The following is a 230686-nucleotide window of genomic DNA, read 5'->3' as shown; positions in this document are numbered from 1 at the left end:
TTCTTCTGGAACAGCATCTTCAGAGCATTCTCATTGGCCATTGCTCCGCTGGTGGAAAGAAAGCAATGATCCAGATTGGCTCCCGTTTTTGTTGCCAGTGCCAGTAAATCTTTGCAGAGATGATAAGAATCAAGATTCTGTTGCAGATTTCCCTGCATCACCGTGTCGGAGAGAGCCGCCTCGACCAGAGATTCAATCAGCTCTTCGTGACTATGCCCGCAGATGTGGACACCGATACCGCTGATCATGTCGTACTTGATGCTCCCATCCGCCAATTCGACCAGAGCTCCATTTCCAATTCCACTTCCCAGATAAGGGTAATAAAGCCCTCCACCTCGCAGATCGCCCATCTCAGAAAGCAGTTTTTCATACGGTTCTGAAAGTTCAGGTTTAGGCGAACGGATATCTGTGATGCGACCTTTGAACTCACTAATCGTTTCGCGAATCAAACGTTGGGCCTCAACGATTCGAGGATCGTTGCATAGCTGGCTGAGCCCAACTTCCGGGAGATTCGGGGTGGATGTGTTCATAGCGGTCTTTCGAGGTCTTAACATTGATCGAATTGGTGTTCGCGTTCTGCCTCTTCGCGAACAGTTTTTTCCGAGTGAAACGAGCTTCAGATGGGCAGACGGGGAGAGCAAGCTGCTCAAATTCAGGGGGGCCAGAGCTGCCGAACTCAGCTCAGGTAGTTGGCCAGGGAATCTCATTCATCGCCCATCCGAGTAAGAGCTCGGCAGTCAATGTTGCTCGTTCGGAGAGGCTCTCTATGATCATAAATTCATCGTGACTATGGATTTCCCCTCCTCGAACTCCAAGTGTGTCTACATTGGGTAGCCCCCATCGCTGTAAACGGTTTCCGTCGCAGACACCACCTGTGGGCCGCAGGTTCATGTTGAGTCCTAATTCAGTTCCAGTTTCAACCACTTGTTGCAAAAGAGTTTTCGTCAAGCCTTCGACCTGCTTCGGAGGAGCTGTAAATTCGCCAAACCGTTCGGACTCAACACCTGTAGCGGAAGAGACCGCTGTCAAGATTCCATCTAAGGTCTGGAGAATTGTCGCTTCCTGATCCTGGTCTGAATATCGAACATTGACACCAACGACGCCAATGTCCGGGACCATATTCAGGGGGCCTCCGCCATCGATTCTTGCGACATTGAACGTGGTGCCGGGCCAGCGTTCGTTCAGGGAGTGAATTTGAACTGCGATACTGGCTGCAGCGGCGATGGCGTTTCGTCCTGCTTCAAAATGTCTCCCTGCATGAGCAGATTTTCCTCGGCAGACGATCTCGAAATTCGCAGAGCCTTTACGTTGTGATACGAGTGAGCCATCCGGGAGTGATGGTTCAAACAAAAGTCCCACGTGGTTGCGGGATGCCGCTGCCTGGAGCAATGAAGCAGACCCGGGAGAGCCAATCTCCTCGTCAGGGTTCAGTAGAACTTCCCAGCCGAAATCATTTTGAAACTCTTCTGGGAGAAACCGTTCCAATGCTTCGAGAGCAACCAGCAGAATCGCGATGCCCCCTTTGGCGTCTGCGACTCCCGGTCCGCATAACCGATTCGAATCGTGTTTAACTGCTTGGAAAGCTGAATCTACCGAGTAAACCGTATCTGTATGAATAGCAAGTAAGACTCGCTTCGTTGCATCAGGCCGACAACGGACTGAGAGAGCCGGTCCCAGCTCGATAGCCTGCAACGCTCCTCGATCATTGACTTGTTGAATATTCGGGAGGTCAAGAATTTGGGGGACGGCGTCAAACTTCGAAAACTCGGGAAGCAAGACGTTGACCATCGATTCAACACCGGCCCGGTGGTATGTCCCCGAATTGATTGAGGCCCACTTCTCGACCAGAGAAGTCATTCGGTCTTGTTGTGAGTTGACCCAGTTTCGGTGTTCTGTCTTAGTATACTCAGGTACCGTGTTCATTGACTCCACCATGTTGACCTCTCTGCCCGCAAACTGAATTGTACACATGCGAGGCAATTCGGAAAGCATTTCAATTCACTGGATTGATTGCGAATTGAAAAGACTGGCTCCCGGGCTGGGAGGCGGATCATGCTCCATGAGTTGTTGGTCCGAAATTCCGCTGTGCCAGGACCGTCCCTCAATATCACTGGGATTTCGCCTTTGGAAATGCTTCAGAGCGTAAAAATTGCCGAGTTGAGCGGCAGATTTTGCTTCGGGGAGGACGATTCTCTGTTGCTCCAGTCGGAAGGAGAGAATTTCTACTGCGTTGATTTGCGACCGTCGATAATCTTTTCAGGCTGACAGGATGTCATTCGGAGAGGGTTTATGGAGCGGGCAATCACATCTTACATTTACTGGACCGCCTGCTGCGTGCTCCTGTTGAGTTCAACTGGATGTCGACTTCCGAAGTTATTTCTCACTCCACCTGACAATGTCCTTGTCTACGACACGTTGTATGAGCAGGAACTGGTCGGGCAGACAGAGCCAGACCCCGAAAGTCTCGAATACGACTTCAAATGGCGCTACCGGGATTCACTTGCAGAACCTGTCACCGTTGAAGACTACTCTGAAGGGCAATTTTCAAAGTGGCGTGTACTGTTCGCCACTAATCGAAATCCGCAACCAAGCGACGGGGTGCGAAATGTCAGTTACGAGAATGACTATTCAGAAAACTTAAGATACGGTCGCTGCTCCGTCACGCTCACGGAACCGACCGAAGAAGAACTTGAAGCAGCTCGACCGGATGGCTTCCTGGGGAAACTTGTTGGAGCATTACCTCAGCCTTGGCAGCGTGAGGTGATTTTTGATGAAGCGAAATACACAAGCGTCGAAAACGTGACGCCACTTCCTGATCGTGACTTTTATTCGCAGTTAAACGCGAACATTGAAGCATCGCGTCAGAAAGATGTTCTGGTCTTTGTTCATGGCTTTAATGTCGATTTTGAATCGTCAGTCAGTCGGCTTGCACAAATCGCCCGAGACATGCCGTTCAATGGGGCCATCATTTCCTACAGTTGGCCTTCGCAAGGTGGTGTCGATAACTATCAGCGCGATGGTGAAGTGGTCGATGATTCCATTGAACCGTTTATGCAATTTCTGGATGACCTTAAAGCGAACGTTCCCGCGGGCTCGAAAGTGAATCTCGTTGTTCACAGCATGGGGAACCGACTCGTGATGCGTAGTCTCTCTCGATTAAATCCAATTTCGGGAGAGCCTGAGATACGGTTTGAAAACATTGTCCTATGTGCCCCCGATGTCGGCGTCGACGAGTTCAAACGATTAGGGGATGATGTCATCGAACAGGCGAATCGAACAACGCTTTATCGTTGTCTGAATGATTCCGCATTGATTGCCTCTTCATATAAGAATGGTGAAGAGCGAGCAGGTGCATCTCGCGCTCCTGTGATTATGGAGGGGCTTGATACTGTCGAATGTGCAGTCATCGACACCAGTATTCTTGGGCACTCCTACTATGGCAGTAATCCACATATGCTGCGGGATCTTTTTTGTGTCGTGAAAGAGGGCAAAGGGGCAAGCGAACGTCCATGGATGAAGAAGCAGAAAATTCCCTGGCAAGGACATTACTGGATCATCTCTGATTGGCCGGTGCAACTCCAATGGGCCTGGCACTTCGACCAGAACAAAACTGGCATCTTGCAAGCAGGCTTTGAAGACTCAGGAAAGCAAACAAGCCAGGGGCGGCCTGCGGTTGATTTGATTCCCAATGGGAGGCGAGCGACTCCTTGATCGCCTCTACATCAGCACAGTTTGGCGGGCTACTGTTCCTGCGGCGAGATCATCGAAGGCTGCGTTGATGTCGCTTAGTTTTAGAGTCGAAGATTGCAGCAGGTCGACTGGTAGGAGTCCAGCTTCATACATATCGATAAAGCGAGGGATGTCACGACGAGGGACGGACGATCCCATATACGATCCCAGAATCGTACGTTCTTCAGCGACGAGGCTCACAGCTGGAATTGAGAGCATCTTACTGGGGTGTGGAAGCCCCATGCAGACCGTCTTACCGCCACGCGCTGTTGCGGCGTAGGCCTGGGCGAGGACAACTTCGCTGCCGACTGCTTCGAAGGTGACCGAAGCACCCCCTCCGGTGATGTTTTTCACAGCTTCAACGGCATCATGATCGCTGGCATTGACGGCGTGAGTCGCTCCCGCTTTTTTTGCGAGAGCAAGTTTTGCATCGAGCAGATCGACCGCGACAATTGGGAATGCTCCTGACGCTCTGGCACCCATAATGCTGCTTAATCCGACTCCGCCCATGCCAAAGACTGCAACTGATTGACCAGCTTGAATCTTTGCCGTGTTGACCACTGCACCGACACCGGTCATCACGGCGCAGCCAAATAGAGCCGCCTTATCGAGCGGGAGCGATTTGGAGATTTTGACAAGAGACTCCTCGGCTGCCACGGTATATTGAGAGAATGCTGAGACGCCCAGATGGTGGTGCAGTTCTTGCCCGTTGCTTCGACTGAAGTGTCGTTTCCCACTCAAAAGTGAACCCTCCGTGTTCGCCACGGCTCCACGTTCGCACAAAGCAGCACGACCAGATTGGCAGCAAGTGCAGCGACCGCAAACTGGAACATACGAAAAAACGACATGGTCATCCGGTTGAAAATCCCGAACTCCGGGCCCAACTTCTCTTACAATTCCGGCCGCTTCGTGCCCGAGAACCATCGGCATGACCCGCGGCCTCGAACCATTGATCACAGAGAGATCTGAGTGGCAAAGACCGGCAGCGACAATCTCGACTAACACTTCGCATTCGTCAGGTGGCGTCAGTTCCAAATCTTCCAACTGAAGCGGTTTCGATTTTGCATAGGGAGCAGGTCGGCCCATTTCTTCCAAAACTACAGCGACTGTTTTCATCGTCTACGTTCCTTTGCACAACTCAATCTTTGAGTCGAATTCATTTCAGAGTCTCGGTGAGGCTGCTATTGAGACTTGCTTGTTGCAGTGTTTGTTGCAGTGCTTGGTTCACTCGACAGCAGTTTGAATAAGGGTACTTGTTCAGGCAAAATCGAAATCCGCATGGACAGTCTCTGTTTCTGTTCGAGGCACGAAAATGATCGAATTTTTTTCTAATGCTTTATTCATTTCCTAACATCTCCAGCTCATTTCTGACCCGAGTCAGTACCCGAAAACGTGCTTGTCGTACCGCGACAGCAGTCATTTCAAGATCGTCAGCGACGTCGACAGCACTGCGACCATCTACAACAGTACTCCAAAACGCCTGCCAGGTGTGAGGTCGAAAGTCACCTTTAACCATGTCAAGAATACGGAAAAGTAAGCGTGATTGTTCTTTCGAACTTTCAGTCACTTCGGCAGGTGGAGCTTGTGGAAACTGGTCGACAAACTGTGCGGTGTCGCCACCTTTTCCGACCATGCGTTTTCGGTACTGATCAATTTGACGCCGACGTGTGAGGACCCATAGCCAACCTCGAAAACTCTCTTCCGGTTTCTCTCGCTTAAAATTCTCGATCCCGTTCAAGACTGAGATCATCACTTCCTGGACCGTATCTCGGGCATCAGCCGGTTGAAATCCCGCTTGTCGACACCACTGATAGACCAGAGGTCCATAAATTCGCACCATTCGTTCCCAGGCATGAGGGGCGTTTGCACGAATCCCATTCAGTAGCGACGTCGAAATCGAGTCGGGATCGACATGCACACTCTCTGAATCCATAGGGGGCCTTATCTTCGGTTTCGCTTCCTGGGCAACTCAATAATTCTACAACATTTGTGGAAGTGCTGTACTTGCTCTGCTACGTGGAATTTAGCGTTTTTTCTGAGAACCGTATTTTTTACAGTCACCGAAGGCAAGAAATTACTCTCGAATCCAGAGGATTTCTTAGTGATCTCACTGCGGAAAACGCCCTGTTGAATTGCTTGAAATCAACAGATTTCTCCGAATCGAAGATTTTCGCGTAACGCCCTTGCGATGTATTATTAGAGCGGGTTTGTGACTGATGTGGCATATTCACTCAATGTCTTCCTCGCCTGATGTCTTCAACACATTTTTCCTTATGACCTCACATGATTTGTCAAAGAGGAGACTCAGAAAGAACGAGGCATTTTGGCGAAACTGAACTTGCTCGGACAGAACTTGAACGAGTCGTCAGCGTCTCTGACTCTGACAAAGAATTGACAAAGAAATCACATCGATTTCAGGAAGACTGTGAGGTGTTTCCAATGACAGGCATGACTCAGAATTGTCCAAATCAAGAGGGTTGGAAATTGTTTCTTCAGGCGGAGGACAATAAGTCGAGTCCTGAGATGACAAGGCATTTAGAAAATTGCCCGGTCTGCCAGCAGGTCGTGCTGGGCTTAGAGGAAGAACTCGGGCCGTTGCAATCTTTGTTGCGACATGGAGTTCGTCAGGAAGATTTCGCGTCAGAGCAAGAATGCCAAGAAGCTGCTCAGAATTTAATAAAAAAAACAGAGCATAAGTTGTGACAGCGTAAAGCATGAATGTGCGAACGTCTGTTAGAATTAAACTGGAAGAGTTCACATTCAATCGATGGAATTGCGTCATCTTGATGATTCGTTGCTCATGGCACCGAAAAAAAAGAGATGTGATTCTGTCATTGAAAAAGATAGCAGGCCAAAGCTATGGGAAAACGTAAAGGTCGAAGAAAGAAGAGCAAGCAGCAGAAGAAGTCTTCATCAGCCGGGATGAGTATTGGTCTCATCGCTGGCGGACTTTTCGCAGCCGTGTTCGTGATTGGAATTGGGATTTTTGTCTGGCAGAGCAACCCTTCTGGCAGCAAGGATGATCTTCCTGTACGAAAAATATCACGCGAGCAAATCAAATTTACGTCAGACTCTGACCTCGGGCAATCTCGTACAACTGCTGAATGGTTGGCATTGCTCAAAGAGATGCGGACAACTGAAAATATGATGCGAGCTACTTTTCTGAAAGCTCGTATGCCAAACCCAGAAGCGTTTCTTGGTGCCGATCCCGCAGCTGTGCCAGACGTTTACGAAGCTCTCAAAGATCCTCGTTTAGAAAAGTACGGACAGGCGATCATCGCGAAGTTCGGTCAATCAGCCGAACCTCCCTATTTTCAAGATGTGATCGATGGGCTTAATAGCGATCATCCACAAGTCCGCCGTGCAGCGGTCCAGCTTCTGGCTCATGTGAAACCAGAGGGACCAGACACTGCTCAACAAGTTGGAAAATACTTGAACGACGAGGACCCTGAAGTCGTAAAATCGGCGACGATTGCTATGGGGGCAATGGGTGAACCGGGATTTGAACTACTCTTTACACAACTCAAAGGGAATCAATCTCCTTCACCTCAGCTACTCCAGGCAATGGCCTTGTTTGGAGAATCGGCAGCTCCAGCTGTTCCAGATCTTGCAAAGCTGCTTACTGTTGAGTCGACTCAACAGCGATTACTGGTTTTGATCGCATTGGAAAAAATTGGAAGCAGTTCAAAGATCGCACTCCCAGAACTCATCGAAGTTTGGTCGACCGAGTCGCATGAAAAGTGGAGTGAACAGGTCACTGCTGTCATGAACAGAATTGGCAAACCTGCAACGACCGCAATGTTGGAGAAATTCACACAGGTTCCCGCAGAAGCTCAGATCATCGCCACGCAACATTTCATCGACCAGAAAGTCCATGAAGCCATCCCCGTTCTGATTCAGAGCTTAGAAACTCCAAAATCCGCAGAGTCTCGACAGGTGGCACTTGACGCTTTGAGCGGGATGCTACCTGAAAGCTCTCCCACGGATGAGCAACTGGCGGCTCTCTTTGAATATGGTGACACCGGCTTAAGAGTGTGGACTCTCGAAGAAATCGCAGCCAGCAAAGAACGGTGTGTTAAGTACAAATCATTATTAACTCAGGTTCGTTCGCAATTGGAAACGTCGCTGGCGAACCCGCGTGTTGAGAAGTCGAAGGATGAATACGAAGCCGGGACTCGGTTGGTAAAGCGTATTGATCAAGTCGTCGAGAGCCTGTGAGGAGCGGTTGCATGTTGTGTAGAAAAAATAAACGGAGTCTCATGCTGATTCTGATTGTTGCTCTCGGACAAGGCTGTGGGAATTCACAACCGGCCGACTCCGGGAAGCCTGTGGAGAATGAGGCCGGTACAGCACTTCAAGCAGGTGAGAATCCTCAAACTGAAGGAAGCAAAAACTCACCGGCGGAACAAGTAGCCCCCAAAACTCAATCTGAGCCTGCAGGCTCAAGTTTTGATCAGACAATCGAATTCGTGAGAAATTTTAATGAAGAGATGACCGTTGATCAAAATCTTCAGCTCGACACCAAAGTACTCATCGCACTGGTCGATCCGGAGAAGGAAGGTGTTCCTGATGCGATCCGACAATCTGCTGACGAGAAGATGCAACACAACGCAATTATGATTCTCAATAAGAAGGGGCAGGCAGATTTAGCGCTCCCGGAATTGATCACCGCTGCGACGTATTCCAGGGATAGTCGAGTTTGTGAAGCTCTCGACGAAACATTGCGACAGCTTCAGCCAGTAAAAATTGTTCAGCCTGTCGTCGAACAGTTGAGTGCGGAATGGGACCATCTGTTGCGGAAAACGCCTCGGGATATTCTCCGTGCCATTGTGATGGATTTGGGACATCACGACTTGAACTACTTACTCAAAGTCATCAACCGCGAGACTGATGCCATCCCTGAAGTTCGCGACTTCGTCACTCTTGCAGCTGCTGGTGCAGGCCCCAAAGCAAAAGTTGTTGTTCCAGAACTCATCGAACTGCTCACACCGCAGCGATTCAACTTTGCGGCATCACCGTTGCTCGTTCCGGAAGCCCTCGTGAAGATCGGAGCGGATGACCCACAAACCGTGGCTGCACTGACCAAAATTATTTCTGAATCAGAAGACAAAAAATTGCAGAAGGCTGCGTTCGATGCACTTAAGAAACTCAATCCAGAAGCAGCTGTCAATTCCGGTTTCCTGGACGAAAAGCAATAAGGGAGAATGCCTGTGACAAAGCCAGCCGTGCTGAATCCTGAAGATCTGCCCGAGGAATTCGGACGTTATAAGATTTCTAAACGTCTCGGAAAAGGGGGAATGGGGGCCGTCTACCGCGCCTGGGATCCAGCTCTGGAGCGTGAAGTGGCATTGAAGGTTCCATTCCTTAAACAAAACGACTCCACATTCATTGCCCGTTTTCAGCGTGAGGCGAGATCGGCAGCAGCGGTACAGCATTCCGGAATTTGTGCCATCTATGATGTGGGTGAGTTCGGCGGCGTCCCCTTCTTCACAATGCAATTTGTGCAGGGGGAATCACTCGCAGATTTATTGGAGCGTGGCGAGCCGCTCGTCCCGGAAATGGTCGTCAAAATCTGCTACGAACTGGCCAGCGCTGTGCAGTCAGCACATGAACAGGGAGTCATGCACCGTGACCTCAAGCCCAGCAACGTCATGCTCGACCTGGCAGGTAACCCGCGCATTCTTGATTTTGGACTTTCGCGACGAATGGACTCTGATGAGAATTTGACAGCAACAGGTCAACTCATGGGGACGCCCGCCTACATGTCTCCGGAGCAGGCAAAAGGATCGCATGCCGAGATTGGGCCGCAGACAGATATCTTCAGTCTTGGCGTCATTTTCTACGAGATGCTCACTGGAAAACGACCATTCGAGGGGGACAGTCTTCCAGCCTTGCTTCTGAGTATCATCGCGACAAACCCGACGCCGCCCTCTGAGTTACGGCCTGGTCTCGATAAAAAACTGGACGCGATTTGCTTGAAGGCCCTCGCCAAGAAAACCAAAAAACGTTACGCCACTGCTGGAGCAATGGCGACTGACTTGGCTGCCGTTCAAGCTGACCAGTCCCTGCCCTCTTTTAAGTTCAGTTCCAGACAATCCAAAATGATGGGAATCGCAGGTGGGAGCCTGGCACTGGTTCTGCTCTTGATGGCATTCTTTTTCAACGGGAATCGTGCGCAAGACGATACCGTCGTTCAGAATAGCACTGCAAATGCCAGCGAGAAAAAGCCAGTAGCGAAAAATGAACCTCGACTGCCGGAGAGTAACCTTGCCATCAATCAGGGAGGGAGTTCCAACGTCGACACCATGGACGCCAGTCCCGCAACCAGCAGCAAAGCTGACTCGGTCTCGGGGGAGAAGAAAACATCGCTCCCTGCTCGCACGGATGATGGCCTCGCTGACGCTGCCATCGCGGTGCTCACGAAGTACTGCTACGACTGCCACGGACTCGATTTCGCTGTTCCGGGATTAGATGTCAAGGATCGACGTGCTTTGATTGCACAAGCAGATGAAGATTCCGAACCGTATATTCGTGTCGGTGATCCAGAACACTCGTTGCTGTGGGAGCGGGTTGGTCTGAACGAAGACATGCCACCTTCTGATTCTCCGCAACCGACTCCTCAAGAACGCCAATTGATCGCAAAATGGATTACACAGGGAGCCCCATTCCCTGCTCTCCAAAACCGACCTCACATCACTCAAAATGAGGCTCTCGAATCAATCAAAGCGTATCTGCTTCAACAGCCCAGCGTTGATCGTCGATACCAACGCTTTTTCACCCTTCTGAATCTGCACAACTCCTCAGACATGGACTCTGAGGGGCTCGATCGAAGCCGAGCTGCGCTTTCCAAAGTGATCAACAGTCTAAGTTGGAATAAGGAAATTGTAATCCCGCACATCGTCGACGAGGCAGGGGCGGTCATGGCGATTGACATCAGGGATGTCGGTTGGACACTCGATCAATGGGAAGAGATTCTCAAATACTACCCGTATGGAATCCGTCCAGCGACCGATGATCCCTCTTCAGCAAATGCTCACCAAATCGCGGAAGAATCCGGAACACAAATCTCAACAGTCCGGCTCGACTGGTTCATCGTGACGGCCTCGCAGCCTCCACTTTATGAGCACATCCTCGGCCTGCCGCATGACGTCGCTGAGCTGGAACAAAAACTGAACGTCAATGTGATTGAAGATTTTCTGAATGGCCGCATTAAACGTGCAGCGTTTCTGACAAGTGGAGTCTCGGACCAGAACCGTCTTGTCGACCGTCATGATGCTCTTTATGGAGCGTATTGGAAAAGCTACGACTTTGTTCGAAACGATGAAACCGGCGAATTAATGCGTTTTCCCCTGGGGCCTCAATTTCATGGAAATCCCTATGAGAAGCATGCCTTTGAACAGGATGGAGGGGAGATGATTTTCAATTTGCCGAATGGTCTTCAAGCCTATCTACTGACCGATGCGAAAGGTCGACAAATTCCCGAAGGACCAATTCAGGTTGTCAGCGATCCGGCAAAGTCATCCGGTTCCAATGTTGTCGTTAATGGTATTTCCTGCATGTTTTGTCATCGGGAAGGCATGATTGATTTTGAAGATCAGATTCGCACAGGGACCGCGCTCAAGGGAGAGGCACTCGAAAAGACGAAGCAGTTGTTCGTTCCCAAAGACGAAATGCAAAAGGCTCTGGACAATGACCGAGAACGGTTCATGACTGCACTGCACCAAGCAGTCTTGCCCTTGTTGAAAAAGTCGCCTGAAGATTCCTGGCCGGAACTCGTGAACTTTGTGACCCGACGCTACCTGCGCGATCTCACCTTGGAAGATCTCGCCATTGAACTCGGTTACGCGAATGTTGCAGAATTCGAAAATGTGATTCGACCTCGTATGCAATTCGATGCCGACCTCGAGAGATTGGGAGTGAAGCCGGTCCTCAACGGAGGACGCATTCCCCGCAGTATCTGGTCAGAAATCAATATTCCGACACGGTTTCAAGAAATGTCGCGCCAACTCAGAGGCTCGGTTCCTCTGACTGTCTTTTGAGAATCACCATGAAAAAAATCAGACACCCACTGACCTTAAAAAGTCTGTTCGGATTCTGCCTCGTCGCGGTCTTCTTGACAGCGTTCCAGTCAAATGCGAACGCAAACGAAGCTCTCCGTCCTGCCATCTCCGACTTGAGCAAGAAAGTCGCCAAGCTTTTGAAGGGGCGCGGTGAAGAGCAAATTGCGATCGGGGCGTTTACCGGTCCTTCCTTTGCCGTTGCAAGTAGTGGACCGGGGATCAGTCGCATGCTGGCTGACGAACTCAAGCAGCATGGCGTTGATGTGAACCGCAAAGCCAAACTGGAAATCAAAGGGGACTATCGAAGCATCACCGAACGTTCCACCGGATTGTTGGAACTTCGTATTAAATCTCAAATTCTGGACCGTTTTGGAGAGACCCTCCTCGAACTGAACTCCCGCATTGAAGACCCCAATGTCCTCGCCCAGGTCTTGGGGTTGAACAAACCCGATCTCGGACAAGGAGTCAGCCATGCCAAAGCCAGCCAGACGATACACGCGATTATCGAAGATCCGAAAGTGGATGTTCATGGGAGCGTGATCAAGACGGTCTCGTCAAGCCCCTACGCAATGGAAATTCTCACGAAGCAACCGAGTGGAGAGTTTCGTCCTCAAGGCATTTCCATTTCAGACAGTCTGCCTTTTGTTGACATCAAACGTGGCGAAGTCTTCGCGGTTCGGTTGATCAATAACTCGAATCATGACGCGGCTGTTGAACTCACGTTAGATGGGCTCAGTGCTTTTGCTTTTACAAATGGCCCTAAATACAGGCACTTCATCGTAAGGAAGAACGCTTCATTGATCGTCAAAGGCTGGCACCGCACCAACAACACCTCTGATGAATTTCTCATCACAAGATATGCTGAGAGCGCCGCCGCTGAGCAGCTGGTCAGTCCTGATTTGATCGGCACAATCACTGCCGCATTCTCCGCAGCGTGGGATTCCAAGGGAGACCCACCAGCAGACGAACGGTCAAAATTCCGCAGCGCCTTCGACGACGCTGTAGGTCGGGGAAAGAAAGTTGCAACGCCCTTCCGTGAGGTCAATCTGACTCTCGGCAGAACTCGAGACATCATCAGCGTACGTTACAAAAAGCCGTAAACCGCTGAATTGAAAAGAACACCCTGTCTTGGTTGAAGGAACTGTCATGAAAATTGAATTCCAATGTGACAATTGCGGTCGGCAATACCGTGTCACGGAAAACATGAATGGCAAACGCATTCGCTGTAAAGAATGCAAGCACTCAATCCTGGTCGGGAAAGAGACTTCCTCTGAAGGAAAACAGGAGCAGGAAGGGTCACGCGGGAGTCTGCTTTTTCGTTTTCTGGTTGTCGTTTGCGTGTTGATGTTTGTCGGTGTCGCCTACACGATCTGGCACCTTGAGTCGGGAAAACAGAAACTGGCGGAAGCTGAGCAACAACAAGACGAGACAGATCAGACTTCCCAAAACTCTGATGACCGCGTCGCTGCAACAGGTGAATCGACTGAGACTCAGGATTCTATTGTTGGTTCGAACACAGCCCAGCCTGTCATCGAAACCGCTGACTCGACTCCTGAACCAGAGTATCAGAGCCTTGAAGATGTCAACCTCGTGAATCCGGTCCCGGTCGATTGGCAGGAGATCCTCGCAGCCGTGAACGCTCCGGACTTCGATCGCTTTGGCAAACAGCTTGCCACGACTGAAGCTGTCGTTGAAGTCACTTGCCCCCCCGATACGACGATTCAAATTGGTTCGCTGGTGACTCACGATTCAGCTTCAATGACGATTCCGAATCTCTCCCCTCAATCGATCTACAAGCGAACGATTAAGGTGAAATTTGCTGATGGATCAACCGCGACGCGCGATGTGTATGTGCAAGCTGGCTGTGTGACTCGATTGTCCGTCTCGCCTCCAGACTCTCAGAGACCGCAGTCAATCGCTGCAGCCAGAAAGCACTCCTCCAAGATCGAGCACGTGGAATACTCCAGCGACGGGACAGCCCTGCTGACAAAAAGTCGCCAGGAAGTCATCCTCTGGGATGTAGCCAGTGGTCACCAGGTGTGGACCTATATTCCGCCCGAGGACTCACATGCGTCATTCCAAATTGCCACTTTCACAGCGGATGGAGAGAGCGTTGTCACCAAGGAAGAGCGATATCTTGGTCCCCTTCCGCCTGACCAACAACCTCAAAAATCTCGTGGCCGGGGCCCTGCCCCAATTGGGCGTCAGCTTGTTCACCGATTAACACGTTGGTCCCTTGAAACAGGGGAGGCACTGGAGAGTAAAGAGATTTCAGGATTGTCCGAGCGAAAAGTGCAAATCAAAAATGAGTTGGCATTAATGAAACAAATGGCCAACATGTTGCGTGGCAAGCAATCGTCAAATAGTTTTCCGGTGAATGAGTCACTACGGATCGCTGGAGGGAAGCTGTTTGGCTGGCATCCGAGAGATGGAGCGGGTGATTCCTATTCTCTCATTGACCTGGGAACAGGTGAGGCAGCGGTCGATGTTCCGATCACGCGAGAGATGAAAACGCATCGATGGGGGCCGTGGTTCTTAAGTTCACAGGCAGACAAACTCTTACTGGGGCTCGACTATCAAGGGCGCGATGAGGAATGCATGCTCTTTGTATTGAACGGCGAAACAGAGCCTCAAAACATTTCAAAAGATCGTGACGACTTCACAGCAGCCCTTTTTGCTCCTGATGGATCCTGGTTAGTCATGACCGAGGAAGACGCGACGAGAATTATTGATGCCACGACATATGAGCAAAAGCATCTTTTGTTAGGGGATTATTCAATCCAACACTTAACCGGTTCTCCAGTCGCAATGGCAGTCAGTGGAGATTCACAGTATTTAGCAGCTTCCGTGAAATGGAACACGTATCGATCAAGTGTGAGCACTGACAAGCACACTGCAATTTTTATCTGGGCTCCCAAAGAGGGGAAACTTGTCCGACGGATCGACTTGCCCGGTGAAACATCTCTGCTGACGTTTTCCCCCGATAATTCTCAGCTCTGTGCAGTGACCGGTGAGAAGATCATTCTGGTTCCATTGGAGTCAGCTGGCGATCGAATCAACGCAATAGTGCTTGAAGAAGAACTTCTTCCGGAATCCCAAGTGATTTTTGACAGCGACGATAAGGGCTATCAAGTTCTCGGTGCTCTGGCTGACTCAGATCATCCAGATTTGTGCGAAGGGATCACAGTTCAAGGTGCCAAGGGAGAGCGAGGAGATCGCTATGATCCGATTTTCCATCGCCTCGTGAAAGCAGAGGCGGAAGCGGAAAAACAAGAAGGAGAAGTGACCTCAATCTCCGCCAGTCCGGACGGAAAATGGATTGTCACCGGCTTGTCACAAAATAGTCATTACAGTTCTGGCGGACAGCCCTTGGCTGTTGTTTACGATCGAAAAACTCTACGAAAACATCGACAACTCAAAGCTGGAATTGGCGCGAATCAAAGGTTTACAAAAACGAGATTTACCAACTCTGGATTGCTGATGACAGCGACGACGACCGATGAGCAGCTTCACTTCAGTGTCTGGGACCCTGGCACAGGGAAGCAACTCCGAAAGTCTGTTTGTGTCCTGAAAGGTTTTTGGATTGGTAAGACTACGATCTCGCCGGACGGTCGTTTCGTTGCAGCATCCTGTGGCCCGGAGGCTGTTCTCTGGGATGCCAGTTCCGGTCAGGAACTCGCTCGTTTTCCAGCCGCGATGAAAAAAGATCCATCCATTCTACATGTCGCGTTTAGTAAAGACGGGGAGAAGATTCTTGTAGGAGAAGCAAATATCATTCGCTTTTGGGATACGAATACGCGTAATGATGCTCCCTCGATCTTATACACCCATCCTTTAAGTCAAAAGTCAATCGATATCGATCCCGCAGGCAATCGCCTCGCTGCGACGTTTGCCGATCCTCTAGATCGAAAGACCAAGTCGATTGTTTGGGATTTGAATCGTGGTGTTCCAATTTATCAAGCGAATGCCCCTCAGCACGACAGTCTGTATCTAAGTCCGGATGGAACTAGAATGCTGCTCTCGTCAGGACATCTCGTGAACATCAACGCCTCGACTGTGGTCGCGGCACATCAAGGCATTTCCTCATATTGGCATCAAAACATCTCCCCCTTCTCCCCGTCCGGGATGCAGATTGTCTGCTCAACGGCCAACAATAGCGGCTATACGCCAGCCAAAGAGAGGGCTGCGATTGACGCTTGGACTGGGGAATACCAAAGCGGATGGTGGTTCGATCATCTCGGAGAAATCAGCAACAAGAACCGATTCAGTCATTGTCACGCATTACTGGCAAACCGAATGGCAATTTCAATGAATGGCGATTCGATCACGGTCGTCGACACAGAAACTCAGCAACTCGTCCGCTCCATTTCAGCACAAGATGCAGCCGACGAAGGTGTCGGTGGATTTGTTGGAATGGCTCTTTCTCCCGATGGAAAATTTTTGGCAGCCGGGTGTAGCAGCACGGTTCTCCTTTACGATCTTTCGACGGGCGAACGTATTCCGCTGGAGCATAAAAAAAGTCGGAAGAATGATCGCACGCGAACCGATATGCGTGACGCATTTTTACGCAGAGTTGACCTTTTGCAGTTTAGTAGTGATGGCAGCAAGCTACTGGCTCGATCGATGTCGCATCCGAACGACACCCCTCGACCGCACGGAGCTGTAATTTGGGATCTTGAAACCAAAGAGCAGCTTTTCCGAATCATCGAAGGGCGTGAACGTAGTCAGTTCGTCCGAGGCGGATTTAGCCAAGATGGAAACAAGGTTCTTCTCGCTGCCCCCGAGGATGCCGATTTCACCGCAGGAGTTTGGGATCTCAACGGCAAAGAATTGCTGATGAAAGTTCCTGACACCGCAACACGTGTCTGCATGAATTCGCAAGGGACGAAACTGATTTGCGGGCAAGCTGATGGCAGTGTCAAAATCTATGACATTCTTTCAGGTGAAGAATTGATTCGACTCTTTGTGTTTGAAGATGGCTGGGTTGCAGTCACTCCGCAAGGGTATTTTGATGGCTCACCAGCTGGTCGAGAGCAGGTCTATTTTCAGCTTGAAGGCTCGGTGACCGCGCTGCCGCTGGAGCGCTTCTTCTCCAAATTTTATTACCCCGGATTGTTAGGAGCTGTCTGGAATGGCGAACGGCCAATCTCGGATGGAATTGCACCCAAAACAAAGGCCCCGCAAATTCAAATTCTGGCCAGCAATTCACAAGATGATCCAGCCAATGCCACCGTTGATATTGCTGTCACCGATCTCGGTGGAGGCGTTTCGATGCCGTGGATTACTCAAAACGGAGTCAGAATCAGCGATGGTAAAAAGATCTCTGGTGATGAGAAGTTAGAAGTCTGGCGATTTACTGCCTCTTTGGTTCCAGGGAGGAACATGATCGAAGCACATTGCACATCTGCGAACGGATTGATTGTCAGTGAACCAGCTAAAACATCACTGGACTTTCAGGGGCGAGTTGGAAAGCCCGATCTCTATGTGGTCAGTATTGGGGTCAATAAATACCGCGATGATTCGGGCGTTTCACCACTCGATTTCTGTGTCTCCGATGCCAAAGCGATCAGTGAGCTCTTTCAAACCCGGACAGCTGGGATTTATGAGAAAATTCATGTCACCGAGCTACTTGATGAAGAAGCAACTCGAGCGAACATCCTCAATGCTTTGGGGCAACTATCTGTTCGCTGTCGTCCGCAAGATACGCTGGTCGTTTACGTCGCCTCGCATGGCCTTACTGTCGGTCAGCGTTTTTTCATTTTGCCTCAAGAGTTCCGGTTGCCAGCGAGCGAGCCCACTCCAGAATCAACGACCTCCAATGAAACGACAGCTGTCGCTTTGCGAGGAACGACTGAGCGACAACGTACAGACATGGTCCGTCAGCAAGGTTTGGCTGTTGACCAGATTACTGATCAGTTAGCACAAATTCCGACTCTCAGGCGGGTGCTGATTTTTGATACCTGTCAGTCTGGAGGAGCGACGCAATTGATCGGTCAACAGCGGAATCCTTTTGGTTTCCGCGGTGCAGTCGAACGGTCCGGGCAAGGTGTCTTTGTGATTGCAGCGACATCCGCAGATGAACTCGCAGCTGAGTCGAAAGAGCTTGGACACAGCCTGTTGACGTACGCATTACTCGAATCTGTGGGAGCTACGGACTCACAAGGTCAGCGTAAAGCAACGGGGCAACCATTAAATGTCGATTCCTGGTTTAAATCAGCAGCAAAAAGAGTTCCCGGGTTGTACGAAAAATACATTGGGCGACCTCAACAAATTGAAATATCCGGTAGTGCAATTGGATTTCCAATTCTTATGAATTGAGCGGGAAGGTACGATTATGGAACGTGTCTATAAAGGCGTTTGTCCCCAATGCGGGCGAAAATACAGCAGGACCACGAAACCGAAATCCGCAATTTTTGCATGCAAAAAATGTGGGCACGATGTGCAAGTCAAAGTCGAGAAAGCATCTCGAACTCCCGGTTCATCCAGCGAGCACAAAAAGCGTAAAGAGAAAGCAAAACCGAAAGAACTCTCGAGCAGCGAAAAGTGGGCACAGGAGCAAGCGGCGGCTCGCGCGTTGATGCTCAAGGTGGCTTCTGGCATCCTTGTCGTTTGCCTGATGATTGTCGCTGGAGTCGTGGTTTCACTCAAAAGGTCGGCCGCAGAGGCGAAACGTCAGGAGACTATTGCGAATCTTGCCAAAGGGACCGGAGACGGGTCCACTCCGATCCCTCTATTGCTCGAGACGATTGAAAACGAATCGCAAGAAGCAAAGCGTGGTGCAGTTGCTTCATTCGAAAAAATGGGAGCCAGTGCCTCGGAAGCGGTTCCGCAACTTGTCAAACTACTCGATCATGATTCCGAATCTGTGAAGGTCTACACGCTCCGCGCTTTAGCTGGAATCGGAGAGTCTGCGAAATCAGCAGTCAAACCGGTTGAAAAAACTTTGCTTGATTCGAAGTCTACGAAAGTTAAAGCTGCCGCGATCGGTGCTCTGCGAATGTGGCAAACTCCCGAAGAAATCGTCCCATTGCTGGTTCCGCTAGTTGGTTCATCAGACCGCTCACTTCAGGAGGAAGCGGTCGCCGGCTTGGCCGGAGCAGGTCCTGAGGCGAAAGCGGCTGTTCCTGAACTCCTCGTCCTGATTCGGCAAGGCGGTGAAAAACTTGCGAAAAATTCTGCACGTGCAGTCGGAAGTATCGATCCTGAGAACCCTGATGTTTTCCGGGCTTTAGAGCTGACACTTAAAAACTCTTCCAAGTCCTGGGAGATCCGCCGGGGCGCCGCTGAGGGCTTAGGATACTGTGGAGAAAAAGCGATTCCTCTTCTTAAGGAGAGTATCGAATCGCCTTCTCTCATCTCGGCGAGTTCTCATGCACTCGCTCAAACTGGTGACCCCGCCGCAATCCCGATACTCGTGCGGACGCTCAATCGGCTGGATGAAATTGAAGTTCAGGAACGAAGAGGAATTAGTGTTCCGAGGAACTATGTCGTTACCAAATCGACATCGAATGCTTTGGGAGAAGTCTTGTCGGAACGAAAATATCGGGTCGGAAGCTATGAGGCTCAACAACGGGCAATTTCAAAAGGGATTGATGGAGCACGAGGTGAGCGCGACAAGCGTGAACATGCGATTCGCCAGGCGCTTGCAAAACTCGGAGTCATCGGTGATGACGGCGTGAAGGCGGCAATGGAGAAGGTCGACCGCGAAGTCCTCGGCTGGGATCCTGAATTGTGGTCCCAGAGCAAGGAGTTAATTGTTCCCGAAGAGCAACGCCTGTCACACTTATGCTGGAGCCCGAACGGTAAGCTGTTGATGGGAGTCAAGGGAGAGCGGTTTATCGGCGGGGATGCCAATCGTCTGTTTCTGTGGGACATCGACAACTCGAAGTTGAAATATGATTTCAGCGTGCAAACGCCGGATGAGGAACTCGAAACCTTCGCATTCAGCAGCGACAGTCAGCTTCTTGCTGCTGGCGGACGGGGAAAGAAAATTTATGTCTGGTCGTTAGAAGACGGGAAACTGCTTCACGAACTGGTCATTGGGAGCCGAAGAGGAATTTTTGGCAGCATCTCAGCACTGAAGTTTCTAGATGCCAAAACACTCGGTTCGATTTCGAGTGACGCAAACTTTCGGAAATGGAATCTGGAAGATGGGAAGCTGATCTCGACTGAAGATTATTCTGGAGGCCGAACTTATGCTCAGTTCAGCGAAGACGGAAAAGTGCTCGCCTTAGCCGGAACGACCGGAAGCGGGAATGTGACCAAAGGTGGTCGTGTCACAGATTTCGCGACGGGAAAGGTTCTCTACAATTATACGGGGCGCCCCAAAGCGATGAGCCATAACGGGATGTGGTTGGCGGAAACTTCTTCATATTCCACGGATCGAGGAGCCATTGAAATCCACTCTGTTCAGGCAAGGAAAGAAGTCACGGCAGTCAAAGTGCCTCGCGACAGTCGTACTCACGACCTCGACATGCCGACAGCGATCGCCTTCAACCCGGAAGGGACGATCATGGTCAACGGTGGGATTCGAGGGACAGTCCGATTCTGGCAATCTGAAGAAGGCCGGGAACTGATGGTGCGTAAACTCCACGCGAGACCTGTCACCGCGATTGCATTCAGCTACGACGGTTCACATCTTGCCAGTACCAGTCTTGATTCAAAAATACAAATTCTCAGCCAGGAAAAGCAGGTCGCTTCGGAATGACGAAACCCGCTCTTCACGGGTAGCCATGCATTCAAGATGCCATACCATGCCAGGGTGAGTCCTGTCAGTACGAGTCTTGACGCTCTGCGAATTGATTCTCATCAAATTTCACAAAACGGATTGAAGTGGGATATTCCCAGTACTCTCCGTTGGCCGCTTTGATGGCTCCGACGATGGGGAATACGTGGACAAGAATGACATAAATGATCAGGAACGGAATCCCAATTATGAACAGGGACAAGACTCCTGTCACAACGAGTGCAAGGAACGATGTCAGCAACCAGTTCAAAATTGCAGCGCCATGGCGATCGGCCTGAGCGTTTTGGTCTTTGCTCATCAACCACATGACTATCGGAGCAATGAATCCGATCCCCACGACCCCATACAAAAGCTGGGACAAGTGCATCAGCATGCACCATGTATTCGGTTTCATTCCGAAAATATCTTCAGGGTTGAGCGAAACCGCTTGCTGGCTGCCAGACTGGATCACACGGGCTTTCGCCTCTTGGAATTCCGCTTCTGAAAGCGTTCCCTGATTTCGTAGTCGTTCAAGTCTTTCGATTTCGTCGCTGATACTCATCTGTCACCTCGTGTGGCATGATCCGAATTGAATGCGCAATGACTCACTCATTGATTCGCAGACAAAATCGAAATCTTAGAGACATTCGAGAAAAAACTTTCATGAGATGTTATGGGCTCGTTGAAATCTCCTGCAGCACCTCTCGGGCAGCTTTCAAAGTCTGTTCAAGATCCGCGTCGGTATGCTCGACTCCGACGAAATTGGCTTCGAACTGGCTGCACGGGAGATAAACACCTCGGTCTAGCATGCCATGGAAATACTTCGAGAATTTTTCGGTGTCGTTTTTCGCAGAGACCGCGAAGCTTGTGACAGGTTCTGGGTTAAAAAAGAAAGTGAACATGCTCCCGACCTGCGCGACGCTGTGCGGAATTCCCAGACTCGTTGCAATCTCATCCAGTCCTGAGACCAGCTTTGTTGTTTTTTCTTCCAGATGCGGATAAGGATTTGATTCTTTCAGCGTCCGCAAAGTTGCAATCCCCGAAGCCATTGCGAGAGGATTTCCTGAGAGCGTCCCGGCCTGATAGACAGGTCCAACTGGTGAGACCGAATTCATGATCTCTCTCTTCCCGCCGTAAGCACCCACCGGAAGTCCTCCGCCGACAATTTTCCCGAGAGTCGTCAGATCTGGAGTGATCCCGAAACGTTCCTGTGCTCCCCCGAAGGCGACTCGAAAGCCTGTCATCACTTCGTCAAAAATCAACACCGATCCATGTTGTGTGCACAGGGAGCGTAGCGCTTCCAGGAATTCAGTGGTGGGGGCAACGACTCCCATATTACCGACGACAGGTTCGAGAATGACACACGCAATTTTCTCGCCAGCTTCGTTGAATAGTTCGGTCAAGCTCTCGACGTCGTTGTACTCCAAAACATGTGTGTCACGAGTACACCCTTCAGGAATCCCCGGGCTTGATGGTGTTCCGAGTGTGAGCGCCCCGCTGCCAGCCTGTACGAGGAGGCTGTCAACATGACCGTGGTAGCATCCGGCGAACTTGACGACACCATCGCGACCGGTGTATCCGCGTGCCAGCCGAATGGCGCTCATGGTCGCTTCTGTTCCTGAGTTGACCATGCGAACTTTTTCGATGGACGGGACAGCATCAACGATCAGTTCTGCAAGTTCAGACTCTCGAACCGTGGGGGCTCCGAAACTTGTTCCCGATGGAAGTGCTGCTGCGAGCGCATCGACGATCGCAGGGTGATTGTGGCCAAGGATATGTGGTCCCCACGATCCGACATAATCGATGTAGCGATTTCCATCGATATCGAAAAGGCACTGCTTTTCGCCCCGATCAATGAAGACGGGAGTCCCTCCGACACCGCCAAATGCTCGGGCAGGACTATTCACTCCTCCTGGAATGACTTGTTGAGCTCGTTGGAATTCGGTTTCGCTGTTCTGTCGATTCGCCATCTGACCAGTTATCGCTTTCTAGAGCAGTTTGGAAAAAGTGTTCACGTTCCGTCTCGTGGAAATGAACGATTCAACATATGAAAAGTTCACTTCACGGACGCAAGAAGTATGAAAGTGTTCTTATGACATTGATCGTAGTGGAAAATTTTCGCGATCGAAGAGATTCGCTGACTGGCATGCTAATCGATTCGCCTCTTGACTGAAATCGAGGGAAGGGAGATCTCCGAACTGACCGTATTTCATCACATCTTAAGGCTGAAGCATTTCACACTGAGAAGAATTTTCATTGTAAGGACTTCAGGGAATCTTCCGGCTGTATGAGCGTTGATCGTCATGATCGGAATATCCTGCAAAGCACGCTTGATGGTTTTCTTCCTACAATCCTCTCGACATTCAGAATCTGATCAGTGGATTCTGGTGATTGATGTTTCGTAGACTATTAGACGAAACAGAAGATGTGAGTTAAGTCGAACGGATAGACAGGCGTATGCTCTTGTTGTTAGGAAGTGCGCCTGTGGATTGCTGTCCTTGCAAATTTGTTGTCTACACAGATTTATTGCGTACACTTTATTGCCTACACAGACTGTTGCATTGCAACGGGAGACGATGAGAATGAAACGTTCCATATTGACCATGGGAATTCTGGCCCTCACACTCTTGGGGTCTGTCGCGGAATCGCACGCTCAGGGCTTGATCTGGTCGCTCCCGGAAGATGGAACTCTGGTTCGCTACAAAGGTGTTTACAAACAACTTGTTCGTCGGCCTGATACAACCGAAGGCGATTTGACTCTGACGTGGGATCGAATTTTAGAAATCCGCTCTGTCGGAAAAGAAGAAGCTGAATATGCTGGACAAACGGTGCCATGCCGTTGGATCGAAATTAAAGTCGAAACGGGCAAGTCTCCCGAAGGTGTCCTCGATGCCGGTCCGGGTGGAATCCGGATGTATAAATTGCTGGTTCCGGAATCTGAAGTCAGAGGAACGATTCAAGAACCTGTTCAAGCGGGACGTTCGGTCTTTGCTTCACATATCGCCATTGTTCGTGGATATCGCAAAATTGGGGATGAGCCAACGAAGGAACTGGAGGCGAACCTCTTTCAGCTGTACCCCATTATTTCATTACTGCGGCACTACACGACACCGCAGGAAGGAGAAAAAGGTCAAACTTCAGTTCTGGCGGGTGACTTTGCCACCACAACTTACACTGGGACATTCGCCATGGAAACAAATGTGTATCGCTCGACCAGCACCGGTGAATTTGCTCGCTCAGCTGAGATGCCCTTTGGAGTCGTCTCCTGGACAGCAAAAACAGTCACAGAGGAAAAAGGTTCGACCGATCCTCGGACAGCATTCACCGAAACGTCTGTGATCGAAGAAACGATGCAAGCGATCGCCATCGAGCAAAACGCTGAGTCTGAGTTCCTTGTGAACTGATCGAGTGAAATCCGAATTGGAAAAATGAAAATGTCCAACGTGCATTTCCGTGGAGACGCGTCGTTCGCAGAAGAGATTCTCCACTGAGTCGATTCGGCACGGAGAGATTGAGAAAGCGATCAGGCTAGACAGTCATTCTTATATCTCTCTCTGATGACATAAAAATAAAAGCGGCGGTTCGAACGAATTCGAACCGCCGCTTTTTTACGCAAACCCTTCGCGAGTTTAAGGCAGTCAGGAACTGCTGCGAGAAGGACGACGACCAGGCTGTGCAAGCACACACCTATAAACGATCGAGGCCCACGCTATGGGTTGATCCTCTGGCCAAACGTGTGCGAAGGGTTTGTTTCAAGTTGTCTGTTCCGCAATCGAAACTTGTTCGCTTGCAGGTGGGGCACAATCGCGGTTTCCTGCGATTGTGTCAAGCGGCATCTGCGAGTTTTTGCATCAGCTTTTTTCAAACCGGCAACAATTTGACAACTTTAATTTTCCTGGAATTTTTCAGCATAAATTCGACGTGTACAGAAAGACGCCACAAGGTTCACATCGAATCCACTCAGTGTTATGCTAAAATCTCATTCCTTCCTAATCCTCCTGCCGGTGTTTCCTTCCTATGAATCGTCTCAGTTTCATAGCCCTCGGGTTCTGCGTCATCACTTCCTCTGCGAATAGCGCAGAAGTCGATTACATCCGTGACATCAAACCACTGCTGGCTGAAAAATGTATCAGCTGTCACGGACCCATTAAGCAAGAAGCAGACCTGCGACTCGATGCAGCCAAGTTCTTCACCGGCGATGAGAACCAGGAAAATGTTGCCATCAAAGGTCACCAGGAAAATGTTGCCATCAAAGGTCACCCGGAAAAGAGTCTGATCATACAGCGGATCAGTACGAAATCTGCTGATGAGAGAATGCCACCGGAAGGTGAAGGAGAACCTCTCACGGCAGCACAGGTAAAACTCTTGAGCGACTGGATCACGCAAGGGATGCCCGCCCCCGCTGATGAAGAAGTTTTAGAAACGCCCGAAGATCACTGGGCGTATCAGAAAATCACTCGTCCCGATATCCCTGAATCAAGTGGATCAAACTCGCGGAACCCAATCGATCTCTTTCTTCGTCATCAACAACAGCAATTTGGTTTAGAACCACTTCGTCGCGCTCCTCAGGGGACGCTTCTGCGACGTGTCTCGTTAGACGTGACTGGGCTCCCACCGACACCAGAGCAGTTGGAGCAATTTCAATCTGATTCTTCACAGGCTGCTTACGAGTCGATCGTCGATCAACTGCTCGCGAGTCCTCGATACGGTGAACGTTGGGGACGGCACTGGATGGATGTCTGGAGATACAGCGACTGGAGCGGTTACAAAAACGCACTCCGTGGCAGTCAGCGACATATCTGGCATTGGCGAGACTGGATCATCGAGTCTCTAAACGATGATAAAAGCTACGACCAGATGGTTGTTGAGATGCTGGCAGGAGATGAAATCGCTCCGCTGAATCAGGATGTGTTGCGGGCAACCGGATTCCTTGCACGTAACTACCACAACAGTAATCGAAATATCTGGCTGGACGCGACTGTCGAGCATACAGCCAAAGCGTTTCTTGGGATGACAATCAATTGTGCTCGCTGCCATGATCACAAGTTCGATCCAATTGGCCAGCAGGAGTACTACACATTCCGTGCGATTTTCGAGCCGTACAACGTCCGCACAGACCAACTACCTGGCACGACAAATATCATGGAAGATGGGATCGCGCGTGTGTTTGATAAAGACCTCGCTGCGAAAACGTATTTATATCGGCAAGGGAATGAAAAGCTTCCAGATGAAGAGAACCCACTCGATCCTGATGTCGCTGAAATCCTCGGCGTCCCATACGAAGTTCAGCCTGTTGATCTTCCCATCGAAAGTTACTTCCCGGCACTCGGCCAACGGGTCCGTCAAGAATCGATCGAGAGAGCAGAGAAAGCTGAGGCAGCAGCACGAACGGCACTTGCGAAGTTTCAACCTGATATTACTTTGACATCCGCTGATTCAAAAGTAGCACCGTCAACACCACCAGCACCGTCACTTCCCCAACATCTTGAAACTTCGCATCAGCTGGCGATTCTGAAGCACGCATCGGCACTGGCATCTTTAAATTCACTGATTGCACGCTACACCGCCGATTCTGCCAAGCATCAGGGCGAACCGAAAGTGAGTCCGAAACAGGTCGAACAGCTCTCGAAATTGGCTGCGAACGCAGAACGGAAAGCTCATTCTCTGAACGCAGCACTCTCTGTCTTGCAGAAGTGGCAGGCAGCTCAGAAAGCCAGAGAGTCTCAGGAAAAGGATGCAGCCAAGAAGAAAGCTGCCATCGCCAAGGCGGATAAAGCACTTCTCGACGCTCGAGTCGATGCGGAGAAGAAACGTCTCGAACTTGCTAAGACAGACGCAAAGTACACAGCAGTCGGACCAGTCTATCCGAAGCAAAGTACCGGTCGGCGACTGGCACTGGCTCAATGGATCGTTCACCCAGAAAATCCACTCACAGCTCGCGTTGCCGTTAACCATATCTGGCTTCGCCACTTCGGGACGCCACTTGTTGACAACGTTTTTGATTTCGGAATGCGATCTCCGAAACCGACTCATGCTGAACTGCTTGACTGGCTCGCCAGCGAACTCGTCGAAAGTGGTTGGAGCATGAAACACATTCACCGTTTAATTCTCACTTCGGACACATACCAGCAGGCCTCCAGCGATCAATCTGAACTCCTTGTCAAGAATCAGACGATTGATAAAGACAACAAATACTACTGGCGTGCCAATGTGAAACGACTGGAGTCTGAAATTGTCCGAGACAGTGTCTTGAGTGTCGCTGACCAACTCGATCTGTCGATGAGCGGTCCGGATATCGATTTTGCAAAGGGGGAAGATGTTCCTCGCCGCAGCTTGTATTTCCGTCATGCGTACGAGAAACAAATGCTGATGATGACTATCTTCGACGCAGCCAATCCCACTGACTGCTACCGTCGATCCCCCAGTATCATTCCTCAGCAGGCTCTCGCCCTGGCCAATAGTCGACTCACTTTCGAAGCGAGTCGGAAGCTCGCAGCTGATTTAAATCAAGCTGGCTCAAGCCCATCAGAATTCATCCGAAACAGTTTCCTCAAAATCCTCTCCAGAGAACCAACTGAACTTGAAGCAACAACTTGCGAACAGTTCTTGACTTCGCAATCCACCCTCTTGGAAAACAAAGAATCGTTGACCACTGTTTCTGCAAATACGAAGGCAAAACTCGACGCTGCAGACTCCCCTGCTCTTCGCGCCCGCGAGAATTTGATTCACGTGTTGTTAAATCACAACGATTTCATCTCTGTGCGATAAGATCACTTGGGAATCGGGATGATCGATGAGAATGACCGCATCGTTCTCCATGAATGTTGCGAGCGGGGCGGACTTAAGAGAGAGTCCTATTTCTTCCGGTTCTGAAAAGACCGATCAGCATGAATTCATGTCCACCAAATTATCAATGCTCTCATTCAATCTCGAGAGACGACTCAGGAATCAGGCTCAATGTTTGCAGAGATCATCGCGATTGGTACCGAGTTAACGTCAGGGGCGAAACTCGACACCAACAGCCAATGGCTAAGTTTGCAACTCGCTGAGCTCGGCATCCCGGTTCTGTTTCACACGACGGTCGCTGATGATCTGCAGGCAAACATTGATGCACTGAAAATCGCCGCCGAGCGAGTCGACTTCATTTTCGTGACGGGCGGACTTGGACCGACGCTGGATGATTTAACACGTCACGCTGTTGCGGGTTTGCTAAATGTTGATCTCGTCGAAGATGCTGCTTCAATGGAACATCTGGAAGGATTTTTTGTTTCACGCGGTCGAGAAATGCCAGAGAGGAATCGTATTCAGGCAATGTTCCCAGCTGGTTCAACTCCGCTTGTGAATCCAGTTGGGACCGCTCCAGGGATCTGGGCGGAATGCCCCAGACAAGGAGCAAAGCCGTGCATGGTCGCTGCCATGCCGGGAGTTCCGTCTGAGATGCATAAAATGTTTCAGGAGCAGGTTAAACCCCGGCTCCCCGGTGGGGATGTTCTGATTCGTCGTGCCCGCATTAATTGCTTCGGCATTGGGGAGTCCGCAACTGAGGAAATTCTCGGCGATCTAACAGCGCGCGGAAATGATCCCGAAGTCGGTATTACTGCACATGAAGCGACCATTACTTTACGCATCAATGCACAGGGCAGTAACGAAGCAGAGTGCCTGGCAAAAATCGAGGGAGCGAGAAAGATCATTCGAGCCAAGCTCAGCGAATTTGTTTTCGGAGAAGAAGACGAGGAGTTGGAAGACGTCATTATTAGAGACCTCGTCAAACAGGGCAAAACATTCGCCACCGTGGAGCACGCGACGGCCGGGCTGCTGGCTCAGTGGATTGCTCATGTCCCGGATGCGACTGATTGCTATCGTGGCGGAAATGTCTCTGTCTCCTCTTTTGGAAGTTCAGAAATTTCACTCAAGGCCCAAGCGGAAGACTTCAGGAAAGCTGTCGATGCCGATTACGTGATTGCAATCGGTGGAGAAGCGGTCCGAACAAATGAATCGGGGCGACTCATCTCGGAAATCCCGGTCGTGCTTATCGGCGATGACGTCCGTCTCCAGGAGCTTCTCACTTGGACAGGGAACCCGGCCATCACAAAAAGTCGAACTGCAAAATGTGCACTGAATTTGCTGCGTCAGGAATTGATGAAGAAATGAGAGCCAGATTAATGCAGTGAAGAGCATCTCCGCAACGGGGCGGCGATCACTCTGGATGCCGCAGCTTCACCCATTTGTTCATGTCCATCATCGAAGCCCAGTCGGGTTCGTTGGCAACACCAAACCCGGAGCATTGCAGGCTGGCACAATTGACTTGGCCGTTTTGGATATTGAGGAAACCTTCTCCCTCTTTTCCCACATAGAGATCGGGATGGCTTGCTATAGCATTCGCCCGGTCTTTCTCAGAGAGCATGGAGAGTCCAAAGTTGTAGTGGTGACCGTTTCTTTCGCAGTGTTCGATCCCCAATATCCCCAGTGTCGTGAAGTCCTGTTGAAGTGGGACAACGGGAAGGTTTTGCAGGTCTTCGGCACTAAGGAATGTTGAACGGCCCGTCTCTGCTCGCTTCATCATGAGTGCGTAATTTGCCAGCGATTTAAAAACACCTTTGCAGTTCTTATGCGATGTTCCGTCGTAGCCGATGTCGAGGGCCCGGCGGTAGGAATCGGTCGTGCCGTCCGATTCATCAATTAATAACGACTTCAGCTCCGCCAGTCGCGTGATAGATTTTTTCGTGGTGGGATCAAGAGTCAGTTGCCGTCGGAGCGGTTGTTCGATGTACGCAACATGCTGGAACATTCCCGTCAGTTCACGATCAAATCGAACGAGGAATTTTTCGAACGTTTTCAAATCGTCAAATGCCTCGTTGGCATCCAGTGTGATCACCGGTGCCTGAGCGGAAACGATGACATCCCAAATTGCGGAGAGTCGTTGCAAGTCTTGGTCAGGATTCCCCGACACTTTGATTTTGAAATAGCGAATACGATCTTCGCGGACATACTCCTCAAGTGTTTCTGGGAGCCCATCATTCGCACGGTTTGCAGCGTTCAGATCAGCCTCAGTAAGCGGATCTGAAGAGCCAATCGTGTGACGAATCCAAAATTGCGACAGTGGACGCTGCGGAAGTGATTGCTCGAATGGAAAGCCTTTGAGTTCCGGATGGATCGACGCGGCCTCAAAACCGACTTGTCCGGTCTTGACCATCTCGAAAATCGGCTTCTCATGAGCCCGGCAAAACGCATCCAGAACAGCTCGCTCAAACTGAGCAGATGCATAGGATGATGTTAAATCTTCCTGCTGCATCTGCCTCCCTCGCTGCATGATTTGTGGATGTGCTTTTTCCCAGAATTCGAACGGCGTTTCGAACTCCCCGACTGAAAGTGCGATCTCTTTGGCATCGTTAAGAAGTTGAACAAGTTCTCTCCGTTTCAAGTCGAGAGATCGTCCGGGACGTTTATCGAGCCAGCGAACTGAAAGCCGATCACCGGCGCAGCCAAAAGTTTCGTTACCATCAGAATCTTGAAGCACAAGCCGAATGTGTCCCAACGGATTGAGGAGCCCTTGCTGCGATTTATTTTCTTGTTTTTGCTTTCCGAGAGAAAACAGCATTCGTCCCGGTTTCGTTTCACGAACGTAAAGTTCGATTTTTTTTATTGAGTATGACATTGAGTGACTTTGATGTGAGGTGAAGGTTTGGGGAAGGGGTGTTAAAGTGTACGGAAATTCTGACAGCTAGACCAATTTCGGGACTGAAAATGTTGCGTTTCTATCTCATTCGCTTTTTTCTGCAACCACTGTCTCTCCTGACATTCTGCGGAGTCGTTTTGTCGACGAGTTTACATGCCCGGGATGACGGTGCCGACACGAATGGTCCGTCGCTGTTTTCGACGATCCCGGTTGTCTCTCCCAATCCGCAATGGAGAGCACCACTCGTGGCCTATGTTGACGTGACCGCAACAAAGCCCGTCATCGGTTCATTGGAAATTACCGACGGAAAGAGTTCGTGGACGATTGAAGGACCGAAAAAGTCGACTCGTCAATTGCGTCTTATTGCACATAGTCTCCGGCCGGATCGCAAGCACGAAATTAAAGTCCGCTTGACCGACCCGGTGTCAGGACATTTCGAGATCAGCAAACCGCTCAGCTATCAGACAATTCCGCTTCCCCGCAATTTTCCACCGATCAAAATTACACATGTCCAGCCAGAGAAAGTCGAACCGGGTGTCTTATTGTTTCCGATCAACTTGTGGAGAGACGATACGAGTGTGATGGACTATGGTTATTTGATCGCGTTGAACCAGCAGGGAGAAATCGTCTGGTTCATGAGAACCGGACATCGGACGGCGGATGTTCGTTTGCTGAAGAACGGCAACATTTTGTTTCAGCATGGCAATTACCGATATGCGTTTGAAATCGATTTGGTGGGCAATCTTGTTCGCCAATGGCACGCAGCCAGGTTGACTGATGCTCCGAATCCGAAGTCGATCCCGGTGGATGTTGACACCATGCACCATGAAATTGCGCAGCATCCAAATGGGAACCTGTTCACTCTCTCGACAGACCTCGTCAAGTTCGACAAGTTCCCCACCAGTGTGACGGACCCCGAAGCAGAATGGAAACCTGCACATGTTGTTTGCGATCAGCTGATTGAATTTGTTCCGTCAACAGGTGAAGTTGTAAGACGTGTTGAGCTGAAGGATTACCTGGATCAAACACGCTTCAGTTTTTTATCTCGCGGTTCGTTCTGGAAACCGAAATACAATCACCTGATCGACGACTATAGCCGAGACTGGTGCCACGCCAACGGGTTGCTTCTCATTCCAGAAGAGGATGCCGCCATTATTTCTTTCCGACATCTGGATTGCCTTATGAAGTTTGATCTCAAACGCGAGGAGATTATCTGGATTCTGGGAACCCCTGACGGTTGGGGGGAGGAGTGGCAGAAGTACCTTCTGAAACCGGTCGGCGACAATTTCGCGTGGCCGTACCATCAACATGGTCCTCAGCTGACACCGGACGGCAATATCCGGTTATATGATAATGGAAACTACCGCACGCGCCCGTTCAACACACCGCTCAAAGGAAGTGAAAATCATAGCCGCGTCGTGGAATTCAAGGTTGATGAAAAAGCAAAGACAGTCCAGCAACTCTGGGAGTACGACGGCTCGCCTGATGAGATGTTCTTCTGTCCCTTCTACTGTGAAGCGGACTTGATGCCGCAGACCGGAAACTATCTCATTACCGATGGTGGACACGTCGAGTTCGATGATGGTACTCCCTACAACGAAGTCCCCGGAAAACATCAGTGGGCCAGGATTTTCGAAATCACTGGCGACAAAGATCATGAAAAAGTTTTCGAGATGAAATGCGAAAGCCCGCTGACAAGCCCTTTCGGCTGGTCCATCTACCGCAGCATGAAATTGAAATCGCTCTCAGACATCAATGTTGAGGAGCAGATGATCCGCAAGCAACAGCCATGAACGACCTCTTCGCAACGGTAGATCAGTTAGTTCTACACGTGTGCCCGTGTAGAACGCGTTTCACCTGTAAGCTCGATCGTGATGTTTGTATTCATCGAAGCGACGTTTATTCCTTCGTTGATGGCTCACTCTCTTTGGGCTTTGCTCGACTGTTTTGAATCGCGTCGATCAACGACTTCGTGACATCTGAAGCTTCCTTCGGTCCGGCGTCGATAAACAGATGGCCGTCTTCATGTTTCAGTAAATAGACTTCCTTCCGATTACGTACAATTTTCTCGATCTCTTCAGACAAATGTTTTGTTTCGACATCGCTGGAGACTGAGACAGTGTCGTTCCGCTCCCCACGTGAAACCGAAATCTGATCGGCAGTCGGAAGTTTGAGGACAGCCTCGATAGCCTCGACTGACTTTTCGATCAAGGTTGCGTTGCTGACGGTGTAAGAATCTTTTCCCCGCATGATTTTCGCTCGCTGATCAGGGGGCGATTTCACCTCAATCGGTGGGTTAGTAAAAGGAGATGATGGAATAGAGCTAGGTGGGACAGAAGTTTCTTCCGGCTGTATTGGAGTGGCCGGGATCGTGCTCTTTGGCGTTTCATGCGGGCTGAATGTTTTTTTCAAACCCTTTGGATTCTTGATTGCCACAAACAAATCGCCAGGAAGGATCTTTTCGTTCTCTTCTTCTTTGATGATGACACCACTCAACACTTCGTCGTCCTGCCTGTGGATTTTCGCGGAGCCAACTGGTCGTAATGTGAACCATTTTCGTTTTGATGGTTGTAAACGAAAAATGAAAACTGAACTCTTTTGGTAGTCCGGCTCAGTAAATGGTGTCTCCTGCTTTTGATTCTTCATGGGCTTGAGGGCAATAGCATTTGTTATTTGCGGAATGGTCGCACGTTGTTGTGGTTGAAGCGAAGCAGAAACGCTTCCAATGACATACGTCTCTTCGTCTTCCAGATCATAATTACCGCCCACCTTGGTGAACGCCTCCTTGATTTTTGGCAGCAATTCCTCGATTGAATACCGCGTTGCATCAGGAGCCGCTTCCGAAACTGGGAGTGCACGACCTTCATTTGATGACTGACTTGCGAAAGAGTCTGTGATGGGAGCGAATGGGTCTGCGTCAGGTGCGATTACTGGCTTTACGGTCGAGCCATTCTTCAGAGCGAGTTGAAGACGCTTTACATCGTGCTCAGCTTGAATCGCTTTTGACTTTGCTTCTGTCAGCTGTTGGAGAGAGGCGACACCGTTTGAGTATTGCTCCTGAATTCTTACAAGATCTTCTTTTGCCAGCTTGTCAATCTGCTCCGCAAGTTCGAGATCGAGTCGAAGCATCTCATGTGATTTTGGGATTTCGAAGGATGATTTCGCTTGGTCAGGTGTTTGGTCGATGATTCCACGTTGAAGTGCGAGTTCTGCCCGCTTGTGTGCAATCGCAGCCTCGTTGACAGCCAACTCTTTATTTCTCAGTTCCTGAGATGACGCGAGATTTCGTTCAACTGCATTTTTCACCTCCTCCAATGCTCGCTGTGCAGCTTCTAACTTTTGCTTGGCAGCCAAGACTTCAAGATTAAGGATCTCTTGCTCCAAGCGTCTGGTTTCTGGAAGCGTGTTTGAGGCGGTGAAAGGATCGTAAAATGGAATTAGATCGGATGGGATTTTCGGAGGTTGCGGCTTCACCGGTTGAAGCAACACGGTTCCGAACGCGTGCACGATTGGTGGTAGCTTGGTCGGCAGACCATCTTTCATTTCGAAAAAACGGCGAATCTGCTCTTCGTCGGTCTCTTTCGGAATTCGGCGAACTGTTCCATCGATGAAGCCGGCATGGAAACCGGTCTCTTCATAGAGCGGAAGTTTGGGAAGTGGCTGGTCGGGGTCGTATTGTAAGTCTTCCGGCTTGGTCCAGGGAATTTTGAGATCGAGTTCAACCAGTGCAATGGTGTTCGCTGTGCCGTCATGGACGTCGGAGTATTTCGACCCCGCCGGGTTGCCGAAAAGTGTCGAGTATTCTGGCTCCCCGACCTGTCTTTTCGATTCAGAGACAACTGCATAGAAAGCCGAATTTTGCGAGTCGCTCGGATCGAGTGCCGAGCGGTAAACGTCCGGCATTTTCGCCAGCAATTTCTTGTTCTGTTCACTGTCCCAAGGTTCGTCAAATCGATACTGGCGATAAAGTTCGTGCTCACCCAGCCAAGGCAACAATTCGACCCTCCAACTAAATTTGGGAAACGGTTTTATTTTTCCCGGGCCATCGAAACTGACTTGATTAACCACGTTTTTTGAAGCTGGCGGAAAGTGCCCGTTCGCTGCGTGGTAGTTCAGCAATGCCTGATTCAGTTTGGTCAGATTGTGCACCGATTGCTGGCGAGGCGTGACGACGAATTCTCCGTTGTTGGAATTTAGTAGTACTTTGATTGCACGAGCAGCATCGGTCTCGGTTGGTGCATCAGGCGGCAGCCTTTTTCCAGTTGGTTCAGTTTCAGGTTGCTGTTGTGGTTGCATCGGCGGTACTGGAGTTGCCTCGACAAGACTTGGCTTTCGCGTTTTGAGTTCCTCCAATCGCCGCTGCACGAGTTCTGCTCGCCGATCTTCTCGACGTTCCAGTTTTGCCTCAATGGCAGCGAGACGGCGTTTCAGGTCGATCACCTGATTCTTGAGAAGTTGTTGCTCTGCCTCCCAGAGTTCTTCGCTGAGTTGTTCAAGTTCGCCAGCAAGCCGTTCTGATTCGGGCGCCGTCTCTGCGGCTTGAGATTGTGCGAAGTAGTCAGCTTGAGCATCGTGAACTTGTGCAACTAGACTTTGGTAGAGATCTTCTGGATGGTTCACTAGGACTGGCTGGCGAATTCCAAGCTCCAGCGCCTCTACGAAATCGCCATCGTTTCCAGGTTCTGATTTTTGTGGCTTGAGATGTTTTTGCTTCTCCATCACGACCAGCAGTTCTCCGATCCTCCGTTTGCAACGATGGACAGCAGATGCTCTCCCACGCATGGAATACAAGTCGTTGAAGATCGGCTCTTTGGACAACTCGCAGTCCTGAAGGTATCCGTGGAATTCTGCGGATTTGAGCTTCGAGTTGCGAAAATTCATCGGCAAGCGGATGTACAACTGAACGTCAGAGTGCGTTTTAATATCATCTTGGATTGCATCCACAAGTTCCTGAAGCTCTTTGTCGAAATCTTCTTCGACTACGATATCAGCATTGAAGACAACGCCGCGGACAGTCGTCTGAACGTCGAGTTCGTCCTGCACTTCAGGAAAGTTCTCGTAGATTGCATTTGCGAGGGGGCCGACAACATTCTTCGGGACAGCGATGAGTCGATAAGAGGTCGCTGCAGACGAGTCAGAACCTTGCTGATCATCCCACATAAACGCGGGGAACGTCTTTGAAGTTTCTGAGTAATTGATCCGGTTCGTCACCACGGGAAACGGAGGCGGATCGTCATTGGTCACTTTCTTTGCAGTGACAGGAGACGGTGCAGGCTCAACCTTTTCTGCTGGCTCAGACAGGGCTGACTGTTTGAGAAGTGTGACAAAGATCGTTGCCACCAGGCAGATCACAGTGACCAAATGGAAATTGACATTCAAGGTTGATTTAAAAATCATTTAGTTTGTCCTTAATTCAGATTCGAATGTCGGATTGACTTGGGGAGGATCAAGGAGTTGCAAGTTCGATTCCATGAGTTTGAGATCATCTTGCAGCGACTGAACATCGTCGAAGAGATTTTCGAGTTCACTGATTTCTTGATCGGTGAGCGGAGCTTGAACTGCGATTTCAGTTGGCTCAGCTGCTATGGCAGGGAACCTGTTGCCGGTTTCTGTGGATTCTTTGGGTGGGGCGAGAGGTTCATTCTTTGACGTCACTGAAGGGGCGACTGTCTCTGTTTGGGAATGGTGTGCAGTGATTTCGTTCGGTTCGTGATTGAACCACAGGCTGGCGACGACAACACAAATCATGATGCCGGTCGCCACTGAAGAAATCACCCATTTCGGCAAGTGTCGTTTGTTCCACGCGTTCAACTCCGCTGGCAACGGTTGCAGGTCTGGTTGTTGCAGGTGTGCCAGGCATTGTTCGAGCAGATTGGCCGCTTCTTCGGCTGAGTTAATTCGATCGTCTGGATTTTTACTTTGCAGCGAAGCAATGAATGTCCCCATCCAGTTTGGGATCTCTGGATTAATTTCGCGTATTGGACGAGGATGCGTGTCAGTGATTTTTCTGAGGATGCCGTAGCTGGTTTCTGCTCGAAAGGGTGGTCGTCCGGTGCAAAGTGTGTAGAGCACACTCCCTAAACTGAACAGGTCACTTCGCTGATCGAGGCGTTCACCGCGAGCCTGTTCAGGTGACATGTATTGAGGAGTCCCGGCGAGGACACCCGACTTGGTCATACTCGCATCATCGGCGGCGCGGGCCAGACCGAAGTCGGTGAGAATGATGCGGTCAACATCTTTCTCAAGCAGAATGTTCGCAGGTTTGACATCTCGATGAACAAGTCCTTGAGCATGCGCGGCTGCCAAGCCTCGGCAGACTTGAAGTCCGATGCGAACCACTGCAGAGACCGGCAACGCTCCGTCACGGTCAGACCGTTTTTGCAGCGATTCACCACCAATATACGGCATCACCAGAAACGGAAGTCCGTTCGCCTGAGAGACCCGGTGAATGGAAACAACGTTGGGATGCACGACCGAAGCAGCCGACTGTCCTTCTCGCGAGAAACGATTTCGAGCGGCTCCGGACGTTGCAAGATGGGGGGCCAAAACCTTGATGGCAACAAACCTGTTCAGAGCCGATTCAAATCCTTTCAGCACAACTCCCATACCGCCACAGCCGATGACTCCGACGATTTCATATCCACCAAAGCGACCGATCATCTCCGGGTAGTCAGTCGGCAGAAGTTGGTCCAGCACCCCGGTAATTGATCCGCGAGGGATGGCTCCGTCGTCGGTCTCAATTGCATCTCCATCCAGTGTTTTCTGTAGCTCCAGATCGATCTCGTCTGCGACGAGGAAGTCTGAGGCGTCTTGCCACCAGCCTGGATCAGCGGCGTTTTGTTCAAGTTTTTTGCGACAAGACTCACAGCGATCAAGGTGTGAGTTAAATTGCTGTTCCTCATCGGGGAGCAGCACCTGCTTCAAAAACAGGTTCAGCATTTCGGGATTACAAGAAGTTCGAATCTCCGGCATTATTCGTCCTCCTTTGTGAGTTGCGTCACGACTTCTCTCAAGCGTGACATGATTCGACTGCGAGCCGCATAAAGGGCTCCGATAGAGATTCCCAGAGATTCAGAAACCGTTTTCGACTGTTGGTTTTCGACCGTTGTCAGCCAGAACGCACGCCAGCTTGTTTCGGTGAATTCATTTTGCACGATACTCGCGGCGTGCCGAAAGGTCGCCCGGCGATACTCTTTTTCGAGCAACTCGTCGAGCGGTTGGCTCTCGGGAATTTCGTTGACGCGGAATTGGCTGGTTGAGGTTCCTCCCGTAGCCGCATCGGGGCGTTTTCGACTGAGTGCGTTGATCACTTCGTTACGGGTGACGAGAAGAATCCAGGCGCGAAACGAGCCTTGTTTGCCGACTTCGTCCCACTCACTGACTTTGTGAGCCGTCTTCTGGAAGACTCTCTGTGAAAGGTCTTCCGCATCGGCAGGTTGTAGTCCGCGTCGGCGGGCAAATCGATACACCGCAGGTCGGTAGATCGATTCAAACTCAGCCCAGGCACCGTGGTCACGTGGATCGCGAACACGAATGAGTAAGCTGCGACGAGTTGTGGGAAGTTCCGTCACAGTCGCCGCTTTTTTACCAGGGTCCACTCGATGTGCAGGCAATTTCGAAACCTTTCGATTCCTGCGCCGTCCGGGGTAGTGTCTACCTCGTCAGTATCCACCACATAGAACGCCAAGTCCATCTCGGCGTTATCTTCTCACAGTAAGAGCACACATCAGCGTCGAGAATTTGACACGAAAATTCTGAATTTGCAAAAAAAATGCCACGCATTTTTGTAAGTGCGTGGCGAATCGAACTTGTCATTCGAGTCTGTTTTTCGAAAACAGATTGGTTGAGCGACCTTGTGGAATTGACCAATTTAGAACCAGTCCGAAAACCTCTGGAATAGATGCTTTCCTCAACGTTTGAGAGAGCAATTTCAATTTTCAGGATTAGTTCTAAGTCGGCCGCCCCCCTACTCTTCGTCAGCGCTCTTCGGTGCGAATCCTCGACGCATGGTGTTCTCGGTGATATTGACAGGGAGCATAAATTGCTGCAAGTAATCCGGACCGCCCGCTTTCGAGCCGATCCCGGACATTCGGAATCCGCCGAATGGATGACGCTGGACAATCGCTCCTGTGATCTCACGATTGAGGTACAAGTTCCCGACGAGGAATTCTTCACGAGCACGTTTTAAGTTCTTCGGGCTGCGAGAATAGACTCCTCCGGTGAGAGCGTAGGCGGTGTTATTGGCGAGCTTGAGTGCATGGTCCATGTCGCGTGCTTTCATCACGGAAAGGACTGGTCCGAAAATCTCAGCTTGCGCCAAGCGGGAATCTTCTTCAAGAATGTTGAAGATCTGAGGCCCAATGTAGTAGCCGTCATTGCGGTCAGAAAGGTCGATCGAGACGATTGTCTCACACTCTTCGGCTCCGAGCTCAATATAATCATTGATGCGGTCGTATGCTTCTTGATCAATGACCGGGCCGAAATCGATACCGGGATCATCCGCTGGCCCGATCACCAGACTTTCGACCGCATTGACGAGTCGCTCAGTGAATTGATCAAAGATTGATTTCAACACAATGACGCGGGAGCAGGCAGAGCATTTTTGCCCCGCATAGCCAAACGCGGAATTGATGACCCCCTGAACGGCGTCATCCAGATCGGCATCGTCATCGACAATGATTGCGTTTTTGCCTCCCATTTCGGCAATGACTTTTTTGACGTTGAGTTGCGCCGGAACTGTATCCGCTGCGAGTTTGTTGATCGCAAGTCCAACCTCTTGTGAACCTGTAAAGACAACGAGGTCAACGTCTGGGCTGCCAACAAGGACCGGCCCCAGTTCTTCTCCATTCCCAGGAAGAAAGTTGAGAACTCCAGTCGGCAATCCGGAATCGCGAGCGATTTCCATCAGCTTGGCTGCAACAATAGAGGACTGTTCTGCAGGTTTCATGACCACGGTATTCCCCGTCACCAAGGCTGCGACAGTCATTCCGGTCAGAATTGCGAGGGGGAAATTCCAGGGAGCGATCACCACGGCAACGCCTCGTGATCGGTAGAAGAGACGGTTCTCTTCGCCCGGGTAATCACAGGCTAGCTCGGAGACAAGGTCTCGCATCGCCAGAGAGTAGTATCGGCAGAAGTCGATCGCCTCGGAGACTTCAGCATCTGCCTCCTTCCAGGACTTACCACTTTCGTGAATGATCCAGGCTGCAAGTTCGAAACGTCGTGTCTGCATTCCCGAGGCAATCAACTCGAGATATTCCGCTCGATGGTCTGCAGGAATTTTTTGCCATTGAGGCCACGCACGACGAGCAGTTTCAATTGCCTGTTCCGCCTGATCATGGTTCGCGGAGGCGACGGTTCCCAGAACAGTTTCTTTTGACGATGGAGAACGGGAAATAATGTGCGCGCGGCTATCCTGAGCCTTACCGTCGATGTTCAACGGATAGTCGGCACCGAACAGAGCCTCAACATCCTTGAGGGCCTGCTTCATATCCTCGCGGTTCTCCGCGCGGCTGAAGTCGGTATTCGGTTCGTTTTCAAATCGTTGAACATGAAACAGGTTCGGACGATCTTCCGTTGACATTCCATTCTCCGTCAAAACTGCCCGTCATCATCAGGGCAGAAAGTTCTCGCAGGCACTCAATACTCAGCAACGTAGACACTACGATTGTGTGCGGACTGCCGACACAATCGTTCAAAGTATTACGTGTGAAGCTAAAAAGTCGTAAGTTGTGCAGGATGTTGAGGTTTGAGTATTCCGTCAAGGACACTTGGCAGGGTGATTGAAAAGTTCCGCGACTTTAAGGGAAAAACGGCTTTCTGAACCATCGGGCCTTTGTGAATCCTTGGGAAGACCAGAGCCGCCACGCTACACTAAGAGGGTTCTTCTTCCGGAACCATCTTATCAATGAAATCAATATCGACCAATCTGTGCTCTTGTGGATTCGTCATCGAAAGGCCAGCAACATGTTCGACCTCCCTGCCATACAGCAAGCGTTACAGCAATTCGGTCTCGATGGCTGGTTGCTTTATGACTTCCGTGGAAGCAATCAGTTGGCGCGGCGAATCATGCAGCTTACCGATGATTCCATGGGGTCGCGAAGATGTGCCTACGGAATCCCAGCTAAGGGAACGCCGGTTCGAATTGTTCATCGCATCGAAGATTCAGCGTTGGACCACCTTCCGGGAGAAAAGCAGATCTATTTGCGTTGGCAGGAGTTTGAGGGAGCTCTGGAAAGCTTTCTGAATGGGAAAGATCGCGTGGCGATGGAGTACTCGGAGAAAAACGGGAACCCTTATATTTCTCGAGTCGATGGGGGAACAATTGAGTTAGTTCGATCCTTCGGAGCTGAAGTTGTCTCGTCCGGTGATTTGATTCAACTTTTCGAAGCTGTCTGGAGCGACGAGCAGTGGAAGATGCATCAGGAAGCATCTGTTCTAACGAACGCTGCGTTTGATCTTTCCTGGAGACTGATTGCTGACTCTGTGAGAAACGGCGACGGTGTCGAAGAGAAAGCTGTCTGCGATGCAATCATGGACCATTTTCACAGCAACGGGATGACAACTTATCATCCCCCGATCGTCGCTCGCGGGCCGCATAGTGGATTGCCGCATTACGAAACCGGAACGGGTCAGGACACATTAATTCGTAAACATGATTTCGTGCTGATCGATCTCTGGGCAAAAATGGATCGACCAAACAGCGTGTATAGCGATCTCACGCGGACTGGATTTGTCGGAGAAGATGTCCCTCAGAAATATACAGCGATCTTTGAGATTGTCGCTGCGGCTCGGGATGCCGGGATTGAAAAAGTGAAAACTGCGATGGCAGCTGAGGAACCGCTTCCGGGGGGGGATGTCGATGATGCTGTTCGGAACGTGATCGAAAATGCGGGTTATGGAGAGTTCTTCGGACACCGAACCGGCCACAGTATCGGTCAGGAAGTCCATGGGAACGGAGCCCATCTCGACAATCTGGAAACCCGTGAAGATCGGCAGATTCTTCCGCAGACATGTTTCTCGATCGAACCGGGGATCTATCTTGAAGAGTTTGGGATCCGCAGCGAAGTCGACGTTTTCGTAGACGCACAGCGACAGGTTCACGTCACCGGAGGACTCATTCAACAGGAGGTGATTCCGATTCTCAAAGAGTATTAAAACTGATCCGGAAATCTGAATTTGCTCTCTTTAACACTGAGAAAAGTGACCATTCCACAAGTTTTCGGACTGGCTCTAGTAAAATGCTGTTCGCCACGAGGCAGAACTTCGCGACCAATGTTGGATTTTCTCCAGTCGACCGGGCAGCCGGACAATTCAACTCTCCGGCATATAAGTGGCGTTATATTTTACCTGTTTTACCTGAGCCGGAATCCTTCCAAAACGGTACACCTGCATAAACAGAACATCCGATAGGATAGTCAGCAGCGCCCTTTTGACAGGACGAGTTCAATGGGGGGTTGATGTGTGAAAACGGCGAATTCGTTTTCGGTTTAAGCGGAGGTCGCGTGAGTTGCTCTCACCAGCGATCATGGAATTCCAGGATGGAACTAGATCGATGCTTTTTCGAACAATACACCTGCTCCCAGTTCTGTTGTTGACGACACCTGTTTTACTAGCACCTGCGGTGTCGTTGGCTCAGGTGGTTCCAGGGACAGGAACCCTCATCAATACTGATGATTTTGAGAAAGACGATTTTGATTTCGAATTGAACTGGCCCAAAAGTAGCCGCGAAGAAGACAAAAACGTTCGGTATCCTCTAGGGAAATCATCGAACGGAATGTGGTTCGAAAGTCCTAAACGGGGCATGCCAGATGTGCTCAAGCGGGTGGAAACACCAGCTGGCGGGATCGAAGGAAGTGTCGGAGCACTCTATATGCGTTCGCGAGACACTGGGATTCCCGGTCGTCCCGGTTTCAAACAGGCTCAGGACGATTTAATCATGTCCGCAAAGCCAATGACGCTCGGGTACTATCCTAACTACACTGTTCGCGTCTTCCTGCCCGATTGGGATCAATGGGAACAACGTCGTGGGGTCTCGTTTGGAATCCGTGCAGGAATGCAGGGACCGCAGGAAAAAGAAGTTGAAGGGGGCTTTGGTCGACGTCTGTTTCGCCGAATGAGTCGGACCGAAACAACCATCGAGCCCTACTATCCAGGATTCTTCATTCACTTTACGCCTAAAGATGATCCAACAAATAAGACTGGCGAAGCCTACGCGAACATTTTGATCCGTGCGAATCATTTGGGGCACGAAGTCCCAGGACCCGTGATCAAGCAACCGGGGTGGTGGACGTTCGGAATGAGTGTCACCCCAGATGGTCGTTGTCACTACTACGCCAGCCCAGGTGTCGACGATCTCACCTCAAAAGACCATATCACGACGCAGTTTCCATATCAGATTCAGGGAACACACTTCAACACAATCTTCTTTAACGTCTGCTCAGCTGACGATGGGAAGTCATGGTCAACACCATGGATTATCGACGATCCGAAAGTCTTCTACGGTTCCGGAAGCCAGACGCAGCAAGCACGTCGTTCCGGCACAACGATTCGATAAACAATCAGGTGAAGCAACAACAAGACCACGCCGCGAATACTCAATTCGCTGCGTGGTTTTTGTATTTATCGGGCAGAATTGATTTGAGGACGGCGCCGGTTTGTGTTCACGTTTTGTCTGAGTCGCTGAACCTGTCGCCATCTTTGTGTTGGTAAATTTGATTGCTCAAGCATTCATTTTTGATACAAACTGCGGATAGAGACTTCGCTGCCTGTTCGATAGGATGCAGGTCGACGCTGTTTCTTGGAAGCATCACTCCGTCTCTCAACCCGACTCACGCTTTGGATCATCATGAGTTCTTCAGAAGTATATCGCGAACATGGAATTATGTTTACGTACCCCACTGGATGGAGCCTGGAAGAGGCTGTCAATGATGGGGATGACTTGACGATCTCACTGACGGATGGAATTGCATTTTGGACGCTGACTCTCATGTGGGAGCGTCCTCCGATTGAACGAGTCCTTGCTGAAGCCAAAACAGCTTTTGACGAAGAGTATGACGAACTCGACGCACTTCCGGTGCAGGAGAAAATTTCACTCCGCGACTCCTCCGGGTACGACATCAGCTTTGTCTGTCTGGAGTTGATCAATCATGTTTACTTGAGGTGTTTTCGTACGGGGCGCTTTACTGCGTTTGTGATGTATCAGATGACCGACCACGAACAAAAGTACTACGAACCCCTCTTTAAAGAGATCACAGACAGCATCGATGCCGATCAAGATGGCGAAGTTTTCATCGGCTAGAACAGTTTGCCCGTCAAGAACGCATTTTTCTAGAACCAGTCCGAAAACCTCTGGAATCGTCGCTTTCCTCAACGTTTGAGAGAGCAATTTCAAGTTTCAGGACCAGCTCTAGTAAAAAAATGCTGTTCGCCACGAGGCAGAACCTGCAAGCCAATTCGAAAGATGCTCTAGCATTGCGTCCTGAAACGGTATAACGCCGTAATTTTCGGGTCTTGGTGAGCTTGTCCCGCGGAACTTCATGCTGTTTATTGTGCTGAACAGATTCTCGTTCCTGGACTCTCTTTTCTGCCTGTTTTCAAATGCTCGATTGAAGCAGAGGCAGCGTCTGTGCGAGTAGACCAGAGCGGTTATGCCCGTACAATATTGGCGAATGCAGTCACGACGTGACTCATGGGCCATTTCAGTATGGCTGAATCTTTATGGCTTACGGTGAGAACTGAAATCTGCGGAAATGTCGGGCAGGCTTCAGCGAAGGCGTTGTCATCCGATTGCTTCCTCTGATTTTCGCTGGAAATAAGTGGAGGTCCTGGAAAAAGCTGGCGTCTGCAGAGGAGGATTTCAACGTCTTTGCCAGAAATGTCGCTTGGGGGGAGCTTCTGCCAGAATGACAGAGCTTACGCGTGCAACCCCTTATCAACCGCCAAAACGTGTTGCTTCTCGAATTGGAGAAGTCCCTAAAGTGCATTATGTTAGCGGTTTACGCATCTTTTGAGATTGTGGCACGCCATTTGTATTAAGTTTCGTCAAGCATACCGGCGGTACGTGCAATCATGTCATTCGTGAGGCAAAAGCACCCCGCATCCATATTTAAACTGTGTAGGAGTGGTCATTCATGGCGAAGAAGGCCAAAGCGTCTGGCGGAACAAAAATTGTTCCTCTCGGAGATAAAGTCGTTCTTAAGCGGCAGGAAGCTGAAGACACCACAGCTGGTGGAATCGTTCTCCCGGATTCTGCCAGAGACAAACCACAACGTGGCGAAGTTGTCGCCGTTGGCGATGGGCACACCAAAGACGATGGCACGAAATTGCCATTGACTGTCAAAGAGGGTGATCGTGTGATCTTCAGTTCATACGCAGGCGATGAAATCAAAGTTGGCGATCAGGAGTATCTCCTGCTCCGCGAAGGTGACATCCTCGCAACGTATTAAGTCGCTCTCCGAAAACCTTTGTGATGAAGAATTTTCGGATCAGTGCTCAATCCCTCTGGCAAAGCCTGAACAATGATCTTCGTTGAATCGAATGAGAATGATGTCAGGAGCACGGCGAAGTTTGCCAGAGTATTGAAATCATTGAGAGTCGTGCCGCAGAAGAAAATTTACTCTCAGTGAGAAACGTTCAACCGTCAACGTAAAACAACCTTCGACGTTGCATTCGTCGAACTCCATACAACAACAATCAACTCAAAATATGAGGAGCCAAGACCATGGCTAAGATGATTGCCTTCGATCAGGAAGCTCAAGAAGCGATGCGACGCGGCGTGAGCAAACTCGCCAAAGCCGTTCGCGTCACACTCGGCCCAAAAGGCCGTAACGTTATTCTCGAGAAAAGCTTCGGTTCTCCAACCGTCACCAAGGACGGTGTGACCGTCGCCCGTGAAATTGAACTTCCCGATAAGTTCGAAGACATGGGAGCTCGCATGGTTCGCGAAGTTGCCAGCAAAACTTCCGACGTCGCTGGAGACGGAACGACAACTGCCACAATCATGGCAGAAGCGATCTACAACGAAGGTCTCAAAGCTGTCGTCGCTGGTGTCAGCCCGCTCGAAATGAAGCGAGGAATTGACAAGGCAGTCGAGCAGGTCACTGCGAAACTTCGCGAAATGGCCATTCCTTGCCGTGACAAAAAAGCGATTGCTCAAGTCGGAACTGTTGCCGCCAACGGCGACTCCACCATTGGCAAAATCCTGGCAGACGCCATGGAAGCTGTCGGTAAAGATGGTGTGATCACAGTTGAAGAAGGCAAATCCCTGACAACAGACTTCGAAGTCGTTGAAGGAATGCAGTTCGACCGTGGATATCTGTCACCTTACTTTGTGACCGATTCACAAACGATGGAATGTGTTCTCGAAGACGCTTACGTCCTCGTTCACGAAAAGAAAATCAGCAACATCAAAGACCTCGTTCCGATTCTGGAAAAGGTCGTCAACGCTGGCAAGCCACTGTTGATCATCGCTGAAGATCTTGAAGGGGAAGCACTTGCGACTCTCGTGATCAACAAGCTTCGCGGAACCTTCAAAATTGCTGCTGTCAAATCTCCTGGTTATGGTGATCGACGCAAAGCGATGATGCAGGATATCGCCATCATGTGTGGCGGACAGGCGATCTTCGAAGACCTTGGCATCAAGCTCGACAACCTGCAGTTGTCAGATCTCGGTCGCGTCAAGAAAGTTGTCATCGACAAAGAAAACACCACGCTCATTGAAGGGGCTGGAAAGACTGCCGACATCAAATCTCGTATCGATCAAATTCGTCACGAGCTTGAAGCATCAAGCAGCGACTACGATCGTGAAAAACTCGAAGAACGAATCGCGAAACTCTCTGGCGGTGTGGCTCAGGTCAACGTTGGAGCAGCAACCGAATCGGAAATGAAAGAGAAAAAAGCTCGTGTTGAAGATGCACTGCATGCAACCCGTGCTGCTGTGGAAGAAGGAATTCTTCCAGGTGGTGGAGTTGCGTTGTTGCGTGCTTCACTCAGCGTTGATCCTGGCAAACTGACCCACGACGAAGAAGTTGGTTACAACATCATTCGACGTGCTTGCCGTGCCCCACTGACACAGATTTCCAACAACGCCGGTCAAGACGGCAGTGTGATCTGTGAGAAAGTTTCCGGACAAAAAGGAAACGAAGGCTACAACGCAGCGACTGACGTCTACGAAGACCTTGTGAAAGCAGGCGTGATTGATCCTGTCAAAGTGACACGAACCGCACTGCAGAACTCTTCAAGTGTCGCCACCCTTCTGCTCACCAGCGATGCCCTCATCGCCGAGAAGCCAAAAGACGGCGACAAAGGCCGAAGCCACGACAGCGACCTTTACTAAGGTAAGGTCAACGTCTCCTGGCATCACCTGATTCAGGGTGATGGCTTCAAGACTACAAAGCCCTGAGTGTAAATTACGCTCAGGGCTTTTTTATTTGGCAGCGTATGGATTACGTGGTCAGCGATTCATCACGCCATCCACCACGCCAATCTATGATCGTTGATGACGATCATTTGGTTGAGATCGGGCTCTTTCTATGAACTCGCCAAAGCGAGAATTTTTAACGAAACGAGTCGCTGGATAGCTTCAAGGAAGGTTTCTCGTTCCTCTTTTGGTGTCTGTTTCAGCAGCGTCCGTAGTTTTTGTGGTCCCTGTTCGAGTTCTCGTATGATTTGCTCTGACTGCTTGTCGATGACGGCCGTTTGCACAGAGCCTGAAGCTGGGTAGAACAAGACGGTTGCCGGAATGGGGGACTCATCTTCGATGAAGGTGTGTGTGTCAAAAGTTGCCCAAACGTGAACCGGGTTCATGTGGACGAATTGCCCGAGATGCTGGGCTGACTGTTTATTGAACGGCTGACTGTTGGAAAGTATTTCTTCATACCGTAAGTGTGCGATGCGTTGCTTCAGCGCGACAAATTCGACGGCGTGTCGAGATTGCTGATTCACAATCATGTCTCGCTGCTGGTCTGTTAAATGGACTTCAGTCTCAATCCACTCCAGAAATCGCTCGCAATCCCGACTTGGTGTGTCCCGTCGATTGCGTTTCTCAACTCGTACGTACTTTTCGATCAGGTCGTCGAAACCACTCAATCCATCTGCCAGTAAGGCGCAGGCATTTTTCAATTCGTTGAGACGTTGTGATTTCATTGAGGGGCGAAGAGCTTCAGCGTTGGGAGCTTGAATCGACATGTTCGCACTTTCATGGGAATAAAGTTTGAGGGATGTGGTCATTAACTTTCGTGTTTGCTCTCTTCGAGAAGCGTGCTTTCATGTGATGAATCGCTCACTTCTACGAGGCTGAACACAAACATCTTTTCAAAGCTGGGCTGAGGCAAATTCATTTTTGTCGTCATGTCCTGTGGTGTCGCAGCAGAGGTCATTGCTAAGTAGGGAGTTCGCAAAGACTCTGTGCGACACCGTTTCAAATCATTCTTGATGATTGATTTGCTTCACTTGGTTTGCTTTGAACAGTCAAAAGAGTCCCCCGCTCCCCCCGAAGTCGAGGGACTCTTGCGTCATCATTTACAGCAAGTTGAAAATTCGACTTACCAAAATGACGTTGCTTCAAATCAAAGTGCCAGCCACTTCTCAGGAAAGTCCCTCTTGCACTTCAAAGGGCTGGCTATCGTGATCGCCGAGCATTACTGCTTGACGGGAAATCTCTGAGAGTCAATCAAATGCAGCCTTGGTGCCACGCTGATCCGAACTTGAGAGAATGTTCCTAACTCTTCAGGCTGCGTGAGTTACGGCAATGCAAACCAGCAGAATCCGTCAAGTCGCGTGACATCACTCTTCAGAATCGAGGAGTCACTTTGACGACAGGTCTTCTTGGGGGAGAATACAGTCGGAGATGTTGGCCCACCGAGATTCTTAGGCTGCTTCGCTTAAAACCCTGAACAAGTGGTTGAAATTGAGTCAGTCACACAACTTCAACGGGCTTGTTCGGGCTTGTTCGGGCTTGTTCGGGCTTTTGTGCGGAATTCTGCGGAGCATGGATGCGCTCCGAGAACATTCTGACTTATGGAGAGCCAAGGGATAGGATTATCGAATCAGGCTGTTGAGTTCCTGAAGGATTTCGTCTGTGACGGTAATCGTCCTTGCGTTTGCAGAAAAACCTCGTTGAGCAAGAATGAGCCGCGTGAACTCGACAGCGATATCGACGTTGGAGTTCTCGAGTTGTCCCGAAGCAATTCTTCCTCGCCCACCGGTTCCGGGTTGGCCTACGAAGGCTTCGCCGCTGGCGATGGAGTCGGAGAAGAAATTATTTCCTTGAGCAGACAGCCCATGAGGGTTTTTGAATGTTGCTAATGCCATTTGCGCCAGTGGAAACCTCAGACCATTGCTCCCGACACCTTCAATCAACCCGTTCCCTTCCACATTGATGTCGACAAGAGTTCCGGTTGAGAAGCCATCCTGCGTCGTCGCGACTGACGATTCTCCGGGGATGGATGTCAATCCGCTGAGTGTTCCGGTCTTCCCGAAGGTCATCTGTACTGCCTGAGGATCGGGTTGTCCGGTGAAATGGAAAACCAGTTGAGAATCGGGGCCGGTTACACCGGAGATCGAACCATCGGGAGCGAAGGTAATTCCTTCCACAGTCGCATCGATCAGCGAACCTTCCGCCGGATCGAGATCGGCTGTCATCGTCCAGGTGTTGTCAGTTTGTTTTTTGAATGCGAGACTCACCAGGTGACCGTCTCCACGTTCATCAAAGACTTCGATCGCTCCGCGAACGGTATCGCCGACAGAACCTTGCTGGCTAGTAAGCACTTGGACCGTCGAAAAGTCTAGCACACCTGTGTTGCCAGCATTCTCGGAGAGGTTCAAGCTGAGCATCGAAAGTCCCCCGTCGACCGCTGTGACCTCAAGCTTTCCACTTGCAGAAAGAGTCACGTCAGCACCAGCGAAAGCAGAGTCTAATGCAGTGACGAGCTGAGCGACGGTTGTGGTGGAGTCGACAGCAATTTGCGTGCTGATGCTGGAACCGTCCGCATCGGTCCCCTGAACATTGATGAAGTCGCCTGTTTGGAATGGAGTCGTCACACTGTCGAGATTGTTCAACAGTGTTCCCCCTGCCACCGGTGAACCTGAAGCTGTCATTGCAGTCGATTCGAGAATTTGGCGAACCGATCCATTCGCTGCAGCTGAGAGATTTCCGGAAACACTGGCGGTTTCTGTCGCACGTCCGGGGACGGTCGCCCCGAGAGGGATCTGAATGCTGTTGTTACCAGCTGTCTGGAATCCGGGAAGGACGGCACTTGTTTCACCGATATTCCCAAACCGCTGAATATGGAATCCAGTTGAGGAGTCGACCAGAAATCCATTGTTGTCGATGTTAAACACACCAGCACGAGTGTAAAGCGGACCCCGTCCCGAGTTCGCGACAAAGAAGCCTTCACCATCAATCGCGAAGTCGAATCGAGACGCCGTAGTTTCCAAAATCCCCTGCCCAAAATCGATCCCGACGGAAGCGAGCTTGCTTCCATTCCCAATTTGCGTTGCGTTTGAACCACTCACAGCACCGACCCCTCCTCCACCGCCAGCTTTCACGGTTTCGTAGAAGACATCCGAAAAATGAGCACGCCCCGTTTTGAATCCGACGGTATTCAGGTTCGCAAGATTGTTCCCGACGACTTCAATCATGTGTTGATGTGAGGCGAGTCCAGAGACGCCGGTGAGGAGTGAGTTTGCCATGGAAGAGATCCTTTTAAAATGTATTGCCAGGCACGCAGTTTGCGTCTCTGGCTTATGAAATTCGAACGCGTCGAAGATTGCTGTTGAAGCGTTGTTTAGAGCTGGTTCTGAAACTTGAAATTGCTCTCTCAAACGTTGAGGAAAGCGACGATTCCAGAGGTTTTCGGACTGGTTCTAGAGCAGTTTGCTCTACCGTGTGCCCGTGAAGAACGCATTTCTCTAGTAAAAATGCTGTTCGCCACGAGGCAGATCCTGCAAACCAATTCGAAAGATGCTCTAATCGCTGGCAATGACTGCATCCACAGCCGAAAGCGGAACCTGTTGGTCGTTGACGAGCAACATCATCTGACCATTTATGACACGAGTTTCCTGAACACGTCCCCGCGAAATTTCACCGGTCGTAGCATCCTGGAATTCGATACTGTGTCCAATTAATTCGGTTCCGCGGCTGAGAGTTTGCAGCTTCAGGAAGTCTTCAAACTGCAAGTTGAGATTCTCGACACCCTCGACCACAGAAAATTGTGCTAATTGCTCAATGAATTGCTGCTGCCCGACCGGTTCTAGCGGGTCCTGATACTGGAGTTGTGTAACCATCAGTTCGAGAAATTGTTGCTTGCCAAGTTCTGCATTGAAACCTGAAATCGCCATCGTTTCATCCTTGAAAGAGTCGTGAAGAATTACGCCATAAAGTCGTGTGGATTCGCAGACTGTGATTTTGTTTGCACAGACCACGAATCGGAGTTGCTTCCCGGACGACTAGATTGATTGCCCAGCCAGTTTGGGTTTGTCTCCCAGTCATAAAACTGATCGGATCGCTGAAACTCTGAGCGATCGCCAAGTTCCATGGAGAGTTCAGATTGCTCAGATAGCAGCGACTCGGAAAGATCTGTTTCGTGTTGCTCCAGGAGTTGCTGAGTCGTCGGATCGATTGCCACGATGCGCATCATGATCCCGCCTTCGGTTTTCTTCAGCCGCACGAGAACTTCCCCCAGTTCTGGAGGGTCGAGGCGGACGGAGAATGAAGAATCGATTTTGCTTTGAGCAGCAGAGAGCTGAGCCATCGTTTCCTCGACCACCTTTTGGATCACTTTGCCTGCGGCTGAAGTCGGATCAGTGGTCGAGCTGAAGCGGGTTTCTTCACCCCTCGCTAATGAGGTGCTTTCCATGAGCGACAAGTGCTGAGAGTCGCCCTGCTGTTCTGGGTTGGGGAGTTCAGACTTCGAACTCTGCTGCTGGTTCGTCGTGAGGTCGACTGGATTTTGTGAGTCAATGTTTGCTGAACTTGCTTTATGTATGTGTTCTCGCAAACCGGAAGATGACTTTGTTTTCGAGGCTGGTAGAGTGTCGTTAAATGCGACGTCGCCTTCAATTTCTTCAACAATGTACTGCGGCAACTGTTCAGTCTGGTTGGGAGCGAAGCCTTCATTCTTGCTTACTTCGACTGCGAGTGAGTTTTCACCCTGCGATGCATCTGTGACCAGCGGTTCATTCGCTAACAGAGGCGTTTTCGCAGAATGCTCTTTCGTTAACAGGGCAGAGATCGTCTCGATTTGACCTGTCGAGAGTTGGGACTGTTCGGCCGATTCAGGTGGGCTCTCTCCAATGCCTTGTGGCCTCAGCACCGTGGATTCAACAAGGAACAGTTGTGCGAAAATCTCTTCGAAATCCGAGGTCTCTTCGAATGGATTTACAGGCATTGAAGCAGTTGGTGCTGAGCTGATTTTCGTCGCTGCTCGAGCAGTCGGGGATGACGCAATCGTGGTCGATTGGGGTGAGATCAATGGCAGGGTCATTCGGAATCAATTCCAGAAAGAAGAACGGATCAGTCACGTCATCAGCTATCGCAGAATCCGTTCCACATCTGTTCTGCCCAGGCGTTAAGTTGCCCGGATCGGTGCGTTACTTGCTTGTGCAAAATGACTTAGGGCGATTGTGGTTTGGTTGGGTGCAGTCACTGGCCTCATCTTTATGGGAAGAATCTTCCGCTTGCGTCGGAAAGACCTTCTGGTTTTCCACTGACTTATTCGGAGGGCTATTCAACGACTTGACTAAGCCTTGCACTCTTCGTTGTTGAGCAAAACTCTTTGACGTGAGTGAAAGCACTTCACGCGACTCAATTCCAGTCCTGACGACAATACCGATTGGAATGATTGAACGCGTCGCTCCGATATTCAGGGCATGCTCCAGTTTCCTGAACATATCGAACGTGTTTCCGTCTTGGCAGAAGTGTCTGAGCTTAGGCACCGCGTGATCAGTCACAACATCGCGAATGTCAATACACCGGGATATCAGCGACTTGACGTCAGCTTTGATGAGCACCTTTTCAGAGCCAGGCGACAAGGGCAAGAGTCGGAGAAGGCGGGACCGTCGATTGTTCAGGAACCGGGGGAGATCACCAAGATGGATGGGAACAGCGTCGACATCGATACGGAGATCGGTCATCTCAATCAGAATTCGATGGTGTTTCAAATGTACTCGCAAATCCTTTCCACTCACTTGAACACAATGCGTCGAGCACTCGGGCAGTAGTCAACTGGCAAGTCAGGTTCTACGCCGACCAGTTGATGCCCGATTTGATGACTCTTAATGAAAACAGAACGCCAGGGAGGGCGAGCGATGAAAATTGGAAACGTCTTTGCGTCTGCGGATATCTCAGCGACTGGCCTCAAGGCAGAGCGAATGCGAATGGAGGTCGCCGCTGGGAACATCGCCAATGCCAACGCGACTCGCAGTCCGGACGGCGGTCCCTATCGGCGACAGCAGGTAGTCTTCGAAACGCAGATGCAAAGTGCGCTGGGCGGAATGGTTTCACAGGGGAGTCAAAGTCAACTAGGTGGTGTCGGTGTCGTTGGGATTGAGTCCGACCGTAGTCCGTTTCCCAAGGTCTACAATCCGGGGCATCCAGATGCAGACCCTGATGGATTCCTGCAGATGCCCAACGTCGCACTCCCGATGGAAATGGTCGATTTGATGACCGCCAGCCGTTCCTATGAAGCGAACCTTAAGTCGCTGGAAGTTTTCCGCAGGATGGCAGAACAAACCCTGGAACTGATGAGAGGATAGTAGACATGAGCTTTCAACCTTTGAACACAACATCGATGGTATCGGGTGGCCAAGATCTCAGGGCTTTGCAGTCATCAGGGTTCCGTCCACAAGTTGGCGAAGCGCGACAGGAATTGCCGTTTGCTTCGCTGGTTTCCGATTTGATCCATGAGGTCGAAGTTCAACAACAAGTTGTTGCTGGAGATGTCCAGAGGCTTGCGAATGGAGAGATTGACAACCTGCAGCAAGTCGCGACGAATGTCGCCAAGGCGGATTTATCATTCCGGTTCCTCATGGAAATTCGCGACCGGCTCATCACCAGTTATCAGGAAGTGATGCGGATGCAGGTTTGAAAATATTCTACCGAACACCTTTTCAGCTCCGTTTGATTATTACATCCAGTTGGCAATTGGTTCCACAGCCTGTTTCGTCAGTGATTCTTGTGAATCCTTCTCGATATGGAGTTTTTCGATTTAGCGTTCATGTTCTGCCCCGTGGTGAGCAGCAATTTTGATGATGAGACGCGTACTGCAAGGGGCGTGCTCGAGCTAGCTGCTGTAGAGCGGACAGGTCTCCGGCTCAATACTTCACTGAATACTGTCTAAGAAAGATTCATCATGAGCTTCCTATCGGAACTCGTTACGCAACTGAAATCAATTTGGGGACGTTGGTCACATGGACAGCGTGTCACCATTTTGGCAAGTGTCGCATTGTCGATTTTGAGTCTGGTCGGCGTCGGGTACTGGGCGATGACTCCACAATTTGTTGTCCTCGCTGATCGTTTATCCCCAACGCAAACTGCGGACTACGTCAGCGCATTGGAGTCTGCAGGGATTGCTTATCAGCTCAACTTCGCTGGCTCTTCGGTTTCGGTTCCGCAGTCTCAACATAGTCAGGCTCGACTGGAAGTACGCGACCTGATTGATGTCGAAGCAAAAAATGAAACTGACCTGTCTGGCAGTCTCTGGTCCGACCCCGCAATGAATCAAGTGAGATTACTCAGGCAACAGGAGGCGCGACTGGGGCGAACGATTCAGCAGATGAAACCGGTAAAGATGGCAACCGTTCATTTGACTCAAGGGACAACCTCACCTTTTGTGAGAGACCAAAGACCCTCGAAAGCGAGCGTCACGTTGGAACTCAAGTCGGGCGTCCCTTTTTCTGGGGGAGATACAGCGGCCATCGTCTCGCTCATCGCACACAGCGTCGAAGGACTGACGCAAGAGAATGTTACGATTCTCTCGACAGACGGACGTTTACTGTCATCAGCTGGTGGTGTAGATGGTGAAGTGAGTGGGCAGCTCGAATATCGCACGATGTTGGAATCGAATTTAGCTGCCAAAGCGGAGGCCCTGCTCATTCCACTTCTTGGGATTGGAAATGCAACTGTACGCGTGAGTGCAGAAATTGACTTCACCGAATCCGAGCGAACTCAAAAAACAATCGATCCCGACAGCAAAGCCAAAGTGCGTGAAGAAGTCCGGACGGAGACCTTTACCGGGAACGATCCGCTTCCACTTGGACCGCCGGGGACATCTTCAAATGTGACCGTTCCGACGAATGCATCAACTCGGCAGGGGCAGCGTGCGTCGGAAGATTTAATGACAGAGTACATCAATGGAGAGACCACCGATTTGATCCGAGAATTTCCCGGGAAAATTCAACGACTCACGATTGCAGCTGTCGTACAAATCCCGACGGACACTCTCGGAGAGACTGCGACCGCCAACGGTCCCGCGACTGTGAATCCAGGTGCATCTTCTCCAGCGAGTTCACAAGTCACCAAGGCCGAGATTGAATCAATCATCCGGAACGCCGTCGGCTACGACGAATTACGCGGAGATCAAATTGACGTTGTGGCAGCAAAGTTTGCTGCGGTCCCGATTCTGGAAACACCAACTGGTTTCTTTGGGGACATCACAACTTTTGTTCCGATCCTGAAAGCTGTTTCACTCGGCTTGGCTTCAGTAGTCGCTTTGCTCTTGGGGATGTTGATCCTCCGGCGGTTACAGCCTGTTGTCGTCGAGAAGCAGGCAGCAGATATTCTTTCACCTGAAATCGTCGACCGCTTGAACGATTTGTCGGAACGGATGAAAGAAAACCCCGATGTCGTGACGACCGTTCTGGCTTCCTGGCTGAACACGAATGAAAACCAAACTTACGAAAATCGAGTGAATGAGAAACGTCGAGCCGCCTGACTCGTTCTAGAGCAGTTTGCTCTACCGTGTGCCCGTGAAGAACGCATTTCTCTAATAAAAATGCTGTTCGCCACGAGGCAGATCCTGCAAACCAATTCGAAAGATGCTCTAGCAAGGAGTGAGAAATCAATTCAGAAACAGCAAGGTTGAGCAGGAAAGATAACTCCTTGTGAAACCCTGTGGAACGCGACGCGGTACCCGACGAGATCAACACAATTCACGCAAGTAAATCATTCTGTCATTCAGCATAAGAGACCATCATGCCAGCTGTTGCAGGAAACGAACGACGAGTTCTCACCCTTTTGCGTTTGTTAAACGACGACGCCCGAACCTCGGTGTTCGCATCATTGCCCGACGAAATCCGAACAGAACTACAAAACCGAATCCGTACTGAAGCGGGGCGTTTTCCATCTCAAAAACGGATTGAAGAACTGATTGATGAATTCCAACGGCTTTTTCGACTCGCTGAAAAAATCCGTGGCCCACAACTCAAAATGCATACCCCCGACGAAGAAGACTCCGAAGTGGAGGAAGAGATCTACTTGCTGTCAGGCAAGTCGAATCGAGATCTTGAAAAGATGAATCTGTTCCAACTGGCTGCGGTTCTTGATGAAGAGAGCCCTCGGACGGTTGCCCTCTTGTTGCAGAATTTGTCATCACCGCGAGTCGCAGATTTGTTGAAGCAGATTTCTCCGCAACAGCGCCAAGCGGTCGTTCTCGAATTGGCCCGCAATCCACAAGCTCCGGAAATCGTCTTTGAAAAGATCGCAGCAACAACGATCCAAAGAGCGACAAGTTATCCAAAACAGAAAAAAGAACTCGTCGATCCAATCCTCCGTATGGCAGATGTCTTTCGCGAAATTGACAAGAACGATCGACGAGAGTTGATCGATTCGCTTCGCGAACAGAACGAAGAAGTTGCGATGGAACTGCAGAAGGCGATGTACCGATTTGAAGACATAATCGATCTGCAAGATCGGCAAGTTCAAGAAGTTCTTGCCCAGATTGATTCGAACACCCTCCAGGAGGCTTTGTTCGAAGCTGACTCGGCACTCGTTGAAAAAATCATGAGTAACCTTTCAAGACGTGCGGCCAGTACGCTCCGGGAAGAACTCGCTTATCAACGTCCACTTTCACCAATGCAGCAGAAAGCAGCACGCGACAAGGTTGCACAGGCGATCGGTGCAGTTGATGAGGAATCGGCATGACTCAACCAAATCGGCATCAAGAACTGATTAGCTGGACTCAAAGCCCGACAGAAATTCGCATCAGGCAAGACGCCAGGAAGACTCTGCGTCGAGCTTCTGTCAAACCGTATGCTCCTGCCACTTCCGCAACTTCAGGAGTGGCTGTGAGAACTGAAATCGAAAGTCCTGTGAAGCCAACAGTGCTCCAGCAAGAGAAACGTGAGCAACAGGAATGGAAGCAGTGTCAGCAACTGTTGGAAGCGTTCGCGGAGCAAGTCCACACACATTCACAAACTCGTGAGCAAACACTTTCGGAGATGCAGCAAGTCGCCATCGAACTCGCTGTCGCGGCGGCATCGCATCTAGTGTTCGAGGCCATTGAGGCAAACCAGTTCGGAATTGAAGAACTGGTCCACTCTGCAGTCAAGCAATTCGAACAGAACGACCCAATCACAGTTCAGTTGAATCCCGCAGATTATGACTTGCTGATGTCTCGCATGAAAGATTTGGATATCGATCAACTCGCAACAAACATCACATTTCAGACCAACTCCTCATTCGAACGAGGAGCATGCGAAGTTCAGTCATTCGAAAAGCAGACTCTCAGGTCAAGCATCTCTCAGCAGTTGGCAAACATTCGAAAACACTGGTTGGAAGAACTCGATGACTCTCAGATTGAACGTCGAAAAACTGAAGATGCAGATGCAACGTTGCGACGTTTTCCAGACCGTCGGGAAACTGCATAGCGTGCGTGATCTCCTTACTGCCAATCTGACGATGGCGTTGGGGGAAATGTGCGAAATCGAAACTGGATTCGGGAAAAAGGTCAAGGCAGAAGTGATTGCAGCTTACGAAAAACAATCTCAGCTGATGACATTTCATCGTTCCCATGGGCTCGCCCCCGGGATGGATGTCGTGGCGCTCAATCGCGTTGTCCAGGTCCCCGTTGGGTTGAACCTGTTAGGGCGGGTTCTCAATGGATTGGGGGAACCAATCGATGGTCGAGAACCACTTCAAGCGTTCAAAAAAAGAATGACCGACTCTTCATCTCCACAGGCTCTTGATAGAAAACGGATCACACAGCCATTAGTGACTGGGCAACGAGTCATTGATGGATTGCTGACGATTGGGCGGGGTCAGAGAATGGGATTGTTCGCGGGGTCAGGCGTAGGGAAGAGTACCCTCTTGGGGGAAATCGCTAAATTTGCAGAAGCGGATGCGAATGTCGCAGATATGAATGTGATTGTGCTCGTTGGGGAACGTGGACGGGAAGTCCGTCCTTTTCTTGAAGATTGCCTCGGTCCAGAGGGATTGAAACGATCGGTCGTTGTCGTGGCGACTTCGGATGAAACGCCGCTGATGAAAATTCAGGCAGTTCGAACTGGACTCACTATTGCAGAAGAGTTTCGAGATCAGGGAGCCGATGTCTTGTTTTTTTTGGACAGCCTGACACGCTTCGCGACCGCTCAAAAAGAGATTGGGCTCGCACGCGGAGAAGCCCCCGGCCAACGCGGATATCCTAGTTCGGTCCTGTCGACACTTGCTACCACGCTCGAACGTTTAGGAAATAGTCAAACAGGTTCAATCACCGGGTTGATCACAGTGCTGGTTGATGGTGATGACCTTGATGAACCGATTGCAGATGCCGCACGTTCGATCCTCGATGGTCACCTTGTCCTGGATCGTCAGTTGGCACAAAAAGGACGCTTCCCCGCAGTCAATGTCCTTAAGAGTCTTAGCCGTCTCTTCCGCGAAGTCACTTCTCCACAACAACAAGTAGCAGCCGACGGCATTCGGGAATGTTTGGCGACATACGAAGAGGTAGCAGAACTGATTCAGGTCGGTCTGTATCAACCTGGCACATCGCCCGCTGTCGACAATGCCATTCACCGACTCCCAGCGATTCAAAAGTTTCTGCATCAACGGATCGGAGAAACCAGCCAGTTGAACCAAACGACTCACGACATGACTCACCTCTCAAACCTGACCAACGACACCGGATCAACAACGTTAAGTAGTGATGTGAATTAGAGCATCTTTCGAGCTGGTGTACAGATTCTGCCTCGTGGCGAGAAGCAATTTTATTGATGAAACGTGTTCTTCACGGGCACAAGGTAGAGCAAACTGCTCTAAAGGTGTAGCTGCATTCAAAAACGCCTGCAGCTCAAAGATTGCCTTTGTTGATGAATGGTTCAAAAAGATGAAATCCTCCACAGCAAATTATGAAAAGATTCTGAAGGTCATCTCGCATCGAGTCCAATCGCTTGCCATGAAAATTGTCGGGCTGGAAGCAAAAAAGAGTCAGTACCAATCGCAATCGTCGCAAATGGAAGCAGCGATTAAGAAAATTCAAATAGCTCTCTTGATTCCTAAGCAACAGGGAAGGCATCGCACAAGAGAAGCAAGCGGTTCCAGAATGCAAGCTGTTCATGTCGGTCGGAATGAATGTGGCCGACTGTCCGAGCAAATTCAGGGGATCAACCAAAAGCGAATGGAGATTGAACGCGAACTCGAAACGCTGAGGATTCAATACGAACAAGAGTATTCTCGTGAGCAAGCTTTGCGAAAACTCCTCGACCGTCGACGCAGCGAATCTCGACTGGAGCGAATGAAACGTGATCAACTTCAAATTGAAGAACATTCAGCCCAGAAATTGATTCATTCGACAGACGTCGAATTTTCCTGGCGAAAAACGAAAAGTGAATCTCACTCAAGTGGAGATTTACGAGCTCAATAAGACCGTTGAGTTTTTGATGAGCAATTTTCTAGATGTTTTTGGATTCGTACTCGAACGCTCATTCTCACCCTTGGAACGAAAGCACAATGCTGTGAAATCTGTTGTCATTCTCACTCTTGCGATTGCGGTCTTTACAGGCGGCGTATTCGGTTCACTGTGGTTGAAAACGAATTACCTGGCTAAGGCCGGTGACATAGAATCGGAGAGCTACCCCGGAAGTGGAGTAAACGGAACTCCAGTGACAGGAGGCTCTCCAGCGGGCGGTGTGTCTAACGACTCTTTAAAAGGGGACTTGTCAATTCGTCCACAAGAACTTTCTGTGGAAGAGATGGTTCGGTTGGGGATGGACCTGAAACGTCGTGAGAAACGACTTAAGGATGATGCTGAAAAGCTCCGGCAGCAAGAAATTCATCAACAAATTGCCTTAGCAGATATCCAGCAGGAACAAGGAATTATCGATTCACAACAAACGCAAGTGAAGAGTGAACTTGCTAAAGCAGAAATCTTGATCGACCGCTTAATGCAAGCAAGGCAAGCGGTCATTGATGAGCGAGCAGCAGCAGAGAAAAAACTCAAGAAGATCGAAGAAGTCCAAATCGAAGTCGATGAGCAGCATACGACAAATACGAAAAAGCTCGCCCAATGGATTCAAAGCATGGATGAAGTCAAGGCGGCAGAGGTGCTGAGAGAGATGGCTAACGATGGAAAGATGCCCATAGCTGTGGAGATTCTCTCTCATCTGGAAGAACGGGAAGCGGCAAAAATTTTATCGAGTCTTGATGATGCCAAGCTCGTGCAAGATTTAGTCAGCGAGTTTCGTAATTTGAAGTCACCCAAAGAATCAAAACGAGCAAGACGAACGCTGCGATAATTCAGCGAACTGATTCGTTCAATCCCCTGCCCTGAAACATGTACGAAGCTTTCAACAGACTCAACTGTATGAGTGAAGGAATGTCATGGTCTCTTCTGAAGTTGTTTTGATTGGTCGTGATCTGTTGCTGACAGCGTTGCTGCTGTCTCTTCCGGCAGTCGTGGTCAGTCTGCTGGTGGGGGGAGTCATTAGTGTGTTTCAGACTGTTACGAGTATTCAGGAACAGACCCTTACTTTTGCTCCGAGAATTGTTGCTGTCGCGTTGGTGCTCATGGGGACTCTTCCCTGGAGTTTGAAAGTTGCGATGGCATTCACGTCGCGAATGATGCTCCGCATGATCGAGGCCACGCAGTAGCTGAACTTTCACAACCATCGAAACGAAATTGTAAATGAGACTGCCTGGTGTCCGAACCGGTACGAGGAATGAGGTGACTGGATGATTGAACTTGTTCTTGAAGCGACATTCCTGTTGTTCGTACGCGTTTCTGCATTCGTCGCTTTTTTGCCTTTGTTTGGCGGAACCCGGGTTCCACGGACCGTCAAGGTTGGCCTGGCAGTGACCCTCACAACTGTGTGGATCTCCCAATTCGTTCCGGGAATGACCCTTGCGATGTCTCAGTATGGCGAGCGGTCGTGGTTACTTTTTGCCTGGATGATCGGACGTGAAGCAACACTTGGAGCCGCAATGGGTTGGCTGATGGGAATGGTGCTCATTCCAATTCGAATTTCTGGTGCTTTCATTGCTCAGGAAATGGGGCTGACGATTGCGACATTGACATCCGCGTCCGGGGACGGGAGTAGCAATGTCCTTTCGGAAATTCTTGATGCTCTGGCCGTTTTGATGTTCCTTTCATTTAATGGGCATCATCTGTTTTTTCGCAGTTTCGATGCCAGTTTTCGATTGTTTCCGGTCGGTCGTCAGTGGGCTTCCGGGAATGAAGAATGGGTCATGAGAACCATCGCGAACACGACTGGGGTCGGTGTGCATCTGGCAGCTCCCGTGGTCATGCTGATGTTCGGGACAACGGTCAGTTTGCTCTTTATTATGCGGCAAACACCGCAGTTCAACTTGTTTAATTTTGGGATGCCGGTGCGGCTGTTGGCTGGACTGCTTGCATTATTTCTTTTCATCCCGGACCTCATTCTGCGTATTCCTGTTCTCGTCGAACGTTGGCTGATGCACCTTTCCTGAATCCAGATGATGTTCTCTGAGCTCCACGATGTCTGAAACACAAGATCAAAACAAAACCGAAGAAGCGACCCCTCGCAAACGCGATCAGGCGCGTGAGGAAGGTCAGGTCGTCTTTAGCCCTGATCTTTCTGCTGGTGTAATGTTGTGTACTGTCAGCCTGTTTGTGTTTTTGTTTTGGGAAGCCGCTCTGGATCTATTTTCGTTCCCCTTGACCGAAGCCTTCAGTGGACTGCGGCTTCGCGAATGGGAGACTGTTGAAACAATACTTGCCGGGAAGTGGTTGCTCTCCCGAATCCTGATTTGCTCTGGAGTTGTGTTCACGTTGACAACCGGCACCGCACTGCTGGCGTCGCAACTCCAATCGGGGCCAACGATGACCTTCCAGCCTCTGCTTCCGAAGTGGGACAAAATTTCTCCAGCGTCTGGATGGAGCCGCTTACTGTCGCTGGACAGTCTGTTTCGCGGAGGGCTATCAATTTTGAAACTTCTGAGCTCGGTAGGAGTAAGTCTTCTGTTGTTTTCGATTGCGATTCATGAATTCCGGTCACAGACAGCAGGGCTGACTTCGTTGAGCAGCGAAACCGGTCTCGGTGTGATTAGTTCCGGCCCGGTCGGACCAGTTCTGGTTGAGCAAGTTCTGATGCACCGCCTCCTGCTTTCCCTGTCAGGGATCACACTTCTCTGGGGCATCGTCGATTTTGCAATTCGGCGGTTTCGTCATGAACAGAAATTGAAGATGTCCAAGCAGGAAGTCAAAGACGAGCAAAAAGAAGATCAGGTTGATCCTCAAATTCGAAACAAAATGAGACGTGCTCAGCAGGAAGCTGCCAAGCGTAGAACGTTGCAAGATGTTCCTCAGGCGACAATGGTCATTACCAACCCAACACATTACGCAGTCGCTTTGAAATACCAAACCGGAACGATGGGGGCCCCTGTCGTTGTCGCCAAAGGAACAGATGCCTTCGCAAGGCGGATTGCAGAGATCGCCAGAGAAAACGGCGTTCCCGTTTTCGAGCGAAAACCTCTCACGCGGGCATTGTTTGCACTGGCTGATGTCGGTGATGAAATTCCCTTGGAATACTACCGAGCCATTGCTGAGCTTCTGGCACACGTTTACCGCATTAAAGGGAAGATGAGTGCTGCATCGTAGAGCATCTTTCGAATTGGTGTTCGAGTTCGACAAGAGTTCGAGTTCGATATGGGCAACACGACCGAGCAATGTTGCTCAAAACATTGAAACAGAAATCATTCTAGATTGATAAAGGTGCGAAATGGATATCGCGACAATCATTGGCCTGCTGGCAGGCACAGCCCTGGTACTGGGGGCGATTCTACTGGGCGGTTCGATATTGCCGTTCATTAACATTCCGTCACTGATGATTACTGTCGGAGGATCTGCTTCAGCTTTATTGATCAACTTTTCCTTGGCGAGGGTCTTAAGTGTTCTCTCAGTTCTGAAGAATTGCTTCTTTGTCAAACTCCCGGATGCGAATGACGTCATCGAACAGTTCGCCGAGTATGCAAAGGTTGCCCGTCGAGACGGGTTGTTAGCGCTTGAGAAAAAACTGGATGAGATTGATGACAAGTTCATGAAGCGGGGGCTTGAGCTTGTGGTCGGTGGAAATTCACGTGAAGAACTCGCTTCGATGCTCGAGACAGAGATTGTCTATATCGAACATCGACACGAAAACGGAAAGAAAATTCTCGATTCGATGGCGGCGGCGGCTCCTGCTTTCGGGATGATCGGGACTCTCATCGGCCTTGTCCAGATGTTGAGAACGCTTGACGATCCCAGTCAAATCGGTGTTGGGATGGCGACCGCATTGTTGACAACACTCTACGGTGCGGTGATCGCAAATTTGTTTTGCATCCCGCTTGCAGGAAAACTCGAAATGCGGAGCCAGCAGGAGATCATGATACGGGAGCTGATGATGTCCGGACTGGGGTCGCTTGTCGATGGACACGCCCCACCGGTTGTAACTGAACGACTGTGTGCGTTTCTCTCGACTTCAAATCGACCCGAATCGTCAGTCCAGGCAGCCTGAGGTGCATGATGAGACGGTCTAAAAAAACAGGCACCAACAATAGTGAAATTCCACGTTGGTTCGTGACTTACAGCGACGTAATTACCCTGCTGATGACGTTTTTTATTTTGTTGCTCACCTTTTCGAGTAGCGAGCCCGAAGGATTCGAACTGATGCAGGAATCGCTGTTTGGATCGGGCGGTAGTGCCAGCAACGTCGGCGTGAAAGTCAAAGAGGCGGAGAAGGAAACTCTCGTTGTTCGTATTAAACCACCATCAAGCCGCATGACTTCGCGGGGGAGCGAAATCCCTCCGATGTACACTGATCCGGTCACCGAAGCGGCAACGAAAGGGTTATCTGCTTTAGAAGAGAACAATGACCTGGCAAACTTCGAACGGTTCTCGCTTGATGTGTCGATTCATCTCTTCACGACTTCGAAAGGGGAACCGACCGAAGTTGCTTTGCATCAACTCAGCCTCCTTGCGAACCAGATGAAGCGACTGCCACTCGAACTGACGATGAGTGTGGATTCCCCTGAATACCTGGGAAATGTTGCTCAACTTGCAGAGTTGCTGACCTCCCGATTTAAAGTCCCGCCAGGTCGGATCGGGATTGCGGTTGGAGATGCCCCCAAAGGGCTTCAACTGTCATTGCGGCTTGAGCAGTAAATTTGACAGAGAAAACTGACGCACTTCTTATCTCTTCAACCAGAACCGGAACGATGGCAATTCGTAAAAAGAAAGCGTCCTCTGGACCAAATAATTCATATATGATTTCGTTTGGCGATACGATGACGGCCTTGCTGGCGTTCTTCATTGTGTTGAATTCACTTGCCTCAGAACAGACGGGGGCCAACCTGTATTCAGGGACTGGGTCGTTTATTCAGGCAACCAATTCACTCGGGGTCCCCGGCATTTTTCCGTCCGGAAGAAGTCAACATTCAATTCAGCTGAATCATACCAGCCCGCACTACAGAGTTGCTGATGAAGCTGACGGCATCAAGACCGGGCATGGTCCGGATGAGGTCGCTGATCGACAGCATGTTCGTGATCGGGAACAGGACGACTTCGAACGAATGCTCAATGAACTTGAACGGCTGCATGCCGCGTCCACCTCTGAAGATGTGTCCGGGGAAGTCACGTTTGATCGTCACCAGCCCCTTCCAAAAGGATCACCACATCTTGACGAAGGACTCAAACAACTTCTCGTAGAACTTCGTCCTTTCCTGAGTCGATCAGGATCGGAAGCGGAAATTATCGTTTGGACACCGACTCCCTCTGTCTCTGCGTGGAAACGTTCGACTCAAATGGCTTCGGAAATTCAAACTCAGGCAGTTTCGTATTTACAGCTGAACAATCAAATGGCTTCGCGTCTGAAGAGTTCCAGTTGGCAGTGGAGTTCTCCCGACCTCGAACGCCCGGTACTCTCTGTCGTGATTCGGCGGACTGGAGACTCTCGATGAGTCACGACAGCAATCGAACCTCCATGATACGAGCATGAGGAAGTCCATTCGTTCCTGTCACTTCGATTCGTAACGAGTTCGTTTGGAATGTGGACTCGATTTGATGTTTACGCAGGCGTTGATAATTCCCCGTCACGAGAACTTCTGTCACCCATGCATCCTCTCTCTTCATTTTGATTTCGTAATCGCTGACGGTCTCCGGTTGAGGACGGCCCCAGATCATTTTCGAGGTATAACCATCGTGGTGACTGAGAGTGAGATGGCGATGGAGTCCTGTGTCGAAAACCAAGTGTACTTCGGTGATGCTCACTGGACGATCCCATTCGAACTGCAACCAGGCTGGAAAGCCCTGCTCTGGAACCGACATCCAGCGATGCGACCCTGCATTCGCTCTTGAGGGTGGAGCCCCGCTCGGCCCGTGGACTGAACGTGTTTGCCCGGAAATTACATTGATCGCCAGACCATCCTGCTGCTCACTCGACGCCGTAATTGTCGCGGATATTGCTAAGTCTTTGGGGACTCGATTCATCTGACCAATCAGAAAAGCATCGTCCTGATGCAAAGTCTGCTGAATGGTATGGATCGCGGTCTGATTCTGAGGAAGGACACTTGGGGAAAGATTTTGCTGTTGAGCATACGCGGCAGCGGTCCCTACTCCTTGACCAATTGCAGCACATGTTGCCATCACACGGGTTGAAGAAAAACCGACGTGAGTGGCTGAGATGTTTCTGCCAGCAAACATCAGGTTTTCTATCTTCTGAGCAATACAGCACTGTAATGGAATGTCATAAAGGTATGGGACTCGCGTTTGCGTGCAGGGAGCTTTCTCAGGAGCGTCGACACCTTCGGGGGGATGCAGGTCGAGCGACCAGCCACCATAGGCGATGGTATCCGCGAACTGACGCGAAGAAAGTATGTCGGACTGAGTGAGAAGATGCTGTCCGATGAAGCGTCGACTCTCTCGTTTTCCGGGAAGAAACCCGATCCAGTCCAAAGCCCAATTGGCAGCTTCGAACGGATCATCATTGGCTTCCGACTCCGGAGGAGCGTTCTTAACGTGATCCCAGATTCCAAGTGCAATGGCGAGCAGTTCATCGCGAATCGTTTCGTTGTCTTTGATCGTATCGAGCGTCCCGCCCCATTCTGCCCACCAGTATCCATACTCGTGTGTCGGCTCCTCCTCTCCCGGGACCGAGTACAGTCGTAATTTCAAATCTTGCTTTGAGAATTTCCTGGCCCACCTCGGCGCCAGATACGGCATCGGATTCGAATGTTTTCTGGCTTGTAAAAGGATTGTTGACCCCAGTCGCTGTGAATCTGCAACCTCGACGGCAAGTGATTCCGCATAGGCCTCGCGATCTTCCCGACCTTCCAGAAATGCCGCGCCCGCCTCAACGCCGAGTCGCCCGTCACCGGTGCAATCAATGAAGATATCAGCTGCAATCTGAAAACGGTCTTCGGTACTTTGTCGTTCCGCAATGGCGTGTCTGATTCGATTGCCTTCGACCTCGGCACCTGTCACTGTCGTGTTGAGCATCAGAGTCAGATTGGGCTCATTTCGACACAAGTCGTACAGAATCAAATCAAAGATGGCAGCCGACCGTTGCGGATTGCGAACGCAGTTTTCGAGTCGGATTTCTTCAATGATCCCCCCTTCGCGAGCCTCTGTTTCGAGTTCAGCTCCACGGTCAAAAGACCCCGTCCCATTGGCACCAACGATGTGCATACGAACTTCGCTGGAGGCATTTCCACCGAGAACGGATCTGTCCTGACAGAGAATCACTTTGGCTCCATTTCGAGCGGCAGCAAGGGCGCAGGGAACCCCGGCTGGACCTCCACCGGCGACAAGTATGTCGCAAGAAAGCGAATGATTTTGAAGCAACTGGCTGACTTTCTATTTATCGACTTTTCGTACTCAGTCAATATTGTCGCTAAAGAGCAGGCCCTTGACCAGACTCTGTTCAGAAAGAGCCCGGTATTGAATGTTGTGTGGGCTTTCAGAGGTCATTGACGCAACGCTTCGTGAGACAGATAGCTTTACGACACCGCAAAAAAATATGGGAGCGTGAAGCGGTTCCGGACCGACACTTATCGTTTGCTTCTCCGTCACTTGCCCTGAATCGCGACCTCGGTTGAATGCCTCATTCGAAAGCTTCATTTGCCAACCGCATCGGATAGGCTGCTCATTGGTTCGTTAAGCGATGAGTTCATCAATGACAGCCCCATGGTCGACAGCGGGGATCGGACGACCGGCGTGATTCAGGAAGTTCATACTTGGATCGACGCCGAGTTGTCGCAAGATAGTGTGGTGCAAATCACCAGGTCGGACAGGTCGTTCGGAAGGATGTTCGCCACGTTTGTTCGTCGCTCCAACAACGGTTCCACCCTTGAGTCCGCCCCCTGCCATCAGAACGGAAAGAGCATTTCCCCAGTGATCGCGTCCGGGTGTTCCTTTGCTCATTGGAGCCCCGCCGTTTCCTCCATTGTTCATTTTCGGGGTGCGACCAAATTCGCCGCACACAACGACCATCACTTTCTCATCCAGGCCACGTTCCTTGAGATCGTTCAGCAAACCGCTGACTGCCAGGTCCACTTTCGGAAGATAGGTTTCCATTCGAGCCTGATGATCCCAGTGAGAATCCCAGCCGCCAAAGTGGCAAGTCACAATCGTCGAGCCAGCCTCGACAAGGCGGCGAGCTAAGAGGACGCTTTGTCCCCAGCTGTTTCGGCCGTATCGCTCTCTGTTTTCAGGAGTCTCCTGCTGAATGTCGAACGCGTCGCGTGCCCGGGCTCCTGTGACGAGCTCGTACGCTTCCTGCTCGAATTGATCGGTCGTCTGCATCGCTTTCGATTTATCCATGAGACGTCGCACTTCATCGAAGTGGACCGTCAATGATCGCCTCTCGGTAAGACGATCCAGGTTGAGACCTTGAGCAAGATTCAAATTCTGAACTTTGAAGTTGTCGTTATTCGGATCGCCAACCGTTTCGAAGGGATTGTTTTCAACGCCTAAATAATGCCCTCCAAAATAACCGGGACGAATACCGATACTCATTGAGTATGGGACTCCCACGAATGCTGGCATCCCTGCAACACGTGGTCCGAGAACTTTCGTCGCGACCGCTCCAAAGAACGGATACTTCTGTGCTTTCATGGCCCCGTTTACACCGCCGCGTCCCGTCAACATCCAGTGACCCGCTGTGAAATGGTCTCCGGCATTGTGATGGACAGATCGAACAAGCGAATAGCGGTCCGCCAGTTTCGCTTGAAGTGGAAAGAGTTCTGTAATATCGATTCCCGGAACATTCGTCGGGATGTGATTCCAAATCCCGCGATACTCCGCCGGGGCGTCCGGTTTAGGGTCGTAGGTGTCCATGTGACTCGGCCCACCATCCAACCAGATGAGGATCAGAGAGGTCTCTGCCTGAGACGAACTCCCTGCCTGAGCTTTTGCTCGCAGAATGTCGCTCATCCCGAGCGAACCCATTCCTGCCATGCCGATCTGTAAAAACGATCGGCGCGAAGCCCCGTCGCAGTACCGTCCAGCTGAACCTAATGATAGTCGAAACATGCTCTTCTCGATTTAGGATGAGTGATCAGCGACAGTTTATGTGTCGGCAATGCTCGTCGTCAATATGAAGGCCTAAAGTGATGTCGAGTAGGTTTCGCTACTTCTACTGGAGTGCACTCCCTCAAAACCTAGAGCAGTCACTCAGATCAAAATTCTTGGGGCGAAACGAGAGCGCTGATTACTCGTCGGTTTGGTACGCAGCACACTCTTTGATTCTTCCATCGATCTCGTCAAGCAATTCTTGATAGCCATCTCCCCCTACCCCGCCGTACTTGGCCTGAAACTCCTGATCGGTCAAACCTTCGGGGAGATCTGCACCGACAGGAATGTAGTCGGCTTCCTGAAACCCAGAGTCGAGACGGTTTTGGAATTCGATTGCGTCCGTTTTGGAGCTTGTTGCTTGAAAAGCGAACATTGTCCCAGCTCTGTCGGCAAGAAGATCCCCAAACGAAAATCCACTCCCACCATTCGCGTCCAGTTCTTCCTTTAAGATGCCAATGTCCATACTGATTGAGGAGTTTGACAACACCTGTAAAGCGGCACTTACGGTAAAGTGTTGAGTCCAGTCCTGGCGATCCCGCAATGTGATTTTGCGAAATTTCTTCAGTTGCTCGTTTGAGATGACCGGGACACTTTCTCCCAGAAATAGCCGCAGTTTTCGATGGCCGAGCGCGTAACCTAATGCCAGAATCGCAGCGCGGTTCTCCTTGACCGGATCTTCGTTCGCCGATCTCTTCCTGGCTTCAGAAAATACTTCCTCGACACAATCACCAAAAGTGAGTTCGGGGCGATTCTCGGACAAGTGAATTAACTTGCTGACGTAGATCGTGATTGTCGGTTCGAGATCTTCGATCAGGCCAAACTCAAGCATTGCCTGACGCAGATTTTCACGATTGACATCTAACTGCGAGTAAGTCACCGTCGCGAGGCCATCGTCAATTTTGATTTTCTTGAGCGAATGCAAGAAGCGATCTGCAGTGGGGGAATTCCACTGATTATTAAAAAGAATTGGCCCACAGAATTTTAGGAAAACGGGGGGGATACTGAGGCTTCCGATCACAAACTTCCTCGGTCGATATCCGAGGACGCCTTGGTGAGTCGTCACTTCCCCTGCCGTTGTCAGGTTAAGGTGAGAAGAGATGAACTGGTTTTCCGGGAATTGCAACGAGACTTGTAGCTCCGGAAGATTTTTCTTGAGTGTCAATTTTTCTTGATGATCTCCGGGGAAAACCGAAAGTCCCCAGCTAAGAAGTTGATTCAACTCAGTTTCCGACAAGCTCAGTTTTCTGGTTTCTTCCGTTTGCAATTTTCGAGGATCGTGCTCCTTAAAGATTTTGACAAGATTTCGACGATCGTCACTCGCCACTTTCGTCTCTGCAATTTCTAGCGGTTTCCCGGAAAACGCAAGCTGAGCAATCATGTAAGTACCGCCGATGAAGACAATACCCATCAAGCATGTCTGGAACAGGAACCATCTTAGAAAGCTTCGCGACCGCATCCATGTTGTGCCGAGCCAACTCCCACTCAGGCTTGCAACGAGCAGTGCAAGAACAACCACGAAAGAAGGAATGACAATCGGCAGCCCATGCTTTCCAATTGTGAACAGAGTCGTCAAGCAAAAGGCGAACACGAAGGCTGTCATCCAGGGGATCAGAAAGCGAGACCTCGAGGTGACGAGAATGCTTGGTGAGAAAGCTGCCCCAATCAGAAACGAGAGAACTGTTAGAAAACAGAGTTCTAGCAGACTGTTCGTTGCCGAGAGCAAAATTGTCTGCAGCGGATCATTGGGAGCTTGATCGATCAGCGATGGGAGAATGCTCGCGGATTCCGCTGCGTTCCAATATGCCACACAGGCGAGCGCGACGACTTCGACGATCAAAAGAATGCGAACAAAACCACGCCAACGCAGGAAGCGGTCCTGTCTATGTTGGCTGCTCACCGGGTCTTCAACTTCCATGGTCGACATGTGCTGGTCTTTCACTGAAGTTTCGTCGGTCGTGAAAATGTGGGTTTCGACATTGATCGCATTCGTAAAAAATGAATCGAGAAAGAGATTTCAGTGTTACGAACAAAACGCCTTGAAGTTTTGTCCGAAGGGTGATCTTAACACTTTTCTGAAGCTTGAGTCAGTTACGGCCTTCACAGCGACCGGCATAAGAAGTTCTCGGTCGAGCTTTGCATGCCACTCATTGAGCATTCAGGCATGTTCGAAAGCGCAAAATCAAAACCAGTTCGAACTGCTGTCTCTGTTTGACGGACCATGCAGCCTGTCTCAGATCCGGACATTCGTTAAAGTTGGAGGCACCAATAAGCATCTGCTTGTTTGTGTGCCCTGCGAGCGGCAAAATTCGACGTGAAATCGTTAGCGATGCTGCAAAATCTGCTCCTCGGCAAAAGCGTTGATAAGAATTCGGCTCGGAAAGTTGACAGACCGAACTCCAGACGCAATCATGTGTCCCGCCTGAGGGAGCAAGTCACTTTTTTTCGACGTAACTCCTTCAGCAGAAGTCTCAACGGTCGGGTAGCTCAGTTGGTAGAGCACAGGATTGAAAATCCTGGTGTCGGCGGTTCAAACCCGCCCCCGACCACTTTTAAACTCCATGTCGCCAAGTTGGTGGGATGGAGTTTTTTGTTTCTTTCGATCTGCTTTGTGAGAATTTACAGCAAGAAACTCTCAGGCCAATTCTATGGCATTTGGAGGAGACCGCGTGCTCTCTCGTGAATTTGAGTGATACATCGCATGAAGTGCACTCTTCACAGATACCAGCAATGCGAAAGTGACCCAGCAAAGATCTGTTTTTAGAGCAGTTTGCTCTACCGTGTGCCCGTGAATAACGCATTTCTCTGGTAAAAATGCTGTTCGCCACGAGGCAGATCCTGCAAACCAATTCGAAAGATGCTCTAGAGCAGTTTGCTCTACCGTTTGCCCGTGAAGAACGCATTTCCCTGGTAAAAATGCTGTTCGCCACGAGGCAGAACCTGCAAACCAATTCGAAAGATGCTTTAGTGAGGCAGAAGGCTGAATCAATTGTTTCGAACAGCCTTCGTCTGAATCAGTCGGCCTTCACCGGGGAGACGAAGTCGTCTGGTTTAATCGCAAGAAGTGAGCATTGCAGGCCGTAAAGCAGGCGTTCGGCCGTATTTCCGATGAGGAATCCAGGTACCCCGCCTCGACCGATTGTACCCATAACCAGCAAATCAGCGTGATTCTCCACAACGACTTGTTCCACTACCGTATCTGCCGGCCCGCCTTGGACAATAATTTGAGTTCCTTGCTGAATGGTTCGATAGTCCGTCATTGAAAGCCGATCGAAGACCTCCCTTTCTGCATCTGTTTGGATTTTTAGCCGATATTTGTCGAGATCTTCTTGCGAGCATTCCGTTCGCATCATCGCCCCTTCAAGTGGGTAGCTCACTGCGCTAACAATCAAAAGCCGTGCATCAATGAACTGTGCAGTAGAGACGGCTGTGTGCAGGACTTTTTCACCAACTGGTGAAAGATCATCGGCAGCCACGATTGTGGTCGCTGATTCCGGATCAACATCAGGGCGCGTCACCCAAACGGGGCAAGGACACTTCCGCAACAACTTGACAGCTGTACTTCCATAGAGCATTCGTGTTGCTGCGGACTTTTCGCGAGTCCCGACGATAATCAGGTCGAAGTCTTCACGGATGACTTCTCGAGTGAGTTCATACCATCCCCGCCCATAGACAAATTTTGAGCTGACTTCGACGCCTGCACTGCGGCCTTTCTCAATGAAGGTCTCGATCTGCTCGGAAATGAGATGCTGGTATTCCGAGCCAGCTGATGACTCAAGTTCATTCTCTGATGACGGTGCCGGCCCTCGTAGAACGGACATCAGCGTAAGTTTCGCCCCAGTCTTTTCTGCGAGCCACAACGATTTCTCAATCGCCCGACGAGTCGGCAGTGGAAGCTCTCCAGTCGTGCGGTGAAAATCAACACCAACGAGTATGCGACTCAATGTTTGCATGGGATCTTCCTCAACAGTTCTGTCAATCAGAGAAACATCGCGAAATCATTTCGAAGCATCTCCAATGCTTCTTCCATCTGCGAAGATCACATTCACGGACACGATCAGCATTGAAAATACTTTAGAACTGATCCTGAGACCTGAATTTGCTCTCTTTAACACCGAGAAAAGTGACCATCCCACAAGTTTTCGGACTGGTTCCAGATCTGGTCTCAAAACCTGCTGTTCACTTCTCTGATACGGAGAAAGGTCGCAATGCCACAAGTCTTGAGACTGCTTCTAGTCCCGCAATCCGGATTCCCGCATTAGTTTATCAGTTGATTCGTAAGCTTCGCGAACCCATTCTTCGATTTTATCTGGCTCGGGTGAGTACTCCAGTTCAATCGAGACGGCCCCGTCAATTTTCAGGTTTTTAATTTCTTTCAGGTAAGGAAGAAAGTCAACGACTCCTTGTCCCGGTGGAAGGTCACCATGTTTTTTTCCGTCGCAATCAGAAATATGAACATGGTGTGTTTTCCCTTGGAGCTTGGAAATTTCATCCGCAGCGACGCCAGCCAGATGCAGGTGGGAAATATCAATATTTGCACCGACGACTTTATGGTTCACTTCATCAATGAACTCAACCATCTTGTCGATGCTGTTAAGCATCGAGAGCGGGAACGGCTCGAGTTCGAGGGCAATCTTCACGCCAAGGTCTTCAGCGTAGCTTGCCAGTTCCATGCAACTTTCGATACCCAGTTGCCATTGTTCCTCAGGAGGAATCACTTCCTGATTCCAGATGTACTCCCCGAGAACCAGAAGCAGATTGTCCGCCTCATATTCATACACGAGATCGAGAAAAGACTTGCAGCGATCGATATGAAATTGCTGGACGCTCGGGTTGAAGTCGATCAACCCCGCCGCCACGCAGCAAATCGAACGAATCGGCAGCTCAACGCGGTCGCATTCGTCTTTGATCAATCGCCGCTCTCGAACATCGATATCAAGCGGGTCGGTGAAGATATCAATCGAATCAAATCCGATTTCCTTAGTTTTTTGAATTCCCCAGGTCGTTTCACGACCAGCTTGTGCCCAGGCAGAGTTGATGAGTCCGAGTTGCATCGAAAATCACTTGTTTATTGAGATTGGAGCCGTCTCACCAGTGGAGTCCAGGCAGATTGATGACTAACATAACGCTTGACTCAGGGAAGTCGAACCCATTGAGCTTTCAATCTGTGAACAGATGAGGAGAAGCCCCGACGAGAAGCTCAGCGATCTCTCGCAGGAAAGTCTCTCTCACAGAGACAGAGAGTATTTTCTCTGAAATCTGAAATCATTGAAGAGTGCTCCCTCAGTGTTGAATTCTCATCCGCTGATCGCTAAACCCTCAATCAAGCTCGAAATTCAGACTGATTCTTCGTCGAGTCCGGCGAAATTCCAGAAATATCCCTTCTTTTACCTCAGGAGTCCTGACAGATGCCAGTCGCAACACCAAAACAGTACGCAGCGATGATCGATGCTGCTCAGCAAGGTGATTACGCCTACCCGGCAGTCAACATCACATCTTTGACAACAATCAATGCTGCGTTGAAGGGATTCGCTGATAAAGGGTCTGACGGAATTATCCAAATGTCGACCGGTGGCGGAAAATTCGCATCGGGGCTGAACGTTGGTGATGAAGTTCTCGGAAGTATCGTTCTCGCAGAAGCAGTCCATCGCCTCGCTGAACGCTACGACATCCTCGTCGGGATTCACACAGACCACTGTCCGCCAACCGCTGTGGACAGCTTTCTGAAGCCCTTGATTCAGGCAACTGCCGACCGTCGAGCCGCAGGACAGGGGAACTTGTTCCAGTCGCATATGTTGGACGCATCGAACCTGCCACTCGAAGAGAACATGGCTCTCTCGAAAGACCTGCTCAAATTGTGTGTTGAGAACGAAATCATTCTCGAAATCGAAGCAGGTATCGTCGGCGGTGAAGAAGATGGGGCAGCTGGAGCCGATATGGAAAATGTTCCAGACGACAAGCTCTACACCACTCCGGAAGACATGGTCGCTGTTCACGAAGCGCTCAGCGGTATTGGTCGTTTCCTCTTCGCAGCGACTTTCGGAAACGTTCATGGTCACTACAAGCCAGGATCTGTCACTTTGCGACCAGACATCCTGAAGAGCGGACAGGAAGCAGTGATTGCCAAATACGGCAAAGATGCTGAGTTCGATCTCGTCTTCCATGGCGGATCCGGAACTCCCCGTCACGAGTTGGAAGAAACGCTTGCTTACGGTGTTGTGAAAATGAACATCGACACCGACACTCAATATGCATTTACACGACCAGTTGTCGGGCATATGTTTGAGAATTACGCTGGCGTTCTGAAAATCGACGGCGAAGTTGGAAACAAAAAAGTTTACGATCCTCGTTCGTACTTGAAAAAAGCTGAACAGGGTGTTGCCGATCGACTGGGGCAAGCCTGTGATGATTTACACTCAACCGGAAAGTCGATTTTCGGAAAAGTTTAAGTTGAATTAATCTTCACCGTGTTCTGTGATCCGGTGTACGAAAGATGACAATCGCCCCTGTTTGCTTCTTGCATTCAGGGGCGATTTTTTTATGCCATGAGACTCGCACCTCTCGTTGAGGACTCTCTCGTTTTGCTGGACACTTGAAGTGTCTGCCTCGGCAAGTCACGATGTGAATGATGTGACCAAATCAGTCCTTCGGATTCATCGTTGCCAAATTCAAACGGAGTGTTCCATGTTTCGCCGCTCAATGCTCGTCTCGATCCTGTCGCTCGTTCTGCTGGGCGGCTGCGCGAGCAATTCACCGGAAACTGAATCGACGACCTCAACTGGCAAAGCCGAAAAAGGATCGCGTGGCACAATTGGGTTTTCCGCACTCGATTTAAAGAATCCGTTTTTCAAAATCATTGCCGATACATTAACTGAAGAAGCGGAAGCCGAAGGGTTTGAAGTGATCGTGACTGACGCCGAAAGTGACGTGAACAATCAGTCAAAACAGGTCGACAATTTTATAACCCAGGAAGTGACAGCAATCGTTTTGAATCCCGCCAATCGAGTATCAATCGGCACTGCCATCAAGCGAGCCAATGACGCAGGCATCCCGGTTTTTACCTGTGACTTACAATGTGCTGCTGAAGGGGCGAAAGTGACCGCTCACATTGGCACTGATAACTACTCAGGCGGTCGACTTGCTGGCAAAGCGATGATTGAGGCTCTCGGCGAAGCTGGGGGCAATGTTCTTGTGCTGCACTTTAAACAGGCGAATTCTTGTGTTGAGCGCGTGAAAGGATTTAACGACGAAATCAACGAGTACAACGCAAGTCGCGAGTCAGGGAAAATCAATGTTGTCTCAGAACTCGAAGGTGGCGCCACACAAGATGTCAGCTTCAAAGCGACTCAGGATGGGATACAGCAACACCCTAACCTGTCCGGAATCTTTGCAATCAATGATCCGTCAGCTCTGGGAGCTTACACCGCGCTGAGCCAGGCGAAGAAGACAGACCAGATCATCATCGTCGGGTTCGACGGACAGCTTGAAGGGAAGCAAGCGATTAAGGATGGAAAGATATACGCCGACCCGATTCAGTTCCCGAAGAAAATGGCGACCGGAACTGTTGCGAATATCGTGAACTATCTCGACGGCGAAGACTTCAAAGCGGTTGAACTCATTCCGACCGAACTCTACCGAAAAGCAGATGCGATGAAAGATCCTGAGCTGCAATAGTCGAGGCGTAATCGTACGACTCACACTTCGGGAATCGGTTCAATTCTTCGGAAGAGAACGTGGCGGAAACTTTGAGTTTATATAATCTCAAGTTGAGACCAGCAGACGAACCGTCACTCAGCAAAGCCATTCACGAAGAGCCTTCTTTTCATTGTACGACGAACGATAAAACAACCTGTTTATGACTGACGACAATTCTCAACATGATGCCGAGTTGCTGCAGATGCGGGGGATTTCGAAATCATTCAGCTCTGTGCAGGTTCTGAATAATGTCAGCCTGAGCCTGAAACGTGGAGAAGTTCTTGCACTTCTCGGAGAAAACGGGGCAGGCAAAAGCACGTTGATGAAAATCCTCTGCGGAATTCATTCTGCCTCGGATGGCGTTGTTCTTGTCGATGGTCACCCACTTCCTCCGGGCAATCCGCTTGCAGCACAACGTGCGGGTGTGAGTGTCATTCATCAGGAATTCAATCTCATTCCTGCCCTGTCAGTTCGTGAAAACCTTTTTCTGGGACAGGAAGCTTCCATCTGGAAACGGTTGCCTGTTCAACTTGAAAAAGATCGTGCAGCGAAAATCTTCAAGAAACTGAAAGTCGACATCGACGCTGAAGAACGTTGCGGCAACTTAACGGTCGCCGAACAACAACTTGTGGAAATCGCTAAAGCATTGCTGCTCGACTCTAAACTCATTGTGATGGATGAGCCAACCGCAGCGTTGTCACCACAAGAAGTTGACGGTCTCTTTGAGGTGATTCGAGAACTGAAATCACAAGGGATTTCGATCATCTACATCAGCCATCGTCTGAGTGAAATTTTTGCAGTTTGCGATCGGGTAACCGTGCTTCGGGACGGGAGTCACGTTGGCACACAGAAGACGCCTGAGCTGACGAGGGATCGCCTCATCGAAATGATGGTCGGTCGAACTCTGGAGCAAGAGTTCCCGATGCGCGAGGCGGAGATAGGGGAGGAACGGCTACAGGCCCATGGGCTGGCAAGAGGGAGCAAGGTGAAGAATGTTTCTCTTTCAGTTAAACGTGGAGAGATTGTCGCGCTGACCGGTCTGATCGGGGCCGGTCGGACAGAGGTTGCACGGCTGCTCTTCGGCGCGGACAAAAAGGAATCGGGGACAATAACTCTCGATGGTCAGCCGGTGAGAATAAACAATCCCCGACAGGCAATCGCTGCCGGGGTTTGTCTGCTGACTGAAGATCGTAAGGCGCAAGGCCTGATCGTGAACCAGTCTGTTCTGCACAATTTCGGACTTCCCAACCTTCGCAAGTTTTCAGGTTTCACCGGAATTGATCAGAAAGCTGAACAAAACGCATTTGAGTCGTATCAATCACTTCTGCAAATCAAGCTCTCAAACATCAATCAACCGGCGCGAACTCTGTCGGGGGGAAATCAGCAGAAGGTTGTCCTGGCAAAATGGCTTGAGCGAAATGCGGATATCATCATCTTTGACGAACCGACACGCGGGATTGATGTCGGTGCGAAATTTGAAATTTATCAACTAATGAATCAACTCGCTGTCGTGGGAAAAGCGATTCTGATGATCACGAGCGAACTTCCCGAAGCGTTAGGCATGGCAGACCGGGTTCTGGTAATGCATGAAGGAAAATTGACCGGCGAAATCAACGATGTCGGCGCCGCGACTCAGGAACAAATCATGGATCTCGCGGTTCAGTAACTGATTGCGGCAAGATGCAACGGAATCGGAAAAATAATGATCAAACGGCTCCTCCATTCAGACTTTGTGGCTCACTATGGCTCAGTGTTTGTCCTGCTACTTCTGTGCGGCTACTACAGTTACGCCACGTATTCTGAACAGCATCCCATCTCGCAGGCTGCCGGTACGGAACTTGGAAAACGAATAGCAAACGAGGTCGGCGATGGAGGAGTTCTGATCGTCATCCGAGAGACCGCTGGCGATCAGGAATTCGCGACTGCAATCGAGAAAGAACTGAAGCGACTTGGCGTGACTGTTCTAGGAATCATTTCGGGGACACCGGCCGACCTGCGACAGCGAATTGAGCAACTCGGCGTCGAGAACAAGCAGCTGGATGTGATCGCAACGCACCAGCCGGGAACAGCTTTCGGGCCACTTCGGGAAGGCACGCTCAGCAAGCTCAAGAACCAATATCCATCGTTGTCATCGGCTCAAGTGATCATTCCTGAAAGTTATTATTGGCCGACATTTCTGGCCCGAGAAAATATCATCAACGTCATCAATCAGAATGCAGATGTTGCAATCATTGCGATTGGTATGACGATGGTCATCATTACTGCCGGGATCGACCTGTCTGTCGGCAGTCTGCTCGCGATCGCTGCTGTGATTACTGCAATTTCGCTAGAGTCGTTTGGTGGAGCAAACGCATCGGTAGCGGTCATGATTGCCTGCGGACTGCTTGGAGTTTTTTCATGTGCGGTGTGTGGACTCTTCAACGGTGTCATGGTGACCTGGTTTCGCGTGCCTGCGTTTATTGTCACGCTGGCAACCTTGATGATCGCCCGTGGTCTCGCATTGATTCTCGCTGTCCGATACCAGTCCAGCTTGACTGGAGGCCGTACCGAAGGAACTCCGGAAGCGATTAAGATTCAAGCTGAAGCATTTTCCTGGCTGGGGAATGGTGAACTCTTTGGAATACCCAACCCGATCTTGCTGATGCTGGCGCTTTACTTCGTCGCCCATTACGTGATGAGTCAAACAGCCTTCGGTCGATACGTTTATGCGGTAGGCGGGAATCCAGAAGCGGCAAGGCTCTCAGGGGTCCCAGTGATGGGAGTCTTGATCGCGGTGTATATTGTCTGTGCGACAATGGCAGGCATCGGTGGTGTTGTTGATGCGTCCCGGTTTGAAGGCGGGCGTCCAAATGCGGGGGACCTCTATGAACTGCAAGTCATCGCTGCCGTAGTCGTTGGAGGAACCAGCCTCGCCGGTGGAGAAGGAAAAATCTTCGGGACCTTGATCGGCGCAATGATTATCGCGGTCATTCAAAACGGCCTCAATATGGCCGGAGTAAAGAGCTATGAACAGAAAGTCGTCTTCGGTGGGCTGATCCTGGCTGCTGTCATTCTCGATCAACTTAAGAAACGTCGGTGATGTAGGAGAGATGCGGAAGTTGCTGCGCTCTGGGCGAAAAGTTTGGAATGAACCGACAGAGCGATCTACTCAAAATTCGCACTCAAATGAGATTCACATTGAACTCTTTGTCCGGTTACTTAATACTAACGAACATTGATGCGACAGATTGCGTCGGGCTTTCGTTTGAGAGTCTGTTTCTCGAATACGGATCGCTTCTTCATCGTTCACGAGTTCAGCTACGATTGATGGCGAATGACAACTCATCGTAAAAGTGTGAGCACAACTTCTCCCGACAACCTGTCGCGGCGAAGGATGCTCGGCGCCTCGGCGGGGGCGGCGGGGCTTTCGCTGTCCTCTTTTCTGGCTGCCAAAGCGTCAGCCGGTCTGGCGAATGCTCCAGCGAAGTCCTGTATCCTGATTTATTGCTGGGGCGGGATGAGCCACATTGATACCTGGGATATGAAGCCGGATGCTGCTTCCGAGATTCGAGGGATCTTTTCCCCAATTTCAACATCGACTCCAGGAATTGTCGTCAGCGAGCATTTGCCATGTCTCTCTCAACAGACTGAGAAGCTGGCGATCATTCGCTCGATTCATCATGACGACTCCGCTCACGGCCGCGGGATGTATTGGAATTTGACGGGGCATCGCCCTCCTCGCGCTGGCAATATCGCTCCTGAAAGTGGCGATTGGCCGTCGATCGCTGCCATGGTCTCCAATTTTCGCACTGCACCGAAAGGGGTTCCGAATTCGGTCCGCCTTCCTTATCCGATGGTCGATAATGGAACCTTGCAGGCTGGCGAATACGGTGGATTTCTGGGGACCAAGTTTGATCCTATTGTAATACGGACTCCAAGCGGTGAAGAGTTCGGTGGCGTCTCACGCGCGCTGGGATCTCAGGTTCTGAAGCTGGGGGATGTCGATCTTCCTCGCCTTCAGGCCAGGCGAGCTTTGCGGAGAAAGCTTGAAGATCAAGTGAGTCAGGCCAACGATTTTGTCGAGTTTGATCATTTTCGCGATCTCGCTCAGGAAATGCTGCTCAGTTCTGCCGTGAAAGAGGCCTATGATTTGGAACGCGAAGATCCCAAAGTTCGCGAGACCTATGGGCATCATATCGGAGGGCATAGCTTGTTACTTGCACGCCGACTCACCGAAGCAGGTGTTCCAATTGTTCAGGTCTGTTGCGCAGCTGGCGACTTGAACGGAGCTCAAGGCGATATGTGGGATACCCATGGAAACAACTTCAATCGATTAAAAGAGAAGCTGCTTCCCGTCTTTGACCAAGGAACATCTGCATTACTTTCTGATCTTGAGCAACGCGGAACACTTTCTGAAACGCTCGTTGTCGTGCTCACCGATTTTGGACGGACCCCCAAGATTAACGGGGCGGCCGGACGTGATCACTACCCGGGTGTCTATTCTGTTTTGCTCGCCGGTGGTGGGATTCAGGGTGGGCAAGTTTATGGATCAAGCGACGCTGTGGGAGCGCTTCCGCTCGACCAACCGTGCGGACCACCAGATGTTCACGCGACGATTTTTCGACAACTCGGAATATCTCCTGACTCATTAATCCGAGATATGCTCAACCGACCATTTCCGATCTGCGACGGAACTCCGCTTCCATTGGCGTGAAAAACAAACTGGTGTTGAGCTGCCGTGAACGATATCGAGCACATCTCAGGAAGATGGATTATCGAGCGCGAACATCAATCTGAAACGTGTTCTACACCGGCTCACGCAGAGCAGACTGCTTGAGCAGGTCGATCAGTTATGAACTTTGCGAGACGTAGACTTACAAACCTGCAAGCTGCGTTTGGGCATCGCCAAATTCGCTTTCTTCGATTCCCATACGATTCATTAGAGACAAGTAAAAACTGCACAGTTTTCGGTCAGCGTCATCTTTGTCGCTGTAATCGAGGACGCGTCCGGTATCGAGGGTTCCACCGAGGCCACCGACAGTGAGCATCGGAAGCTTTGTCGAATCGTGTCTTGATCCGGACCACATGTTGTTAATGAACAACAGGCAACTGTGGTCAAGGACAGTCCCGTCCCCCTCAGGCATTGAATCGAGTCGGCCAGCGAGGTAGGCGAGTTGGCTGCAATAGAAGCGAGAGACTTTTTCCCAGTCGCCAGAGAGATCGTCGTGAGATCCGGAGTGATGGGCTTTTCGAACATCCAGAAACGGATAGAACAGGCCTGAGATGTCACGACAAAGAAGTAGCGAAGCAATTCGCGTTTTATCAGTTTGAAATGCCAGCGCAACGATATCACACATCAACTTCATATGTTCGCGAATGTCTTCCGGAAGTCCGTTATCGGGACGTCTCATCGTTACCAGCGATTCCCCTTTATTCTTTGCCCGATGGGTCGCTTTGTCTTGATCGCTGCGGATACGTTCGATCCGTTTTTCGACTTCGCGAACACTGGTTAAATATTCGTCGAGCTTTGTTTTATCTTCAAAGCTGGCTCGACGACTGAGGCTGGCAGCTTCTGCTTTGACTCGATCAAGCACACTTTTGTTTCGGCGTTGACCGTGGTTCTCGAACAGACTGTCAAAGGCGAGCGAAGGGTAAACTTCCATCGGGACTGGCGAAGTCGCATTTTGCCAGGAGATATGTGAACTGTACGCCATCGAGAAGTTCGTCTCGTGATAACCGGTGATCGGTTGTTCGCAGCCGAGAACTAAACTTGGTTGCGAGGTTTGCTCACCGAGACGATTGGCGAGTAACTGATCGACGCTGATTCCACCTCGAAGTTCTGCTCCTTTTTGAAGTGAGGCGCCAGAAAGTATGTTGCCGGTTTGCCCCGGATGAATTCCCACACCGGTCGCATTTTTGTTGAACAATCCGGAGATGAAATTCATCTTTTGCTTATGCGGTTCCATCGGAGAGAGAGTTTTCCCCAGCTCCATCTCCGCCCCGGAACCTTTCGCCCACCAGTGCTTTGCATTTATTCCACAAGCCATGAATAAGGCTGCAAATCGTTTCGGGAATTCCCCATTCTGGTCGAGCTTTGGAGTCGATTCTCCCCAGACTTGCAACGACTCCATCCACGGGAGCGCCATCGCGACTCCGGTCCCTTGTAACAAAATTCGTCGTGAAATTTTTCGATGTTGCTGATTCATGACCATGATTCGCTTAAGGTGATCTGGTGGTTCGAGTTCTTAAGGCAGTCTGATTTACCGCCTCTCCGCGAGGTGGTACGCACAATCTGTTCTTTGGTGTGCTCGAATGCTTCTCGTTCGAAGTCTACGGCTCTCGAACGAGGAACTCTCCGCCATGTTTGGTTAGGAACTGTGGGCTGATGACAATTGTTTCGATGACTGGTGCGATCCGGTAGTCGTTCGTTTGTAGCTGTTCTTGCATTTTCACAATCAGGCCTTCATCCGACAAGGTGAGTCTCCTCCCGAGCGCGAAGGTGAGCAGTTTTCGGCAAAAATTCTCAATGAACTCCTGCTGGCGGTGTTGAGTTAAATACTGATGGAGTCCCTCCACGCCCTCCCCTTTGAATCCATTGGGGTAGACGACGTCCAACTCGACGGTTCGGCCGTTTAGATCTTGTTCGCGTTTTTCACCGACGGGGCCAAATCCTTCAAAAGCGAGACCAATCGAGTCGATCTTGTCGTGACAGCTGGCACAGCTTTTGTTGTCTCGATGTTTAGCAAGCAATTCACGGAGTGAAACATCTTCGAGTTGACTTTCGTCCTCCGGAAGTTCAGGGATATTTGGTGGAGGTGGGGGAACGCGTTCTCCAAGAAGCCGACGGACAACCCAGTTGCCACGTTTGACAGGGCTTGTTCTGAGTCCGGGAGAGTTCTTCGTGAGAAAAACAGACATCGGTAACAAACCTCCGCGACCATACTTCGTTGCATCCGGAAGATGAATCCACTCGTCTCCCTGAAATTTCAGGTCATCCATTCCATAATGTTTCGCCAGCACCGGATTCACAAAAGTTGAACGTGTATCGAGCAACTCCAGTAGCGAACCGTCGTTTTTGATTAAGGAGATAAACAGGTGGATCGGCTCTTCGAACATTGCAGCCCGGAGCTCGTTGGTGAACTCTGGATAACGATTACGGTCGACGCTGTTGTGCTCCTCAAACCGGCGAATGTCGAGCCAGTTCGCGAAGAACTCATAAGCAAGACCTTCGACCTTTTCGTCCTTCAACATGCGACGAACTTGTTGAGAAACGAGCTTTGAGTTTTCGTGCGGGTCGACACTGCTGGTGAATGCCTCGATGAGCTTTTCGTCTGGTGTCGATGACCAGAGGAAGTAACTGAGTCGGCTGGCGAGTTCGGTCCCGGTCAGTGGGCGTGTCCCCTCGCCGGTACTTGCCATGTCCATGCGGAAAAGAAAGTGCGGAGACATCAGGATCGTAACCATAGTGTGCCGGACGGCATCTTCGTGCGAGAGGTGTTCCTCATTTCGAAGCATCTGATAAAACTGCGTTAGGTCAGCTCTTTCTGGATCTGAAAGTTTGCGTCGCCAAGCATGATTGGCGAAAACAAGCAGGTCACGAAGATGTGCCGGTTCAGACTTGATTCGTTCAGATTCGACCCAGCGAATTTGCCGATTGATGTTCTGAAAGTAATCCTCAATTGCCTTGAGCGGAACGTCGGTCCCTCCGTTCCGTTTCGCTTTCTCCAGATAGACTTCGGACAGTTTTTGAATCATCGCCTCCGATGCAGAGGCTTTGTTCTCCGGGCGGGCGAAGTCGAATTGTGGATCTCTCATATAGCGAGAGTCAGTACGCTCGAACCAGAGAAAGCCTTCGTATTGTCGTTTGGGAGCAAATGCGACAAAGTCGAGTTCTTCCCAGAGACTGTCTAATTCCCGTTGCTGCTGCTCGCTCAACATTAACTCGTAAAGTGGTGAGTCGTCACGAAAATAACCCATCATGCTATGAAAACCGGCACTGAGTAAGCGGCCTTTTTCCTGTTGGGCTTTGGGGACATCCAGGTAATCTCGACCACGTTCAGAAATGTAAAACGCATCTGGAAAGAGAGAACAGAACTCTCTCAGCTTCGCGAGATGTCGCTCTTTCTGTTCTGGATCGTTCGGCAAGATGAGTTCCTTGGGCGTCCCTTTCGGGAACGTCTCACCTTCTTGAAAGAGTGCGTTTTCGTTGAGCTTTCTTCTGTGTGTGGCGTATTGCTCGTTCTTCCAAAGTACAAATGGCTGCGCCCCTTTGTGGACTTCACGGATTTCGAGGTTGTCGAATTTGAAAACGAGTTGTGAACGGATGTGAGTGATGTCGTCACGGATTCTTTGACATTCAGTACGTACAACTTTTTCCTCAGCCATTTGAGGGATCGCATGGAACCTCTTCTGGAGTGTTGCGACCGGTCCGATTTCCTCGTCAACGCTTAATAATTCCCAGAGAGTTTTCGTGTACTTGGGGCTGAGGCCAGACTGCCGTGCGAAATCCTCGATGGAGCTACCAGCTTGTTGCTGAAATTTAAATTTCCAGCAAGCGAAGAAATAGTCTGCGAGGTCCGTCGGTTGTGATTTGTAAAACGAGACAATTCGCTTCACGCAATATTTGTCTCGATCGGTGTCCGTGATGGCTGGATGCGGAGCGAAGCTGAGCCCTGATGGGCTCAGAACTAAATGCTCGGAGACTTCTCGGGCTGCTTCCAGATATTTCTTCAGAAGAGCAGGCGACATCGCCAACGACTCGCCAGAATTATCGAATCCTGCTTCATTTGCAGGGTCCACGGGAAATGATCGCGTCGGTCGAATGTCGACCTTCGTAATGTCGCGAATAGAATTGTTGTACTCTGCGTTACTCAATCGGCGCGCTAATACAACTCCGGGGTCGCCTGCGTTTTGGTTTGCGTCGAAGGTGCGAAGAGCGTGAATCCATTCAATGATTTCTGTTGTTTCTTCTTGTGAGGGAACAGGCTCAGAATCTTCGGGTGGCATTTCGCCTGCTTCGAGTCGTGTCAAAACGATTTCCCAAAGTCCGTGAGCATCCGAAACGTCATGCGTTGACTTGAAGAGGCTCAAGTCAAGTTTGGCTTCCTGAAGATCAGTTCCATGACAATCCATACAGAACGACTTCAGGTAGGGAGCAACTCTTTCGTCGAATTTTTTGTTCAGCGCAGCCCGAGTCTGTTCTTCATCAGCGGCGGAAAGTTGGGCACAAAACAATCCTGCATAGAGGATCAGCAGTGACCGGAAAAGTGGAATTGCAGAAAAGTCGAATGGGATTACAGACATAAGAGCCGCTAACAATGCTTGAGGGAATCGTTGACGTTCTCTGGAAGGTCAGTCACTTCTTCCAGATTCTGTGAAGGCTGGTCAGTCTCAAATAGGGAGGCTTACGAGGTCAGTCGGTGGGGCTAATAGTATAACCTGCAATTGAGTGGAGGCGAAATAGAAGTTCCACTTTCGTCAGTCTTCACTTAGTCTTCGGGGACTGAATCAGCATCGAGGACAGCGAGATATGGCTGTCGAAAAAAATATGAAAGGCTGAACCGCAACGGAACAAGCATCGCCAGGAATAACGGAAACAGTAACCCCAGTGAACTTTCTTTGACAGTCCACAACACGATCAGGGAGATAAGTTGGATGGCTGTGTATACGTGAACGCTCCATAACGGAACGCGGCGGATGAAGTGTGTTGACGGGTACAGCGACGGTTCCATCAGCCACAAGCTAATACGTTCGAAGAATTGATTTCCTCGAATCGATACGAAACCCATGAACAAAAAGAGACCATACAAGACTGCCATCGGAACCGTTTTCAGCAACGGCAATAGCAGCAGCGAAGCACCAATCAGCAAGTGGATTGCCAATCCGGTGATGCGTGTCTCGCGGACTCGCAGAATGCGGTCTCGCCGGTCTCCACTTCTGGTGACGACTTCTTCTGTTGTCGCAAGGCTGCGCACATGATTGAGCGAGCGTACCGTTGCAGCGACAACCCACGGTAAGCCGAATATCGAACACAATCCCACCATGCCACCGATGAGCGCCAAGTCCAGATGGTATCCGCCTCCCTTTTTCAACCGATGGTCAGCACAATTCACTAACCGGGCTGTAATATTCTGGTCGACGTAAATCAGAATCGCACCTAAAATCGCAGGGGCCAACGCTGCCCAACGAACCCACATTGGAGCTGCGAAGGGATCGACGAACCAGGCCCGTCCCGAAGTTGTTCCGAGCTGGTCTGGGGCAGGCAAAACGGGGAGGTCGACTTCATGCAATCGAAAGGCCACGAGTGTCATCACTCCCAGTGCGATTGTAGGGCCGAAGTCTGCTAGGAACTCCCTCATCCAGGGAAGCATGTAACGGCTGCGGCGAGATCCTTGAAGCGTGATCGCAATGTAAAACGTGCCTAAGGCAAGGAGTAACGAAAGCAAAGCGGTATCGTGGTGCTGATGTGCGTCGAGATCTTTGAAGATGTAGATCAACGCTTTGATGGCATTGTAGATGTAAATGACAGAGATGAGCGCGGAGAAAATCTCATTCGTGAAACGAGTGAAGTACCGCATTAAAAAACTGGCGTCAGTCACAGCCAGAAGGATCGTGATCAATGCCGTCCAGATTCCGACCCAGGCATACGCGGGCAGAAAATCGATTTGCATGTCGTGACACAAGTTGTAGAGGATCGCCGTGAAGACCAGTAACGGACCCGTCCCCCCTAAGATGTTGAGTGGTTGCGCCGAAAAGAGAGCGTAAATCACACCACACATCGCTGTGGCCACGATCATCTCGACGGCACCAATGTCGCCGTTCGTTTCGATGGACATCACCCCACCAAAAGTGACAGTGGGAGCAAGGCAGGCAAAAAAGAGAAACAATGTCGATGCAACGGCTTTGGGGTGCAGGCCGTCGGTGAAGTCGCTCCAATATTTTGGGAGTCGACGTTTCACATCCTGAATCAGTCCACCAGCGATTTTCCCGGTGTATTCGAGTCCGTCATCTTGATTCGACGTTGCGATTGCAGGGGACGGTTTCGAACGTTGCACGGCTCGTTCAAAAGCGTAAAACAAAGATTGATGCTCTTTCGCCTCCCCCAGGTCATATCGAAATTCATCATCCGACATTAGCCTGGCAATGAGTGCCAGCGTGTCCAAATGCCCGGGGATCGCCGATGTTGGCCCGAGCAAGAAGAAAAGATATCGGGTAGCAATTCGATCGGGGGCACCCATGTTGAGTGGGTGTTTGAGGCGGACAAAGACAACAATCTGCTCGATCATCGAGTCGAGATAGCAATGCGGAACTCCGACTGCGTGGCCGATGGCTGTCGATGATTTCTCTTCTCGGTGCTTCAGTTCGGTGACGATATCGCCATAGGCACCCGGAGCAATCAGTTTTTGGTCCACCAGGTGCTGAACCGTTTGCTCGAATGCAGAGTCAATGCTCGATGCGTCCAGATCCAGAAGACAGGCATCTGCATTCGAGAACGTTTTTTGAAGCACTCTCATTCGCAGTGGCCTGATACGGTACTGTCGGGCAATTGGGGAATCCGGACGATCAGAACCGTAACGAAATCAAAACGATTTGACAAATTCTACAGCGTTTTTTTCGCAATCGCTTCCATGTTCCGTCTCGTGAAGACCAACTTCTGAAGTTACAAAGGTGACCTTCAACGGCAGGAAAAGCAGCGAATTGATTTAGTGTTCGCCGCGTGTGATGCGGATGACTTCGTCGATCGTGGTGCTGCCGTCGATCATCCGCTGATAGCCAGACTGGCGGAGTGTGAGCATGCCGTGAGTAAGGCCATAGTCACGGATGACCCCAGCACTGGCACCTTCAACACACAGCTTTTTAATTTCCGGATCGTTTCGCAGAAGTTCATACACCCCCATCCGTCCGGTGTATCCGATGTCGCGGCAGTCCCTGCACCCAACCGGCTTGTAGAGCGTTTCAATATTCGGTTCAGGAAAGTCTGGAGGGAGGTCGTTTGGATCAGGACTGTAGGACACCTTGCATCGCTCGCACAATTTTCGCACGAGGCGTTGAGCAAGAATTCCTTCGACGGTACTTGCTACCAGATACGGTTCGACGCCCATGTCGACTAGCCGCGTAAAAGCGCTTGGCGCGTCGTTCGTGTGGAGCGTGCTGAAGACTAAGTGACCAGTCAGTGATGCCTGAATCGCGCTTGTAGCTGTTTCACCGTCTCGAATTTCACCGATGAGAACAACATCGGGGTCGTGACGGAGGATACTTCGCAAACCGGCAGCGAACGTGAGCCCAATTTTGGAGTGAACCTGAATTTGGCTGATACCGTTGAGGTGATATTCGACCGGATCTTCAATTGTGATGATTTTCGTCGCTGGGCTTTTGATTTCATTGAGCCCACTGTAAAGCGTGGTCGTTTTTCCGCTTCCTGTTGGTCCCGTGACAAGCACAATTCCGTGCGGCATAGAGATTAAATCTGTAAATTCCTCATAGACATTTTGAGGCATTCCCACGCCGCGCAGATTGAAGACCATGCGCTGTTTGTCGAGCAGACGCATCACGATGCCTTCACCATGCAGCATCGGGATGATCGAAACACGAACGTCGATTTCGCGCCCCTGGACCCTCATGTTAATACGACCGTCTTGAGGGAGCCGCTTTTCTGCGATGTTTAACCGCGACATGATCTTCAAGCGAGTCACGATCGCAGATGCAAAATGGTTGATTTCCGGAGGAACAGGCTCAATCCGTAAGATCCCATCGACACGAAAGCGGATGACAAGTCCATTTTCCTGAGGTTCGAGATGGACATCACTTGCCCGCTGCTCAAGGGCTTCGACCAGGAGTTCGTTGACAAGACGAATGACCGAAGGAGCCTGAGCCGATTCGGCGAGTTCTCCCATTCCTTCGGGGATTGCTTCGAGCAGATCGATTTCGTCTTCTGCCCGCTGAGCGACCATCTGATTGATCGTATCACCGCCGACACCGAGATTACGTTTGATTAAGTCAAGGATTTCGTCGCGACACGCCAGAACCGGTTCAATGCGACATCCCCCAAGGGTGCTCAGTTCATCGAGCGATTCGAGGTTGAATGGGTCGCTGATCGCAACTTGAACATGTCCATTTTGGCGAGCGAGTGGAATCGCTTCATGTCGGAAAATGGCAGTGGTTGGGAACTTGTCGAGTAACTCGCGGTCGAGCTCAAATTCTTTCAGGTTTTTGAATTCCATCCCCAACTCGGAAGCAAAGAGTTGGAGCGTCTCGTCTTCGCGGATCACTCCCATTTCGATCAATGCACGATCGATCCGTTTTCCGGATTTTTCCTCGCGGGCCATTTCGAGTTGCTGCTCGTTGACCAACGCGCGTTCCAGAAGTAGCGAACCAATATTCATGTTGACAGAGTCGAGTGTTGAAGGACCAGGGTCAAGGAAATTCTACGCCAGAATACTCACACTATGCGGAAGAATTCCGTGTTTTCGTTCGTCAATTCGATTCATCTGTCAAAGAAAATCGAATCTTGAATCAGGCTGATGACCAGTTGTTCAACAACCGAAATATCAAATCGTTCTCGTTTAGAGCAGTTTGCTCTACCGTTTGCCCGTGAAGAGCGCAGTTCTCTAGTAAAAATGCTGTTCACCACGAGGCAGAACCTGCAACCCAATTCGAAAGATGCTCCAAGGCTTACACCCGAGCCTGCTCAATGTCCCAGCAAGCGTGTGATTCAGAGCTCGACGAGGGGACTCAAGTATGGTGAATTCAGGAGACCCCGTGAAGACCATTTTCGCGATGTCGACGGCTGCTCACTTCGAGACAGGACGTGAAACCAGTTCTGGATTGGCTGCGATTAACGACCACCTGTGCGGCCACCACCGGGACGTCCTCCACTTCCTCCGAATGGTCGACCACCGCCTCCAAATGGATTGGTTCCGCCACGAGTACGTCCCGTTTCGCCGGAGCCACCTGTACTGGGGCGGTCACCTCCTCCACCTCCCTGCATACGTTCACGCATTCTCTGCTCCATAAATTGGCGGATGCGATCTTGGTCTGAATTTTGATCCGAAGTGGTACTTGGTTTTGACTGGTTGCTTGAATTGTTGGAAGAGCTGCGGTTGCCGGTGCTGCTCACATTCACACGCGGCATGAGCGTTCCCAGAGCGTTCTGGATCATGGATGAGTTCGTATTACTCAATGGAACCACAACGACGGTTCTTCGAGCTTCCTTGGCTGAATTGTCTATCGTCTGAACGAGAGTCTCAACTTCTCGGAAGAGTGCCTCGTCCGCCCAGACTGCCAGTTGGTTCGTGTTTGAATCGACACTGACTGCCATCTTGATCAGCGAAGCGGGAGTGTCTCCATCTTTTCCACCTCGCCCGCCGCCCATCATCGCTGCCAGTGGATTGCCGCGACCTTGTTGTTGCTGTGGAGGATCGATGTAAACCTTGTAGGTCTCTTTGACGATTTGCAGAACATCCTTCGCATCGGCATGCTCGACAGGAATCAGACGCGTCACTTTGTCACGCATTGAATCGGGCCATTCATTAGCGTCCAAGACTCGCAACATCTCTTCGACTTCCTTCACCTGACCGGCAGGACCAGAAACGAACAGTGCGTTCAAACGTGTATCCGGAATGATTCGAAGAGATTGCCCCGCAGCAGCAATTGAACTCAACCCGGTCATCTCTGCGAGACCACTTCCAAGTGATGATGCTGCTCCCGAAAATGATCCAAGCATTCCCCCTCCCGAAGATGCTGAACTCACATTACTGTAAGGGAGAAGTTGCTCCAGCATGAGGGAGGCTTCCGTAGCGTCAGCTGTTTGCAAGGTGAAGACTGTCCAGGAGGTCCGAGGTGGAATCACCTGCAGTGTTGATTCCAGCAATTCTTCGAGCTCGTTGAGTGCTTCCGGGTCGGACGAATAAAGCATCAACTCATCTCCGATCACTGTGACATTGATATCAGCTGATGGAGTTGTTGGCGATGCTGATGGTGTTTGTGTTTGTGGTCTGTTTTGATTACGAGCCGCTGGTTCTGGAGGTGCAGGTTCAGGATCAGGTGCTGTTTCGGGCGAGTTTGCATTTGGCGGAGCCGATTGATTGATGTAAGCCCTCAGCAAGTCCAATAATTGTTTGTCGGTGTATTGAGCTGGATTCTCCGGGGCTGCTTGTTCAGCAGGTTTTTCGGCAGAAGCTTCACCTTCGTTTGCCTGTGAATCGTTCCCAGTCGCCTGCTCCAGAACTGTCGTTTGACTGGCTGCGATTACGGGTAAACTTCGATGCTTCGAAGAATCCTTTGCGGAGGATGTGTTCGATTGCACGGAGTTCGGTGAGTTTTTGTCGAGCCGGATTTGCTGAGTGCTCGCTGGTGGAGCTGGAGGTTCAGGTTGTCGAACCGACTGCCCCTCAGCTGGTGATTTAATGTCTCGAACTGGACCACGCTCACCGGGATTGACAACTCGGATTGGTGAAGATGATCGTTGATTCCACATCCGCTGAATCAATGGGAGAATCTCTTCTGGATCACGTCCACTCAAAGGGAATGTTCTCATTCGGCTTTCGCTGGAGCGGTCTCGTTGCCCGGTTCCGTCTTCTCCGAGTTGAGCAAGAAGTTCTTTCACTTGCAGGACTTGAGCCGTGTCACCTCGCACCATGAGTTGTCGTCCGTAAACGTCCGGTTCAATGGTTGGAGCGAGATCACCATCTTTCATGAACATGGCTCGAACGGTCGTCGCTGCCATGATTGGGTCCATCTTCGAAAGGGGAATCACAGTCATTTGTTGCGAACTGCTGCCTGCTCCATCCATCTCGCTGATGAGCGAGGCAACTTGCATCTGTTTGTCGTTCGTCGCGAGAATGTGAATCTTTCCATTGCGGGCGTCTTCATTAATGACGACACCGGGCATCAGGGCGGAAATTGTCTTCGTCACTTCCATCGAGTTGGCAGATGTGACGGTATAGACTCTCAGGAATGGTTTATTGCCTTCAGACGAGAAGTTGCTTGGCTCACCTTCCACGTCGATGGTTTCCAGAGCCTGTTCAACGAGCTGATGCATTTTGACGGTTGCGGAGATCAACAGTTTGTTGGTTCGTTCGTCCGCAGCGATTGTGATTCCAGTCCCGGAATTGGAGCTTGAACTTGAGCTCGACCGCCGTGAGGAAGAGGCACTGACGTTCGTGACACCAGAACTGATTCCAAGTACGCTTCTGAGTAATTCTTCTGCGTCGGCAGCTGGGATGTTTTTGATGATGTAAGGTTTGAAGCTCAAATCATCCGGACCGGGACGATTGGTGATATCTTTCAGCATCAGATCGATCCGACGCAAATTGCTTCCAATGTCGGTCACCAGGACAGAGTTGGAGCTACTGAGCGCAACAACCTTCCCTTGAGGCCCTTTGACCTCATTGACCTCAGCGGCGATTTGCCCAGCGTCCACACCTTCCAGTGGAAAGACGACAGTCAACAGTTCATTCTTGCCCCGGCTCGCCAATTGATCAGGAGTCACGTTGGGAATCAAATTCGGTGGGATCGGATCGTCGATGTTCAGGCAAACCAGGAAATCATCCCGATGAACCAGCACGAAGCCCTTAGGAAGCAGGTAGCCGTTAATGACATCGAGAGCATCTTTGGGGCTGTACATTTTCTGGTCGTAGTAGCTGAACGTTCCGGGTGGGACGTCAAGCAGGTCGAGTGAAAGACCAGACTCACGAGCGAAGAGTCGCAGCACTTCTGTCCATGGGGCATAGCGGAAGTTGAAGGAGAGCTGAACGTTCTCCCGATCGACTTTTGTCGTTTTGTTCTCATCATCCGGCTTTTCTCCGAACGAGAGCACGGTTTCTGCACCTTCCGGGACTTGTTCAACCATTACTGGTCGCTCACGACGTGGAGGAGGTTGGCCTCCTGAGCCTTGCGAGCGTGATTGTCCGGCATCTGCAGGCGGAGGTCCGATTCGCTGCTGCCATTTCTGCTTTTGTTCGTCGGTAAGGACCGCCATGGTAGCTTGCTCAAATTCTTCGTTGAGCTTGTTCCGGTCTTCTTCAGACGATCCAAATCCGAGAGCGCGGAATTTTTCGCTTCGTGATTCCTGAAGCTCTTCCAGTTTTTTCTTTTGATCGTCAGTGAGTCCTAGTTCGGTCTGAACCTCTTCTCTTCCAAACGCACGGGTTCCCTCGCGGTGCAATCTGATTTGATCAAGTCGCTTGAATTGTTCTTCCGACAGCACTGATTTCATTTGTGTTTCAGATTGCTTGCGAACCTCTTCCATTTTCGCTCGCAGCTCGTTGCGAACTTTTTCGCGTTCTTCATCCGAACTGGCAGATTGCATCCGGCCAAAGATGTCCCCGAACTGCTCCCGGGAATTCCCCATCGACTCGCCGATCTCTTCAAGCTTCTTCATTTGCTCGTCAGTGATTTTGACTTCACCTCGAGTCGCTTCGTTTCCGAGTTCTCCAAGAAGTCCTCCACCACGGCGTCCAGAAAATCCACCTCGGCCCCCTGCACCACCCGTTCTGCCTCCCGGGCCACCGCGCACACCGCCGCGATCTCCTCCACGGTCACGTCGTCCTCCCTCTTCCTGGCCTGACGAGGAAGCTGGAATGGAAACGACGATTGCAAGACCGATCAGGAATACTGTGACGGTTTTGACGATTGAACTCATCGAAATGCTCCGGAGAACAGGGAGTTGCAGTCTCACTTGTGAAACTAAGATTGTTAACTGTTGCCAGGTCAGGGCTTATGGAAATCAGCCTTGACGAGTCACAACAGTTAGTGAACAAGAAAAGTAGAGTCGCATCGATCGTGACTGATGTTCCGAGGAGATGATTTTCCAAGGATTCCAGAGAAGACCGGTCCGATTCTTCAATTCTGGTGTTGATATAGTATTGGTTCGTTCTGGGTGTTTGTTGGTCATACCTGCCCAGCTTTGATTACGTTTCATAATTAGAAACGCTAACAGAACTCTAGAAATGACTGTGATTCACTGAAATCGATAACTTCTTCAGGTTCTGTTAGAGTTAAAAACCCCACAAATTCAATTTCGGACCGCGCGCCATGTTGAAAACTATGAATTTTCAGAAGTTCGGGATGTTCTTGTTGTTATGGCTCTTTTCGGCATCCTGTGTGCTACTGGGGCTTAGCAATGAAGCTGCAGCCCAGAGATCTGGCGAGAGAACCCGGGATGGAGGCAGGGAAAGTGGTCGCGAGTCTCGTGGGGGGCAAGAACGACGAGGTCCTTCAACTGACCAGATTTTTGGATATCTCGATCGAGACAAGAATGGCCGCCTGGATCCTCAAGAAATTGAGAATTCTCGTGGCCCGTTCAAAGAAATGCTTCAGCGGGCTGGAGTCGACTACAGAAGAGGGCTGGATCAGCGAAGTTTTGCCTCAGCGTATGACAAAGTTCGTGAACAGAGAGAGCAAGAGTCCCGAAGTCGTGGCGGCAGTGACGATGACAGCAGACGTCGTGAAGAGTATGAAAGAAGACGCAAAGAGTACGAGCAACGCAAGGAAGAAGAAGCACGTAAGAAGGAAGGACCAGCCAAGCGAGCTCCCACTTCCATCGCTTATCGAGCAAAAGAGCGGGTGACTGTCGATATCCCTCAGACATTTGTTGAAGGTGACAGTGACAGTGATGGTCAAATTGGCTTTTATGAATGGAAAAAGTGGAAGCGGGACGAAATACATCTGTTTGCTGCCTATGACCGCAATGGAGATGGTTTTCTGACCCCGCGTGAACTCGCCAAGGGCCCTGCCGAGATGCCTGATGTTTCGACGGCAATCGCAGCCTCAACAACAATTTCTGGTACTCAAAAGACCGGAGTGACTCCAAAGTCAGCGACTACAGGCAGTACCGAGACAGTGAAATCGGAGCAACCTGGCGTCGATATGAATACTGCTGCAGCTCGTCGTGGTGAATCAATGTTCCGGCTGTTGGATCGCAACAGAGATGGTAATCTTGAAGAAGATGAATGGGCGCGAGCACGAACGACGAAACCCCTATTTGAAAAGGCAGGGATCGATCTTTCGAAACCGATGTCGAAAAATGATTTTCTTGCCAATTATGTTCGTCTTTCAGAATCATAAATCGCGACCGGTGGCTTGATGTCATACAATTCACCATGCACCTGTTGAGCGAACGCGATTCGTTCACAGGTTCAGATCAGGTGAACGGGCTGTCAGACTTGGCGTTTTGTACCAGTCATTCGTTCTCAGTCAGAAAAGTGAAACCTCAATTGATGAAATTGAGTATCGATTGAGAGTATTTTCCAACGATTCCACCCCCATCGACATATTGCCTTTCCATGCCAGAATTTCAGTACAAAGCGAGAGAATTGTCGGGACAGCAGGTCACCGGTCTTCTCACTGCCACGACTGAAAAAGAGGCGTTGGCAACACTCGCTGCCCAGCAACTGTTTCCACTTCAGGTCGACCTGGCAGAGTCCAGCAAGGCTGCGGCGAGACAAGTCAATAGACGTGTTCCGTCCAAGTACTTGACTGTTTTCTATTCACAATTAGCGGACCTGCTGAAATCTGGTGTTCCGTTATTGCGGTCATTGGAACTTCTTTCGAAACAATCGTCACATTCTGCCCTCAAAGTTGTTGTTGCAGACGTAAGAGATCAGGTCGCTGAAGGTTCGCGACTCTATGACGCGATGAAATCTCACCCGAAAGCGTTCTCACCTCTCATGGTCAGTATGGTCCATGCTGGTGAAGAAGGCGGGTTCATGGAGGATGTTCTCAAGCGAATCGCAGCGTTTACTGAACAGCAAGAAGAACTCAAAGGTCGTGTTATCGGAGCAATGGTGTATCCCGTCTTCCTGCTGATGGTCGGCGGAGGTGTTGTCACGGTGATGTTGGCTTGGCTGGTGCCGAAGTTCGAGGGGCTCTTCGAGAATATGGCTGCCCGTGGAGAACTTCCCTGGGCGACGACAGCACTCATGGGGATGAGTGAAGCGACTCAAAAATACTGGGCGGTCGGGTTATTGGCTGCTGCCGGGACAATCATAGGTTTGTTGAAATGGCTGAAGACGGAAGATGGTCGACGTAAGCTCGATGTATTCCGTTTGCGGGCGGTCGGAATCGGACGAATCGTCCGCAGTTTGGCGGTTGCCAGGTTTTGTCGAGTCTTGGGAACGTTGTTGAAAAACGGTGTCCCAGTACTCACGTCATTAAAAATAGCCAAAGACGCGACGGCGAATATCGTACTGTCGGATGCCATCGATGTTGCAGCGTCGAATATTTCAGAAGGTAAATCATTAGCTGGCCCGTTGGCTGCCAGCAAACAGTTTCCTGAAGAGATCGTCGAGATGATCGCGGTCGGGGAAGAGGCCAACAACCTGGAGAATGTTTTGATTGATATTTCAGAGAACCTGGAACGGCGAACAAGTCGTGAAATTGAGATGGCGGTCCGACTTCTGGAACCGATGTTACTGCTTTGTCTCGCCGCAGTTGTCCTTTTTGTTGTCATTGCACTCTTATTACCGATCCTTCAAAGCTCCAGCATTGTTTAATAAAAAGAGACTTGATTGCGAAACCAGATTCCAGAGACCTGTTAAATGATCTGGAGAAAACTCGTGGCGAGCCGTCTCTGAAGTCATAAGACTGACCTTCACGGGCACGACAAGCATTACAGAAACTTTAAAAAAATGACGCACCTCCCCGGTGCGTTTAGAATACTCACGAAAAAACTACGAAGGAGATGGAACCATGCGAACACAACAATTCAATCAGAGACGACACAAAGAGAATCGTCCTGGCGGTTTTACGCTGTTGGAAGTTCTGATTGTGCTCGCCATCATTGGTGTGATTGCAGCTATGGCTGTTCCCCGACTGCTGGGGCAACAGCAGTCCGCCAATATCAAAGTCACAAAAACGGCGATCACGAATCTGGAGCAGGCAGCGAAGTTGTATGCCGTCGACAATCTCGGCGAACCGCCTGAATCCATCGACGTGATGCTTTCCAAGCGAGAAGACGGAACCTCTGCGGTTCTTGACAAGGTGCCAACAGATGCCTGGAACACCCCGCTCAATTACGAATACCCTAACTCACGTGCAGAGACGGAATCGCCGGCGATCTGGTCTAACGGAAAGAACCGCAAGAACGACAACGGATCTGGCGACGACATCAATAACTGGGACGACAAACTGAACCAGTAACGATGGCTCCCTTCGAAATGAATCACCATGCACCAGCATCGAAGAGTTCAAACTGTTGACTGTCCGCGCGGACGCCGCTCCGCGTTTACGGTCCTTGAACTCATTCTGGTGCTGGCGGTCATTGTCGCGATTGCAGGCATCAGCTGGCCGCGCATGTCGGGGTTCTTGAAGCGTGAAAGTGTGATGGGCAACGTCGAGCAGGTGAGGCAGGTTCTCGACCATGCTCGTGTGCAAGCGGTCGAAGATGGCATCACTTATCAATTTCGCTTCGAGCCGAACGGCCGAAAATACGTCCTTCTGCCTTACGATCTTCAAGTCCACGCGGACGAACAGGCTTCTGCCAGCCAAACGCTTCAGGGGGCGGGGGCAGGCAGTATTAAACTGGCAATGACACATGAACTGTCAGAGGACTGCCAGTTTTATATGCCGACCACTTTAATTTCTGATCAGCCGATGATTCTTGAGCGGCTTCCGGAAGCGTGGTTGAAAATGGTTCAGAACGGCGTCCAACATCGCGACGTGAGTTGGTCCGCGCCCATTCTCTTCTTTGCTGACGGATCAGCGACCACAGGAGCGGTCACAGTCGTTGATGAGGACAAACGGTACATTACAGTTTCAGTTCGCGGGTTGACCGGAGCTGTTGTGACATCACGAATCTCACAATTACCGGAGCTGTTTGGTGGATCGTCGAACTAACATCACTTCTGGAGATGTCGAGGCGTCCTGCCGCAAAGGAGGAGGCTCTGCAACAAGGGGCCTCCGTACATCATGGAGATACTCTCGATTGAATTGTTCTACGCAACTTGATCGAGAAACTCGAAAAGGGATCACTCTCTTTGAAGTGGTTCTCGCACTTGCGATTTTCTTGGGAGCGACGGCTGTCATTGGTCAGGTGTTACAGAACGGCTCTCGTGCAGCCACACGAGCACAACTGACTGGAGATGCTGCACTGCGTTGCGAGCGAAGAATGAACGAGATTCTTTCCGGAGTTCTTCCGCTCTCATCGGAGAATCGAGCTCCATTCGAAGATAGCGGAGCCTGGGTCTGGACAGTCAATGTTCTTGACTCCGAGGTCATTGGTTTACTGAAGGTTGAAGTGATCGTCGAGCATCTGAGTAGCCGTGGAGATGTGAATAATTCCTTTCAATTAACACGGCTGATTCGAGATCCACAAATCTACGAAGAAGCGGCCATCATCCCGGATGGGGAGTTATGATGTCCTTCGAAAAACAAAACCTCTCGACGCAAAGACCTCGGACGCAAAGCGGACCAGAGCGAAATCGGCGGAAACAGAGCCGTAGTGGTTTCTCCCTCGTCGAAGTACTGATTGCGCTCGCCCTCACCGTTTTGCTCCTGAGTGCTGTCTATTCTGCGGTTGGGTTGCACTTACGATTTCAAACCGCTGGTCGAGATCAAGTCAACAAGTCTCAACTGATGCGAGCCCTGATCCGTAAGATGGACGAAGACTTCGGCAGTATCGTTCTGTTTGTTGAACAGGCTGACGAGGAAGAGCCCGACGAGAGTAGTGTTGAAAATCCTGAACCACTCGATGATGTCTCTGATACCGCACTCACCATTGGAGGGCTGGAATCCGAGAGTGCACCGATCACCTTTGGAGTGGTAGGAACTTCGGAGTTCGTTCATTTGTGCGTCAGCCGCCCATTACGTGATCTCTCCTACGACAGCATTTACACCGAATCGCCCTCATCAGGGCGTTCCAACGACCTGCTCACGGTCACTTATGGTCTGGCACCAGTTGATATCAGTATGTTGATTGATCCCAGAAAACCCAAGTACGACGTGCGCGATGATTCAATGTTCGATGGCCGACCAGCGACCGGATTTGGACGGCGGAGCATTGACCTGTATGCCTTCGACTCAGCGACTGACATCCTGGAATCCGAGCATGTGCTGGCTACGGAAATTTCAGAAGTTCAGTTCTCGTACTTCGACGGAACTGCCTGGCTCGCATCCTGGGATAGCCGAGAGATCGGAAGCTTGCCACGAGCTGTGAAAGTCACATTTGGATTGTGGCAACAACCGTCGAAGAATCCTCAAAAGGGATATCAGTACTCTGGGACTGGTACAGTGTTCAATGTGGAGCACGTGTTTCATATTCCGTTAGCAATTCCGTTGATGGAGTGACCTCATGCCGATTCGCTGTCCATCAAAAAACTGTTCACACCGATCAGCGAGTGCGTTGATCCTGGTGCTTGTTGTGATTGTGATGCTTACTCTGGGGGCATACACCTTTTCAGAATTAATGATCACCGAATATCAGGCGTCTGATGCTTATGCTCGCCGAGTTCAATCACAGATGTGGGCAGAGTCAGGAGTCGACTATGTTGCAGCGTTGCTCACACCTGACGGTGGCGGATTCGACTCGGATCTGTACGATGATCCGGGACTGTTCCATGTTGCTTTAGATCCCGGAGCAGGGTTTTCCATTGTCGCTCCGAGAGAGAGTTCCAACTCGTCTGGAATTGATTCTCAGGCATCGAGTGATGGTTTGCGCTTTGGACTGGTCGATGAGTGTGCCAAGTTGAACATCAACGTCCTGGCGAACTTCAATCCCGACGACAACACTGCTCGTAACATGTTAATGGAACTTCCTAACATGACCGAAGCCATTGCCGATTCGATTCTCGACTGGATTGATGCGGATGATGAACAACGTGAATACGGCGCAGAATCTGAAAGCTATTCGACCGTCTTCCCAAGAAATGGCCCGATCGACAGCCTCGAAGAACTGATGCTTGTCTTGGGAGTCGAGCCATCGCTGATGTACGGGGAGGATGCCAATCGAAACGGGATTCTCGACCCAAATGAAAATGACGGAGAACTCTCACTCCCGGCGGACAATGAAGATGGGATTCTCGATCTCGGTTGGGCTGCCTATTTGACGACTTACAGCGTTGAAGGAAACTACCGGCATTCCTACGACATGTTCGGCGAAGAACGTATCAACGTCAACGAACCGTTGCTCACTGATCTCTACGACACACTTCTGAATGAATTCGATGAAGAGACAGCACTGTTCGTTACGGCCTATCGACTCAATGGGCCGAACGAAGATCTGAGTGCTCTTGAAGATCTTGGTGCTGGAGGAACAACTGGCTCAGGTGAAAACCCACTCAATGGTGTCGGATCTGGATCAATGCGATCAACGGGGGATTTCGAAACGGACATGGAGCTGGAACAAGCAGCCAGTAGCATTGCAAAGAGTCTCTTCTCAGGAAGCGGTGGTTCAATTACACGAGGCGGGCTCGACCTCTCGGCAGGATCAAGTACCGAGATCCGCTCACTCTACGACCTGATCGATGCCGAAGTCGATGTGGAGATTGATGGGACGATGACCACGCTTGCAAGTCCCTGGTTAAGCGATCCGGGAGAACTTCAGGCGACGCTGCCGTTGTTGCTGGACTCATTGACTGTCTCTTCTGAGTCTGTCATCCGAGGACGGATTAACATCAATCAGGCGCGACCGGAAGTGATGCGGGGGATTCCAAACATGCCCCTCGACTTGCCCGATGCTATTGTTGCTGCCCGAGCCCGTACAAGTGGTTCCTCAACGACGCTCGATCAGTATTCTACAACCGGTTGGCTGCTGATTCAGGGACTCGTCGATTTACAGACAATGCGATCCTTAGATGGATTTTTGACAACGCGAGGCGATGTGTTTCGTATGCAAGTTGTCGGTCATGCCGATCGTGGTGGTCCGGTTACAAGAATTGAAGCGGTCGTGGATGCAACCCAGGACATCCCTCGAGTGATCTTTCAGCGGACTCTCAGTGAACTTGGTCCCGGCTATCGCGCAAATCAGCTGATTCCATTCGGAGAATAGCCTGATTTATGAAGTAGACTATTTATTGTCGACAAAATTTCCATTTCGATTGTGTTTTCTTTCAAACGTCATCTCACCTGTAATCCCAAACTAATCATGTCACAGAAAATCATAGAATGGTCCATCGATGGGATTCGTGTTCTCGAAGCGGATGCGTCTGGTAGAGTTGCGCAATGCGGTTTCTGGGAAACCTTCGAACATCACGACACCAGTTTCACGTCACAGGAGATTGGCCAGAAGCTCAAAGATTGGATGACCGGTGCTGGGATTTCTTCCGGCTCTGCAATTTTGGTACTCCCGCGGGAAGCGGTCGTTGTCCGTCAATTGCAATTGCCTAATGCTCCTGAAGAAGAGATTCCTGACTTAGTTAAGTTTCAGTCTGCAGCGAAGTCCTCATTGGCAATTGATGACCTCGCACTCGATTATCTGCGAGTTGAATCGGGTGGTGAAGGGCTGGCAGTCCTCACAGCATCCATCGACCGCAAAAGGTTGCAGCGAATGCAGCAGATTGCTTCTGCTGCAGGGTTCGAAGTTCAGCATGCGACGATCACATCTTTGACCGCCGGGCAGTTCGCCAAAACATTTGGAGGAGCCAGCCTCGGCACGGACCAACCGGAAATTGTTGTTTTCCAACGTCATTCACTCATTGAATTGTCGATTTTCGATCGAGGCGCGTTGGTCTTCAGTCATTCGTTGGTACTCCCCGAAGAGAATCGATTGAAGCCACTTGAAAGTGGTTTGTCCCGGTTGATTGTCTCGCTGAACCAAACTCATCCGAATGTCAAAGTGAATCGTTGTTATCTCTTAGGGACAACGGCTGACGCTGACGTTCGGGGTCTGCTTGAAAAGCGTTTCCAAGACCACGTCACTCAAGTTCACCTGCCTGAGTCCCTCGCTGGAGGGCACGATACAGTCACATTCGAGACACTCATTGGTGCGGCTCTGCCCGTTGCTCATGCTAACCTGAAACTGGATTTACTGAATCCACGCAAGAAGATTGAAAAGCCAGACCGGAAAAAATGGTACTGGATCGGTGGCTCAACAGCGGCAGCACTTTTATTAGCGCTCTCCTTTGGAATCTTTCTTTCCAAAAAGGGAGCTCTCGAACAGAGCATTGAAACTCTAAACAACTCAATCGCCGAAATTGACAAGGATCTCGATGCAGGCAAGCCACAGGACCAAGCTTTCAAAAGCATCGAAGTATGGATGCAGGGACAGAAAAATCCGATCGTTGCCTGGAATGAACTTCGAAGACATATGCCCGGGACTGATAAGCTTTACATGAGTGAGCTACGCCTTCAACCGGTGAGTGACAAAGAGGTCGAAGCCCGGTTTACAGGTGTCGGTTTCGCGAGAGAGCGAAACGATGTTGATGACCTGTACCAGAAGCTCGCAGAAAATGGATTTCGTGTAACACCGCAAGCAACTTCAAATACGTCACGAGACCCGGACTACCCAGTCCGTTTTGAGATCAACATCGATGTACTTCGGCCAGCCCCTTCACCGAAAACGTCGATTGAAAAGAAAACGAGAGCTACAGCAGCGGCAGTTCCCTCGGAGAGTTCCCCACGATCCTGAGGCCAAGTGACCGCTTCCTGAAATTCGAATTCATATTTTATAGAGTGATTCTCATGCAACAGCGTGAAAAATATCTGGCGATTGGACTTGGCAGCATTGTTGTCTTGTGGTTCGGCTTGCCTGTGTTTGAAAGCACTTTCTTGCAACCGATCAATAATTTGGTTTCAGAGGAAGAAGCACTTCAAGTCGAAGCCAACGAGCGTTTCGATCAGCAGATCGAGCAGCGAAAGAGAGCGAAGCAACTTGCCGACTGGAGAAAGATCAGCCTCCCTCCCGATCCACTGGATGCACAGCGACTGTATGAAGAATGGGTCTCTAGTCTGGCAAAACTTTCAGGATTTGAGGGAACGAAAGTTACTCTCGGACGTCGAAGTTCGCAGCAAGACGTGTTTGTGACAATCCCTGTTACTCTCGAAACGAAGGCGACTGCTCAAGAGTTAGCCCAGTTTCTGGAACGTTTTGAATCGGTCGAGCTTCTTCATCGAATTTCGACTTGCGATGTGATCAGTCCTGCGAGTGAAGGGAATCCGGATCTCCAGATCACCCTGACAGCTGAGGGACTATCAATGAAATCCGCGAAGCAGCGGACTCGACTCTTCCCTCAAATCAGATTGCAAACAGAGCTCAAAGAAAACCAAACTGTAGTTGAGATTGAAGATGCCACCGGTTTCCCTGAAAAGGCGAATTTCCGAGTTCGTATCGATGATGAATTTCTGAACGTCACGGCAATCGATGGCAACAAATGGACCCTCCAGCGGGGAGTTGCCTCAACGTTTTCCAAAACCCATCAGCCAGGTACGACGCTCGAACTGTTCCCGCTTCTCAGCGAAATTGAAGCTGATTCAAACGCTGTTGAAGCGATGTGGAGCCAGAGTATCTTCACAAAACCTGCTCCACAGGCGGATTATGATCCTAAACTGGCAGCCACAACCGCTCCGCCAGCGATACGCGGCACCAAATGGAACTGGAAGCTCAACGTGACCAGCTGGAACCCCGCCTTTGGCTCCCCCATGTACACTCTCATCGACAGTCCACAAGGAGTGGAAATTGATGAACGGACTGGGAATTTGTCTTGGAATGTTGCATCCGAGATAGAACTTGGACCGCGAGAACTCCAGGTTCTGGTCTATGGCTCTGCGAGTAAACAAGCAGGCTTCACTTCGACTGTCGACATGCGAGTCCGTGATCCCAATGAGCCACCAGTTATTGATCAAGCCAGCGCTCTCCGCTTCTTTCTGGGAAGAGCATCGAAAAAAACGATCGCAGCTGATGACCCTGATGGCGAAAATACCAAGCTCAAGTTTTCAATAGCCAACGCTCCAGAGGGAATGCAAATTGGTGAGGACGATGGCGTTCTCAGCTGGACCCCTGCCGAGTCACTGGAAGCACAAACATACGAAATTCAGGTCACTGTGACCGATTCGGACGAAGACCCGGAATCGGTGACGAAAACGATTCCGGTTTCACTCGAAGAAGATTCTGCACGATACACATTCCTGACAACGACCTTTAAGCGTGTCTTTGCTGAGGGGCGCGAAGAATGGGAAGCGTACCTGTTTGATCGGGCTACGAATAAAACAACCATGCTGAAAAAAGGTGAAGAAGTTACCATCACTGATTTTGAAATGACTGTTAAAGGAATCGGTGATGATTTCGTCGAGGTCGCTCGGCCTGATGGGATGTACAGGATTGTCTTTGAACGTCCTTTAGTTGAAATGGTGAAGCTTCCAGATTCAGCAATTGAGGCAGCTGCTATTGAGGTGCCAGAAGAGGGGGCGGAACCGACAGAGTTAGCGAGCGAGACGAAAGCTGCTCCACCTGCTGCCCCGGTCAAAGAAAGCTCAGCAGAGTCCGACACCAAAGAACCTGCGAGCCCAGTGACTCCACAAGAAGAAAAAGTTGAGAACTCTGAAACTCCGGAAGCCGAATTAACACCGGAACCAAAAACTCCGCTCGAAGCGTCAGAGCCTCCAAGTGCTGAGAACGGTGAGTCTTGAAGATCAGGTGCAGCGCGTTCTTCACGGGCACATGGATGAGCTAACTGCCCTACCCCATCTCTTTCTTGATGGCGAGGAGTTCTTGCCGCTCGGGCATTTCCTTGTAAAACGGGTCGAGTGGGTAGCACCCGGAGATGATGCCGTTTCGAGGAGCCGTTGTGCAATCGCTGAACGTTCGACAGATTTTCTTTCGCGGCATTGTGTTCCCCGCCAGAACATCGGCAGGCAGTTCAGGATACGAAAGCACCATTCTTCCAAGTCCGACGAAGTCAACGAGTCCGTTCGCAACCGCGTACTGGCCGACATTCGGAAGCCATTCCTGCAAGTATGAATACCCCGATCCAACAATGAGTAACTCAGGGAATTGCTGCTTCAGCTGAGCCGTTGCCTGAATTTGCCTGTCGACCCCAACCAAAGGATCTTCGGGCGGTTGGTAACCGTCTGAGGGGGGGAAAATTGCAGGTCGTTGAATGTGCGGGTTGTAATAAGGACTTCCGCAGGTCGTGCAAACGAGTTTGATGCCAAGTTCTTGAAGCAGTTTAAGAAACCTTGTCGGCTCCTCAAGATCAATCCCCTGTCCTGTCCCATCTCCCCCAAACGCCGAGTTGTATGACTCAACCATGCTCGGAACACCGATACGATCTGCACCCGGTTCAAATGGAGTGAAATCAAAAATGCTGACACGTACCCCAATCTCCAAACCGGGAGCCTCAGCTCGAATTCCTGAGACGATCTCACGCAGAAAGCGAGTCCGGTTTTCGAAGCTGCCTCCATACTTTCCGGGGCGATCAAAGCCAGACAGCAGCTCATGCCCCAAGTAGCCGTGACAATGTTTCACATCAACAAATTTGTAACCCGCCTTCTGAGAAAGAACCGCCGCTGATACGAAATCTTCGATCAACTTTGAAAGATCCTCGTCCGACATGATTTTGTCATCGGAGTCGATCGCAAATTTTTCATCAAGAACTGGATGTCGATATCCAATCTGTGGTTCGAGTCTCTTACCGTCATTGGGGCGGGCAAATCGCCCCGAATGTGTGAGTTGTAAGCCGATAAGCAAATCGTCAGTGGTGCCGAACTGTTCACGATGAGCTGTTTCAACAATTTCTCGCAGTTCCTGAATGCCGGTGAGGTTTTCTTCGTTGATTAACAATTGATTTGGATTCGCGCGGCCATCATGTCGGACGGCGACAGCTTCGCCACCCCAGATCAGTTTCGCACCACTCAGACCGAAGTTTCTCCAGCGTCGGCGAACGAGGTCAGTCGGCTTTCCATCCGATTCTGCGTCCCAGCCTTCCATAGGAAGAATACAGAATCGGTTCCCGATGAACTGGTCTTGAAATGGAACACTCTGACCGAGAGGGGAGTTCGCACCTGATTGAACCTCTCGGTCGAATTGGAGCTCGAGTCTTAAATCGTTGAGGCGTTCCTGGAAAGCTTCAGGAGTTTTAAAGGTTGAAACACGCGGATAGGACATCACTGTACTCTCGAGATATAAAAAAGCCGCCGACAAATGCCAGCGGCTTTGGATTCGCTCTAACAAAACTCAAGAAGCAACCGTTCTTCCATTGAATGGCATCTCTTAGAAGCTTTGCTCGAGTTTCTAAACTTCTTTCTACGAAAGTTTTTACTTGAACGGAGTCAGTCCAGGCATCGCCATTTCTGGAATCTCAACAGGAGTGTCCCAGTTGCTGACTTCTGGAACCAGCTTTTCTTCGGAGTTCATTGCCATCTCCCAAGTCACTTCTTTTCCAGTGTAGCCAGCCATCCGGCCCATGATCGCCATCATCGTGCTGTTCATCATGCGTTCGCCGTCGTTGATCGGCTTGCCTTCGCGGATCGCCTTGAACATTTCGTTATGCTCAACTTGATACATATTGGGCGTTTCACCTTTATACTTCCACTCTTCCGAGCCAGAGATGGTTGCTCCGCGACGGGTCATGTTGGCTTGCCCCTTTGCTCCGAGAATGTAGAGGTTGTTCTCGTTGTGGCAACCAGAGATTTGACGCTGTGCCAGGAACCCACGTGATCCATCTTCCCACAGGTAGTTGATTTCGATGTGGTCATAGATGTTGCCCCCTTTAGCAGGAATCTGACGTCCACCGACTGCGGTACAGCTGACTGGTGGCACATCATTCTTCGCCCAGGCGACCCAGTCGACCGTGTGGCAAGCTTGCTCGACGAGACCGTCACCGGAGAGCCAGGTGAAGTTGTACCAGTTCCGGACCATCCATTCGAGATTGCTCATCCCTTCAGGTCGGGTGCTGGCGTCGGGCATCGATTTGACTGGATTGGTGAGGTACGTTCCATACACACACCGAACATCACCGATGTCACCATTGAGGACTTTTTCGAAGAGTGCCTTTTTCGTGGAGTCGTATCGCCAGCAGAAGCCAGCGACCATGGAGATTCCCTTCTCTTCAGCTTTTTTGACAGCTGCGAGGGCTCGACGCACACCTGGGCCATCTGTTGCCATTGGCTTTTCAGTAAAGATGTGCTTCCCTTTTTCGACTGCATACTCAAGGTGTTCAGGCCGGAACCCCGGAGGCGTTGCGAGAATCACGACGTCACAAGAATCGATCACATACCGATAGGAATCCAGTCCGGAAAATTTGTGGTTATCTTCCACGAGGACCCGATCTGCGACATCCTTTTGACGCTTCAAGTTCTCGAGGCTTCGTTCAATTTTTTCCGGGAACGCATCCCCCATTGCGACTAAGTGAACATTTGGGTCCGCTCGCAATGCCTGGTTCGCAGCCCCTGTTCCACGTCCACCACAACCGACTAGACCAACGCGAAGAATTTCGTTCCCCGCTGCGTAGACTTTTGAACTGGCTGCAAAGTTGGACAGCAACGCAGTCGCTGCTCCGACTGTTGCTCCAGTTTTGAGGAAATCTCGACGTGAATTATTGGCGTTTTGATCGGCCATTGGGCTGCCTTTCAGAGACTGTTTGATGGTGATGTGTTTTGATGATGAATTATTGTTCTGCAGTGGATGCTTAGGTAGGAATAGGTCAGTTTGATATTAACGTTCAATTGTATCAAGTGAAACTCTCAGCGGTGTGGTTGTCAATTCCGTTTCGATTTCACGCGAATTCGCCCGATCACAATACTGTGGTCAGAGTTCTGATTATAACGATGCTCACAAGCGACCGGTTCGATCTGTTTATTCACCCAGATCTGGTCAAGAGTGAGTATCGGGAGTGGTTGTGGCCACGTTGCGGCGTAGCTTTGCCCCACTTTTTCAAGCAGATTAGCATGATTTTTGCGCAGGTCATCGAAGTGGACAGAATCTCGCGGTGTATTGAAATCCCCGAGAATGATGACGTTTTCATCGATTGAATCTTCCACAAATTCCGTCAGGAGATCGAGTGCCGGAGCACGCGACAGGAATAACGTTGAAGCGACATCAATGATAAAACAGTGCAGTGTGGCCCCTTTGACATTCACGATCGAGCGGCTGATCCGTGTCCCATCTTCGAGTGGTTTGACCCACGGGGAGCTGATCTCACCTTTGGCGAGCAACTGTGTTCCCCCGCCGATCAGCGTCCAGTTGTAATCGGGAAATCTGGTCGACCAGTTATGCTTTTGTTCGTCGGTTAATGCGAGTGCTTCAAGAAATCCAATCAGGTCGGGCTCGACCTCTTCGACGATATTGGCGAGGTGGTCGAAATCTTGATCTTGAGCGATATTCGCCAGCAAAATGACGAGGTCGTTTTCGGACTGAGTTGGGCTTGGATGAAATTTCCAATCCGTCTCTTTCCACCACAACGATAACACGACAAACATGACTCCCCAGAACAGGATTTGAGTCTTTTTCCGTTTTAGCAGTGAGTTCATCAACCCAACACTGGCCCCAACGACAAGCAGCGCCAGTGGAGTCATATAGTACAGAGTCGAAATTCCGAAGATGGAATCCCGAACCGTTAATCGCAATGTCAAACCGAGAATCGTCAACCAGCCAACGAGTCCTAAACCACTCTGGACGAGTTGCTGCAGTTGCGACGATGTCGAAGCATTGCTCTCGTTATTGTTCAGGGATTCATCCATTCTCAATCACGTGATTCAAGATTTCCTTCAAAGATCGGATCTGTTGATGACTATCTGTTGTTTCATTGTTCGCAACGAGTTGAATCGCATCAAGTCCTGCATTTCTGGCAGCTGCGACGTCGTTCTTGAAATCATCACCGATCATTAACATTTGATGTGAGTGGCAATGGACTTTTTCGGAGAGCAATTTATAAAATTGTCGACTTGGTTTTCTCCAGCCGATTTCTGAAGAAATCACGCGATATGAGATTCCTTTCAAAGCGGCATGTCCGTCCATGACTGAGTTGAGGCGTTTGTCGAAATTCGATGCAATTGCGACATCTATCCCGAGTTCGATTAACGCCTGGATCGTTTCTTCAGCTTCAGAGTCCACTCGCCAAGCCTCTGGCTTTCCAAAATGATTGTAGAGTTCGTTGAAGCACTCGTCTGAATCCGGAACCGGTCCGAGAACGTCTTTGACGACCGCTTTCCAAAATTCGTACTCAGACTGCTCATCGGTCTGAAGCGAAAGCTGTCGAGAGGAAAATATTTTTCCAAATCGCTTTTTGACAACATCACGAGAAAGCTCAGAACCATATTTCTGGCCAACCGACCAGTATGCCTCAACAACGGAAGGTGTGGCGTGTATCAATGTACCAACTGCGTCAAAGGCGACGCACTTGTACTTGACGTTCGGCGAGTTTTCAGACATCAATCAATTTTCATGACAGTCAATTCTGCCATGGCAACTGGATGATCAAGGCCGAAGTTGGTGATCACCTCTGGATGCAATTCGCCCAGGACTCCCTGCACTTCCGTTCCCGTTTCAACAGAAGCGACACGCCCGGGGATGAACGAGAGATGCTCACTGATTGCGTATTCACCTTTGTGTCCCATTTCAAACAACAAAGAATCCGTTGCAGAGCGGATCGAGGCGTAGCTGGCCTCTTTTCCCATCTCGACGATTGAAATGTGTCGTTCTTCACGTGCACCGGTCTCCGCGGTCGGATCAAGAACGGTCACGTTGTCGAGTTCAAAAAAGCGAATCGGCAAGTGTGCCCGGCGATTCTCTCGCAAGTGCTCCATCAATCCGGTCATCAAGTGTGAACGGACGACAGTCATCGCTTTCAGCTTTGGATTGGCGATGCGTGTGTAGTGCTCGGGAACAGGGAGGCGGAACTTGTTGTAATGCAAATCTTCTGTGGTCATTGGCAGGCTCATGATTTCTGTGAAACCCAGGCCTAACATAACAGCTCGAAACAGATCGCTTTGATCCTCTTCCGGACGCGCCTGTCCCGTTGTTGCCTGCCCGGCGTAGCTGGGGACAATGTTCTTGTAACCGAATCCGATTGCCAAGTCTTCGAAGACATCCACCATATGTTTGAAGTCAGTTCGCAGAGCGGGATAACGAACTCGGAATTTGTTGTCTGAACCATCGACTGGTTCGGCGTCCAGTCGCATTCTCTGAAGTGATGCTTTCAGACTCTCTGGATCGAGTGGCAATCCCAGCCAGCGTTTCGCTTCGCTGAGATCGATATCGACTTCACGCGGAGTTAAATCGGGAGAGACCAGAACTTCGCCATCAGCTTGCGTGATCTCAACAGAAAATGCTTTACCGCCGAGTTCCAGCAATGAGGAGACGAACGTGTCGAGAGATTTCACTACCGCCGATTCGCTGATTCCAGTGACATCGACGAACAGTCGTTTTGAGTCCAGCTTCACCTTTGTTGATTCGCTGTTGATGATCGGAGGCATCGACAGCACAATCCCGTTGGCATCTTTGAGTGCGGGATAACGGTGGTGATCTGCCAGCAACTTGGCGTAGGCAATTCCTTTTGGATGTTCTTCAAGAATCTGTCGTCCAGTCATCGGGACGCCCGCTTTTCCAAGCGGTTCGAATGAGTCTTTATCAGGATCGAGCGTTGTGTAAGTAATCGGACCGGTGATCGTATCGAGATCGTAAACGCCAATCGATGCGAGTTTGCGATCGCGACCGACGCCCCAGTGCAACGCCTCTTGAAGTTTCATCAGGGCGACCAAAGTGACGTCGTCAACCTTCGCCATTTCAATCACTGCACAGCGAATGTAAGGCCGGTGACAGTCATCACTGGCAACTGCCGGATCGACATTTACTTTGAGATCGGATGGCTCAACGCCATATTCCGGGAGGCCTTGAACTTCGCCAAGATAGCCCTTGAGGGCCCGTGAGATCCCGCCGACGTCAAACAAGTCGGGACGAGCGGCTAACAGGTCGAGGCGAATCACTTTACTTTCGCCAATTTTGACAAAAGCGTCTTCTTGCTCAAAGTCACACCAGTTACATCGCCGTGTGACATCCGCACCAAGCGAACCTTCGACAGCGCTGCCGCACATTGGGCAGCGAAAGCGTTCAACGTCAATCACTTCTTCAACGTCGCATCCAATCTGCTCTAGAGCGTCTGCCAGCTCTTCGACTTGGTATTCCTGTCCGAGCAACTGCTTGAGCCACTCACCTTCAACGCTAATAACGGGCACGAAAAAACTCCTGAGGAAATATCAATCGTCGACGATGCGACCGGCGATGCTGTATCAACTTTGAAACGCAATAGTGCAGTTTGCTCTACCGTGTGCCCGTGAAGAACGCATTTGTCCAGAACGGGTCTCAAAACTTTCTGTTCACTTCTCTGGTACAGAGAAAGGTCGCGATTCCAGAGGTTCTGAGACTGCTTCCAGTAAAAATGCTGTCCGCCACGAGGCAGAACCTGCAAACCAATTCGAAAGATGCAATAGAATAGCTGGCAAGCGAGACTGATTGGAGCCTGAGAACGCGATTTTCAGGCGAACTGCAGAAAGAGGGGGAATTCCTGCGTCATTTCTAAGTATCAAATACTGATCAATCGCTGGTTACTTGTTTTTGTGTCCAGGAGACCAATTGATTGAGCAGGTCTCTGGCTTGCCCTGAATCAATGGCGTGTTGAACTTTCGAGACTCCGTCAGAGAGTGTATCTGCCAATTGGCTACAGACCAGAGCCGCAGCGGCGTTTGCGACAACGATATCTCTGGCAGAACCACTTTGTCCGGCGAGAACTCCGCGAATGACATCGGCACTTTCTGAAGGGGATGTCACGATTAAATCGTCTGGTGAGCACTCAGCGAGTCCGAAGTCTCTTGCGGTCCAGGAATGTTTCTGAACGGAATCGCCCCGAACTTCCCAGACAGACGTGCTCCCCCAGAGGCTGACTTCATCAAGCTGATTGTTGCCGCAGACAACAAACGTTCGATTTGTGCCAAGTTGGCTTGCAGCCTTGGCGATCTTCTCGGCGTTGGCGTTACTGTTTGCTCCGAGTAATTGAAACTCGGCAGAGGCTGGATTCGTGAGCGGCCCGAGGAGGTTGAATATCGTTCGAATTCCGAGTTCCGCACGAATCGGCGCGACATGTTTCATCGCTCCGTGAAAGAGTCGAGCGTAACAGAAGCAGATTCCGATCTCATCCAGACAGTTTCCCGCTTGTTCTGCGGTGAGGCCAATATTTACACCGAGCGTTTCGAGAACATCGGCAGATCCACTCGAACTGGAAACTGAACGGTTCCCATGCTTCGCAACCGGTTGCCCACAACCCGCCACGACTAGAGCTGTCGCTGTGCTGATATTGAATGTGTGGAGCTTATCGCCACCGGTCCCGCACGTGTCGATCAGCCCGGTTCGGGAAGTCTGAATCTTCAGAGAGCGTTCGCGCATTGCCGAGGCAGCTCCTGCGATTTCCGTTTCAGTCTCGCCTTGCATTGCCAGTGCAGTGAGCAGAGACGAAATGTCGACCGGGGAACATTCACCATCCATGATCGAACCAATCGCTGTTCGCATCTGGTTTGCATCCACTTCTTGATGGCTGAGTAACTGGTCGAGAATGACTCGAATGTTCTTGTGCATAATCTGCTTCCAAGGCATTTTAAAAATAGATGTCTGCATCCTGCCTCTCAAAAATGAGCGAAACATAACTTGGAAGGTCATTTTCGCAGAGACAGAAAATATGAATCTGTACTAATCGTTTTCTTTTGTCGCCCCGCTTACGAACTCAGAAACTTGCGTAGGGTCTTTCATCCCCGGTGCGGATTCAACCCCGCTTGCGGTATCGACTCCCCATGGCTGAACCATGCGAATGGCGGCTTCAATATTCTTCGGGTTCAATCCGCCAGCCAGAATGAGTGGCGGCCAATTCTCGGCGTCGTAATGGCTTGCAATCATCTCCCACGGAGCGGTGTGTCCGGTCCCACCGTAGGAGCCTTGAACGTTCGCGTCGATCAAACAGCCAGCCAACGCCACACCAGCAGTTCGGAAGCTGCCGATTTCGCTCGACAACTGCTTAATGTTTGTCTCATCGATACGAATCGCCCGAATGATTTTCAAATCCCTCAACTGAGTTGCGAACTCTGCCGTTTCGTCGCCATGAAGTTGAATCGTTTTGATTCCGGTTTCACGCGTCACTGTTCGAATTTCGTCAAGTGTGTGATTGACAAACAGGCCGATCGGTTCAACATTCGCCGGCAACGATTCAACGATGCGCCGAGCGGTTTTAATATCGACACATCGTTTGGACTTCGCGTAGAAATTCAAACCGATCGCATCAACACCAGCGTCGCAAACTTGAAGTGCGTTTTTCACTGAAGTTAGCCCGCAGACTTTAATCCACATTGCTGTCCACCTCAGTGACAGGTTCGTTCTCGGTGCCCCCCTCTGGATTTGCTTCTTTTTCCGCAGCGATTCTTTTGAGAGTTCTCAAACGATCAACTGTCATCGCACCAATAGCGGTGATCGTCAACAAGACGGTCTCCACGATCAGGATAAGATTCGCGTTCTTGTTGACCCAGCGATTGACCGGCACGTCCTGATCGCCAAACGTCACTGCGATGACGATGAAAATTGAGACGCAGAAAATCGTTGATATCACAATTACGGGGTAAAAAGTCATCCGCTCGCGGCGAACATCTTGGGGACTATCTTTATTCATCTCTTTGAATCTTTGAACTGTTCTGAAAAGCTGAGCTTGAAGCGTGTAGAGTATTCTTTATTGTTCAGGGAGGCCCGAGTACTTTCTGAAGTTGAGAGTGTTTGTAATTCTTGATGTACACGCGATCGTCATTTTTGCGAACTTATTGGCAGCTTACTACTCGGCTCTATTTAGAACTGATCCTGAAACTTGAAATTGCTCTCTCAAACGTTGAGGAAAGTGGCTATTTCAGAGGTTTTCGGACTGGTTCTAGAGAATCGTGTCGGAGACTTTAGAACCTTATAAAGCGTTTTGTGGACACGTTGCGAGCAGCTTTGCAAAAAGATTTTGAAGCCAAGGGGCTCAACTTGCAATGCGGTTTCCATTTTGACAACCCGTGATTCACCAACTCGCGACAGGGGCAGATTTTTCAATCGTGGACAATTTCTTAAGTCCCACGAGTGTTCCCAAAAAGTTCAATGTGTTTTCTCGGAGAGATCTGCCATCCTCTTGAGTCGGCTTCTTCAGCGAGCCAACCCTCTTTAGATCGGAGTTCTTGAATCTCTGTCCCCTGAGGCATAAGGAATACGTTTTCAGCGACAACTTCCGGGAATTCTTTAAGCCACTGTTCGACGTCATTCAAATCCGATGGTTGGTCGATCACAAATTTGAGTTGATAAGGGAATCGGCGGATCATTTCCCGAATGACCTCTGGCCGATGTCGCCGCGCATCGTGCCGGCTTTCCCAGGGTGTCCCGACGGGAGTTGAGTTGGCGAGTTTCGGGCTGATCGACATCAGGTCTGCTTCGACATCACGCAAAACTGTCCCGGCTGTCTCAAACGTGATGAAGTGACCCATTGATCTCAGCTGTTGCGTAAACGGAACCATGTCTGGAACCAGCAACGGCTCGCCGCCGGTAATGACAACGTGCTCGCAATCGAAGCCTGTGATCTCAGCCACAAGTTCTTCCAGAGAACGCTCAATTCCTTCCGGTTCCCATGATGTATATGGAGTATCGCAAAACCAGCACCGTAAATTGCATCCCGATGTGCGCACAAAGCTGCTCGGAACGCCGGTGTAACGACCTTCTCCTTGGACGGAATGAAAGACTTCAGAAATCCACATCAGTTGATGTCTTCATTTTTCTGTTGATGCTGCACTTCAAGATCACTTCTGGGATTACGAGGAATAATCCGTGTGTGCGGCAAATACTGCCGGATGGCGATTTTGTCGATGCAACAATTGCATCTTTGGGGAGAAACGATTCTCGATCTTACAGAGATCGACCGCGAGAAAGCAGCGTGGAAGCTGGAAAATTCTTTCCGGGAATATTGTTTTGGATGGTATTCCCTTGGAGAATCACTACTCACCCCGCTCTTTTGCGTTTCCGTGACAGGCGAATTGTCGTGATTGGCACGCCGAATGCATTATCAAAAAACATCCTCACACGGGTCACTTCCGACCCTCTACTCCCTACTTTTTCAATCAATTCAAGAAGTCACCGGCAGGAAGCCATCGACTTCTTCCCTTTACTTCAGCGGCCCTGAAGTTCAATCAATCTATGGAGAGAAAGATGCTTGTCGTCGCACGAAAACAACACGAATTTATTCAAATCGGTGAAGACATCGTTGTCAAAGTCATTAAAACCAGTCGCGGTTCTGTGAAAATTGGAATCGACGCACCGGGGGGAATGCGAATCCTGCGAGGCGAGCTTTCCCTTGAAGACCTGCCTGTCGAGTTTCAGCCAAAATCACTTCCGCGACATCAACGTCTGAAATCCAATTCCGACACCGCAAATATGAAAGCTGTCGGAGCCCTCTAATTCACCAGAAACTCCTCCTCCCAAGCAGAAAACAGGCGACACATGAGAATTGTGTCGCCTGTTTTTTACGTAGTTCATCAAATTGGAGATACGGGATTTCACGGATCGCATCTCTTTGGGTAAGTCTTTGAAGAAGATTGCGAATTCGAATAATGTTCTTGAACGCTTTCGGATATGATGAACGTGTTCTAGAAGCCGTTCATGTTTTTGGACGTTGAATTGATGAAACCCAAGCTACTGCTGATCGACAACTACGATAGTTTTGTCTTCAACCTCGCCCGGTATCTGGAGGAGTTGGGGATGGAGACAATTGTCGTCCGGAACGATGCCATTCGACTTGAGGAAGTGCGGAAACTTGCCCCGGCTGGCATCGTCCTTTCACCGGGGCCATGCACACCTGCAGAGTCGGGAATTTCGCCCAGGGTTGTTGAAGAATTCTACCAGTCGATTCCAGTTTTAGGTGTCTGCCTTGGGCATCAGGCAATAGCTGCGGCATTTGGAGGGAACATCGTTCGGGCCGGCGAACCGGTCCACGGTCGAACGTCGATGATCCAGCATGATGAAACGGGACTCTTTGCCGATTGCCCCAATCCATTACAGGTCGGGCGATATCACTCTCTGATCATTGAGGAAAAATCGTTGCCGACCGAGTTCCGTGTCACTGCGCGAACACTCGATGGAATCATCATGGCCATTCAGCATCTTGAGTTCCCGCTCTTCGGGGTGCAGTTTCATCCCGAGTCAATTTTGACAGATTCCGGACACTTGATCCTTCAGAACTTTTTGGAAATCGCAGGGCTCACAGTTTCGTCAATTCTTCACGAAGGAGAACTGTGCCCTGCGGATCAACAAGAGCCAACACACGATTTCTACCAACAAGAAATCGCTCCCGATGCGTGGCGTCCTCTTTGATAATCCGGGGACTCCCAGCAAGTTTGCCAACTCATGGCAGGCATTAAAGGGCTGTTGAAATGCAGTCAGGAATTGCTGTCACAGCAATTCCTGACTTTCTGATTTGAAGCGATCAGTAAGGAGTCGCAGGACCGCTTGGTTTCCACTGGGAAAATTCCGAGCAGGCAATTCTGCCAACTCGACCCACTCGAACTGCAACGCAGGTGGATGGGGAACAGCTGACTCGACAAGTCGACACAAATAAAAAGTTAAGTCGACGGTTCGATCTGGATACTTAAAAACTTCATGGTGAAGTCTCTCGGCAATCTCGACTTTTAATCCTGTTTCTTCGAAGCATTCTCGAATTGCACATTCAGCTGCGGTTTCACCTGTTTCACACTTCCCGCCGGGGAACTCCGCCTGCCCTCCTAAATGAGCAGTCTGGCCGCGAGTCCCGACCAGGACGCGTCCATGAGAGAGAACGATCGCGATGCCAATTGGGATTGAAGTCATGTCGACACGTTGGAGAGAGCGAATGTTTTGAAGGGGACATTTGGGAGCGTCGCGAAGCTTACGGAGTCAAGCTCTTTGCGAAACAGTCAGACTCGTTTCCGTAAATGATAGACTCGCACGATGACTTGCTCATCTCTCGACAAGTCGAGACGATGGGGGCTCGGAGTGCGAGTCAGAACCGAAGGGCGAGTAGCAAAACGAATGACTACGACTTTTGGAAAGTAATCAACTGAGGATGGAAATGGCAGCCTTTGAGAGTGAAAAAGAAGAGTTTGATCGTGATGGGTTTGTCATTGTCCGCAATCTCCTAAACTCTGAAGAGACCGAACTTCTGGCGAAAATCTCCCGGACGGATGCGAATCTGGCGGAGACAGCGTATGGCAGAGAAGATGGGAAAGGTGCGGTCGTTACACTCGCTGTCCGCAATGAATTGAAACAGGATTACTATTCTTCCATTGCGAAATCTCAGCGAATCGTGGATCGCATGAGCGCGCTTCTCGGCGACGAAGTTTATCACTATCACCATAAGTTGATTCTCAAAGAGCCTCGCGTCGGCGGTGCCTGGGAATGGCATCAGGATTATGGCTACTGGTACAACAACGGATGCCTGACGCCAGACATGGGAAGTTGCCTCATCGCCATCGACCGAGCGACTCAAGAGAACGGATGCTTGCAGGTCTTGCGAGGATCCCATCATATCGGGCGGATCAATCATGGCCCCATCGGTGACCAAACCGGCGCAGATCTCGAACGGGTCGCGGTGGCGGTCGAACGATACGAAACGGTCTATGTGGAACTCGAACCCGGCTCGGCGGTTTTCTTTCACTCAAACCTGCTGCATCGCTCGGACCAGAACACCAGTGAGAACCCACGCTGGGCGCTGATCTGTTGTTACAACACAAAGAAAAATGATCCCTACAAAGAATCACGCCACCCAGGGTATTCCCCACTGGACACTCTTCCCGACGATCAGTTATTAAAAGCCGGTCACCACCATCTGGAACAACTGACTCAACAGTCGTCAGGATAAGTTAAAACGCAACTTCGTTAACTTATCCGTTCGATACGACATTCCGAAGAATTCAAGCCAGGCACTTGGCTCTAAACCGACGCAATCAGGACGATCTGCATGTCAAACGATCATCAACAGGGAATTCCCCCAAACGCGGAGCGTGTCTCGAGCGTCTTTGTCAAACTTTGTGAAGTGATTGCAAAGCTTCGATCTCCAGAAGGCTGCCCATGGGACCGTGTGCAAACATTAAAGTCAATTAAACCTTTCACTCTTGAAGAGACGTACGAACTCCTCGAAGCGATTGACACGGATGATAACGAAAACATCAAAGAAGAACTGGGGGATGTTCTGCTCCAGGTGATGCTCGATTCTCAAATTGCAGCTGACGAACAGCGATTTGATGTCATCGATGTTATCGAAGGAATCACTGAGAAGATGATTCATCGGCATCCGCACGTCTTTGGCGAAGCTCACGCTGAAACAGCGGACGACGTCCGTTCGCACTGGGAAAAACAAAAAGCAAAAGAGAAGACGAGTCGGAGCTCTGCGCTCGACGGAATTCCTGTCGACCTTCCTGCGCTTGCCAAAGCAGCCCGCATTCAAAAGAAAGCAGCAAGAGTTGGTTATGACTTCCCTCATCGTGCCATGTTGTTCGACAAGCTGAGAGAAGAGGTTGAAGAACTGAAAATCGAACTTTATCCCAACGAAGAGATGCCCGAGATCTCCGCTGCCGTAGATATGGAACCTGTTCCGGATGAGCCGATAGACGATCCGGAGCGGCAAGATCGAATCGAAGAAGAGCTCGGTGATGTCTTGTTTGTGCTGGCAAATATCGCCCGGCGCTGGGATGTGAATCCGGAAGAAGCACTGCGTCGCTCAAACAAAAAATTTGCGGGACGTTTCAAGCATATTGAACGTGGATTGGCTGCACAGAGTAAATCAATTCAAGAGGCGACGCTGGAAGAGATGGAAGCTCTGTATCAGCAAGCAAAAAAATTGGAAAAGGCCGCAGAGTGAAATGAGCTGAGATCATTCAGCTCTGACAAGTTCGATCTTCACGGTGCAAAATCATTGCGACGGCGAGCTGTCATTGTTGGAGAATCCATCTTGCAGCCTGTTCGGCGGCTCCTTTAGGTGTCGTATGTCCTCGCGGTTCAGAAATGATATGCAATTCGAGTCGACTGGGAACATCCTTGGCGACTGCCTCAGCACTGAGAGCTAAAGCGAAGTCCATTGCACTTTTCGTACTGACGCGGTCATCACGATCACCGATGATCACCCAAACCGGTCTCCCTGCGAGTTGCTTTGCCTGAGACTTCAAACTCAAACTCTTCACCAGCGGCAATTCTTCGTTTCCAGCAAATTCTCGAAGAGCAGCGAGATCAGTCACGGGGGCAAAACCGGCAACGCATTTGACTCGCTCGTCGGCAGCGGCAAACTGGATGGCCATATATCCACCGCGTGATGTTCCAGCGGCTGCGATTTGATCTGGGTCAGCCACCTTGGTTTGAATCAGATGGTCAAGTACTTCTGATGCTCGCTTTTGAAACTCCGCAGTTACGTTCTCACCATTGGCGATGCGAAGATTCCAACCGCCGATCCCGGATGTTTGCCCTTTGACCGCCTGTTTGCCGTGACACGGGAGGTCGATCGAAACGCAAAGATACCCCTGCTCTGCGAGCGCGTTTCCACATTGCCGAAAGTATGCGTTCTCTAATGTCCCTTCGATAGTTCCGGAAAAAATAAAGATCGTCGGCGCTGGCCCAGGTTCAGGAGATCCCCATGTGCCGTACTCGACTCCCCCGGGAGTAGTGTGAAGCTTGAGGTCTTGCGCTGCGAGAGGTTCTGTCACAGACAGGAAACAGGCTAAGAATATTCCAGAGAACAAAATCGGTCTTAACTGTAAACGAATCATTGTCACACTCTTCCCAAACAGGATTGACTGGCGGCTCAGTCTTTGAACATATCAGCTTCGAGCCTCATAGCCTACTAGAGCATCTTTCGAAGTGGTTTGCAGGTTCTGCCTCGTGGCGAACAGCATTTTTGCTAGAGAAATGCGTTCTTCACGGGCAAACGGTAGAGCAAACTGCTCTAAAGCACTTTTTTCGCTGAACGAATGGCGGAGACCTACCTCCGTTTATTTCGTGCCCGTTGAGTTGCTGCCTGCGGAATCAGTCGTTCGAGTCATCGAGAGAATAATTCCCAACACGAAAACCGGGAGGCTGAGTAATGTCAGTTCCTTGGCATACTCAAGACTTTTCCAGAGCATGAAGAGTGAGAAAAAGCAAAAGACAATCACTGGGAGCGGGTAGAACGGGACTCGGAATGGTCTTGGTCGGTTGCGATCAGTGAATCGTAAAATGCTCACCGCGAAGCCAGACATCGCGAAGAAGGCCCAGAAAATTGGAGCTGTTGCAGCGACCAATGTGTCGAATCCGCCAAAATATTTTGCCCAGTCTGGTTTTGGAAGCCCAATCGAAACAGCAGTGTTCGCTGTGAGAAGCTGTCCTTTTTCTGTTCCAACGGCCAGGACAAGAAACAAGGAAATTCCGGTGATCGTCAACAACGAAATGAGCGGAACGCCTCGGTTGTTCCATTCGCTCCAACGACGAAACAGGGCATAGTCGTCACCCACAGCAGCGAGTAATCGGCAAGAGACAAACAGCATTCCGTGAATTGCTCCGAGTGCAGAAAGCATCACGATGAGACTCATGACGATCGAAGCAGAGCGCCCAAAGGCGATTTCAACGATTTCGGCAGCTGGGATTGCGGATGTCCTGACTCCATCGAAACCGAGGACTTTTAGAAACGCAACATTCAAGGAGAGATACAACAGCGCCGTCAGGCCTAATCCGAACAGCAACGCCTTGGGCATGTTCCGTTGATGGTCGCGAACTTCCGGAGTCACCATCGCTGCGTCGTTCCAGCCTCCGTATGCGTATAGCACGAACACAAGTGCCAGTCCAATGTTCGATTCGGTATTTGCGGTCGATGCTACCGCCGTTTCTGGAGCAGCAGAGTAAAAACAGCCGACAACTAATATTGCTCCCAATGCAATCACTTTTGCGACTGTCAGAAAATTCTGAACAAGTTTTCCAGCGGACAATCCTGAGCTGTGAATCAATGTTAGAAGCACTAATGCAGAACTCGCCACGGCTGCCTGATGATTCTTCAGGCTCGTGGCGAGTGTCACTGAGTAATCCGAAAACACAAACGCCATCGCCCCGATACTGCCAGTCAGGATGACGCACAATTGCATCCATGCGAAGAGAAAGCCAGTCCTGCGGCCGTAAGCCTGTGAGAGATATTGGTACTCGCCACCAAAACCGGGATAGGTTGTTGCCAATTCGCAATAGCAAAGTGCTCCGCAAAGAGAAATCAAAGCCCCCAGTCCCCAAACGAGTAATCCGGTTGAAGCATCGGAAACATTTCCAAAGACCAACGGGGGAGCTTTAAAGATCGAAGTCCCAACGACAATTCCGATCAGAATACTGACGGTGTCCCAAACACTCAGGAACTGTTTTGATTCAGATTGTTCTTCGCGTTCCATATTACTGGCGGTTCAAACGTGAGTGAGTGATGAGGCTTTAAAATGCATCAAAGATGCGACAATAGTTTGACACTGGTTTCAATATTATGTCGAAGACGATCAGCCGTTTAGTTTCGCTTCGAATTAGAGCTACTGTTTGCATTTCACCGGAGAAAACGTTCTACGGGGCATGTGATTTCAGATCGTCTTCGAGTTCAACAAATCCCAAAATGAACAGTGGTGAAAAAAGCGACTGGCTCATTTCGACAAATTGAGCAGCACTCCAAAGGATCTCAGCCAGTGTTCTCGGCTCAACGAATTTGTTAGCATTTCTCGAAAGTCGAAAACTGGTCCCAAAACTGATGGTATGAAGACTTTTCTCAATGTATAAAGTCCTGAATCCGTTTAGGATCGATTCTGGAATGTTGTCGTATCACGAAAGTCAATTCAATGAAAGTCGCAGCCGTGCAGGTCGATGTGAAAATCGGCGAGATCGAACAGAATTTGGCTCAAATCATTGAGTTGATTGGCGAGACCCGCTCTGCAGGTGCAGAGCTTACGATCTTCCCTGAGTGCGCTCTTACGGGATATTGCTATTCCGACCTGAATGAAGCTCGCCAGTTTGCACAAAATATCCCCGGCCCGGCAACAAATATGATTGTGAAGGCACTCCAGGAATTGGGAGGCTACGCAATCTTTGGGATGCTTGAGCCAAGTCCCGAAGGAGTTTACAACGTTGCAGTCCTCGCTGGACCCGATGGAGTGATTGGTGTTTACCGCAAGATTCATCTGCCAGGTTTAGGAGTCGATCAATTTGCGACCTTTGGCGATCGGCCTTTTGAAGTGTATGACTTGGGCGAAATCAAAGTTGGCATTGGAATTTGTTACGACTCTGCCTTTCCTGAATCGATTCGAATTTTGGCACTCCAGGGAGCCGATTTAATTGCACTCCCGACGAACTTCCCAACTGGTGCGGAGCAGATGACAAAGTTCGTGATGAACACTCGCTCGATGGAAAACAAAGTCTACTTTGCCGCAGTCAATCGCGTGGGAGAAGAACGGGGATTCCGCTTCATTGGAGAGACGATAATCACAGACCCGACTGGAAATACGATCTCAAAAGGCTCTGGGAAGGATGAAGAAATCCTCTACTTCGATGTCGACCCAGAGAAGTCTCGCAACAAACGAATTGATCGCGTCCCCGGCAAGCACGCGATTGATCGCATCGCAGACCGCCGTCCGGAGATGTACGAAAAGCTCACGGAACCTCATTCATTGCCACGCCCAGGCCGAGACGATTGATCGCATCGCAATGACAGATATTCTCAGAATTTTGCTGAGAAACGCTGCGGCTTGAATTCTCTGAGACAGAACAATTGAAGAAAACGAACGAAGAAAGAACAACGATGAAAGCGATGCTCCTGACGGAATACAAACAGCTTGAAGTGACCGACATGCCCGAACCGGAAATTGGTTCGCGTGATGTTCTCGTTGAGGTTCGTGCGTGTGGAATTTGCGGAAGCGACATCCACGGTTACGACGGCAGCAGCGGAAGACGTATTCCACCGTTGGTGATGGGACACGAAGCTGCAGGTGTTGTTGCGAAGAAAGGCAGTGATGTCGACGGCTTTGAAGTCGGCGACCGTGTGACCTTCGATTCGACCGTCTCTTGTGGGCATTGCAAATTCTGCCGAGCAGGAAACATCAACCTGTGTGACAACCGAAAAGTCCTCGGGGTTTCATGCGGTGAATATCGACAGCATGGTGCCTTCGCTCAATACGTCGCCGTTCCACAGAACATCCTCTACAAAATTCCTGAAGGTTTGGCGTTTGAACATGCTGCCATGATTGAAGCAGTTTCCATTGCGGTTCACGCTGCCAATCGAGCTCCGGTGAAACTGGGAGATACCGCTGTGATCGTCGGTTCAGGGATGATTGGTTTGCTCGTCGTCCAAGCCATTCGCCTCGCTGGATGCTCACAGGTGATTGCAGTCGATCTCGATGAGGACCGACTCAAACTCGCCCGAGAACTCGGCGCAGATGTGACCCTCAATCCTCAAACTGACGATGTCACTGCGCAGATTCAAGCTCTGACAGATGGTCAGGGGGCAGACATCGCCATTGAAGTTGTCGGTGCGAGCGTCACCATTCAAACGGCAATTGACGCGACTCGCAAAGGGGGATCAATCACCCTGGTCGGCAACCTCGCACCGAAAGTTGAAATTCCCTTACAAGCGATTGTCACCCGCGAACTGACTCTCTACGGAAGTTGTGCCTCGAACGGTGAATACCCCGCTTGTATCGACCTTCTCGAACGTGGTGATATCAAAGTCGAGCCACTCATCACGGCGAAAGCCTCACTCGAAGAAGGCCCGGATTACTTCGCCCGACTCTACAAAGGCGAACCTGGAGCGATGAAAGTGATCATCCAGCCAAACGGGTGAATATCCCAAATCCCGATTGTTTGATGGCCCAAGATTGACGGTCAGGTACCTACGAATCCCACGATGCACACTCAGTGCATCGTGGATCATTGCTCAGACAAATCAAAACCGTCAGTTGAAACCAAGCCGTCCACCTGTAGAACGGGAACATTTTCCCGTTCAGGCAACAGCAAGTTCTTGTCGCGGGACAAGATTCATCCAGCTTGAGACTCACAGAGACTTACAGAAATTCTGCAACAACGGTGTCAGCCAGGAAACGGCCTTCGTAGGTGAGGCGAAGATGTTCGTTGTCGATTTCCAATAATCTGCGTTCGAGGAAGTTGTCATATTCCTCGGGAGCGAGATCGCGGATCGAGCAATCGAAACGTTCTTCATAGTTGCTTAAGTGGATGCCTTTCAATTGCCTCAGTCCCAGCATCACAGCCTCGCGTCGCGCTAAGTCCGGTCCAAGAACCTCTCGGTCCGAGCAGGGCGACTCTCCACTCTGGATCTTCTTAATCCAGCCGGTGACACTACGATATCTCGTCACGCGCTCGCCATTTATGAGCGAAGCTGCCCCCGGTCCGAATCCGTAGTAAGGGAGCGCGTTCCAGTAGATTTGATTGTGGCGACATTGAAATCCGGAGAGAGCATGATTGGAGAGTTCGTACTGATCATATCCCGCTTTTGAAAGCTCCCTCATCGCGGAAGCGTACATCGATCGCTCAAGTTCGTCTTCCGTTTGCTCCAACTGAGACTTCATTCTCCGCGTCCAGAATGCCGTTCCTTTTTCGTAAGTGAGGCCATAGGTCGAGATGTGCTGAGGGGCGAGCGAAATCGCATGATCCAGCGTCGTCTCCCAATCTGTCAGCGATTGTCCCGGGACGGCGTAAATCAAATCGAACGAAATATTTTGAAATCCTCGATCACGCAAGCGTTGAGTGACATCGGCAACGGTCTCCGGGGTGTGTCCACGTTCGAGGGTTTTCAGATGCTCAGCCTGAAACGATTGCACTCCCAAGCTGACGCGATTGACGTTGAACTCTTTGATTACATCCATTCGCTCAGACGAAAAATCTTCCGGGTTACATTCAATTGAAAACTCGCCATCACGACGAACAGGAAGCCATCGCTGAAGAATCTTCAAGAGGCGTTGCAGGTGTTTGGGGGGGAGATAATTGGGAGTTCCGCCACCGATAAAGAGGGTGGTCAGCTGTTGCGGTTCAACAAGTGATTCGCTGATTTCCTGTTCCAAACAATCAAGGTAGACCGACAACAAGTCATCGCGGTTGGCAATGACTGTGAAATCGCAGTAACCGCATCGATGAATGCAGAACGGGACATGAATATAGGCAGCTGAGACAGATTCGCTCATAAGTGGCACCATGTTTGATGCTGGACCGGTTTCCCTCCCAGCGTGAGCGGCGAGGTTCTCACCGCATCTGTTGACGGTGCCGCTTTCGAATGAATCCAGCTCACGTTGTTTTCTTTGGGGAAGCAGGCATTCGCCCAATGAATGGCAAGTCGTCCCATCGTCCAGCGAGCGTTGATGTCCTGCAGCGGTCTTGCGGCTCGATTACCATCGGATTTCTCGTAGATCATTGCATCAATCCCCACCGGACCGAAATACCCTATTTGCTGGATCTGCAAACATGCCAACCTCTGTGAATCGATGATCGATTCCAACTCCGGGAATTGTTGTTCGTCAATCCGCACTGTTGAACCAATAAACTGCCCACGTGTAGAACTTTTCAACTGTGTGACTCCAAAGAGTTGTGGCGGTCCTTCTTCGGGGAGATCCCACTGAATTCCAAACTCCGCGAGCGATTTCAGTTTCGGTTCCAGAAAGAGGACTCTGTTGTCTCCCAGGCGATTGGCAGCCCAGGCTGCCTGTTTCTCGGTCAATTTACGGGTCTCTCCAATGATTTGACCACGTCCGGATTGTCCAAAATTTTCTTTGAGAACAAAACCATTATCAAATTCCGGTCTCTGCAGTGAACTCTCGAGAGAGGAAGCGGATTGAAGAGAACTTTCTCCATCGAGCAAGCAGTTCAGAAGCTGAGAGAGCTGAAAGGAAAAGACTCTGGAATTTGCCAATTTCACGGCGTCAAATGAAGGGTGAGTCGATCTGATCTTAAGTTCACCGTCAAACTGATCGACCAGTTCTTGTGTCCATCCCCAAGGCTGAAGATGTGTGACAGTATTCAGAATCTCAGGGAGTTGATCGGGACCGACAAATTTGGGAGGAATAATGCCAAAACTTCGGAGATAGTCAGTAAAATCTGGCGGGATCAATTCCGGACAGAGAATGAAATCTTCAGGAGAAGTCGCTGCAGTCAGGCATGGAGAAAGTTCTGCCTCGATGCGTTGAACAGCTGTGGATATTTGATTTCGTTCGATCAGCTGACTTTCAAACGAAAAATTCCCAATCCAAAGTGCGGACATTCGTATTTTCGGTGGTTTTTATAAGGTTCTGTGCGGAGCGATTGGACGGTTTGAGCAGTTTGACAATAATACCTTGAGATTGCACGTGGCTATCTCACGAAGATTCATCGATGACCGAAAGTGGTTTTGTGAGCAAATATAATTATGACGCCGTCCTGTTTGTTTCTTTTGGAGGACCAGAAGGACGTGACGATGTGATTCCGTTTCTTGAAAATGTGCTACGCGGGAGAAATGTTCCTCGGGAACGCATGCTCGAAGTTGCTGAGCATTACTACCATTTCGATGGCATGAGTCCCATCAACCAGCAGACACGCGAATTAATGGCCGCTGTGAAAGCAGATTTGAAAGAACTCGGCGTTGAAATTCCCATCTATTGGGGAAACCGAAACTGGAATCCGCTCTTGCCGGACACCATGCAGAAAATGAAGGACGACGGAATTCAAAACGCGATCGCATTCGTTGTTTCCGCCTACAGCTCTTACTCCGGTTGTCGTCAATATCGGGAAAACATTCTGGCAGCACAGGATGCCGTCGGAGAAAATTCTCCGAAAGTCGACAAGATTCGGACATTTTATAATCACCCGGATTTCATTGCTGCGAATGTTGAGCATATTCAAGCTGCCATCAACTCACTCCCGGAATCACAGCAGTCTGAGTTTCGTCTTGCTTTGACTGCTCACAGTATTCCCGAATCGATGGCAAGCACATCTGACTACGTGCAGCAACTTTCCGAGACTTGTCGTCTGATCACTGAGGAACTGAATCTCCCACCGAAACGTTGGCGACTCGTTTATCAAAGCCGCAGCGGGCGGCCAGAAGACCCGTGGCTCGAACCGGACATTCTTGATCATATCGATGAATTGGATAGCCAGGGCGTCAAATCGCTGGTCATCTCTCCGGTCGGCTTTCTTTCTGATCACATGGAAGTTCTGTTTGATCTCGACGAGGAAGCAGCACAAAAGTGTGAGGAATTGGATATCACATTGGTCCGGGCTGATTCTCCGGGCAATCATCCTAAATTCGTGCGGTGTGTCAGTAAGCTGATCATTGAGCGATTGGACAAGTCCGTCGAGAAAGAAGCGATCGGGAAATTTCCCGCAAACTGGGATGTCTGTGCCAAAGATTGCTGTCCCGCACCTGTCCGCCCAACAAAACGACCTGCTGGCTAGAGCGTCGGGAATTCTCTAAAGTTCAAGCTCAGACATGAATATCGACCGATATTGATGAACTCTTGTCGTCCCATTGCAGCGACAAGTGATTGAATCACAAAGAAACAGTGACAGGAAAAATGAGATGTCTTTGAAGAAAAAACTCGCTGCGGGTGAGCGTGTCAATGTGTTTGCACTTAGTCGGCTCTACCAACCTAATATGATCGAAATGTTTGCGATCCAGGGCGGATTTGATGGTTTCTGGATTGATGCCGAGCACGCGAGTTTTTCGACCCAGGATATCGAAGTCGCAGCAGCCTACGCTCGTGCTTCCAACCTTGATTGTTTCGTCCGCATTCCTCCTCACGATTACTCTTTGGTGACGCGATGTATTGAATCGGGAGCTGAAGGTGTGATGGCTGCCCAAATCGTGTCAGCAGAACAGGCAGAAGAATTTGTTCAGTGGGCGAAGTTTGCCCCACGTGGAAAACGTGGACTGAACGCTGGATGTCACGACGGGCAATTCGGAACAATTCCGGTTGCCGAGTTTTGTCAGCAGGCGAACGAACGTTCTTTCGTTGCAATCCAAATCGAAACGCTGCAAGCCTTGGAAGAATGCGACGAAATCGCAGCCATCGATGGCGTGGACCTGTTGTTCATCGGCCCTTCTGATCTTAGCCAAGCGCTGGGAGTGACCGGCGATTTCATGCACGAAAGCTGCATTGCTGCGATTAAGAAAGTGGCTGCAGCCTGTGCGAAACACGGAAAAACCTTCGGAGCAGTCACGACGACTCCTGAACACGCCCACATGCTCGCCGAATTAGGCTGTAAGATGATCAGCCCGACGAACGACATTCGGACTTTGAATGCAGGCATCAAAGCTGTCAAAGAATCGTTCAGCGAATTCTTCTAAAGCATCGTTCGAATTGGTTTGCAGGATCTGCCTCGTAGCGAACAGCATTTTTGCTAGAGAAATGCGTTCTTCACGGGCAAACGGTAGAGCAAACTGCTCAAAAGCGAATCCAATAATACAGGTCTATACGCTCTGCCTCGTGAGGAAAGGCGATTTTCCATGTGAAGCGCGTCCTGCGTGGGCAGACGGTAGACCAAATTGCTTTAAAGCGGCTCTGGAGCTACCACCGAGTGGATTTCTTCAGCTTGTCGGTTGAGTGAGATCGCAAAAAAGGCCGGTTTGAGTAGATTTGTGCCATTCTGGATAACAAATTCCACTGCAAGTCAAGAGAAGTTTAAAAATCCCTCATCAGTTTTACTGATTTTGCCGATTCTAGGGTTGGCTTGGAGAAAGGTGTGTTTTCCACAATAAGTGGGAATCAGGGGGGCATCTTTCTTCATCCGAGCCAGATCTTACTTCAGGCACGCCACCGCTCTGGCGAGTCAATTCTCAGGACAATCACGTAGATGTGTGATGGAAATCTGTCCTTCGGTAGCAGAGAGCTACGCCGAGATCAGTTCGGCCTCTTCGAGTTCAGGCAAATCTCTGAAGCTCAGCGGCGTCGGATCTGCCAAGCCTAAGTTGGCAGCTAATTCCTGGAACATTTTTAGCCCTGCTCGCTCGGCATCTCCGAGTTTGAAGTAGAGATTTTTTGTCAGGTAATTCAGAGCGGTCTCGTAGTCCAGGTTCAGAGCCTCTGCTCCGTCCTGCGCGATTCGCTCAATTGCGTTCAATCCGGCATCGCGTGACTGAGCCAGCCTGGAAGGAATCTCGCCAAGTTCTGTATTCTGTCGAGTCACCCACATCGCGAACACAAATGGAAGACCGGTCCAGTTGACCCATTCTTCACCCAAATCCCAGACTGTGTGGAAAGACTCTTTAGGTGGCGAAATCGCACGGTCGCCAATCAGCAAAACGGCGTCGGCATTTGTGTCTCGCGTGGTTTTCTTCAGGGGAAGTTTCTGAAGTTCAGGCGTAACGCCAAACCGTTCTTCGAGCATAATGCGCGTCAGTGCCGCACTGGTACGTGAACCTTCATCCAATGCCAGAGTTCGAATCTCCCCCGGGTGAACCCGTGAGTACAACTTCACTGACATAACAGGTCCGTGAGTGGCAACACACGCATCCGAAACGACTTCGTAATCGGGATTCAGGAATGATTCGACAGAAGGGATGAGGGCGACATCAAGATCGCCGGACGCCAATCCATCAGCCAAGCGACTGGGAACGTCGAACATACAGTCACTCTCTGGACAAAGATTTTCGAGATCTTCGACTAAAGGTTTACTGTTCAAATAGCTGACTGCACCGATTCGCATCGTCGCTTGAACCTTATTCTCTGGAAGCGAATTGGGAGTTTGTTTTCGCGCTCGATCAATCATCAGTCCTACTCTCCATAGTTTGGCACAATTGGATTATAGAAGACCATACGAATCTCGCAATCGACACAACGTACATCAAGATCAGTTGTTGGAACAACGCTTGGGGTCAGTTTGAAACAGGGGCATACTGCGCCGAATACCGGAATCTGAGCTTTCAAACAGTGTGGAGAGCTTTCAAGATTTGACGTTCTTGGACAAAGTTCGCCCCGTTCTGTCTCCTTGAACCGGAGAATCGCCTTCGTCGTAACGGAGAATTCAGTCCCATTTTACGATTTGAGACAACAGAGCCTCCTGCATGCCTCCCGTGAGCGAAGAAATCCCGCTAATCTGGTGGACGCGGAAGTCAAACATCATGGCGGGGTCGAAACCTGCCCACATTGAGAACAGATCCGAAAATCTGAATTTGGTTCCCAAACACTGAGGGGATTCCTCATCATAGAGGTTTTGGATCGGTTCCTTGAACAGAATTTCACTCACAGAAATGTCGAAACCACTTCGAGTCGGATTGATTGGACTGGGAACTGTTGCCAGTGGCGTTGCCCAAATTCTTCTGCGTCATCGTGACAGAACCCGGGAGCGAGCCGGTCGGGATGTCGAGATTACTCGAGTCGCCGTCCGAGATCTCAGTAAATCACGTGATGTCGAGATCCCATCAGGCATTTTGACCACCGATGCCATGTCGGTCGCAACTGCTGCTGATGTCGATGTCGTTATTGAGCTCATAGGAGGGATTTCACCTGCGAAAGAGCTCGTCGAAGCAGCCTTGAATCACGGGAAAGATGTCGTGACTGCGAACAAGGCGTTGCTTTGTGAGCATGGGGACACACTCTTCGCTCTCGCAAGAGAGACCGGCAGATGTATCGCGTTCGAAGCGGCTGTTGCAGGCGGTTGCCCCATCATTGCTGCCATGAGCCAGTCGATGACTGGTAATCAAATCACATCCCTGGCAGCAATCTTGAATGGAACCAGCAACTTCATTCTGACGCAAATGCTGCATAACGACGCATCCTATGACGATGCGGTTCAAGAAGCTCAAGAGTGCGGCTACGCTGAGGCGGACCCGTCGATGGACGTCAAGGGGACCGATGCAGCTCAAAAGTTAGGAATCCTCACTCAGCTTGCGTTTGGTGAGCGGATTAGTCCCGATCAATTCCCGGTTCAGGGAATTGATGAACTTGAACTCGAAGATTTGCACTTCACTGATGAGCTTGGCTATGCCGTGAAACTTCTGGCGACTGCAAAACTCGTAAATGGGCATCTTGAACTGCATACGCAACCGACGCTCATTCGAAAGGAACGCCCTTTGGCTCAGGTCGACGGGCCGTACAATATGATTGAGATTACCGGCGATGCGGTTGGCAAAGCCTGGTTCTCTGCGATGGGAGCGGGGCAAATGGCGACCGCCTCCGCTGTGGTTGCAGACATCATTGATGTTGCTGTCGGGCGAGCAGCGATCACTTTTCCGCATCTGAATCTCTGGCAGACCGAAGAAAAGTTTCAACTTCAGAAGTCGGAAGATATTGAACGCCGCTACTACTTCCGTTTCCATGTGGAAGACCGTCCACACGTAATTGCAGATATTGCCGATGTCCTCGGTCGCAACGGGATCAGTCTCTCTTCGGTGATGCAGAAAGAGGCACAGATCGAAAGCCCCAAAGCTGGAGAACCTCCCATTGTCCCCTTGGTATTCATGACTCACGAGGCAACAGAAGGTCAACTTCGAGCCGCTGCGGTCGAACTCGACTCGCTGGACTGTGTTCAACCCCCTTGGCTTTGCCTCCCCGTGAGCGATGATCAAGCATAGTTCCTGAACCTGGAATCTCTCCGGCAACTTTTGTCGTGAAAAATCTTCTCAATCTCTGAGAGTTCAAAAGTAAAAGTGCCGGATCAGTTTGAATATCTGTTTCAAAAGTGATTGTTCCTGATGAAAATCGCATGCTTCCCGAATACGTATGGTCGCTTTGGTCCTAACGCTGCGATCGATTTACTTGCTTCCGCCGGAATTCACTGGTTGGAACTGCCGATCAAGAATCACGGGATGCCCTCTTTTTTCAAGGAAGAGCCCGTCGTTACGAATGGCTCAACTCCGCAGTCCATTTTTGCTTTAAAGGAACGCATCGCGGAAGCTGGTCTCAAGGTCTGTACTTGCAACATCACCAGTGGAAATCCCCTTGAAGAAGAGGTTCTCAAGAGAACTCTGACAAAGCTCACGATCGCCAATCAGTTCGGGGCCGAGTACGTCGTCGCTGGAGGCGGGGAGCTGGCGGATGACGACCAATGGCCGTTGCTTATTGACCACATGCGTCAAATCGGCGACTACGCTCAGAAGTTGGGGATCGTGTACTGTTGCGAAACGCATCCAGGAACCTGTCAGAATGCAGATGGAATGCTGGAACTCGTTGAACGAGTCAATCATCCAAACATTCGGCTCAACTTCGACACCGGCAATATCTTCTATTACAACGAAGATGTTGAGTTACTGGAAGAGATGAACAAAGTCGCCCCTTATATTGCACATGTTCACTTGAAAGACACGAACGGGAAATTCAAGGACTGGCACTTCCCTGCCTTGGGAACCGCTGGTCATGTCGACTTCGCTGAAGTTCTCCATTTTCTCAAGGGAATCGATTTTACTGGCCCCTGCAGCCTCGAGCTTGAAGGCATTGAGGGAGAGCCAGAACTGACACTGGAGCAAACGCATGAACGTGTGCTCGCCAGTATTGAGCACCTCAAGAGTGTCGGTTGGGAAATCGAATAAACTTCCCCACCCCTTGTAAAACGTCTCTTTGAAATCGGTCCTTGCTGTTCGCTCTTCTTTAAATCAGCGATCGAAAATCGTCTTGACGACCTGCCTCGTGGGTTAACGCGATCTCATTGACGAATCTCATTCTTCGAAATCCTCATCGAACAGTCAAACGGCAGAGCCTCCCTGCCCTCAACTTGAGCGGTTTTTTCCCTTTCAGGCAAAACCCATTCTCTCCGCCCCGCCTCCTGACTCATTTTCCGGTTAGGCAAAATGGGTGGGGGTTTTCGATATTAGGGAATCCGTCTGTTTGTCTGCGAGGTGATGATTGTTGCGGCGGTAACGGATTGGAGTTGTGCCTGACACATGACGATTAAGAACGTGGAGTTCATCGCATTGAGACAATTTTGCAGAGATCCATCGCGATTGAAACAACTCGAACAGGCGTATTTACAAGGCAATCATACTGTTCGGAATTTCCGAGCCGTGCAGCCGACGGGATGTTGGCTGAGAATGATAGGGAGCGACACCGGATGTCGACCGTAGAAGTATCACCAACTGTCTGGAATCGAGTGCAGAAATTTGTCTCTCGGGTAAAGCTGCGCAAGAAATGTTCTGCGGTGATTGTTGGTGCAACTCTTCTGGGAGGGCCTGCGCAGGCGCAGCATCCAGAATCGCAGATGCCCCCCCTGCCTGCTCAGCAGGTTCAGCCGGGAGCTCAGCAGTACTCTCCGACGATTCAACAGGTGCAGGCAACTTACGATGCCCGAAGAGCACTCGATCCACGAATCCGTTCCATGCCTCGTTCTGAACGCAAATTAGATGTGATCAACAATCGATCACAACTCGTGATTACAGATAAGAGGGTGACGCGATTTGCGTTTTCGAATCCAGATATTATCGACATCATCCAGTTCAGCGAGAATGAGTTTTCGATTCTCGGGACAGGCTTGGGGACCACTGATTTGTGGTTATGGTTCGAAGAGGAAGGTCGGGAAGTGACCGAACCGCTCATGTATGTGGTTACGACAATCCGCGATCCGGATCTTGATGATCAACGGCGAATTGAGTTCGGACGAATTGAGCGAAAGCTGCAGCTGTTGTACCCGAACAGCAAAGTCTATCTGATTCCGATGTCAAGAAAGATCATCGTGAGGGGGCAAGCACGAGATGCTGCCGAAGCTGCCAAGATCATGAATGTCGTCCGTGGAGAGGTTGTCGCGCAGTCAGATAATCTGCTTGGGCTGGGGAACGATTTCGGTCTCGGTGCCGGACAGAATAACTTCAATAACGGTTTCAATAACAACACGGTCAATGACTTTTTCTCATCCTATATTGTGGATGAATTGCAAGTGCCTGGGGAATTTCAAATTAAAGTCCGCGTACGGATTGCAGAGTTGAGCCGTTCGCAACTACGACGACTAGGTATGGACTGGAGTGTTGTCTTTGATAATGGAGCACAATCGATCAGCCAGACGTTGACCGGAGGGGCCGCCACTCTGACTGGCGTGTTTGAAGGTGGGGATATCAATATCATGATTGATGCCTTGGCTTCAAATGGAAGCGCTCGCGTAGTCGAAGACGCTCGTCTTATTACTTTAAGTGGACAACCAGCTGCGTTCCTCTCGGGAGGTGAATTCGCAGTCCCGACAATTGTCGGAATCGGTGGAGCTCAAGGTCAGCAGACAAGCTTCCGTGGGTTTGGTACTTCGATTATCACGACTCCAACCGTTGTTGATAACGATCTGATTCGATTAACAATTGTGCCTGAGTTGAGTTCCGTCTCCTCAGCGAACACTGTGGGCGGGATTCCCGGGCTGAACGTTCGACGCGTGCAAACTCAAGTCGAACTTCGCGAAGGTCAAACAATCGTCCTTGGTGGTGTCTTCTCGCGAAGAGAGACAGCTGAGGTTACGAGAATTCCGTTTCTGGGTGAGATCCCACATATCGGGAACTATCTCTTCAATGCCAAGCAGGCAACTGAAGATGAAACGGAAATCCTGATTATTGTCACGCCAGAACTTGTCCGGCCAATGGATGCAGATCAAACTCCTCCGTTGCCTGGGTTCTATGTGACACACCCGGACGATCACGATTTCTACAAATATAATCGCATCGAAGGTAACCCGGATATGGGGTACTACCAACTCCTGCCTTATGGAAACGGCCAGGGTTACGGTCAAGATGTGGGTTACAACTTCTTTAATCCGCCACCAGCAGATGGGCAGATTGCACCCGCGAATGGCTATGCTCCAGTGCCAGGCGACCCCGCAGGGCAAAACTATCAGCAACAACCGCAACAACAGTACGACCAGCCACAGCAGCAGGTCCCACCACAACAGTATCCGCCAAGTCAGCAGCAATACCAGCAATCGGATCAGCCTTCACAGCGACCTGCGTATGTTCCACCGGCTCAACCGCTTCCACCGCCGCCACAGCCATATGGAACGACCCAAAACGGAATGAGACCAGCTCCATCAGTTGGTCAGCCAGTAGCACCGCATGGAGTTCAACAGACTTCCGGTTATCGACTCGATCCTAGAGTGCAACGAAATCGATAGGGTTTCGTGAACCTGAATCGTTGGATTGTTGCATAATTTTCGGAACGGATTGAGTCGATCGGTAAAACCAACCAGTCGTCGATCTATTCCTTCCCTCGGGGCATCACTTATTCAACGAATTGATGAGTGAACGCCGAAGTAAATCACTGCATTACAAGGAGTGATTTGTCATGGAGAGCACAAGAATGTCATCACGGAAGCGTCAGGGACAACTGGCAAGTCTTCTCATCTTATTGATGTGCGCCTCAAGCTGTGCCCATTCGAACACCTGCGGTGTTTCAAGTTGTGATCCTGCAGGATGTGGACCAGCGACCGCCGGCTGTGGGAAAATCAAAGGGTGTGGCGGGGTTGGCTGCGGCAAAGTCGGATGTGGAGACTGCTGTCAAATTTGCGAGAAGTGCTCTTTTGCACTCTGTGGATGGATGTGGAGAAAACCGAATGCCGTCCCAGAAACACTTCCATTGGGAAGTACCCTTCGTGCACATGATCAAGTCATGCAGACGAATGCCGAAGCTGCAGATTTCATCTTCCATCGACACGATTTCGTTGGTCAAACGGCGCACTTGACGCCGGATGCAAAAGACAAAATTGTTGAAGTCGCAGCTCGATATCGCAGCACTCCGTTCCCTGTCATCATTGAGCGTTCTGAAAACAATTCAAATCCAGAACTCGATGCTTTGAGAAGAAATATCGTCGCCACGATTCTGACAGACTTCGGCAACGAAGATGCCCAGCAACGTACGGTTGTCGCAACTCCTTATGGACCAGGCTACACCGGGAGACGAGCAGAGATGATGTATTACCAACACGTTGGTTTTGGAGGCAATAACAACACCAACGGGACTGGCAATAACGGAATGAACACGAACAACTTCGGTGGCGGATTCGGCGGTAGCTTCTAGAGTTTTCGGAATGCTACTTGAGCTGTAGAGCAAGTCTACTGAAATGGTGCCTTGATATGCTCAGCCTCGTGGTGATCAGCCAGTGAAGCCGCGAAAATCTAAAAACGCTGCATGCAAAACTGTATGCAGCGTTTTTTTTATGCAGCCTTTTCTTTGTTTCTCTTCTTCTTTCTGGGGATTGACTTCCAGCGTCGATGGACCCAAAAGTACTGTTCAGGGTAACGCCTCACTGCAGCTTCGAGAGCTTGCGAGTATTGCTCGGTGATTGATCGGACTTCGTCGTCAGACTGGATCGTTTTCGTGTCGATGACGATCTCACACCCGACTTCGTATCGGACCCAGCGGCATTCATCGAAGTTGTCAGGTTGACGGACTCCGTACCCAAGCAACACAATGGCATCGTTCTCGATAGCCATGAGCGCGATAGATCGAAATGTTGAGGCAGGTTTTCCAAAGAAGTCGACAAAGACTCCACGACGCCCTGCATCTTGATCGCACAGCAGGCCGAGATTCCCTCGTGCACTGAGAAGATCTGTGATCCCATCCCACCCGCCAGATTTCAGTAAGAGTCGATGGCCGGTCACTTCACGCGTTCTGACAAACCAGCGATGTAAATAGGGGTTGTCAAGTTTGCGAGCTACGATCCCCATTGGAAATCCAAAGGTTCCAAACGTCGCGGTGGTGGCCTCCCAGTTTCCGAAATGTCCGCTCAGCATAAAAACAGGACGACCAGAGTTGAGTGCCTGGGCAGCTTCCCCCCTGTTTCGAAACGACATGATCTCGCGGTAGTTTTCGAGATGCAACTTTCGCGGAAATTGAACCGTCTCAGCGACCAGTCGGAAGAGATGGACCCACATCTTCTCAATGGTTACTTCCACATCACGTTCGCTGAAATCTGGAAACGCGGTTTTCAAGTTGCTTGCTGCAACCTCGTAGCGTGTCCATTTTCGAGGCAAGAGATGGACGAAACTCCAGCCAAGAAATTTTGCAAACTGAACCGACTGTTTGACTGAAACAATGCCAATTAAGCAGGTCAGCACCCGGAAAACGACATACTCCAAGAGCCATCGGAGTTTTTTCATGTTCACCGTGAGTCCCTTCATGGTGGTTCTTGGATGGATCGGAAAGCCTGACTTAATCTCTCAAACAGTGGGTAGATCGCTCATTATATCGATTGATGAGCGAATTCCTGCTGATTCTCGCATGGAACCAGCATTGAGGTCAACGGAACTTTACTGACCTCCTCAAATGGGACCGGGATTAATGAATAAAGACCTTAATTGCGCCCCACTGATCATTAGACCAGTCCGAAAACTTCTGGAATAGCCGCTTTCCTCAATGTTTGAGAGTGCAATTTCAAGTTTCAGGATCAGTTCTAAATAATCCCTCTTCAAAGTCTGCGAAACTTGAGGTATTCACATGCAGCGATTGAGTCCTGCTATTTAAATTTGGTGACAGTTTGTCAGAATGAGGCCAGTTGAGATGCTGCGAGAAAACGAGTCAGGTCGCTCGACATGCGGTCACTGATCCCAGCCAACGAAAGATCGAGAAAGAGAAATTATGCAGAAACGCTCTCTTGGAAAGACTGACATGGAGCTGACGACGCTCTCGTTTGGAGCTTCGTCGTTAGGCCAGGAATTTCGCAGTGTGGATCTCAATGAAGCTCTCCGAAGTGTCCACGTTGCAATTGATCGTGGAATGAATTTTATTGACACCTCCCCATTTTACGGACGTGGAATGAGTGAGATGTTGCTCGGTCGAGTTTTGCCTGAAATTCCCCGCGATCAATACTATCTTGGGACAAAGCTCGGTCGATACGCTGGTCAGCACTTTGACTTTAGTGCTCGGCGTGTTGAGGAAAGTGTCGATATCTCTCTGGAGCGAATGAAGGTCGATCATCTTGATCTCGTTCTGTGCCACGACCTTGAGTTTGTCGAGATGTCGCAGATTGTCGAAGAGACTCTGCCTGCTCTGCGCAAGCAGGTTGAGAAAGGGAAAGTCCGCTACATTGGTGTCAGTGGATACCCGATGAAGATGTTCAAATACATTCTGGAGAACGCAGACATCGATGCGATACTGACTTACAACCACTACACGTTGCAAAACGACATGGCACTCGAACTTGTGCCAATCTGCCAGGAAAAAGGAGTCGGGATCATGAACGCTGCTCCGTTCTGTGCTCGACTTTTAACCAGCGCTCCACTTCCGGAATGGCACAAGGCGACTCCAAAAGTTCGTGAAATTGCAAAAGCTGCCGCAGACCATTGTGCGAGCCGAGGAGTCGACCTCGCTCAACTTGCGTTGCAATTCTCGATCGCGAATCCCGACTTCACAACGTGTGTCACCGGATCTGCCAATCCCCAGCGTGTGTCGCAATGGGTTGACTGGGCAGAAATCCCTCTCGACGAAACCTTATTGGCTGAGGTTCAGGAAATTCTTCAACCTATCCATAACTGGTTCTACCTCGAAGGCCGTCCCGAAAACAACGACACACCGACCGTCGAAGCATAAATCCCTCACCGAAAAAAATGAAAGTCAGATTACAATGAAGGCCATTCGACTCGAAGAACCCAAAAACTTTCAGCATGTAGAGATAGATGAGCCCACGTCTCCAGGTTCTGGGCAGGCTCTTGTGCGGACGCATCGCATGGGGATTTGCGGTACTGACTACGGTGGCTACCTCGGCAAGATGCCTTTTTTCAGCTACCCGAGAATTCCCGGGCATGAACTTGGCGTGGAAGTTCTCGAAGTCGGCGACGATGTTACAAACGTCAATGTGGGTGATCGTTGCAGCGTTGAGCCCTATATGAACTGCGGCGAGTGCTACCCTTGTCGCAAAGGAAACGGAAACTGTTGCGAGAAGCTGAATGTCATCGGCGTGATGGTCGATGGTGGACTTTGTGAGAAATTTCTGATTCGAGCGGACAAATTACACTCATCTTCCAAGTTGACGTACGAACAACTGGCATTGGTTGAAACTCTCGGAATTGGCTGCCATGCCTGTGATCGGGGAGCGCCGCAAAAAGGGGACCACGTTCTCATCATCGGCGCAGGTCCAATCGGACTGGCGACTCTCGAATTCACACGCCTCACCGGAGCGACGATCACAGTGATGGACATGGTCGAATCGCGACTCGAATTCTGCCGTGAGACCTATGGTGTTCCACACACTGTTCAATTCAAAGGAGATGGCAGCGAACTCGAACAGATGCTCGATATCACCAACGGTGACCGGTACGCTGTCGTCACTGACGCGACCGGGCACAACGCTTCGATGTCAAACGCCCTCAAGTACGTCGCCCATACCGGTTCACTGGTCTATGTTGGAATTACAACGGCTGAGGTTTCGTTCCCTCATCCGATCCTGCACAAACCAGAGATGACAATAAAAGGTTCACGAAACGCCCTGCCGAACGACTTTTCAAGAATCATCAGCCTCATCGAAGATGGCACAATCAACACGGAGCCATGGGTCACTCATCGAACATCGTTTGATACGGTGATCGAAGAATTTGAAACCTTCACCCATCCCGAATCTGGAGTCATCAAGGCGATCATCGAAGTTGCTTAAAATATTTTCAATGCTTGTCGTGCCTGTAGAGGTCAATTTCATGACTCCGTGGACGACTCGCCACGAGGCAGGTCGTAAAGACCAAAGCTGGACTTGATTAAGAATCCTCTCTTGCAAGTTGTTGAAACTGATTGCAAGATTGACCGCTCTGCGAAGAGAAAAATCGAAAATCATAAATCGCAGAAGCGGCCTGTCAGGCTGTTGGGGTTTATTACGATTTCGGTTTTATGAACAAAACTTCGGCTCTTTCGATCCATCCTTTTCGTAGATCCACCCGGAACCAGCCGTCGCTGTTTTTCGGATGGAAGCGGACAGGAGAGCGTGGGCCGAATTCTACTAAGTCGTACTCTTTCCAGGTTTTGCCTAAGTCTGGCGAAATGGCGATTCCAGTTTTGAAAGTCGAAGCTGGGGCGCAATGACCAGCCAGGATCACATTGTCTTCAATGATCATGTTGGCCATTTCAAATTCAGCATCGAACAGAAGCGTGTGCTTCTTGGGATCTGCAAAGTCTTCCGGATTGCAGCGAAAAATACCTCGGTCATGCTTTTCGTTGGGTTCCTTCGGGCCATTCGCATCCGCAGCCCAGTACAGTTGCCCATCGACAAAGCTGATGCCTCCCGATTTATAACGCGAGTTCGAGTTGACCGAGACCAAAATTTGCCAGTCCCATTCATCAGCTTTCATATCGTAAGTGCCGCGCATCCAGTGGCACTCTTCCCCAAATCCACGATTGATGTCACCGGTGCAGGCGTAAAAGGCTTGTTCCGCTGGATTAAATACGACCGAGTGAATGTGTCGGCAAATGACAGAGTTCTCAGGATTGCCCAAGTACAAACTGGGATCAATTCCCTTTTCTTGAAACTTTGGATTTCGACCGAAGGAATATGCAATTTTGATTGTCTGCCCACTGTCAGTCGAGTAGTAAATATTGACTGGTACGGCCCCGCCTAGCACGTTGCAGTAATTTCCCCAAACGAGCACTTCCTTGCCTTCGATCTCCCAGGTGTGCACTCCGTCGAGGGGATGAAAATACCAGCCTGGCTGATCCGGGTTTTTCGGCGTGTGTGGCAGGTAATCCTGACCATCTTTGGTGACGATGATCTCTTTGTGTGTCTTGAGATTGTCAGTGCTTAGAAAGATCTTTTGCCGCGTGGCGAAGAGAATGTTTCCGTTTTTCAGAATGCAACTGAAGCCGATGTTCTCTGCGTCGGAAAACTCAGCGCTATGAGACCACGTCTCGCCGTTATCTTCTGACAGGAAGATTTTCCCGTCACTGAAACCGAACGCTTTGTTATCACGTTGCGAATCGATGTAAGGCCCTTCCGGTGCGAGGCGATACCAAAAGTGTTCGTTCTCACCGGACTTGCTATTCTTAGCGGCTTGCAACTGCGCGATGCCAGGGCTCATCAAGCCACCGATTGTGACTGCTGCTGTTGCACCGAGAAAATGACGACGATTCACGTTTTGTTCTTGATTCATGGTCGCTCTCATTTAAGTTAACATTCGAGTTCATCGCTGTTTGTTGGTTGTGCTGTTTGCAGGTTTGATTGAGGCAAACGGCCAACCTTCTAGCTCACCACAAGCCTGAAGTGCGAGGATGACGTAGGCACTTCCGACATTCGAAATCAGGTTTCCGCAATCGTGAACTGGCGAACGGGTGAACCACTTGCCACTCTCTCGCTGATTCTTGTGAATCCATTTAATTCCGCGTTGCAGTCTTGGATCATCCGAAGCGACGCCAAGTTCGCGTGCGACGACGATGACAAACCCAGTTCCATATCCATCACTTGTCTCGGTGTGAAGAGAGTTGTCACCCTCGGGGACAAGCCCCTTCCAGTCAGTGAGAAAACCGGCGGTCGACCAGCCACCGTCGTCAAGTTGTAAGGCGAGCAGTTCCGACAGCGTTTCCTGACGTTGCTCTTCGGTAGCGATGCCGTCGACTCTCACCGAACACCACGCAAGCATCGCGCGATGGTGTAACGATTTCGGTGGATTGTTTTTGAAATATACGCGAAGTTTATCGAGGCCCGCGCGAGCCTGCGGAGTTTCTGCATAACCGTCAGGCGCAATTCCGACAGTGAGCGCGGCGAGAGTGACGCCGTAGTGATCGTCGATTTCTATTGGTGCGTAATTGCAATGAGGCCATCTCCAGCCACCATCTTCTCTTTGAACTGTCCACATGATGTCGAGGACATCGCGAGAGACATCGCTGAGTTTTCCGGTTGTTTGAACATCGTTCAGAGTCAGCCCAGTCCCGACAACAATTGGCCAGAACCCTTGTGACTCGTTAGGGGCTTTTTTTGCCCACCGAACTTTTCGGTAATCCTCGTAGAAGCTTCGAACTTCTCCGGAATCAGGCTGAATTTTTGTTAATGCTGGACGTGCTGCCATGTAAAATAAGTTGGTGTGGCAAGTGGCGCACTTCTTCGTCTTCAGCCAGTTCAGAGCGGAACGATCAAGATACTCCGCTGCCTTCTTTGTAGAAAACTCAGCTGCGAAAGGTTCGTCGACAGAGATCTCAGGCAAGCCGACTTCAACATCGTTAAGAGTAATCGGCTGTTGTGCAGAGACGAAAGCGGGCGCAGTTGCAAATAGCAGTACGCAGAGACGAAGGAGTACTATCATAGACTTACTCTTGGGATGAAGTTGGAGTCTCAAGTCTCAGCTAAAAGAGGTGCAACATTATTGTACCTCTTCGTTTCAGATTCATTTCAGAATTGTAATGACCGTCGCAACAGCCAACAAGGAGTTGTCTTCGGTCAAAGAGTCCGTCAGAAAATCTGATCGAGATTGAGCTTCTTACAGCCAGATACTGCCGGGCTTGATGTCGTGATGAGTGGCAGCGAGCGAATTTTGATTCTCATGCTTTGAATAAATTTTGAGATGTCATTTTTAGAGCCAGTCCGAAAACCTCTGGAATAGCCGCTTTTCTCAACGTTCGAGAGAGCAAGTTCAAGTTTCAGGGTCAGTTCTAAAATGCCGATGTTGATGTGCGTGATCAACTCGTCGTGAACTTAAAATGAGTCGCCACTCGGATCATGCCAGCCTGGGCAGAGAGGAGGTGTCCCTACCTCATGATGATAAACTCAGCATGGCACTTGAGTTGGACACGAAGTCATTGTCGAAGTTCATGTGGCTTGTTCCACAACTTCGCTGTTGAATGCTCACGCCTTCTTACTGAACTTCTACTTCTTTGAAGTAATCAAGTGTTTAAAGACGCATAGCAGTTTCTCGATTGGGCGGTTCTACAGTCGTACTGGCGTTGTAACGAGAGGCGCGTTCCGCGTATCATCGATTCAACTGACTGTCGATCCGGTCGGAACCAGTCCATCTTAGAAATTCGGTCGATTTTCGAACATTGATCCGTTCGAGCAAACGCTACTGACCGAGTGCATTTTAAAGAGCATGAAAACTACGGCATGGAATCACGCAGCCCGTTGAAAGCGACCATTCTACATGTGCGCGTTCGACTCAAACATCTTTTTTTAACATTCTTCTACCTGAAACCGTTTATCTATCGAGACATATCGGCCCAGCACGAAAGGACCGATGTCGCCACCCACAATGGACTCCGGCTAGGGTCTGTGAACTACCTGCTGATCAAAATCCTGTGGGCATTTGCTGCATTTTTCCAGCAGCATTGGTTGTTGTTTCCGTTTTATTATCTCTCAGGTTTGTACCACGCAACACATCTTTTCTTCTGGCCGCTTGAACGTCAGGCACTTCGATCGTATCGCGGACACCCCAAGCCTTTACCTTTGCCAGTCCCCGAATTCCAGTCGGTGGATGATCCCGATGAGTTCGTGAAAAACTACATTCAACGCCCATTTCCAGTGGTGTTGCGTTCTTTCCTGAATGATGAGAAAGAATTAGAGAAATGGAGTTTTGAATCGATCTTGGCCAAGTACGGTGAAGAACAGGTGCTGTTGACGACCAAGGAAAAGGACGGATTCGAGGGAAAGCTGTCTCAGGTTCGGGACCCAAATGTTTACTGTCACAACAGTGAATTTCTGTTTCAGAGACATCCACATCTCCTGGAAGGGTTGGAGTTCGATCGTCTTGCCGCTCTGTCAGACGGGATGCAGCCTGCTTACAGTCAGCTATTTATCGGCAGAAAAGGAACAGGGACACCTTTTCACTGCGCAGCGGTCTGGAACTGGTTTTACATGCTGGAGGGACGTAAGCGATGGTATTTCGTGGACCCGACTCACAGTCTGCTGCTGTATCCGGTAATGAGTATGGGGCAACTTGCAAGTATGTCTCACTGTTCTTTTCCTGATCGATACAACAAAGAGGCCTATCCGCTTTTCGAGCACTGCCCGGTTTACAGCGTCGTACTGGAAAAAGGTGACGTGCTGCTTAACCCTCCATGGTGGTGGCATGCGATTGATAACCTGTCCGAGGAATCAGTCTCTGTGGCGACACGCTGGCATCAGGGTGGCGTTGTCGGTAAAGACGCCATGTGGACGGAAGGTTCCTACGATATCAACCGATTCCTCTCAGTCGGCTTGCAAACAGGATTTGCATCACCCATTTACATGCAGCAGTTGTTACAAACTCCTTCGCCCAAACTGGACGAACACACGACGCTCAGGGAAAAACGCAACCGGTTTGTCGACATGCATTATCGAGTCGGCGGCGGAAAAACGCTGGGGATCCATCACAAGCTTTAAAGTCGTTTTTCAAAGCGTCGCCTGGACTCTGGCTCACAGAGGATTGCCCATTAAGCATGTCGTCGTGAGCTAGAGCACCTTTCGAATTGGCTTGCAGGTTCTGCCTCGTGGTGAACAGTATTTTTACTAGAACTGATCCTGAAACTTGAAATTGCTCTCTCAAACGTTGAGGAAAGCATCTATTCCAGAGGTTTTCGGACTGGTTCTAGCGAAATGCGTTCTTCACGAGCACACGATAGAGCAAACTGCTCTAAGAAGTCCGCTCAATCTGTTTCTTTGCTGAACCAAGCCATTTACAGCAGGCATTTCGTCTGGATTCGCTGTCACTGTTTTTCTCTGGGGAAGTTCAGAAGCCTGCGTGTCGACTGGACAAGATGTTTAGCAATCGTGTTGGCGAAATCTGGGTTTACTAAATACTTCTGATTCACTTCCAGTTCGATGCCAACGTAACGCATTTCTGGAAATCGAGTCCTCAGAGTGGTCGTGAAGCCGTCGTCCGTTCCCAGGTACGGTCGGTTCAATTGAATCTGAAAACCGGGAAGTTCATTCTGAATTTCCTGCAACCATTGCTGGCTTAGCTGTGATTCGGCCGGTCTGCTTGGATCAAAAAGAATGCCGACATCGGTGTCGCGAATCACTCCATTGAGCACCGGCGTGAAACTGTGGACAGATACATGGACGATTTGCACCGACCCCGGAAGACTTTGAATATGCTGTAACACCTGATTGCGAAAGGGTGTGTATTCGCTGGCGATGAGCCTGTTTCGCTCTTCTTCGCTTAAAGCTCTTGAATACGACGAGAGCAACTCTGGATTGCTCAGGCTGCGATTGAGGTCGATCAGCAGTCGGCTAGTTGTGGAGAAGATGAGAGGAGCCTGCAAAGCATGTTGAAGTTCTCGTGAAAGATTCAAGGCACCAATGTCCCAGCCTTGATGAGTTTGCAGAACCTCACCCGCTGCGTGAAAGAGTCGCTGATACTGTGATGGAATCTCGTTGCCACCATGTTCGCAAGTCAGCAGAAACTGCCTGGAAGGTGGAGTCTGTATGAGACTCATTCTTTGGCTCCCAGCAATTGTCCCCCTTCGAGACAGTTCGCCAGGAGTTCATAGATCGCGTGCAATTCATTCCGACTTAAATTCTCACCATAAATGGAAGTCATTCTGCGGGCTAAACTTCCGTGGCTCAGGATGAATTCCATCGGAGAAATGAGTTCGGGAGCGACGGTTCGAATCTCTTCTTTCACTTGATCGAACAGCGTTCGCCAAAGTTCCCCGACTGTGATTGATGGAAGTTGAATCCCGAACAGATCCAGATAACCTGCATCACTTAAGGCTGTCTGCTCGGCGGTTTGAATCGTGGCATCAAAGAGGCTTCGTAACGTTTCCACATCCATTCTTTTCTGAGCGAGTAGAGGAGACCAGTCTTCTGCAACCAGCTTTTTCACGACGGCAATAGTCAGCGCCGCAATGGCAACATCGGCCAACGGGCATTCCTGTACATCGATCACACGGATCTCAATCGCTCCCCGCTCAAAGCGGGCGATGGCACCACGTGAATTGAGAAATTCATCCTGAAGAAATCCATCTGGATCGAATGGAGCAATCTCAGCGAACATCGGTTGAAAAATTTGTTGATCGTACTCTTGTCTCGAAAAGACCGCTTCAGGAATCACTCTTCCAGCAACAGAAGGAATCTTACGAGAATTGTTCGCATAGACATCCAGACGCTTATCCAAGACTCCTGAAAACTTTCCTTCAATCCATGGAGAGCTGGCTGCGAGTCCCGGAAGGATAGGTAACACCAGGCGGATAGCAGCATGGAGGCGAGCAAATTCTTCATCTCCGCAGAAGGGAAGATTAATGTGCATGCTTTGAAGATTAGCCCAGCCATGTCCGCGACAATCGAAGACCTTGTGGAACGCCTCATAAACTGGGCTGTAATCGTACGGCCATAGCTGCATTTCGCGGTCAGGGTTCATCCAAGGGTGCATGGCTGTCGGCAGAAGTCGTGCTCCGTCGGTTGCGAGTTGCTTGTTGATGACCTGGATTTGCAACTGAAAATCTTCCGCCAGACCAGCCAAACTGGCTCGTGGGCCGTTCGTTTTGAGTTCGATGACATGGTGCGTCAACTCATTTGACCACGCTGTGCGCCCATGCTCAATTTCGGAGACTGGTTCGTTCTGTGCATCCTTTAACAGATGATGCGAGATTGGACGTACGTCGAGGGTGCTGGCGTCGACAATCATGTACTCCAGTTCAATTCCGACAACATCGAAGAGGTGATAAGGAGTTGAATTGACCATGTGAAAATCAGAAACCTAAAAGTGGGTGACCGGCTGGGGAGGAAGGTACTTGGCGTGTGAAATGGCTTAGTGAATCGCGGATTTCTTTTGCTCAATCCGTTTCAGGAACGACTCCATAATCTTGCGATAGAGTTCGTCTCGCAGGATTTCGTCTTCACAACCGGAATCGATGTTTGGGTTGTCGTTCACTTCGATCAAAGTGAACTTTCCGTCCGATTCTTTCACGTCGACACCGTACAAACCATCTCCAATCAAGTTGGCAGCCTTGATTGCCATTTGCACTGCCTTGCGGGGCGCCAGTTCGACGGGAATGGTTTTCGACTTCCCGTACCGACCACGTCCATCTTTCTCCTGCTGGATGATTTGCCAGTGTCCAGGGGCCATATAGTATTGACACGCAAAGATGGCACGCTGATCGAGCACGCCAATCCGCCAGTCAAAAGTCGTCGGCAAAAATTGTTGCGCAACAATTAACTCGGACTCCGTGAGGAATTCTTGCAGTCGCTCTTCAAGCTCCTTCTGATTTTTTACCTTGACGACCCCTTGTGAGAAGGCACTATCTGGTTTCTTTAAGACGCACGGGAACCCGAGCGTGGGACCAATTTCGTGCATGTTGTCACGGTGAACGACCAAGGTTTGGGGAGTAGGAATTTTATGATACGTCATCAGCTCCGCGAGATAGACTTTGTTGGTGCATCGCGCAATAGAAACTGGATCATCTATCACGACCAGCCCCTCACTGGCAGCTCGCCGGGCGAGTCGATATGTGAAATGGTTGACCGCAGTTGTTTGACGAATGAACAGCCCATCGTACTCCAGTAAACTGCCTGAATCGTCTTTGGTGATCAGATCTGCCGACAGACCGACCGACTCAGCAGCTTTGACAAATTTCTTCAGCGCGCCTTCGTTGGAGGGGGAATTGGCTCCTTCGTTAGGATCGTGCAGAATCGCCAGATCGAACCGCAATCGCTTTGTCTTAGGACGTGACCTGAAAGATTTTGTGAAATGTTTCAAAGCAGCTTCGGTCACAAACTCGTGGTGACCTTCGGTGAGGTCATTCGTTCCCAACGCTTTGACACTCCGTATCTGCCAGGTCTTGTTTTTCACAAAACGAAATCGCAGTAATGGAATTGGAACCATGTTGAACAGATGGCGGGCGAGTCGCTCATAACGTTTCGCCATATTGCAGCCAAAATAAACGCTTAACTCAAACTGGTCGGAATGGAGTGGCTCGAGTGATTTTTGAATTAACTCGTCGAGTTCGTCTCCGACAAACCGGAGCATGGCAGGCGACTTCAGATCTTGCAGCGCGATCACTCCTGGAAGTGGTTTATGCCCCCGAGCTTCAGCTAACAGAGAAACGTAGTAGCCAGTGCTCTGGTACTTCATCGAGCGGCATAAATTGTACAGACGCACATTCCTTCGATTAGCGAATTCGGGATCGGTGAGATAGCGCCAAGCTTCCACCTTTTCGACCTCGGGAATTTCAAGCTCCCAGTCTTTTGTGGAGTCACTCACGATCAGTGTCGGCATTCGTGAACTCACTTTTATGATTGTTTGGCCGGATAACGAGCAAGTTGGCATCGTAAGTCACTATTCCCAGCATGATGGCTGAGAAGACGCGATCAATGTCAACAGCGTACTGGTGATCTCGGGCAATAGGATTTGGGTCGAGCGGATCAGCGACAAGGACCGTCCGCCGTTTAGAGTCGTAACCACAGAGAACAACGAAGTGTCCTGCCGGGAAACCTCGGATATCATCGATCACACTGCTGATCCCGTTAACCGGTTCTGCAAGTTGGATCTCCCGGGCTTCTCCGTACAGAAATGTCGCACTCAATCCGGTAAGGATTGGGATGTTGCGTTTTAAATATCTGCGAATCAATTCAACACTTAAAACCTCCATCCGAATTTCCCCACCCAGATCTAGAAAGTTGATGTAGGAACGGGAAGCAGCCTGTAATTTGGGTGAATCTTTAGCTTCGATCTGGGCGGAGAGTCGTTCCTTCAGATCGACTTTCTTTTTGTCGAACCAAGTGGGATCAAAGACCTGGAGATTGTAAGTGTAGATTCGGGCACGATAGCCGCGCTGCAAGGCATGGCAGCCCAGAAAGACTCCTAACGTGCCTCCCTCTTCCAGACCGCCAGTCTGTTGGATCACGTCATCTAGAGAGATGTTGTCCCGAAAATGTCGATAGACGGCTTGCAGGCAAGTCGGACCACAGGTTGCGTCATCGGGTTGGGAAGAAATGCGAAAGCTGAACTGGTTCATTCGCGCTGAGGCTATCCAACAACAAGGTGAGAGGCAGGGAGCCATTCAAGAATGATCGAATCCTTCCATTCCCTGAAAAGCGACTCCTGTGATCGAGCCCAAGTGTCACACACTGTTAGCTGCTGCAAGTCTCCATGGGTGACTGCTCTCGCCTTGAGCGTTTGCAACGATCCAGTTGCAACATCGCATATTGTATCGTCGATCGATCTGGATGGAATCAGATCTTGAAAAATATTCTTGAATTTCAGAACGGGCGATCAGAGTTGAACGGGTGTCCCGAAATGACCATGTTTTTGAGTCCGTTATTCGACACCTGCAAAACCTTTCACCCCGCCAGTATCATTCGGAGTGTTCCACCCGGGGGAACGATACTGGCAAAGGTTCAAGGTTGTATCGAAATGCAGAATGATCAGGGCTTCTTCGTTTGCCTGTCCAGGAACTTGAAAAATTCCTGCGTCGCTGGGTCGTCTGGCTTCCCTAAATCATTGTTCAAGTCGCTGTGGTTAGAGTCTCGTTTACCATAGATTTGAACGGGGATATCGGATTCCTTAAGAACTTCTCCCAAGCGGTTCGCCTGGGCCCGGGTTTCTGGATTCCCCGAGAAGTATAAGATGAGAAACGGAGGGATGCTTTTCCCTTTGGCAACGTGTGTCACTGCTGAGAAGTCGACATGTTTCTCTGGATCGTTGCCAAATTTCTGACGATGCCCAAACGTGAACATCTTCCCACCGTAAAGCATCTGCCGAAATTCAGCGGTCATGATGATTTTGGGAATGTCGTAAGTATCTCCATCAACGGGGACACATCCTTTCAGTACGTTCAGAGAAACTCCTTGCTCTTTAAGATAACGATCGTCAATGCAGATCAAAGCTGCCAGCTGAGCTCCGGATGAGTGACCTCCAACGTAAATTTGATTCGGGTCGCCACCGTACTTTGCGATGTTCTCATGCACCCAAGCCAGAGATTTGGCGACATCACGGATCAGTTCATCCATTGTCACTTCCGGGAGTAAACGATGATTCGTGGAGACGAAGATGAACCCGCGGTCGACCAATACCTTCGGTTTAAGCCCGACTCTGCTCTTGTCTCCGGTCTGCCAGCCACCTCCATGAATCCAGAACATCACAGGGAGTGGAGATTTTGCAGAGGCTTCCGGCGTGTAGATATCGAGGACGTGACGCTCATGACCGTTCTCAATGTACGGGATATCTTTTGTGAGTTTTTGAGCAAAGCAGGCAGTGCCCGGCAACAATACCAGCAGCGAGAAAACAGCAATCAGTTTCAGGTTCATTATCGACTCCATAAAAGGATTGGCATGGTTCCGCTGATTATAGCTGGAATCAATTATTCAGATACCATTCTCGCGAATGGCGGAATGTCTCAACAAAAATTGTGACACGATCCCTCGTCGATGTCCTATTTTGTGACCTGTGAAGTCCGCGTTCTTCAGACGCCGCTCTCCCCTCCCCTCTTGATCGAACTGCACCAGCAACCTCACTTATTCGTGAAAAGTTTCGCTTGCTCGTCGAAACTTGGCACTTCAGAGTTTGTCTCATCAGAGTCAAGTGCGCGTGAAAGTTTATGCTCTGCTGAAAAAACGGGCATTTGTGCTTCGAATCATCAACCGGTAGGTTCTGATGTGATCTTGTGGATCAATTTCACACGACAAATTTTATAGATTGTTTAAGTGAGGGGATCTACTTTTTATGGCTCGTGCAGTTTGCTCTATCGCGTGACTATGTTGTACGCGTTTAATAAGCACTCAGCTGAAAAGAAGCACGCATGAAGTGTCGTGGGCATGAGCGATTTTCCACATGAAAATCACTTTCTATAAGATTGGCGAACGCCAAAGCGATCGAGTGAGATTGTTGCGCGACACGAGTCAGAGATGGAACATTCATTCGAAAAATGATCCATGAAATCGCCCGGTTCTCGCTCTGTCACAGAGTGGGAGGTTCGTGAATTTCGAGAGAACCGGCACAGCTGTTGCTTTTGCACTGAAGCTGAATCATCGAGCGTTAATTGAATCCAAATGTTGATTTCTAAATCGCTCGATCGAAGCCCCTCAAAGAAATCGTTGATACCAACTGCGCTCGCGTTCTGCGCGTATGGACGTGCGACTGGATCACCTTCGTGTTTCTGGCGTCCGTGAAGATTTTTTCGTGTGGTGAATCAGTCGAAGTCTTGAGGCAGGACGCGTACTTCTTTTTCAATAAGTTTCAGCAGTGCCATGACAAGTTCAAATAAAGCGACAAAAATTCAGCTATTTGATATCTGGTCTCCTCAAATGCGGGCGTTCCATATGTCGTGGTTCGCGTTCTTTCTTTGCTTCTTTGCCTGGTTCGGAATTGCACCTCTGATGAAGGTGGTCCGCGCCGAGATGGACCTTACGAAAAACCAGATCGGCTGGTGCATTATCGGGTCAGTGTCAATCACTGTCCTTGCACGTTTATTTGTCGGTTGGTGGTGTGATCGAGTCGGTCCTCGCATCGCTTATACTTGGTTGTTAATAGTCGGTTCGATTCCAGTCATGGCGATTGGTTTTGCGGACAACTTTACCAGCTTCTTGATCTTTCGCGTACTGATCGGCGTGATCGGAGCATCGTTCGTGATCACTCAATATCACACTTCGATCATGTTCGCCCCCAACTGTGTAGGGACAGCGAATGCGACCTCCGCTGGATGGGGAAATATGGGTGGCGGGGTGACTCAGCTTGTCATGCCGTTGATCTTTGGAATGTTTGTCACTCTCTTTGGCTTCAGCGAATCACTGGGCTGGAGAGCATCGATGATGGTAGCTGGTGCTGTGTGCGCATTGACCGGAGTTGCCTACTTCTTCCTGACACAAGACACCCCGGATGGGAACTTCAAAGAGTTACGTGCTGCTGGCAAGATGGAATCAAAAGCAGCTGTGAGTGGTACGTTTCTCGAGGCCTGTAAAGATTTTCGAGTATGGGCATTGTTCTTGATTTATGGGGCCTGCTTTGGAATCGAGTTGACGATCAACAATGTTGCAGCACTCTACTTCATCGATTACTTCGCCTACTTTCAGGAAATGGACTCTACGAAAGCGATTGGAGCAGTCGGTTTGATTGCGAGCCTGTTCGGATTAATGAATCTCTTTGCCCGCACATTAGGCGGAGCCTTCGGCGACAAGTTCGGCGAGAAATGGGGCCTGTCTGGTCGCGTGAAGTGGCTGTTCGTTGTCCTGTTCTGCGAAGGCCTGGCTCTGATGCTGTTCTCGCAAATGAATGTTCTGGTCCTGGCAATCCCCTCCCTGTTGGTCTTCAGTTTATTTGTCCAAATGTCTGAAGGAGCAACTTTTTCAGTGGTTCCGTTCATCAACAAACGTGCATTGGGCTCGGTCGCAGGCATTGTGGGAGCTGGAGGAAACGCCGGAGCTGTCGCGGCCGGTTTTTTGTTCAAGTCGGAAGCAATCACTTGGCCAACCGCCCTGTTCATCATGGGGGCTTTGGTCACATTGACTTCGTTCCTCAGCTTCGCGGTGACATTCAGTCCTGCAACAGAGTTTGATGCGAGCAGAGAAGCAGAGGAAGCCTTGGGACTGGAACCCGCATAAGCAGTTGAATTCAGAATTCACCAATGACCATCAGGCTCTTTGGTGCTCGGCAGTCTTCTTTTTGAACCATTCCGGAAACTTGTGGAGTATTTCCTTTCTCTGTGATTGAGAAAGGAACTCCGGTTTCAGGATCAATCCGACACGTACCTAGTCTAAACAAGTCGCGCTCATGGCTAATCCAATTGAAGTCTGGAAAGCAGACAAGCACCCGCTTGACGTCTGGTCCGACGTCGAACGCTACGCTGACGCTCAAACGAAAATGAGCGATGTGGAGTCTGCCGATCTCGAACGGATGAAATGGCACGGATTCTTTTATCGAAAACGGGACAAACCGGGTCGATACATGAACCGGATTCGTGTTACCGCCAACGAACTCACTGCTGCACAGGCGCGAGAAATCGCACTCATGGCATACGAGTATGGGCATGGGATTGTCGATGTCACCACTCGTGCGAACCTGCAGATTCAGGGTTTGGAAATTTCACACCTTCCTGATGTGAAAAAGCGTTTAGAGCGAGTCGGCTTGAACTCGAAACAGACGGGGCACGACAACATTCGCAATGTCTTCGGGCATCCGTTCAGTGGACTACTTACAGAAGAGATCATTGACACTCGACAGCTATGCAAAGATGTCGATGCAATTTACATCGACAGTCGTGACTATTCCGACTTGCCGCGAAAATTGAATATCTGTTTCAGCGGAACTGAAGATCATCCAGCACATTACTGGACTCAAGACTTGAGTTTTATGGCGACCCGTGATGATGAAGGGGAAGTCGGATTCCAGGTCTTATTGGGAGGGACTCAAGGACAAAACCCGCGACTGGCCTGGCACCTTCCAGTCTTTTTATATCCTGATCAAGTTGTTCCGCTGACCGAAGCCATTATTCAACTCTTTCGCGATAAAGGAACTCGAGAAAAACGCAACAAAGCCCGATTACGATTTCTGATTGAAGAGATCGGCATCGCTGGTGTCATTGATTGGCTGGAAGAAAAACTCCCTTTCCGAATGCAACCGTCGATCAGCGAGCCAATCCCGACAGCGGTTCCTGAAGAATTTGTTGGCTGGATTCGGCAGAGCAATCCCAAACTCTGGACAATGGGGCTTTCCGTTCCATTGGGGAGAATGACCTGGAAGCAGCTGGAAGGCCTTTCGCTTCTCAGCAAGAAGTGGGGAGACGGTCAACTTCGCACGACGCAAGAGCAAGGCATTGCGGTCATCAATATCCCCAACGGCTTTCGCGGAGCGGCAGCCACCGACGCGGCTGCTCTCGGTTTAAGTGTTCATGCGGATGAATTTGAATTGAACACCATGGCCTGCACGGGAAGTCAATTCTGCAATATCGCCGTGACGGAAACCAAAGGGCACATGTTCCAACTGATTGAGAAGCTACGCAAACGTGCTCTCAAGCTGCATGGCATTCGAATTCATATGAGCGGATGTCCATCGAGTTGCGCACAACACTTCACGGCTGACATTGGCCTGAAGGGAGTTCGCGTTCGGAGATTGGTCGGCACCAAAGAAGGCTTTGATCTCTTTCTCGGCGGTGGACTGGCGGGACAGGTACACATGGGACTGCCGTATCGACTCGGCGTTGATGTGGATCAGCTTCCAAACGTGATTGAGGAAGTGACCGACGAATATTATCTAAGGCACAAGCCGGGGCAAACTTTCAGCAGCTTCTGGCGAGAACGTTTACAAGCTGCCGAAGCTGCCAAAGTGGGAGATGATGACTACGTGGTCCCCACCTGGATTTGTGAAGGGTGTGAACATGAACATCAAGGTGAAGACCCTCCAGTCTTCTGCCCAAGTTGCGCGGGATTGCGACGTTTGTTCGCACGTATCGAGTATGAAAGCGACTCGCAGGATCAACCAGACTCAAAAGACTCTGAACAACCGGCTGTGAGGGATGACGGTTTTGTTTTCGCAGCCAAGATGGAAGACATCCCTGAGAAAAATGGACTCACGGTTCAGGTGCAGGGACATGAGTATGCACTCTTTCGGCATGAAGGCGGAATTCGCTGCATTGATTCTGCTTGCCCTCACGAAGGAGCGTCGCTGGCAGATGGTGAATTCAAAGATGGTGTTGTCAGTTGTCCCTGGCATGACTGGACGTTCAATGTCTGTTCCGGATGCAGTCTTGAGCCTGTCGGGCATGCCGTTACAACTTATGAGTCTCTAATTGAAGATGAGCGAGTTTATATTCTCCCTTCAGTAGAGGGTTCTGCATCCGAGCTGGCACCTCAAGCGAACTCAACTGCCGACATCCTGGCAGCTGCACGAGCGGGGGCAACAACAGGTGCCTCAAGGAAAGCAGTCCGACCGGTCGAGGCTACCCTTTGCATCAAAGAGATTGTCCAGGAAACTCCAGATGTCAAAACTTTTCGTCTGGACAATTCGGAAGGAAAAATCCCGTTTGACTTCCCCGGCAAGTTTGCCAAGGTTTGCCAGAGAGTCGATGGGGAGGATGTGTGGCGAAGCTTCACAATCAGTTCGTCACCTTCAAAACCAGAGACGCTTGACTTAACAATCAAGCTGAATCCGACAGGACAACTGACTCAGGAAATGTTTTCTTCGCTTCAACCGGGCAGCGAACTCCGCTTGAAAGGAGCACAGGGAGCTTATTTCTTTGATCCCGACAATCACTCACAACCATTAGTCCTGATCTCAGCTGGAAGCGGTATCACCCCCATGATGTCGATTTCCCGTTTGATTCGGGATTCCAACTTGAATCGTCCTGTCACGTTTTTATTCGGGGCGAGAACCTCAGCAGATATCATCTTTCATCAGGAATGTCAGGAACTTCAGGAGCAAACAGACTGGTTCCGCTACTTTGTGACGCTCTCTCAACCTGACCAGAGTTGGCCGGGTGCGGCTGGTCGTCTCGACATGAAATATGTGCAGGAACATGTGAGTGATATCAAAGGTTCACGGTACTTTCTGTGTGGACCGAATGAGTTTATGGATGCTCTACGAGCCCAGCTTGTAAGCCAAGGAGTTGACGGCTCTCATATCCACACCGAACAGTTTAATAAATCTCCCAAAGCTGTGACGGTTTGAGCGAACGCATGGAAACGCTGCACAAACCAATACAACAACCTGTTAACGAACCGGAATCGCAAAGAGATTTTGCGGATCGATTCTTGGCAGAGTTGCTGCATGAGCAACATGAGCTGACGGCTGTCGAAGAGTTCTCGAAACCCCATTCCACCTGTCAGACAGAATCGCAACATTATTCTAAACTACTCCCTGCGACACCCCCTCAACCCGGACAGCAGTACGCGTTTGAAGTTGATCTCGATAGCTGCTCGGGATGTAAATCTTGCGTAGTTGCTTGTCATTCTTTGAATGGGTTGGACGAAGAAGAGACCTGGCGCGATGTCGGGCTGCTCATTGGAGGGACGCGGACCAACCCGGTAATGCAGCATGTCACCACAGCTTGCCATCACTGCCTGGAGCCGGCCTGCATGATTGCTTGCCCGGTCAATGCATACGAGAAAGATGAAACCACCGGCATTGTGCGTCATCTCGATGATCAATGTTTTGGATGCCAGTATTGCACGTTGGCTTGCCCTTATGATGTCCCGAAATATCAGGCGAGCAAAGGGATTGTTCGCAAGTGCGATATGTGCACCGACCGGCTCTCGATCGGTGAGGCCCCTGCCTGCGTCCAGGCTTGTCCGCATGAAGCAATTGCCATCAAACTTGTGGAAGTCAACGAAGTTCGTGAAAACGCAGAAGCCGACCCTTTTCTGCCAGGTGCTCCAGAACCGCACTTAACTTACCCAACGACGATATTCAAAACGAAACGAATCTACCCCCGCAACATGCTTCCGGCAGATTATTATTCGGTCAACCCGCAACATCCTCACTGGCCGCTGATTATCATGCTTGTGTTGACCCAGCTTTCCGTGGGAACATTTACCATCGGCATGCTTTTGGAATCTTACCTGCCTGAAGAACTACTCGATGCGTTTCGTCCCTTTCATTCAGCTTTAGCCCTCGGGTTAGGCTTGCTTGCATTAGGTGCCAGTACCCTCCATCTGGGGCGACCACAGTTTGCATTTCGTGCGATTCTGGGACTGACGCATTCCTGGCTTTCGAGAGAAATTGTCGCCTTCGGACTCTTCGCTGTCGCAGCAGCGACGTATGCCTCGTCGGTCTGGTTCAATCTGTTGCCAGTTGCGTGGATGGTCACCCTGGGGTGGCTTACAGTGGCGACCGGAGCATTGGGGCTGTTCTGCTCAATCATGATCTACGTCTTTACAAAAAGAGAGTTTTGGAGCTTCCGCCAAACCACTACAAAATTCACTCTCACCGCATTGATACTGGGGCTTGCAACCACCTTGCTAGTCCTGTTGATCTCTGCAGGAACAGAACAGAATCAGATTGGAAACCGGTTGTTTGAATCGATCGTGAGGCCATTGTCTCTAGCGCTGATTGCGGTGACGTCCGTAAAACTCGCGTATGAGCTATCGTTATTGGTTCACTTGTTGAATCATCGAACCTCGCCACTTAAACGATCTGCGCTGTTGCTCGTTGGGCCACTCTCCAACAGTTCGTTCTTTCGCGTGGCTGCTGGCGTCCTGGGAGGAATCGTGATGCCGCTGTTTCTACTGGCACGCGAGAACGAGGCTTTCTCAAATGATTTGCCAGCCATGATTATGGTCTTCTTTGTCTTCCTGGCTTGTCTGGTAGGTGAATTAGCTGAACGTTATCAGTTTTTCGCAGCGGTCTCTGCTCCACGAATGCCAGGAGGTCCGCGTCGATGAATGAATTGAACCTCAGTACTTTGCAGAAATTATTGCATGCCAAATCAGGCCCGTTGACGCAGGAGTTACTACGCACACCCAGTGAATTTGGCCTTGGTCAACTTCCAAATTCTCAACTTCCTGATGCCACAACGAACATGGTTTGCGGCTACTGCTCGACCGGATGTGGATTGAAAATTCACCTGAAAGATGGAGTCGCAATCAACCTTTCTCCTTCAAAAGAGTATCCGGTCAATCGAGGAATGGCTTGCCCAAAAGGATGGGAAGCACTCACTGTTTTAGACGCTCCTGATCGAGCAACCACTCCGCTATTACGTGGTACCGACGGAAAACTTCAGCCAGTTGACTGGCACCGGGCGATGGAAGAGTTCGTCAGCAGAATGAAGTCCGTTCAAAATCAGCATGGTCCCGAATCAGCTGCCTTCATTAGTACGGGGCAAATGGTGACCGAAGAAATGGCGTACCTCGGAACGCTGACCAAATTCGAGATGGGAATGCTTCACGGAGATGGGAACACTCGGCAATGTATGGCAACCGCGGTAGTGGCATACAAGCAAGCATTCGGTTTTGATGCTCCTCCGTATACTTACGCCGATTTCGAAGAGTCGGATGTGCTGGTGTTCATTGGGAGTAACCTGTGCCTTGCTCACCCAATCCTGTGGGAACGTGTGATGCGAAATCCTCACGATCCCGAAATCATCGTGGTTGATCCGAGACAAACTGAAACGGCAATGAATGCGACGCAGCACTTGCAAGTCGCTCCCAAAGCTGATTTATCGCTGCTATATGGCATCGCAAAAATTCTGATCGACAACAACTGGATTGATCACGAATATATCGACGCACACACAAATCACTTTGAAGCGTTTAAGGATTTTGTTCAGCAGTTCAATATTGATCGTGTTGCTGCGGAAACCGGGATGACCGCCGAACAGATTCATCAGTTCGCAAAGACGATTCATAACGGGAAACGAGTTTCCTTCTGGTGGACAATGGGAGTCAACCAGTCGCATCAGGGAGTCCGCACCGCGCAGGCGATCATCAATCTCGCGCTCATGACTGGCAATATCGGCAAGGCGGGCACCGGAGCAAATTCGATCACCGGGCAATGCAATGCGATGGGGAGTCGACTCTTCAGCAACACCACTGGGCTCCTCGGAGGACACGACTTCACAAATCCTGAGGATCGCACAAAAGTTGCGAACATCCTCAAGATCAATGAGTCGAATATTCCTGATAAAAATTCGTTGGCATATCACGAAATCATGGAGGGGATCCTTAAAGGCAAGATTAAAGCACTCTGGATTGTCTGCACGAACACGGCTCATTCCTGGATCAACCAAAACCAGGCTCGCGACATTCTCAGCCGACTCGACTTTCTGGTTGTGCAGGACATGTACCACTCGACGGAGACCGCTCGGTTGGCCGATTTAGTTTTGCCTGCTGCTGGCTGGGCTGAAAAAGAAGGGACGTTTATCAACTCTGAACGCAGAATCGGACGGGTTAAAAAAGTAAGACATGCTCCCGGAGAAGCCCTCTCAGACTTCAATATTTTCAGACTGATCACCAAATATTGGACCAAAGACAATCGCTCGAAATGTGGTGACCTGTTCGACCGTTGGGCCTCGCCCGAAGCAGTCTTTCACTACTTAAAAGAAATCACAAGAGGGACTCCGTGCGACATCACCGGAATCGACAACTACGAAATGCTCGATGAAGCGGGAGGCATTCAATGGCCCTGTTCAGAACATTGCGACGATGACACATCTTCTGAAAAACAACTTCCAGCCATTGAGCGTCGACTTTTCTCTGATGGAAAATTCCACCACGCTGATCAGCGAGCTAAATTTCTTTTTGAAGCCCCCAGACCGCTCTCGGAACCAGCATCCGACCGCTACCCGTTTACTCTCCTCACTGGACGCGGTTCTGCGTCACAATGGCACACGCAAACACGCACCAGTAAATCAGCGGTTCTGCGTAAGCTCTACCCCAATGATCCCTTTGTCGAAATCTCCCCCACCGATGCTCGCCGCCTCGGGATTCAAGAAAACGACCTGGTCGAAGTGACCTCACAACGTGGATCGATGACCGCGATGGCCTTCTTGACCCACAGCGTCTCGCTGCAACAAGTCTTCATCCCGATGCACTATAAGGAAACCAATAAACTGACCGACTCAGTCTTCGACCCCTACTCTAAGCAACCCGCTTATAAAGCTTGTGCAGTTTCTGTCCGTCTTAGCCAGCGAACATCATGAAGAGCGCAAGCCAAATGGAGCCAGCGAGGTTGCCTGCAGAGCGTTCAATGAGGGAGAATGCCGTACTCTGATTAACAAAAACGGTGAGGAGTCCTATGTCTCGGATTGCAGTGACAGCAGCAAGCGGTCAGCTTGGATCGGAAATTGTGAAAGCCACGTGCGAAATCGTCGGCAAAAACTCAGTGATCGGCTTAGCTCGAACGCCCGGCAAAGCGAAATCGCTGGAGGTCGAAGTCCGTCCAGGCAACTACGACTTTCCGAGTGAACTGGAATCTTCGCTTCAAGGTATTGATACGCTACTCCTCGTTTCCGGGATGGATGCACCGGAGAAAAGGATCACTCAGCACCGCAATGTGATCGAAGCAGCAAAGAAAGTGGGAGTGAGCAAGATTGTTTACACCAGCGTCCAGGGCGCGGCAGAAAATACCGCATTCTCTCCGATCATTCAGAGCAACCGCCAAACAGAAGAAGATATTCGCAACAGCGGTCTCTTGTGGAGTATCGGAAGGAACGGTCTCTACATCGAGCCCGACGTCGAGTACATAGAGAGGTACAAAGAACGTGGCGAAATTGCGAACTGTGCGCGGGATGAAAAGTGCGGCTACACGACTCGTCCCGAACTGGCCTATGCTTACGCTCGCATGTTAACCGAGTCAAAACACGATCGCCAAACCTATAATCTGCACGGAGAAGCGATCACGCAGCAGCAATTGGCCGATTACCTGAACGCCGCCTTTGATACTGACTTGAGCTATCGCGCGATGTCTGTGGAAGAGTATCGTGAAGAGCGCATTGCTGAACTTGGTGAGTTTATGGGAACTGTGATCGCGGGAATCTATGCAGGCATTCGCAACGGTGCTGTTATCAATGAAAGCCATTTTCGTATTGCGTCAGGCCGCGATCACCAGAGTTGGCAAGACTATTTCGCTGGACTGAAATCTGCACAGAAGTAGCAGATTCAATACGTTGCCAGTGATCTGTGGAAAATGAACCACGGAGAAGCCAACGCTGAGAAGGACAACTCTCTGGAGCAAATTCAATATTGGCCCGTACATTCTGCTTCGTGGCGAACAGTCTATGAAATCATGAAAGTAGTGACCTTCACGGGCACGGTAAGCATTGATAATGCTCTGCTTTTCGAGAGTCACTTGAGCTGGAAGCGGTAACCAATCCCGCGTACGGTGTCGATAAATGTTGAGTGGTCGCCCAGTTTGATTCGCAGCGAGCGAATGTGCACGTCGATTGTCCGTTCCAGTGAATTGGCATCTTCGCCGCGACAGCGATCCATCAGTTCAAGGCGACTAAAAGGACGCCCAGGTTGTCGAGCGAGCGTCCAAAGAATATCGAATTCTGTTGGCGTGAGCTGAAGTTCTTTCCCGTTGAGCTTTGCAACATGGTGCAGGCGGTCGACTTCGATTCCTTCGATGGAGACCGTCTCTTTACTTTGCTGATTGGAGGGAGAACGGCGCAATAACGCTTTGATTCTGTGAATCAGCGGCTTGATCTTGAACGGCTTGCTCACATAATCATCAGCTCCCATGTTGAAGCCAACGATCTCATCGATTTCCTCGCTGCGGGCAGTTAGCATGAGGATGCGAATGTCCTGTGTTTTCGTTCGCCCACGCAACGTCTGGCAAACCTGCAAGCCGTCAATCACCGGTAGCATTAAATCGAGAACCACCAGGTCAGGGAGTACCGACTCGGCAAGGCGCAGCCCTTTCTGTCCGTCATTCGCAGTAATGACATCGAACCCCTCTTTGGTGAGGTTGTAACTGAGCACGTCAATAATGGCCTGCTCATCTTCTATAATTAAAATTGTCTGCTTAGCCATTTTTCCTGAGCGTTAGTTCTGAACGATGTCTAATGATTTCACCTTCAACAAGATACACCACGTCCTCAGCGATGTTTGTGGCATGATCAGCCACTCTCTCCACATGCCGGGATGCGGAGAACAGATGCATCGACGACTTGATTAACTCTGGTGCTTCCTGCATCACTACAATGAGATCTTCAATAAGTCCTTTGTTCCATGCATCGACGGTGTCATCGTCGCGGCAGACACTTCTAGCTTTTTCACTGTCAAGTTCCACATAGGCATCGATACTTCGGTGAAGCATGTCGAGAGCTAAGTGAACCATTGCCCTCAACTTCTCAAGGATGCACTCATTCGGCCTGGGCACCACTCCAGAGGCTCTCTCAGCAATGTTGACTCCTAAATCAGCGACGCGTTCTAATTCGCTGACAATTTTCATGACTGTTGTAATTCGTCGCAAATCGATGGCGACAGGCTGATGAAGTGCGAGAATTTCCAGGCAGTCTTCTTCGATCTGAACATCCCATCGATCAATTTCATCATCCTCAATACTTAACTCTCGTGAGGACTCAAGCCTCGGTTTTACCAATTCATCGACCGCCTTATGGATCATCTCTTCTACAAGGGTACACATGGAAAGTAAATTCCGGTGAAGCAAGTCAAGATCGCGCGTGAGATGAATGGGCATTGTTTCGACCTTTAGTCAGTTCATCTTAACCGAAGCGACCGGTGATATAATCTTCGGTCTGCTTTTCTCGAGGCTTGGTAAACAACTCTTGAGTTCGCCCCATTTCAACGAGATGGCCTTCGTAAAAGAACGCCGTTCGGTCGCTGATTCGGGCCGCCTGTTGCATATTGTGGGTGACGATCACAATCGTATAATTTTGCTTCAGCTCAAAGATGAGATCTTCGATCCGCGAGGTTGAGGCTGGATCGAGAGCCGAAGCTGGCTCGTCCATCAGTACCACGTCGGGTTGTGTAGCGAGCGTGCGAGCAACACATAGTCTCTGCTGCTGCCCACCCGAGAGAGCCATAGCTGATTCGTTGAGCCGATCTTTGACTTCATCCCACAGTGCCGACTGTTTTAACGAATATTCAACAATATCAGCCAGTTCTTTTTTGTTTCGAATTCCAGAGATTTTGGGACCGAAGGCGACATTATCAAAGATCGATTTGGGAAAGGGTGTTGATTTCTGAAAGACCATCCCGATTCGTTTTCGCAACGCAACCACATCGATCTCTGGTGCATTCAGATCGATGTTTTCCAAGAGCACTTTTCCTGTGTGATGTGCTCCTTCAATGATGTCGTTCATGCGATTTAACGTACGGAGAAACGTACTCTTCCCACACCCGGAAGGACCGATCAATGCCGTCACCGATTTTGAAGAGATTTTCATCGAGACATCGAACAAAACTTGTTTCGAATCGTAATAGAACGATAGATTCTGTGTTTCAAGCTTCGGGAGAACAGGCGGCGCTTCGGGGAGTTGATCAGAAGGCTCAGTCTTTGTGCGGTCTCGCACGAGTTCCGAGAATGAGTGGAATTTTGTTGCAGTCATGGTTTTTGAAGGTTCTGCGGTGGTAGGCGAAGAGATCAAAGAAATCACCAGCGATTCCGCTTTTGAAATCGATTTCGAATGATGATTGCAGTTGCGTTCAGCACGAGCAGAACGACTAACAGCACGATAATTCCGGCAGCTGCCACATGCTGGTATTCCCTTTCCGGCAAGGAAACCCAGTTGAATATTTGAATGGGAAGGCTCGTAAACCTGTCGAAAGGAGCGTCTACAATACTTTGGGGGTTGTGAACGACATCCATAGGGCTTGTGATATCTCCCGGAGTGAGGGCGATGTATGTCAGTGCGCCGATCATCACGAGCGGTGCGGTTTCTCCGATGGCTCGCGATATCGAAAGGATGACTCCCGTAAGAATTCCGGGCAAAGATGCTGGCAAGACTTGATGGCGTAATGTTTGCCAGCGTGTTGCTCCTAATGCATAGGACGCAGTGCGAATTGATGACGGTACGGCGCGCAACGCTTCCTGAGCAGCGACGATGACCATCGGCAGGATTAATAAGCTTAATGTCAACGCAGCTGATAGTACGGAATTTCCTAATGGTAAAGGGATCCGTATCGTGACCACAGACAGTGGGATTTCAATGATCTTTGACTGTCCCTGAAACAGACCAAACATTCGCACGAAAACTGTGAGTCCCAAAATGCCATAAACAATCGAAGGGACGCCAGCCAGGTTTGACAGGTTGACCTGAATCAAGCGTGTGAGAAAGTTGTTCGGAGCGTATTCCTCAAGGTACAACGCTGCTCCGACGCCGATTGGTACTGAGATCAAAACGGTGATAAGGATCAACCACAGGCTGCCCCACAAACCAGCCAGAATCCCAGCCTGTTCAGGGTGTCGAGAGTCAAAACTAAACAGGAAATTCCAATTTAGCCAGCCAGCTCCCTGCCAGAGGACGCCAGCCAAAAGCACGGTAAGAACAACAACTCCGAACCAGGTCGAAAGCATACAGATGATATGAAACACCCGTCCTAGACGATGCCGGGCTGCCAGATTCGATGTGAAGACTTGGTCGAGATGCCTCATTCATACACCTCGCGAAAGCGTCGCATGATGAGATGGGAGAGGAAATTCATCGTCAACGTCATGCAGAAAAGAGTCAGAGCAATGGCGTACAGGCTTTTGTAGCTCATGCTGCCCACTGGCGTATCTCCAAGACTTACATTCACGATATAGGACGTCATCGTTTGCACACTACTAAACGGATTCAGGGTCAAGTTGGGGGCTTGACCTGCGGCTATTGTGACAGCCATTGTTTCTCCCACAGCGCGAGAAATTGCTAGCAAGAAGGAAGATAAAATCCCCGAAATAGCTGCTGGGAAAACGATTTTCGTGGAGACGTCAAACTTCGTCGATCCAAGTGCATAACCCGCTTCACGTAGTCCACGCGGAATGGCTCGCAGTGTGTCTTCACTAAGGGAAGAGACCATGGGAATGATCATGATTCCCACAACGATTCCGGCACTGGCAGCATTGAAGACATCAACTTCAATACCCAATAAGCCCTGAAAAATTGGCCGCAGTACATACGGGGTCACGAAGACCAGAGCGAAGTAACCATAGACGACAGTGGGAATCCCTGCCAAAATTTCCAAAATTGGCTTGATGAGATTTCGGGTGCGAGGCGAGGCAAATTCGCTAAGATAAATAGCGCTGGCCAAACCGATCGGCAACCCGATAATTGCTGCGATCCCCGCGATCAACAGCGTGCCGCTCAACAACGGCAATACGCCGTATTGTGGGTCTGTAAATTGTGGAGTCCATTCAGTGCCGGTAAAGAATTCCCATGGAGAGACTTCCTCAAAGTAGGCAGTGTTCTCCCCCACTCCGACAATGCTTTCTGCAACGAGGATGTAAATGATGCCGACTGTCGTGAATATCGACAGCAAAGCACATACGAACAAGATGAACTGGAATGCTTGTTCTCGGAGTCGTTGGATTGACATATGACGCGTGAGAGACCTCGGAGGTTGATCGAAAGAACAACTTTTCATTGAGGTTTCGAGTGGCACGAGATGACTCCAGAGTTGCGCGTTGCACGTATTAAATGATTACTTCGTTGATCCGGATTCGACATCCCGGCCAGCTGATTCAATTGCGTCTTCCAATGCATTGCGTTCCTCGCTGAGCAGCTTATCGCTAAGTCGGACATAACCGACTTCTCCTACGAGTTCTTGACCTTCTTGCAGGTAATACTGCAAAAATGTGGCCACTTCCGGCTTTTTCAACGATGCTTTGTTGACGTATAAAAAGAGCGGACGTGAGAGTGGAACATACTTTCCACCTTCAATGGATTCATCACTTGGCTTGACGCAATCGTTAGGGTTGCCTTTGTCCGCAACTCCAAGAACTTTGAGCTTATCTTTGTTCTTCAAGTAGTAAGCGTATCCAAAGTAGCCCAAAGCGTATTTGCTTCCAGAAACACCTTTCACGAGAACATTGTCATTCACACTGGGGCTGTAATCAGACCGGCTGGCTTTACTTTCTCCACAAATGGCTTCCGTGAAATAATCGAACGTTCCAGAGTCGGTGTCAGGACCAAAAAGTTTCATTTCTTTCTGCGGCCAACTCGGATCGACATCGCTCCACAGTTTCACCTGGCTGTCCGGGGCCCAGATCTTTTTGAGTTGTTCAACACTCAGGCAATCACACCATGTATTTTCCGGGTTCACGACGACAGAGAGCCCATCGATGGCAACGGTCAGTTCCAGATATTCAATTCCATTCTCCTTGCAAGCATCGATTTCCTGCTGCTTAATTGGGCGTGAGGCGTTGTTGATATCGGAGGTGCCTTCGATGAATTTGCTAAAACCCGGACCGGTCCCCGATGTTCCAACGACAACAGTTGTCTCAGACTCTTTTTCAAACTCTTCAGCCACCGCTTGAGAGATTGGATAGACCGTACTGGACCCGTCTATTGTGATATTAGGTTTCGCATCGCTCTCGGTAAGTACACTGCTATCTGCTGCATCTTTGACAGAACAACCCGCTGTGACAAAAGCAAGCATCGTGATGCTTGCACCCACAACGTACGCATGCTTCTTCATATTTCAATTCCTGACATTGAGTCCGCTGTGCGGCACTTTCAAATGGCCATCTTTCCCATCGATTTGAACCAGAGTGTACAGACAGATTGTGAAGTTTGTGGGCACTGAACTGTTAAGAAATGGTTAAGACCGCAGTTTGCTTGTTTTTTTGAAAATGATGCAGAGCCCTGATTGCAGTTCATTTCTGAAACGATTTGCAGGTTCGACTCTATCCCAGCAGCCCTCCTCAGAATTCATCAACGTTTCACGTTTTCACGCCATTGGTGTTAACAGTCGTTCGTATGCTTCCCCCTCAGTCAAGACAGAGGGCACATCATATTCAGCCAAGGGGGGGGCACGAAATGGATCACAATTGATGCAGGAAGATGTATCAACATCCAAGTGGACTGACAGGACAGAAGTGAATCAGAGATTCTCAACACACCAAAATTCTTGAAACGATTAACGCTTAACTGGAGTTAACCAATGAAACGGATTCGACATGATTTCCCTAAAGAAACATCGCCATCAGGCTTTACGCTGATTGAACTCTTGGTGGTCATCGCCATCGTCGCCATTCTCGTTGCTATCGTGACACCAGCACTGATGAGCGCTCGGGCAGCGTCTCGATCACTGGTCTGCAAAAACAACCTGAGAACGATCGGTGTTGGACTCCACGCTTTTGCCAGTGGTGACACTAGGAAACGTTACTGTACCGGAGCTTATGACTGGCGACGAGACGGTTGCCCTGACACATACGGCTGGGTAGCAGATCTCGTGAATTCGGGAATTTACACGCAGGAGATTCTATGTCCATCTTCCGACTTGCGTGGAAGTGAAAAACTGAACGACTTCATTGGAGTTGTCAACACGAGTAACAAAGACGGAGTTCCAGTAGAGAGACTTACCGCCGGTCGATGCTCAGATTGGAATAACTCTATCAGCCCTCCCGGATCTTCCGATCGTGTCGCTAAAGTGCGGCAACTGCTGGAAGATGGTTACGGTACCAACTACGCAGCTAGTTGGTACCTGGTTCGCTCTGGACCAAAAACAGATTCAGCTGGGAATACGATTTCCCAGCTGAAAGGTTACCAGGGAACGGGAGGACCACTGACAGAAAGGATGGTCGATAATTCCAAACTTTCTTCCACCACAATCCCGTTCATGGGGTGCGGAGCTCCAGGCGATATCGGCGAAGCCGTCCTTAGCCACGACCTCCCCGGTTACTTAGAAGCCGGGGAAAGACTGGCTGAATCATTTAATGATGGTCCGGCATACTGGGATAGTACGAGAGTCGCTTTAATGCCTGCTGGGACAAACATGAAAGGAGCTACTCCTAAAAAGCTGCCAGACACCGATTACCCAGGAGTCCCTGGAACTGATGGAATTTTGTGGTTGCAAGACACTCGGGACTGGTATGCTTGGCACGGCACTGGAAACAAGAAGCACTGCAACTTGCTCATGGCTGATGGAAGTGTCAAAGCGATCGCCGACTTGAATGGTGATGAGTACTTGAATCCCGGATTCAATGTCGATGGCACAGAAGGACACGGATTCCTGGATTCACAAGTCGAACTGCCTCCGAGTGAAGTTTACTCGGGCCCATTTCTGGGACGACAAATTCGCAAAGGGAACTTTGAATAACAGGACCTGACTATTTAGAACTGGTCCTGAAACTTGAAATTGCCCTCTCGAACGCTGAGAAAAGCGACGATTCCAGAGGTTTTCGGACTGGTTCTAGTCATTCGAAGCTTGGTTTTTTCGAAAGCCAGGCTTCTTCTCATTATGGGCTAATGGCAAACGGACCGTGAACGTACTTCCCTGCCCCGGTTCGCTGGCTACCTCGGCTTCGCCACCAAACTCCTGAGCCAGATGCTTGACAATGGATAGTCCTAAGCCTGTCCCGCCCATTTCACGAGAGCGTGCTTTGTCGACGCGATAGAATCGCTCAAAGACCCGCTTCTGGTGGTCTTTGGGAATTCCAATTCCTGTATCTTTCACTTGGATCGAAACCATCGAACCCTGCACCATCCAGTAAACGCTCACCTGGCCACCACTGGGCGTGTAGTTGATGGCATTGTCGATTAAATTATTCAGAATCGTCTGCAATCCTTCTGGATCAGCCAAGACGTAAATCTCGGTCGTGTGAGCCTGCATCGATAGCTGAATAGATTTTGTCTCACAAATTGTTGCATGCTGGCGAATGCACATGTCGACCGTCTCAACGAGAGGAACGGTAGAGACCTCAAAGGCGTCTGCCCCTGATTCAATACGAGAAATTCGAAGCAGATCAAGTATTAAGGCATGCAGCCGAGTTGCCTGTTCCTCAATGCCTTTAAGAAATTTGCGATTGTGGTCAGGATCATCGATCGCTCCTGACAATAAGGTTTCGGCATACGCTTGGATCGACGTCAGCGGCGTCTTCAGCTCATGTGAAACATTCGAGACAAACTCCTGTCGAATGTTTTCGAGACGGCGCAGGTCGGTGACATCGTGAAAGACCAGTACGACACCAGGACAGGGATCACCCGGTAATTGAGCGGCAAGCAATGCGACAATGGCTTCGGTCCGTGGTATCTCCAATTCAATGTTCTTTTGCCCTTTAGATTCCAAAGCACTTTTCACGACCTTCTGGATTGCAGGATTTCGTACCGCCTCCCAGATTGGCCGTCCGACAATTTCAGGAGCTGTTATCTCCAATAGCGAATTCGCAGCCTGATTGACAAAAAGAACACGCTCATTGCCGTCGACAGCAATCACTCCTTCAATCATTCCCCCCAGAACCGTTTCCAATCGCTCGCTGTTTTTGGCGAGTTCGGAACTCTTTTGATGTAATTCGTCAATCTGCGTCGAAAGTTTCCGACTCATCAGGTTAAAAGCCCCTGCGAGTGTTCCCAACTCGTCCCGGCTGGGAATGTCGACTTGCTGTCGAAGATTACCATCGGCAATCGCTTCTGCCGATTGAGTCAATACGATTAAGGGCCGAATGACCCGGCCGACGACGAAATATGTCAACGCCAGAGCCACGAGGCTGACAGTCATCGCTGTCACCCAGATCAATCGTTGCACCGATGCAACTTGTGCATTGATCGACTTCATTGTCATCGAAACTCTTACAAAACCGATGACTTTCCCATGTTGATCAACCCGTAGCGCGTAGTACATCGTAGGGATATCCAGCGTAGGACTTTGCCTTCGAGAGAGCCCAAATCCACTCGTCCTGGCCTGCCGCAATTCTTCTCGATTGTTGTGATTATTCATCACTTCCGGTGCCTCTGCGGAATCTCCAATGACTGTTCCCCCTTCGGCAATCAGTGTCATTCGGGTCCCATTTTGCTTCCCGAGTTTCTCCAGAGTTTGTTGAAGCTCGGCACTTGGTCCTTCTTCAAAAGAGTCCGCCATATGACTTCGCAAAATGACAGCTGAGTCATGCAAGCGTTGCTGCGCCTGTTCAATGACGATCTCTCGTTGCCGGCTCGATTGAATCGCAACGAAAGAGAGAGCCGCAACGAGAGTGAGTGCGGCATAAGTGCCAAAGATTTTCCAAAATAAACGAGAGGAGAGCATGCTCCGATTCCAGGTTGGCGATGATTTCGCAAGCGGCGGCTTCGCCACGCTGTTTTGTTAGTGATACTCAATAGAGGCTGGAAAGCCTAGCATCACAAAGAGATGAATGGAATTGTTCTGCGAAGCTCACGTCCCTCTACGTTCTCCACAATGTATGCTCACAGAACGACGCTTTGGAGTTGATCTGAAACCTGAATATGCTGTCACAATTATCGAGAAATTAACGATTCCAGAGGATTTCAAACTGATTGAATCCCCCATTGTCTCTGTCGTTTGAGTTCAGACAGTTTCACTTGCTGGAGCAATCTGCTCTAGTAGGCTTCCTTGTTTCTTAGAACTGATCCTGAAACCTGAACTTGCTCTCTCAAACATGGAGAAAAGCGACGACATCCGAGGGTTTCGGACTTGTTAAAAATATCGAATTCCAAAGGACAGAACATGCTCTCGATGAGTCTGAAACAATCCGTCGCCTTTTCGCTTGTGCTCTTGATGACTCTGAACACTTTCGGAGAAACGAAGCCGAAGAATATTGACGAGTTACGATTGGCTCGATCTCAGGCAGCCGGGCAGAAGCGCCGTCTGATCTTTAATAACGATGGCAACGAGCCGGTTTATCTCTGCGAGGACGATGTTTCGGCGGCTGGTTTGCTTAAGCATCGAACGACGCCCCTGGCAGGGACGCAACTCGACACGCTGTTTTATTGTACGTGGTCCTCTCCGTTTGGCTGTTTCACGCACAATACGAAGGTCGGCTCTTTATTTACAGCTGATCAGGATGGCTTTAGCAAGAACCAGACGCAGACATTCATCGACAAAGGTCTTGATCCGCTGACGATCATGTCTGATTTCAGCAAGCAAAATGGGATAGAACTTTTTTGGTCCATGCGGATGAATGATACTCACGACGCCTCGGGGGCCTGGTACGGACCTCTCATGCTGGCTGCCAGTTCACTGAAGCAAGAGCATCCCGAATGGCTCTTGGCAACGGCAAAGAATCGAAGCCGTATCGGAGGTTGGACGGCTGTCGACTACGGTCGCGAAGAAATCCGGGATTTGGCTTTTCGCTATTTCGAAGAGGTCTGCACCAACTACGATGTAGATGGCATCGAACTCGATTTCCTGCGGCACTCCGTCTTCTTCAAGTCTCATGCAAATGGCGGGACCGCGACCAAAGAGAACCTCGAACAGATGACCGACCTGATCCGTCGGATTCGTCAAATGACTGAAGAAGTTGGCCTGAAACGAGGACGACCGATTCTGGTCGCAATCCGCACACACGATTCGGTCGATTACTGTCGCGATGTCGGAATCGATTTGGAACGCTGGTTGAAAGAGGGGCTAGTAGACATACTTGTGGCAACCGGTTACTTCCGCTTGAATCCCTGGCAGCAAACTATTGCACTCGGAAAAAAATATGGTGTGGCTGTCTATCCCTGCTTGAGTGAATCTCGTGTTCGTGGTGAGGACCGATTTCGACGCAACTCAGTCGAAAGTTATCGCGGGCGAGCTGCCAACGCATTGGCGGACGGAGCAAACGGCATTTATCTTTACAACTACTTCAACCCTAATTCGACACTCTGGAATGAGTTGGGTGACACGAAAACGCTACAGTATCTCGACAAGAAATTCTTCGTCACAGTTCGTGATCGCAATCCAGAGAGCACTCTGATTGGCGGCAGTCAATACAGCACAATCCCATTGCTCACACCAAGCCATTCGCAAACGATTTCATCCAGTAAACCGCTGGCAACAGAAGTTCGAATCGGCGACGACATTGCTGCCGCAGCGAGTGCAGGACGCACGCCCAAAATTACTCTGCACATGAGAACTCCATTGTTGCTTCAGGCTAATCAGCTTGTCACAACTTTCAATGGAACGAAACTCGTTGACGGAGAACTCTTGAACGGTTGGATCGATTACGATGTCCCAGCAGCAGTTGTGAAACGGGGAGGCAACCAGGTCAGCGTTTCCGTTCGGCCTTTGCCTCAAGACGTCGACACATGGACTATCACATATGACGGTAGTGATAAGCCTACCAACATTTGGCGGCGTGATCCTGGTTCCGAGCGAACGATCGACACCTTGAGCGATGGAGCTTTGTTAATTGCTGATCGTGGCACCGCTTCAGGTGAGTATTGCTATTTTCGCACGCCTTGGGGGGCCGACCCGGGATCGGAAGCAGTCGCGGAGTTTCGCGTGAAGACTGTCTCTGGATCAAGTTTTGTCATTGTGTCGAATGGCATCTCTGGCGAGCGGCTCACGTTGGCGTCTGATCACATCTCGTTGTTCCACAATCGCAAGATTCGCTACGAGATGGACACCACTTCAGATTTCCACACCTACCGGCTCGTTCTGAATGGTGAAGACCTTCAGGTTTATGTTGATGGCACACTTCGCCTGGACGGCAAAGGGCAGCTCAAGCCACGTACAGGATACCCACGGAATGAAGTCGCCTTTGGAGCTTCGAACAGCACCGAGGTTGGCGAAGCATATTGGGACGACGTGAAAGTGCGAACCTCAAGTCTCAGTTGTCATGACATCGTGGTCAGTGTGGAGTATTGATCGTCTGCACTTTGTTTCATGCCCCGATATTCCTGAAGCCATCTGTTCGGGCATCACCTTTTCTGGTTGCGTTTCGCTCGTCGGTTCCTCGCAATATTGCCCGTTTTCCCTCTGTGCCGACTTTCATCGCTACGACTTTGGGCGGATTCCACGATAGAAGCGGCCAAGGGCGTCGACTTTCGACCAATCTTTGGAAACACCACTCCAGTGGAAGACCATCACGCCGGTCGAGGGCTGAGTTGTTCCAGCGTCGAGGACAGATGCTACTCGATCGACGGTTACAGGTTCTCCCCAGTCCGCCAATTGGACGATCGGCCAAATCTGTTGTTTTTCGCCCGGTTCACCTTTCAGGTTGAGCAGCTTGCCCAGACTCTTGGTTTGTTCCGCGACCCACGCGGGATTCTGTGGATGTCCGAAACGAGCGTGGTACGGCATTGTGCTGAAGACATCCAGATACTTCGCCTGAGCCGGAAGATCAATGGATAACTTGTGTCGAATTGCGTCTTCGTAGTCGTCACTTGACCAGGGACAGTGAAAAGTGCCGAGCAGGGCTTGCGGACGGACACCATTGAGGATGTCTCGGTATTCGCGCACCCAGTCGGTAAAGACGTCACATCGAAACTGAGTCCAGGCATCCCGATGAGGACCGAGCAATTGCTTGGCAGCTGCAGGGACAGAATCCGGTAATTGAATTCCTGTCTTTTGCTGGAACTGCTTCAAGGCTGCTGGAGAGAAATCCGTGTCGGGCATGACCGGTTCTGCTCGTTCCCAACTGGCATGCGAGTGATGATAGTCCAGCCAGATTCCATCGACCTCATAAGTCTCCAGAACTCGCCGGAATTCATCCATGCGGTTCTTTCGGTATCCGGCATCGAAGGGGCTGACACCTTGCCAGCCATGTGGAGGCGGAGAAGGTAAACCGTCTACTCCAATGGGAGCAGCTTGCGGGTGTTGTTTCAAATAGTTCGCGAAATGCATCGAGTTGTACTCAGCGAACACTTTGAGTCCAAGCTGATGGTACTGTTCGATTTTCTTCTGATTGAGACCTCCCGATCCGACCCAGATCGCATTGATTCCATAGTCAGCTGGAGTCTCTCCACGTTTTAAGATTACATCGGGAAACCCACCATAGATGCCGCGAATTTGAATCCATGGACGTGGCTTCAGTTGCTCCGATGCAGCAACTGAAGCGAAAGCAGTCCTGTCGAGTGAAGCAGTCATTGCTCCCAGAGAGAGGGCTCCGCCTGCGAAACTCTTCAAGGCGTCTCGTCGGGAAAATTCTCCAGAAAGATGTCGCTGATCGACTGGAAAAGACATGGAAGTAACGTCTCCTTGGCACAAAGTCAGTTGAACAGTGTGTCGCAGTCATAACATGATCAACATGCAGGACGTTGGACCTGCAAGACCATTCCCACGACCGCAGAATGCAAAATTGTCTTCAATACCTATCGCGACTGCCCCATATCGCAAACTATCTCAATTGCGGTTTACGATATGGTACAGTCCAGAGCGAACAGAATCAGTACGAGGATCAGGCTTTGGGAGTGAGGCCGAACACGCGGTCCATATTGGCAGAGACTTCTTTCAAACGTTCAAGGTCGCCACCTTTCACTTCCGCTGCTGCCCAGCCGGTGTATTTGATTTCGGCAAGAGCTTTTCGCACATCTGCCCAGTCGAGATCACCTTCACCGATGTTTGTGAATTTGTCCATCTCGCGAGAGAAGCCTTTCAGATCGAGCTTGACAATTCGTTTGCCGAGCTGCCGAATCCAGTCTCCCATGCTGCCATACTTCCAGTGGTTTCCAATGTCGAATTGCATGCCGACCCACGGTGAATGGAATTCGTCAACGTACTTAACAAACTTGTCGGCGGTCTGGGTGTGGTCTCCATCATGGTCGTAACAAAACTGATTCCAGACATTTTCGATGGCAATATGAATGCCAAGTTCTGCAGCCAGCGGCAATGCCTTCGAGATATTCTCAATCGATCGCTTCCAGATTTCTTCTTCCGGACCATCACTTCCCCGCCCAACGACAAGCAGGACAGTGTTGCCTCCAACAGCATGTGTCTGACGAAGAGCTTCCTGCAGACTGGCAAGAGCCTTCGCGCGAACTGATGCATCCGCATCTGTGTGGCGAACCGACCAATGTCCGGCGTTCACCGATCCATCGACCGGAAGCCCTGTCGCTTTGATAGCGGCTCGAACTTCTTTAACGTCGATCCCCGGGCAGTTCAATTCGATCCCATCGAAGCCAGCTTCTTTCGCGATCGCAAATTTCTCTTCGAGAGACTTACCACCTTGGACCATTCCAATTTTAAGCGTTTTGTAGAGGCGACCGTTGAGATAGCCTCCTTCACTCTCCGCACCACGTGCAAGCAATGGGCCCGAAACACTCGCCGCAGCTGCCAGCAGCACAAATTGACGACGAGATAGTGAATTCGAAGAGAGCATGATCAATTCCTTGAAGGTAGGTCGAATGTCGTGACTTAAATTTATGATAGCGTAAATTAGTAAATTGGCAGTGCTGATTCGAGTCAAAATGGTAGCAGGCTGAACAGCGACATGACACTGAGACTGCCTGTTACTTTGATTCCAGGAACCTGAATGCCAAGGCGATATCTAAGGATGACTGATTCAGCCCTGAAGGGAAGCCATTAGGTAAAACTCTTAATGCAAAGAATCATAACTTATCGAAATCGATAAATGATAATTTGCGAATTCAACAATGAAGATCGACTTTGTCTGGAAAAGAGTCACTTCGCAATTGTGATTCACGAGGTGACTCCTGTTGTTTCAGTCACCGTCTTTTTCGAGGATTCCAATGTTGGCTGTGCCGGAGCAAGTCAGTTCCATGAATTCAAAACTGCTCGCCACAAGGCAGAAAGAAAAGAATAAAAGAAGAATTCGCCATCAGGGCTTGGCGAACGTTCTTATTTCGAGAGTTTGTCAATCAGGTAGTCCGTTGAGTTTTTGTATTTCGGTTTTTCGATTCCGGGGTGCACGAGTACGGTGTCGACTCCGATTGCTTCAAGTCGTTCCGCAAGCTTCACGCCCATGATTCCCGAATGGGTTGGGTCTTTAGGGGATGCTCCCACGACTGGAACTTCTCCACGATAGAATAATGCGATTGGTGGATCGTCTTTGGAAACGTGCTCAATTGGTGAGTATTCATGAATCCAGGGGAGGACCTTCTCACGATTGTCAATTACGTTTTGGAGATCCTTGTAGCCAAAAGCATGAGCCCCATACCGATAGTTCGGCATCCATTCTCGTAACTCTTTAGGATCGAGAGAGACTTGAGCTCCGTTTACTGCTGCACAATATAGTCGCGTTGATTCACGTGCGATCGGATCATCACTTTTTGGGTCTGCCATGTCGTCATGAAAGGCGAGCCATAAGGAAGTGCAGGCCCCTGCAGAACCACCTGTTGCTCCGATTTTTGTCTTATCGAGGTTCCACTCCTTAGCTTTGGAACGAATGAATTGCAAAGCTCTCGCAGCATCGCCCAGAGGAGCTTTCACGGGAGGCACCACATTCTCCTCCTCTCCGTTTTGAACATAGCGATAGTTGATCGCGATAACCGAGATTCCTTTGTCCAGAAAGGCCTTGGGATTCGTTTTCTTGTCGCCACCGCGCCATCCGCCACCATGAATGTAGAGCACTACCGGTGTCGGCGAATCGGATTTCGCTGGGTAGAAGTCAAGCACATTCCGGGCATGAGGTCCGTAGGAAACATTGAGTTGCGGCTGCAGGTCTTCAGCCTGACAGATTGAACTGAAAGAGAGAGCAGTTAACAGTATCAGCGAGTAGCGCATGAATTGTCACTCCAGAAGTTAGGTCAGTAAGAGGCTGCCGCCAAAGACTCACATTGTGACAGCTGAAATTACACGTTAGCGGGAAGTTCTCACACTTCGCCAGTGACAGAGTCAAATGAAAAATGACATCGCAAAAAATGAATTGAATTTGATTCGGGATGCTCGTCTGCTCGTTTGTTCTACGGTGAAAATAATCGGCTTGCTGCTTTTGAGAAGATCGAAAATGTTCTTGCCGGTTCGCGATGAAAATTGCATCGCGAACCGACTGTTTTCGCACTCCCCTCCTCTGCCAGACTGCCGCAAACCGCACGGCGGTTCAAGGACGCTCCCAGACTGCAGGGAGATTCTTTGATTCCTCTCCATAGGTCTGGGAAACAATAAACCCACTGGCCTGAGACATATAAAAAATCCGGCCGTTAGAAACCACTGCGCCGAGGCATTCACGTGAGTCGATGGCGGGGCCGGTTGATACGAGTTGACCATCCTTTGACAGGTCGATCATGTCCATATTCGCTCCGAGAACGTAGGGTTCGGAGAGCGTAAAGCGACAACAGGCGTAGTTGTGGCCGACCGTGTTAATCACTTTTCCAGTCTCGCGATCATAGACGTTACCCACGCCACGCAGGGCATTGGAGAAGATGAACTCTTTGCCGACTGAAACGACGTTGAGCGCGGAGGTCACCGGATCAGACTGCCAGACCAGCGAGCCATCTTTGGCGTCTAGACACCAGACGAAACGGTCTTTGGCAGATTGCCGGGCGGCTGCGAATCCGCCGAGATAGATTCGCCCGTCGCGTGCGCTGATCGTGCACTTGGACGTGACGTGATAGTCGGTCGTTGACCAAACTACATCCCCGCTCGCGGGATCCATGCAGGCTGTGAAACCGTTGTTCTCGACAGGCAGCCCACGGCGTCTTTTTTGCTCGGTGTCGTACCCGAAGTAAACGGAGTAATAGAGCTTCCCGTCAAGGATGCAGATCCCACAATCGTTGCCGCCTCGGCCATACTCCGAGAAGTCTTTGTGCCAGACGACCTCCCCGGTGTCCAGGTCCCAGGCCCAGACTTGAGGCTTATGATTCTTCGGAGAGTACGGTGTTGCGTTGGCGAAAATCCAACTCATCACTTCGCGACCATCTCCGGAAGGATTGGGGTCTCCCTTGAAGACGAAGGCCTTTTCTGATCCCTGAGCGGCATACTCACCGGAACCGGATGCGTAGATTGCTACATTGCCATGAACGACCGGAGGAAACTGCCGGCTCCAACCGGGAGAACCTGTAAACGGCGCCTCCCACAGCAGCTTACCGTTTTTCGCGTCGAGACAGCGAACGCGAGATTGCTGTATCCCCCCCTGTGGAATGAGCAATTTCTCTTTGTAGTAGAGCGGCGAAGTGAAAGAGAGATAAACATGAGGCCAGTACCGACGCCACAGCATGCGTCCCGTATCCTGTTCCACTGCCATCACCTGACCTTCAGCCGTGTGAAGATACATTCTGCCACCGCCACAAACCGGCAAGTGTTTCACTGTCCCTTCCAGTCGGCGTGCCCATCGCATGCGCAATGGTGGTTTCAGGTCCTGGTCGTTTGCGTTTGAACCCTGGAAGTCACCATAGTTGGAATACCAGTTGAACTCTTCACCCGACTTCGGCCCAGTGAGAGGACTGCGGACTTCGGTGACTCCGAGATCTTTGTCAGGAAGAGATGCCTTTCCATTGGAACCAAAGACATACAGGTATCCATCTTCACATGCCGCGTAGACTCGCCCATCCGAGATCCCAAGAGGTGCAGTGATGGGGACGCTCCACGCGGTCGAGTACGATCGCTCCTCGCCGCCGCGGATAGGGACTACATGAAGCTTTCCATCCAAACCGCCATAGAGAATGTGCTCGCGCGTGATGATCGGTGGGCTGATGGAGGGGGCTTCACACAGCACCTCGACCTCTTCTGCATCCGGTGCGTGTCGACAGAGTCCTAAACCGTGCTCGGGGCGTGTGCGATAGACGACACCATCCTGTACGGCAACGCTGGCGAAACTCAGCAGGCCCGGGATGTTGATGGCAGTCTCCGTCCCTTTCACAAATTCGGCTTTCACCTCGCCCTCTTCAAGCTTCAAAATCTCGACACGTCCGGCGTTGTCGCGTCGATGCCATTGAATGTAGACATTCCCCTCTTCGTCTGCACTCTGTCCAAAGGTTGCTGGGTACTCTTTGCCCGCATAAGCCGGAATCTCTCCGACAGTACGCAACACAGGCTTGTCTCCCGCGTCTTCAACGAAAACTGTCCGCCCACCGGCCGGCATCACAACCATGTTGCCCACCAGGCTGATGTCGCGGGAGCAGACAAAATGATCCTTCCAGTTGACCCGGTCCCCCCGGAACTTGACCCAGTCGGAACCGAGCCACCGGTCCCCCGTGAAGCCAACAACTTCCTTAACAAAGTCCCAGTTCCAAACCTCTTGACCATCCGGCTCCAAAGCATAGATACGAGCACCAAGAGTGGCGAAGTAGACCCGTTCTTCGCCGACCACAGGCGCGGAGAAAATCGGTTCGCGGCAATCAATTTCACTGACTATCTTTCCGGTCGCTGCTTCGAAGACATAGTAATAACCAGCAGTCGTCCCCACATGTAAATACTGCCCCGCTACAGCGGGCGCCGCGACGTTATTGCAATTCCCTTTCCCGCCGCGGGTCTCGTGCCTCCAGATCACCTGATGCGATGTGGCATCGATCGCGAAGACCACACCAGAACCGTCAATGACGAAGATGCGTCCATCGGCAATTGCCGGAGCAGCAAAAATCGCGTCCGTCGTCGGGACGGCCGCGAGCAGACCGAGATCGGTAGGAACCTCTTCGGTCAGTGCATTTCCCGAGCGTTGTGCATTCCCCTGAAGCTGTGTCCATTCAGCAGACGCGGTCGCAGCGACCATGGTGACGATCGCTCCGAAGAGGAATCGTTTCACGTTTTCATGCATAGCATTGATATCCATGTCTCGTTTTTTTAGAACAGATTCTGAAACCTGAATTCGCTCTCACAAACAATGAGAAGAGCGACTATTCCGATAGTTTCCGAACTGGTTCTAGATTGTACTGATGTTCTACATTGTGTTTATCTCCAACAGGGTTTGTCTACCTACTCTGTCACGATGGTGAATCACCTTGACGCGTGGGTTGAAATATGAACACACCTTTGATCTGGAATCCTTCAGGTTGAGCCTCACTGAAAAGATTTCATCTGATCGACTCGGCAACAATTATCCCGCGAAACCCTTCTGTCTCGTCGACTACACTTTTCAGAACAGTGGGGTATACAATCCTGACTCAACTCTTTGGTCTATTGAGCGTGGTACACATGAAGTCTGTTTTGAAAATATTTACCGTTCTGGTCGTTGCCCTCAGCTCTCCAATCTGTAGTGCTCAAACTGTGGAAGAATGGACAGAAGCGAATTTGGATTCGCTGGTCAAACTGTACATGCACTTGCATACCCATCCTGAACTCTCCTTTCAGGAAAAGGAAACGTCAAAGCGAATTGCCGCAGAATGGGAAAAAGCTGGGTACGAAGTCACATCCAACGTCGGTGGCTTTGGAGTCGTGGCAATTCTTAGAAACGGAGATGGCCTGACGCTCATGCTGCGAACAGACCTGGATGCCCTGCCGGTGAAAGAAGAGACCGGATTGGAATATGCCTCAAAAGTGACTGTCACGAATGAGGACGGCAGCAAGACTGGTGTCATGCATGCGTGCGGCCACGACATTCACATGGCAAATCTGGTCGGCGTGGCTCGCTATCTTGCCAGCTGCCAGGACCGCTGGCAGGGAACTTTAATCCTGATCGGCCAGCCAGCCGAAGAACGCGTTGCCGGTGCGAAAGCGATGCTCGAGGATGGCTTGTTCACGAGGTTTCCCAAACCAGATTTTGGAGTCGCGTTGCACGTCGGTTCTGATATTGCAGCCGGGAAAGTCGGCTACCGGGCAGGATATGCTCTGGCGAATGTGGACAGTGTTGACATCACAGTGAAAGGTCGCGGCGGTCATGGTTCCGCGCCGCACACCACCGTGGACCCGATTATTCAGGCGGCTGAATTGGTCGTTGCTTTACAGTCGATTGTCAGCCGCGAGATCAAGCCGATCGAACCTGCCGTGATTACAGTCGGCTCCATTCATAGCGGAACCAAGCACAACATCATCAGCGATGAATGCAAACTACAACTGACAGTCAGAAGTTATTCCTCCGAAGTTCGTCAGCAGCTACTAGACGCAATTGAACGAAAAGCGAAAGCTGTCGCCATCGGACACCGCGCTCCCGCGCCGGTGGTGAAATTTTCAGAAGGAACGCCTTCGCTTTACAACGACGATGACCTCACCGCAAAACTGAGCTCTGTATTTGTACGCACATTGGGAGTAGACAATGTCGAACAGGTTGACCCTGTCATGGGGGCGGAAGATTTCAGCTTGTACGGCAAAGCTGGAGTCCCCATTCTGATGTATCGATTGGGCAGCGTCAGTCAACGGCGGCTCGATCAGCTCAAAATGGCTGGTCGCACACCACCATCATTGCATTCGTCAGCCTACTACCCCGATTTCGAACTGACTCTGCAAACCGGCATCGCAACGATGTCGAACGTCGCTCTGGAACTCCTGCCACGGCAATGATGTCTGAGCGAATTCGGTTAAAAGCAGTCTCAAATCCTATGGAATTGTGACTTTTTTCTGTACTGAAGCATCTTTCGAATTGGTTTGCAGGATCTGCCTCGTGGCGAACAGCATTTTTACTGGAGGAATGCGTTCTTCACGGGCACACGGTAGAGCAAACTGCTCTAGAGAAGTGAACAGTAAGTTTTGAGACCAGAACCAGAGCGACTCGAATTCTCAAGCCGCTTTCCGTTTAGAATTCATCCAGAATACTTCATCAGCCCGTGCCAGGTATTAAAAACTCTAAGTAGAGCTCGTCTGCGGCACTGCAAGGTTCAAGTTGAGCCGGAGGCTACGTGTTGGACAGGTGGACAGCCTTATTCGAGTGTTTGCGGTGAGCCAGCTCCCCAGCCCATTCCAAGTTTTACGATTCCAACAGCGAATAAAAACAGAAAGGACCAAGTCCAGCTCTGCGTGAAATCAAACAGTACGCCAAACAGCAACGGCCCGATCGCTGCGACCATGTAGCCGATTGACTGTGCAAATCCGGAAAGTTCTGTAGCGGTTTCTGTGCCGCTAGATCGAAGCACAATGAACAGCAACGCCAATCCGAACGAGCCTCCCAACACGAATCCAATTAACGAAACCCAGAGTGCAATCCAACCTGTCTGGTCGAGCAAAAGACCAGCAAGTCCGACGGATTCGATCAACGATAAGCAGAGGACAATGCCGCGCTGGTCAGTTGTTCTTCCCGCGAGTGTGGGAATTATCAGCGAACCGAAAATCCCCATCGCTTGCGACAATGACAACATCCATCCGGAATATGTCGCATCGTAACCCCGGCTCATCAGAATCGCAGGCAACCATGCCAGGACCACGTAAAAAGTCAGGGACTGCAGGCCCATAAACAGCGCGACCTGCCAGGCCAGGGACGAGCCTCCAAGATGCTTCATAGCCTTTTGAAAACTTCGATTCGGTTCAGATCTCGTAAGGCGTCGAACCTGTGGTAACCAAACAATAAGGGCGACTGCTGCGGGGATCGACCAGACGCCCAACGCGCCCCGCCAGCCCAGATTCATTTCGACCGCCAAAGGAACGCTGAACCCTGCAGCCAGCGATGCCCCCAACGCCATCGCACTCGAATAGAGACTGGTTATGAATCCAGAATGCGAAGAAAAATTGCGTTTTGTTAAACTCGGCATCAACACGTTGCCAAACGCGATCGCAATTCCCACAAGTAGTGTCCCGAAGTATAACGCGGGCAGCCAGGCGATGGCCCGCATGGAAGTCCCCATGACTAACAACACCAACGCCATCAACAATGTGCCCCCAATCCCCAGTCGCCGCGTAAACAGTGGCGTTAATGGGGAGATGACTCCGAAGGCGATCAAAGGCAGCGTAGTCAATAGTCCTAGCTGAGAATTGGAGAGACCAGTCGTCAGGCGGATGTCTTCAATCAGTGGGCCAACGCTTGCCAGTGCCGGCCGCAAGTTAATAGCAACCAGCAGGATTCCGATAAGCAACAAAAGATTGGCCGAACGTGATTGACGCTGCACCGAATGAACTGGCAACGGTTCGGGCGTCAACACAGGAGCCACGCCCACTTTATGGTCTGTACTTTTGATGATGAATCTTCCGTATAAGAGATAATAAGTCTTCGACGTCGGATTCGGCGTCGTTTATTTCGCAACCGAGTTTCGAGATTCGAAAATCAGGATTTCGGTTTCCCGCACTTTCGACGATCCGGGCTCGTTCAGCCGATGTCCGAGATCACTCGGTGTTCTGTCACTTTCAAGCATAAACTTTGTTGGATGAATTTGTTCATTCATGGAACTCAAGACGGAACGCTTTAACGCCTTAGAGCATCTTTCGAATTGGTTTGCAGGTCCTGCCTCGTAGTGAACAGCATTTTTCCTGGAGAAATGCGTTCTTCACGGGCAAACAATAGAGCAAACTGCTCTAGCAAAGCTAACAGTGCTACTCGATGGGAGATGAATTTCCGGTAAATGAACTGCTTGCCCTCATCCACGGTGAACTCTGGAATCATACCCAAAGCTCTGAGCGATGAAAGTGCTGCCATCTGTAATTCTCGGTTCATACATCACCTGCGAATACAACTAAGCCGTATCCATCTTGATTAAGTATTCTGTACGATCAGAAGCGTACAGGTAACATGGCCAGTCGGCCTGCGGATTTTCGCTCAGCGCCGCTCCAATCAGCTTGCCTTCCCTGATCTTCGCATTGAGTTTCCGGGACAGTCGAGAGAACATCGAATGCGAGTGAGCGATTCATCACACGATACGCACTCTTCTCGGACACGAGAAATCAGAAAGTGTTCCAGTGTGCCCTTTGTTTCGAGGGAAATTCTCGAAAACAGAAAACGGCGTCAAAAACCGCGTCTGACCAACGATGTACTTCATTGTGCGAACTCTTCTGCACTTCGTCGAGGTCACCCTGGCATTCCAATCCGGCATGGCGGACAGATTCTGTTGAACAAACGGGCCGTCCCTTACCAAACTCGTAGCAACAGCGCGAAGAAATTTTGAGATGTCTGTTCACACTTCAAGAAGGACGCAAATGGCAATTCTATTCGCCCCACGAAGAGTCATCCAACAGATGCTCTTATGCATCAAAAGCCACTGAAGCTTTTCAAATCAGCCCAGGAATCGGCTTCCCTGATCGAATAATCGGAGTCGGTCGACCGGAAAAGTCCGCAATGGTTTGGTCGATATCGATACCAAGGTGATGATAGATTGTAGCGAGAAAGTCTTCCGGACCGACTCTTTCAGAGATCGGGTCTTCCCCTTTTGCGTCAGTGGCACCGATCACGTTTCCTGTGGTGATACCTCCACCTGCAAAGAGCATCGACCCCGCGCGGGGCCAGTGATCTCGACCTGGCTGAACTGTTCCTGCAGGACTGCTTGCGACACCACCTCCGCTACTGGCTACATGACTGATCCGAGGTGTGCGACCAAATTCGCCAGTCACCACGACCAGAACACGTTTGCTTAATCCTCGTGCATAGACATCTTCGATCAGCGCTGAAACCGCCTGGTCAAAATAAGGTGCACGAAACTGCAAAGCGTCGAACACATGGTGATTGACCGCATGGTCATCCCAGTTCGCCACACGTCCGCACAAGGGGCCATCGAACTCTGTTGTAATAATATCGACACCAGCTTCGACGAGGCGCCGTGCCATCAGGCACTGCTGCCCCCAGCGGTGCATTCCATATCGCTCACGAGTTTCTTGGGGTTCACGAGTCAAATCGAATGCCTCGCGTGCCTTCGAACTCAATAACAACTCCATGGCTTGCGTTTCGAACTGGCCAAGCGAATGCATCAATCCCGATTGGTCAAGACCATCTCGCAGGCGATCAAGACCACGCCGCAGACTGACTCGGTTTTGCAATGTCTCTCGCTGAGCGTCACTGCTGAGCCCGATGTTCGGGACTTGAAATTCAGGATGGCTCGGATCACCGGTGATTTGAAATGGTCCAAATCCGGGGCCTAAATAGGTCGGGCCGGCAATTGTGAAACTGTCGTAGCGATCCACTGGATTGACAGCAATATAGTTCGGGATCTCACGTGACTCATCTTTCCGCATGGAGTTCGCAATTGACATCCAGTCGGGATACTTCGGTGTCAGCTTATCGGCTGCGTCTGGATCACCGGACAGCATTTGCAGCGAACCTGCAGGATGACCACCTCCAGTATGTGACAGTGAGCGGACAAGTGTGTATTCGTGAGCACGCTGAGCGAGTCGCGGAAGAAGTTCTCCAATCTGGATGCCCGGAATGTTCGTCGAGATGGGTGAAAACGGACCGCGATAGTCGCTGGGAGCGTTCGGCTTTGGGTCGAATGTTTCAAGATGACTCGCTCCACCGCGCAGCCAAACTAAAATAACCGCTGTCCGCTCGGCGGTTTGCTGCTTCGCCTGGGCCTGTAATTGAAGAAGAGATGGCAAGCTTAATGCGGCAAACCCATTCAATCCGGTTCGCAAAAACTCGCGCCGAGGCAAACCGCTGTTCATTTTCTCACCCTTACGATTTTTGAAGTTCGAATCCGCATTGATGATGCTTTATACCTCCTTGCCTCACAAAGTGATACGTCAGGAATGTTCATCACAGACGACTTTCCCCGTGCCATGAAATTGGCTTCATCTTACACTCGTAGAATATTGCATAGAACGAATGGCGTTCCCTTCGCAATCAGGGACTTTCGTCCACCCGCAGAGAAAGTCAGCGACGAACAGAAATTTTATTGATCAAACGCGATCTTCACGGGTACACAGTAGAGCAAATGACTCTAATTTGACCTCCCCCGCTCAAGATCCCTCATGTCGAGCCTAAATTGCATTGCGGCAGACTCCGAGGGGATTCTTGTCACTGGTCAACATGACATTGAGCACGATACTCTCCGGGCGTTGTCCCAGTCATACGCCGGAAACTACGAACGAAGTTGTTTGGAGCCGAAAATCCAAGTTCGAAGGCAATCTCGCGAATCGTCATTTGTGGAATCGCCAGCATCTCGCAGGCAACGTCAAAACGAAGTCGATCAAGTAGACCGGTGTAGCTCGTCCCCGCTGCTTTGAGTTGGCGCTTCAATGTCCGCGGGCTGACATCAATCATCCAACCGACGAGTTCTAAAGTCGGTAGTTTTCCGGAAGGAAACTGTGATGAAAGCAGCCGGTAAAGTTTCTCGACGACGGGGGGACTCCCTTCTGGGCCAAATTGCCAGTCCGTCCCCGAAGCAGTCTCTGTTAAGTCCTTCCATCCATGCAATCGCCGACTGAGAAATGCAGTTGGAAAGGCCATGCCAGTCGAATTGTGGTGAATCCCGGTGTGACACTCCTCAAAGGGTTCCACTGCGCGATGCCGACCTTCTATATCGACAACTGTCCGAAATCTCTGAGGCCGCCAGTTCTCATCGGCAGTTGCACGAATCAATTGATAAAAAACCGCCAGAGTCATGTCGTTGATGTAGGTCTGCCCCGGAGAATAAACATTGGATTCCCTATAGCAAAACCAGGTTGTCTCACCATCGTTCTCCAAATAATATTCACTCCCCTCGTACGCCAAACTCCCCAAGCGTGCAGCCACCTCCAGAGCTTCCTTCACGGTCTTGCATGATTGCATCGCCACCGCGATAGGACCAAGATGCTTCATTTCGAAATTCAGATAAGCCGAGAAAACGGCCTCTTGGCAACGCAGTTTGTGGACGACGTCATACGTGAAGTCGTAAACCTGCTTTTTCCCGACCCATCCACCTGCTTCCACCATCTCTGCTGGAATTCTTGCCCGGTCTAGGAACTTCTCGCTACGGGAACCGGACTGATCCAGGAATTGAACCACAGGGGCTAGTACACCGGCGTTAAAGAGGTGGATGTCCATGTTGTCACCATCAGTGGGAAAATGGCCCGAATTGAGCGCGTTCTAATTGTTTTAGCTGAAAGTTGAGCTCGGTACAATCTTTTTGAAATGGTCAACTAGGTGTTGGGATTTCATAGTAAGCACCAGCAATCAATGGAAGCGACGAAATCCCATCTGCGAAGCCGTGATCGATTCACGGTTTCTGCACCAATGTGGATCATCATCGAGACTTCTTTCTCCTTCTCTCCTTTAACGAAAGAGTACAGATGCGCAAAAGAACAGTTTGCTTCAAGGCTGCTTTGGCTGTCGCGGTCTTATCACTCGTGGCCCCTGATCGATCAGCCCACGCCGAGGATGAAAAACCAAACATTCTTGTGATCTTTGGTGACGACATCGGCATCACCAACCTCAGTTGCTATAGCGATGGGATCATGGGGTACGACACTCCTAACATTGATCGCATCGCAAACGAAGGAATCAGATTTCTACATTACTACGGTGAGCAGTCATGCACTGCTGGACGCGCGGCTTTTCTCACCGGTCAACACGGCCTCCGCACCGGCTTAACGAAAGTCGGCCTGCCGGGCGCACCGATGGGAATGAACCAACTCGACCCATCAATCGGCGGACTGATGCGAAGCCTCGGCTATCGAACCGGGCAGTTTGGGAAAAACCATGTCGGAGACCGCAACGAGACTCTTCCAACAGTCAACGGTTTTGACGAATTTCTGGGTAATCTCTACCACCTCAACGCAGAGGAAGAACCAGAGTTGCCAGATTATCCCAAAGGCGAAGCATTCAAGGCACAATGGGGACCACGGGGCGTGCTGGACTGCAAGGCCTCTGCAACTGACGACCCGACCGTCGACCCACGCTTCGGCAAAGTCGGCAAGCAGATCATTAAGGACACCGGTCCTCTCACCAAAAAAACGGATGGAGACGATCGACGACGAAACATCAGATCGAGCGATTGAATTCATGCAGCGACAAAAGAAAGAAGGAACCCCCTTCTTTTGCTGGTTCAACTCGACACGCATGCACCTGCGGACTCACGTACGCGAAGAGCACCGCGGACGATACAAGCACGGTGACAGTGAGTACATCGATGGAATGATCGAACACGACATCACGATAGGTAAAATCCTCAAAGCACTCGATGACATGGGGATCGCGGACAATACGATCGTTGTCTATACATCAGATAATGGCCCTCACATGAACACTTGGCCTGACGGGGCGATGACACACTTTCGCAGCGAAAAAGACACCAACTGGGAAGGAGCATTTCGAGTCCCCTGCCTCGTCCGCTGGCCGAAACATATCAAGGCCGGATCGATCACTAACGAGCTAATGAGCCACAACGATTGGATTCCGACGCTCTGCTCCATCGCAGGCGAACCCGATATCGTGGGTAAATGTCTCAAAGGTTATAAAGCACCGGTCCCAGGAGGCGAAGTCACCTACAAAGTTCATTTGGACGGGTACGATCAGTCGAAGTTCCTGACGACTTTCGAGGGAACAGCGAACACGAACAATAACGTCAAGAGTGAGCGGAACACGTTCTTCTACACAGATGACGACGGAATGCTGGTGGCACTGCGAGTCGGAGACTACAAAAATGTGTTCGCAGAACAACGGATGCAAGGGACGCTGGGACTATGGGCCGAACCATTCACTGTCTTGCGTCTGACAAAGTTGTACAATCTCTTCCAAGATCCCTTCGAACGTGCAGACATCACATCCAACACCTATTGGGACTGGGAGTTGAACCACATCCCTCAGGTCTACGAGGGAATGGGGGAAGTCATGAAGTTCCTCGAAACGTTCAAGGAATTTCCTCCACGCTCAACACCCCCTTCATTCAACCCCGCGAATATGATGGAGGAGACGTTGCGCGATATCAAAGCCAAACAAAAAATCGAGCGAGCGTTCCCAACTCTCCGCCTGGAGATTGAGAATCCAAACAAGTAATTGCATATTCAGGTTGCAAGCCAGTCGCTACCGAATTTGACTCTTGATGTGACAAGTGGTCGTTGCGTTTTATCGAATAACTCAACGGCCGCTTCTCACAGGTCGATTGAAAACACAACTGCTAAACTCGGTGCGAATATGGAGATGCGTACAAGGATCGTAAGGACGAGCACTTGATGGGTGGGATTTCTACACCATCACGTTCCTACCAAATCCGCCAGCAGGTTTATTTCGATCACGAACTCTTTACGATGCCAAGATTGCTTCAGGTGTCGACGCGTCTGCTCAAGTCTATTCATCACTGAATGCAATGAACAACCTGATAAAGAATGAGGGCGGTTCAGTCACATTCCATATCGTACTTCAAAAGTTTCTAGACGCGAAGAACTTCGTTTAAACTGTCCTCGGAAACGGCTGGTTTTCTTTATTTCGGTTCTTCGGACCCCAAAGGATTTTTTCGACAGAAAGTACAAACCTGGTGACTTTGTCAAAGAGAGATAGCACCTGTAATAACTTTCATCTTTATGAAATAGATTTAAGAACTCAGCAATGAGGAGAAGACGGTATGTGGCGTTTGATATTCGCTTGGATAATCTTTGGTGGATTCCTCCCAATTTACGCACAGGAAAATCTCCCCTCTGCACCCGACTTACAGAAAATTATTCTTAGTTCAGTAGAGCGATACTCTAAAGCTTTCGCGGATCAAGATGCGAAAGCGGTTTCAGAACTCTTTACCGCAGAAGCGGAATACGTCAATGCAGCTGGGATGGTTTTTCATGGCAAATCAGCGATCGCTGCCGAGTTCTCTGCTTCGTTTGAGTTGAGTTCAAAAGGGAAGATTGAAATTGAAGTGTTATCGATTCGTCCCGTCGCTGCGGGAGTGATCATTGAAGAAGGAGCCTCAACTTTTTCAACTACGGAAGATGGTCCAACTTCGGTGACACGCTACGTCGCCACGCATGTTCAACAGGACGATGGATCCTGGTTGATTGCGAGTGTTCGTGAGTTGAAATCTGGATTGATGTCACCACATGATCGGTTGCTTTCACTTTCCTGGATATTGGGGAAGTGGCATGAAGACGTTCGCGGAAGCCAGGCAGCGACGGAATGGAAGTGGTCTGAGAATAAAAACTTCTTGATCGGCAACTTCGTTGAAATCTCCTCGATTGACTCTTCATTAAGTGGAACACACCGAATTGGTTGGGATGTCGAACGTAGCCAATTTCATTCCTGGATTTTTGCCTCTCAAGGAACTTCTTCCGAAGGTTGGTGGCAAGCTAATCAGGATGGCTCTTGGAGCCTTAATCTTCAGGGAATCGATATTGAAGGAATTCGCCATTCGTCAAGGATGACTTACCAGCAAGATGGGGAGGACGCACTCATTATCACTCAATCGGATCGCATCGTGAATGGAGTTCGACTGCCGACGATCATGCATCGTGCGGTTCGACAACCTCCTGAAGTCAAACTTTCTACGACTAACGAATAGACAAATCGTCACTTACTCAACGTTTTCAAACTTCTTCAAAAATTCGCTCGCGAGTTCGGGCTGGTCGCATTCCTGTCGGAGGACGGTTCTATGAAACGCTTAAGTCTCATTCCCTTAATGGTTGCTGCACTCACTGTAACCGCTAACGTAGACTATGCCTTTGCCCGCGGTTTTGGTGGCGGTGGCTTAGGCGGCGGGTTCCACGGTGGGGGTGGCGGCTTTGGCGGTGGAGGAGGATTCCATGGTGGCGGTGGTGGCTTCAGTGGGGGAGGTGGTTTTCACGGCGGTGGTGGCTTCAGCGGTGGTAGTGGCTTTCATGGCGGAGGTAATATCAGAGGCGGCAACTTTAGCGGAGGTGGTGGCGGTTTCAGCGGAGGAGGTTTCCATCCACAACCAGCGTCACACCCATCAATGTTTAGTCGTCCTTCAGGGAACTTAGGCGGAGGTGGAGCGGGAATCAGAAATTCCAATGCTGTTCATTTTCCTCATACGGAGGGTGGTGGAATCGGAATCGGAAGTCGTCCACAACTCAAGCCTGGTGGTGGAATCTCGCGGCCTGATCTTTCTCCGGGAACTCGACCAAGCATTCATCCCGGCGGTGAAGGGCGTCCCGGTTTACCATCTGGAGGTGGTACTCACCCTGGCGGCTTTCATCCGAGTGGAAATTTTCATCCCGGTTCAGGTACCGCTTCACTCCCTGGGCTAAGTCCTTCACGCCCCGGGAACAATGGTGCCGGGACTCGCCTGCCTGGCTCACGTCCGGGTGAAGGAGGCGCCGGAACACGTCTGCCAGGTCTCCGACCAGGCCAAGGAGGAGGTGGGGAACATCGTCCCGGTATGCGTCCAGGACAAGGTGGTGCCGGAGAACGATGGACTCCCGGTGATCGTGGAACACTTCCAGAACGTCATGATGATCTGGCAAATCGGTTCGACGACTTGCAAAATCACTGGGGAGATCGGGATTGGGCTCATCAACATTGGGAAGGTCCCAATGGCGGGGATGTCAACCATTTCGGATTTTGGGGACCGAATGGGTATTGGGGACACACAGGAGTCTGGGGGCCAAATGGCGGTCACTGGGGACACACAGGGCATGTCGGCCCAAATGGTGCCTGGGGGCATACTGGATATTTCGGACCTGCCGGACACTGGTCGCGAAGCTGGGGATGGTACAACGGTTACGGTCCTGCTTGGGGGCACGGTCGCTGGGATTATCTCTGGAACGATTATCCTGTCGCCATGGCATTCGGAGCGACAATGTGGGGACTCAACGTCGTCGATTGGATGTTTGGTGTCGGCGACTATTACAACCCTTATTACGAAACACCTGTCGTCGTTAACAATCAGCAGGTCGTTTCATACTCTGAACCGATCGTTGGCGATCCGTCGTATGAATCGCAAGCACCATCAGATAACGGTTCTGAAGAGACTTCTGACCCGCTCACCGAAACATTCGATCAAGCTCGTCAGGCGTTTTATGATGAGGATTTCCAGAAAGCTCTGGACCTTACAAATCAAGCGCTTGTCATAGCGTCACAAGATGCAGCGATCAACGAGTTCCGGAGTCTTTGTCTATTCGCATTGGGACAATACAAAGAGTCAGCGGCGACCATCCATGCGGTTCTTGCAGCGGGACCTGGATGGGATTGGACGACGATGATTAGCCTGTATGAAAAACCAGAAACCTACACAGATCAACTTCGCAAACTGGAACAGGCAGTCAAATCGAATTCAGAGGATGCAGGAAATGAATTTCTTCTGGCATATCACTATTTAACCGGCAACCACCAGCGCGACGCGGTCGCTCTCTGGAATGAAGTTGTGAAGTTGCAACCGGATGACAAACTCTCTGCGCAACTCGTCCAGTTGTATGCTCCAGCCTCAGATGATTCATCAGCGGCTGATTCAAAAACTCCTCCAGATTTAGAAAAGCCAGCCTACCCTCTGGCCAAGCTTCAGGGAGATTGGAAAGCCAGCAATAATGATGGCCAGTTTGAGTTACAACTGAAAGAAGATGATTCCTTCGAATGGAGTTTTACTCGTGATGACAAACCGCAATCAGTGAAAGGGGCGTATGCAGTCCGCGGAAATAACCTCGTCATGCAACCAGATTCAGGAGGAACGATGCTTAGTACGATTACTCTCAAAGAAGACAACGCCTTGGATTTCAAACCAATCAATGGTGGGAAAGAACTGACATTTACTAAGTAGTATCCTCGCGAGCGATTAAGGTATTGAAGTGAATGGAGAATGAATATGAATGATCCTTTAACTTTTTTCGCCTGGCTCGTGCTAGCGATGATCTTTCTCGTCATCGTCTCGACCATCGTTGCCATTGGATCGCTGCCGAAGAAAATCGCCATAAAACGCAACCATCCTCAGGTGGATGCGATCAATGCCGCCAGCTGGATCGGACTGGGACTGCTCCGCAATTCGAGTTCAATTCCACAGCGACCAATCAGTTTGGACTGCAGTCACACCCGCAGAACTGGAACAGTGCGAACTGGGGTGAGTCGAACTCTCCACTGACATTTTGGATCAAGGCAAGACGCGTCAAGCAGGCATCAGCCCTTCGCGTATCGCGAAGCGTGCAAGCTCGACACGGTCATGAATCCCAAGTTTCTGCATGATCCGATACTTGTGGCTTTCAATGGCTCGCTCCGAAAGCGTCATCGTCTTCGCAACTTCTTTTACGCTTTCACCCCGCACCAAATGCCGCAACACCTGCAACTGGCGAAGCGTCAACGTAGAGAGATAAGAATGTGTTTTCACGAAATATTCACTCTGGTCAGGATCGAAATCCAGCCGATCCAGGATGCTGGCTGAGTAGACTTTTTCTCCGGTGCAAACCGATCTCAACCCCTCAACCAAGATGTCCAGTGGTTCAGTTTTCAGGATGTATCCTGAGACCCCGACTTTTAGAGCAAAGTCTAAATAAATGTCCGCATCGTAGCTTGTGAAAACCACGATTTTAGTGGCAGGAAGTCGTTGCAATATCTGCTCAGCAACAGCAGTCGCTCCTCGACCGGGGAGTTCCATCTCCATGACTACAAGATCAGGGACTCGCTCCATAATGTCAAAGAATGCCTTGTCCGAATTACTGACAGATGCGACCACTTTGAAGTCTGCAGTCGCATTTAAGTGATTCGTTAACGAATCGACGACAACTGGATGGTTATCAACCAGGACAACGCTTTTGGGAATGGAGCTCATCTCACGATCCTCTGAACCACTGTTACCACGAACACTATGGACATTCGAACACCACAATATCAAGCTTCTTCAAACAGAGTCAATCGCAACTTCGGAGGAATCAATTCTGCCTCCCAAGTCACAGCTTCGCGACCAGTTCGCACAGAATCAGCCACAACATCTCGGATGACGTTAAGTATCGATTTGGAAATGAGTTACAGTGGAATCTTTCCCCTAAAAATCCCCCCAGTTAGATGGAACATGGCGAATTTGCGTGTTTGCACTGCAGTTGCATTCACGCCACACCACGCATCGGAAAATTGGACAACCCATTGCTCAAAAAGAATTCGGTTCTATGAAATTTGCAAATCATCTCAGCCCAGAAAATTGTCGATACTCCAAGGAATAAAACGCGTCAGATACCAAGCTTCTTGAACAGGATCAGGAGGTCGCGAGCCATTCACATCCTGAATTTCGAACGAATCTGAAGACAACTCGAAATTCAATTGCTTCATACGCTTGGAAAATCATCCGGAACCACTAGACTCCGTTTCGTGTCAAAGAGTGAGACTACAAATCACGTTATGTTGATTCATCGAAGTGCAGCTTTTCTCACCCGACATTGATTTGACTCTCCAATTCAACATGGATAGTCTACGCAGAACTTGGCAAAGTGATAAAACACCCAGCCAAGACAAACACAACTTCAGCACCCCTAGCTCAATTGGATAGAGCACCGGTCTACGGAACCGGAGGTTAGAGGTTCGAATCCTCTGGGGTGTACTTTACTACGAAAGGACTTACGTCAAATCGTAGTTCATCCAAATTCGCTCTGGTATAGAATTTGGTACAGAATCGCTTGCGGTATACAATTGAAGAATTGGCCCTGATCAGTTGCAGCTGACCAGGGCCGAGCGAACCCTTCGGCTCACTCTGGTGTGTTTCATTCACTTTGGAGTTGGAGGGTTTTCCCATGGCACGTCAGCCAAAACCTTGGTATCGCAAAGACCGCAAAGCTTGGTTCGTCACGATTGACGGCAAGCGTCACAACCTTGGCAAGGATAAGTCTGAGGCATTTGATCGTTTTCATCAGTTGATGACGAAACCCAAGCAGAGACAAGTCGTGCAGGAATCTTTGCCTGCACTGATAGATGTATTTCTCGACTGGGTGCAGAAGAATAGGGCTCCTGATACCTATGAGTGGTATCAATACCGCCTCGAACGCTTTGCTCAACGATATCCCGACCTCAGAATTGGCGACCTCAAGCCGTTTCACGTTCAAGAGTGGGTCGATTCGTATCCTGATCTGAGCAAAACTTCTCGCAGGAACTACTTTCGATCCATTAAACGCTGTGTGAAATGGAGTCTGCAACAGGGGTATATCGAAACCAATCCGATTGAACATCTTCAAGTTCCAGGAGGAGAGCGAAACGAACAGATTGTGACTTTTGAGGAATACAATGTTCTGCTCGAATACTGTCGTGATCAAACCTTTGCTGATTTGATCGTGACCACCTGGGAGACAGGATGTCGACCGCAAGAATTGTTGCGTGTTGAAGGACGACACGTTGATTTGGATAACAGTCGATGGGTCTTTCCACCCAGTGAGGCGAAGGGAAAGAAAGCTCCTCGCATCGTCTATCTGAGTGATGCAGCGGTTGCGATCACAAAACGGTTGGTCGAAGATTATCCAACCGGCAAGCTGTTTCGGAACTCTCGCAATACTCCCTGGAAGACGGAATCTGTGAGTTGCGGATTTGATCGCATTCAGAGACGAATGGGACGCGACAAAATGAAGGAGTTGGGAGAAACAGTATCCACTGCTGAAATTAAGGACTTCATTCCTTCTTTGAAGCCTAACAAAACTATTAAGGGCAAAACTGTTTCCAAGACTCAAGCAGAATTGCGAGAAGAAGCGAAAACGAAGTTGTTGAATTATCGAGCAGTTCGTCTTGTTCCACGCTATTCGCTCTACATTTTGAGGCATTCGTGGGCGACTCGCGCATTGCAATCTGGATTGGACGGACTGACCGTTGCCATTCTGATGGGACATTCTGACCCCAGCACGCTCGCTCGTGTTTATCAGCATCTCTCTCATGATCCTCAGCACCTCTTAAAGCAGGCGAAACGAGCCGCCAGTTAAACCTTGATGTGCTTCAGCTTTCGACGGGGAGGCCGCTTTTGTGGTTTCGCCGTCGTTGTTTCATGAGACGCTTCCAGATACGATTGGATATCATCTTTTGAAATACGGATCGCACCTCGCTTTGTTCCAATTCGGTGGCAATTCATTTTTTCGGCACTGATTAGCGCATATACAGTCGCCGGACTGACGTTCAAAACCACAGCGGCTTCGCCGACCGTCATCAACGAATCAAGTGATGGAGTGCTCATTGCTGGTCCTTAAAATTTGAAGCAGGGGCAATAGGGAGAAAAAGTGATAATCTTTATTACGTCAAATAGGGGATGATTCCGAGTTTCGGTGATGCTTTTGCAAACCCGTGCAAGTGGCTGTTTCAGTTGGCTAATTCGGCTTCGATCTTTTCGAGTTCGTCTTTCAGTTCTTCTTTGCTCGGCAGGTAGAGCTGATACTTCGAGGCAAAGATGTTCGCATTGTCTGGCAACGTCAGTTCAACCAATGCATCGTTTTTACGAGCACAGAGCACGATTCCAATTGTGGGTAGTTCGTCTTCAAGTTTGACCTGCCGGTCGAAGTAGTTGACATACATCTGCATCTGACCGAGATCACCATGCGTGATTTCCCCAAGTTTGAGATCGAGTAGCACGTAAGAGCGAAGCAGACGGTTGTATAAAACAAGGTCGACGTAGTAGTGCTTGGCATCGAACGTGAATCGCTTCTGACGGCTTTCAAACAGGAACCCTTTGCCAAGTTCCAGCATGAAGGTTTGGAGCTTGTTGACGATTTCAGATTCCAATTCATGCTCGCTGTAGCTGGCTTTCTCATCGAGGTCCAGGAATTCCAACACCAGAGGGTTCTTGATCAAATCGGCTGCGGATGCGACGACCTGCCCCTCTTGAGCGAGCCGTCTGATTTCATCTTTGTCTTTGCTGACAGCTAAACGCTGAAACAGACCGCTGTTGATTTGCCGATCCAGCTCTCGCACGCTCCAACCGTTGGCGTTGGCTTCGATTTCATAAAACTTCCGTTCTTCCAGATTGTCGAGTGTCAGCAATATCACGTAGTGTGACCAAGAAAGCGTAAAGCGTTTACTGAGTGTGCTTTCCACCTCAGAATCTATCTCAGCAGGCAACAATGCAGACGGTGTCTGCGAAATGTGCGAGGGCAACATTGCAGGATCAAATTTTGCAGACACTGTCTGCAAAATCTCTGGAAACGCACGATAGAACGCACAGAAAGAGGCGAGATTACGACCAGAAAAACCACGTCCAAGCGGTTTCAGTTCTTTGGAAAGTTGTTTGAGCAACTTCGCCCCGTACTCTGCACGATCAGCACCGCTTTGCTCATATTCAACAATGTATCTACCAAATAACCAATTGCGGATGACCAATGCCCGATTGATAGCGCGGTTCGCTTCCACCTGGGATTGCTGATGAGTTGTTTCCAGCAACTCGACCAGCTGCGTGAAATCAAATTCATCAGCTTGTGAGGGAGTCTGTTTCACTGAACTATTCTTTTCATCTTTGGGTTTTCGGTTCATCTTATTTCGCTTACCGCTGATGAACTTGGATTGCAAGTAAATTCAACACGCAGGGTTATGTTGGGCTATAGGGAGCAGGACCAGTCAGGGTTTCAAGTTCAATTTTTTCAATACAGGCACTCTCTTCTGGCTGATCGAACGCACGCTGACCAAACTCAATGATTGATTTGATCTTGCCCATGCCGAGCAATGAGTGCAGTTCATCCAGATTCCGCCCTTCAATACAGAGTTGATATTTCTCCAGCCCATAGATGCCGATGGTCAGATGACCGGCATCACGACGGCGGATTTCGCGGAGATCGCTATATGCAAAGCTGACGATCCGACCGTTACTAAATCGGACCTGGAACATCATTGGAGGTTGTTCGTGCGGTCCGACTCGCTCCCAAGGCAATTGGATCGAGGTGACCGATCCAATCTTCGGAACGGCTGGCGCGGAAGCTGATGATGGAAATGGAAGATCATGCATGGTTCACCTCAATACAGTCCGGGTGCTTGGGATGGGGAATGTGGTTGAAAATTGACGGTAGAGACTTGTCCCAGTTGTTTTTGCTGTGAGCGATGCTTTTGCCACCAGTCTCGGACGCGGTGTAAGAACTGACGGTGTTGCTGCTGACGATGACGTAACACCTGGCGTTCTTCAGCATGAACCAGTTCAGTTGCCGACATTTGACGTCCTTCATCTGCAATGGCTCGCCGGACAGCAGCTTTATCATCAACATACAACGCGACATCTTTGCTACCCCTCGAAACAGTCACATAAAATTGCTTGCTGTTAATTGCTGCGAGAGACTCAGTTCCCATTGCTGCCAGAGCGACAGTCCGATCTTTACCCTGCGAAGCGTGGCTTGAAACGACATAGCCCAAGTCCAAATGACCGTAATCCTTGGATACCGTCATGCCGCTTTTCAGAACAATGTCACCTTCTTTGTTGATCTCTTCGACTTCATCAAGGCGACCATTGCTAATGCGTTGTTCCTGCATTGATTTTCCGCCCATGGTAAAACGGACATGGTCACCAGTTGCTAACGCCATTTTCTCTTCGCTGTAAACTTCGAATCGATCAGAGACTTGCAGCGGGATTGTTTTGTCCCCTCCTCCCTGCATCGATTTTAGGACTGGATTTCCTTGTTGATCATTCACGACTCGATAGCGTTCTCCCTTCTTGTAGCCACCTTTGACGTTCTGATGGAACTGAATGATCATGCCCGTAGTCCGGTATGTCCTCAGATCACCTTTCTCTGCATCTGAAAGATGAAGAGATTTCAGCTTCGTGAATTCGACTTCTATATCCCCTATTGCCCCCGCGTCGCGGAGCGACCCGCGAATTTTTTCTGTCACAGCATCTTTCTCGGTGTGAGTTGGCGAGACAACTAAAGTGGAACGGTTCTTTTTCTTTGCAGTGAGATAGGCTTTCGCCAAGGCTTCATATCGATCTTCTCCCTCAACCTCATGGATTTTTCCCTGCTGATCGAGGAGATCAAAACCTGCCAGCATCCCGGTTAGCCCTGTTTTCTGGTCAATGACTTCGTGACCGAGGCTGACCAGTTCGACAGCTCGCTTGTAATCTCCCTTTTGCCGCTGAATCTCTTCGATCTTGGCAACGTTCAGCCCAGCTTCTTGTTGGCAGAGCCGGAATGCTTCCCCTCGACGAGGCGAAGAATGTTGTCTGGCGTCACCTGATAAGATCACGCGGCAGTTTTGTTCTTTTGCGATTTTGAAAATCCCACCCATGGACCGTGTATCAAGAAGTCCCGCTTCATCAACCCACAGAACGCCGTCTTTCAGTTTGGGGTGCAGCTTTTCATTTCGAAGCAGATGTTCCACGGTTTGCGTTTCCGAAAATCCCTTCTCGTGCAAAACTTCACAAGCTCCAGTACTGGGGGCGAACGTAAAGACTTTCTTTCCATTAGCTTCAATGGCTTCAGCAGCTTCTGACATGAGGCTGGACTTGCCTGTCCCAGCTCCACCCGCCAGAGCCTGGACAGTGTCTTTGCTGTTTAGCAAATGGTTGAGTGCCGCTTTTTGTCCTTTGTTGAGCCAATCGCGTTGGAACACATGTTCTTTTTGAGCAAGAGCCTTTCGAGTCCCCCGACCGTCGCGAGCGAACGCGATCATTTGACGTTCGGCAGACAGCACTTCGGGTGTCGTCAGAAATGTCCTATTATCTCCCCGGACATCCATCGACCGGTTGATCACAGTTGTCTGATCCAGTGCCGCTTCAATCGCTTCCGGCGCGAGTGTCACGGCATGCTCTAATGCGGTCCCGATCACCATGTGCTTTTCAACCACGGACTGCCGAAAGAGGTGATGCTCTAACGCATAGTCGACTGCGACTTTCGCTCGGAGTACTTCATCCTGCTGATCAACGCCTTTTGTACTCTTGAGGTTGGCAAAGGTGTGCAGCTCTTGGAGTGTCAGCTTGGCTCTCCAAGCCTGACGTAATTCGTCGAGCGATGCCCCGCTCTCTTTCCGGTCACGAATCTTTGCTCCCAACTCGCCTTTACGAGCTGCATTCTGGATGCCATGTTTTTCAGCGAACTCTTCAATCTGTTGGGTACGGCTGGAGAACTTTTCAATCGTTTCACGTTCAATCGATTTCAGTTCCCAGCCTCGTTTCAACTTACCCGATTGTGTGAATGTGACATCTGTCACCGCATAGCCAAGTTCTTGAGACAGCTTTCGAGCCAACCTCGCTTCGAACTTAGCTTGCAAGCAAGCCCGCTGACGAAAAATCTCTTCAGGCTCAGCAGCGTAGTGAACTCCATTGTCTGTGGTCTGGTTCATGACAAAGCAATGAATGTGCAGGTGTGGATCAGCAGCTTGCCCCTCGACCGGTCGTGAAGTGGTGTGCATGAAATCGGCATAGATGATATTGCCAGTCCGCTTTCGTTGTTGAGTGTGGACATGCTTGCCAGTACGAACGCGACGACACATCAACGGCTCCACATCGTGTTTCATCGTTTCATGCACAGCTTCTCGGAGCACACGTTGAATTTCTTTGTCGTCGTTGATCGCAAAAGCGAGACTAACGCTTTTAGGACAGGAAAATGTAAGATCAAGACCAGGGCGACGATCTTTACGAACACGTTGAACCAGTTTCTTTCCGGTGGTGGGATGTAAACCGGAGAGCAGTCGTTTGAACTGTTCCGGTGTCACTTGGCTTCCAACCCCTACTCCCAGTATCTCTGCTCCCTTTCCATGCCACTGTCCAGCCACCTCGATCCCATTGACGTAGTAGTCCCCCTTCGTGAGCGACTCGTTAAAATAACGAGACGCTCCTTCAATGCTCTTCGATTGATTGGCAGTTAAGGCCATGAACGGGAACCGATAAATGAAAGTTAATGTTTAAGAATTAAGATACAGGCTTGTCTCCTATACGCCGTATAGGACGATTCACTCTGCCGTAAATGACGTGTCATTTGCAATGATCCGATTCACCAACGACAAGGGTTATCCACAGCTAATTCGGGTCAATAGTGACACGTTCCGAGTCATCGATTTGGAACGGTTGCTCTGCGAGATACTTGCGAATTTGTGAGCTGGCACCGTTGATCCCGAGACCGCTTTCTTTGAGCTTTCGCTTCGTGATCTCTTCGACTTCCGCTTTCGCAATCCCAGGGTTCTCTTTAACGATGGCTTTCAGAACAGGCAGTACCTGTTCTTTCGTCGCATGCTTCTTTCCATTGCTCCCATTGGTTTTTCTTTTTTTTCCAGATCGCAGGGCTGTCACAGCGTCTTCTTTCGGTGTTCCGGTCAATGCAGCGATCGCAGCATCCATACGGTTGTATTCCATAGCCGCTGCTTCAGCTTCAGTCAGCTTTTGAGAAAAGGCTTGTAAAGCAGTTTCTCGCTCGGCAACGAGCGTTTCTTCAATAGTGGAGAGTGGAGTTGTCATCAGGGTGTTCCTTGTCGAGAGATAATAAGTTGAAAAGCAGGAAAAAGTTTCTTAGCGTCTGCTTTAAGGCTTCCACTGGTTGGCAATGAAGCAAACGCAGCACCGATAGGCTTCATCAAAGCTGAGTTCTGGGGACTTCTGTAACTCAAGTTCTTCCAAGGCATATGCGGCAATTTCTTGTTCATTAAACCCTTCAAGAACTTTCAAGCAGTCAAACAGATCCCAAATGGTCGGAGTTAATCGAACCTCACGCAGCGAACCATCTGGCATCGAAATCTGACGCATGCTCAGGGTTTTGTATTCTTCAAATTCTTCGTGTGTGACTAAGTTTGACATTGCTATCACCAGGGTATCATGGTTTCGATGTTGAGCGCAAATTTTGCTATCGCCCCAAACCCGCATTGTTGTTGAACTCGGTTTTTAACTTGTTCTGAAGTTGAACTCGTGTGAACGCTTCGCGTGCTTTTCCCTTTTGTTTGTCGAGAGCTGTCTGAATCGCCTTAATCTTTTCCATGATTCTCATGTCCCGCTTTGGATCGTAGTTATTGGTCACAGTCCCCAATGGAGAAAAGTTGAGTGTAAAGTTCGGCTTGGACAGTAACTTTTCGAGCTTCTCGATTTGAACTTTTGAGGCAGGCATTTCACTTGGGAGATGACTGCTAACCTGATGGCTCTTTCGCTTACCTGAAGCATCATTGAAAATTTCGGTCAAAGTCCGATGAGGAGGTTTCTCGCTCGCCATTGGTGAAGTTAGATCACCTCCCCCTCCCCCTTGACTCGATTCAAATTGACCGTAATTTGGTAAGCCCTGCGACATGGAGAGTCTCTCATTCGAAATTTATTCAGCTTTGAAGCAGTCTCGAAGCGGTACAAATACAATGTAAGGACAACCAGGGGCATATCGTCCGGCGACGACAACCCGCCAGCCAAAACCAGGTATCCAGTAATCGGCATTGATCTTGTCCATTGCTGTGGGTGTTTTTCCTGTTTCGTAATAGCGATAGTCATTCTGAAAAGCTGGTATTCCCCAGATCAATACGATCACTACAGTTGCCAGAACAACAATGAGTAGGTTGCGACAAACCCTCAACAGCCTGCGGTAAGCACGGCGAAGCGGGTCGACAAAATCAGACGGTGAATGTTCTGACATCTTTACTTTCCTCGGTAAGGGTTTGGACCGGCAACGCTGAGTAAGTCGCTACGGGTGTAATAGGGAACTTTATTGACTAACACTGGCTTTCCAGTTCCATGGATTACAAGTGCTTTGTTTTTGGGGAGCTGTTGAATTTCTTCTGGCCGGAGAAGCGGAACAGATTGATGGCTACGTCCAAATGATTGATCCGGCATTCCCTGCTGAATTCGCGATTGATCATTTAAAGAGAAGTTGTCCGCAGCTCGCATTCCGAGCATCTTGCTGAAGAGTTCTGCTGTTTCACCCCTTAATGAAGTTGCCCAAAGCAGGTCTGACGCTGCGATGATTTGGCGGACATTTTCTTTACCCATCACAGCCTCAACTTGGCCATGCAGGTCCTGGTACACCAAAAAAATCCTGAGATTGTATTTGCGGCCGATGTTCATGAATCTTGGAAAAGGACATTCCAATTCCGCAGCTTCATCAATCAGAGCAGTGACACGATTGCCTCGAACGCTACGACAGACTTGTTGGAATAAATAGGTGAAGGTCGCTGTCGCAAGTCGCTTGTGGGTCTTGATGCGTTCTCCTGGATAACAAACATAGATGGTGATGTTCCTTCCCTTTGTAAGCCGCTTCGGACCGATTCCTCCTGAACTCACGTGTTTGCCTACCGGGGAGGCTTTTGAAAACAGCTCCACCGCTTGTGTTGCACAGCCAAATCCTCCCGCGAATTGCTGAGGTGCGGCAGTAAGAAGTCCGTTAAGATAGTTGCCCAGTAAAGCGAGCTCGCCAGCAAACGCCGAACTATCCATCGCTCTTACGAACAAATCATTGAGAACAGTCGGGCCCGCCATCAGGAATTCTCGAATGGCTGGCAGTGTGGGCTTATGTCCATTGGCGATGAGTGTCAATGTGACGAAGTCTGTCATGATTCGACCATCACTCTCGAAATAGCGAGACTTGTGATCGATTTTCGGACTGTCCGGCAAGATGAGCTCTGAGCGATTTTTTACGTCGTCACGAATGAGTTCAGGTTTCCCTTTCAAGTCGATCGTTCCGTAAAAGTCGATCCCCGCATCGACGACTAACTTTTCGCCCAATATTTCATTGGCTTCATCCTCCCAGGGGCACAGCACCACGATTTCATTATTGAGGCATTCACGTCGGTGTTTATGCGTAGTAGAAAACAACTCTAGCGAGGGGTCGTGCACGATCATGGTCGAGCCATCAGTGAGTAGAGTCGTAATGACACAACAAGATGTCTTCCCACCTCCAGCCGGAGAAATGATTGATCCACTTGCTTCGCCGTCATATCGAAGATCAACTTGCAAGCGCTTTCTGTTCGGCCTCGAGATCATCAGTCGTCTCCTTCAATCGAACCAAGAAAGAGTCCCGATTGCGCTTGAAGCCCCTTGTGCTTTGCTTCCGCTTCCGTCGCGAAAGCTGCGGAGCCGTACCTTTTCGCATTCGCTTCAAACAGCTTCTGCCGCCGTCGATGCACTCTGAGCTTCCCTAAGTCGTCCAGTGCCCTGATGATTTGGATAACCCCCAGCCAACAGAGTCCCAAGGCGGGCAAACCCCAGCCAGCACTCTTGAAATACATTGCCAATCCAAATGCCAGGCCACCGTAGATCAAGCTAAGTAATGGCGGCCGAAACTGTTCTGACTGCGGCGAGCTCTTGCTCATAATCGCTCCATCTTTGTGCTGCTAATGCGTGAACTGAATAATGTGACTCAAGCTAGACCTACAGAACGCAGCCAGAGTAAGCCGCAGGTTGAATCTGAAATGGGGTGGACGCTGGAATGTGCGCCCTCCCCTTAGCTTCAATCTCTCAGAACATTTCCGGCGGTAAGTCAAAGATTGATGTATGAACCTGTTCGAAAATCCAAGCCATGACGAAGTCATCGATCAGCGGCCAGAACCACGATCCGACGACTCCGAGCACAGCCATCAGAACGATCCATCGCAGAGACGAACCAAACATCAGTCGGAAAGGTATAAAGAACATCGACCGCGTATTGACGGGCAGTGTCTGTTGATTGCCGTCTATGTCGAGATCAGGCGGCAAGATTGTTGGAGACTTCGTGTAGTGAGGCATGGTAAGTACCTTATTCGGTCGGAAGGACGGCGTGTAAAACCGCCCGCAAAATGGATGTGGAATCTGTGTAGAAGGCCGATTGCTCCGAGACGTTTCCAAGTGACTGGAACCAAGCTTTAGTCGTTTCTGGATCAGAATCGTTTTTACGCGTCCAGTCGCTTTCGGCGTAAAGTGCCTCGATGGCTCGGTCACCTTCTTTCGACCAACGTCGCACGTCCTCGACGATTTGACGTTTGATCGCATTTTCCGATGGACTGAATCCTCTACGTCCGTCGATTTCACTTGGGGCGATATCACCGAGGAGCAGAATGCGCTCTTTTCGGTTCGGCTCTGGAGTGGGATGAGCCTCGTTCAGCATCGCGATGGCTTCGGCAAATACGGGGCGATGATCGACCGCACTCTGTTCAACTTTCAGCGAATCGAGAAAGTTCAACACGGCCTTCTGCGGTTCTGGGTCCTCATAGCGTGGCGGGATACGCGTGATGGGAAACTGGTCTACAATTCCCCAGCGGAAGGCGATGATTCCAACCCGAAAATCTTTGGAGACGTTCGGAGCAACCTCGAAGAGTGTTGCCACCGCATTCCGCAGGCTTGCGATGGGTTGCTGCATTGAAGCGGAACAGTCAATCAGCACAACGAACGTAACGGGATCACCTGATTTGAGTTGTGACGCCAGGGCGTCGTTCTGACTTCTCAATTCATCAATGGTCTTTTGCTGAGTAGCGACGAGGGCTTGTGAACCATCGATCCGCTTTCGTTGATCCTCAATTACCTGTGCATATGCTTTGCCGTCGTTCTGGTAAGCGTTTCGCTCAGAGACGAGGCGTTTAACTTCACCGGCATATTGAGCAATTCGTTCAAATTGCCCTTCACTATGTTTACGAGCGGTGGCGAGCTGTCGTTCAACATCGGCAATTTCAGTCTGTAAATTGCCGATAGTCTCATCTTTACGCTCGCTGCCTGCCTGGACGGTTGCAAGACGTTGGTTCAATCCTCTGACTTCCTCATTCAAATTTGAAATCGCCTTGCTTTTGTCACCGCTTTCTCTGCTCGCTTCTCCAAGCTGGTCGGTGAGTTCGCCGATGTGAGCCTCTTGCTGAACCAGGGCTTCGGAGTTCTCAGCATTTCGTTGTTTCGCTGACTCAAGCTCCTTTTCAGCCTTGATCGCTTGATCCTCAGCGTCTTCAATCTCGTTACGCTGGTTGACGATGGTCTTTCGCGAATCCTCCAAGTCACTGTCGAGTCGGACAACTTCCAGTTCCACAATCGGTAGGCGATCCGCTGCCGCTTGATTGTCGAGTGCCTGAGTTTGAAAACAATTGGCAAGGATGAAAAAGAAGATCGCGAGTTGCATCATGACGTCACACAAAATGGTGAAAACGGTTTGGCTCTTAATCATGATTTCTTCCTCCTTTAGGTGCTCGTTTCAAAAACATCGTGTTCAAATCCATGTTTTTATCGATGGGGACTTCAGTGAGCAGGAGGCTGGTGACTTTCTCCAGTTGAGCCAGATACTGGTTGATCTGACGTTGCCCATGCGAAGCCAGTCCGACGAGTAAGAGGGCCGCAGCACATCCTGCGAGCGTCGTGCTAACCATCATGGACATGCCAGCACTCACCGCAGCTGGATCACCACCAATTGAGAATTCATGCAACGCGCTCAGCATCCCCAGTAGACTCCCGCCGAGACCGAGCATCGGACACTTCTGAACAGCATCCTGGACAGGCTGCAATGCGGCTTCAAGACTTTCTCGAAGCACTTTCAGGTGACGTCTTACAATGACTTCTTTGGAAGCACGATCTGAGTATTTCGCGATCGCGGAGATAATCTGAAACAGGCTTCCCGTCCCACGCGTATCAATCGTAGCCAACTCTTTGATTTGGTCCGCAGAAACAGACTTCAGTTCATTAAACTCTTCCGCAGAACGCTTGGCATCGATTGTCAGCATGCTTGCAAATCGGCGAAAGTAATCGACGAACACCCGGTAAAGTGTGAGTCCCCCGATAACAATGAGGCAGACTGTTTGCAGTCGTCCGGCGTTCCAGGCGAGGATCAAAAGAAATACGATTAAACACCAGATGAACAGTTGTCGAATTCCGTCCCCCCAAACATTGCTGACAAACATGGGGATTGTTCGGGTTGTTGTTGACATGAATGACTCCTTGAAGAGAGAAGTAGAGGAATAATTGGAAAGACCGACCGTAGAGAGTTTCTGCGGTCGGTCAGGCTTTAGCATTCGTTAGAACTTGGTGAAAGGATTCTGGTCTTCTGTCAGTTTGCTCGACCCGCAGAACAGCGGTCCAATTTCGTTGAGCAAGTATTTCTGCGAGAGTCGCAGCCTCTTGGCTGCTTCCTCCTGAATTTCGGGGTCTTCGAAAGTCTTGGTGACCTGAAGCAGGTCATCGAGAAACTTCGATCCCCACGTAGTGAGGTCAGCTCCATCACGGAAGTTTTTGATTTTCGTTTCCGCAATCATGCTTTCAGCACGAGCTGCGGAAATTTCTTCGGCTGTGATGCGGTTCACGTCGGTCGTGAATTGGGCAACCTCAGAATCGGTTGTCGTTTGATGGCGATTGACGTCTCGCTGAGCTTCAAGGTTTTGGCGGGCAGCGTCCGCCGCGTACCTCCCCGAAGTCAGAGAAAGCTTCAACGCCTGAATAGGATTCCACCAACTGACTGCTGGGGGTGGCGTGTCGACCACAGGTTCATGCTCTGGACTCGCGCGCTTGCCTGCTGAACCACGCTGTCGCAACGCTCGCAAGCTCTGATTCAAAGTTGAATTACTCATTGCTAGTCTCCTAAGAAAAAAGTGAAGCGGTCCGTCCAGACCAAGGGAAAAGCTGCCTCATTTCAGCTTTGGAAAATTTGATATTCGTCATCGGCGCGTTCCTTTTACCTCGCTCTCGAGATACCAATTCTGAAAGTGAAGTCCGCTAACCTGCTTTTGATTGACTGGTCTTGAGTTATTGGTCAGCTATAGAGCAACATTAGGAATGTCATCGTGGTCCAGATTGTCTGCAAGAGAAATGGTTTTCACATGAGCAAGCGAAGCAATATTGTTCTGCTAAACCTGATTTGGAAATCGCTTGTTTGCCTTGAAACACACAAATTGTAAACGATGCCCCAAAATTGCATCCGACAAACTCGGTTGAAACGAATCTCGCTTAACCCGTGGCCCTGAATTTTCAGTCATTTTGAAGAGGTGAATTCTGAGTGAGATCGAGGACAATTTTGTAGCGGCAGTTGCAATTCATTGATTTGAAAAGATACAACGGGCCTGAATGATGCCTTTGATGATCGTTGTCCAAACTTTCTATCCCCAATTCCAAGAGGATCAGAATGGCAGAGTCACACCGCTCCACTTCACTGTGCCCGGATGTAGAAGAGATTGACCGGCTAATCAGTCAACACCCGTCGAGCGGAGACAAGATTTTCCGCAAGGCTGGATACTTAAGCGGCTATCGAATAATTCACGACTGGCGAAGGGGCAAATCTTGGCCTCGTAAAGACCGTCTTGAGGACCTCGCGGTCGAACTAGGCGTTCAAGTGAAACAGATCATTTTGAACGACATTCCGATTCCCGAAATTTCAGACCAAGAGACTCCCAAATTCCGATACCGAATGCTCGTACTGGATGCCTTGCATTCGAGGGAATTTCTCAACTATTCGACACATACCAAAATGGAACAGGTTGACGTGGGTGAATTTGTTAGTGAATTCTTTAGAACGGAGCTATACGACTTTCCGATCACACCCGCCGAGCGAGACCAAGTCCATTTTCAGTTGTGCAGAATGGGCTGGCTACAGGAATGTCCATTACAAGGAGAGCTTGGAAATCAGCCACGATTCACTGAGCGACTCTGGAGTGATCGGCAGATTTGGTCAGCATTTGAGAGCCGCGTCGAACAAGAGCAGTCATGCGTCAGATATGCGATGGCGTTGCGAGACGAATTTGATGATAGCCAAGCTCAGCAAGAGTTCAATAAGATCGTCGCAAAGCAACATCAGATTCTCAACCAGATGAGAAATGTGACTGAATTATTGCGTCAAATCGGTGATCCTGGGGACGAGCAATCGGAAATCTTGGCACTCGAACTAATCACCCTCGACAGGAAGTTCCACCAAGGGTGGGCAGGCTATGATCCCACAAAAAGCGCATTAATGGCTTTGGCTCTTTCTACCCACCAACAGGGCAGTGTCGCGACTTGTCGTTGCACAACAACATTTGCGATTGAAACGAAAAAAACTCCCAACAAACTGCCCGACCCTTGCGGAGTTCACATTCGATTTCTACGAAGAAACCAATGAAATCTTTGAACGATTTCTATCGATTAACTCCGGAGACCCAGAGGATTTGAGTTATGTAATGAATCTCGTACGCAATCACCCAGAATCTGGGCATGAATACGTTAGGCAGGCTTCGATTTTAGCAAATATTGCTCGATCAAATTGAACGTTAACCCATCGAGTAATCCAAACCAAAATCCTCTCTCAAATCGAGAGTTCTATCGGAAACCAGGTTGTTTAGTGAAACGAGACGCAGAAACGAGTTCCTGACAGCTTGGAGTCCCTGTTTGTTGTTCGATTTGCGACGCGATTCTTCAATCGCCAAGGTGAGTCGGATTCGATAGCGATACGCCTGTTCAATTTGAGCAGTCAGTTTCCGGCCACTCTTTCTCATCTCACAATCAGGGAATTGCTGCTTATCCTCCCAACCCGGCATGATGTCGGCGCCATAAACTGAACGATTAAAATCGCGAAAAATCGCCATTCTTTTGTTAAGGCTTTCGATACTGATCGCCATGGTAAGGACCTGCATCAGTGTAAAGGCAAATTGCTCCAGTAGTTCGTTGGCTTCATTGTGAGAAAGTGGAGCAGAGTTGGCGACACTGAACTGCAATTGGCGTGCCTGCATTTTCTTCATCTCCAATTGCTTAAAGTAGTTTTTTTGGGTTGTCAACAAAACAATTCACCATCTTCATTGCGGATGGGGGGGGGCGAAGTTTTCCCTTAGATCGTCTAGAATTCCTAGTGCTATATTAGAGCAAATTCGAAAATGCTGAAAATGTCGGCAAGTTGTGAAAGGATGGATTAATCATAACCTGTAACTTCTTATGAGGTGACAACGAGATTACCTCTATCCCACAGTTCATTTGTATCATCGGCAAATTTTCTGTATCTCCGCTGATAGCAGCGGTTTACTTCAGCGTTGAAAACTGTTTCCGCTCAATTTTTTTCTTGGCCTGCCATGTCCCGAGGAGTGAGCAGGCAAGAAAAGAAAGGAATTGCTATGAACAGTTTGACAACATCAACGCACGAAGTTCCCGCTGACCGACTTGAACTCGGTACTTGGTGTCACACGCAAGACCGCCAACCCAATGAGGGTGATATCGCAGGTTCCTACAGTGGTGACGTGATCGCCATGGAAAATCGAATTCGGAAGCCGTTCGAGTTTCGAAAAGCTCTACACGTGACAGTCTCAATCAGTGGTAGCGAGAAAATTACAGCGGAAGCCTATCGTTTGCTCCAACCACGGTTTTTCGAAGGCACACCGACCACCTATCACGAGAGAACGAGATCAACGATTGCCAGAGAAAACCCAAATGGGTTCTATCACGGGATGTGTGTTCCAACGGTAAAGAAGATTACGTCCTCGTTGGTCCACCGCAGCAATTTCGTACATCACAAGAACCCGTCACTGTGCAAGGATCGTTGTTCTGACCGACTCATTTCCAAACGTGAATAAAGCTTCTACGGCTGGATGACCTTGCCAAGGATTGGTTTGGTTTCGAACGAAGCTTTTCGTTGCAAAAAATCATTCCAGTCCTGCCCCGCTTCCAATGGACGGTGGTCAGCAAACGTTAGATCATCTCGACCAACCGATGCAAAGATGTCATGCAAACGTCCAGTCAATTGATTTCCTTGTGGATCAGCGTCGAAAGCAGCTGCGATCACAGAGTTTGACTCCATATTTCTGATCGCTGACTCAATTAGCGGGACTTGAAACTTCTGATTCAGTTGGCCAGCTATAGAAGCGATAAGTGTGTTGTCAGCACACGAATTGAAAGCCAAGTATGATAGTGCGTCCAATCCGCTTTCAGTAAAGACCAATACCCGATCGTGGTCGAACGCCCTACTAATGAAAAGCCCTTTTCGGCCGTCACGTGAGAACATCGATACCGAATCGCCCTTGATCTCGTATCCAACAAGGCACCTTGCGTTATCGTTTGGATCGCTCCCAGGCTGGCCCCAATGCGGAAAAATGATCGATCCGTGCTTCGGAGAGTGCCGGACGAGTCCCTTCAGCCTTGGATACTGAAACAACTCAAATGGAACACACCTCTGATCGCAAGCGAACGGATGCGGTGACTCTATCGTTTCGAAGTGCGAAAACCTAGCAGCGACTGACAGGAAATCGATACTTGACGGTTCGATACGTTCAGCAACTTTCTCAGCGATTGTGGTTTTTATTTTCGCGACGTATTGTCCGTTCAGGAATGGTCGTAGGTGTTGCCTCACCTTGCCTAGCGAACAGTTTCGATCCACTACGTTTTGTATGAAATCAATGGCAGTGCCGTTTGACGTGGGATCGAAAACACTGCAATAAATGTAGTCATTTCCGTTCTTGGAAACGATAATTTTATCGGTCCCCGAATCCATCAGAACCGAATGTCTCGTCGACTTTTTGCGGACAATCTCATAGCCAGCTAGCTCCGCAGCAATCACCGTCAGATTGATCTCCTTGAATCGTCTGAGTTCGTCATCACGATTCATCTTGATAAACCTGTTTTGCCTGAGCTCATTGGCGAGCTCTCTTCCCTACTCCACATCGCAAAATACGGAGCGAGTTTTAGTTTCAGTGAATTGGCAATAGGGGAAAAGAAAAACTGTGTGATCATTGTTTGATTAACCAAAGAGTTTTTTCCAAATGGATTTGTTTCGCTCATTTTCCAGTTGCTGACGTATGTGAGCCAGCTTTCGCTTGTGTGCTTCTTCAAGTTCAGCAATGTGTTTTTCGGATCGAGTCGCTGATTCTTGCTCATGTCTGGCAAGTTTTTCCTCAATTGTCGTAATTGCTGATTTCCATTCCTCACCCGAGGTTGCCTTAGCGGTGTGATCTTCCAGCAATCTTAGAGATTGTTTGTAACTCTCCTGGTTGTCTCGGTCGCGATCATGAGCTTGATCGAGTTCCTTTTCCAAGCGTTCGATTGTGGCACTGCATTGTTCAATACGTGCTTCGTACTGAGCTTTCAATTCGTCAATGTCGCCAGACTTCGTCTTCGTGGGACTTTTCTTATTGCTATTTTTCTTAGTCCCCTCCTCCCGTTCGAAATCGCAATCATCTCCATAGACCCGCATCATTTCGCTGGCATCAATGACTCGATTACCTTTCTTGTCAGTCCCGCAGGACAGCGTGCCATCATCGAGATGACGACGAATTGTCGCCCTTCCCTTCCCCGTAATACGACTTGCAGCTGAGATCGAATACTTGCTGCTCATAGCGTTATGTACATCTGGTGATCCATCTTTCAACGCTACTACGAAATGAAGCAAACAGTCAACAACTTTCGACCAGGGCTATACCAGTCCATGACAGAATTGAAACCACCATGAGAGCGGGGAATGCCAACGAATGATCCGGTTTGGTGTCAGGCTGATGATCCAGTCAATGCCCGGTCTGGACCACCTCAGATGTGGATTGGAATAATCAACCCACGTCCGCCATGGGCGATGATAGTCCCTCGATCCATGGTACATGATCACATCGACCACCTATTGAAACCGTTGGTAGGACTGCCTTCTGCGCGAAATCGACCAGTCATTCCACTGGTCGATGTTGCATGGATTGAGCCGGTCTAAACCACCCTTTGAATGGTCTAGAATCATGGTTCAACTTAGATCAGGTCGATAAGCCGGTTTGCGTGACTCAGGTCGACTAACATGATCCATCCCCGTATATCTCTCAGTCTGCTTGACTTACATCCCTATCGCCCACCTAGAAGACATGGTCGGTATCCTGACCATGTTCCGGTCTGAGCCATGGGCATTCCAGAAACTGATTGACAACAAGGGAAAGAATCGGCAGTCTCAAAGCAGTCGATTCCATCAGTGGAGGAATTCTTTCTCACTGGAACCGCTGTAAATGCAACTTAACCGAAAGGAGGACGTCACTCCGAAAGAAGCACAACTCCCAAAATAAAAAAGACCGCTGTTGGTCGCAGCGGTCTTTCAATAACGAAGAGCAATTCGTGAACTTCTCAATCTCTGTTTTCACGCTAGCGCACTTTGAACAGGAATGCAAATCAAAAATGATTCGGCAGCGAATGGTGCTGGATAACTTTTGAGACGGATTCCAAGGAAGCAAGCTGATGAGGTGACGTGAACTAAACAATGCAACATCTTTCCCAAATCATACCAAACCCAATCAGCAGCGGTTGTCGAATCGCTTCCCAAGAACAGCGAAAGGCAATTGCAATCTGCGAAGATTTCACCGGACTGGAGGAGGGGGTGAATCGCTATGATTTGTTGCTCTTAGTGAAAAAACTCGGGAAGTTTGCAGGTTTCACACCACGCATGATCCAGCTTCTGGATTATTACATGGCGTTCACTCGTGACATTGATTGGGAGGAGGGGAGTCGTCCGATTGTTTATCAATCACTCTCTCGCACCGCACTTGATCTCGGAGTTTCCGAACGTCAAATTCAGAAATTGGAAAAAACATTGGCCGATTTGGGAGCCGTAACCTGGAATGATAGCGGCAACCACAAACGTTACGGTCAACGTGATCCGAAAACAGGTCGAATTCTATATGCCTTTGGAATTGAACTGACACCATTGGCAGCGATGAAAGCAGAATTGGAAGACAAACTGCAAGATAAGAAACTTCTCGATGCTGCATGGATGGAAACGAAAAGGCAAATTTCGTGGTATCGCAGTCAAATACGTAGCTTGATAGCTGAAAGCGTGGAGGAGGGGAGGGACGACTCGCTCGTTTTTCAGCGGAAGTATGATGAGATCGCTATACAACTTCGTACACATTTGAGTTTGGATTTTCTGCGAGCACTTTTAGAACGCCATAAAAACCTGCACAGCGAGATTCTTTCATTGATGGGGGTAGGGACCACAGACATTAAAAAGACTGCTCGTCGCGTCAGAAATCGCAAGGAAACACAAAAACATTCGCCCAGCAGCGAACAAAAGTTCGTTCACTACCAATCTACCAATCATCAATCATCTGTTAAAACAGATACAAGTAACCCTGCGGGGCATGGCATTCAGGAAAGCGTGGTCGAAACCTCAGAGCCCAATCAGTCAGTTTCGAGCTCGGGAATAGAGCACGTCAAACTCTCAGTTGCTCTCCAGGCAATGGGAAATAGATTTCGAGAACAGCTGCTCTCAGCTGATCCAGATTGGAACGATCTCCATGAAGCAGCATTCCGAGTACGTCGCGATCTCAGAATTTCTCAACAGAGTTGGGGCGACGCATGTCAAACACTTGGTCGATCAGGAGCAGCGGTGTGTGTCCTGATCACCGACAGGGCTGTAGAGCGAACCGAAGACCCAGTCCGAAAGCCAGCCGCATATCTTCGGGCGATGGTGAAACGGGGACGGAAAGGGGAGCTACGGCTGCACAGATCGATTTTTGGCTTGGCTTCAACGAGCGAACAAATGAGGCTTCCAGCATCGTCGCCGATCTGAACCCGTGCGAGGTTCTCGGATGTTGAGATACCGGCCTGCCATTATGACGTGTTGGTATTGCCAAATTTCGCTAGGTTTGTCAGTGGTTGCTGTCAGAGAACACGTGTATACTAGAAAACTTGGTTTATGCGATATGTCGAGCCAAGGTACAGGAGTTGCTCGTGGCTACGTACTCGCAGGACGGATTTGGTCACGTTTCTAAAGCTTTTTCAACAGACGACAGGGCCTATGATTAAAATTATTGACGACGCACCATCAAGCATCGATGAGTTCTCAGGTGGAGATGACACAGGCCCGCACAAAAGAATAGCTGCCGCAATAGAACGGAGAATTCACTCTCCTGAAGGCGGTGGAATGATCGGTCTGCATGGGGATTACGGGTCGGGCAAATCAACAATTGTCGATATCCTCAAGAAAAGTCTTAGTAGTCAGCCTGAAGTCTGCTTTGTGCTCTTCAACGCCTGGTCACATGAAGGTGATCCACTACGTCGTTCATTTTTGGAAGCACTTATTGATTCTTGTTTGGAAAAAAAATGGATCAATAAATCTCATTGGTGCGAAGTCAAAAATAAACTTTCGAAGCGTACCCAAAGTAAAGACGAGGAAAAGACCAGTAGCCCAACTAAGCTCGCGACATTTCTTGCTATCGCAACCGTCCTAGTACCGGTCGGAATTTTGCTCGGGACGAAAGGGCTTAAGACGGCAACACTAGAACTCGATTCGAGTTTACCAATTTCTTGGACGACAGTCATTGGATTGTTTTTCGTGCTAGGTCCGGTCTGGGTTCTCATCGCCAACTTTCTTCAACTTTTGATACGTCGTATTCTCTATTTGGTAAGTCGTTTTTACTTTAAAAAATTAGAGATATTCTCGATCGAAAAAATTTTCGAAGTGAGGCATTGGAGCTTCCTCTCTCAGCATGGCACTACGACTATCAAGTCCGACATCACAGCTACTTTAGATCCGACATCTATTGAATTCGAAAGAGATTTCGGTCGCTTGCTTGATGAAGCATTAGATGATGTCGAATGCAAACTTGTGTTGGTGATTGACAATTTAGACCGACTAAATGCCACACAAAGCCTTGCTATTTGGTCAAATCTTCAGACCTTCATCAATTGTAATACGTGTAAGAATCAAAGAATCTCTTCCGCTTTCTCTGTCATCGTTCCGTATACGCCGGCGGCTCTGACGGAGCTTTGGGAAAGTGCTAACGCAGTGACTGACGCTGAAAGTGTTTACGAAAAAACTTTCCGTATTCGCTACGCAACTCCACCACCTACGCTGTCAGATTGGAGGGCATTTCTGGAGTCGAAACTTCGGGACGCAATTCCAGACTTGCAGTCGGAGGAGATATCGGCACTTCTAGAGTTAGTCCACTTGAGTCGTCGTGAACGAGGGAAAAGGCTCGTTCCAAGACAACTGAAATTATTCGTTAATCAACTCGCAATTTTGTACGAGCTGTGGAATCGCACCTTACCAACAACTCATCTCGCGTATTCAATTCTTCATTCAGAAAGTAGAGCAGATTTTGAGAATTGTTTGACGTCCCGGAAAACGACAGAGTCTACAAAATTTCCCAGTGACGAGGCCATTCAAATCTGCGGTGACGGACTTGTTGAGAGTCTTGCAGCAATTCATTTCAACGTTCCAATCCAACATGCAATGCAGTTGCTGATTGAAGAGCCAATCGAGGATGCGCTAGCAAGCGGAAATGGTGAATTGATACAAGAGTTGTCCGACCTTCATGGAAGCGCATTCTGGTCAATTCTTTTGTCAGTTATTCGACGGTTGATCAAATCGGTTGATCAGAAGGTGTTATCAACATGGTCAATGTCCCTTAAGTTGCTTGAAAATCAAAACTTACCAGTTGAGGCAAACCGAGTTCGCGAGTATGTCAGGGGAAGAATAAAAGAGCTAGATGGTCCTTGGTTACCTTTGGATGATGATGCGATTGTCGGACTATGTGAGTGGGCAAACCTTGACAAGTCCCCCAAAATGAGAAGATTAGTCGCAAAAACCGCCACCAGAACCTTGAAAAGCACTACGCAAGACTTGGCTCTCGCGCCTCGATTGAAGCTCGCAAAGCATTTATCGGTCGCAAATCTTCTGTCATACGATCAGGATCAAAAGTTAGTACCGCTACAGCTCCATATGCGTCCCGAGTCTTGGTTAGACGAAGCGGCAAAAAATTGCAGGTTAGAAGATGGGCAAATCTTCATTGAGCCTGCCTGTACATTGAAGTCGATCGTTTCCGAGATGTGCAAACGTGTCGAATCCGAAGAGTATAGTGAATTCTGCTTAGGACAATCTGATGTAGACGCATTGGCGAAGCTGAAAGAATTGGGCAAAAACGTTGACACATCCGAGTTGATCGAGCAACTCAAAAGTACTTTAACATCAAACGCAAACGCAACTGACCCTGCATCAATTGCAATCGTTGCCTACTCAGTTCGCCGATTGCATGAGTTACGACTAATCGGAGAAGATTCGGCCGATGTTGTATTGCGTTCCGAGGGCGTGTTGTCGGCATTGGTGAAGTCGATTTCGCCAGCCAGCAAGATTAGTGATAGTGAATCGACAATCATCGCTTCTATTTGTTTCGCTGACATAGAAGCTATTGAGAAATACTCTCCCTCAGAAGAGGTTAAGGCAAAAATGACATCCCTTCGCTCCTCTGGGGATGTTGAAGAAACTGAAAGAATTTGGCAGGAAATTGTAGCGTTTAAATGCCAAGGAGTTGTCGGCGACTTGGCAGGTAAGAATTCGTCTGGCTTATTGATGGACCTAATTGAACATGCAATGAGTGACGGAAACGTTGCATGGGTGCTGCCTGACTGGTTCGTCAAAAGAAACGCTGATTGGCTTCTAAGAAGCTTGAATGACCGAGATGCCTCAGTTGAGGAGGTAGTCAGGCAACTTGAAGATGACGAAGACTCCATCCGACACCTCGAAAATGAGGCAAGTATTTCTGAGAGTCAACATCGTTCTGCTATCCAATTGTTCTTTGATCACGGTTCCGAAAAGTTAAAGAGCAGGATGAACGATTTTGTAGTTGCAAAGTCACGTCATGTTGATAGCGAAAAATGGAAAGACGATTTGCAAACGAATTGTGAACTGCTTCAATTCATAAACCAGTTCCACCCTTCTGATGATAACCCAATTGTAGCGGCGACTTTTAAGAACGCCTTTATTGAAACCATCCCAATGATTCTGAACGGTGATGTTAAACTCACAGAAGACGCTGTTGAGGCCGTCAGTACACTTGTTAGCAAAATCCCCAATGAGCAAACGTTAGACCTTGGCATCCAGGCTTTGAACACTCTTCGCACCGGTGAAAAAGGTGTGAATGATACGATTGTTCGAATTGCAGGCGAAGCAATGCTTAAATGTGGCATTGAGTTTGACGCCAACGTTGTTGCTGCAATCATTGCACGCTCTATGCACGGTGGAGGTGAACCATCAATATCGTGGTGTGTTGAATGGGGTGAAAGTCGACCAATCAACCTTGACGAATTATCCGAAGAGAAAGAAACATTTCTCAGAGATGAAATCGATGCTGCTCTTTTGCAAGAGGGGAAATGCGATGAAACGAGAGGCGGAATTGAGCGACTCCGTGAATTATTCGATCTTCAAGTTGAAGAGATAGAAAGTGGACTTGAGAGCCAAGAAAACGAAGGCGAAAGTGACTCCAGTGCCTGCGATGACAATGACAGCGAATAACAAGTCGACGTGCATATCTTCTAATGCACCTAGTGGGGACAAAAACGTAGGAAATGCCGCAAAATATTGATCAGATTGATAACCGCTCTGTCGACGTTCCTGCAGGGACGACCGTCTGGCGGTATTTGAGCCTCGAGAAATTTCTCCCGCTGTTGAGGAATCAGATGTATTTTCCTCGTCCGGTACAGTTTGATGATCGTTGGGAGGGCAGGTTTCCGCCATCGTATCTTCGTCGTCTTCGTGAGAAAAATGCCACTTCAGCTGATTTGGACATTGTTATCGATCAAAAGTTCGCACGTCTCAAGATGCATCGCCGTGCGCATTTTGTGAGTTGCTGGCACATGGCTGAACACGAGTCAGATGCAATGTGGAGGCTTTATGCTCGATCACCACAAGGACTCGCAATCAAGTCAACCGTCGGAGATTTGCAGGAGTGCTTTAGACCACACGATCGCGGAGCAGTGCAATACTACGACCCGGCAGCAGATCAAATGACAGCCAATATATTCTCCGGTCCACACGATATACTCTGGAAACGGCAGGACTTCATGTGGGAGAATGAGTATAGAATTTGGTTTGATGACGAAGAGATGATTGATTCGTTTTCGGCGGCAGGTGACGTCGATTTCAATGAGCCAGTTGAAGGGCGGTTTTTCAGTTTTAGCAATGCTCAACAGCTCATTAAGCAGATCGTAGTTGCCCCGTTTGCGACCAAGGAGTATGAGGAGATCCTTGCTGCTGTTTTGTCACACAATAATCGAAAGTGGATGCTTCCATTGATCCAACGGTCGAATTCTGAACGGTCATGGGAAGAATTTGCGAAGTAGACCATGGGCTAGCCGAGATTATCGAAACTCAGAGACACAGCACTTTCTTCTTTCGCAACGGTTATCCTCGAATAACCGCCATTGTTTACCGCTACTATCGATTCTAATTGCGGTCACCTCAATCTGCCTCTCTTCATGTGGTTGACTCTTAATGCCACGTTAAACGGCGGTTGCCGTGAATTCAAGAAGCCGTGTTGATTTGCCTATCGGCTGCATCGGCCCGCACCGCTCTTCTTGAGTTCCCGGCAGATACCCGCCGTTCTGTCACTGGGCATGATCAACAACATGAAAGGAGACAGATCATGACTAACCGCAACCAAAAACTCTCACCAGAATCTCTACGGCAATTCACTGGCACAACAGCCTATTACCGACATTCTCTCAATCGAAAAGTCGTCTACACAGATGCGATCAAATTCGTCGCTGAGGACGGCGGTGCATATTGGCTGATCGATGCCATCGCCAGATGGATCGGTAGCGAGGCGTTTCGAGATGCTGCCAGTAAAGACGAACGCATCAGAGAAATGCACTTCTGGAGACTGGAAGTCAAAGAGGATCGTACCGCCGTGCTATTTGCAAAAGCTGACAGTCCTGATGAAGCATTCATCATTCAGTCAATTCCATTCACCGACTTTCCGCTAGAGAGCATCGATGTCTGGGCTGCATACGATGGCGAGCATTGGACGCTCTATCTGCCGTCGGAGCACTGAAGATGAGTTCGCAAAAAACATCAGAGTCATCGCTGTGGACAGTTCGTTCACAGCGGTTGACCAGAAACGACAACTGTGTAAAGGAATTGATAGCAATGGCAATGGAGGGCCGGGGCAATGGGAAAACAAAGACGTGATATCTACCAAGAAGTGACTGACAAAATTATCGATCTGCTCGACCAGGGAACTGTCCCGTGGCAGAATCCTATCAAACGCGGTAACGGTGACGGCTGGCCGAAGAACATGCACAGCGGGAAGAACTATCGCGGCATCAATGTGTTCTTGCTTGGCATGAGAGCGTGGGAGTCAGGATTCGCCTCGGATTATTGGCTCACCTTCAAACAATCAAAAGAGCGAGGAGGGCAGGTCAAAAAGGGCGAGAAATCGTCGCTTGTGATCTTCTGGAAGCAACTCGACAAAGAAGACCCTGAGACCGGCGAGGATATCAAAATTCCGGTACTCCGGCACTACAACGTATTCAACGTTGAGCAGTGTGAAGGCATCGAGATTCCCGATGCCCCCAAGGAAATCGTAACCGATCCTTTCATTCCATTAGAACGTGCCGAAGCTATTGTGGACGGATTTCCTAATCCTCCAAAGATCAACTACGAAGGACGGCGAGCCTATTATCGACCATCGGTCGATGAAGTGTTCATTCCTGAACCAGAACTGTTCGAAGACCGCGAGTGCTTTTACAATACATTGCTGCATGAATGTTCTCATGCCACAGGTCACTCGAAGCGACTGAACCGTGGTCTCGATACCGACCTCGCTCCATTCGGTTCCCCTGATTACAGCAAGGAAGAACTTGTTGCGGAAATGTCGGCAGCGTTTCTCTGTGCCACTGCGGGTATCAGTCCACCAACAATTGAGCAATCGGCAGCGTATATCGACAACTGGCGTAAGCAACTTCAGGGAGACAAGAAACTTGTAGTCCAAGCGGCAGGTGCCGCTCAGAAGTCTGCTGACTTGATACTCGGAACTCAGTTCGATCAAGCGAGTTCGCCGAAAGAGTCACCAAAACAAACTAAGACAGTCGAGCAACAACCCGAACCGGCGACATCACAAACCGCTGCACGGACACAGCTGGAACTGTTTTGAATGATGCACTCTTCAGGTTCGCACCATTACCACGTGACTCAGATTCAGAAACTTGGAAGTGTTGGTCGAAGCACACCGATCTCCCAATCAGTCATTGCCGTTTTGAACTTTCACAATCTGGCCAACCTATTTTGCTTGATGCCACGCTCTCGACCGTATGCGTCAATGGTCGGCCCGCACAAACGTGTGGACCATGACTCCGGTCGCTTTAGCGTAGCCTTCGACGCTTACGGCTGGCAGATGCGAGCCAAAACTTAACAACGACAGAAAAGGAGAAAACTATGTCAAAACAACCTATCCACCGTATCCGTATCGGAACCGTCAGCGTGGCGATCTTTGAGAACAAAACCGATGAAGGTCAGACGTTCTACAACACTCAGTTCGATCGCAGTTATCGTAACGGCGACGAATGGAAGCATACCCGCAGTTTCGGAAAAGACGATCTACTGGTCGTCGGTAAGCTGGCAGACCAAGCTCACAGTTGGATCACAGAACAGCTTCAGTCCACGACTGAGCAGAGAGACACTGCCTAACATCATGAACGTGCCGGGACACCGGCACGTTCACCTTCGCCAGTATTGCGTTTCTTTCCCTATTGCCCCGCCTCGCAGGGATTCATTTGCACTTCTTAGACCAACGGTTTGAGTGACCAATGCTCTATTTCGAGGTACAGAATTGCGAAGAGTTTGAACGCCTCACTTGTACGCCGATTTTTCTCCGAACGGTGTGGCCGGATGGACTTTCAAATCAGGAGATTCCTGCCACGGTCGAAATTCCCGCTGCGAGTTACGAGCATTATCGTTTGTAACTCACCTTCAGTTAACAACCATATCGCCAACTTCATTTCATCTCCGCATGCTTATTCTTGACACAACCTGGTCGCAAAACTTGAAAACCAAGAGTGAATTCGAGCTTAGAAATGCAGGAGGTCACTTTCGATTCAGAAACTCCTTGGCAAATCCCAACTCAACACTCGTGAAGTAAAATTCAGTATGCTCGGCCAAGGAGAAGTTTCCTCGCAACACTATCCACGATGGCTTGTCTGGTCCCAAATACATCGCACGCAATTGTCGGTCAACAAAGTGAATTGGTGTAAAAAGTGCGTGAGAGAAATGTCCACCTATACGATAACTGCAAACGTTATGCAGGGCAGGGGCTATTGGGTCGGGGCTTCGCTCGACCAAGGCAAAACATGCCCGAGTCATGGTGACTGTGAACGTTGCGACCAATTTGAGGGCTACCAAGAAGTGGTGAAACTGAAGTAACAGTTTGCTTTTCAACAACGTTGTGGTTCATCCTCGAAGGAAGCAATTCTCCTAAAGGAGCGAAGAAAATCGACCAACAAGCAAGCCGTTTTCGGTTTCTCGAATTTCCAAAAACAACACACCATTACTAATACCACAAACTGCAACATGTTGGTCTACCACATGAACGCTGACAAACATACTTGAGGGCCCGGAGTAGAATTTAATGTTGTCCCCATCTCGACAGGTTGCTCGCCAACAAACTTCCATTTGCTTTATGTCAATGCATACTATTTCAAATGGGTCTGCATATTGTGAATGAATTGCGATCACCAAGCGTCCTGCCGATGCCCCTCCGGTTAAACAGCCATTCACCATTGGGAAATCCACGTTGCTTACTACGACTCGCTCGCCTTTGAGTGAAGTTATGGAAAGAGTCCTGGAATTGACATCAATTTCCACTTGCAAGTCGTTCCCTATCTTGTGCGTCGGGGAAGGACTGTAAGGAACGATACCTTCAAGGTCTGGGAAAAAAGTAGTTCCTTCAAAGCTTCCATTTGAAACAGCAGTCTTCAACCAATGGGGGAAGCTGACTTGCAATCTTTTTTCGCAGTTTTCAATAAAGCTCAATGAAGCCTTTTGCGTCGCCATTCGTCTTGCTTGGTCAAAGTAAGCCCGAATTGCGATACTTGTGTCAGTTGAAGAGCAAAGACGTTTCAAGGAATTGTCATCTGAAAGCGTAAAAGCCTGCTTTACGAGGTATTCCTCGTTACCGTTCCACGAGTCTGATTTGAGAACAGTTCCTACTTTCCTCCAAAGTGAATGTTCTTCGCACGCTCCTATTTTGTTGATCAAGACTACTAAAGAGAAAACTGCAAAACGGCGAGCCCAACGGATTTTCATAGCGAAATTACTCTTAAATGAATCGTAGCTAATTGCAACTTCAGGAAAGCGTCAATGCGACAACTGATACTCACTATGACTTTCGTGGCGAAGCAGACACTACCGGCTTGGTTTCATTGCATGGGCAACAGTTCCATTTGATAGAGAATGACCTTTTTGCACTGGCGAACAGGGATACGGATTGGTCGTTATTCCACCATGGAGGAGGGTCAGAACTGGACGGAAGCTTGTTGACGCTTGTTTTGCAGAATCCTTCACCATGGGAAAGTCCCTTTTTCCAATTGTCGACTGCTGCTGTTTGTGGTGATTTCAAGAAAAATCGTACCTCACCATTTGCGATGTATTCACCACACTTCTCATTGACGGCTGCCCCAAGTGCTTGGTCAGTAATTACGAAATTCTTTCCGTTGACTACGGTGATTTCGTCGAAGTCAATCATCTTACCATCTCCATCTACTCGAAACGCCTCGTAGAATGTGTATGATTGAGGTGGGGCTTGACAATTGTCGCACTCATTGACTGCACACGTAATATCGACCTTTTGGATGAAGTATCCTTCAAATTTCGTGCCACCTTTGATGCGAAAAATCCAGCCGATTTGAGCATTGTCACCACATTTTTTGTTATCCAAGTCTTCGAAAGTTGGGCGTATTTCGACACTGAATGATTTCTCTTCTTCCTGCATTCCAGATGGGTCCTTCCAGTTTGAGGGACAATTTGCAACATAAGCGTAGGCATGCAAGAGGTAGTATGTGGTCATTGGATCTACGCTCAGCCATCGAGCCAAAATTGGTGAATACACTCTTTGTCGAACATAGTACTGACTGGAAGCACTTTCAAAGTAATAGCCAGCTTGCCCGTTCCAACGAAATGGATTTTCTGTTGTCCCCGCGTGGCTGACTTCATTGCCCCATGCGTCGTATTCGTAGGTGTCAGTGACGTTCTCGCTTTCATCGGTCAAGGCAACAGTGTTGCCAAGTGCATCTTCGTGATAGAAGGAAGTTGCCCCATTCCGGTGCTGGCTGATGATTCCACCGTACAGGCCGGGTTCGTGTGTGTATTCGACAGTCTTATCGAAATTCTCGTCGTATTCTTCGATGACGTTGACGTCAGTTTCGTCCCAAAGGAAATATGTCGTTGACATGTTAGCCCTCCTTCTTGATCAGAATTCCGTCAGGTTCGTAGAGCATTGTCACTCGCGATCCACCCGAATTGAGTTGCTGTATTGGCTTGTTTTCGTAATCCCAAACGGTTGTTGTTCGCTGACCTGCTGGGGTCAGCACAATTGCTTGATTGCCCTCCGCGTCATAAGTATAGGTGGTCCGACCAGAAGCATCTTGACCGTAGACTAACTGGCTGGCAGCGTCGTAGACATACGTCGTTCTTGCACCGTCTTCGTTCTTCAACGTTCGATTGCCGGTTGAATCGTATGTGAAGGTGTGGCGATAGGCGTTCGTGCCGGTGCGATGTTCACCAACCAAGCGATACGTGGAATCGTAGAGATAAGTTGTTCGGTTGCCTGATGAATCTGCGACTTCAGTGCGAATGCCAGCTTTGTTGTACTTGTACTCAACAGCGTCGATGATCGAATTGTCGCTCTTCAGGTTTGAAACTGACGTCAATCGATTTGCCGCATCATATGCGAACGACGTTCGAGAACCATTCGAGACGATTTTCGCAATTTTTCGCCCTTTTGCATCATAGCTATACGATGTGCGTTCACCGTGCGGGTTGATTTCCGATGAAACGCGATTCAGTACGTCGTAGCTATACGTGGTACGTCCACCCGATGGGTCGATGGTCAGAATTTTATTGCCCGCTGAATCGTATTGGTAACTCACCGTCTTCTTTGATGTACCCATGGGCTTGCCTCGCACTTTATTGTGGTGAATTCATTGCCGGGCAGCAGTTTCCAGAATCGCAGTGCCCGTATCGTCCTAGCATACGCCAATGAGGTTTGACATCAATAGCAATTTGAATGTTGAGCGTATATTTAAGAAATGTCAAAATGGGGAGTCTCGAATTTTTGAGAAGGACACACTAGCACTGCAAAACTCGTACATTTTCGTCAATTCCATGTCGCACAATTTTCAACACATTTTTGCGATGCTGGGTGAACAATCTGAAGGCTCACGTGGTTTCCCTATTGCCCGCCCGCAGAGGGGCGGTCTGCAACAAACATCGACCTTATTTTTTCTAAACCGGTGCTCCATATCGGGTACAGAAAGCGGTACAGAACACATTGAAAAACAACGAAAATCACTATAAAATCTGGAAAGTGAGTGAGTGTTCGAGGTTCACAAATGATTGCCCAAGTAACGTTTGCGTATCAAGTTAGTGCGAATCCCAAAGGCGCCAAAAATTCGAGTGTAGCGACCTACGGAACCGGAGGTTAGAGGTTCGAATCCTCTGGGGTGTACTTTACGTAAGTCTTTACGAACGCCAGACTTGGCGTACCTGCTAGGGAACAGGCAGAGCGGTCTTTTTGCTCATGTTTCTCCGTAAATTACGGAGCATCGAGCTTTCAAAGGAGTGAATCATGCCTCGCAAACCCAAAGTTCCATCTTACTGCTTGCACAAAGCATCTGGTCAGGCGGTCGTCCGAATCAACGGACGCGACCACTACCTCGGTCTCTACGGCACTGATTCCGCCTTCGGTCTACGACGGACTGCGAGCGGTAGCCGGATTGAAGTTCGGACGCACTGAAGCCCGCGAGACCGAGCCTGTGAAACCAGTTGCTGACGAACATGTGGATGCAGTCCTACCACATGTCGCTCCACAAGATGCAGCGATGGTTCAGCTTCAACCGCTCACCGGAATGCGTCCGCGTGAAGTCGTCATGCTGCGTGCAACCCGGCTCTGATGCGGTTTCGGGAGCTGGATTTCCTCGAAAAGGTCGCTGCAAGCGGCAAGCTCAACATCGTGCGGAGGAAAAGGCCCCATGCGAAAAAGATCTGGGGAGCAAGGTGAGTAACCTGCTGTAGCTGTCCATGACGGCGACAATCAACACGTCTGGTGCGAGCAATTGGACTAGCCCAGATTTCTCACTGGAAGAATAAACGAAACGGTCGTTTTTTGCGTAAGTGATTTTGAAGACAACACTTTCTCATCTCTCAACGGACCGTTTCGTCATGACACAGTGTCTCGAGCAGCTCACGCTTTTTCAACCTCATCACGCCCGCTCTGTCCAAGCTGATTTTTCGGCGGAGCCGATCTCTTCGGATGGGGGTGGGCTGCTGCTGCGGGAGGTCGAACAGCGACTGGGGATCATTGACTCCTTTGTCGATTGTTTCCGAGATTATCGTGACCCTGATCGCATTGAATTTTCGGTGCGAGAGTTGCTCAGTCAGCAGATCATGGGACTCGCATTGGGGTATGAAGACCTGAATGATCACGACGTTCTTCGCAGCGACCGGTTGCTCGCATTGATCGTTGGACGTTCAGACATCACGGGTTAAGTCCGGCGAGACGAACAGGATCGCGGCAAGCCGCTGGCTGGGAAGAGTACTCTAAATCGGCTGCAACTCACGCCGCCTGCAGCCAGCGGAAACTATCGCTACAAGAAGATTGCAGCCAATTTTGAATCGATTCATGACACGCTGGTCGATCTGTTCATCCGATTGCGGTCGCTGCAAGGGACGCCGGAGGAATTGATTCTCGACTTCGATGCAACCGATGATCCGATGAATGGAGACCAACTCGGTAAATTCTTTCACGGCCACTATGGTCACCGCTGTTTCCTGCCTCTGTATACATTCTGCGATGGGTGGCCGCTGGTGCCCGTTATGAGGACGAAGTCAAGCGACCGCCCCAGGGTCTCTTCAAGCGGTCATCCGGGGCGTTTTCAGAGCTCATAGGATGACAACTGGATGACATGACTTTCAATGCCGCTTTGAACCGTCGCCACAAGCCATTGATATCGCTGGGCTTAAGAAGTGGACGTTACAGGACTCGAACCTGTGACCTCTTCCGTGTGAAGGAAGCGCGCTAGCCGACTGCGCCAAACGTCCGTTGGGTCTATTTATATTCTAATGGGGTGGCAGTGCAACCCTCATTGGTGGTGGGCTTTTTTTCGGACTAAGAAAAAGTGTGCATGTGATCGAAAAACAATGGAGAGCACAACGGACTTAACGGAATTGTCAGAGCCTCTTTCTTAGAGCGGTTTGGTCTACCGTGTGCTCGAGCAGAACGCGTTTTCTCATTAGAATTGCTGTTCGCCACGAGGCAGATCCCGTACACCTATTCAATGAACGCTTCAGTGGAAGATTCGCTAATTATTTTGGCAGGCCTTTCCAGTCAGCAAGCCAGAGTTGGCTGCTGCCGTCTTTGGTTCGGGAAGAAGTCCACATTAGTTTTTTGCCATCGGGGCTGAAGACGGGAAGGACATCTGCTTTTTCGTGAAAGGTGATACGCGTGACTTTCCCCGCTTTCACTGAGTCCTTGCTGACGTCGAGGTTCATCGTGTAGAGATCGAAATTGGCCCCTTCTGGACCTCTTGAATAGTCCGCTCTTGTCCAGATGATGTAATCCCCGGATGGGTGATAATAGGGAGCCCAGTTGACAGTGTTGGGGTCGTTCGTAAGTTGGAATTCATGCTTTCCGTCAACCGAGACGACATAAAGCTGAAGCATGTGTTCTTTCTCGCGGTCTGAGCGAAAAATGATCCACTTGTCATCGGGAGAAAAGAACGGACCGCCGTCGTATCCATCCTGATTAACGATCTGTCGGACCCCAGTTCCGTCCGAGTTCATGATGTACAGATCGGGATCACCATCTCTTGTGGAAGTGAACACAATTTGCTTGCCATCGTGAGAGTAGCTGGCTTCGGCGTCGTACCCTTTAGAATCAGTTAGCTGAGTGAGCTCTTTGCTGTCGAAATTGGAAACATAGATGTCCATGTATTCATCAAAGTCCCATTGGTAGCGGCGACGACCTCCAGCAGCTGCTAAATCACGTGCATCCTTTTCTATTTTCGCAAGCTCAGGGTGGGTATGAGCAGATGAAAATAGCAATGAGTTTCCGTCGGGAGTGAAGTAGGCACATGTCGTCCGCCCGCGACCTGGGCTGATACGCATCGGGACACGTTCGTCGAGATTCTGCACATAGATCTGATAGAACGGATATCCAACGGGATAAGCTTGATAAACAATTGTTTTCCCGTCAGGGGAAAAGTAGCCCTCACCGGCACGTGGCAGGCCCATCGTGACTTGCTGGATATTGGAAAGTGTATTCGCTTCTTGCTGCGCTGCGTCATCATCGGCGAAGACTGAAGTGAGGCTAACGAACCACGAAAGGACGAGGGCAAGGCAGAGTCGAGTCATTATTGAATTCTCTCTTTTAAGCTTCACAAATCTTGAACGCCGAAACATGCTTTTTGTGAATACCAACGATCCCAGAAGCCAGATGAGCACGTAGCTAAATTGCGTGCCCATGGAAGTCACTTCTACGACTTGATCCGGCCGACAGTTTGCGATGAGGGAGCACGGAAAGCACAGCGGTTGATTTACGATGAAATCGATGTGTGAGGTATTCCGTGATTTCAGCCTCTCCAAGGCTGATGAAGCCTTCCTTCGCTCCAGAGTCAGTCAGATTAGTTGTCGTAATGTCCGTCAGCGCAAAGAAAACCGCACATCTGCATGAACAGTGTACGGTTTTAAATTTTATCTACATGACAGAGAAAACTGTCTAGTCTTACTCAAACCCAGTTGAATAACAAACATTTTGTTACGAAGGGAGTGAGACAAACTGGCTGTGAATCCACAGCAGTTGATTTTAATTTTCGGAGGCAGCAGAAGCTTCCTGTTCGACAGGAATAATGTTCATTCTGCGTCCCTTGCGATCGAAATGCACAGTCCCATCGGTCAAGGCGAAAAGAGTGTAGTCTCTTCCCATGCCGACATTTTTACCGGGATGCCATTTGGTTCCGCACTGACGTGCGAGAATGTTCCCCGCAATGACAGACTGTCCACCGAATTTCTTAATTCCACGTCTCTGGGCGTTTGAGTCTCGACCGTTCCTTGTCGAACCCTGTCCTTTTTTATGTGCCATCTCAACACCTCTTTGTCGAACTCACCAGGCGAATAGAACTTTGCTGGTGGTCGTTTATATAGTTTGGATTAAACTTAATTTAACAGGACTTGAACAAGGAACTACAGAAACACTGAGTGGTAACTGTTCCCTTGAGCCTTGTTCGTGTCTTAGTTTGGTCTTGATTAACGTTTTGAGAACTGGAAGCTCTTACGGGCTTTCTTGAATCCGTATTTCTTACGTTCAACCATTCGGCTATCACGAGTCAGGAATCCGCCTGAGCTGAGGCCAGGATGGAGTTCTGGGTTTTTCACTTGAATTGCACGTGCAATACCCAAGACAACTGCCCCAGTTTGACCTGTAGGACCGCCACCTTTGACGTTGACGATGATGTCCACTTTGCCTTTGAGGCCAACAGCTTCCAGTGGGCCAAAGATCAATTTCTGATCACGAAGAATCGGGAAGTACTCTTCGAGAGTACGACCATTGATAGTGACCTGTCCGTCACCATCCTTCAAACGAACTCGAGCAACAGCGGTCTTACGACGACCGGTTCCCCATGCGACTCCGTAGCGGTCAATTTTCCCGCGAATCACAGGATTACGGTTCACAATTGGTTCGGCTTCAGAAGCAGTTTCACCTGCTTCGCTACCAATTTCCAATCCAGAGGCAATTGTTGGCTCAGTGGCTTCAACAGCAGGGACTTCCGGTTCTGCAGGAGCAGCGACTTCGGGGACTTCCGGCTCTTGAATTGTCGCCTCAGGTGCAGCAGGCTTTTCTGGTGCTGCGTCATCTTGAGGGAGTTCGGGATTTGATGAATCTGTTGACATCCGATGTATTCCAGCTCAAAAACAAATAGCGACAAATGCCGCGGTGAATTCAGGTCGAGGGTTTATGGGAACTGATCCAAACTTGGTGTCATCTCTCACACAGTGAGCTTCAACGACTCAATCAAGTTCGAATCTGGCTCAAACTATGAAGGCAGGTCTTGCGGTGATTGAGCCTGATGCGGGTGACTTGAACCTGCATACAATTTCAATTTCTTCAGCATTTTGCGACCCAGTTTATTCTTGGGGAGCATCCGCCGGACGGCTTCTTCCAAGATTTTCGTAGGCTTTTCTTCAAGCAGTTCGGCACCAGTTTTGACACGATGACCACCGGGATATCCGGTGTAATAATCGTACTCTTTGGTTGCCATCTTCTTAGTGAAGTTGGGATTTTCGTCGTGTGAGAGTTTTTTCCCGGTGAAACGGACTCGATCACAGTTTGTGACAACAACGAAATCACCGCAATCAACATGAGGAGTATAGATTGGCTTGTGCTTCCCCATCAGAATGACTGCGATCCGAGTCGCGAGGCGACCGACAATTTCATCCTGAGCGTCGACCAGAAACCAATCTGCGACAACCTCTTCTTTTTTCGCTACTGTTGTTTTTTGTACCGTCTGCACGGCGACACCCCTTCTACACCTGGTCCCCAGGTGCAACCTCTGTGTTGGTGAAATCTCGTTTTTCGACCAGATTGAGAAACCATCAATGGTATTGATCGGCCGGCAAACGGAAAAGGATAGCGAGACTCTGCCGACGAATCAACTGCATCGATTCGTCGAAACCCGTGAAAAATACAATCTTTATGGAGATTTCGGAAGAATCTACATACTCTTACTGAAGACTTTTTCAAGAATCGGTTTTCTCCTAAGCTCTCCGACAAGATTTCACACCTTGTCTCATTTACACAACCACTTATGTCCTTTACGTTTACTAACATCGCAATGCTTGCAGGTCTGGTCACGATCATTCTTCCTGTGGTTGCGCACTTGCTAAGCAAACGAAGGTATGATGTCGTCAATTGGGGAGCGATGCAATTCCTCCAATTGGGGCAAAAAACAAGACGACGGATTCGGTTTCAGGATCTCCTTCTCTTGTTATTGCGAATGGGCCTTCTTGCGTGCTTGGTTTTAGCTTTGGCTCGGCCAAACGGGAGTGGGGCTTTCTTTGCGACTTTGGGGAAGCCTGTTGGCAGGGATATTGTATTTGTATTAGACGGGTCAGGCAGTATGGGGTGGGAGGGTGAGAAGCAGACTCCGCACGCAGCCGGACTCCAATGGATTCACACGGCGATCGAGCAACTCAATCCGGGAGATACTGTTGCAATTCTTGACGCCCGTTCTCGGAACCGACGTCTGATTCACCCCCCAACTTCTGACATGTCTTACGTGCGAAGTGTCCTTGACCAAGTCCCTGAACCGACAGGACGATCCAATCTCACAGAGGCGATTCTAGACGCCCTCAGGATACTTTCGACTACTAACAACGTCACCCGCGAAGCTGTAATTCTGACGGATGGTCAAGCGTTTCCGTGGGAAGTGGATAATGAATTTGGAATTCAGCGAATTGATGATCTTCTCCAACAACCAGAAATCCCCCCGAGTGTTTCCGTGGTTAACCTTTCGGGAGACAACGCAGACCGGTCAAATAGCTCTGTCGATAAAATTCAACTCTCTCGAGAATTGACCGTTCCTGGGTTCCCAATTCAGTTTCGGACAACCATTCGACAATCAGGAGGTGAAGCGACTCAAAAAGTGGTCTCGCTATCAATCAATGATCAGCCAGCGCCGGATGCAACACGGGTGGTCAATCTGCTTCCCAATGGTGAAGCGATGGTCGAATTTGAACACGTATTCACTTCGACTGGCCTCTTCCGAGTTACCGTTTCAATTGAGAAAGACCAATTGCACCAGGACGATCAATCGGAAGCGATCATTGTTGTTCAGAATGGAGTCCCGGTCGTGCTTGTAAACGGATCGGCGAACCTAGACGAAACTCGCTCTGACATCTTCTTTCTGAAGTCCGCTTTCGCTGCCTCTGGTGAAAGTTCTCCCTGGGTTCGGTCTGAAGTGGTCTCGCCGAGTCAGCTGAATGCAAATGTCCTGAACCGGAATCGGATTGCAATACTGTGTGACGTTGAATCCATCACGACGAAACAACAGTTGGAACTTATCGATTTCGTTCTCGCTGGAGGGGGGCTGATTCTCGCGCCTGGCGAATCTGTGGATGGCCCGCACTGGAACTCTTTTAAATTTGAAGGAGATGTTCCATTTCTCCCAGCAGAATTTGTGGAAATCGAGAAAGAAGACCTCGACATTGAAAAGCTTGTCACAATTGAGTCGTTAAGTTTGAATGCCTCTTGGCTGCAACGGTTTCGGAAGGAGCGTGGAGTTGATTTTTGGACAGCGAGGTTTTCCAACTGGTGGAAACTTCGACCTTATGATTTCTCCGTGAAAGACGCTGAGCAACCAGAACAAGGTGACGAGAACGAAGCGACGCAGTCGATGCAGACGGAACTGATCAAGCTTACGAACGGTCAGCCCTACATGTTCAGCCGCCGACTCGGCGAAGGGGTCATCATTCAACTGGCAGCTCCACTGGATGCCGATTGGTCAACATTGC

General features: G+C 49.9%; 176 protein-coding genes, 3 tRNA genes and 3 pseudogenes (2 of these 182 running past the window's edge). 93 read left to right on the top strand and 89 right to left on the bottom strand.

Annotated features, from left to right (window positions below):
• Both ACN0YR_RS01680 and ACN0YR_RS01675 read right to left on the bottom strand, forming a co-directional pair.
• Positions 1-530, bottom strand: the start of a protein-coding gene (locus ACN0YR_RS01680) for an aminotransferase class III-fold pyridoxal phosphate-dependent enzyme (protein WP_417847469.1). The gene continues 910 nt to the left of window position 1, outside the view; only the first 530 of its 1440 coding nucleotides appear in the window; its start codon is at positions 528-530; its stop codon lies beyond the left edge, outside the window.
• Between the two features lie 151 nt (positions 531-681).
• Entirely contained in the window at positions 682-1923 is a 1242-nt protein-coding gene (locus ACN0YR_RS01675) for a hydrolase (RefSeq protein WP_417847468.1), read from the bottom strand.
• Between the two features lie 366 nt (positions 1924-2289).
• On the opposite strand from ACN0YR_RS01675, the gene ACN0YR_RS01670 reads away from it, so the two are divergent.
• Positions 2290-3711 (top strand): alpha/beta hydrolase, encoded by a 1422-nt coding sequence (locus ACN0YR_RS01670; protein ID WP_417847467.1) that lies wholly within the window; start codon positions 2290-2292, stop codon positions 3709-3711.
• A gap of 6 nt (positions 3712-3717) precedes the next feature.
• Here the strand turns inward: ACN0YR_RS01670 and ACN0YR_RS01665 are convergent, their stop codons facing one another.
• Positions 3718-4845: a zinc-dependent alcohol dehydrogenase family protein gene (locus ACN0YR_RS01665; protein WP_417847466.1), complete on the bottom strand. Its 1128-nt coding sequence runs from the start codon at positions 4843-4845 to the stop codon at positions 3718-3720.
• Positions 4846-5065: 220 nt separating this feature from the next.
• Positions 5066-5662 (bottom strand): sigma-70 family RNA polymerase sigma factor, encoded by a 597-nt coding sequence (locus ACN0YR_RS01660; RefSeq protein ID WP_417847465.1) that lies wholly within the window; start codon positions 5660-5662, stop codon positions 5066-5068.
• 926 nt (positions 5663-6588) lie between these two features.
• Here ACN0YR_RS01660 and ACN0YR_RS01655 point away from each other — a divergent pair.
• Genes ACN0YR_RS01655 through ACN0YR_RS01630 form a run of 6 tightly spaced genes read left to right on the top strand, consistent with a single transcriptional unit; the run spans position 6589 to position 20496 of the window.
• Positions 6589-7947 (top strand): HEAT repeat domain-containing protein, encoded by a 1359-nt coding sequence (locus tag ACN0YR_RS01655; RefSeq protein WP_417847464.1) that lies wholly within the window; start codon positions 6589-6591, stop codon positions 7945-7947.
• 11 nt (positions 7948-7958) lie between these two features.
• Positions 7959-8927, top strand: coding sequence for a hypothetical protein (locus ACN0YR_RS01650; protein ID WP_417847463.1), 969 nt, complete (start codon positions 7959-7961; stop codon positions 8925-8927).
• 12 nt (positions 8928-8939) lie between these two features.
• A complete protein-coding gene (locus ACN0YR_RS01645) occupies positions 8940-11768 on the top strand; it encodes a protein kinase domain-containing protein (RefSeq protein WP_417847462.1) in 2829 nt (942 codons plus the stop codon).
• 8 nt (positions 11769-11776) lie between these two features.
• Positions 11777-12889: a hypothetical protein gene (locus tag ACN0YR_RS01640; protein ID WP_417847461.1), complete on the top strand. Its 1113-nt coding sequence runs from the start codon at positions 11777-11779 to the stop codon at positions 12887-12889.
• A gap of 46 nt (positions 12890-12935) precedes the next feature.
• Positions 12936-18107 carry an MJ0042-type zinc finger domain-containing protein gene (locus tag ACN0YR_RS01635; protein ID WP_417847460.1) on the top strand — a complete coding sequence of 1724 codons (5172 nt, stop codon included), beginning with the start codon at positions 12936-12938 and terminating at the stop codon, positions 18105-18107.
• Positions 18108-18123: 16 nt separating this feature from the next.
• Positions 18124-20496, top strand: a complete 2373-nt coding sequence (locus tag ACN0YR_RS01630) for a HEAT repeat domain-containing protein (RefSeq protein ID WP_417847459.1) — start codon at positions 18124-18126, stop codon at positions 20494-20496.
• A gap of 64 nt (positions 20497-20560) precedes the next feature.
• Here the strand turns inward: ACN0YR_RS01630 and ACN0YR_RS01625 are convergent, their stop codons facing one another.
• Together ACN0YR_RS01625 and hemL are read right to left on the bottom strand one after the other, a co-directional pair.
• Positions 20561-21076: a DUF4870 domain-containing protein gene (locus ACN0YR_RS01625; protein WP_417847458.1), complete on the bottom strand. Its 516-nt coding sequence runs from the start codon at positions 21074-21076 to the stop codon at positions 20561-20563.
• A 109-nt stretch (positions 21077-21185) separates the two neighbouring features.
• On the bottom strand, positions 21186-22484 hold the full coding sequence (hemL, locus tag ACN0YR_RS01620) for a glutamate-1-semialdehyde 2,1-aminomutase (RefSeq protein ID WP_417847457.1): 1299 nt from the start codon (positions 22482-22484) through the stop codon (positions 21186-21188).
• A 612-nt stretch (positions 22485-23096) separates the two neighbouring features.
• Here hemL and ACN0YR_RS01615 point away from each other — a divergent pair.
• From ACN0YR_RS01615 to ACN0YR_RS01605, 3 genes are all read left to right on the top strand, one after another.
• The gene (locus ACN0YR_RS01615; protein WP_417847456.1) at positions 23097-23918 is read left to right on the top strand and encodes a hypothetical protein; all 822 of its coding nucleotides are present in this window, start codon (positions 23097-23099) and stop codon (positions 23916-23918) included.
• 613 nt (positions 23919-24531) lie between these two features.
• Positions 24532-27282 carry a PSD1 and planctomycete cytochrome C domain-containing protein gene (locus ACN0YR_RS01610; protein ID WP_417847455.1) on the top strand — a complete coding sequence of 917 codons (2751 nt, stop codon included), beginning with the start codon at positions 24532-24534 and terminating at the stop codon, positions 27280-27282.
• A gap of 189 nt (positions 27283-27471) precedes the next feature.
• Positions 27472-28665: a molybdopterin-binding protein gene (locus tag ACN0YR_RS01605; RefSeq protein WP_417847454.1), complete on the top strand. Its 1194-nt coding sequence runs from the start codon at positions 27472-27474 to the stop codon at positions 28663-28665.
• Between the two features lie 46 nt (positions 28666-28711).
• On the opposite strand, the gene ACN0YR_RS01600 is transcribed toward ACN0YR_RS01605, so the two are convergent.
• A complete protein-coding gene (locus ACN0YR_RS01600) occupies positions 28712-30169 on the bottom strand; it encodes a hypothetical protein (protein WP_417847453.1) in 1458 nt (485 codons plus the stop codon).
• An 89-nt stretch (positions 30170-30258) separates the two neighbouring features.
• Between ACN0YR_RS01600 and ACN0YR_RS01595 the strand changes: the two genes are divergently transcribed.
• Positions 30259-31983, top strand: coding sequence for an aryl-sulfate sulfotransferase (locus ACN0YR_RS01595; protein ID WP_417847452.1), 1725 nt, complete (start codon positions 30259-30261; stop codon positions 31981-31983).
• Between the two features lie 106 nt (positions 31984-32089).
• Here the strand turns inward: ACN0YR_RS01595 and ACN0YR_RS01590 are convergent, their stop codons facing one another.
• The 4 genes from ACN0YR_RS01590 to pruA all read right to left on the bottom strand — a co-directional run bounded on the left by ACN0YR_RS01590 (position 32090) and on the right by pruA (position 39773).
• Complete coding sequence (locus ACN0YR_RS01590) at positions 32090-35587, bottom strand: DUF1559 domain-containing protein (protein WP_417847451.1); 3498 nt, start codon at positions 35585-35587, stop codon at positions 32090-32092.
• Entirely contained in the window at positions 35588-37162 is a 1575-nt protein-coding gene (locus tag ACN0YR_RS01585; protein WP_417847450.1) for a protein kinase domain-containing protein, read from the bottom strand. It abuts the gene before it with no gap.
• The gene (locus ACN0YR_RS01580; RefSeq protein ID WP_417847449.1) at positions 37162-37803 is read right to left on the bottom strand and encodes an RNA polymerase sigma factor; all 642 of its coding nucleotides are present in this window, start codon (positions 37801-37803) and stop codon (positions 37162-37164) included. The genes ACN0YR_RS01585 and ACN0YR_RS01580 overlap by 1 nt, the downstream gene beginning before the upstream one ends.
• A 353-nt stretch (positions 37804-38156) precedes the next feature.
• Complete coding sequence (gene pruA / locus ACN0YR_RS01575) at positions 38157-39773, bottom strand: L-glutamate gamma-semialdehyde dehydrogenase (RefSeq protein WP_417847448.1); 1617 nt, start codon at positions 39771-39773, stop codon at positions 38157-38159.
• Between the two features lie 383 nt (positions 39774-40156).
• On the opposite strand from pruA, the gene ACN0YR_RS01570 reads away from it, so the two are divergent.
• From ACN0YR_RS01570 to groL, 5 genes are all read left to right on the top strand, one after another.
• Positions 40157-41347 (top strand): M24 family metallopeptidase, encoded by a 1191-nt coding sequence (locus tag ACN0YR_RS01570; RefSeq protein WP_417847447.1) that lies wholly within the window; start codon positions 40157-40159, stop codon positions 41345-41347.
• A gap of 397 nt (positions 41348-41744) precedes the next feature.
• On the top strand, positions 41745-42746 hold the full coding sequence (locus tag ACN0YR_RS01565) for a hypothetical protein (protein WP_417847446.1): 1002 nt from the start codon (positions 41745-41747) through the stop codon (positions 42744-42746).
• Positions 42747-43037: 291 nt separating this feature from the next.
• Entirely contained in the window at positions 43038-43490 is a 453-nt protein-coding gene (locus tag ACN0YR_RS01560) for a hypothetical protein (RefSeq protein ID WP_417847445.1), read from the top strand.
• An 832-nt stretch (positions 43491-44322) separates the two neighbouring features.
• Positions 44323-44637 (top strand): co-chaperone GroES, encoded by a 315-nt coding sequence (gene groES, locus ACN0YR_RS01555; protein ID WP_417847444.1) that lies wholly within the window; start codon positions 44323-44325, stop codon positions 44635-44637.
• 275 nt (positions 44638-44912) lie between these two features.
• Positions 44913-46526, top strand: coding sequence for a chaperonin GroEL (gene groL, locus ACN0YR_RS01550; protein WP_417847443.1), 1614 nt, complete (start codon positions 44913-44915; stop codon positions 46524-46526).
• Positions 46527-46720: 194 nt separating this feature from the next.
• Here the strand turns inward: groL and ACN0YR_RS01545 are convergent, their stop codons facing one another.
• The gene (locus tag ACN0YR_RS01545; protein ID WP_417847442.1) at positions 46721-47419 is read right to left on the bottom strand and encodes a hypothetical protein; all 699 of its coding nucleotides are present in this window, start codon (positions 47417-47419) and stop codon (positions 46721-46723) included.
• Positions 47420-47623: 204 nt separating this feature from the next.
• On the opposite strand from ACN0YR_RS01545, the gene ACN0YR_RS01540 reads away from it, so the two are divergent.
• The gene (locus tag ACN0YR_RS01540) at positions 47624-47854 is read left to right on the top strand and encodes a hypothetical protein (protein ID WP_417847441.1); all 231 of its coding nucleotides are present in this window, start codon (positions 47624-47626) and stop codon (positions 47852-47854) included.
• 375 nt (positions 47855-48229) lie between these two features.
• Here ACN0YR_RS01540 and ACN0YR_RS01535 read toward each other — a convergent pair whose 3' ends face one another.
• The 3 genes from ACN0YR_RS01535 to ACN0YR_RS01525 form a co-directional block, all read right to left on the bottom strand.
• Positions 48230-49882 carry a flagellar hook protein FlgE gene (locus ACN0YR_RS01535; protein ID WP_417847440.1) on the bottom strand — a complete coding sequence of 551 codons (1653 nt, stop codon included), beginning with the start codon at positions 49880-49882 and terminating at the stop codon, positions 48230-48232.
• A gap of 276 nt (positions 49883-50158) precedes the next feature.
• Positions 50159-50530 (bottom strand): flagellar hook capping FlgD N-terminal domain-containing protein, encoded by a 372-nt coding sequence (locus ACN0YR_RS01530; protein ID WP_417847439.1) that lies wholly within the window; start codon positions 50528-50530, stop codon positions 50159-50161.
• A gap of 29 nt (positions 50531-50559) precedes the next feature.
• Positions 50560-51675 (bottom strand): flagellar hook-length control protein FliK, encoded by a 1116-nt coding sequence (locus ACN0YR_RS01525; RefSeq protein ID WP_417847438.1) that lies wholly within the window; start codon positions 51673-51675, stop codon positions 50560-50562.
• A gap of 385 nt (positions 51676-52060) precedes the next feature.
• Between ACN0YR_RS01525 and flgB the strand changes: the two genes are divergently transcribed.
• The 15 genes from flgB (at position 52061) to ACN0YR_RS01450 (ending at position 64595) form a co-directional block, all read left to right on the top strand.
• Positions 52061-52411, top strand: coding sequence for a flagellar basal body rod protein FlgB (gene flgB, locus ACN0YR_RS01520; RefSeq protein ID WP_417847437.1), 351 nt, complete (start codon positions 52061-52063; stop codon positions 52409-52411).
• A gap of 57 nt (positions 52412-52468) precedes the next feature.
• Complete coding sequence (flgC, locus tag ACN0YR_RS01515) at positions 52469-52945, top strand: flagellar basal body rod protein FlgC (RefSeq protein ID WP_417847436.1); 477 nt, start codon at positions 52469-52471, stop codon at positions 52943-52945.
• A gap of 5 nt (positions 52946-52950) precedes the next feature.
• Positions 52951-53277 (top strand): flagellar hook-basal body complex protein FliE, encoded by a 327-nt coding sequence (gene fliE / locus ACN0YR_RS01510; RefSeq protein WP_417847435.1) that lies wholly within the window; start codon positions 52951-52953, stop codon positions 53275-53277.
• 264 nt (positions 53278-53541) lie between these two features.
• Positions 53542-55122 (top strand): flagellar basal-body MS-ring/collar protein FliF, encoded by a 1581-nt coding sequence (gene fliF / locus ACN0YR_RS01505; RefSeq protein ID WP_417847434.1) that lies wholly within the window; start codon positions 53542-53544, stop codon positions 55120-55122.
• A gap of 260 nt (positions 55123-55382) precedes the next feature.
• Complete coding sequence (locus ACN0YR_RS01500; RefSeq protein ID WP_417847433.1) at positions 55383-56330, top strand: FliG C-terminal domain-containing protein; 948 nt, start codon at positions 55383-55385, stop codon at positions 56328-56330.
• Entirely contained in the window at positions 56327-57055 is a 729-nt protein-coding gene (locus ACN0YR_RS01495) for a FliH/SctL family protein (protein WP_417847432.1), read from the top strand. The genes ACN0YR_RS01500 and ACN0YR_RS01495 overlap by 4 nt, the downstream gene beginning before the upstream one ends.
• The gene (locus ACN0YR_RS01490; protein WP_417847431.1) at positions 57012-58340 is read left to right on the top strand and encodes a FliI/YscN family ATPase; all 1329 of its coding nucleotides are present in this window, start codon (positions 57012-57014) and stop codon (positions 58338-58340) included. The genes ACN0YR_RS01495 and ACN0YR_RS01490 overlap by 44 nt, the downstream gene beginning before the upstream one ends.
• 169 nt (positions 58341-58509) lie before the next feature.
• Positions 58510-59046, top strand: coding sequence for a hypothetical protein (locus ACN0YR_RS01485; protein WP_417847430.1), 537 nt, complete (start codon positions 58510-58512; stop codon positions 59044-59046).
• A gap of 16 nt (positions 59047-59062) precedes the next feature.
• The gene (locus ACN0YR_RS01480; protein WP_417847429.1) at positions 59063-59917 is read left to right on the top strand and encodes a hypothetical protein; all 855 of its coding nucleotides are present in this window, start codon (positions 59063-59065) and stop codon (positions 59915-59917) included.
• Between the two features lie 85 nt (positions 59918-60002).
• On the top strand, positions 60003-60272 hold the full coding sequence (locus ACN0YR_RS01475) for a flagellar biosynthetic protein FliQ (RefSeq protein WP_145198374.1): 270 nt from the start codon (positions 60003-60005) through the stop codon (positions 60270-60272).
• Positions 60273-60353: 81 nt separating this feature from the next.
• On the top strand, positions 60354-61109 hold the full coding sequence (locus ACN0YR_RS01470; RefSeq protein WP_417847428.1) for a flagellar biosynthetic protein FliR: 756 nt from the start codon (positions 60354-60356) through the stop codon (positions 61107-61109).
• 28 nt (positions 61110-61137) lie between these two features.
• Positions 61138-62259, top strand: coding sequence for an EscU/YscU/HrcU family type III secretion system export apparatus switch protein (locus ACN0YR_RS01465; RefSeq protein WP_417847427.1), 1122 nt, complete (start codon positions 61138-61140; stop codon positions 62257-62259).
• 121 nt (positions 62260-62380) lie between these two features.
• Positions 62381-63154, top strand: coding sequence for a motility protein A (locus tag ACN0YR_RS01460; protein ID WP_417847426.1), 774 nt, complete (start codon positions 62381-62383; stop codon positions 63152-63154).
• 8 nt (positions 63155-63162) lie between these two features.
• Complete coding sequence (locus tag ACN0YR_RS01455) at positions 63163-63801, top strand: flagellar motor protein MotB (RefSeq protein WP_417847425.1); 639 nt, start codon at positions 63163-63165, stop codon at positions 63799-63801.
• Between the two features lie 53 nt (positions 63802-63854).
• On the top strand, positions 63855-64595 hold the full coding sequence (locus ACN0YR_RS01450; RefSeq protein WP_417847424.1) for a flagellar motor protein MotB: 741 nt from the start codon (positions 63855-63857) through the stop codon (positions 64593-64595).
• Between the two features lies 1 nt (position 64596).
• Here ACN0YR_RS01450 and ACN0YR_RS01445 read toward each other — a convergent pair whose 3' ends face one another.
• The 3 genes from ACN0YR_RS01445 to ACN0YR_RS01435 form a co-directional block, all read right to left on the bottom strand.
• Positions 64597-66477, bottom strand: coding sequence for an FAD-dependent oxidoreductase (locus ACN0YR_RS01445; RefSeq protein WP_417847423.1), 1881 nt, complete (start codon positions 66475-66477; stop codon positions 64597-64599).
• 312 nt (positions 66478-66789) lie between these two features.
• Positions 66790-68166: a DUF1501 domain-containing protein gene (locus tag ACN0YR_RS01440; protein ID WP_417847422.1), complete on the bottom strand. Its 1377-nt coding sequence runs from the start codon at positions 68164-68166 to the stop codon at positions 66790-66792.
• A 178-nt stretch (positions 68167-68344) separates the two neighbouring features.
• The gene (locus ACN0YR_RS01435) at positions 68345-70132 is read right to left on the bottom strand and encodes a hypothetical protein (protein ID WP_417847421.1); all 1788 of its coding nucleotides are present in this window, start codon (positions 70130-70132) and stop codon (positions 68345-68347) included.
• A gap of 549 nt (positions 70133-70681) precedes the next feature.
• Here ACN0YR_RS01435 and ACN0YR_RS01430 point away from each other — a divergent pair.
• Positions 70682-70754 (top strand) — tRNA-Phe (locus ACN0YR_RS01430).
• A 465-nt stretch (positions 70755-71219) separates the two neighbouring features.
• Here ACN0YR_RS01430 and ACN0YR_RS01425 read toward each other — a convergent pair.
• Positions 71220-72158 (bottom strand): universal stress protein, encoded by a 939-nt coding sequence (locus tag ACN0YR_RS01425; protein ID WP_417847420.1) that lies wholly within the window; start codon positions 72156-72158, stop codon positions 71220-71222.
• A 279-nt stretch (positions 72159-72437) separates the two neighbouring features.
• Positions 72438-73259: a sugar phosphate isomerase/epimerase family protein gene (locus ACN0YR_RS01420; protein ID WP_417847419.1), complete on the bottom strand. Its 822-nt coding sequence runs from the start codon at positions 73257-73259 to the stop codon at positions 72438-72440.
• A gap of 354 nt (positions 73260-73613) precedes the next feature.
• Between ACN0YR_RS01420 and fbaA the strand changes: the two genes are divergently transcribed.
• The 5 genes from fbaA to ACN0YR_RS01395 all read left to right on the top strand — a co-directional run bounded on the left by fbaA (position 73614) and on the right by ACN0YR_RS01395 (position 80593).
• Complete coding sequence (gene fbaA / locus ACN0YR_RS01415) at positions 73614-74654, top strand: class II fructose-bisphosphate aldolase (RefSeq protein ID WP_417847418.1); 1041 nt, start codon at positions 73614-73616, stop codon at positions 74652-74654.
• 235 nt (positions 74655-74889) lie between these two features.
• A complete protein-coding gene (locus tag ACN0YR_RS01410; RefSeq protein ID WP_417847417.1) occupies positions 74890-75879 on the top strand; it encodes a substrate-binding domain-containing protein in 990 nt (329 codons plus the stop codon).
• 181 nt (positions 75880-76060) lie between these two features.
• Complete coding sequence (locus ACN0YR_RS01405; RefSeq protein WP_417847416.1) at positions 76061-77566, top strand: sugar ABC transporter ATP-binding protein; 1506 nt, start codon at positions 76061-76063, stop codon at positions 77564-77566.
• Between the two features lie 36 nt (positions 77567-77602).
• Complete coding sequence (locus ACN0YR_RS01400) at positions 77603-78979, top strand: ABC transporter permease (protein ID WP_417847415.1); 1377 nt, start codon at positions 77603-77605, stop codon at positions 78977-78979.
• A 234-nt stretch (positions 78980-79213) separates the two neighbouring features.
• Positions 79214-80593: a DUF1501 domain-containing protein gene (locus tag ACN0YR_RS01395; RefSeq protein ID WP_417847414.1), complete on the top strand. Its 1380-nt coding sequence runs from the start codon at positions 79214-79216 to the stop codon at positions 80591-80593.
• A 160-nt stretch (positions 80594-80753) separates the two neighbouring features.
• Here ACN0YR_RS01395 and ACN0YR_RS01390 read toward each other — a convergent pair whose 3' ends face one another.
• From ACN0YR_RS01390 to ACN0YR_RS01370, 5 genes are all read right to left on the bottom strand, one after another.
• The gene (locus ACN0YR_RS01390) at positions 80754-82085 is read right to left on the bottom strand and encodes a DUF1552 domain-containing protein (RefSeq protein ID WP_417847413.1); all 1332 of its coding nucleotides are present in this window, start codon (positions 82083-82085) and stop codon (positions 80754-80756) included.
• 124 nt (positions 82086-82209) lie between these two features.
• A complete protein-coding gene (locus ACN0YR_RS01385) occupies positions 82210-85182 on the bottom strand; it encodes a DUF1592 domain-containing protein (protein WP_417847412.1) in 2973 nt (990 codons plus the stop codon).
• 185 nt (positions 85183-85367) lie between these two features.
• Complete coding sequence (locus tag ACN0YR_RS01380; protein ID WP_417847411.1) at positions 85368-87392, bottom strand: PTS sugar transporter subunit IIA; 2025 nt, start codon at positions 87390-87392, stop codon at positions 85368-85370.
• Between the two features lie 189 nt (positions 87393-87581).
• A complete protein-coding gene (locus ACN0YR_RS01375; protein WP_417847410.1) occupies positions 87582-89261 on the bottom strand; it encodes a GspE/PulE family protein in 1680 nt (559 codons plus the stop codon).
• A gap of 452 nt (positions 89262-89713) precedes the next feature.
• On the bottom strand, positions 89714-93520 hold the full coding sequence (locus ACN0YR_RS01370) for a secretin N-terminal domain-containing protein (protein ID WP_417847409.1): 3807 nt from the start codon (positions 93518-93520) through the stop codon (positions 89714-89716).
• Positions 93521-93912: 392 nt separating this feature from the next.
• Here ACN0YR_RS01370 and ACN0YR_RS01365 point away from each other — a divergent pair, with 392 nt between their 5' ends.
• The 9 genes from ACN0YR_RS01365 (at position 93913) to ACN0YR_RS01325 (ending at position 104436) form a co-directional block, all read left to right on the top strand.
• Entirely contained in the window at positions 93913-94944 is a 1032-nt protein-coding gene (locus tag ACN0YR_RS01365; protein WP_417847408.1) for a hypothetical protein, read from the top strand.
• A 218-nt stretch (positions 94945-95162) separates the two neighbouring features.
• Positions 95163-96371 (top strand): type II secretion system F family protein, encoded by a 1209-nt coding sequence (locus ACN0YR_RS01360; protein WP_417847407.1) that lies wholly within the window; start codon positions 95163-95165, stop codon positions 96369-96371.
• A 196-nt stretch (positions 96372-96567) separates the two neighbouring features.
• A complete protein-coding gene (locus ACN0YR_RS01355; RefSeq protein WP_417847406.1) occupies positions 96568-97017 on the top strand; it encodes a type II secretion system protein GspG in 450 nt (149 codons plus the stop codon).
• Positions 97018-97044: 27 nt separating this feature from the next.
• Positions 97045-97713 carry a pilus assembly FimT family protein gene (locus tag ACN0YR_RS01350; protein WP_417847405.1) on the top strand — a complete coding sequence of 223 codons (669 nt, stop codon included), beginning with the start codon at positions 97045-97047 and terminating at the stop codon, positions 97711-97713.
• 88 nt (positions 97714-97801) lie between these two features.
• Positions 97802-98233, top strand: a complete 432-nt coding sequence (locus ACN0YR_RS01345) for a hypothetical protein (RefSeq protein WP_417847404.1) — start codon at positions 97802-97804, stop codon at positions 98231-98233.
• Positions 98230-99162, top strand: a complete 933-nt coding sequence (locus ACN0YR_RS01340) for a prepilin-type N-terminal cleavage/methylation domain-containing protein (protein WP_417847403.1) — start codon at positions 98230-98232, stop codon at positions 99160-99162. Before ACN0YR_RS01345 ends, ACN0YR_RS01340 begins: the two co-directional genes overlap by 4 nt.
• 4 nt (positions 99163-99166) lie before the next feature.
• Positions 99167-100861 (top strand): hypothetical protein, encoded by a 1695-nt coding sequence (locus ACN0YR_RS01335; RefSeq protein WP_417847402.1) that lies wholly within the window; start codon positions 99167-99169, stop codon positions 100859-100861.
• Positions 100862-100957: 96 nt separating this feature from the next.
• Positions 100958-102439 (top strand): hypothetical protein, encoded by a 1482-nt coding sequence (locus tag ACN0YR_RS01330; protein WP_417847401.1) that lies wholly within the window; start codon positions 100958-100960, stop codon positions 102437-102439.
• A 53-nt stretch (positions 102440-102492) separates the two neighbouring features.
• Positions 102493-104436, top strand: coding sequence for a putative Ig domain-containing protein (locus tag ACN0YR_RS01325; protein ID WP_417847400.1), 1944 nt, complete (start codon positions 102493-102495; stop codon positions 104434-104436).
• Positions 104437-104485: 49 nt separating this feature from the next.
• On the opposite strand, the gene ACN0YR_RS01320 is transcribed toward ACN0YR_RS01325, so the two are convergent.
• The 9 genes from ACN0YR_RS01320 to ACN0YR_RS01280 all read right to left on the bottom strand — a co-directional run bounded on the left by ACN0YR_RS01320 (position 104486) and on the right by ACN0YR_RS01280 (position 114555).
• Positions 104486-105913: an NADH:flavin oxidoreductase gene (locus ACN0YR_RS01320; RefSeq protein WP_417847399.1), complete on the bottom strand. Its 1428-nt coding sequence runs from the start codon at positions 105911-105913 to the stop codon at positions 104486-104488.
• A 150-nt stretch (positions 105914-106063) separates the two neighbouring features.
• A complete protein-coding gene (locus ACN0YR_RS01315; RefSeq protein ID WP_417847398.1) occupies positions 106064-107365 on the bottom strand; it encodes a Gfo/Idh/MocA family oxidoreductase in 1302 nt (433 codons plus the stop codon).
• Between the two features lie 140 nt (positions 107366-107505).
• The gene (locus ACN0YR_RS01310) at positions 107506-108486 is read right to left on the bottom strand and encodes an endonuclease/exonuclease/phosphatase family protein (RefSeq protein ID WP_417847397.1); all 981 of its coding nucleotides are present in this window, start codon (positions 108484-108486) and stop codon (positions 107506-107508) included.
• Positions 108479-109177, bottom strand: coding sequence for an HAD-IA family hydrolase (locus ACN0YR_RS01305; RefSeq protein WP_417847396.1), 699 nt, complete (start codon positions 109175-109177; stop codon positions 108479-108481). The genes ACN0YR_RS01310 and ACN0YR_RS01305 overlap by 8 nt, the downstream gene beginning before the upstream one ends.
• Entirely contained in the window at positions 109177-110979 is a 1803-nt protein-coding gene (gene pheT / locus ACN0YR_RS01300) for a phenylalanine--tRNA ligase subunit beta (RefSeq protein ID WP_417847395.1), read from the bottom strand. Before pheT ends, ACN0YR_RS01305 begins: the two co-directional genes overlap by 1 nt.
• A 358-nt stretch (positions 110980-111337) precedes the next feature.
• On the bottom strand, positions 111338-112372 hold the full coding sequence (trpD, locus tag ACN0YR_RS01295; RefSeq protein WP_417847394.1) for an anthranilate phosphoribosyltransferase: 1035 nt from the start codon (positions 112370-112372) through the stop codon (positions 111338-111340).
• 111 nt (positions 112373-112483) lie between these two features.
• On the bottom strand, positions 112484-113134 hold the full coding sequence (locus ACN0YR_RS01290; protein ID WP_417847393.1) for a phosphoribosylanthranilate isomerase: 651 nt from the start codon (positions 113132-113134) through the stop codon (positions 112484-112486).
• Positions 113124-113450: a hypothetical protein gene (locus ACN0YR_RS01285; RefSeq protein WP_417847392.1), complete on the bottom strand. Its 327-nt coding sequence runs from the start codon at positions 113448-113450 to the stop codon at positions 113124-113126. The genes ACN0YR_RS01290 and ACN0YR_RS01285 overlap by 11 nt, the downstream gene beginning before the upstream one ends.
• Before the next feature lie 427 nt (positions 113451-113877).
• Complete coding sequence (locus tag ACN0YR_RS01280) at positions 113878-114555, bottom strand: 7-carboxy-7-deazaguanine synthase QueE (protein WP_417847391.1); 678 nt, start codon at positions 114553-114555, stop codon at positions 113878-113880.
• Between the two features lie 448 nt (positions 114556-115003).
• Between ACN0YR_RS01280 and ACN0YR_RS01275 the strand changes: the two genes are divergently transcribed.
• Entirely contained in the window at positions 115004-115252 is a 249-nt protein-coding gene (locus tag ACN0YR_RS01275; protein ID WP_417847390.1) for a carbon storage regulator, read from the top strand.
• Positions 115253-115474: 222 nt separating this feature from the next.
• Positions 115475-116164 carry an anthranilate synthase component II gene (locus tag ACN0YR_RS01270; protein ID WP_417847389.1) on the top strand — a complete coding sequence of 230 codons (690 nt, stop codon included), beginning with the start codon at positions 115475-115477 and terminating at the stop codon, positions 116162-116164.
• A 78-nt stretch (positions 116165-116242) separates the two neighbouring features.
• Here the strand turns inward: ACN0YR_RS01270 and ACN0YR_RS01265 are convergent, their stop codons facing one another.
• The gene (locus ACN0YR_RS01265) at positions 116243-116656 is read right to left on the bottom strand and encodes a (deoxy)nucleoside triphosphate pyrophosphohydrolase (protein WP_417847388.1); all 414 of its coding nucleotides are present in this window, start codon (positions 116654-116656) and stop codon (positions 116243-116245) included.
• A gap of 241 nt (positions 116657-116897) precedes the next feature.
• On the opposite strand from ACN0YR_RS01265, the gene ACN0YR_RS01260 reads away from it, so the two are divergent.
• Together ACN0YR_RS01260 and mazG are read left to right on the top strand one after the other, a co-directional pair.
• Positions 116898-117686, top strand: coding sequence for a phytanoyl-CoA dioxygenase family protein (locus tag ACN0YR_RS01260; RefSeq protein ID WP_417847387.1), 789 nt, complete (start codon positions 116898-116900; stop codon positions 117684-117686).
• Between the two features lie 99 nt (positions 117687-117785).
• Positions 117786-118685 carry a nucleoside triphosphate pyrophosphohydrolase gene (gene mazG, locus ACN0YR_RS01255; protein ID WP_417847386.1) on the top strand — a complete coding sequence of 300 codons (900 nt, stop codon included), beginning with the start codon at positions 117786-117788 and terminating at the stop codon, positions 118683-118685.
• A gap of 70 nt (positions 118686-118755) precedes the next feature.
• Here the strand turns inward: mazG and ACN0YR_RS01250 are convergent, their stop codons facing one another.
• A complete protein-coding gene (locus tag ACN0YR_RS01250) occupies positions 118756-119583 on the bottom strand; it encodes an alpha/beta hydrolase family protein (RefSeq protein ID WP_417847385.1) in 828 nt (275 codons plus the stop codon).
• A 222-nt stretch (positions 119584-119805) separates the two neighbouring features.
• Entirely contained in the window at positions 119806-121218 is a 1413-nt protein-coding gene (locus ACN0YR_RS01245) for an APC family permease (protein WP_417847384.1), read from the bottom strand.
• 429 nt (positions 121219-121647) lie between these two features.
• Here ACN0YR_RS01245 and ACN0YR_RS01240 point away from each other — a divergent pair, with 429 nt between their 5' ends.
• On the top strand, positions 121648-122499 hold the full coding sequence (locus ACN0YR_RS01240; protein ID WP_417847383.1) for a carbon-nitrogen hydrolase family protein: 852 nt from the start codon (positions 121648-121650) through the stop codon (positions 122497-122499).
• A gap of 104 nt (positions 122500-122603) precedes the next feature.
• Positions 122604-123641: a zinc-dependent alcohol dehydrogenase gene (locus tag ACN0YR_RS01235; RefSeq protein WP_417847382.1), complete on the top strand. Its 1038-nt coding sequence runs from the start codon at positions 122604-122606 to the stop codon at positions 123639-123641.
• Positions 123642-123861: 220 nt separating this feature from the next.
• On the opposite strand, the gene hemW is transcribed toward ACN0YR_RS01235, so the two are convergent.
• Positions 123862-124995, bottom strand: a complete 1134-nt coding sequence (gene hemW, locus ACN0YR_RS01230) for a radical SAM family heme chaperone HemW (protein WP_417847381.1) — start codon at positions 124993-124995, stop codon at positions 123862-123864.
• A complete protein-coding gene (locus ACN0YR_RS01225; RefSeq protein WP_417847380.1) occupies positions 124992-126065 on the bottom strand; it encodes a hypothetical protein in 1074 nt (357 codons plus the stop codon). Before ACN0YR_RS01225 ends, hemW begins: the two co-directional genes overlap by 4 nt.
• A gap of 110 nt (positions 126066-126175) precedes the next feature.
• Between ACN0YR_RS01225 and ACN0YR_RS01220 the strand changes: the two genes are divergently transcribed.
• Both ACN0YR_RS01220 and ACN0YR_RS01215 read left to right on the top strand, forming a co-directional pair.
• The gene (locus tag ACN0YR_RS01220) at positions 126176-127234 is read left to right on the top strand and encodes a ferrochelatase (protein ID WP_417847379.1); all 1059 of its coding nucleotides are present in this window, start codon (positions 126176-126178) and stop codon (positions 127232-127234) included.
• Between the two features lie 124 nt (positions 127235-127358).
• Positions 127359-128126, top strand: a complete 768-nt coding sequence (locus tag ACN0YR_RS01215) for an HpcH/HpaI aldolase family protein (protein ID WP_417847378.1) — start codon at positions 127359-127361, stop codon at positions 128124-128126.
• Positions 128127-128668: 542 nt separating this feature from the next.
• Here ACN0YR_RS01215 and ACN0YR_RS01210 read toward each other — a convergent pair.
• On the bottom strand, positions 128669-129547 hold the full coding sequence (locus ACN0YR_RS01210; RefSeq protein WP_417847377.1) for a menaquinone biosynthetic enzyme MqnA/MqnD family protein: 879 nt from the start codon (positions 129545-129547) through the stop codon (positions 128669-128671).
• Between the two features lie 481 nt (positions 129548-130028).
• Between ACN0YR_RS01210 and ACN0YR_RS01205 the strand changes: the two genes are divergently transcribed.
• The 4 genes from ACN0YR_RS01205 to ACN0YR_RS01190 all read left to right on the top strand — a co-directional run bounded on the left by ACN0YR_RS01205 (position 130029) and on the right by ACN0YR_RS01190 (position 135753).
• Positions 130029-131351: a homoserine dehydrogenase gene (locus ACN0YR_RS01205; protein ID WP_417847376.1), complete on the top strand. Its 1323-nt coding sequence runs from the start codon at positions 130029-130031 to the stop codon at positions 131349-131351.
• Between the two features lie 120 nt (positions 131352-131471).
• Positions 131472-132305 carry a sugar phosphate isomerase/epimerase family protein gene (locus ACN0YR_RS01200; RefSeq protein WP_417847375.1) on the top strand — a complete coding sequence of 278 codons (834 nt, stop codon included), beginning with the start codon at positions 131472-131474 and terminating at the stop codon, positions 132303-132305.
• Between the two features lie 518 nt (positions 132306-132823).
• Positions 132824-134851 (top strand): type II and III secretion system protein family protein, encoded by a 2028-nt coding sequence (locus ACN0YR_RS01195; protein WP_417847374.1) that lies wholly within the window; start codon positions 132824-132826, stop codon positions 134849-134851.
• Between the two features lie 185 nt (positions 134852-135036).
• A complete protein-coding gene (locus ACN0YR_RS01190; protein WP_417847373.1) occupies positions 135037-135753 on the top strand; it encodes a hypothetical protein in 717 nt (238 codons plus the stop codon).
• Positions 135754-135890: 137 nt separating this feature from the next.
• Here ACN0YR_RS01190 and ACN0YR_RS01185 read toward each other — a convergent pair whose 3' ends face one another.
• Positions 135891-136856: a lysophospholipid acyltransferase family protein gene (locus ACN0YR_RS01185; RefSeq protein ID WP_417847372.1), complete on the bottom strand. Its 966-nt coding sequence runs from the start codon at positions 136854-136856 to the stop codon at positions 135891-135893.
• Positions 136857-137313: 457 nt separating this feature from the next.
• Between ACN0YR_RS01185 and ACN0YR_RS01180 the strand changes: the two genes are divergently transcribed.
• Together ACN0YR_RS01180 and ACN0YR_RS01175 are read left to right on the top strand one after the other, a co-directional pair.
• Complete coding sequence (locus ACN0YR_RS01180; protein WP_417847371.1) at positions 137314-138264, top strand: aldo/keto reductase; 951 nt, start codon at positions 137314-137316, stop codon at positions 138262-138264.
• Between the two features lie 34 nt (positions 138265-138298).
• Entirely contained in the window at positions 138299-139324 is a 1026-nt protein-coding gene (locus ACN0YR_RS01175; RefSeq protein ID WP_417847370.1) for a zinc-binding alcohol dehydrogenase family protein, read from the top strand.
• Between the two features lie 211 nt (positions 139325-139535).
• On the opposite strand, the gene ACN0YR_RS01170 is transcribed toward ACN0YR_RS01175, so the two are convergent.
• Together ACN0YR_RS01170 and ACN0YR_RS01165 are read right to left on the bottom strand one after the other, a co-directional pair.
• Positions 139536-140804 (bottom strand): sialidase family protein, encoded by a 1269-nt coding sequence (locus ACN0YR_RS01170; protein ID WP_417847369.1) that lies wholly within the window; start codon positions 140802-140804, stop codon positions 139536-139538.
• A 30-nt stretch (positions 140805-140834) separates the two neighbouring features.
• On the bottom strand, positions 140835-141950 hold the full coding sequence (locus ACN0YR_RS01165) for a squalene--hopene cyclase (RefSeq protein WP_417847368.1): 1116 nt from the start codon (positions 141948-141950) through the stop codon (positions 140835-140837).
• Between the two features lie 794 nt (positions 141951-142744).
• Here ACN0YR_RS01165 and ACN0YR_RS01160 point away from each other — a divergent pair.
• On the top strand, positions 142745-143998 hold the full coding sequence (locus ACN0YR_RS01160) for a cupin-like domain-containing protein (protein WP_417847367.1): 1254 nt from the start codon (positions 142745-142747) through the stop codon (positions 143996-143998).
• A 323-nt stretch (positions 143999-144321) separates the two neighbouring features.
• Here the strand turns inward: ACN0YR_RS01160 and ACN0YR_RS01155 are convergent, their stop codons facing one another.
• The 5 genes from ACN0YR_RS01155 to ACN0YR_RS01135 form a co-directional block, all read right to left on the bottom strand.
• Complete coding sequence (locus ACN0YR_RS01155; RefSeq protein WP_417847366.1) at positions 144322-145053, bottom strand: N-formylglutamate amidohydrolase; 732 nt, start codon at positions 145051-145053, stop codon at positions 144322-144324.
• The gene (locus ACN0YR_RS01150; protein ID WP_417847365.1) at positions 145050-146300 is read right to left on the bottom strand and encodes a carboxylate-amine ligase; all 1251 of its coding nucleotides are present in this window, start codon (positions 146298-146300) and stop codon (positions 145050-145052) included. The genes ACN0YR_RS01155 and ACN0YR_RS01150 overlap by 4 nt, the downstream gene beginning before the upstream one ends.
• A gap of 66 nt (positions 146301-146366) precedes the next feature.
• Positions 146367-147833 carry a RimK family protein gene (locus ACN0YR_RS01145; RefSeq protein ID WP_417847364.1) on the bottom strand — a complete coding sequence of 489 codons (1467 nt, stop codon included), beginning with the start codon at positions 147831-147833 and terminating at the stop codon, positions 146367-146369.
• Complete coding sequence (locus tag ACN0YR_RS01140; protein ID WP_417847363.1) at positions 147811-148572, bottom strand: C39 family peptidase; 762 nt, start codon at positions 148570-148572, stop codon at positions 147811-147813. Before ACN0YR_RS01140 ends, ACN0YR_RS01145 begins: the two co-directional genes overlap by 23 nt.
• A 409-nt stretch (positions 148573-148981) precedes the next feature.
• Positions 148982-149863 (bottom strand): alpha/beta hydrolase, encoded by an 882-nt coding sequence (locus tag ACN0YR_RS01135; protein WP_417847362.1) that lies wholly within the window; start codon positions 149861-149863, stop codon positions 148982-148984.
• A gap of 939 nt (positions 149864-150802) precedes the next feature.
• On the opposite strand from ACN0YR_RS01135, the gene ACN0YR_RS01130 reads away from it, so the two are divergent.
• From ACN0YR_RS01130 to ACN0YR_RS01110, 5 genes are all read left to right on the top strand, one after another.
• On the top strand, positions 150803-152152 hold the full coding sequence (locus ACN0YR_RS01130; protein WP_417847361.1) for an MFS transporter: 1350 nt from the start codon (positions 150803-150805) through the stop codon (positions 152150-152152).
• A gap of 169 nt (positions 152153-152321) precedes the next feature.
• The gene (locus ACN0YR_RS01125; RefSeq protein WP_417847360.1) at positions 152322-155213 is read left to right on the top strand and encodes a Rieske 2Fe-2S domain-containing protein; all 2892 of its coding nucleotides are present in this window, start codon (positions 152322-152324) and stop codon (positions 155211-155213) included.
• Between the two features lie 8 nt (positions 155214-155221).
• Positions 155222-156925 carry a DmsC/YnfH family molybdoenzyme membrane anchor subunit gene (locus tag ACN0YR_RS01120; RefSeq protein WP_417847359.1) on the top strand — a complete coding sequence of 568 codons (1704 nt, stop codon included), beginning with the start codon at positions 155222-155224 and terminating at the stop codon, positions 156923-156925.
• Complete coding sequence (locus tag ACN0YR_RS01115; RefSeq protein WP_417847358.1) at positions 156922-159180, top strand: molybdopterin oxidoreductase family protein; 2259 nt, start codon at positions 156922-156924, stop codon at positions 159178-159180. The genes ACN0YR_RS01120 and ACN0YR_RS01115 overlap by 4 nt, the downstream gene beginning before the upstream one ends.
• Before the next feature lie 95 nt (positions 159181-159275).
• Positions 159276-160133, top strand: a complete 858-nt coding sequence (locus tag ACN0YR_RS01110) for an SDR family oxidoreductase (protein ID WP_417847357.1) — start codon at positions 159276-159278, stop codon at positions 160131-160133.
• A gap of 191 nt (positions 160134-160324) precedes the next feature.
• On the opposite strand, the gene ACN0YR_RS01105 is transcribed toward ACN0YR_RS01110, so the two are convergent.
• The 6 genes from ACN0YR_RS01105 to ACN0YR_RS01080 all read right to left on the bottom strand — a co-directional run bounded on the left by ACN0YR_RS01105 (position 160325) and on the right by ACN0YR_RS01080 (position 165619).
• The gene (locus tag ACN0YR_RS01105) at positions 160325-161011 is read right to left on the bottom strand and encodes a response regulator (RefSeq protein ID WP_417847356.1); all 687 of its coding nucleotides are present in this window, start codon (positions 161009-161011) and stop codon (positions 160325-160327) included.
• A complete protein-coding gene (gene phoU, locus ACN0YR_RS01100; protein WP_417847355.1) occupies positions 161004-161681 on the bottom strand; it encodes a phosphate signaling complex protein PhoU in 678 nt (225 codons plus the stop codon). The genes ACN0YR_RS01105 and phoU overlap by 8 nt, the downstream gene beginning before the upstream one ends.
• A gap of 25 nt (positions 161682-161706) precedes the next feature.
• Positions 161707-162552 carry a phosphate ABC transporter ATP-binding protein PstB gene (gene pstB, locus ACN0YR_RS01095; RefSeq protein ID WP_417847354.1) on the bottom strand — a complete coding sequence of 282 codons (846 nt, stop codon included), beginning with the start codon at positions 162550-162552 and terminating at the stop codon, positions 161707-161709.
• A gap of 44 nt (positions 162553-162596) precedes the next feature.
• Positions 162597-163598 carry a phosphate ABC transporter permease PstA gene (gene pstA / locus ACN0YR_RS01090; protein ID WP_417847353.1) on the bottom strand — a complete coding sequence of 334 codons (1002 nt, stop codon included), beginning with the start codon at positions 163596-163598 and terminating at the stop codon, positions 162597-162599.
• Positions 163595-164518 carry a phosphate ABC transporter permease subunit PstC gene (gene pstC, locus ACN0YR_RS01085; protein ID WP_417847352.1) on the bottom strand — a complete coding sequence of 308 codons (924 nt, stop codon included), beginning with the start codon at positions 164516-164518 and terminating at the stop codon, positions 163595-163597. Before pstC ends, pstA begins: the two co-directional genes overlap by 4 nt.
• Before the next feature lie 105 nt (positions 164519-164623).
• Positions 164624-165619, bottom strand: a complete 996-nt coding sequence (locus ACN0YR_RS01080; protein ID WP_417847351.1) for a PstS family phosphate ABC transporter substrate-binding protein — start codon at positions 165617-165619, stop codon at positions 164624-164626.
• A 465-nt stretch (positions 165620-166084) separates the two neighbouring features.
• Between ACN0YR_RS01080 and ACN0YR_RS01075 the strand changes: the two genes are divergently transcribed.
• On the top strand, positions 166085-167242 hold the full coding sequence (locus tag ACN0YR_RS01075; protein ID WP_417847350.1) for a DUF1559 domain-containing protein: 1158 nt from the start codon (positions 166085-166087) through the stop codon (positions 167240-167242).
• Between the two features lie 93 nt (positions 167243-167335).
• On the opposite strand, the gene ACN0YR_RS01070 is transcribed toward ACN0YR_RS01075, so the two are convergent.
• Positions 167336-169165: an ATP-binding protein gene (locus ACN0YR_RS01070; RefSeq protein ID WP_417847349.1), complete on the bottom strand. Its 1830-nt coding sequence runs from the start codon at positions 169163-169165 to the stop codon at positions 167336-167338.
• Between the two features lie 106 nt (positions 169166-169271).
• Between ACN0YR_RS01070 and ACN0YR_RS01065 the strand changes: the two genes are divergently transcribed.
• A complete protein-coding gene (locus ACN0YR_RS01065) occupies positions 169272-169442 on the top strand; it encodes a hypothetical protein (protein ID WP_417847348.1) in 171 nt (56 codons plus the stop codon).
• 161 nt (positions 169443-169603) lie between these two features.
• Positions 169604-171727, top strand: coding sequence for a hypothetical protein (locus ACN0YR_RS01060; protein ID WP_417847347.1), 2124 nt, complete (start codon positions 169604-169606; stop codon positions 171725-171727).
• A gap of 129 nt (positions 171728-171856) precedes the next feature.
• Here ACN0YR_RS01060 and ACN0YR_RS01055 read toward each other — a convergent pair whose 3' ends face one another.
• Complete coding sequence (locus ACN0YR_RS01055; protein ID WP_417847346.1) at positions 171857-173044, bottom strand: hypothetical protein; 1188 nt, start codon at positions 173042-173044, stop codon at positions 171857-171859.
• Between the two features lie 214 nt (positions 173045-173258).
• On the bottom strand, positions 173259-174179 hold the full coding sequence (locus tag ACN0YR_RS01050) for a sugar phosphate isomerase/epimerase family protein (RefSeq protein ID WP_417847345.1): 921 nt from the start codon (positions 174177-174179) through the stop codon (positions 173259-173261).
• Between the two features lie 252 nt (positions 174180-174431).
• Between ACN0YR_RS01050 and ACN0YR_RS01045 the strand changes: the two genes are divergently transcribed.
• Positions 174432-174623 carry a hypothetical protein gene (locus ACN0YR_RS01045; protein ID WP_417847344.1) on the top strand — a complete coding sequence of 64 codons (192 nt, stop codon included), beginning with the start codon at positions 174432-174434 and terminating at the stop codon, positions 174621-174623.
• A 35-nt stretch (positions 174624-174658) separates the two neighbouring features.
• Here ACN0YR_RS01045 and ACN0YR_RS01040 read toward each other — a convergent pair whose 3' ends face one another.
• Positions 174659-175543, bottom strand: coding sequence for a carboxylesterase family protein (locus ACN0YR_RS01040; protein ID WP_417847343.1), 885 nt, complete (start codon positions 175541-175543; stop codon positions 174659-174661).
• 316 nt (positions 175544-175859) lie between these two features.
• Positions 175860-178526: a PQQ-binding-like beta-propeller repeat protein gene (locus ACN0YR_RS01035; RefSeq protein WP_417847342.1), complete on the bottom strand. Its 2667-nt coding sequence runs from the start codon at positions 178524-178526 to the stop codon at positions 175860-175862.
• A gap of 362 nt (positions 178527-178888) precedes the next feature.
• Here ACN0YR_RS01035 and ACN0YR_RS01030 point away from each other — a divergent pair, with 362 nt between their 5' ends.
• Positions 178889-180190, top strand: a complete 1302-nt coding sequence (locus ACN0YR_RS01030; protein WP_417847341.1) for an amidohydrolase — start codon at positions 178889-178891, stop codon at positions 180188-180190.
• Between the two features lie 356 nt (positions 180191-180546).
• Here ACN0YR_RS01030 and ACN0YR_RS01025 read toward each other — a convergent pair whose 3' ends face one another.
• From ACN0YR_RS01025 to ACN0YR_RS01010, 4 genes are all read right to left on the bottom strand, one after another.
• A complete protein-coding gene (locus tag ACN0YR_RS01025; protein WP_417847340.1) occupies positions 180547-181695 on the bottom strand; it encodes a CynX/NimT family MFS transporter in 1149 nt (382 codons plus the stop codon).
• A gap of 323 nt (positions 181696-182018) precedes the next feature.
• A complete protein-coding gene (locus tag ACN0YR_RS01020) occupies positions 182019-182249 on the bottom strand; it encodes a hypothetical protein (protein ID WP_417847339.1) in 231 nt (76 codons plus the stop codon).
• 569 nt (positions 182250-182818) lie between these two features.
• On the bottom strand, positions 182819-184201 hold the full coding sequence (locus tag ACN0YR_RS01015; protein WP_417847338.1) for a DUF1501 domain-containing protein: 1383 nt from the start codon (positions 184199-184201) through the stop codon (positions 182819-182821).
• Positions 184202-184553: 352 nt separating this feature from the next.
• Positions 184554-185561, bottom strand: a complete 1008-nt coding sequence (locus ACN0YR_RS01010) for a helix-turn-helix domain-containing protein (RefSeq protein ID WP_417847337.1) — start codon at positions 185559-185561, stop codon at positions 184554-184556.
• Positions 185562-185806: 245 nt separating this feature from the next.
• On the opposite strand from ACN0YR_RS01010, the pseudogene ACN0YR_RS01005 reads away from it, so the two are divergent.
• The 5 genes and pseudogenes from ACN0YR_RS01005 (at position 185807) to ACN0YR_RS00985 (ending at position 191529) form a co-directional block, all read left to right on the top strand.
• Positions 185807-187511: pseudogene (locus ACN0YR_RS01005) on the top strand (arylsulfatase).
• A gap of 175 nt (positions 187512-187686) precedes the next feature.
• Positions 187687-187908, top strand: a pseudogene (locus tag ACN0YR_RS01000) (hypothetical protein); the annotation flags it as partial.
• 168 nt (positions 187909-188076) lie between these two features.
• On the top strand, positions 188077-189000 hold the full coding sequence (locus ACN0YR_RS00995; RefSeq protein ID WP_417847336.1) for a YybH family protein: 924 nt from the start codon (positions 188077-188079) through the stop codon (positions 188998-189000).
• A gap of 90 nt (positions 189001-189090) precedes the next feature.
• Positions 189091-191211 (top strand): hypothetical protein, encoded by a 2121-nt coding sequence (locus ACN0YR_RS00990; protein ID WP_417847335.1) that lies wholly within the window; start codon positions 189091-189093, stop codon positions 191209-191211.
• A gap of 45 nt (positions 191212-191256) precedes the next feature.
• Positions 191257-191529, top strand: a complete 273-nt coding sequence (locus ACN0YR_RS00985; RefSeq protein WP_417847334.1) for a DUF3302 domain-containing protein — start codon at positions 191257-191259, stop codon at positions 191527-191529.
• A 24-nt stretch (positions 191530-191553) separates the two neighbouring features.
• Here the strand turns inward: ACN0YR_RS00985 and ACN0YR_RS00980 are convergent, their stop codons facing one another.
• Positions 191554-192213: a LuxR C-terminal-related transcriptional regulator gene (locus ACN0YR_RS00980; protein WP_417847333.1), complete on the bottom strand. Its 660-nt coding sequence runs from the start codon at positions 192211-192213 to the stop codon at positions 191554-191556.
• A 688-nt stretch (positions 192214-192901) separates the two neighbouring features.
• Here ACN0YR_RS00980 and ACN0YR_RS00975 point away from each other — a divergent pair.
• Together ACN0YR_RS00975 and ACN0YR_RS00970 are read left to right on the top strand one after the other, a co-directional pair.
• Positions 192902-192975: transfer RNA gene (locus ACN0YR_RS00975), tRNA-Arg, on the top strand.
• Between the two features lie 190 nt (positions 192976-193165).
• On the top strand, positions 193166-194335 hold the full coding sequence (locus ACN0YR_RS00970) for a tyrosine-type recombinase/integrase (RefSeq protein ID WP_417847332.1): 1170 nt from the start codon (positions 193166-193168) through the stop codon (positions 194333-194335).
• On the opposite strand, the gene ACN0YR_RS00965 is transcribed toward ACN0YR_RS00970, so the two are convergent.
• The 14 genes from ACN0YR_RS00965 to ACN0YR_RS00900 form a co-directional block, all read right to left on the bottom strand.
• Positions 194332-194583, bottom strand: coding sequence for a helix-turn-helix domain-containing protein (locus tag ACN0YR_RS00965; protein WP_417847331.1), 252 nt, complete (start codon positions 194581-194583; stop codon positions 194332-194334). The genes ACN0YR_RS00970 and ACN0YR_RS00965 overlap by 4 nt on opposite strands.
• Before the next feature lie 122 nt (positions 194584-194705).
• Entirely contained in the window at positions 194706-195869 is a 1164-nt protein-coding gene (locus ACN0YR_RS00960; RefSeq protein WP_417847330.1) for a PDDEXK nuclease domain-containing protein, read from the bottom strand.
• Positions 195870-195924: 55 nt separating this feature from the next.
• Positions 195925-196338: a hypothetical protein gene (locus ACN0YR_RS00955; RefSeq protein WP_417847329.1), complete on the bottom strand. Its 414-nt coding sequence runs from the start codon at positions 196336-196338 to the stop codon at positions 195925-195927.
• 8 nt (positions 196339-196346) lie between these two features.
• Positions 196347-199187, bottom strand: coding sequence for a MobF family relaxase (gene mobF / locus ACN0YR_RS00950; protein WP_417847328.1), 2841 nt, complete (start codon positions 199185-199187; stop codon positions 196347-196349).
• A 145-nt stretch (positions 199188-199332) separates the two neighbouring features.
• Positions 199333-199767, bottom strand: coding sequence for a hypothetical protein (locus ACN0YR_RS00945; protein ID WP_417847327.1), 435 nt, complete (start codon positions 199765-199767; stop codon positions 199333-199335).
• A gap of 63 nt (positions 199768-199830) precedes the next feature.
• Positions 199831-200103: a hypothetical protein gene (locus ACN0YR_RS00940; protein ID WP_417847326.1), complete on the bottom strand. Its 273-nt coding sequence runs from the start codon at positions 200101-200103 to the stop codon at positions 199831-199833.
• Positions 200104-200149: 46 nt separating this feature from the next.
• A complete protein-coding gene (locus ACN0YR_RS00935) occupies positions 200150-200584 on the bottom strand; it encodes a hypothetical protein (protein ID WP_417847325.1) in 435 nt (144 codons plus the stop codon).
• 21 nt (positions 200585-200605) lie between these two features.
• Entirely contained in the window at positions 200606-200917 is a 312-nt protein-coding gene (locus ACN0YR_RS00930) for a hypothetical protein (RefSeq protein ID WP_417847324.1), read from the bottom strand.
• 2 nt (positions 200918-200919) lie between these two features.
• A complete protein-coding gene (locus ACN0YR_RS00925; RefSeq protein ID WP_417847323.1) occupies positions 200920-202260 on the bottom strand; it encodes a type IV secretory system conjugative DNA transfer family protein in 1341 nt (446 codons plus the stop codon).
• Positions 202260-202589, bottom strand: coding sequence for a hypothetical protein (locus ACN0YR_RS00920; RefSeq protein ID WP_417847322.1), 330 nt, complete (start codon positions 202587-202589; stop codon positions 202260-202262). The genes ACN0YR_RS00925 and ACN0YR_RS00920 overlap by 1 nt, the downstream gene beginning before the upstream one ends.
• Before the next feature lie 145 nt (positions 202590-202734).
• On the bottom strand, positions 202735-203001 hold the full coding sequence (locus ACN0YR_RS00915) for a hypothetical protein (RefSeq protein WP_417847321.1): 267 nt from the start codon (positions 202999-203001) through the stop codon (positions 202735-202737).
• Positions 203002-203011: 10 nt separating this feature from the next.
• On the bottom strand, positions 203012-204400 hold the full coding sequence (locus tag ACN0YR_RS00910) for a VWA domain-containing protein (protein ID WP_417847320.1): 1389 nt from the start codon (positions 204398-204400) through the stop codon (positions 203012-203014).
• Entirely contained in the window at positions 204393-205154 is a 762-nt protein-coding gene (locus ACN0YR_RS00905) for a MotA/TolQ/ExbB proton channel family protein (RefSeq protein ID WP_417847319.1), read from the bottom strand. The genes ACN0YR_RS00910 and ACN0YR_RS00905 overlap by 8 nt, the downstream gene beginning before the upstream one ends.
• Positions 205155-205241: 87 nt before the next feature.
• On the bottom strand, positions 205242-205790 hold the full coding sequence (locus tag ACN0YR_RS00900) for a hypothetical protein (protein ID WP_417847318.1): 549 nt from the start codon (positions 205788-205790) through the stop codon (positions 205242-205244).
• Positions 205791-206341: 551 nt separating this feature from the next.
• Between ACN0YR_RS00900 and ACN0YR_RS00895 the strand changes: the two genes are divergently transcribed.
• On the top strand, positions 206342-207310 hold the full coding sequence (locus ACN0YR_RS00895) for a hypothetical protein (protein ID WP_417847317.1): 969 nt from the start codon (positions 206342-206344) through the stop codon (positions 207308-207310).
• A 148-nt stretch (positions 207311-207458) separates the two neighbouring features.
• Here ACN0YR_RS00895 and ACN0YR_RS00890 read toward each other — a convergent pair whose 3' ends face one another.
• On the bottom strand, positions 207459-207917 hold the full coding sequence (locus tag ACN0YR_RS00890) for a hypothetical protein (protein WP_417847316.1): 459 nt from the start codon (positions 207915-207917) through the stop codon (positions 207459-207461).
• A gap of 375 nt (positions 207918-208292) precedes the next feature.
• Between ACN0YR_RS00890 and ACN0YR_RS00885 the strand changes: the two genes are divergently transcribed.
• On the top strand, positions 208293-208748 hold the full coding sequence (locus ACN0YR_RS00885; protein WP_417847315.1) for a hypothetical protein: 456 nt from the start codon (positions 208293-208295) through the stop codon (positions 208746-208748).
• A 5-nt stretch (positions 208749-208753) separates the two neighbouring features.
• Here ACN0YR_RS00885 and ACN0YR_RS00880 read toward each other — a convergent pair whose 3' ends face one another.
• Together ACN0YR_RS00880 and ACN0YR_RS00875 are read right to left on the bottom strand one after the other, a co-directional pair.
• The gene (locus tag ACN0YR_RS00880) at positions 208754-209776 is read right to left on the bottom strand and encodes a toprim domain-containing protein (RefSeq protein ID WP_417847314.1); all 1023 of its coding nucleotides are present in this window, start codon (positions 209774-209776) and stop codon (positions 208754-208756) included.
• Positions 209777-209908: 132 nt separating this feature from the next.
• Positions 209909-210502: a hypothetical protein gene (locus tag ACN0YR_RS00875; protein WP_417847313.1), complete on the bottom strand. Its 594-nt coding sequence runs from the start codon at positions 210500-210502 to the stop codon at positions 209909-209911.
• 123 nt (positions 210503-210625) lie between these two features.
• On the opposite strand from ACN0YR_RS00875, the gene ACN0YR_RS00870 reads away from it, so the two are divergent.
• The 8 genes from ACN0YR_RS00870 (at position 210626) to ACN0YR_RS00835 (ending at position 219595) form a co-directional block, all read left to right on the top strand.
• The gene (locus tag ACN0YR_RS00870; RefSeq protein WP_417847312.1) at positions 210626-210862 is read left to right on the top strand and encodes a hypothetical protein; all 237 of its coding nucleotides are present in this window, start codon (positions 210626-210628) and stop codon (positions 210860-210862) included.
• 531 nt (positions 210863-211393) lie between these two features.
• Positions 211394-212701 carry a plasmid replication protein RepC gene (gene repC / locus ACN0YR_RS00865; RefSeq protein WP_417847311.1) on the top strand — a complete coding sequence of 436 codons (1308 nt, stop codon included), beginning with the start codon at positions 211394-211396 and terminating at the stop codon, positions 212699-212701.
• Between the two features lie 228 nt (positions 212702-212929).
• Complete coding sequence (locus ACN0YR_RS00860; RefSeq protein ID WP_417847310.1) at positions 212930-216424, top strand: P-loop NTPase fold protein; 3495 nt, start codon at positions 212930-212932, stop codon at positions 216422-216424.
• A gap of 341 nt (positions 216425-216765) precedes the next feature.
• A complete protein-coding gene (locus tag ACN0YR_RS00855) occupies positions 216766-217251 on the top strand; it encodes a hypothetical protein (protein ID WP_417847309.1) in 486 nt (161 codons plus the stop codon).
• A 302-nt stretch (positions 217252-217553) separates the two neighbouring features.
• On the top strand, positions 217554-217961 hold the full coding sequence (locus ACN0YR_RS00850) for a DUF6876 family protein (RefSeq protein WP_417847308.1): 408 nt from the start codon (positions 217554-217556) through the stop codon (positions 217959-217961).
• Between the two features lie 117 nt (positions 217962-218078).
• Entirely contained in the window at positions 218079-219062 is a 984-nt protein-coding gene (locus tag ACN0YR_RS00845; RefSeq protein WP_417847307.1) for an ArdC family protein, read from the top strand.
• Complete coding sequence (locus ACN0YR_RS00840; RefSeq protein ID WP_417847306.1) at positions 219063-219320, top strand: hypothetical protein; 258 nt, start codon at positions 219063-219065, stop codon at positions 219318-219320.
• Between the two features lie 23 nt (positions 219321-219343).
• Positions 219344-219595, top strand: a complete 252-nt coding sequence (locus ACN0YR_RS00835) for a hypothetical protein (RefSeq protein ID WP_417847305.1) — start codon at positions 219344-219346, stop codon at positions 219593-219595.
• A 783-nt stretch (positions 219596-220378) separates the two neighbouring features.
• Here the strand turns inward: ACN0YR_RS00835 and ACN0YR_RS00830 are convergent.
• The 3 genes from ACN0YR_RS00830 to ACN0YR_RS00820 form a co-directional block, all read right to left on the bottom strand.
• The gene (locus ACN0YR_RS00830; protein WP_417847304.1) at positions 220379-221209 is read right to left on the bottom strand and encodes a hypothetical protein; all 831 of its coding nucleotides are present in this window, start codon (positions 221207-221209) and stop codon (positions 220379-220381) included.
• Between the two features lie 73 nt (positions 221210-221282).
• Positions 221283-222353, bottom strand: coding sequence for an RHS repeat domain-containing protein (locus ACN0YR_RS00825; RefSeq protein WP_417847303.1), 1071 nt, complete (start codon positions 222351-222353; stop codon positions 221283-221285).
• A 1-nt stretch (position 222354) separates the two neighbouring features.
• Positions 222355-223071, bottom strand: coding sequence for a hypothetical protein (locus ACN0YR_RS00820; protein WP_417847302.1), 717 nt, complete (start codon positions 223069-223071; stop codon positions 222355-222357).
• Between the two features lie 677 nt (positions 223072-223748).
• Between ACN0YR_RS00820 and ACN0YR_RS00815 the strand changes: the two genes are divergently transcribed.
• From ACN0YR_RS00815 to ACN0YR_RS00805, 3 genes and pseudogenes are all read left to right on the top strand, one after another.
• Positions 223749-223916 (top strand): hypothetical protein, encoded by a 168-nt coding sequence (locus ACN0YR_RS00815; protein WP_417847301.1) that lies wholly within the window; start codon positions 223749-223751, stop codon positions 223914-223916.
• Positions 223897-224073, top strand: coding sequence for a hypothetical protein (locus ACN0YR_RS00810; protein WP_417847300.1), 177 nt, complete (start codon positions 223897-223899; stop codon positions 224071-224073). Before ACN0YR_RS00815 ends, ACN0YR_RS00810 begins: the two co-directional genes overlap by 20 nt.
• A gap of 268 nt (positions 224074-224341) precedes the next feature.
• Positions 224342-225067, top strand: a pseudogene (locus tag ACN0YR_RS00805) (transposase).
• Between the two features lie 79 nt (positions 225068-225146).
• Here the strand turns inward: ACN0YR_RS00805 and ACN0YR_RS00800 are convergent.
• The 5 genes from ACN0YR_RS00800 to rplM form a co-directional block, all read right to left on the bottom strand.
• A tRNA-Val gene (locus ACN0YR_RS00800) sits at positions 225147-225220 on the bottom strand.
• A gap of 264 nt (positions 225221-225484) precedes the next feature.
• Positions 225485-226531: a TolB family protein gene (locus tag ACN0YR_RS00795; RefSeq protein ID WP_417847299.1), complete on the bottom strand. Its 1047-nt coding sequence runs from the start codon at positions 226529-226531 to the stop codon at positions 225485-225487.
• Positions 226532-226982: 451 nt separating this feature from the next.
• Positions 226983-227258, bottom strand: a complete 276-nt coding sequence (gene rpmA, locus ACN0YR_RS00790; protein WP_417847298.1) for a 50S ribosomal protein L27 — start codon at positions 227256-227258, stop codon at positions 226983-226985.
• Positions 227259-227422: 164 nt separating this feature from the next.
• Positions 227423-228067: a 30S ribosomal protein S9 gene (gene rpsI / locus ACN0YR_RS00785; RefSeq protein WP_417847297.1), complete on the bottom strand. Its 645-nt coding sequence runs from the start codon at positions 228065-228067 to the stop codon at positions 227423-227425.
• 143 nt (positions 228068-228210) lie between these two features.
• Positions 228211-228687, bottom strand: a complete 477-nt coding sequence (gene rplM, locus ACN0YR_RS00780) for a 50S ribosomal protein L13 (RefSeq protein ID WP_417847296.1) — start codon at positions 228685-228687, stop codon at positions 228211-228213.
• A gap of 294 nt (positions 228688-228981) precedes the next feature.
• On the opposite strand from rplM, the gene ACN0YR_RS00775 reads away from it, so the two are divergent.
• Positions 228982-230686, top strand: the 5' portion of a protein-coding gene (locus ACN0YR_RS00775; protein ID WP_417847295.1) for a vWA domain-containing protein. It continues 566 nt past the right edge of the window; the window shows 1705 of its 2271 coding nt (coding positions 1-1705); it begins with the start codon at positions 228982-228984; its stop codon lies off the right edge, out of view.

It is taken from the genome of Thalassoglobus sp., assembly GCF_048270125.1.
Taxonomy (GTDB): Bacteria; Planctomycetota; Planctomycetia; order Planctomycetales; family Planctomycetaceae; genus Thalassoglobus.
Note: the sequence above shows the minus strand (reverse complement) of the source record. Positions and strands in the feature narration are given on the sequence as shown.

Bases quoted from the DNA above. Each gene is read 5' to 3' on its own strand.
- ACN0YR_RS01185 (WP_417847372.1), bottom strand. From the start codon at position 136,856: ATGAAGGGACTCACGGTGAACATGAAAAAACTCCGATGGCTCTTGGAG.
- ACN0YR_RS00935 (WP_417847325.1), bottom strand. From the start codon at position 200,584: ATGTCGCAGGGCTTACCAAATTACGGTCAATTTGAATCGAGTCAAGGG.
- ACN0YR_RS00920 (WP_417847322.1), bottom strand. From the start codon at position 202,589: ATGAGCAAGAGCTCGCCGCAGTCAGAACAGTTTCGGCCGCCATTACTT.
- ACN0YR_RS01335 (WP_417847402.1), top strand. From the start codon at position 99,167: ATGCCGATTCGCTGTCCATCAAAAAACTGTTCACACCGATCAGCGAGT.
- ACN0YR_RS01280 (WP_417847391.1), bottom strand. From the start codon at position 114,555: ATGTGGATTTCTGAAGTCTTTCATTCCGTCCAAGGAGAAGGTCGTTAC.
- ACN0YR_RS00925 (WP_417847323.1), bottom strand. From the start codon at position 202,260: ATGATCTCGAGGCCGAACAGAAAGCGCTTGCAAGTTGATCTTCGATAT.
- rpmA (WP_417847298.1), bottom strand. From the start codon at position 227,258: ATGGCACATAAAAAAGGACAGGGTTCGACAAGGAACGGTCGAGACTCA.
- ACN0YR_RS00850 (WP_417847308.1), top strand. From the start codon at position 217,554: ATGACTAACCGCAACCAAAAACTCTCACCAGAATCTCTACGGCAATTC.
- ACN0YR_RS01285 (WP_417847392.1), bottom strand. From the start codon at position 113,450: ATGAATAAAGATAGTCCCCAAGATGTTCGCCGCGAGCGGATGACTTTT.
- ACN0YR_RS01180 (WP_417847371.1), top strand. From the start codon at position 137,314: ATGCAGAAACGCTCTCTTGGAAAGACTGACATGGAGCTGACGACGCTC.
- ACN0YR_RS01355 (WP_417847406.1), top strand. From the start codon at position 96,568: ATGCGAACACAACAATTCAATCAGAGACGACACAAAGAGAATCGTCCT.
- ACN0YR_RS01655 (WP_417847464.1), top strand. From the start codon at position 6,589: ATGGGAAAACGTAAAGGTCGAAGAAAGAAGAGCAAGCAGCAGAAGAAG.
- ACN0YR_RS00955 (WP_417847329.1), bottom strand. From the start codon at position 196,338: ATGCATGATCTTCCATTTCCATCATCAGCTTCCGCGCCAGCCGTTCCG.
- ACN0YR_RS01320 (WP_417847399.1), bottom strand. From the start codon at position 105,913: ATGTCCTATCCGCGTGTTTCAACCTTTAAAACTCCTGAAGCTTTCCAG.
- ACN0YR_RS01630 (WP_417847459.1), top strand. From the start codon at position 18,124: ATGGAACGTGTCTATAAAGGCGTTTGTCCCCAATGCGGGCGAAAATAC.
- ACN0YR_RS01030 (WP_417847341.1), top strand. From the start codon at position 178,889: ATGAAGTCTGTTTTGAAAATATTTACCGTTCTGGTCGTTGCCCTCAGC.
- ACN0YR_RS01080 (WP_417847351.1), bottom strand. From the start codon at position 165,619: ATGAAGAAGCATGCGTACGTTGTGGGTGCAAGCATCACGATGCTTGCT.
- ACN0YR_RS01075 (WP_417847350.1), top strand. From the start codon at position 166,085: ATGAAACGGATTCGACATGATTTCCCTAAAGAAACATCGCCATCAGGC.
- ACN0YR_RS01125 (WP_417847360.1), top strand. From the start codon at position 152,322: ATGGCTAATCCAATTGAAGTCTGGAAAGCAGACAAGCACCCGCTTGAC.
- ACN0YR_RS00895 (WP_417847317.1), top strand. From the start codon at position 206,342: ATGGCAGAGTCACACCGCTCCACTTCACTGTGCCCGGATGTAGAAGAG.
- ACN0YR_RS01170 (WP_417847369.1), bottom strand. From the start codon at position 140,804: ATGAATCAAGAACAAAACGTGAATCGTCGTCATTTTCTCGGTGCAACA.
- ACN0YR_RS01245 (WP_417847384.1), bottom strand. From the start codon at position 121,218: ATGGAACGCGAAGAACAATCTGAATCAAAACAGTTCCTGAGTGTTTGG.
- ACN0YR_RS01665 (WP_417847466.1), bottom strand. From the start codon at position 4,845: ATGAAAACAGTCGCTGTAGTTTTGGAAGAAATGGGCCGACCTGCTCCC.
- ACN0YR_RS01105 (WP_417847356.1), bottom strand. From the start codon at position 161,011: ATGGCTAAGCAGACAATTTTAATTATAGAAGATGAGCAGGCCATTATT.
- ACN0YR_RS01260 (WP_417847387.1), top strand. From the start codon at position 116,898: ATGGCAGCCTTTGAGAGTGAAAAAGAAGAGTTTGATCGTGATGGGTTT.
- ACN0YR_RS01590 (WP_417847451.1), bottom strand. From the start codon at position 35,587: ATGATTTTTAAATCAACCTTGAATGTCAATTTCCATTTGGTCACTGTG.
- ACN0YR_RS00855 (WP_417847309.1), top strand. From the start codon at position 216,766: ATGGCTGAACACGAGTCAGATGCAATGTGGAGGCTTTATGCTCGATCA.
- ACN0YR_RS01480 (WP_417847429.1), top strand. From the start codon at position 59,063: ATGAGCAATTTTCTAGATGTTTTTGGATTCGTACTCGAACGCTCATTC.
- ACN0YR_RS01390 (WP_417847413.1), bottom strand. From the start codon at position 82,085: ATGAATCAGCAACATCGAAAAATTTCACGACGAATTTTGTTACAAGGG.
- ACN0YR_RS01120 (WP_417847359.1), top strand. From the start codon at position 155,222: ATGGAAACGCTGCACAAACCAATACAACAACCTGTTAACGAACCGGAA.
- pstB (WP_417847354.1), bottom strand. From the start codon at position 162,552: ATGACTGCAACAAAATTCCACTCATTCTCGGAACTCGTGCGAGACCGC.
- ACN0YR_RS01675 (WP_417847468.1), bottom strand. From the start codon at position 1,923: ATGAACACGGTACCTGAGTATACTAAGACAGAACACCGAAACTGGGTC.
- ACN0YR_RS01465 (WP_417847427.1), top strand. From the start codon at position 61,138: ATGTCTGAAACACAAGATCAAAACAAAACCGAAGAAGCGACCCCTCGC.
- flgB (WP_417847437.1), top strand. From the start codon at position 52,061: ATGCTCCAGTTTCCTGAACATATCGAACGTGTTTCCGTCTTGGCAGAA.
- ACN0YR_RS00875 (WP_417847313.1), bottom strand. From the start codon at position 210,502: ATGAGCAGCAAGTATTCGATCTCAGCTGCAAGTCGTATTACGGGGAAG.
- ACN0YR_RS01640 (WP_417847461.1), top strand. From the start codon at position 11,777: ATGAAAAAAATCAGACACCCACTGACCTTAAAAAGTCTGTTCGGATTC.
- trpD (WP_417847394.1), bottom strand. From the start codon at position 112,372: ATGCACAAGAACATTCGAGTCATTCTCGACCAGTTACTCAGCCATCAA.
- ACN0YR_RS01395 (WP_417847414.1), top strand. From the start codon at position 79,214: ATGACAACTCATCGTAAAAGTGTGAGCACAACTTCTCCCGACAACCTG.
- ACN0YR_RS00860 (WP_417847310.1), top strand. From the start codon at position 212,930: ATGATTAAAATTATTGACGACGCACCATCAAGCATCGATGAGTTCTCA.
- ACN0YR_RS01150 (WP_417847365.1), bottom strand. From the start codon at position 146,300: ATGGTCAATTCAACTCCTTATCACCTCTTCGATGTTGTCGGAATTGAA.
- ACN0YR_RS01385 (WP_417847412.1), bottom strand. From the start codon at position 85,182: ATGTCTGTAATCCCATTCGACTTTTCTGCAATTCCACTTTTCCGGTCA.
- ACN0YR_RS00970 (WP_417847332.1), top strand. From the start codon at position 193,166: ATGGCACGTCAGCCAAAACCTTGGTATCGCAAAGACCGCAAAGCTTGG.
- fbaA (WP_417847418.1), top strand. From the start codon at position 73,614: ATGCCAGTCGCAACACCAAAACAGTACGCAGCGATGATCGATGCTGCT.
- ACN0YR_RS01130 (WP_417847361.1), top strand. From the start codon at position 150,803: ATGACAAGTTCAAATAAAGCGACAAAAATTCAGCTATTTGATATCTGG.
- hemL (WP_417847457.1), bottom strand. From the start codon at position 22,484: ATGGCGAATCGACAGAACAGCGAAACCGAATTCCAACGAGCTCAACAA.
- ACN0YR_RS00965 (WP_417847331.1), bottom strand. From the start codon at position 194,583: ATGAGCACTCCATCACTTGATTCGTTGATGACGGTCGGCGAAGCCGCT.
- ACN0YR_RS01470 (WP_417847428.1), top strand. From the start codon at position 60,354: ATGATTGAACTTGTTCTTGAAGCGACATTCCTGTTGTTCGTACGCGTT.
- ACN0YR_RS01200 (WP_417847375.1), top strand. From the start codon at position 131,472: ATGAAAATCGCATGCTTCCCGAATACGTATGGTCGCTTTGGTCCTAAC.
- ACN0YR_RS01010 (WP_417847337.1), bottom strand. From the start codon at position 185,561: ATGGACATCCACCTCTTTAACGCCGGTGTACTAGCCCCTGTGGTTCAA.
- ACN0YR_RS01240 (WP_417847383.1), top strand. From the start codon at position 121,648: ATGAAAGTCGCAGCCGTGCAGGTCGATGTGAAAATCGGCGAGATCGAA.
- ACN0YR_RS00945 (WP_417847327.1), bottom strand. From the start codon at position 199,767: ATGACAACTCCACTCTCCACTATTGAAGAAACGCTCGTTGCCGAGCGA.
- ACN0YR_RS01455 (WP_417847425.1), top strand. From the start codon at position 63,163: ATGAGACGGTCTAAAAAAACAGGCACCAACAATAGTGAAATTCCACGT.
- ACN0YR_RS01570 (WP_417847447.1), top strand. From the start codon at position 40,157: ATGTTCGACCTCCCTGCCATACAGCAAGCGTTACAGCAATTCGGTCTC.
- ACN0YR_RS00940 (WP_417847326.1), bottom strand. From the start codon at position 200,103: ATGTCAAACTTAGTCACACACGAAGAATTTGAAGAATACAAAACCCTG.
- ACN0YR_RS01115 (WP_417847358.1), top strand. From the start codon at position 156,922: ATGAATGAATTGAACCTCAGTACTTTGCAGAAATTATTGCATGCCAAA.
- flgC (WP_417847436.1), top strand. From the start codon at position 52,469: ATGAAAACAGAACGCCAGGGAGGGCGAGCGATGAAAATTGGAAACGTC.
- ACN0YR_RS01140 (WP_417847363.1), bottom strand. From the start codon at position 148,572: ATGAACCAGTTCAGCTTTCGCATTTCTTCCCAACCCGATGACGCAACC.
- ACN0YR_RS00795 (WP_417847299.1), bottom strand. From the start codon at position 226,531: ATGACTCGACTCTGCCTTGCCCTCGTCCTTTCGTGGTTCGTTAGCCTC.
- ACN0YR_RS00960 (WP_417847330.1), bottom strand. From the start codon at position 195,869: ATGAACCGAAAACCCAAAGATGAAAAGAATAGTTCAGTGAAACAGACT.
- ACN0YR_RS01610 (WP_417847455.1), top strand. From the start codon at position 24,532: ATGAATCGTCTCAGTTTCATAGCCCTCGGGTTCTGCGTCATCACTTCC.
- ACN0YR_RS01595 (WP_417847452.1), top strand. From the start codon at position 30,259: ATGTTGCGTTTCTATCTCATTCGCTTTTTTCTGCAACCACTGTCTCTC.
- ACN0YR_RS01635 (WP_417847460.1), top strand. From the start codon at position 12,936: ATGAAAATTGAATTCCAATGTGACAATTGCGGTCGGCAATACCGTGTC.
- ACN0YR_RS01405 (WP_417847416.1), top strand. From the start codon at position 76,061: ATGACTGACGACAATTCTCAACATGATGCCGAGTTGCTGCAGATGCGG.
- ACN0YR_RS01220 (WP_417847379.1), top strand. From the start codon at position 126,176: ATGACCGAAAGTGGTTTTGTGAGCAAATATAATTATGACGCCGTCCTG.
- ACN0YR_RS01175 (WP_417847370.1), top strand. From the start codon at position 138,299: ATGAAGGCCATTCGACTCGAAGAACCCAAAAACTTTCAGCATGTAGAG.
- ACN0YR_RS01450 (WP_417847424.1), top strand. From the start codon at position 63,855: ATGGCAATTCGTAAAAAGAAAGCGTCCTCTGGACCAAATAATTCATAT.
- ACN0YR_RS00830 (WP_417847304.1), bottom strand. From the start codon at position 221,209: ATGAAAATCCGTTGGGCTCGCCGTTTTGCAGTTTTCTCTTTAGTAGTC.
- ACN0YR_RS01625 (WP_417847458.1), bottom strand. From the start codon at position 21,076: ATGAGTATCAGCGACGAAATCGAAAGACTTGAACGACTACGAAATCAG.
- ACN0YR_RS00930 (WP_417847324.1), bottom strand. From the start codon at position 200,917: ATGTCAGAACATTCACCGTCTGATTTTGTCGACCCGCTTCGCCGTGCT.
- ACN0YR_RS01250 (WP_417847385.1), bottom strand. From the start codon at position 119,583: ATGATTCGTTTACAGTTAAGACCGATTTTGTTCTCTGGAATATTCTTA.
- ACN0YR_RS01615 (WP_417847456.1), top strand. From the start codon at position 23,097: ATGAAACGTTCCATATTGACCATGGGAATTCTGGCCCTCACACTCTTG.
- ACN0YR_RS01490 (WP_417847431.1), top strand. From the start codon at position 57,012: ATGCAACGTTGCGACGTTTTCCAGACCGTCGGGAAACTGCATAGCGTG.
- ACN0YR_RS00915 (WP_417847321.1), bottom strand. From the start codon at position 203,001: ATGCCTCACTACACGAAGTCTCCAACAATCTTGCCGCCTGATCTCGAC.
- ACN0YR_RS01585 (WP_417847450.1), bottom strand. From the start codon at position 37,162: ATGCCGGAGATTCGAACTTCTTGTAATCCCGAAATGCTGAACCTGTTT.
- ACN0YR_RS01485 (WP_417847430.1), top strand. From the start codon at position 58,510: ATGAAATCCTCCACAGCAAATTATGAAAAGATTCTGAAGGTCATCTCG.
- ACN0YR_RS01290 (WP_417847393.1), bottom strand. From the start codon at position 113,134: ATGTGGATTAAAGTCTGCGGGCTAACTTCAGTGAAAAACGCACTTCAA.
- ACN0YR_RS01535 (WP_417847440.1), bottom strand. From the start codon at position 49,882: ATGGCAAACTCACTCCTCACCGGCGTCTCTGGACTCGCCTCACATCAA.
- ACN0YR_RS01600 (WP_417847453.1), bottom strand. From the start codon at position 30,169: ATGTCATACTCAATAAAAAAAATCGAACTTTACGTTCGTGAAACGAAA.
- ACN0YR_RS01325 (WP_417847400.1), top strand. From the start codon at position 102,493: ATGCAACAGCGTGAAAAATATCTGGCGATTGGACTTGGCAGCATTGTT.
- fliE (WP_417847435.1), top strand. From the start codon at position 52,951: ATGAGCTTTCAACCTTTGAACACAACATCGATGGTATCGGGTGGCCAA.
- ACN0YR_RS01215 (WP_417847378.1), top strand. From the start codon at position 127,359: ATGTCTTTGAAGAAAAAACTCGCTGCGGGTGAGCGTGTCAATGTGTTT.
- ACN0YR_RS01420 (WP_417847419.1), bottom strand. From the start codon at position 73,259: ATGCAACTCGGACTCATCAACTCTGCCTGGGCACAAGCTGGTCGTGAA.
- ACN0YR_RS01530 (WP_417847439.1), bottom strand. From the start codon at position 50,530: ATGGCGATTTCAGGTTTCAATGCAGAACTTGGCAAGCAACAATTTCTC.
- ACN0YR_RS01360 (WP_417847407.1), top strand. From the start codon at position 95,163: ATGCCAGAATTTCAGTACAAAGCGAGAGAATTGTCGGGACAGCAGGTC.
- pstA (WP_417847353.1), bottom strand. From the start codon at position 163,598: ATGAGGCATCTCGACCAAGTCTTCACATCGAATCTGGCAGCCCGGCAT.
- rpsI (WP_417847297.1), bottom strand. From the start codon at position 228,067: ATGTCAACAGATTCATCAAATCCCGAACTCCCTCAAGATGACGCAGCA.
- ACN0YR_RS00900 (WP_417847318.1), bottom strand. From the start codon at position 205,790: ATGAGTAATTCAACTTTGAATCAGAGCTTGCGAGCGTTGCGACAGCGT.
- ACN0YR_RS01425 (WP_417847420.1), bottom strand. From the start codon at position 72,158: ATGCAAACATTGAGTCGCATACTCGTTGGTGTTGATTTTCACCGCACG.
- ACN0YR_RS01135 (WP_417847362.1), bottom strand. From the start codon at position 149,863: ATGAACCTGAAACTGATTGCTGTTTTCTCGCTGCTGGTATTGTTGCCG.
- ACN0YR_RS00985 (WP_417847334.1), top strand. From the start codon at position 191,257: ATGAATGATCCTTTAACTTTTTTCGCCTGGCTCGTGCTAGCGATGATC.
- ACN0YR_RS01475 (WP_145198374.1), top strand. From the start codon at position 60,003: ATGGTCTCTTCTGAAGTTGTTTTGATTGGTCGTGATCTGTTGCTGACA.
- fliF (WP_417847434.1), top strand. From the start codon at position 53,542: ATGAGCTTCCTATCGGAACTCGTTACGCAACTGAAATCAATTTGGGGA.
- ACN0YR_RS01525 (WP_417847438.1), bottom strand. From the start codon at position 51,675: ATGACCCTGCCATTGATCTCACCCCAATCGACCACGATTGCGTCATCC.
- repC (WP_417847311.1), top strand. From the start codon at position 211,394: ATGCAACATCTTTCCCAAATCATACCAAACCCAATCAGCAGCGGTTGT.
- ACN0YR_RS00885 (WP_417847315.1), top strand. From the start codon at position 208,293: ATGAACAGTTTGACAACATCAACGCACGAAGTTCCCGCTGACCGACTT.
- ACN0YR_RS01565 (WP_417847446.1), top strand. From the start codon at position 41,745: ATGCTTTTTCGAACAATACACCTGCTCCCAGTTCTGTTGTTGACGACA.
- ACN0YR_RS01560 (WP_417847445.1), top strand. From the start codon at position 43,038: ATGAGTTCTTCAGAAGTATATCGCGAACATGGAATTATGTTTACGTAC.
- phoU (WP_417847355.1), bottom strand. From the start codon at position 161,681: ATGCCCATTCATCTCACGCGCGATCTTGACTTGCTTCACCGGAATTTA.
- ACN0YR_RS01435 (WP_417847421.1), bottom strand. From the start codon at position 70,132: ATGTCGACCATGGAAGTTGAAGACCCGGTGAGCAGCCAACATAGACAG.
- ACN0YR_RS00980 (WP_417847333.1), bottom strand. From the start codon at position 192,213: ATGAGCTCCATTCCCAAAAGCGTTGTCCTGGTTGATAACCATCCAGTT.
- ACN0YR_RS01330 (WP_417847401.1), top strand. From the start codon at position 100,958: ATGTCACAGAAAATCATAGAATGGTCCATCGATGGGATTCGTGTTCTC.
- ACN0YR_RS01350 (WP_417847405.1), top strand. From the start codon at position 97,045: ATGCACCAGCATCGAAGAGTTCAAACTGTTGACTGTCCGCGCGGACGC.
- ACN0YR_RS00870 (WP_417847312.1), top strand. From the start codon at position 210,626: ATGCCAACGAATGATCCGGTTTGGTGTCAGGCTGATGATCCAGTCAAT.
- ACN0YR_RS01015 (WP_417847338.1), bottom strand. From the start codon at position 184,201: ATGAACAGCGGTTTGCCTCGGCGCGAGTTTTTGCGAACCGGATTGAAT.
- ACN0YR_RS01500 (WP_417847433.1), top strand. From the start codon at position 55,383: ATGCCAGCTGTTGCAGGAAACGAACGACGAGTTCTCACCCTTTTGCGT.
- groES (WP_417847444.1), top strand. From the start codon at position 44,323: ATGGCGAAGAAGGCCAAAGCGTCTGGCGGAACAAAAATTGTTCCTCTC.
- ACN0YR_RS01670 (WP_417847467.1), top strand. From the start codon at position 2,290: ATGGAGCGGGCAATCACATCTTACATTTACTGGACCGCCTGCTGCGTG.
- ACN0YR_RS00990 (WP_417847335.1), top strand. From the start codon at position 189,091: ATGAAACGCTTAAGTCTCATTCCCTTAATGGTTGCTGCACTCACTGTA.
- pruA (WP_417847448.1), bottom strand. From the start codon at position 39,773: ATGTCAACGGAAGATCGTCCGAACCTGTTTCATGTTCAACGATTTGAA.
- ACN0YR_RS01650 (WP_417847463.1), top strand. From the start codon at position 7,959: ATGTTGTGTAGAAAAAATAAACGGAGTCTCATGCTGATTCTGATTGTT.
- ACN0YR_RS01265 (WP_417847388.1), bottom strand. From the start codon at position 116,656: ATGACTTCAATCCCAATTGGCATCGCGATCGTTCTCTCTCATGGACGC.
- ACN0YR_RS00835 (WP_417847305.1), top strand. From the start codon at position 219,344: ATGTCAAAACAACCTATCCACCGTATCCGTATCGGAACCGTCAGCGTG.
- mobF (WP_417847328.1), bottom strand. From the start codon at position 199,187: ATGGCCTTAACTGCCAATCAATCGAAGAGCATTGAAGGAGCGTCTCGT.
- ACN0YR_RS01310 (WP_417847397.1), bottom strand. From the start codon at position 108,486: ATGGATGAATCCCTGAACAATAACGAGAGCAATGCTTCGACATCGTCG.
- ACN0YR_RS01495 (WP_417847432.1), top strand. From the start codon at position 56,327: ATGACTCAACCAAATCGGCATCAAGAACTGATTAGCTGGACTCAAAGC.
- ACN0YR_RS01270 (WP_417847389.1), top strand. From the start codon at position 115,475: ATGAAACCCAAGCTACTGCTGATCGACAACTACGATAGTTTTGTCTTC.
- pstC (WP_417847352.1), bottom strand. From the start codon at position 164,518: ATGTCAATCCAACGACTCCGAGAACAAGCATTCCAGTTCATCTTGTTC.
- ACN0YR_RS01205 (WP_417847376.1), top strand. From the start codon at position 130,029: ATGTCGAAACCACTTCGAGTCGGATTGATTGGACTGGGAACTGTTGCC.
- ACN0YR_RS01340 (WP_417847403.1), top strand. From the start codon at position 98,230: ATGATGTCCTTCGAAAAACAAAACCTCTCGACGCAAAGACCTCGGACG.
- ACN0YR_RS00825 (WP_417847303.1), bottom strand. From the start codon at position 222,353: ATGTCAACGACATATTTCCTTTGGGACGAAACTGACGTCAACGTCATC.
- mazG (WP_417847386.1), top strand. From the start codon at position 117,786: ATGTCAAACGATCATCAACAGGGAATTCCCCCAAACGCGGAGCGTGTC.
- ACN0YR_RS01050 (WP_417847345.1), bottom strand. From the start codon at position 174,179: ATGCTCTCTTCGAATTCACTATCTCGTCGTCAATTTGTGCTGCTGGCA.
- ACN0YR_RS01225 (WP_417847380.1), bottom strand. From the start codon at position 126,065: ATGTCCGCACTTTGGATTGGGAATTTTTCGTTTGAAAGTCAGCTGATC.
- ACN0YR_RS00890 (WP_417847316.1), bottom strand. From the start codon at position 207,917: ATGCAGGCACGCCAATTGCAGTTCAGTGTCGCCAACTCTGCTCCACTT.
- ACN0YR_RS00880 (WP_417847314.1), bottom strand. From the start codon at position 209,776: ATGAATCGTGATGACGAACTCAGACGATTCAAGGAGATCAATCTGACG.
- ACN0YR_RS01190 (WP_417847373.1), top strand. From the start codon at position 135,037: ATGTCATCACGGAAGCGTCAGGGACAACTGGCAAGTCTTCTCATCTTA.
- ACN0YR_RS01410 (WP_417847417.1), top strand. From the start codon at position 74,890: ATGTTTCGCCGCTCAATGCTCGTCTCGATCCTGTCGCTCGTTCTGCTG.
- ACN0YR_RS01020 (WP_417847339.1), bottom strand. From the start codon at position 182,249: ATGGCAGCACTTTCATCGCTCAGAGCTTTGGGTATGATTCCAGAGTTC.
- ACN0YR_RS00910 (WP_417847320.1), bottom strand. From the start codon at position 204,400: ATGATTAAGAGCCAAACCGTTTTCACCATTTTGTGTGACGTCATGATG.
- ACN0YR_RS01065 (WP_417847348.1), top strand. From the start codon at position 169,272: ATGGAATTGTTCTGCGAAGCTCACGTCCCTCTACGTTCTCCACAATGT.
- ACN0YR_RS01545 (WP_417847442.1), bottom strand. From the start codon at position 47,419: ATGACCACATCCCTCAAACTTTATTCCCATGAAAGTGCGAACATGTCG.
- ACN0YR_RS01040 (WP_417847343.1), bottom strand. From the start codon at position 175,543: ATGCGCTACTCGCTGATACTGTTAACTGCTCTCTCTTTCAGTTCAATC.
- ACN0YR_RS01045 (WP_417847344.1), top strand. From the start codon at position 174,432: ATGATAATTTGCGAATTCAACAATGAAGATCGACTTTGTCTGGAAAAG.
- ACN0YR_RS00905 (WP_417847319.1), bottom strand. From the start codon at position 205,154: ATGTCAACAACAACCCGAACAATCCCCATGTTTGTCAGCAATGTTTGG.
- ACN0YR_RS01195 (WP_417847374.1), top strand. From the start codon at position 132,824: ATGTCGACCGTAGAAGTATCACCAACTGTCTGGAATCGAGTGCAGAAA.
- ACN0YR_RS01305 (WP_417847396.1), bottom strand. From the start codon at position 109,177: ATGTCTGAAAACTCGCCGAACGTCAAGTACAAGTGCGTCGCCTTTGAC.
- groL (WP_417847443.1), top strand. From the start codon at position 44,913: ATGGCTAAGATGATTGCCTTCGATCAGGAAGCTCAAGAAGCGATGCGA.
- ACN0YR_RS01370 (WP_417847409.1), bottom strand. From the start codon at position 93,520: ATGAGTTCAATCGTCAAAACCGTCACAGTATTCCTGATCGGTCTTGCA.
- ACN0YR_RS00995 (WP_417847336.1), top strand. From the start codon at position 188,077: ATGTGGCGTTTGATATTCGCTTGGATAATCTTTGGTGGATTCCTCCCA.
- ACN0YR_RS01160 (WP_417847367.1), top strand. From the start codon at position 142,745: ATGGAATCACGCAGCCCGTTGAAAGCGACCATTCTACATGTGCGCGTT.
- ACN0YR_RS01145 (WP_417847364.1), bottom strand. From the start codon at position 147,833: ATGCCGACACTGATCGTGAGTGACTCCACAAAAGACTGGGAGCTTGAA.
- ACN0YR_RS01380 (WP_417847411.1), bottom strand. From the start codon at position 87,392: ATGAGAGTGCTTCAAAAAACGTTCTCGAATGCAGATGCCTGTCTTCTG.
- ACN0YR_RS01440 (WP_417847422.1), bottom strand. From the start codon at position 68,166: ATGTTTCGACTATCATTAGGTTCAGCTGGACGGTACTGCGACGGGGCT.
- ACN0YR_RS00840 (WP_417847306.1), top strand. From the start codon at position 219,063: ATGATGCACTCTTCAGGTTCGCACCATTACCACGTGACTCAGATTCAG.
- ACN0YR_RS01035 (WP_417847342.1), bottom strand. From the start codon at position 178,526: ATGGATATCAATGCTATGCATGAAAACGTGAAACGATTCCTCTTCGGA.
- ACN0YR_RS01110 (WP_417847357.1), top strand. From the start codon at position 159,276: ATGTCTCGGATTGCAGTGACAGCAGCAAGCGGTCAGCTTGGATCGGAA.
- ACN0YR_RS01155 (WP_417847366.1), bottom strand. From the start codon at position 145,053: ATGAGTCTCATACAGACTCCACCTTCCAGGCAGTTTCTGCTGACTTGC.
- ACN0YR_RS01460 (WP_417847426.1), top strand. From the start codon at position 62,381: ATGGATATCGCGACAATCATTGGCCTGCTGGCAGGCACAGCCCTGGTA.
- ACN0YR_RS01315 (WP_417847398.1), bottom strand. From the start codon at position 107,365: ATGGCCGATCAAAACGCCAATAATTCACGTCGAGATTTCCTCAAAACT.
- ACN0YR_RS01540 (WP_417847441.1), top strand. From the start codon at position 47,624: ATGATTGATTTGCTTCACTTGGTTTGCTTTGAACAGTCAAAAGAGTCC.
- ACN0YR_RS01400 (WP_417847415.1), top strand. From the start codon at position 77,603: ATGATCAAACGGCTCCTCCATTCAGACTTTGTGGCTCACTATGGCTCA.
- ACN0YR_RS01235 (WP_417847382.1), top strand. From the start codon at position 122,604: ATGAAAGCGATGCTCCTGACGGAATACAAACAGCTTGAAGTGACCGAC.
- ACN0YR_RS00845 (WP_417847307.1), top strand. From the start codon at position 218,079: ATGGGAAAACAAAGACGTGATATCTACCAAGAAGTGACTGACAAAATT.
- ACN0YR_RS01375 (WP_417847410.1), bottom strand. From the start codon at position 89,261: ATGAATATTGGTTCGCTACTTCTGGAACGCGCGTTGGTCAACGAGCAG.
- ACN0YR_RS01660 (WP_417847465.1), bottom strand. From the start codon at position 5,662: ATGGATTCAGAGAGTGTGCATGTCGATCCCGACTCGATTTCGACGTCG.
- hemW (WP_417847381.1), bottom strand. From the start codon at position 124,995: ATGAGCGAATCTGTCTCAGCTGCCTATATTCATGTCCCGTTCTGCATT.
- ACN0YR_RS01275 (WP_417847390.1), top strand. From the start codon at position 115,004: ATGCTTGTCGTCGCACGAAAACAACACGAATTTATTCAAATCGGTGAA.
- ACN0YR_RS01070 (WP_417847349.1), bottom strand. From the start codon at position 169,165: ATGCTCTCCTCTCGTTTATTTTGGAAAATCTTTGGCACTTATGCCGCA.
- ACN0YR_RS01365 (WP_417847408.1), top strand. From the start codon at position 93,913: ATGTTGAAAACTATGAATTTTCAGAAGTTCGGGATGTTCTTGTTGTTA.
- ACN0YR_RS01605 (WP_417847454.1), top strand. From the start codon at position 27,472: ATGTTTGCAGAGATCATCGCGATTGGTACCGAGTTAACGTCAGGGGCG.
- ACN0YR_RS01165 (WP_417847368.1), bottom strand. From the start codon at position 141,950: ATGATAGTACTCCTTCGTCTCTGCGTACTGCTATTTGCAACTGCGCCC.
- ACN0YR_RS01055 (WP_417847346.1), bottom strand. From the start codon at position 173,044: ATGTCTTTTCCAGTCGATCAGCGACATCTTTCTGGAGAATTTTCCCGA.
- ACN0YR_RS00815 (WP_417847301.1), top strand. From the start codon at position 223,749: ATGCCTCGCAAACCCAAAGTTCCATCTTACTGCTTGCACAAAGCATCT.
- ACN0YR_RS00820 (WP_417847302.1), bottom strand. From the start codon at position 223,071: ATGGGTACATCAAAGAAGACGGTGAGTTACCAATACGATTCAGCGGGC.
- ACN0YR_RS01210 (WP_417847377.1), bottom strand. From the start codon at position 129,547: ATGATTGATCGAGCGCGAAAACAAACTCCCAATTCGCTTCCAGAGAAT.
- ACN0YR_RS01060 (WP_417847347.1), top strand. From the start codon at position 169,604: ATGCTCTCGATGAGTCTGAAACAATCCGTCGCCTTTTCGCTTGTGCTC.